General features: G+C 73.3%; 202 protein-coding genes, 2 tRNA genes, 4 pseudogenes and 1 riboswitch (2 of these 209 only partly in view). Of the genes and pseudogenes, 76 read left to right on the top strand and 132 right to left on the bottom strand.

Going from position 1 to position 225912, the window contains the following annotated elements; all coding sequences use genetic code 11:
* From ACZ34W_RS10225 to ACZ34W_RS10210, 4 genes are all read right to left on the bottom strand, one after another.
* Positions 1 to 827 carry the 5' portion of an amino acid permease gene (locus ACZ34W_RS10225; RefSeq protein ID WP_465603055.1) on the bottom strand. Its footprint begins 667 nt before the window's first position, so only the first 827 of its 1494 coding nucleotides appear in the window; its start codon is at positions 825 to 827; its stop codon lies beyond the left edge, outside the window.
* A 267-nt stretch (positions 828 to 1094) separates the two neighbouring features.
* A complete protein-coding gene (locus ACZ34W_RS10220; protein WP_465603053.1) occupies positions 1095 to 2603 on the bottom strand; it encodes a penicillin-binding transpeptidase domain-containing protein in 1509 nt (502 codons plus the stop codon).
* Entirely contained in the window at positions 2603 to 3934 is a 1332-nt protein-coding gene (locus tag ACZ34W_RS10215; RefSeq protein ID WP_465603051.1) for an FtsW/RodA/SpoVE family cell cycle protein, read from the bottom strand. The genes ACZ34W_RS10220 and ACZ34W_RS10215 overlap by 1 nt, the downstream gene beginning before the upstream one ends.
* A 97-nt stretch (positions 3935 to 4031) precedes the next feature.
* Positions 4032 to 4556, bottom strand: a complete 525-nt coding sequence (locus tag ACZ34W_RS10210) for a DUF1269 domain-containing protein (RefSeq protein WP_329489287.1) — start codon at positions 4554 to 4556, stop codon at positions 4032 to 4034.
* Positions 4557 to 4893: 337 nt separating this feature from the next.
* On the opposite strand from ACZ34W_RS10210, the gene ACZ34W_RS10205 reads away from it, so the two are divergent.
* The 3 genes from ACZ34W_RS10205 (at position 4894) to ACZ34W_RS10195 (ending at position 7638) form a co-directional block, all read left to right on the top strand.
* The gene (locus ACZ34W_RS10205; RefSeq protein WP_329489286.1) at positions 4894 to 6213 is read left to right on the top strand and encodes a VWA domain-containing protein; all 1320 of its coding nucleotides are present in this window, start codon (positions 4894 to 4896) and stop codon (positions 6211 to 6213) included.
* A gap of 2 nt (positions 6214 to 6215) precedes the next feature.
* Positions 6216 to 7094 carry a peptidase gene (locus tag ACZ34W_RS10200; protein ID WP_329489285.1) on the top strand — a complete coding sequence of 293 codons (879 nt, stop codon included), beginning with the start codon at positions 6216 to 6218 and terminating at the stop codon, positions 7092 to 7094.
* A gap of 94 nt (positions 7095 to 7188) precedes the next feature.
* Positions 7189 to 7638, top strand: a complete 450-nt coding sequence (locus ACZ34W_RS10195) for a universal stress protein (protein ID WP_329489284.1) — start codon at positions 7189 to 7191, stop codon at positions 7636 to 7638.
* A 120-nt stretch (positions 7639 to 7758) separates the two neighbouring features.
* On the opposite strand, the gene ACZ34W_RS10190 is transcribed toward ACZ34W_RS10195, so the two are convergent.
* The 8 genes from ACZ34W_RS10190 to ACZ34W_RS10155 all read right to left on the bottom strand — a co-directional run bounded on the left by ACZ34W_RS10190 (position 7759) and on the right by ACZ34W_RS10155 (position 14192).
* Positions 7759 to 7832: transfer RNA gene (locus ACZ34W_RS10190), tRNA-Ala, on the bottom strand.
* Positions 7833 to 7923: 91 nt separating this feature from the next.
* Positions 7924 to 9045, bottom strand: a complete 1122-nt coding sequence (sepX, locus tag ACZ34W_RS10185; protein WP_465603047.1) for a divisome protein SepX/GlpR — start codon at positions 9043 to 9045, stop codon at positions 7924 to 7926.
* A gap of 150 nt (positions 9046 to 9195) precedes the next feature.
* Positions 9196 to 9822: a GNAT family N-acetyltransferase gene (locus tag ACZ34W_RS10180; protein ID WP_329492222.1), complete on the bottom strand. Its 627-nt coding sequence runs from the start codon at positions 9820 to 9822 to the stop codon at positions 9196 to 9198.
* Entirely contained in the window at positions 9819 to 10322 is a 504-nt protein-coding gene (locus ACZ34W_RS10175; protein ID WP_329492221.1) for a MogA/MoaB family molybdenum cofactor biosynthesis protein, read from the bottom strand. The genes ACZ34W_RS10180 and ACZ34W_RS10175 overlap by 4 nt, the downstream gene beginning before the upstream one ends.
* Positions 10323 to 10363: 41 nt before the next feature.
* Entirely contained in the window at positions 10364 to 10804 is a 441-nt protein-coding gene (moaC, locus tag ACZ34W_RS10170) for a cyclic pyranopterin monophosphate synthase MoaC (RefSeq protein ID WP_380382281.1), read from the bottom strand.
* A 173-nt stretch (positions 10805 to 10977) separates the two neighbouring features.
* Complete coding sequence (gene glp, locus ACZ34W_RS10165) at positions 10978 to 12324, bottom strand: molybdotransferase-like divisome protein Glp (RefSeq protein ID WP_465603045.1); 1347 nt, start codon at positions 12322 to 12324, stop codon at positions 10978 to 10980.
* Positions 12325 to 12350: 26 nt separating this feature from the next.
* Positions 12351 to 13271, bottom strand: coding sequence for a UTP--glucose-1-phosphate uridylyltransferase GalU (gene galU, locus ACZ34W_RS10160; protein ID WP_329489280.1), 921 nt, complete (start codon positions 13269 to 13271; stop codon positions 12351 to 12353).
* A 51-nt stretch (positions 13272 to 13322) separates the two neighbouring features.
* The gene (locus tag ACZ34W_RS10155; RefSeq protein WP_396488747.1) at positions 13323 to 14192 is read right to left on the bottom strand and encodes a GGDEF domain-containing protein; all 870 of its coding nucleotides are present in this window, start codon (positions 14190 to 14192) and stop codon (positions 13323 to 13325) included.
* A gap of 60 nt (positions 14193 to 14252) precedes the next feature.
* Here ACZ34W_RS10155 and ACZ34W_RS10150 point away from each other — a divergent pair, with 60 nt between their 5' ends.
* Positions 14253 to 14828, top strand: coding sequence for a 5-formyltetrahydrofolate cyclo-ligase (locus ACZ34W_RS10150; protein ID WP_329489278.1), 576 nt, complete (start codon positions 14253 to 14255; stop codon positions 14826 to 14828).
* A gap of 77 nt (positions 14829 to 14905) precedes the next feature.
* Here the strand turns inward: ACZ34W_RS10150 and ACZ34W_RS10145 are convergent, their stop codons facing one another.
* Complete coding sequence (locus ACZ34W_RS10145; protein ID WP_465603042.1) at positions 14906 to 17617, bottom strand: penicillin acylase family protein; 2712 nt, start codon at positions 17615 to 17617, stop codon at positions 14906 to 14908.
* Positions 17618 to 17921: 304 nt separating this feature from the next.
* On the opposite strand from ACZ34W_RS10145, the gene ACZ34W_RS10140 reads away from it, so the two are divergent.
* The 4 genes from ACZ34W_RS10140 to mscL all read left to right on the top strand — a co-directional run bounded on the left by ACZ34W_RS10140 (position 17922) and on the right by mscL (position 22701).
* Entirely contained in the window at positions 17922 to 19409 is a 1488-nt protein-coding gene (locus ACZ34W_RS10140) for a potassium/proton antiporter (protein ID WP_329489276.1), read from the top strand.
* Between the two features lie 436 nt (positions 19410 to 19845).
* On the top strand, positions 19846 to 21123 hold the full coding sequence (locus tag ACZ34W_RS10135) for an MFS transporter (protein WP_465603087.1): 1278 nt from the start codon (positions 19846 to 19848) through the stop codon (positions 21121 to 21123).
* Positions 21124 to 21377: 254 nt separating this feature from the next.
* Complete coding sequence (locus ACZ34W_RS10130) at positions 21378 to 21716, top strand: FmdB family zinc ribbon protein (RefSeq protein WP_465603040.1); 339 nt, start codon at positions 21378 to 21380, stop codon at positions 21714 to 21716.
* A gap of 571 nt (positions 21717 to 22287) precedes the next feature.
* Positions 22288 to 22701 (top strand): large conductance mechanosensitive channel protein MscL, encoded by a 414-nt coding sequence (mscL, locus tag ACZ34W_RS10125; protein WP_465603038.1) that lies wholly within the window; start codon positions 22288 to 22290, stop codon positions 22699 to 22701.
* 10 nt (positions 22702 to 22711) lie between these two features.
* On the opposite strand, the gene ACZ34W_RS10120 is transcribed toward mscL, so the two are convergent.
* Both ACZ34W_RS10120 and ACZ34W_RS10115 read right to left on the bottom strand, forming a co-directional pair.
* Positions 22712 to 22981 carry a hypothetical protein gene (locus ACZ34W_RS10120; protein WP_465603036.1) on the bottom strand — a complete coding sequence of 90 codons (270 nt, stop codon included), beginning with the start codon at positions 22979 to 22981 and terminating at the stop codon, positions 22712 to 22714.
* Between the two features lie 124 nt (positions 22982 to 23105).
* A complete protein-coding gene (locus tag ACZ34W_RS10115) occupies positions 23106 to 24077 on the bottom strand; it encodes a sigma-70 family RNA polymerase sigma factor (RefSeq protein WP_465603034.1) in 972 nt (323 codons plus the stop codon).
* A gap of 530 nt (positions 24078 to 24607) precedes the next feature.
* On the opposite strand from ACZ34W_RS10115, the gene ACZ34W_RS10110 reads away from it, so the two are divergent.
* Complete coding sequence (locus tag ACZ34W_RS10110) at positions 24608 to 25468, top strand: phosphatase PAP2 family protein (RefSeq protein WP_465603032.1); 861 nt, start codon at positions 24608 to 24610, stop codon at positions 25466 to 25468.
* A gap of 53 nt (positions 25469 to 25521) precedes the next feature.
* Entirely contained in the window at positions 25522 to 26406 is an 885-nt protein-coding gene (locus ACZ34W_RS10105) for a carbon-nitrogen hydrolase family protein (RefSeq protein WP_465603030.1), read from the top strand.
* 263 nt (positions 26407 to 26669) lie between these two features.
* Here ACZ34W_RS10105 and ACZ34W_RS10100 read toward each other — a convergent pair.
* Positions 26670 to 26742: transfer RNA gene (locus ACZ34W_RS10100), tRNA-Arg, on the bottom strand.
* A gap of 312 nt (positions 26743 to 27054) precedes the next feature.
* On the opposite strand from ACZ34W_RS10100, the gene ACZ34W_RS10095 reads away from it, so the two are divergent.
* Both ACZ34W_RS10095 and ACZ34W_RS10090 read left to right on the top strand, forming a co-directional pair.
* Entirely contained in the window at positions 27055 to 28596 is a 1542-nt protein-coding gene (locus tag ACZ34W_RS10095; RefSeq protein WP_329489270.1) for a glycosyltransferase family 39 protein, read from the top strand.
* A 159-nt stretch (positions 28597 to 28755) separates the two neighbouring features.
* A complete protein-coding gene (locus tag ACZ34W_RS10090; RefSeq protein WP_329489269.1) occupies positions 28756 to 29724 on the top strand; it encodes a YhjD/YihY/BrkB family envelope integrity protein in 969 nt (322 codons plus the stop codon).
* Positions 29725 to 29804: 80 nt separating this feature from the next.
* On the opposite strand, the gene ACZ34W_RS10085 is transcribed toward ACZ34W_RS10090, so the two are convergent.
* Positions 29805 to 32144 carry a D-alanyl-D-alanine carboxypeptidase gene (locus ACZ34W_RS10085; protein WP_465603027.1) on the bottom strand — a complete coding sequence of 780 codons (2340 nt, stop codon included), beginning with the start codon at positions 32142 to 32144 and terminating at the stop codon, positions 29805 to 29807.
* Between the two features lie 298 nt (positions 32145 to 32442).
* Between ACZ34W_RS10085 and ACZ34W_RS10080 the strand changes: the two genes are divergently transcribed.
* From ACZ34W_RS10080 to ACZ34W_RS10070, 3 genes are all read left to right on the top strand, one after another.
* Positions 32443 to 33198 (top strand): GOLPH3/VPS74 family protein, encoded by a 756-nt coding sequence (locus tag ACZ34W_RS10080; protein WP_329489267.1) that lies wholly within the window; start codon positions 32443 to 32445, stop codon positions 33196 to 33198.
* A gap of 465 nt (positions 33199 to 33663) precedes the next feature.
* Positions 33664 to 34527, top strand: a complete 864-nt coding sequence (locus tag ACZ34W_RS10075; RefSeq protein WP_465603025.1) for a helix-turn-helix domain-containing protein — start codon at positions 33664 to 33666, stop codon at positions 34525 to 34527.
* Positions 34524 to 34733 carry a DUF397 domain-containing protein gene (locus ACZ34W_RS10070; protein ID WP_329489265.1) on the top strand — a complete coding sequence of 70 codons (210 nt, stop codon included), beginning with the start codon at positions 34524 to 34526 and terminating at the stop codon, positions 34731 to 34733. The genes ACZ34W_RS10075 and ACZ34W_RS10070 overlap by 4 nt, the downstream gene beginning before the upstream one ends.
* Before the next feature lie 139 nt (positions 34734 to 34872).
* Here the strand turns inward: ACZ34W_RS10070 and ACZ34W_RS10065 are convergent, their stop codons facing one another.
* Positions 34873 to 35988: an ADP-ribosylglycohydrolase family protein gene (locus ACZ34W_RS10065; RefSeq protein ID WP_380382174.1), complete on the bottom strand. Its 1116-nt coding sequence runs from the start codon at positions 35986 to 35988 to the stop codon at positions 34873 to 34875.
* Positions 35989 to 36266: 278 nt separating this feature from the next.
* Entirely contained in the window at positions 36267 to 38873 is a 2607-nt protein-coding gene (locus ACZ34W_RS10060; protein ID WP_465603022.1) for a bifunctional FO biosynthesis protein CofGH, read from the bottom strand.
* Positions 38874 to 39052: 179 nt separating this feature from the next.
* On the opposite strand from ACZ34W_RS10060, the gene ACZ34W_RS10055 reads away from it, so the two are divergent.
* Genes ACZ34W_RS10055 through ACZ34W_RS10045 form a run of 3 tightly spaced genes read left to right on the top strand, consistent with a single transcriptional unit; the run spans position 39053 to position 42400 of the window.
* On the top strand, positions 39053 to 40291 hold the full coding sequence (locus ACZ34W_RS10055) for a LolA family protein (protein ID WP_465603020.1): 1239 nt from the start codon (positions 39053 to 39055) through the stop codon (positions 40289 to 40291).
* Positions 40291 to 41445 carry an ABC transporter ATP-binding protein gene (locus ACZ34W_RS10050; RefSeq protein ID WP_465603018.1) on the top strand — a complete coding sequence of 385 codons (1155 nt, stop codon included), beginning with the start codon at positions 40291 to 40293 and terminating at the stop codon, positions 41443 to 41445. Before ACZ34W_RS10055 ends, ACZ34W_RS10050 begins: the two co-directional genes overlap by 1 nt.
* Positions 41432 to 42400, top strand: a complete 969-nt coding sequence (locus ACZ34W_RS10045; RefSeq protein WP_465603016.1) for an ABC transporter permease subunit — start codon at positions 41432 to 41434, stop codon at positions 42398 to 42400. The genes ACZ34W_RS10050 and ACZ34W_RS10045 overlap by 14 nt, the downstream gene beginning before the upstream one ends.
* Before the next feature lie 56 nt (positions 42401 to 42456).
* Here ACZ34W_RS10045 and rarD read toward each other — a convergent pair whose 3' ends face one another.
* A complete protein-coding gene (rarD, locus tag ACZ34W_RS10040; protein WP_465603014.1) occupies positions 42457 to 43548 on the bottom strand; it encodes an EamA family transporter RarD in 1092 nt (363 codons plus the stop codon).
* Between the two features lie 153 nt (positions 43549 to 43701).
* Positions 43702 to 44561 (bottom strand): annotated as a pseudogene (locus tag ACZ34W_RS10035) (SDR family oxidoreductase).
* Between the two features lie 289 nt (positions 44562 to 44850).
* Here ACZ34W_RS10035 and ACZ34W_RS10030 point away from each other — a divergent pair.
* Complete coding sequence (locus tag ACZ34W_RS10030) at positions 44851 to 45186, top strand: winged helix-turn-helix transcriptional regulator (protein WP_329492216.1); 336 nt, start codon at positions 44851 to 44853, stop codon at positions 45184 to 45186.
* 221 nt (positions 45187 to 45407) lie between these two features.
* Here ACZ34W_RS10030 and ACZ34W_RS10025 read toward each other — a convergent pair whose 3' ends face one another.
* A complete protein-coding gene (locus tag ACZ34W_RS10025) occupies positions 45408 to 46175 on the bottom strand; it encodes a TetR/AcrR family transcriptional regulator (protein WP_329489257.1) in 768 nt (255 codons plus the stop codon).
* 143 nt (positions 46176 to 46318) lie between these two features.
* Between ACZ34W_RS10025 and ACZ34W_RS10020 the strand changes: the two genes are divergently transcribed.
* Positions 46319 to 46528: a DUF6011 domain-containing protein gene (locus ACZ34W_RS10020; RefSeq protein ID WP_329489256.1), complete on the top strand. Its 210-nt coding sequence runs from the start codon at positions 46319 to 46321 to the stop codon at positions 46526 to 46528.
* Positions 46529 to 46657: 129 nt separating this feature from the next.
* Here ACZ34W_RS10020 and ACZ34W_RS10015 read toward each other — a convergent pair whose 3' ends face one another.
* Positions 46658 to 47518 carry a hypothetical protein gene (locus tag ACZ34W_RS10015; RefSeq protein ID WP_465603012.1) on the bottom strand — a complete coding sequence of 287 codons (861 nt, stop codon included), beginning with the start codon at positions 47516 to 47518 and terminating at the stop codon, positions 46658 to 46660.
* 300 nt (positions 47519 to 47818) lie between these two features.
* Between ACZ34W_RS10015 and ACZ34W_RS10010 the strand changes: the two genes are divergently transcribed.
* Positions 47819 to 47953 carry a hypothetical protein gene (locus tag ACZ34W_RS10010; protein WP_465603010.1) on the top strand — a complete coding sequence of 45 codons (135 nt, stop codon included), beginning with the start codon at positions 47819 to 47821 and terminating at the stop codon, positions 47951 to 47953.
* Positions 47954 to 48080: 127 nt separating this feature from the next.
* A complete protein-coding gene (locus ACZ34W_RS10005) occupies positions 48081 to 48284 on the top strand; it encodes a hypothetical protein (RefSeq protein ID WP_465603008.1) in 204 nt (67 codons plus the stop codon).
* Between the two features lie 52 nt (positions 48285 to 48336).
* Here ACZ34W_RS10005 and ACZ34W_RS10000 read toward each other — a convergent pair whose 3' ends face one another.
* Positions 48337 to 48792 carry a carboxymuconolactone decarboxylase family protein gene (locus ACZ34W_RS10000; RefSeq protein ID WP_465603006.1) on the bottom strand — a complete coding sequence of 152 codons (456 nt, stop codon included), beginning with the start codon at positions 48790 to 48792 and terminating at the stop codon, positions 48337 to 48339.
* A 239-nt stretch (positions 48793 to 49031) separates the two neighbouring features.
* Here ACZ34W_RS10000 and ACZ34W_RS09995 point away from each other — a divergent pair, with 239 nt between their 5' ends.
* Positions 49032 to 49412, top strand: coding sequence for a VOC family protein (locus ACZ34W_RS09995; protein ID WP_329489252.1), 381 nt, complete (start codon positions 49032 to 49034; stop codon positions 49410 to 49412).
* On the opposite strand, the gene ACZ34W_RS09990 is transcribed toward ACZ34W_RS09995, so the two are convergent.
* The 21 genes and pseudogenes from ACZ34W_RS09990 to ACZ34W_RS09890 all read right to left on the bottom strand — a co-directional run bounded on the left by ACZ34W_RS09990 (position 49381) and on the right by ACZ34W_RS09890 (position 73886).
* Entirely contained in the window at positions 49381 to 50007 is a 627-nt protein-coding gene (locus ACZ34W_RS09990; protein WP_465603003.1) for a GNAT family N-acetyltransferase, read from the bottom strand. The genes ACZ34W_RS09995 and ACZ34W_RS09990 overlap by 32 nt on opposite strands.
* A gap of 96 nt (positions 50008 to 50103) precedes the next feature.
* Positions 50104 to 50454, bottom strand: a complete 351-nt coding sequence (locus tag ACZ34W_RS09985) for a hypothetical protein (RefSeq protein WP_465603001.1) — start codon at positions 50452 to 50454, stop codon at positions 50104 to 50106.
* Between the two features lie 144 nt (positions 50455 to 50598).
* On the bottom strand, positions 50599 to 51651 hold the full coding sequence (locus ACZ34W_RS09980; RefSeq protein WP_329489249.1) for a 2-oxoacid:ferredoxin oxidoreductase subunit beta: 1053 nt from the start codon (positions 51649 to 51651) through the stop codon (positions 50599 to 50601).
* A gap of 110 nt (positions 51652 to 51761) precedes the next feature.
* Positions 51762 to 53786 (bottom strand): annotated as a pseudogene (locus tag ACZ34W_RS09975) (2-oxoacid:acceptor oxidoreductase subunit alpha); the annotation flags it as partial.
* Between the two features lie 256 nt (positions 53787 to 54042).
* Positions 54043 to 54705 carry a response regulator transcription factor gene (locus ACZ34W_RS09970; protein ID WP_329489248.1) on the bottom strand — a complete coding sequence of 221 codons (663 nt, stop codon included), beginning with the start codon at positions 54703 to 54705 and terminating at the stop codon, positions 54043 to 54045.
* A 231-nt stretch (positions 54706 to 54936) separates the two neighbouring features.
* On the bottom strand, positions 54937 to 55947 hold the full coding sequence (locus ACZ34W_RS09965) for a polyprenyl synthetase family protein (protein ID WP_329489247.1): 1011 nt from the start codon (positions 55945 to 55947) through the stop codon (positions 54937 to 54939).
* Between the two features lie 264 nt (positions 55948 to 56211).
* On the bottom strand, positions 56212 to 57849 hold the full coding sequence (gene nuoN / locus ACZ34W_RS09960) for an NADH-quinone oxidoreductase subunit NuoN (RefSeq protein ID WP_329489246.1): 1638 nt from the start codon (positions 57847 to 57849) through the stop codon (positions 56212 to 56214).
* Positions 57846 to 59474: an NADH-quinone oxidoreductase subunit M gene (locus tag ACZ34W_RS09955; RefSeq protein ID WP_465602998.1), complete on the bottom strand. Its 1629-nt coding sequence runs from the start codon at positions 59472 to 59474 to the stop codon at positions 57846 to 57848. Before ACZ34W_RS09955 ends, nuoN begins: the two co-directional genes overlap by 4 nt.
* A gap of 37 nt (positions 59475 to 59511) precedes the next feature.
* Positions 59512 to 61425: an NADH-quinone oxidoreductase subunit L gene (gene nuoL, locus ACZ34W_RS09950; protein WP_465602996.1), complete on the bottom strand. Its 1914-nt coding sequence runs from the start codon at positions 61423 to 61425 to the stop codon at positions 59512 to 59514.
* Between the two features lie 14 nt (positions 61426 to 61439).
* Positions 61440 to 61739: an NADH-quinone oxidoreductase subunit NuoK gene (gene nuoK / locus ACZ34W_RS09945; RefSeq protein WP_209412994.1), complete on the bottom strand. Its 300-nt coding sequence runs from the start codon at positions 61737 to 61739 to the stop codon at positions 61440 to 61442.
* Positions 61736 to 62659 carry an NADH-quinone oxidoreductase subunit J gene (locus ACZ34W_RS09940; protein WP_442906843.1) on the bottom strand — a complete coding sequence of 308 codons (924 nt, stop codon included), beginning with the start codon at positions 62657 to 62659 and terminating at the stop codon, positions 61736 to 61738. The genes nuoK and ACZ34W_RS09940 overlap by 4 nt, the downstream gene beginning before the upstream one ends.
* On the bottom strand, positions 62656 to 63249 hold the full coding sequence (nuoI, locus tag ACZ34W_RS09935) for an NADH-quinone oxidoreductase subunit NuoI (RefSeq protein WP_329489242.1): 594 nt from the start codon (positions 63247 to 63249) through the stop codon (positions 62656 to 62658). Before nuoI ends, ACZ34W_RS09940 begins: the two co-directional genes overlap by 4 nt.
* Before the next feature lie 5 nt (positions 63250 to 63254).
* Complete coding sequence (nuoH, locus tag ACZ34W_RS09930) at positions 63255 to 64598, bottom strand: NADH-quinone oxidoreductase subunit NuoH (RefSeq protein WP_329489241.1); 1344 nt, start codon at positions 64596 to 64598, stop codon at positions 63255 to 63257.
* Positions 64599 to 64747: 149 nt separating this feature from the next.
* Positions 64748 to 67204 (bottom strand): annotated as a pseudogene (locus ACZ34W_RS09925) (NADH-quinone oxidoreductase subunit G); the annotation flags it as partial.
* Positions 67201 to 68562: an NADH-quinone oxidoreductase subunit NuoF gene (gene nuoF, locus ACZ34W_RS09920; RefSeq protein WP_465602993.1), complete on the bottom strand. Its 1362-nt coding sequence runs from the start codon at positions 68560 to 68562 to the stop codon at positions 67201 to 67203. The gene nuoF and the pseudogene ACZ34W_RS09925, both read right to left, overlap by 4 nt.
* Positions 68562 to 69302 carry an NADH-quinone oxidoreductase subunit NuoE gene (nuoE, locus tag ACZ34W_RS09915; RefSeq protein ID WP_329489238.1) on the bottom strand — a complete coding sequence of 247 codons (741 nt, stop codon included), beginning with the start codon at positions 69300 to 69302 and terminating at the stop codon, positions 68562 to 68564. Before nuoE ends, nuoF begins: the two co-directional genes overlap by 1 nt.
* Positions 69299 to 70654: an NADH-quinone oxidoreductase subunit D gene (locus tag ACZ34W_RS09910; RefSeq protein WP_329489237.1), complete on the bottom strand. Its 1356-nt coding sequence runs from the start codon at positions 70652 to 70654 to the stop codon at positions 69299 to 69301. Before ACZ34W_RS09910 ends, nuoE begins: the two co-directional genes overlap by 4 nt.
* Complete coding sequence (locus ACZ34W_RS09905) at positions 70654 to 71373, bottom strand: NADH-quinone oxidoreductase subunit C (RefSeq protein WP_329489236.1); 720 nt, start codon at positions 71371 to 71373, stop codon at positions 70654 to 70656. The genes ACZ34W_RS09910 and ACZ34W_RS09905 overlap by 1 nt, the downstream gene beginning before the upstream one ends.
* On the bottom strand, positions 71370 to 71924 hold the full coding sequence (locus ACZ34W_RS09900; protein ID WP_329489235.1) for a NuoB/complex I 20 kDa subunit family protein: 555 nt from the start codon (positions 71922 to 71924) through the stop codon (positions 71370 to 71372). The genes ACZ34W_RS09905 and ACZ34W_RS09900 overlap by 4 nt, the downstream gene beginning before the upstream one ends.
* Positions 71925 to 72040: 116 nt before the next feature.
* Entirely contained in the window at positions 72041 to 72400 is a 360-nt protein-coding gene (locus ACZ34W_RS09895; protein WP_014137597.1) for an NADH-quinone oxidoreductase subunit A, read from the bottom strand.
* 556 nt (positions 72401 to 72956) lie between these two features.
* Positions 72957 to 73886, bottom strand: a complete 930-nt coding sequence (locus ACZ34W_RS09890) for a DMT family transporter (protein ID WP_465602989.1) — start codon at positions 73884 to 73886, stop codon at positions 72957 to 72959.
* A gap of 271 nt (positions 73887 to 74157) precedes the next feature.
* On the opposite strand from ACZ34W_RS09890, the gene ACZ34W_RS09885 reads away from it, so the two are divergent.
* Positions 74158 to 74865: a peptidylprolyl isomerase gene (locus tag ACZ34W_RS09885; RefSeq protein ID WP_329489233.1), complete on the top strand. Its 708-nt coding sequence runs from the start codon at positions 74158 to 74160 to the stop codon at positions 74863 to 74865.
* Positions 74866 to 74949: 84 nt separating this feature from the next.
* Here ACZ34W_RS09885 and ACZ34W_RS09880 read toward each other — a convergent pair whose 3' ends face one another.
* The 7 genes from ACZ34W_RS09880 to ACZ34W_RS09850 all read right to left on the bottom strand — a co-directional run bounded on the left by ACZ34W_RS09880 (position 74950) and on the right by ACZ34W_RS09850 (position 83216).
* A complete protein-coding gene (locus tag ACZ34W_RS09880) occupies positions 74950 to 76239 on the bottom strand; it encodes a geranylgeranyl reductase family protein (protein WP_465603085.1) in 1290 nt (429 codons plus the stop codon).
* 493 nt (positions 76240 to 76732) lie between these two features.
* Positions 76733 to 77428 (bottom strand): demethylmenaquinone methyltransferase, encoded by a 696-nt coding sequence (locus tag ACZ34W_RS09875; RefSeq protein WP_329489232.1) that lies wholly within the window; start codon positions 77426 to 77428, stop codon positions 76733 to 76735.
* Positions 77429 to 77551: 123 nt separating this feature from the next.
* Positions 77552 to 78139, bottom strand: a complete 588-nt coding sequence (locus tag ACZ34W_RS09870; RefSeq protein ID WP_329489231.1) for a hypothetical protein — start codon at positions 78137 to 78139, stop codon at positions 77552 to 77554.
* 231 nt (positions 78140 to 78370) lie between these two features.
* Positions 78371 to 79051 carry an amidohydrolase family protein gene (locus ACZ34W_RS09865; RefSeq protein WP_465602986.1) on the bottom strand — a complete coding sequence of 227 codons (681 nt, stop codon included), beginning with the start codon at positions 79049 to 79051 and terminating at the stop codon, positions 78371 to 78373.
* A gap of 63 nt (positions 79052 to 79114) precedes the next feature.
* Positions 79115 to 80338 carry a cyclic dehypoxanthinyl futalosine synthase gene (gene mqnC, locus ACZ34W_RS09860; RefSeq protein WP_329489229.1) on the bottom strand — a complete coding sequence of 408 codons (1224 nt, stop codon included), beginning with the start codon at positions 80336 to 80338 and terminating at the stop codon, positions 79115 to 79117.
* Between the two features lie 92 nt (positions 80339 to 80430).
* Entirely contained in the window at positions 80431 to 82155 is a 1725-nt protein-coding gene (locus tag ACZ34W_RS09855) for a serine/threonine-protein kinase (protein ID WP_465602984.1), read from the bottom strand.
* Positions 82156 to 82316: 161 nt separating this feature from the next.
* A complete protein-coding gene (locus tag ACZ34W_RS09850) occupies positions 82317 to 83216 on the bottom strand; it encodes a menaquinone biosynthetic enzyme MqnA/MqnD family protein (RefSeq protein WP_465602982.1) in 900 nt (299 codons plus the stop codon).
* 322 nt (positions 83217 to 83538) lie between these two features.
* Between ACZ34W_RS09850 and ACZ34W_RS09845 the strand changes: the two genes are divergently transcribed.
* Complete coding sequence (locus tag ACZ34W_RS09845; protein ID WP_057227626.1) at positions 83539 to 83742, top strand: cold-shock protein; 204 nt, start codon at positions 83539 to 83541, stop codon at positions 83740 to 83742.
* Positions 83743 to 84354: 612 nt separating this feature from the next.
* A complete protein-coding gene (locus ACZ34W_RS09840; RefSeq protein WP_465602980.1) occupies positions 84355 to 86121 on the top strand; it encodes a DUF1906 domain-containing protein in 1767 nt (588 codons plus the stop codon).
* Between the two features lie 112 nt (positions 86122 to 86233).
* Here ACZ34W_RS09840 and ACZ34W_RS09835 read toward each other — a convergent pair whose 3' ends face one another.
* A complete protein-coding gene (locus tag ACZ34W_RS09835; protein ID WP_465602978.1) occupies positions 86234 to 87580 on the bottom strand; it encodes a dicarboxylate/amino acid:cation symporter in 1347 nt (448 codons plus the stop codon).
* Positions 87581 to 88008: 428 nt separating this feature from the next.
* Between ACZ34W_RS09835 and ACZ34W_RS09830 the strand changes: the two genes are divergently transcribed.
* A complete protein-coding gene (locus ACZ34W_RS09830) occupies positions 88009 to 89217 on the top strand; it encodes an MFS transporter (protein ID WP_465602976.1) in 1209 nt (402 codons plus the stop codon).
* A 223-nt stretch (positions 89218 to 89440) separates the two neighbouring features.
* Here the strand turns inward: ACZ34W_RS09830 and ACZ34W_RS09825 are convergent, their stop codons facing one another.
* The 4 genes from ACZ34W_RS09825 to ACZ34W_RS09810 all read right to left on the bottom strand — a co-directional run bounded on the left by ACZ34W_RS09825 (position 89441) and on the right by ACZ34W_RS09810 (position 93072).
* Entirely contained in the window at positions 89441 to 90634 is a 1194-nt protein-coding gene (locus tag ACZ34W_RS09825) for a LacI family DNA-binding transcriptional regulator (RefSeq protein ID WP_465602974.1), read from the bottom strand.
* A 62-nt stretch (positions 90635 to 90696) separates the two neighbouring features.
* Positions 90697 to 91038, bottom strand: coding sequence for a DUF4229 domain-containing protein (locus ACZ34W_RS09820; protein ID WP_329489223.1), 342 nt, complete (start codon positions 91036 to 91038; stop codon positions 90697 to 90699).
* A gap of 105 nt (positions 91039 to 91143) precedes the next feature.
* On the bottom strand, positions 91144 to 91671 hold the full coding sequence (locus ACZ34W_RS09815; RefSeq protein WP_465602972.1) for a GNAT family N-acetyltransferase: 528 nt from the start codon (positions 91669 to 91671) through the stop codon (positions 91144 to 91146).
* A gap of 21 nt (positions 91672 to 91692) precedes the next feature.
* Complete coding sequence (locus ACZ34W_RS09810; protein ID WP_465602970.1) at positions 91693 to 93072, bottom strand: MFS transporter; 1380 nt, start codon at positions 93070 to 93072, stop codon at positions 91693 to 91695.
* A 169-nt stretch (positions 93073 to 93241) separates the two neighbouring features.
* On the opposite strand from ACZ34W_RS09810, the gene ACZ34W_RS09805 reads away from it, so the two are divergent.
* Positions 93242 to 94219: a GlxA family transcriptional regulator gene (locus ACZ34W_RS09805; RefSeq protein WP_329489220.1), complete on the top strand. Its 978-nt coding sequence runs from the start codon at positions 93242 to 93244 to the stop codon at positions 94217 to 94219.
* A 393-nt stretch (positions 94220 to 94612) separates the two neighbouring features.
* Here ACZ34W_RS09805 and ACZ34W_RS09800 read toward each other — a convergent pair whose 3' ends face one another.
* On the bottom strand, positions 94613 to 95167 hold the full coding sequence (locus tag ACZ34W_RS09800) for an ATP-binding protein (protein WP_329489219.1): 555 nt from the start codon (positions 95165 to 95167) through the stop codon (positions 94613 to 94615).
* A gap of 545 nt (positions 95168 to 95712) precedes the next feature.
* On the opposite strand from ACZ34W_RS09800, the gene ACZ34W_RS09795 reads away from it, so the two are divergent.
* Both ACZ34W_RS09795 and ACZ34W_RS09790 read left to right on the top strand, forming a co-directional pair.
* Positions 95713 to 96504, top strand: a complete 792-nt coding sequence (locus ACZ34W_RS09795; RefSeq protein ID WP_465602967.1) for a sigma-70 family RNA polymerase sigma factor — start codon at positions 95713 to 95715, stop codon at positions 96502 to 96504.
* Positions 96501 to 97685 (top strand): zf-HC2 domain-containing protein, encoded by a 1185-nt coding sequence (locus tag ACZ34W_RS09790; protein WP_465602965.1) that lies wholly within the window; start codon positions 96501 to 96503, stop codon positions 97683 to 97685. The genes ACZ34W_RS09795 and ACZ34W_RS09790 overlap by 4 nt, the downstream gene beginning before the upstream one ends.
* Before the next feature lie 91 nt (positions 97686 to 97776).
* On the opposite strand, the gene purU is transcribed toward ACZ34W_RS09790, so the two are convergent.
* Entirely contained in the window at positions 97777 to 98643 is an 867-nt protein-coding gene (gene purU, locus ACZ34W_RS09785; RefSeq protein WP_442906841.1) for a formyltetrahydrofolate deformylase, read from the bottom strand.
* A 180-nt stretch (positions 98644 to 98823) separates the two neighbouring features.
* Positions 98824 to 99267, bottom strand: a complete 444-nt coding sequence (locus ACZ34W_RS09780; protein ID WP_442906840.1) for an SCO4402 family protein — start codon at positions 99265 to 99267, stop codon at positions 98824 to 98826.
* 245 nt (positions 99268 to 99512) lie between these two features.
* Between ACZ34W_RS09780 and ACZ34W_RS09775 the strand changes: the two genes are divergently transcribed.
* Positions 99513 to 100814, top strand: a complete 1302-nt coding sequence (locus ACZ34W_RS09775) for an ABC transporter substrate-binding protein (RefSeq protein WP_329489215.1) — start codon at positions 99513 to 99515, stop codon at positions 100812 to 100814.
* A gap of 97 nt (positions 100815 to 100911) precedes the next feature.
* Here ACZ34W_RS09775 and ACZ34W_RS09770 read toward each other — a convergent pair whose 3' ends face one another.
* Together ACZ34W_RS09770 and ACZ34W_RS09765 are read right to left on the bottom strand one after the other, a co-directional pair.
* On the bottom strand, positions 100912 to 102066 hold the full coding sequence (locus ACZ34W_RS09770) for a hypothetical protein (RefSeq protein WP_396488816.1): 1155 nt from the start codon (positions 102064 to 102066) through the stop codon (positions 100912 to 100914).
* A 173-nt stretch (positions 102067 to 102239) separates the two neighbouring features.
* On the bottom strand, positions 102240 to 103616 hold the full coding sequence (locus tag ACZ34W_RS09765; protein WP_329489213.1) for a tetratricopeptide repeat protein: 1377 nt from the start codon (positions 103614 to 103616) through the stop codon (positions 102240 to 102242).
* 315 nt (positions 103617 to 103931) lie between these two features.
* Between ACZ34W_RS09765 and ACZ34W_RS09760 the strand changes: the two genes are divergently transcribed.
* Positions 103932 to 104630 carry a bifunctional DNA primase/polymerase gene (locus tag ACZ34W_RS09760; RefSeq protein ID WP_329492210.1) on the top strand — a complete coding sequence of 233 codons (699 nt, stop codon included), beginning with the start codon at positions 103932 to 103934 and terminating at the stop codon, positions 104628 to 104630.
* A gap of 562 nt (positions 104631 to 105192) precedes the next feature.
* Here the strand turns inward: ACZ34W_RS09760 and ACZ34W_RS09755 are convergent.
* On the bottom strand, positions 105193 to 105885 hold the full coding sequence (locus tag ACZ34W_RS09755; RefSeq protein WP_352291441.1) for a metal-dependent transcriptional regulator: 693 nt from the start codon (positions 105883 to 105885) through the stop codon (positions 105193 to 105195).
* Between the two features lie 220 nt (positions 105886 to 106105).
* On the opposite strand from ACZ34W_RS09755, the gene ACZ34W_RS09750 reads away from it, so the two are divergent.
* The 3 genes from ACZ34W_RS09750 (at position 106106) to ACZ34W_RS09740 (ending at position 108981) form a co-directional block, all read left to right on the top strand.
* Complete coding sequence (locus ACZ34W_RS09750) at positions 106106 to 106870, top strand: sugar isomerase domain-containing protein (RefSeq protein ID WP_465602961.1); 765 nt, start codon at positions 106106 to 106108, stop codon at positions 106868 to 106870.
* Positions 106871 to 107045: 175 nt separating this feature from the next.
* Positions 107046 to 107981: a DUF4231 domain-containing protein gene (locus ACZ34W_RS09745; protein WP_329489210.1), complete on the top strand. Its 936-nt coding sequence runs from the start codon at positions 107046 to 107048 to the stop codon at positions 107979 to 107981.
* Positions 107982 to 108039: 58 nt separating this feature from the next.
* Complete coding sequence (locus ACZ34W_RS09740) at positions 108040 to 108981, top strand: alpha/beta fold hydrolase (protein ID WP_465603083.1); 942 nt, start codon at positions 108040 to 108042, stop codon at positions 108979 to 108981.
* A 45-nt stretch (positions 108982 to 109026) separates the two neighbouring features.
* Here ACZ34W_RS09740 and ACZ34W_RS09735 read toward each other — a convergent pair whose 3' ends face one another.
* The 12 genes from ACZ34W_RS09735 to pdxH all read right to left on the bottom strand — a co-directional run bounded on the left by ACZ34W_RS09735 (position 109027) and on the right by pdxH (position 128511).
* Complete coding sequence (locus ACZ34W_RS09735; protein ID WP_329489209.1) at positions 109027 to 109995, bottom strand: 2-hydroxyacid dehydrogenase; 969 nt, start codon at positions 109993 to 109995, stop codon at positions 109027 to 109029.
* A 48-nt stretch (positions 109996 to 110043) separates the two neighbouring features.
* A complete protein-coding gene (gene fxsT / locus ACZ34W_RS09730; protein WP_396488823.1) occupies positions 110044 to 114036 on the bottom strand; it encodes an FxSxx-COOH system tetratricopeptide repeat protein in 3993 nt (1330 codons plus the stop codon).
* A 227-nt stretch (positions 114037 to 114263) separates the two neighbouring features.
* A complete protein-coding gene (locus ACZ34W_RS09725; RefSeq protein ID WP_359803791.1) occupies positions 114264 to 115631 on the bottom strand; it encodes a TIR-like protein FxsC in 1368 nt (455 codons plus the stop codon).
* A 210-nt stretch (positions 115632 to 115841) separates the two neighbouring features.
* The gene (locus ACZ34W_RS09720; protein WP_465602958.1) at positions 115842 to 116552 is read right to left on the bottom strand and encodes an AAC(3) family N-acetyltransferase; all 711 of its coding nucleotides are present in this window, start codon (positions 116550 to 116552) and stop codon (positions 115842 to 115844) included.
* Positions 116553 to 116685: 133 nt separating this feature from the next.
* Positions 116686 to 119073: an FxsB family cyclophane-forming radical SAM/SPASM peptide maturase gene (locus ACZ34W_RS09715; protein ID WP_465602956.1), complete on the bottom strand. Its 2388-nt coding sequence runs from the start codon at positions 119071 to 119073 to the stop codon at positions 116686 to 116688.
* Between the two features lie 61 nt (positions 119074 to 119134).
* A complete protein-coding gene (fxsA, locus tag ACZ34W_RS09710) occupies positions 119135 to 119320 on the bottom strand; it encodes an FxSxx-COOH cyclophane-containing RiPP peptide (protein ID WP_329489205.1) in 186 nt (61 codons plus the stop codon).
* A 466-nt stretch (positions 119321 to 119786) separates the two neighbouring features.
* Positions 119787 to 120824, bottom strand: coding sequence for an aKG-HExxH-type peptide beta-hydroxylase (locus tag ACZ34W_RS09705; protein WP_465602953.1), 1038 nt, complete (start codon positions 120822 to 120824; stop codon positions 119787 to 119789).
* Between the two features lie 3 nt (positions 120825 to 120827).
* The gene (locus tag ACZ34W_RS09700; protein ID WP_465602951.1) at positions 120828 to 122000 is read right to left on the bottom strand and encodes an FxsB family cyclophane-forming radical SAM/SPASM peptide maturase; all 1173 of its coding nucleotides are present in this window, start codon (positions 121998 to 122000) and stop codon (positions 120828 to 120830) included.
* Between the two features lie 44 nt (positions 122001 to 122044).
* Positions 122045 to 126058 (bottom strand): FxSxx-COOH system tetratricopeptide repeat protein, encoded by a 4014-nt coding sequence (fxsT, locus tag ACZ34W_RS09695; protein WP_329489202.1) that lies wholly within the window; start codon positions 126056 to 126058, stop codon positions 122045 to 122047.
* Entirely contained in the window at positions 126048 to 127385 is a 1338-nt protein-coding gene (locus tag ACZ34W_RS09690; protein ID WP_352291451.1) for a TIR-like protein FxsC, read from the bottom strand. Before ACZ34W_RS09690 ends, fxsT (ACZ34W_RS09695) begins: the two co-directional genes overlap by 11 nt.
* Positions 127386 to 127491: 106 nt before the next feature.
* The gene (gene fxsA, locus ACZ34W_RS09685) at positions 127492 to 127677 is read right to left on the bottom strand and encodes an FxSxx-COOH cyclophane-containing RiPP peptide (RefSeq protein ID WP_329489200.1); all 186 of its coding nucleotides are present in this window, start codon (positions 127675 to 127677) and stop codon (positions 127492 to 127494) included.
* Positions 127678 to 127878: 201 nt separating this feature from the next.
* Positions 127879 to 128511 (bottom strand): pyridoxamine 5'-phosphate oxidase, encoded by a 633-nt coding sequence (gene pdxH, locus ACZ34W_RS09680; protein ID WP_329492207.1) that lies wholly within the window; start codon positions 128509 to 128511, stop codon positions 127879 to 127881.
* A 416-nt stretch (positions 128512 to 128927) separates the two neighbouring features.
* Here pdxH and ACZ34W_RS09675 point away from each other — a divergent pair, with 416 nt between their 5' ends.
* Positions 128928 to 130028 (top strand): citrate synthase 2, encoded by a 1101-nt coding sequence (locus ACZ34W_RS09675; RefSeq protein ID WP_329489199.1) that lies wholly within the window; start codon positions 128928 to 128930, stop codon positions 130026 to 130028.
* A 133-nt stretch (positions 130029 to 130161) separates the two neighbouring features.
* Complete coding sequence (gene serC, locus ACZ34W_RS09670) at positions 130162 to 131280, top strand: phosphoserine transaminase (RefSeq protein ID WP_329489198.1); 1119 nt, start codon at positions 130162 to 130164, stop codon at positions 131278 to 131280.
* Positions 131281 to 131489: 209 nt separating this feature from the next.
* Here serC and ACZ34W_RS09665 read toward each other — a convergent pair whose 3' ends face one another.
* Positions 131490 to 132257, bottom strand: coding sequence for an SDR family oxidoreductase (locus tag ACZ34W_RS09665; RefSeq protein ID WP_329489197.1), 768 nt, complete (start codon positions 132255 to 132257; stop codon positions 131490 to 131492).
* Between the two features lie 84 nt (positions 132258 to 132341).
* Between ACZ34W_RS09665 and ACZ34W_RS09660 the strand changes: the two genes are divergently transcribed.
* Entirely contained in the window at positions 132342 to 132992 is a 651-nt protein-coding gene (locus ACZ34W_RS09660) for a TetR/AcrR family transcriptional regulator (RefSeq protein ID WP_359803798.1), read from the top strand.
* Positions 132993 to 133054: 62 nt separating this feature from the next.
* On the opposite strand, the gene thpR is transcribed toward ACZ34W_RS09660, so the two are convergent.
* On the bottom strand, positions 133055 to 133642 hold the full coding sequence (gene thpR / locus ACZ34W_RS09655; RefSeq protein WP_465602946.1) for an RNA 2',3'-cyclic phosphodiesterase: 588 nt from the start codon (positions 133640 to 133642) through the stop codon (positions 133055 to 133057).
* 44 nt (positions 133643 to 133686) lie between these two features.
* Here thpR and ACZ34W_RS09650 point away from each other — a divergent pair, with 44 nt between their 5' ends.
* Positions 133687 to 134205, top strand: coding sequence for a GNAT family N-acetyltransferase (locus ACZ34W_RS09650; protein WP_465602944.1), 519 nt, complete (start codon positions 133687 to 133689; stop codon positions 134203 to 134205).
* A 48-nt stretch (positions 134206 to 134253) separates the two neighbouring features.
* On the opposite strand, the gene ACZ34W_RS09645 is transcribed toward ACZ34W_RS09650, so the two are convergent.
* The 7 genes from ACZ34W_RS09645 to ACZ34W_RS09615 form a co-directional block, all read right to left on the bottom strand.
* Complete coding sequence (locus tag ACZ34W_RS09645) at positions 134254 to 135756, bottom strand: MFS transporter (RefSeq protein ID WP_465602942.1); 1503 nt, start codon at positions 135754 to 135756, stop codon at positions 134254 to 134256.
* 134 nt (positions 135757 to 135890) lie between these two features.
* A complete protein-coding gene (locus ACZ34W_RS09640) occupies positions 135891 to 136325 on the bottom strand; it encodes a MarR family winged helix-turn-helix transcriptional regulator (protein ID WP_329489192.1) in 435 nt (144 codons plus the stop codon).
* A 41-nt stretch (positions 136326 to 136366) separates the two neighbouring features.
* On the bottom strand, positions 136367 to 138187 hold the full coding sequence (locus ACZ34W_RS09635; RefSeq protein WP_465602939.1) for a hypothetical protein: 1821 nt from the start codon (positions 138185 to 138187) through the stop codon (positions 136367 to 136369).
* Between the two features lie 66 nt (positions 138188 to 138253).
* Positions 138254 to 139090: a nucleic acid/nucleotide deaminase domain-containing protein gene (locus tag ACZ34W_RS09630; protein WP_329489190.1), complete on the bottom strand. Its 837-nt coding sequence runs from the start codon at positions 139088 to 139090 to the stop codon at positions 138254 to 138256.
* A 16-nt stretch (positions 139091 to 139106) separates the two neighbouring features.
* On the bottom strand, positions 139107 to 139667 hold the full coding sequence (locus tag ACZ34W_RS09625) for an SUKH-4 family immunity protein (RefSeq protein WP_329489189.1): 561 nt from the start codon (positions 139665 to 139667) through the stop codon (positions 139107 to 139109).
* Positions 139668 to 139703: 36 nt separating this feature from the next.
* Positions 139704 to 140693 (bottom strand): nucleic acid/nucleotide deaminase domain-containing protein, encoded by a 990-nt coding sequence (locus ACZ34W_RS09620; RefSeq protein ID WP_329489188.1) that lies wholly within the window; start codon positions 140691 to 140693, stop codon positions 139704 to 139706.
* The gene (locus ACZ34W_RS09615; RefSeq protein WP_329489187.1) at positions 140690 to 141412 is read right to left on the bottom strand and encodes a WXG100-like domain-containing protein; all 723 of its coding nucleotides are present in this window, start codon (positions 141410 to 141412) and stop codon (positions 140690 to 140692) included. Before ACZ34W_RS09615 ends, ACZ34W_RS09620 begins: the two co-directional genes overlap by 4 nt.
* 246 nt (positions 141413 to 141658) lie before the next feature.
* On the opposite strand from ACZ34W_RS09615, the gene ACZ34W_RS09610 reads away from it, so the two are divergent.
* Both ACZ34W_RS09610 and ACZ34W_RS09605 read left to right on the top strand, forming a co-directional pair.
* Positions 141659 to 142063: a VOC family protein gene (locus ACZ34W_RS09610; RefSeq protein WP_329489186.1), complete on the top strand. Its 405-nt coding sequence runs from the start codon at positions 141659 to 141661 to the stop codon at positions 142061 to 142063.
* A 351-nt stretch (positions 142064 to 142414) separates the two neighbouring features.
* Positions 142415 to 143197 carry an MHYT domain-containing protein gene (locus ACZ34W_RS09605; RefSeq protein ID WP_329489185.1) on the top strand — a complete coding sequence of 261 codons (783 nt, stop codon included), beginning with the start codon at positions 142415 to 142417 and terminating at the stop codon, positions 143195 to 143197.
* A 101-nt stretch (positions 143198 to 143298) separates the two neighbouring features.
* On the opposite strand, the gene ACZ34W_RS09600 is transcribed toward ACZ34W_RS09605, so the two are convergent.
* Together ACZ34W_RS09600 and ACZ34W_RS09595 are read right to left on the bottom strand one after the other, a co-directional pair.
* Positions 143299 to 145011, bottom strand: a complete 1713-nt coding sequence (locus ACZ34W_RS09600; RefSeq protein ID WP_465602936.1) for a hydrogenase maturation protein — start codon at positions 145009 to 145011, stop codon at positions 143299 to 143301.
* 186 nt (positions 145012 to 145197) lie between these two features.
* Positions 145198 to 146121, bottom strand: a complete 924-nt coding sequence (locus tag ACZ34W_RS09595; RefSeq protein WP_329489183.1) for a DUF4231 domain-containing protein — start codon at positions 146119 to 146121, stop codon at positions 145198 to 145200.
* 131 nt (positions 146122 to 146252) lie between these two features.
* Here ACZ34W_RS09595 and ACZ34W_RS09590 point away from each other — a divergent pair, with 131 nt between their 5' ends.
* Positions 146253 to 146702, top strand: a complete 450-nt coding sequence (locus ACZ34W_RS09590) for a VOC family protein (protein ID WP_329489182.1) — start codon at positions 146253 to 146255, stop codon at positions 146700 to 146702.
* A 77-nt stretch (positions 146703 to 146779) separates the two neighbouring features.
* Here ACZ34W_RS09590 and ACZ34W_RS09585 read toward each other — a convergent pair.
* Positions 146780 to 146929: pseudogene (locus ACZ34W_RS09585) on the bottom strand (NCS2 family permease); the annotation flags it as partial.
* A gap of 30 nt (positions 146930 to 146959) precedes the next feature.
* On the opposite strand from ACZ34W_RS09585, the gene ACZ34W_RS09580 reads away from it, so the two are divergent.
* The gene (locus ACZ34W_RS09580) at positions 146960 to 148486 is read left to right on the top strand and encodes a recombinase family protein (protein WP_465602934.1); all 1527 of its coding nucleotides are present in this window, start codon (positions 146960 to 146962) and stop codon (positions 148484 to 148486) included.
* A 204-nt stretch (positions 148487 to 148690) separates the two neighbouring features.
* Here ACZ34W_RS09580 and ACZ34W_RS09575 read toward each other — a convergent pair whose 3' ends face one another.
* The 5 genes from ACZ34W_RS09575 to ACZ34W_RS09555 form a co-directional block, all read right to left on the bottom strand.
* A complete protein-coding gene (locus ACZ34W_RS09575) occupies positions 148691 to 150028 on the bottom strand; it encodes a replication initiator (RefSeq protein WP_465602932.1) in 1338 nt (445 codons plus the stop codon).
* 277 nt (positions 150029 to 150305) lie between these two features.
* Positions 150306 to 150494, bottom strand: coding sequence for a hypothetical protein (locus ACZ34W_RS09570; RefSeq protein WP_465602930.1), 189 nt, complete (start codon positions 150492 to 150494; stop codon positions 150306 to 150308).
* Positions 150494 to 151801: an FtsK/SpoIIIE domain-containing protein gene (locus ACZ34W_RS09565; RefSeq protein WP_465602928.1), complete on the bottom strand. Its 1308-nt coding sequence runs from the start codon at positions 151799 to 151801 to the stop codon at positions 150494 to 150496. Before ACZ34W_RS09565 ends, ACZ34W_RS09570 begins: the two co-directional genes overlap by 1 nt.
* Entirely contained in the window at positions 151798 to 152004 is a 207-nt protein-coding gene (locus ACZ34W_RS09560; protein ID WP_465602926.1) for a hypothetical protein, read from the bottom strand. Before ACZ34W_RS09560 ends, ACZ34W_RS09565 begins: the two co-directional genes overlap by 4 nt.
* Positions 152004 to 152354 carry an SCO3933 family regulatory protein gene (locus ACZ34W_RS09555; protein WP_465602924.1) on the bottom strand — a complete coding sequence of 117 codons (351 nt, stop codon included), beginning with the start codon at positions 152352 to 152354 and terminating at the stop codon, positions 152004 to 152006. The genes ACZ34W_RS09560 and ACZ34W_RS09555 overlap by 1 nt, the downstream gene beginning before the upstream one ends.
* Before the next feature lie 244 nt (positions 152355 to 152598).
* On the opposite strand from ACZ34W_RS09555, the gene ACZ34W_RS09550 reads away from it, so the two are divergent.
* Positions 152599 to 153381, top strand: a complete 783-nt coding sequence (locus tag ACZ34W_RS09550; protein ID WP_465602922.1) for a GntR family transcriptional regulator — start codon at positions 152599 to 152601, stop codon at positions 153379 to 153381.
* Between the two features lie 657 nt (positions 153382 to 154038).
* On the opposite strand, the gene ACZ34W_RS09545 is transcribed toward ACZ34W_RS09550, so the two are convergent.
* From ACZ34W_RS09545 to ACZ34W_RS09510, 8 genes are all read right to left on the bottom strand, one after another.
* Positions 154039 to 154470 (bottom strand): hypothetical protein, encoded by a 432-nt coding sequence (locus tag ACZ34W_RS09545; RefSeq protein ID WP_465602920.1) that lies wholly within the window; start codon positions 154468 to 154470, stop codon positions 154039 to 154041.
* A 2-nt stretch (positions 154471 to 154472) separates the two neighbouring features.
* Positions 154473 to 155996 carry an alpha/beta fold hydrolase gene (locus tag ACZ34W_RS09540; protein WP_465602918.1) on the bottom strand — a complete coding sequence of 508 codons (1524 nt, stop codon included), beginning with the start codon at positions 155994 to 155996 and terminating at the stop codon, positions 154473 to 154475.
* 1235 nt (positions 155997 to 157231) lie between these two features.
* Positions 157232 to 157525 (bottom strand): hypothetical protein, encoded by a 294-nt coding sequence (locus ACZ34W_RS09535; protein WP_465602916.1) that lies wholly within the window; start codon positions 157523 to 157525, stop codon positions 157232 to 157234.
* A 171-nt stretch (positions 157526 to 157696) separates the two neighbouring features.
* Complete coding sequence (locus ACZ34W_RS09530) at positions 157697 to 157954, bottom strand: hypothetical protein (protein ID WP_465602914.1); 258 nt, start codon at positions 157952 to 157954, stop codon at positions 157697 to 157699.
* Positions 157955 to 157986: 32 nt separating this feature from the next.
* Entirely contained in the window at positions 157987 to 158301 is a 315-nt protein-coding gene (locus ACZ34W_RS09525; RefSeq protein ID WP_465602912.1) for a hypothetical protein, read from the bottom strand.
* Complete coding sequence (locus ACZ34W_RS09520; RefSeq protein WP_465602910.1) at positions 158298 to 158771, bottom strand: hypothetical protein; 474 nt, start codon at positions 158769 to 158771, stop codon at positions 158298 to 158300. The genes ACZ34W_RS09525 and ACZ34W_RS09520 overlap by 4 nt, the downstream gene beginning before the upstream one ends.
* On the bottom strand, positions 158768 to 158923 hold the full coding sequence (locus tag ACZ34W_RS09515; protein ID WP_465602908.1) for a hypothetical protein: 156 nt from the start codon (positions 158921 to 158923) through the stop codon (positions 158768 to 158770). The genes ACZ34W_RS09520 and ACZ34W_RS09515 overlap by 4 nt, the downstream gene beginning before the upstream one ends.
* Complete coding sequence (locus tag ACZ34W_RS09510; protein WP_465602906.1) at positions 158920 to 159402, bottom strand: ATP-binding protein; 483 nt, start codon at positions 159400 to 159402, stop codon at positions 158920 to 158922. The genes ACZ34W_RS09515 and ACZ34W_RS09510 overlap by 4 nt, the downstream gene beginning before the upstream one ends.
* A gap of 126 nt (positions 159403 to 159528) precedes the next feature.
* Here ACZ34W_RS09510 and ACZ34W_RS09505 point away from each other — a divergent pair, with 126 nt between their 5' ends.
* The gene (locus tag ACZ34W_RS09505) at positions 159529 to 160881 is read left to right on the top strand and encodes a transcriptional regulator (RefSeq protein WP_465602904.1); all 1353 of its coding nucleotides are present in this window, start codon (positions 159529 to 159531) and stop codon (positions 160879 to 160881) included.
* Positions 160882 to 160979: 98 nt separating this feature from the next.
* Here ACZ34W_RS09505 and ACZ34W_RS09500 read toward each other — a convergent pair whose 3' ends face one another.
* Positions 160980 to 162440, bottom strand: a complete 1461-nt coding sequence (locus tag ACZ34W_RS09500; RefSeq protein ID WP_465602902.1) for an NCS2 family permease — start codon at positions 162438 to 162440, stop codon at positions 160980 to 160982.
* 315 nt (positions 162441 to 162755) lie between these two features.
* Between ACZ34W_RS09500 and ACZ34W_RS09495 the strand changes: the two genes are divergently transcribed.
* From ACZ34W_RS09495 to ACZ34W_RS09485, 3 genes are read left to right on the top strand one after another with little or no spacing between them, the layout of a single operon-like run.
* Positions 162756 to 163058: a DUF2530 domain-containing protein gene (locus ACZ34W_RS09495; RefSeq protein ID WP_329489180.1), complete on the top strand. Its 303-nt coding sequence runs from the start codon at positions 162756 to 162758 to the stop codon at positions 163056 to 163058.
* A gap of 52 nt (positions 163059 to 163110) precedes the next feature.
* Complete coding sequence (locus tag ACZ34W_RS09490) at positions 163111 to 165603, top strand: HAD-IC family P-type ATPase (RefSeq protein ID WP_465602899.1); 2493 nt, start codon at positions 163111 to 163113, stop codon at positions 165601 to 165603.
* A gap of 18 nt (positions 165604 to 165621) precedes the next feature.
* Positions 165622 to 166023 carry a hypothetical protein gene (locus ACZ34W_RS09485; protein ID WP_465602897.1) on the top strand — a complete coding sequence of 134 codons (402 nt, stop codon included), beginning with the start codon at positions 165622 to 165624 and terminating at the stop codon, positions 166021 to 166023.
* On the opposite strand, the gene ACZ34W_RS09480 is transcribed toward ACZ34W_RS09485, so the two are convergent.
* Together ACZ34W_RS09480 and ACZ34W_RS09475 are read right to left on the bottom strand one after the other, a co-directional pair.
* Positions 165968 to 169273, bottom strand: a complete 3306-nt coding sequence (locus ACZ34W_RS09480) for a sacsin N-terminal ATP-binding-like domain-containing protein (protein WP_465602895.1) — start codon at positions 169271 to 169273, stop codon at positions 165968 to 165970. The genes ACZ34W_RS09485 and ACZ34W_RS09480 overlap by 56 nt on opposite strands.
* Positions 169274 to 169493: 220 nt before the next feature.
* Complete coding sequence (locus ACZ34W_RS09475; protein WP_329492206.1) at positions 169494 to 170372, bottom strand: DUF3027 domain-containing protein; 879 nt, start codon at positions 170370 to 170372, stop codon at positions 169494 to 169496.
* Positions 170373 to 170926: 554 nt separating this feature from the next.
* Between ACZ34W_RS09475 and ACZ34W_RS09470 the strand changes: the two genes are divergently transcribed.
* The 4 genes from ACZ34W_RS09470 (at position 170927) to ACZ34W_RS09455 (ending at position 174562) form a co-directional block, all read left to right on the top strand.
* A complete protein-coding gene (locus ACZ34W_RS09470) occupies positions 170927 to 172291 on the top strand; it encodes an MFS transporter (RefSeq protein WP_465603080.1) in 1365 nt (454 codons plus the stop codon).
* Positions 172292 to 172384: 93 nt separating this feature from the next.
* Positions 172385 to 172918, top strand: coding sequence for a hypothetical protein (locus ACZ34W_RS09465; protein ID WP_329489176.1), 534 nt, complete (start codon positions 172385 to 172387; stop codon positions 172916 to 172918).
* 11 nt (positions 172919 to 172929) lie between these two features.
* Positions 172930 to 173724: a futalosine hydrolase gene (locus tag ACZ34W_RS09460; protein ID WP_465602893.1), complete on the top strand. Its 795-nt coding sequence runs from the start codon at positions 172930 to 172932 to the stop codon at positions 173722 to 173724.
* Positions 173717 to 174562, top strand: coding sequence for a 1,4-dihydroxy-6-naphthoate synthase (locus ACZ34W_RS09455; protein ID WP_465602891.1), 846 nt, complete (start codon positions 173717 to 173719; stop codon positions 174560 to 174562). The genes ACZ34W_RS09460 and ACZ34W_RS09455 overlap by 8 nt, the downstream gene beginning before the upstream one ends.
* Before the next feature lie 16 nt (positions 174563 to 174578).
* On the opposite strand, the gene ACZ34W_RS09450 is transcribed toward ACZ34W_RS09455, so the two are convergent.
* Positions 174579 to 174962 (bottom strand): cold-shock protein, encoded by a 384-nt coding sequence (locus ACZ34W_RS09450; protein WP_329489173.1) that lies wholly within the window; start codon positions 174960 to 174962, stop codon positions 174579 to 174581.
* Between the two features lie 453 nt (positions 174963 to 175415).
* On the opposite strand from ACZ34W_RS09450, the gene ACZ34W_RS09445 reads away from it, so the two are divergent.
* Positions 175416 to 175652 (top strand): hypothetical protein, encoded by a 237-nt coding sequence (locus ACZ34W_RS09445; protein WP_329489172.1) that lies wholly within the window; start codon positions 175416 to 175418, stop codon positions 175650 to 175652.
* A gap of 12 nt (positions 175653 to 175664) precedes the next feature.
* Here the strand turns inward: ACZ34W_RS09445 and ACZ34W_RS09440 are convergent, their stop codons facing one another.
* Positions 175665 to 176303, bottom strand: coding sequence for an HAD family hydrolase (locus ACZ34W_RS09440; RefSeq protein ID WP_465602889.1), 639 nt, complete (start codon positions 176301 to 176303; stop codon positions 175665 to 175667).
* Between the two features lie 135 nt (positions 176304 to 176438).
* Here ACZ34W_RS09440 and ACZ34W_RS09435 point away from each other — a divergent pair, with 135 nt between their 5' ends.
* The 7 genes from ACZ34W_RS09435 (at position 176439) to ACZ34W_RS09405 (ending at position 182786) form a co-directional block, all read left to right on the top strand.
* The gene (locus ACZ34W_RS09435) at positions 176439 to 177497 is read left to right on the top strand and encodes a FecCD family ABC transporter permease (RefSeq protein WP_396488862.1); all 1059 of its coding nucleotides are present in this window, start codon (positions 176439 to 176441) and stop codon (positions 177495 to 177497) included.
* Complete coding sequence (locus tag ACZ34W_RS09430) at positions 177494 to 178546, top strand: FecCD family ABC transporter permease (RefSeq protein WP_465602886.1); 1053 nt, start codon at positions 177494 to 177496, stop codon at positions 178544 to 178546. Before ACZ34W_RS09435 ends, ACZ34W_RS09430 begins: the two co-directional genes overlap by 4 nt.
* Positions 178546 to 179367 carry an ABC transporter ATP-binding protein gene (locus ACZ34W_RS09425; RefSeq protein ID WP_329489168.1) on the top strand — a complete coding sequence of 274 codons (822 nt, stop codon included), beginning with the start codon at positions 178546 to 178548 and terminating at the stop codon, positions 179365 to 179367. Before ACZ34W_RS09430 ends, ACZ34W_RS09425 begins: the two co-directional genes overlap by 1 nt.
* An 80-nt stretch (positions 179368 to 179447) precedes the next feature.
* Complete coding sequence (locus ACZ34W_RS09420) at positions 179448 to 180434, top strand: ABC transporter substrate-binding protein (RefSeq protein ID WP_465602883.1); 987 nt, start codon at positions 179448 to 179450, stop codon at positions 180432 to 180434.
* Positions 180435 to 180601: 167 nt separating this feature from the next.
* Complete coding sequence (locus ACZ34W_RS09415; protein ID WP_465602881.1) at positions 180602 to 180928, top strand: hypothetical protein; 327 nt, start codon at positions 180602 to 180604, stop codon at positions 180926 to 180928.
* Positions 180928 to 182268 (top strand): putative T7SS-secreted protein, encoded by a 1341-nt coding sequence (locus tag ACZ34W_RS09410; RefSeq protein ID WP_329489165.1) that lies wholly within the window; start codon positions 180928 to 180930, stop codon positions 182266 to 182268. Before ACZ34W_RS09415 ends, ACZ34W_RS09410 begins: the two co-directional genes overlap by 1 nt.
* A gap of 23 nt (positions 182269 to 182291) precedes the next feature.
* Entirely contained in the window at positions 182292 to 182786 is a 495-nt protein-coding gene (locus ACZ34W_RS09405; RefSeq protein WP_359803815.1) for a SitI3 family protein, read from the top strand.
* Between the two features lie 96 nt (positions 182787 to 182882).
* Here ACZ34W_RS09405 and ACZ34W_RS09400 read toward each other — a convergent pair whose 3' ends face one another.
* Positions 182883 to 183881, bottom strand: a complete 999-nt coding sequence (locus tag ACZ34W_RS09400) for a zinc-dependent alcohol dehydrogenase family protein (RefSeq protein ID WP_465602878.1) — start codon at positions 183879 to 183881, stop codon at positions 182883 to 182885.
* Positions 183882 to 184029: 148 nt separating this feature from the next.
* On the opposite strand from ACZ34W_RS09400, the gene ACZ34W_RS09395 reads away from it, so the two are divergent.
* Positions 184030 to 184371: an ArsR/SmtB family transcription factor gene (locus ACZ34W_RS09395; RefSeq protein WP_465602876.1), complete on the top strand. Its 342-nt coding sequence runs from the start codon at positions 184030 to 184032 to the stop codon at positions 184369 to 184371.
* A 62-nt stretch (positions 184372 to 184433) separates the two neighbouring features.
* Here the strand turns inward: ACZ34W_RS09395 and ACZ34W_RS09390 are convergent, their stop codons facing one another.
* On the bottom strand, positions 184434 to 185372 hold the full coding sequence (locus tag ACZ34W_RS09390) for a hypothetical protein (protein WP_465602874.1): 939 nt from the start codon (positions 185370 to 185372) through the stop codon (positions 184434 to 184436).
* A gap of 235 nt (positions 185373 to 185607) precedes the next feature.
* Here ACZ34W_RS09390 and ACZ34W_RS09385 point away from each other — a divergent pair, with 235 nt between their 5' ends.
* Positions 185608 to 188163 (top strand): helicase-associated domain-containing protein, encoded by a 2556-nt coding sequence (locus ACZ34W_RS09385; RefSeq protein ID WP_465602872.1) that lies wholly within the window; start codon positions 185608 to 185610, stop codon positions 188161 to 188163.
* Between the two features lie 34 nt (positions 188164 to 188197).
* Here ACZ34W_RS09385 and ACZ34W_RS09380 read toward each other — a convergent pair whose 3' ends face one another.
* Complete coding sequence (locus ACZ34W_RS09380; RefSeq protein ID WP_329489159.1) at positions 188198 to 188458, bottom strand: hypothetical protein; 261 nt, start codon at positions 188456 to 188458, stop codon at positions 188198 to 188200.
* 103 nt (positions 188459 to 188561) lie between these two features.
* On the opposite strand from ACZ34W_RS09380, the gene ACZ34W_RS09375 reads away from it, so the two are divergent.
* Positions 188562 to 188972, top strand: coding sequence for a hypothetical protein (locus ACZ34W_RS09375; RefSeq protein WP_329489158.1), 411 nt, complete (start codon positions 188562 to 188564; stop codon positions 188970 to 188972).
* Positions 188973 to 189054: 82 nt separating this feature from the next.
* Positions 189055 to 190692, top strand: coding sequence for a DNA repair helicase XPB (locus tag ACZ34W_RS09370; protein WP_329489157.1), 1638 nt, complete (start codon positions 189055 to 189057; stop codon positions 190690 to 190692).
* A 13-nt stretch (positions 190693 to 190705) separates the two neighbouring features.
* Here ACZ34W_RS09370 and ACZ34W_RS09365 read toward each other — a convergent pair whose 3' ends face one another.
* Positions 190706 to 190900 carry a hypothetical protein gene (locus tag ACZ34W_RS09365; RefSeq protein ID WP_329489156.1) on the bottom strand — a complete coding sequence of 65 codons (195 nt, stop codon included), beginning with the start codon at positions 190898 to 190900 and terminating at the stop codon, positions 190706 to 190708.
* A gap of 222 nt (positions 190901 to 191122) precedes the next feature.
* Between ACZ34W_RS09365 and ACZ34W_RS09360 the strand changes: the two genes are divergently transcribed.
* Entirely contained in the window at positions 191123 to 193282 is a 2160-nt protein-coding gene (locus ACZ34W_RS09360) for a HelD family protein (RefSeq protein ID WP_465602869.1), read from the top strand.
* A gap of 105 nt (positions 193283 to 193387) precedes the next feature.
* On the opposite strand, the gene ACZ34W_RS09355 is transcribed toward ACZ34W_RS09360, so the two are convergent.
* From ACZ34W_RS09355 to ACZ34W_RS09345, 3 genes are read right to left on the bottom strand one after another with little or no spacing between them, the layout of a single operon-like run.
* A complete protein-coding gene (locus ACZ34W_RS09355; protein WP_329489154.1) occupies positions 193388 to 194074 on the bottom strand; it encodes a copper homeostasis protein CutC in 687 nt (228 codons plus the stop codon).
* Between the two features lie 55 nt (positions 194075 to 194129).
* Positions 194130 to 195071 (bottom strand): hypothetical protein, encoded by a 942-nt coding sequence (locus ACZ34W_RS09350; RefSeq protein ID WP_465602867.1) that lies wholly within the window; start codon positions 195069 to 195071, stop codon positions 194130 to 194132.
* On the bottom strand, positions 195068 to 195415 hold the full coding sequence (locus tag ACZ34W_RS09345; protein ID WP_329489152.1) for a PadR family transcriptional regulator: 348 nt from the start codon (positions 195413 to 195415) through the stop codon (positions 195068 to 195070). The genes ACZ34W_RS09350 and ACZ34W_RS09345 overlap by 4 nt, the downstream gene beginning before the upstream one ends.
* 91 nt (positions 195416 to 195506) lie before the next feature.
* On the opposite strand from ACZ34W_RS09345, the gene ACZ34W_RS09340 reads away from it, so the two are divergent.
* Entirely contained in the window at positions 195507 to 196160 is a 654-nt protein-coding gene (locus ACZ34W_RS09340) for an HD domain-containing protein (RefSeq protein WP_329489151.1), read from the top strand.
* 127 nt (positions 196161 to 196287) lie between these two features.
* Here the strand turns inward: ACZ34W_RS09340 and ACZ34W_RS09335 are convergent, their stop codons facing one another.
* From ACZ34W_RS09335 to thrC, 5 genes are all read right to left on the bottom strand, one after another.
* Positions 196288 to 196653, bottom strand: a complete 366-nt coding sequence (locus tag ACZ34W_RS09335) for a hypothetical protein (protein ID WP_329489150.1) — start codon at positions 196651 to 196653, stop codon at positions 196288 to 196290.
* Between the two features lie 100 nt (positions 196654 to 196753).
* Entirely contained in the window at positions 196754 to 198376 is a 1623-nt protein-coding gene (gene groL, locus ACZ34W_RS09330) for a chaperonin GroEL (protein WP_329489149.1), read from the bottom strand.
* Between the two features lie 415 nt (positions 198377 to 198791).
* Positions 198792 to 198995, bottom strand: a complete 204-nt coding sequence (locus ACZ34W_RS09325; RefSeq protein WP_030289665.1) for a cold-shock protein — start codon at positions 198993 to 198995, stop codon at positions 198792 to 198794.
* Positions 198996 to 199598: 603 nt separating this feature from the next.
* Positions 199599 to 199877: a ubiquitin-like small modifier protein 1 gene (locus ACZ34W_RS09320; RefSeq protein ID WP_329489148.1), complete on the bottom strand. Its 279-nt coding sequence runs from the start codon at positions 199875 to 199877 to the stop codon at positions 199599 to 199601.
* A gap of 62 nt (positions 199878 to 199939) precedes the next feature.
* Positions 199940 to 201226, bottom strand: a complete 1287-nt coding sequence (gene thrC / locus ACZ34W_RS09315) for a threonine synthase (RefSeq protein WP_465602864.1) — start codon at positions 201224 to 201226, stop codon at positions 199940 to 199942.
* Between the two features lie 17 nt (positions 201227 to 201243).
* Positions 201244 to 201376: riboswitch (SAM riboswitch) on the bottom strand.
* Positions 201377 to 201525: 149 nt separating this feature from the next.
* On the opposite strand from thrC, the gene ACZ34W_RS09310 reads away from it, so the two are divergent.
* Both ACZ34W_RS09310 and ACZ34W_RS09305 read left to right on the top strand, forming a co-directional pair.
* Positions 201526 to 202593 carry a glucosyl-3-phosphoglycerate synthase gene (locus ACZ34W_RS09310; protein WP_465602862.1) on the top strand — a complete coding sequence of 356 codons (1068 nt, stop codon included), beginning with the start codon at positions 201526 to 201528 and terminating at the stop codon, positions 202591 to 202593.
* Positions 202594 to 202640: 47 nt separating this feature from the next.
* Positions 202641 to 204110 carry an alpha,alpha-trehalose-phosphate synthase (UDP-forming) gene (locus tag ACZ34W_RS09305; RefSeq protein WP_465602860.1) on the top strand — a complete coding sequence of 490 codons (1470 nt, stop codon included), beginning with the start codon at positions 202641 to 202643 and terminating at the stop codon, positions 204108 to 204110.
* Positions 204111 to 204159: 49 nt separating this feature from the next.
* On the opposite strand, the gene otsB is transcribed toward ACZ34W_RS09305, so the two are convergent.
* Positions 204160 to 205029, bottom strand: coding sequence for a trehalose-phosphatase (gene otsB / locus ACZ34W_RS09300; protein WP_329489144.1), 870 nt, complete (start codon positions 205027 to 205029; stop codon positions 204160 to 204162).
* Positions 205030 to 205115: 86 nt separating this feature from the next.
* Complete coding sequence (locus tag ACZ34W_RS09295; RefSeq protein ID WP_329489143.1) at positions 205116 to 205355, bottom strand: DUF3263 domain-containing protein; 240 nt, start codon at positions 205353 to 205355, stop codon at positions 205116 to 205118.
* Between the two features lie 104 nt (positions 205356 to 205459).
* On the opposite strand from ACZ34W_RS09295, the gene ACZ34W_RS09290 reads away from it, so the two are divergent.
* Positions 205460 to 205804 carry a cupin domain-containing protein gene (locus ACZ34W_RS09290; RefSeq protein WP_465602857.1) on the top strand — a complete coding sequence of 115 codons (345 nt, stop codon included), beginning with the start codon at positions 205460 to 205462 and terminating at the stop codon, positions 205802 to 205804.
* A gap of 31 nt (positions 205805 to 205835) precedes the next feature.
* Here ACZ34W_RS09290 and ACZ34W_RS09285 read toward each other — a convergent pair whose 3' ends face one another.
* Positions 205836 to 207107: an extracellular solute-binding protein gene (locus tag ACZ34W_RS09285; RefSeq protein WP_465602855.1), complete on the bottom strand. Its 1272-nt coding sequence runs from the start codon at positions 207105 to 207107 to the stop codon at positions 205836 to 205838.
* A 311-nt stretch (positions 207108 to 207418) separates the two neighbouring features.
* Here ACZ34W_RS09285 and ACZ34W_RS09280 point away from each other — a divergent pair, with 311 nt between their 5' ends.
* Both ACZ34W_RS09280 and nagA read left to right on the top strand, forming a co-directional pair.
* Positions 207419 to 208366, top strand: coding sequence for an ROK family protein (locus ACZ34W_RS09280; protein ID WP_329489140.1), 948 nt, complete (start codon positions 207419 to 207421; stop codon positions 208364 to 208366).
* Positions 208363 to 209565 (top strand): N-acetylglucosamine-6-phosphate deacetylase, encoded by a 1203-nt coding sequence (nagA, locus tag ACZ34W_RS09275; RefSeq protein WP_465602853.1) that lies wholly within the window; start codon positions 208363 to 208365, stop codon positions 209563 to 209565. Before ACZ34W_RS09280 ends, nagA begins: the two co-directional genes overlap by 4 nt.
* 67 nt (positions 209566 to 209632) lie before the next feature.
* Here the strand turns inward: nagA and ACZ34W_RS09270 are convergent, their stop codons facing one another.
* Both ACZ34W_RS09270 and ACZ34W_RS09265 read right to left on the bottom strand, forming a co-directional pair.
* A complete protein-coding gene (locus ACZ34W_RS09270) occupies positions 209633 to 210655 on the bottom strand; it encodes a carbohydrate-binding protein (protein ID WP_465602851.1) in 1023 nt (340 codons plus the stop codon).
* 174 nt (positions 210656 to 210829) lie between these two features.
* On the bottom strand, positions 210830 to 212629 hold the full coding sequence (locus ACZ34W_RS09265) for a GGDEF domain-containing protein (protein ID WP_465602849.1): 1800 nt from the start codon (positions 212627 to 212629) through the stop codon (positions 210830 to 210832).
* A gap of 367 nt (positions 212630 to 212996) precedes the next feature.
* Here ACZ34W_RS09265 and ACZ34W_RS09260 point away from each other — a divergent pair, with 367 nt between their 5' ends.
* Positions 212997 to 213524: a flavin reductase family protein gene (locus ACZ34W_RS09260; protein WP_329489136.1), complete on the top strand. Its 528-nt coding sequence runs from the start codon at positions 212997 to 212999 to the stop codon at positions 213522 to 213524.
* A 14-nt stretch (positions 213525 to 213538) separates the two neighbouring features.
* On the opposite strand, the gene arfB is transcribed toward ACZ34W_RS09260, so the two are convergent.
* Positions 213539 to 213970, bottom strand: coding sequence for an alternative ribosome rescue aminoacyl-tRNA hydrolase ArfB (gene arfB, locus ACZ34W_RS09255; RefSeq protein ID WP_329489135.1), 432 nt, complete (start codon positions 213968 to 213970; stop codon positions 213539 to 213541).
* Between the two features lie 92 nt (positions 213971 to 214062).
* Between arfB and ACZ34W_RS09250 the strand changes: the two genes are divergently transcribed.
* Both ACZ34W_RS09250 and ACZ34W_RS09245 read left to right on the top strand, forming a co-directional pair.
* Positions 214063 to 214551: a hypothetical protein gene (locus tag ACZ34W_RS09250; RefSeq protein WP_352297329.1), complete on the top strand. Its 489-nt coding sequence runs from the start codon at positions 214063 to 214065 to the stop codon at positions 214549 to 214551.
* Positions 214552 to 214676: 125 nt separating this feature from the next.
* Complete coding sequence (locus ACZ34W_RS09245) at positions 214677 to 215252, top strand: TerD family protein (RefSeq protein ID WP_329489133.1); 576 nt, start codon at positions 214677 to 214679, stop codon at positions 215250 to 215252.
* A 176-nt stretch (positions 215253 to 215428) separates the two neighbouring features.
* Here ACZ34W_RS09245 and ACZ34W_RS09240 read toward each other — a convergent pair whose 3' ends face one another.
* From ACZ34W_RS09240 to ACZ34W_RS09210, 7 genes are all read right to left on the bottom strand, one after another.
* Positions 215429 to 216613: a hypothetical protein gene (locus tag ACZ34W_RS09240; RefSeq protein ID WP_465602846.1), complete on the bottom strand. Its 1185-nt coding sequence runs from the start codon at positions 216611 to 216613 to the stop codon at positions 215429 to 215431.
* Between the two features lie 122 nt (positions 216614 to 216735).
* Positions 216736 to 217227, bottom strand: coding sequence for a DUF3180 domain-containing protein (locus tag ACZ34W_RS09235; RefSeq protein WP_329489130.1), 492 nt, complete (start codon positions 217225 to 217227; stop codon positions 216736 to 216738).
* 236 nt (positions 217228 to 217463) lie between these two features.
* Positions 217464 to 218063, bottom strand: coding sequence for a 2-amino-4-hydroxy-6-hydroxymethyldihydropteridine diphosphokinase (folK, locus tag ACZ34W_RS09230; RefSeq protein ID WP_329489129.1), 600 nt, complete (start codon positions 218061 to 218063; stop codon positions 217464 to 217466).
* A gap of 58 nt (positions 218064 to 218121) precedes the next feature.
* Complete coding sequence (gene folB / locus ACZ34W_RS09225) at positions 218122 to 218481, bottom strand: dihydroneopterin aldolase (RefSeq protein ID WP_329492204.1); 360 nt, start codon at positions 218479 to 218481, stop codon at positions 218122 to 218124.
* A gap of 246 nt (positions 218482 to 218727) precedes the next feature.
* Positions 218728 to 219210, bottom strand: coding sequence for a nuclear transport factor 2 family protein (locus ACZ34W_RS09220; protein WP_329489128.1), 483 nt, complete (start codon positions 219208 to 219210; stop codon positions 218728 to 218730).
* 31 nt (positions 219211 to 219241) lie between these two features.
* The gene (folP, locus tag ACZ34W_RS09215) at positions 219242 to 220147 is read right to left on the bottom strand and encodes a dihydropteroate synthase (protein WP_329489127.1); all 906 of its coding nucleotides are present in this window, start codon (positions 220145 to 220147) and stop codon (positions 219242 to 219244) included.
* Positions 220148 to 220236: 89 nt separating this feature from the next.
* Positions 220237 to 222075, bottom strand: a complete 1839-nt coding sequence (locus ACZ34W_RS09210; protein WP_465602843.1) for a phosphatidylglycerol lysyltransferase domain-containing protein — start codon at positions 222073 to 222075, stop codon at positions 220237 to 220239.
* Positions 222076 to 222448: 373 nt separating this feature from the next.
* Here ACZ34W_RS09210 and ACZ34W_RS09205 point away from each other — a divergent pair, with 373 nt between their 5' ends.
* On the top strand, positions 222449 to 223609 hold the full coding sequence (locus ACZ34W_RS09205; RefSeq protein ID WP_329489125.1) for an alpha/beta hydrolase: 1161 nt from the start codon (positions 222449 to 222451) through the stop codon (positions 223607 to 223609).
* 131 nt (positions 223610 to 223740) lie between these two features.
* Positions 223741 to 224529, top strand: coding sequence for a ferritin-like domain-containing protein (locus tag ACZ34W_RS09200; protein ID WP_465602841.1), 789 nt, complete (start codon positions 223741 to 223743; stop codon positions 224527 to 224529).
* A 41-nt stretch (positions 224530 to 224570) separates the two neighbouring features.
* On the opposite strand, the gene folE is transcribed toward ACZ34W_RS09200, so the two are convergent.
* Together folE and ftsH are read right to left on the bottom strand one after the other, a co-directional pair.
* Positions 224571 to 225176 (bottom strand): GTP cyclohydrolase I FolE, encoded by a 606-nt coding sequence (gene folE / locus ACZ34W_RS09195; RefSeq protein ID WP_329489123.1) that lies wholly within the window; start codon positions 225174 to 225176, stop codon positions 224571 to 224573.
* Between the two features lie 109 nt (positions 225177 to 225285).
* A protein-coding gene (gene ftsH / locus ACZ34W_RS09190; RefSeq protein ID WP_329489122.1) for an ATP-dependent zinc metalloprotease FtsH crosses the window boundary here: on the bottom strand, positions 225286 to 225912 show its 3' end. The gene runs 1425 nt beyond the window's last position; 627 of the gene's 2052 nt are visible here — the last part of the coding sequence; its start codon lies beyond the right edge, outside the window; the stop codon is at positions 225286 to 225288.

The following is a 225912-nucleotide window of genomic DNA, read 5'->3' as shown; positions in this document are numbered from 1 at the left end:
ATCGCCATCGGCAGGGTGCGGCGCGGGTTCTTGACCTCCTCACCGGCGGTGGACACGGCGTCCAGGCCGATGAACGAGAAGAAGATGCTGGAGGCCGCCACCTGGACGCCGCCGATGCCCAGCGGCATGAACGGGGTCAGGTTGCCGGAGTGGAAGCCGGTCAGGCCGACGCCGATGAAGAGCAGCAGGATGAGGATCTTGATGCCCACCATGGCCGCGTTGACCTTCACCGACTCGCTGACGCCTCGGATCAGCAGGATGCAGACCATCGCGACCAGCAGCAGGGCCGGCAGGTTGAACCAGTGGGTGCTGTCGGGCGCCCCGGAGATCGCCTCGGGGATCTTGAACCCGAAGGCCAGGTCGAAGAACTTGTTGAGGTACTCGGCCCAGCTCACCGCGATCGCGGAGGCCGAGACGCCGTACTCCATCAGCAGGCAGATGCCGACAGCGAACGCGACGCCCTCGCCGAGGGTGGCGTAGGCGTACGAGTACGAGGAGCCCGAGACCGGGATCGCGGAGGCCATCTCGGCGTAGCAGAGCGCGGTGAGGCCGGCGGTGACCGCGGCGATCACGAAGGAGAGGATCACGGCCGGACCGGCCGACGGCACGGCGGTGCTGAGCACGAAGAAGATGCCGGTGCCGATGGTGGCGCCGATGCCGATCGAGGACAGCTGCCAGAGGCCGATCGTGCGGCGCAGGTGGATACCGGAGCGTCCGCCCTCCTCGGGCGCACCGGCGGGAAGGCCGTCGCGGCCCTCGCTCTCGGCGATCAGGGTCGAGACGGGCTTGCGCCGCAACAGGCGCGCGCCGAGGGCGTTGCTGGCCAAAACGAGGATCCTTGCTGGGCGAGGGAGGGTGTCCTAGCGGCCGGTCACTCGACGCGCCGTGGGGTGCCATCGGGGACCAACCGAACAAAGATGGGACAGTACCCCGCGAATGCACCAGTGTCGCAAACGAACAGTCGCGCGGTGCGCATTGTACGAATCGTCGCACTGGCATGCACAAACCGGACACTTCGCAAACGGCGGATCTTGGATCGAGCCGCTAAGCCGCAGGTCAGCGACGTGCTCCCGGCGCACGGGCCGTTCCACCCCTCACCGCCCGAGAACGGCCTGCATCACCGACCGGGCGATCGGTGCCGCCAGCGCGCCGCCGGTGACATCGGTCGCGTCGCTGTCCGCGATCACGACCGCGACCGCCACCGGCGCCACCGCGCCGGAGCCGGCCGGCTTGGCCCAGGCGATGAACCAGGCGTAGGGCGTCCCGGAGTTGTCCACCCCGTGCTGGGCGGTGCCGGTCTTCCCCCCGACCACCGCCCCGCCGATCCGCGCGTTGCGCCCGGTGCCGTTCTCCACCACGTCGGTCATCAGTCGCTGCACCTGCCCGGCCACCGCCGGGCTCATCGCCTGCCGGTACGCGGCCGGGCGCATCAGCTGCACGGTGGTGCCGTCCTGCTTGGTCAGCTTGTCCACAAGCTGTGGACGCATCACGGCGCCGTTGTTGGCGACCCCGGCCGCGACCATCGCCATCACCAGCGGGGTGGCCGCGGTGTCGAACTGGCCGATCGAGGAGAGCGCCAGCTGGGACTCGTTCATCCGGGTGTCGAAGTTGGAGCGGGCCGGCCGGACCGGGACGTCCAGCCTCGGGTCGTTGAAGCCGAAGTCCGCGGCCGTCTCCACCATCCGCTCCAGCCCGACCTGCACCCCGAGGTAGCCCAGCACGCTGTTGCAGCTGTGGACCATCGCGGTGTCCAGCGACTGCCCCGGCTCGTCGCACGCCGGGGTGTCGTTGACCAGCGGCGTGGTGGTCCCCGGCAGGACGTACGGGTAGGGCGCGCCGGTCGGCGCGTCCGGGTCCGTGACGACGCCGTGCTGCAGCGTGGCCGCCGCGGTGACCACCTTGAAGGTCGAGCCGGGCGGGTAGGTCTGGCGCAGCGCCCGGTTGAGCATCGGCTGGTCGGCGTCGGCCTGCAGCCGGTTCCAGGCCTCCTGGTCGGCCGCGGAGGAGCCCGCGAAGCTGCCCGGGTCGTACGAGGGGGTGCTGGCCAGCGCCAGGATCCGGCCGGTGGCGGGCTCGATCGCGGCGACCGCGCCCTGCTGCCCGCCGAGTCCGCGCATCGCGGCCTGCTGGGCGGCCCGGTCGATGGTCGTGTAGACGTCCCCGCCGGGGTTCTGCTTGCGGGCGACGGCGTCCCAGACCGCCCAGCTCGCCAGCCGGCTGTCCGTCCCGGAGAGCAGGTCGTCCTCCGTCCCCTCCAGCTGGGTGTTCCCGTAGGCCTGCGAGGAGTACCCGGTGACGGCGGCGTACAGCGGGCCGTCGGTGTAGGTGCGCTTGTAGTCGTACCGGCCGCCGGTGGGTTCGGAGCCGGTGACGCTGTCGGCGCCGACCAGCAGGTTGCCGCGCGGCTGGGAGTACCGCTCGATGGTGAGCCGCTGGTTGGCCGGGTTGTGGTCCAGCTCGTCGGCCCGGAACACCTGGACCCGGGTGGCCTGGACGCACAGCGCCACGGTCAGCAGCAGGCAGAAGGTGCCCGCGCGGCGGCCGGTGACGGAGATCCCCGGCCGGCCCTGCGGCCCGCCGCCCCGGGAGCGGCCGAGCGCCATCAGACCTCCCCGGCGGACGGGCGGCGGGCGATGTCGCTCATCCGCACCAGCAGCGCGACGATGATCCAGTTGGTGACCACCGAGGAGCCTCCCTGGGCGACGAACGGGAGCGTCATCCCGGTCAGCGGGATGAGGTCGAGCACCCCGCCGGCCACCACGAACACCTGGAGGCCGACGATCGACGCCAGCCCGATCGCGAGCAGCCGGCCGAACGGGTCCCGCAGCGCGATGCCGGTGCGAAAGCCCCGGGCGACCAGCAGCGCGTACAGCAGTAACAGTGCGATCAGCCCGGTCAGCCCCAGCTCCTCGCCGATGGTCGCGAGGATGAAGTCGGACTTGGCCGCGAACCCGATCAGCACGGAGTGCCCGTTGCCGAGGCCGCTGCCCAGCTCCCCGCCCCAGGCGAAGGCGAACAGCGACTGGGCGATCTGGTTGGCGCCCCGCCCCTCGGCGATCGAGCCGAGCGGGTCCAGCCAGTCGTTGACCCGGCTGTGCACGTGCGGCGAGAGCCAGCCGACCCCGACCGCGGCCACCGCGGCCAGGAACAGCCCGATGGCGATCCACCCGCTGCGCGCGGTCGCCACGTAGAGCATGACCACGAAGAGGCCGAAGAAGAGCAGCGAGGTGCCGAGGTCGGTCTCCAGGACGAGGACGCCCACGAAGGCCGCCCAGATCAGCAGGACCGGCCCGAGCACCCGCCCGCGCGGCAGCTGGAACCCGAGCACCCGGCGGCCGGTCAGCGCCAGCGCGTCCCGGTGGACCGCCAGGTAGGCGGCGAAGAAGACCGCCAGCAGGATCTTGGCGAACTCGCCCGGCTGGAACGAGAGCGGTCCGAGGGTGATCCAGATCCGCGAGCCGTACACCGGCGGGAAGAAGATCGGCAGCACCAGCAGCACCAGCGCCACCAGGGCGCCGATGTACGCGTAGCGCCGCAGCCGCTTGTGGTCGCGCAGCAGCACCACCACCGCGATGAACAGCGCCACCCCGAGCGTGGACCAGAGCAGCTGGGCGGGGGCCGCGCCGCCGCCGGGAGTGGCCCGGTCCAGCCGGTAGATGACGACCAGTCCGATCCCGTTGAGCAGCACGCCGATCGGCAGCGGCAGCGGATCGGCGTACCGCGCCCGCCAGCGCACCACGGCGTGCGCCAGCAGCGCGAGCACGCCGAGCGCGGCGCCGTACTCGGCCGCGTCGGCGGGGACCGTGCCGTCGATGTTGACCCCGACCTCGGCGTAGCCGAGTACGGCGATCAGCACGGCGGCCAGGACCAGCGCGAGCTCGGTGTTGCGCCGGGTCCGCACCGTCCGGCGGGGCCGGCCGGCGGTTCTCGTCACGGCGGAGGGTGTCGCCACGGACCGTCCTGGGTGTCCTGCTGCGTGGGTGTGCTGCTGACGGAACGACGGCCGGGGCGGCCGGCCCGGCGGGTGCGGCTCAGGCGGAGGCCGGGGCGGAGGCCGGGGCGGGCTGCACCCGGGACGCCTCGACGGTGGCCCTGAGTTCGGCCTCGGCCCCGGCGGAGAGCGAGGTCTGGATGATCCGGCCGCCGTAGCGGGCCAGCGCCGGCACGACCTTGTCGGCCGTGGCCCGGCGGACCAGCAGGAACACCGCGGCGGTGCCCGGCTGGAGGTGCTCGGCGACCTCGCGCATGAAGTCGTCGTCCACCCCGATGTCGGTGGAGGCGCCGACCGCCGCGCCGGCGGCGCCGCCCACCGCCGCGCCGAGCAGCGGCATGAAGAACAGCAGACCGATGACGCCGCCCCAGAGCGCTCCCGAGGCGGCGCCCGCACCCGTGGTGCTGACCTGCTGGTGCAGCTTGATCCTGCCGTCCTCGCGGCGTTCCACGACGACCGCGTCCTCCAGGTCGATCAGCTTCTGGGTCTGCAGTCCGACCGCCTCGTTGCGCACCGCCTGGGCGGTGGCCAGATCCGGGTAGGCGATCGCGAAGAGATTGCTCATGCGCTGGTCCTTCCAATCCGTCGGACGTACCGGCCGGGCGCGGGCGCCGGTGCCCCGGTTCGTCACCCTAACGAGCGCTATCCGCAGATATGGGCTCTTGCGGCCGGTGTGTCCCGCCCCGTCGAACCGGCCCGCCGTCACCCGCACCGCCGCCCGGCCCCGCCACCGCACCCGCCGCCGGCCGTCCGACCGGCGCCCGCCCCGACCCGGGCGGCGCACGCCTCGGCAACCGGCGGCCGATGTCCCACCGGCGCCCGGGAGTTCGCGCCGGAGTCCGGCGGACCGTGCACCGGACCGCGTTGGCCATGGCGAACTGATGATCCCTAGGATCGGGCGGGTGACTACCGGACGACGCCCGAAGGCCAGGCTCGGCAGCCTGCTGGCCGCCCTGGCGATAACAGGCGGCGCGCTGCTCAGCGGCCTGCCCGCCCATGCCGACGAACCATCAGCCGGCAACGCCGGCAAGGAAGCCCCCCGGGTCGACCTCGTCCTGGACGTCAGCGGCTCGATGCGAGCCACCGACATCCAGGGCAAGAGCCGCATCGCGGTGGCCCAGCAATCCCTGAACGAGGTGATCGACGCCCTGCCCCCGGAGACCGACTTCGGCATCCGCACGCTGGGCGCCAACGTCCCCGGCGAGGCCGACAAGGCCCAGGGCTGCCTGGACACCAAGCAGCTCTTCCCGGTCGGCAAGACCAACAAGGTCGAGGCCAAGACCGCGGTCGCCACCCTGCGCCCGACCGGCTGGACCCCGATCGGCCTGGCCCTGCGCGGTGCCGCGCAGGACCTCGGCAAGGGCGAGACCACCCGCCGGGTGGTGCTGATCACCGACGGCGAGGACTCCTGCGCCCCGCCGGACCCGTGCGACGTGGCCCGTGAACTCGCCGCCCAGGGCATCCACCTGGTGATCGACACCCTCGGCCTGGCGCACGACGACAAGACCCGCCAGCAGTTGCTCTGCATCGCCAACGCGACCGGCGGCACCTACACCGACGTCCGCACCCAGGAGCAGCTCACCGACAAGGTGAAGCAGCTGGTGGACCGCTCCAACGACACCTACACGGTGGCGCCGGTCAAGACGGCGGGCACCGACAAGTGCGAGAGCGCGCCCGTCCTCACCCCCGGTGTCTACAGCGACCGGGAGAAGTTCTCCGAGCACCGGGTCTACCGCGTCCCGGTCAAGGCCGGGCAGGAGCTGCGCGCCTCGGTCAGCGTCGCCCTGGACCGCGGTGTCGCCCGTGACTACGGCGTCCTGCTCCAGGCCACCAGCGCCACCGGCCAGGAACTGGTCCGCGGCACCGACGCCGGCAGCGGCCGGACCGACGTGATCTCCACCGGTCTGCGCTGGTCCACCGACGACTCCAAGGGCTACGCCTCCGCGACGCCGTCCGCCTCGCCGAGCGGCAAGCCGGAGACCACCGTCTGCCTGGTCGTCAGCAACTCGCTGGCCGCCCTGCCCGGCGTCCAGGCCGACCCCGGCCTGCCGCTGGAGCTGACGGTCGACCTGTCCGCCGCCTCGCCCGCCCCGGACGGCCCGGCGATGGGTCTCGGCCGCGGCTGGATCCTGCTGCTGGTGCTCACCCTGGCCGGCCTGCTGACCGGCCTGCTGTTCGGCTGGATCGCACGCTGGCGGATCGCTGTCTGGCGGGAGAACTGACCATGCGTACCTCGACGACCCGCGCCGCGCTCGCCGCGCTCGCCCTGCTCCCCGCCCTGGTGCTGGCGGCCCCCGCGGCCTCCGCCGCCTCACCGTCCCCCTCCGCCAGCGCGAGCGGGACGCCCGCCCCGGCCACCAAGGCCGGAACGTCCTTCCTGACCGCCATCAACCTGGCCCCCGGCCAGGACGCCAACGTCGCCGCCTCCACCGGCGACTACCTGTACTGGGCGTTCGGCGCCTCCGAGGGCCAGACCGCGACGGTCGGCCTGACCGTCGGCCTGGCCCCCTCCGCCGACCGGCACGGCCCGCAGACCTGGAGCGTCGAGGTGTTCGACGGGCTGCGCCGCCGCCAGTCCTGCACCGCCGGCACCCAGAACGCCACCGCCGACCCGGCCGCCGCCTCGCTCGCGCTCAGCTGCACGCTGCGCGAGGTCCGCTCCTGGGCCGAGCCCTGGTCCGGGGACCCGCTGCCCGGCACCTACTACGTACGGCTCTCGCTCGCCGACGCCCCGCAGCCGGACCTCGGCCTCGCCGCCTCCGTCCAGCTGCACGTCAGCGCCAAGGGCGACGCCGACAACGCCCAGCCGGAGGGCGGGGAGCTGAAGGCCCCGCTGGTCCCGCCGGTCGGCGGCGGCGCCGCGACCGCCAAGGCTGCCGCCCCCGAGGAGGCCGAGGAGCACTGGTACACCGGCTGGTTCTCCGGCTGGAACAGCCGGTGGTTCTGGACCCTGGCCGGCGGCGTGCTGGCGGCCCTCGCCGGGGTCGCCGGCTACACCCTCACCCGCCACCCGCACGGCCGCCGGCCGGCCCGCTACGGCTCCGTGCCGCCGCAGGCCGGTGCCCCGCAGCCGGGCCCGTACGCGGGCTCGGGCCAGCCCTGACGGCGCCCGACACCCTCCCGAGGGCCGGCCGGAGTCTCTCCGGCCGGCCCTCGGCCGTCTCGCCGGTCCGGCGGCACCGCTCTACGCTCGAAAGATGACCCGGCAGCCGGACGGCAGGATCGTGGTCGGTGTGGACGGCTCCCCGCTCTCCCTCGCCGCCGTCCGCTGGGCCGCCCGGCTCGCCGCCGTCACCGGCGGCCCGCTGGAGGCGGTGACCGTCTGGGAGTTCCCCTGCCTGCTGGGCGAGCACGGCCTCGTCCCGCCCGCCCTGGACGGCTTCGGCCCCGAGCGGCATGCCGCGCGGATCCTCGACGAGACCCTGGCCGCCGCGCTGTCCTCCGCCGGACCCGCGGCCGGGCCCTCCGCCGTCCGGCGCCACCTCAAGGCCGGCGCGCCCGGTCCGGCACTGACCGGCGCCGCCGAGGGCGCCGCCGTGCTCGTCCTCGGCAGCCGTGGCCGCGCCGCGCCGCCCGGCGCCGCCCTCGGCACCGTCACCCAGTACTGCGTGCACCACGCCCCGTGCACCGTGGTGGTGGTCAGGTGATCATCGTCACAGGCTCAACTCCCGGCCCGTGACGACCCGCTGACCGCCCGTCCGCCGCGCCTTCCGGCACAACGCAGAAGTCCCGCCCGATCTCTCGATCGGGCGGGACTTCCTGTTGGGTGGAGCTGAGGGGATTCGAACCCCTGACCCCCTCGATGCGAACGAGGTGCGCTACCGGACTGCGCCACAGCCCCAACGAGAAGAAACTCTAGCACCTTTCGGAGGGGGCTCGTGACCACCCCCGGAGGAGCGGACGACCGGGGGTGCCGGAGCACCCCCGGGCGGTCACTCGTTGGCGGCGCGCCGGCGGGGTTCGGTGGCGGCGGGCTCGGCGTACTGGTCGAAGAGCGGGGTGTTGCGCGCCTCGGTCGCCCGGACCTCCCCGGTACGGACCTCTCCGGTCCGGGCCTCGGCCGGCCGGCCGGCCGTCCAGGTACCGGGGGCCGACAGGTCGAGGCCCCGGCTGACCCGGGGCGCCACCGGAGCCGTGACGTAGGTCGGCAGCGGGACGGGCACGGGCTCCCAGGAGTCCGGACCGGCCGCGCCGCGCTCGCGCATGCCGTCGACCCACTCCTCGTGCTCGGTCGCCTCCGCCAGTGCCGAGGCGGACGCCGGACCCGCCGACTCCGGGGCCCGGTCGCGGTCGGTGGCGAGCCGCAGGTGCGAGCGGCCGCGCCCGGCCGGCTCCGCGGCCTCGGGGGCCCGCTCCGGCGCCTCCTCGGCCGGGCCGGCCTCGGCACGCTGCTGTTCGCGCTTGCGCAGCCGCTCGGCGGCCTGGGCGGCCCGGACCCGGTCGATCTTCACCTCGTACCGCAGCCGCTCCAGCTTGCGCAGGTGGCCGATGTAGAGGGTCAGCAGGGTCGCCGGCACGGCCGGGACCCAGAGGAAGGCGAGGCCGGACACCGCCGCGACGACCGCGCCGAGGGCGAAGGCCAGGAAGAGGACGGTGACCATCCGGCGGCGCCGGGCCAGCAGCCGAGCCCGGGGCTCGATCCCGCCGCGCGCACCGGTTGGGCGCTCGGGGGCGCGGAGCACGGGCCGCTCCGGCTCCGCCTCCGGCAGCCGCTCCGGCTCCGGCGCGGTCCCGCCGTCGCGGTCGGCACCCGGACCGCCCGCGCGGTCGGCACCGGGATCGCCGTCGGGACCGGCGCCGGGGTCGCCCGGGGCGGCCTCGTCCCGTACGGGAGGGCCGTCGTCGCTCTGCTCGTCGTCACGCGGTTCGTCGCCCAGGGCCCGGGCCGCCCGCCGCTCCAGCGCCGAACGCCCGGCCAGCAGGCGGATGGCGGTGCTGAAGCGTTCCGTCGGGCGCGCCTCGTTGAGCTCGTCCTGCCTGCGGAGCCACATCGGCACCAGATAGGCGGCCCAGGCCCCTACGATGACGGCGTAGATAAGGCCGCTACTGCTCACGTTTCACACCGTACGGGCGCCGGGGAAGGCACGGCAGCAATTTGGCACGGCGTGTCGTGTGATCAAGCTGATTCTCCGACTATTTTGCCGGTATTTGTGCCCGTCCGTCGCCACGCCGATGCCATATCGATATTTGGTTCGAACATATATTCAATTACGCGGGCGCCGCGCCGAACTGAGCGTCCGCCAGCGTTCCAGCATCCCCTCGGGAACCTCCTCGGCGGTCAGCGCGTACACCAGGTGGTCGCGCCAGTCGCCGTCGATGTGCAGATAGCGCGGCCGCATTCCCTCCGAGCGGAACCCGAGCTTTTCCACCACCCGGCGGCTCGGTCCGTTCTCCGGCCGGATGCAGACCTCGATCCGGTGCAGGCCCAGGGTGGTGAAACAGTGGTCCACCGAAAGCGCCACGGCCGCCGGCATGATGCCCCGGCCGGCCACCGCCTCGTCGATCCAGTAGCCGACGTTGGCCGAGCACATCGAACCCCAGGTGATCCCGCCGACGGTCAGCTGGCCGACCAGCCGGCCCTGGTGGAGCACCACGAAGGGCAGCATCCGCCCGGCCGAGGCCTCACCGCGCAGGAACCGGACCATCTGCCGGTAGGTCGGGCGCGGGCCGGTGCCCCGGCCGGCCGGGCCGGGCGGCACGGTGGCCTCCCAGCGCCGCAGCCAGTCCCGGTTGCGGCGGCTGACCTCCTGCCACTCCCGCTGGTCCCGGCCCCGGATCGGGCGCAGCGCGACGTCCCCCTCGTGGAGTTCTACCGGCCAGCCGGCGTTCAGTGCGCTCTCCCGGAAGCAGGTGCGTCGGGCCGGGGGTGGTCCCCGCCGCCGAGCTGGTCGACGGCGTGCGCGAGCAGCGGCTCCAGGACGGCCAGGCCGTCCCTGACGCCACCGGTCGAGCCCGGCAGGTTGACGATCAGGGTACGGCCGGCGAGGCCCGCGAGCCCGCGGGAGAGCGCGGAGGTCGGGACCTTCTCACGGCCGTACGCCCTGATGGCCTCGGGGATGCCGGGGATCTGCCGGTCGATCACCCGCGCGGTCATCTCGGGGGTGAGGTCCATCGGGGAGATGCCGGTGCCCCCGGTGGTGAGCACCACGTCGTACCCGGCCGCGACGGCCTCCCGCAGGGCCGCCTCGACCGGCTCGCCGTCCGGCACCACCCGGGGGCCGTCGGCGGTGAAGCCCATCGCGGCCAGGCCGGCCACCAGCAGCGGGCCGCCGCGGTCCGCGTAGACGCCGGCCGAGGCGCGGTTGGAGACGGTGACGGCCAGCGCCCTCATCGCCGGCGCCCCCGTGACCGGCGCCCCCGCGTCCGGCGCGGTCATTCCGGGCTCCCCGCGGCGAACCAGTCGCCGCTCTTGCCGCCGGTCTTGCTGAGCACCCGGACGGACTCGATGGCGGCGCCCTTGTCGACGGCCTTGACCATGTCGATCACGGTGAGCCCGGCCACCGCGACGGCGGTGAGCGCCTCCATCTCGACGCCGGTCCGGTCGGCGGTCTTCACGGTGGCCGTGATCTCGACCGCGTCGTCGGTGACGGAGAGCTCGACCTTCACCCCGGAGACCGCGATCGGGTGGCAGAGCGGGATCAGCTCCGGTGTCTTCTTGGCGCCCATGATCCCGGCGATCCGGGCGACCGCGAGGGCGTCGCCCTTGGGCACGCCCTCGCCGCGCAGCAGCTCGACCACGCGGGGGGCGACCCTGACCCGGCCGGCCGCGACCGCGGTGCGCGCGGTGGTGGCCTTCTCGGAGACGTCGACCATCCGGGCCGCGCCCTGGTCGTCGACATGGGTGAGGCGGTCGCCGGGGGGTGAGGCGGTCACGGGTGGCTCCAGGGGGCGCGCAGATCGAATACCGCGCTACCGTACTCCTCGCTCCGGCCGGGGCGTGGGACGGGCCGTGTCGGCGGACGGGACGGCCCGGTCGCCGGGACCGCTCAGCCGCCGAGCAGGACGACGTCCACCTCGCTGCCGGCGGCGAGCTCGGTGACCTCCTCGGGCACCGTGATCAGGCAGTCCGCCCTGGCCAGCGCGCCGACCAGGTGCGAGCCCGCGCCGCCGACCGGCTCCACCACGCCGTCGGCCGCCGCGTACCGGCCGCGCAGGAACTGCCGCCGCCCGGCGGGCGAGCGCAGCGCGACCGGGCAGACCGCCCGGGCCACCGGGCGGTGGACGTCGGCGGCGCCGAGCATGGTGCGGATCACCGGGCGGACGAAGAGCTCGAAGGAGATGTAGGCGCTGACCGGGTTGCCGGGCAGGGCCAGCAGCGGGACGCCGGCACCGTCGCCGATCCGGCCGAAGCCCTGCGGCTTGCCGGGCTGCATCCGCAGCCGGCGGAAGTCGACCCCGCCGTAGGACTCGAAGACCTCCTTGACCACGTCGTACGCGCCGACGCTGACGCCGCCGCTGGTGACGATCAGGTCGGCCCGGCCGAGCTGGTCCTCCAGGACGGCGCGCAGCCGGTCCGCGTCGTCCGGCACCCCGCCGACGCGGTAGGCGATGGCGCCGGCGTCCAGGGCGGCGGCGGTGAGGGTGAAGCTGTTGGAGTCGGCGATCTGCCCGGGGCCGACCGGCTCGCCGGGCTGGACCAGCTCGCTGCCGGTGGAGAGCACCACCACGCGCGGGCGGGGGCGGACCCGGACGGTGCCCCGGCCGATCGCGGCGAGCAGGCCGATCTGGGTGGGGCCGAGCCGGGTACCGGCTTCCAGGACCCGGTCGCCGGCGGTGACGTCGCTGCCGCGGCGGCGGACGTGGGCGCCCTCGGAGACCGGGCGCAGCACCCGGACCTCCTCGTCCTCGACCGGGGCGCCCATCGCGTCGGCGGCCCGGCCGGTGCCGCTGCCGCCGTCGGTCCACTCGACCGGGGCGACCGCCTGGGCACCGGGCGGGACGGGGGCGCCGGTCATGATCCGGGCGGCCTGGCCGGGGCCGACCCTGGGCAGTTCGGCGGCGCCGGCGGCGATGTCGCCGACCACCGAGAGCACCGAGGGGTACTCGGCGGTGGCTCCGGCGGTGTCGGCGGTGCGCAGGGCGTAGCCGTCCATCGAGCTGTTGTCGAAGGGCGGCAGGTCACCGCCGGCGAGCACGTCCTCGTCGAGCCGGCAGCCCTGGGCGTCGAGCAGCTGGAGCTCGATCGCGGGCAGCGGGCCGACCGCGGCCAGCACGTCGGCGAGGTGCTCGTCGACGGTCCAGAGCCGGGCCGGCCGGGCGGCCGGTGCCGGGTCCGCGGATCCGTCGCAGCAGGCTGCGGCGGGGGTGGGACGGTTCTCCGTGGACCCGGTCATCGGCGCTCTCGCTCTCTGTCGGCGTGTCAGTCCTGCAGCTCGGAGGCGACGAACTCACGGAGCCAGGAGCGGAACTCCGGGCCCAGGTCCTCGCGCTCGGAGGCCAGACGGACGATAGCGCGCAGGTAGTCCGCGCGGTCACCGGTGTCGTAGCGGCGGCCCTTGAAGAGGACGCCGTGCACCTGGCCGCCGCTCTCGGCGTCGCGGGTGGTCAGCTCGCGCAGGGCGTCGGTGAGCTGGATCTCGCCGCCGCGGCCGGGCGGGGTCTCGCGCAGCACGTCGAAGACCGAGGGGTCGAGCACGTAGCGGCCGATGACGGCGTAGTTCGACGGCGCGTCGGCGGTCTCGGGCTTCTCGACCAGGTCGGTCACCTGGAAGACGTCCTCGCCGAAGCCGTTGGCCTTGACGGCCGCGCAGCCGTACAGGTGGATCTGCGAGGGGTCGACCTCCATGAGGGCGACGACCGAGCCGCCGAGCTCCTGCTGGACCTCGATCATGCGGGCGAGCAGCGGGTCGCGCGGGTCGATCAGGTCGTCGCCGAGCAGAACGGCGAAGGGCTGGCCGGCTACGTGCTGCTCGGCGACCGAGACGGCGTGGCCGAGACCCTTCGGGTCGCCCTGGCGGACGTAGTGCATGTTGGCCAGGTCGACGGACTCGCGCACCCGGCGCAGCCGGTCCTGGTCGCCCTTGCGGGCGAGCAGCTCCTCCAGCTCGTAGGCGCGGTCGAAGTGGTCCTCCAGCGCCCGCTTGTTACGGCCGGTGACCATCAGTATGTCGGACAGCCCGGCGGAGGCCGCCTCCTCGACGACGTACTGGATCGCCGGCTTGTCGACGACAGGCAGCATCTCCTTCGGAGTGGCCTTGGTGGCCGGGAGGAAGCGCGTACCCAGTCCGGCCGCGGGGACCACGGCCTTGGTTACCGGAATTCGGGAGCTGATCGTCGTCATGCGTTTACCTTACTAAGGCATGTTTACGCCCGGCCGAGCGCGGTTGACCGGCTATGACAGCACGTCGCTGGGCCCGGCCAAGGTGGCAGGCAAAGGGGAAGCGCCGGGTGAGGTGAGGGGGTCCTCTCCGGCACAGGGCGACAGACTACCCGGGTTTTCCGAACGGTCACGCTCGGCAGCGGAGCCGCTGAGTGGCCGGGAGGAGGCGGCTTCGCGCCAGCAGTCCCCGCCGGCGTCGCGGGCCTCGGCCAGGGCCCGGTCGGCGGCCCGGAGCAGGACGGCGGCATGCGTACCGTCCTCGGGAAGCACGGCCACGCCGACCGCGGCGGTGAGCCCGTTGCCCTGTTGGCGGCGGCCCTCGCGCGGGCCGGAGGACCAGTCCAGCAGCAGGTGGCGGCGGACCGACCAGACCAGCCGTTCGGCGACGTGTGCCGCGCCCGCGGCGCCGGTGTCCGGCAGCACGATCAGGAAGACCTCGCCGCTGTACCGGCCGAGGGTGTCGGAGCGGCGGATCTCCATGCCGAGCCGCTGGGCGAGGTCGCGCAGTATCGCGTCGGCCCGGGCCCGGCCGTGTTCGGCGATCACCCGGTCGAAGCCCGCGATGTCCAGCAGCAGGACCGCCAGCGGGTGCGGGCCGTCCTGCTGGTCGGCCTGCTCGGCCCGGCGGGCGCGCTCGATCTCCCGGTCCAGGGTGAGCTGCAGGTGGCGGTAGTTCCAGACCCCGGTGAGCGGGTCGCAGGAGGCGGTGCGCTCCAGCTCGGCGCAGCGGGCCTCCAGCTCGGCGACCCGCTCGCGCAGCCGGGCCTCGCGGTCGGCGGCGGCGCCGTCGGCCCGGCGCAGCCGCAGGCCGAACACGGCGGCGCCGGCCAGCGCCGGGGCGCTCAGCGCGGCCAGGGCCTGGAGCAGCAGCGGGGTCGACATCGGGGCGCCTTCCGCGTGTCAGGCTCTGGACGTCACGGGCACAGAGCTGTGGAGGATCCCATGCACAACGAGAAGAGCGCGCTGAGGACACGGCTGCTGGCCGAACGGCGGGCGCTGGTGGCGGTGGAGCGGGAGCGGGCGGCGCTCGCCCTGGCCGGGCACGCCGGCGCGCTGGCCGAGCCTGGCGCCACCGTGGCCGCGTACGTGTCGGTCGGCAGCGAGCCGGGCACCCGGCCGCTGCTGGACGCGCTGCTGGCGCGCGGGGTCCGGGTGCTGCTGCCGGTGCTGCTGGCCGACAACGACCTGGACTGGGCCGAGTACGAGGGGCCGCAGGCGCTGGCGCCGGCCGGGCGCGGGCTGCTGGAGCCGGTCGGCGGCCGGCTCGGGCCGGAGGCCGTGACCACGGCGTCGCTGGTGCTGCTGCCCGGCCTGGCGGTGGACCGGCGGGGGCTGCGGCTGGGCCGCGGCGGCGGCTCGTACGACCGGGTGCTGGCCCGGCTCGGGCGGGCCGGGGCGCGACCGCTGCTGGCGGTGCTGCTCTACGAGCACGAGCTGCTGGCGAGCGTGCCGGCCGAGCCGCACGACCTGCCGGTGGACCTCGCCCTCACCCCGTCCGGGCCGCACCGGCTGGGGTGACGCCCTCGGTGACGACGGCGGCCCCGCGCCTCGGGGTCCGAGGGGCGGGGCCGCCGTGCCGTGCGGGCCGGACGTGCTCAGCCGGTGGTCAGCACCAGCTTGTGCTTGGCCGACTTCTCGACCGCGTCGGGTGAATAGGCCCAGGTCAGCAGCTTGCCCTTGAGCCAGAGGTCGGTCTGGTCGTTGTAGTTGTCGTGGAAGGCGTGCCCGGAGGCGCCGCCCACGTTCACCCAGCGCGAGGCGTCGAAGTCGCTCAGGTCGACGACCATCCGCATCGACGGGATCCAGTCCACCTGGTAGCCCGCCGCCGCGTTCCAGCCCGCCGCGTCGACCGCGCCGGAGCCGCCGGAGAGGCGGTACGGGCCGCGGTTGAGCAGTCGCCGGACGAAGCCGGAGGCGATCGAGGAGTCGTCGCTGCCCAGGGTCTGTTCGCGCAGCGTCAGGGTGTGCAGACGGCCCCAGCTCCAGGTGGAGACGTCCTTGCTGAGCAGCGCCGTGAGGTCCTGACGGGCATTCTTCATCGCCTCGGCGAGCAGGTTGTCGAGGCCCTTCTGCTCGTGGTGGTCCGAGTCGATGTACGTCCACCAGCTGCTGTCGGGCTTCGCCAGCTGCTGGCGCACCACCTCGGTCCAGCGGTCGCCGCCGTCCGGCTGGGCCTTGCCCGGGTCACGGGTGCCGCACTCGGTGACGATCTGGGTGCGGCTGTCGGGCTTGGTCGGGTCGGTCTGCCGGCGGACCAGCAGGCAGTTGTCCTCGGCGCGCAGGTCGGCCGGGAACTTCTGGCCGAAGGAGAGGCTGAGCAGCTGGCGCCAGACGCCGTTGTAGTAGGCGGCGGCGGCCGAGTCGGCGTCCTGGTGGAAATTCCAGTCCTTCAGCAGGTCCTGCGCCTCGCGCACGTACGGGTCGTCGATCTGCACCTTCAGCAGCATCGGGACCAGCGTCTTGGCCAGGATGCTGGTGTTGTCGAGCTGCATCTCCTGCATGTCGTCCGGCGAGATCTTGCCGTTGTTCCTGAGCTTGGCCTCGATCTGGTCGGTGATCTCCTTGGCCCGGGTGCCGTACTCCCAGTCCTTGGTCAGCAGGTACTTGTACGAGGGGTCGACCACGGCCTGGTTGGCGGTGACGATGTAGCCGGCGGCCGGGTTGCGGCTGTAGGGCAGGGCGGTGAAGGGGACGGCGCCCTTCCACTGGTACGAAGAGTCCCAGCCCGGCGCCGGGTAGCCGCCGTCGCCCTTGCCGCGGACCGGGATGTTGCCCGGGGCCTGGTAGCCGATGTTCTCGGCGTCGGCGTAGATCAGGTTCTGCGCGGGGACGGCGAAGTCCTTCGCGGCGGCCCGGAAGTCGTCCCAGCCCTTGGCGCGGTCCAGCGCGAAGACGGCGTCCATGGTCTTGCCCGGCTCCAGCGCCGTCCACTGCAGGGCCACGCCGTAGCCGCTGGTCGAGCGGTCCGGGGCGGAGGCGCCGTTCGGCGCGTACTTGCCGACGTTCTGCTGCTCGGTGCTCTGGTCGGAGATCAGCGGGGCGCCGGTCTGGGTGGTGCGGACGGTGATGGTGCGGTCCTCGCCGCCGGCCACCTTGATGGTCTCCTTGCGCAACGTGAACTTCACCTCCTTGCCGTCCACCAGGTAGGTCTCCGGGCCGGTGACCTTCTCCAGGAAGAGGTCGGTGACGTCGGCGCCGAGGTTGGTGAAGCCCCAGGCGATGTCCTTGTTGTGGCCGATCACCACGCCCGGCATACCGGCGAAGGTGAAGCCGGAGACGTCGTACTGGCAGGCGGGCGAGGCGGTGCGGCAGTGCAGGCCCATCTGGTACCAGACCGACGGCAGGCCGGGGCCGAGGTGCGGGTCGTTGGCCAGCAGCGGCTTGCCGGTGGTGGTGTGCGAGCCGGCGACCACCCAGGAGTTGGACCCGATGCCCTGGCCCTGCCGGCCGAGCAGCTGCGGCATCGCGTCGATCCGGTCGGTGACGTCCTTGAACATCGCCTTGGTCGCGGCCGCGCCCTGCGCGGTGCCCGTGGTGGGGCCGGACTGGGCGGCCCCGTCCGCCGGGCGGTACGCGTCGCCCGAGACGGTGCCGGTCTTCACGATGGTGCCGTTGCGCGCGTACGGGTACTCCGGGTACAGCTCGGCGATCTTCTCCGGGCTGAAGTCCTGGGCGAGCAGCGAGCGGTCGATCTCCTCCTGGAGGTTCCCCGAGAGGTTCCAGGCCATCGCCTTCAGCCAGGCCACCGAGTCGACCGGGGCCCACTGCTCCGGCTTGTAGTCGCCGTTCACCACCCCGAGCAGGCTGTACTCCAGCGAGGCGCTCGCGCCGCCGGGGTGCTCGCCGAGCCAGGCGTTGACGCCGTCCGCGTACGCCTGGAGGTACTTCCTGGTCTCGGGCGACAGCTGGGAGTCGAACTCCTTCTGCGCCACGTCGCGCCAGCCCATGGTGCGGATGAAGGAGTCGGTCTCGACCTGGCTGTCGCCGAACATCTCGGAGAGCCGGCCCGCGGTGATGTGCCGTCGGACGTCCATCTCCCAGAACCGGTCCTGCGCCTGCACGTAGCCCTGGGCGCGGAAGATGTCCTCCGGGGTGTCGGCGTAGAGCTGGGGGATGCCGTTGGCATCCCGCTTCACGTCGACCGGCGCGCTCAGGCCCGCCACCTTGACGCTGCCGTCGACCTCCGGGAAGGACGCGCGTACCGCGGCCACCCCCCGGTAGCCGCCGTAGCCGGCGCCGGCCACCAGCAGCACGACCAGCACGATCACGATCAGACGGGCGCGCCGGAACTTCTTCGAGCGGGGCATCTGGGTCCTTGCGGTCCTCGACTGGGGGACGGGCGGGCATGTCCAGGGCACACGGCCATGACAGGGGACCACATTAGGCCGAGTCCACTGGCGGGCGTGCACGGGGGACGTTCACGGTGGGATCGGACGAGGTCAGCGGAGGGTGGGAAGGGACCCGTGTGAACGGTGAAGCTAAAGATATGGCAAAATGTTAGACTGAGTAACGATCCGCTAGCGGAGCAATCGCCCCCGGCCGGTCGGCTCCCCCCGGCCTCACCGCCACCAGACACCCCGCCCGCCCCCAGCCTGCCCGAGGTGCCCCTGCGTGAATGTCGACCACCTGAACCGGCTGCTCCTCGAATTCTCCGTGATCCTGCTGGTCGCGGTGGTCGCCGTGCGCATCTCGACCCGGTCGGGGCTGCCCAGCCTGCTGATCTACCTCGGCATCGGCGTCGCCCTCGGCCAGAACGGCCTGGGCTTCGCCTTCAACAACGCCGCGCTGACCCAGGTGATCGGCTACGCCGCACTGGTCGTCATCCTGGCCGAGGGCGGTCTCAAGACGAGCTGGCGCGAGGTCAGACCCGTGATGCCGGCCGCCACCGTGCTCGCCACGGTCGGCGTCGGGATCAGCGTCTTCGTGACCGCGGCCGGCGCGCACTGGCTGGTCGGCCTGGACTGGCGGACGTCCATGCTGCTCGGCGCGATCGTCTCCTCGACCGACGCGGCCGCCGTCTTCTCCGTGCTGCGGATGGTCCCGCTGCCGCACCGGCTGACCGGGCTCCTGGAGGCCGAGTCGGGCTTCAACGACGCCCCCGTGGTGATCCTCGTCGTCGCCTTCGCCACCACCGGTGAACTCGACTCCTGGTACGTCCTGATCGGCACGATCGTCGCCGAGCTGGCCATCGGGGCCGCGGTCGGCCTCACGGTCGGCAAGCTGGGCGCGTTCGGGATCAAGCACGTCGCCCTGCCGTCCTCCGGCCTCTACCCGATCGCCGTCCTGGCGCTCACCGTGCTCGCCTACGCCGGCGGCGCGCTGCTGCACGGCTCCGGCTTCCTCGCCGTCTACATCAGCGCGGTCATCCTGGGGAACGCCAAACTGCCGCACGGGCCCGCCGTCCGCGGCTTCGCCGACGGACTGGCCTGGATCGGGCAGATCGGCATGTTCGTGCTGCTCGGCCTGCTCTGCACCCCCGAGACCATGGGCTCGGCCGTGGTGCCCGCGCTGGTGATCGGCACCGTGCTGGTCTTCCTGGCCAGGCCGCTGTCGGTGGTGATCACGCTGACGCCCTTCAAGCTGCCCGGCCGCGAGCAGGCGCTGCTCAGCTGGGCCGGGCTGCGCGGGGCGGTGCCCATCGTGCTGGCGACCATCCCGATGGTGGCCGGCACGCCGATGGCCCACGACGTCTTCAACATCGTCTTCATCCTGGTCGTGGTCTTCACCCTGCTCCAGGGCCCGACCCTGCCCTGGGTCGCCAAGTGGCTGAAGATCTCCGAGGGCTCGATGGGCCAGGACCTCGGCATCGAGTCCGCGCCCCTGGAGAAGCTGCACGGACACCTGCTGTCGGTGGCGCTGTCGCCGAGTTCCAGGATGTCCGGCGTGGAGATCGGCGAGCTGCGGCTGCCGGCCGGCGCGGCGGTGACCCTGGTCGTCCGGGAGGGCAGCAGCTTCGTTCCGGACAAGGCCACCGTGCTGCGCGGCGGCGACGAACTGCTGGTCGTGACCACCGACGAGGTCAGCGAGGCCGCCGAGCGGCGGCTGCGGGCCGTGGACAAGGGCGGCAAGCTCGCGGGGTGGCTGTACGGGCGGCGGTGACCGCGATGACCACGGGGGGTTCGTCCAGCGTTCACCTCCGATGGACGGGACAGATCTGGATGTCCTCTGTATGGTGGGGGTAGCGCGTCATCTACGCGCGTATATGCAGAACGATCGAAACACCCCAGCATCTGCCTGAAGCAGAGTTGGCGCGACCGCTCGGCGGCCGCGGCGCGGATCCCGGCAACCACGCCGGGCGGGCCCGGTAACTACCCCGGTCGACGCGCGAGAGGACGACTCTCGGCGCCGTCGGGGCCACCCCATGCCCCTTCCGCGCTACCAGGCAGCAGGAAGGACGACCGTGACGGCCCGCCGAACGGTCGAGAACACCGCGGACACCCGCGCCGCCCTGGCCACCGACACGCTCCCGGACACCCGGCCGGGCACCGGGGCCACCACCGACCAGGGCGCACCCGCCCGCGTCGGGTACGGCGCACTGCTGCGCACCCCCGGGGCCTGGACGTTCCTGGCCCCCGCCTTCGCCGCGCGGCTCCCGTACGCGATGCTCAGCCTGGGCATCGTCCTGCTGGTGCTGGACACCCACGGCTCCTACGGCACGGCCGGCAGCGTCGCGGCGGTCTCCGCCGTCGCCCAGGCCTTCATCGGCCCGCAGACCGGCCGGCTGGCCGACCGCTACGGCCAGGCCGCCGTGCTCGTCCCGACCGTGATCGTGCACGCGGTCTCGGTCGGCGCGCTGATCGCGCTGGCCCTGGGCCACGCCCCGGTCTGGACCCTCTTCCTCGCCGCCGCCCCGGCCGGCGCCAGCGTGCCGCAGGTCGGCGCGATGGTCCGGTCCCGCTGGGTCGCCAAGCTCTCCGCCGAGGGTGCGGCCGGCGGACGCTCGGCGTCCGCGCTGTCGGCCGCCAAGCTCAACACCGCCTTCGCCTTCGAGTCCGTGACGGACGAGTTCACCTTCGTGATCGGCCCGGTGCTCGCCGGCGCCATCGCCACCTCGGTCACGCCCGCCGCCGGGCTGATCGCCGAGGCCGCGCTGACCGTGGTCGGCGGACTGGCCTTCGCCGCCCAGCGGCGCACCGCGCCGGCCCGGCACCCGCACCAGCCCGGCGTCCGCCGGGTCTCCGCGCTCTCCTCCCCCGGCGTCCGGCTGCTGGCCGGCGCGTTCCTGGGCGTCGGCACCGTCTTCGGCGCCATGCAGGTGTCGGTCACCGCGTTCACCGAGTCGGTCGGCCAGCCCGGCGCCAACGGCACCGTGTACGGGATCTTCGCCGGCGGCTCGATGCTGGCCGGCGTGCTGTACGGCATGGTCGCCTGGCGCCGGGCCGCCCGGCACCGGATGCTGGCCAGCTACGCGCTGCTGGTCGTGGGCTGCTCGACGCTCTGGGCGATGCCCAACCTGGTCGCGCTGTCCGTCGCCGGGCTGGTCTGCGGCCTGGCCATCGCACCGACGCTGATCACCGGGTACACCCTGGTCGAGACGCTGGTCGCGGACGGCGCCAAGACCGAGGCCTTCACCTGGCTGACCGGTGCCATCGGGCTGGGCCTGGCGGCCGGGTCCACGGTCGCCGGACGGCTGATCGACGGACACGGGCCGTCGGCCGGGTTCCTGGTGCCGATGGCCGGTGCCGGGCTCGGCCTGGTCGCGCTGGTCGCGCTGCGGTACCTGCTGATCGCGCCGGGCGTGGCGAGCACGGTGGTCGCGGGCGCGAACGAGCGGGGCTCGGCTCCGCAGCTGGTCGGGGCGGCGAAGGGCTGAGCGGCGGGGCTCGGGGCGACGGGTCGGGCGGCGTCCGGCGGCGTCGGGTCGGGTCGGACGCGTCCGGCCGGTCGGGCGGCGGGTCCGGGCCGGGGCGGCGGCCCTCGGCGGCCGGCTTCCGGCGGGCGGGGGAACGGGTGCTTCGGCGCGCCCCCGGCTCATCTCACATTCGAGTCGCTGGACTGATCCAGCGGAATGCCGCATCATTGACCATCGTTAGCACTCATCAGGCGAGAGTGCCAGGAGGAAGACAAGTGCCCACGTACCAGTACCAGTGCACCGAGTGCGGCAACGGCCTGGAGGCGGTGCAGAAGTTCACCGACGAGGCGCTGACCACGTGCCCCGACTGCCAGGGACGGCTCCGCAAGGTCTTCTCGGCCGTGGGTGTGGTCTTCAAGGGCTCCGGCTTCTACCGGACCGACAGCCGATCCTCGTCCAGCAGCTCGGTGGGCACCGGCTCGTCGTCGAACTCGACCTCGTCGGGTTCGTCCTCGTCCGGCTCGTCGTCGGCTGCTTCGACCTCGTCCTCGTCGTCCTCGGGCGGCTCGACCGCTGCCGCGAGCTCGGCTCCGGCGGCGAAGCCGGCCGGCTGAGACCAGACTTCGGAAGGCCCGTGGGCCCGCGCCATCGCGCGGCCCGCGGGCCTTTCGCGTGCCCGGGCGGAGGCAGGCCGCTCGCGGTCAACCGCCAATGGGCCCACTACCCCGTTCGGGTGTACAGAGTTGTCCACAGGGCCGAGTTGTCCACAGGCCTGGGGACAGGACTTCCACCCGACCCCTGGGCCGCCCAGAGTGTGCGTCGGAAGAGCCGGCCCGCACCCCGGGCCGGCGCCCCGCGACCACCGGTGGTGCCCATGTCGACCACGAGCCTCCCCCCGCGATTCCCGCCGCTCCCCGCCCCGGCCGTTCCGCCCCGGCGGGAGGTGCCGCCCTTCGCGCCGATCCGGCGTGGCGGTGGCCGCCTCCACCGGCTCCGCCGGGCCGCCCGGCACCGGCTCGGGGTGCCCGCCCTGCTGCTGGTCGCGCTGTCGGCCGCGCTGGCCGTCGGGCCCGCGCGGGCGGGTCTCTCCCCTCCGGGCGCCGCGTCGGTCAGCCGATCGGGTTGTCAATCGGAACACCTCGAAGCTCACCCGTGACCGGACCACGACTTCGTCGTTCACGCGGCATGAAAGGCTTCAAGGAATTCCTGCTGCGCGGAAATGTCGTCGAACTCGCCGTCGCCGTCGTCATCGGCGCGGCGTTCACCAACATCATCAACGCCTTCGTCAAGGGCGTGATCAACCCGATCGTCGGCGCCTTCGGGGCCAAGGACCTGGGTGCCTACAGTTCCTGCCTCAAGGGCCCCTGCGAGCTGAGCGCGACCGGCGAGGTCACGTCCGGGGTCCTCATCCTGTGGGGCTCGGTGCTGAGCGCCCTCCTGCAGTTCCTCATCACCGCGGCCGTCGTGTACTTCTGCCTGATCCTGCCGATGACCAGGCTCGCCGCCCGGCGCAGAGGCATCACCGAGGTCCAGGCGGAGGCCGAGCAGGTCCTGCTGCTGACCGAGATCCGCGACGCGCTGGTCACGCGCCAGCGCTGAGCACTCCCCGTCAGTCGCCGTGGTGCGGCGGGCGCTGGCTCAGGTACCAGTCCAGCCCCCGTCCTCCACTGTCCGCCGCTCCCGGGCGCCCGCCCCAGCCGGCGTCGGTGTCGTCACTGGACTGCTGGTCCAGCGGGTCCCGGAAGACCAGCCGGCCCATCGTCGCGGCCTTGGGGTCGTCGGACGCCTTCACGGCCTCCGCGGCGTCCGTCCTGCCCCCGCCGTCCTGCCTGGGCTCCCGCTCGGTCACCGGCCCGCCTCCGTCTCGCACATCGTCCACTCCTCCAGCCTAGAAGCTCCCCGCGCCCGCGCCGACCGCCGCCGGGGACGCGTGAGGGCCCCGGTGCGGAGCGATTCCGCACCCGGGGCCCCGGTACGCCGGCGAGGTGGCGGCGGGGAGGCCGTCAGGCGGCTTCGAAGCCCGCGTGGTCGGCGATCCGCTTCAGCTCGGCCAGCGCGTGCTTCTCGATCTGGCGGATCCGCTCCCGCGTCAGCCCGTGCTGCTTGCCCACCTCGGTGAGCGTCCGCTCACGGCCGTCCTCCATCCCGTAGCGCGACCGGATGATCGAGGCCGTCCGGTCGTCCAGGCGCCCGATCAGACCGTCCAGCTCCTCGCGGCGGAGCATGACCATCACGGCGTCCTCCGGGGACGTCGCCCCGGTGTCCTCGACCAGGTCGCCGAACTGGGTCTCGCCCTCGTCGTCGACGGACATGTTGAGGCTCACCGGGTCACGCGCCCAGTCCAGGACGTCCTTGATCCGCGCCTCGGTGGTGTCCAGCTCGGCCGCGATCTCGGCCGGCTCCGGCTCGCGGCCCAGCTCCTTGGACTTCTCCCGCTGGACACGCCGGATCCGGCCCAGCTCCTCGACCAGGTGGACAGGCAGCCGGATGGTGCGCGACTGGTCGGCGATGGACCGGGTGATGGCCTGCCGGATCCACCAGGTGGCGTAGGTGGAGAACTTGAAACCCTTGGCGTAGTCGAACTTCTCCACCGCCCGCACCAGGCCGGCGTTGCCCTCCTGGATGAGGTCGAGCAACGGAAGGCCGCTGCGCGGGTAACGCCGCGCGACGGCGACGACCAGCCGGAGGTTGGAGCGGATGAAGACGTCCTTGGCGCGCTCGGCGTCCTCGGCTATCGCCTCCAGCTCCTCACGCTTCACACCCTCGGGGAGCTCCGCCTCCTCCAGCAGGTGCTGGGCGTACACACCGGCCTCGATCCGCAGCGAGAGCTCGACCTCCTCGGCGGCATCGAGCAGGGGCGTCCTGGCGATCTCGTCGAGATACATACCGACCAGGTCACGGTCGGCCTCAAGGTTGGTCGGGCGGGCCGCGCGAGTCCGGTCGGCCCTGTCGCGAACGACGGCACGGGTGGCCATGCTTGCTCCCTTTGCTGGAATTGCCGAGGTCTGCCTGCCTGCCCCCAAGAGGGCAAGAATGCGGGCCCCGCGGGGCTCACACGTAACGATCCAACGAACAGATTCCGGACAACATTCCCAAGTCGCTCAGATTCTTCCGCCGATGCAGTATGCTGCCGGTTTTCACCCCGCCACTGGACGGAGCGTGACCGGGCCGGCACCACAGGTGCCGGCCGGGCGGTCCACACGGCGCGGTCCACCGAAAGCGGTCGGCGGGACCGCGGGTGCGGCCCCCCGACGCCTTGCCGCTGCGCGGCCGCCCATGCCGGGGCCGCCGGCGCGCTCCTTTGCGGACCCTTCACTCCGGAGAACCCGCGGGCAGCCGCGCGCGTTCCCGCCCGGCCCCGCCGGAGCCGCCGCTGCCACCGGTTCCGCACCCCGGAGCCGCCCCGCGCCCGCACCCCGGCGCACGCAGATCCTCCGCACAAAAGATGCCAAATCGCTATCGCGCAGGCGTCCGATCAGCACAACGCACTGGGAAGGTGTCAGCCATGCACCTGACCAACAGCTCGCTTCTCCTCACCCCGCGTAATCGCCACCTGCTCCGGCACGTGGCGCTCGCGGCGGGCTGTACCGCGCTGTTCGCGGTCCTGGCCACCCTGGTGCAGACCGGCTGGTCCCCCCTCGCCCGCCTGGACCAGGGCTGGGTGGACGACATGCACCGCTACGCCCAGGGCCGAAGAGTGTGGGTCGCCTCGGTGCAGATGCTCACCGACATCGGCGGCACGATCACCATGCGTACGCTGCTCGGCGCCGCCACGCTCTGGCTCTGGCTGATCGGGGCCCGGGTGCTGGCCTGCTGGGCGGCGGCCCAGGCGCTGGTCGGCTGGGGCTTCCTGTGGGTCCTGAAGCTCTGCCTCGACCGCCTGCGGCCGCGCTTCCCCGACCCGGTCGCCCACGCCGGCGGCCCGGCCCTCCCTTCCGGGCATGCGATGGCCTCCGTGATCACCTGCGCCGTCCTGGTCGGGCTGGTCTGGCACCGGTCCTCGCGCGGCGGGCGGATCACCGCCTGTTCGATCGCCGCGCTGACCGTGCTGACGATCGGCTGGACGAGGGTAGCCCTCGCCGTCCACTGGCCGAGCGACGTGCTGGGCGGCTGGCTGGCCGCCGGGATCGTCCTGGGCGCGGTCACCGTGGCCGTCGAGCTCTGCCGGCCCGGCGCGCTGGCCCGGGACGTCCGGCGGGTCAACTGGCGGACCAGGCCGAGGGTCCAGCGCGTCCTCGTTTCCCAGACCGCCCCCGCGCCCTACGACCCGGCCTTCGACCCGGCTTTTGATCCGGCCTTCGAGGAGGCCGGCGAGCGGGCCGGCGAGCGGGCCGGCGAGCGACCGGACGGCGCGGTCAAGCCCTAGCGCGGGTCCCCCGGCCTCGGGCCGGTCCGCCGGGCCCGCCTAGCCTGGCCTTCATGCCGCTTCCCTCGACGCCCGACCGACCCGCTCCCGCCCCCGACTTCCCCGACCGGCCGCTGCGGATCGCCGCCGCGCAGGCCCAGGCGGTGGCGGGCGACCTCCCCGCCAACGTCGCGACCGTCGCCGACCTGATCCGCGAGGCCGCCTCGGACGGCGTCCGCCTGGTGCTCTTCGCCGAGAAGTTCCTGTCCGGCTACGAGCCCGAGCTGATCCGGACCGACCCCCTCAAGTACAGCGTCCAGCCCGGCGATCCCCGGCTCGCGCCGATCGCCGACGCCTGCCGGGAGACCGGCACGGCCGCCGTGGTCGGCGCGGCCGTCCGGGACGCCGACGGCGAACTGCGCATCTCCGCCCTGGTCTTCGGCCCCGACGGTGCGCTCACCACCCGGTACGACAAGCAGTACCTCTTCAAGACCGAACGGGACACCTACCGCCCCGGGACGACGGGCTGCACCCTCCAACTCGACGGCTGGCGGCTCGGCTTGGGCATCTGCTACGACTCCGGCTTCCCCGAGCACGCCCGCGCGGCCGCCCTCGACGGCTGCCACGCCTACCTGGTCGGCGCGCTGTTCAGCGTGGGCCACGGCCACCACGAGTCCCGGACCTGGTTCCCGGCCCGCGCGCTCGACAACACCCTCTACACGGTGCTGGCCAACCACATCGGCACCACCGGCGGCTGGAACACCTGCGGCGCCAGCGCCGTCTGGTCCCCCGACGGCCGCCTCCTCGCCGAGGCCGGCCCGGACCGCCGCGAGCTGGTCGTCGCCGACCTCGACCCGGAGGTCCTGCGCACCACCCGGGAGGCCGAGAGCCTCCTTGCCGACCTCGCCTCCCAGCCCCGCACCACCCCGCGCGACCGGCACACCCTCGGCCTCGGCTGAGCCCGCCCCCGACGGCCCGTCACACGCCGGCGGCCCCTGAACGCGCCCGGCCGACTCCGCCACCCCGGGGTGCCGGTCCTCGTGCCCACCCTGGGCCCGCCGGGCACGCGGCCCCACGGCCTTGAAAGAGGCACGGACGCGCGGCACGGACGCGCGGCACGGACGCGGCACAAGCGGGACACGGGCGGGACGGCGGTCGGGAACGACGAAGGCCCAGGCCCGGGGGAATCCCCGGACCTGGGCCTTCACTGCGTAGCGCGCTGTGCCCCAGGCAGGATTCGAACCTGCGACACCGGCTTTAGGAGAGCCGTGCTCTATCCCCTGAGCTACTGAGGCGGGGTCGTTCGCGGTCGGGCGCGCGTGTGGCGCGACGACCGCTGACAGCCTAGCGGATCGGGGGGCGGCCACGCCGGGTCGGGCCGTCGGCCGGGCGGAGGTGGCGGGGTGTGCGGTGAGGGGAGTCCGCGTGCGAATCGTGTGCGGGAAGATGGAATCATGGGGAGGGTGCCGATGGTGCCCGGCGACGGGGCGTCACATCCTGCTCCAGTAGCCTGGAGCGAACCGGTGTTCCGGTGCGGGGCGTCGGCGCCCCCGCCGGCCCTGGCACGCCTGCAGCAACGCATCACCGCAAGGACGAGGCGCTTCACCATGACATCAGCCGGCAGACGGCACCCGGCCCTCCGCGTACTGGGCCAGGTGTGGCTCTGGCCGGCACTGGCGATGCTCTGCGTCGGCGCCTACCGGCTCGGGACGCCCGAGCTGTGGCGGGACGAGGTGGCGACCTGGACGGTGGCGACCCGCTCGCTCGGTGATCTGCTCGGACTGCTCCAGCACATCGACGCCAGCAACGGCGCGTACTACCTCCTGATGCACGGCTGGACGTCGGTGTTCGGCGACTCCGCGATCGCGCTGCGGCTGCCCTCCGTGCTGGCGATGGCCGGCGCCGCCGCGTTCGTGGCGCTGACCGCCCAGCGGTTGTTCGGCGGCCGGGTGGCGGCGATCGGCGGCGGGCTGCTGTTCTCCGTGGTGCCGCTGATCTCGCGGTACGCGCAGGAGGCCCGCTCGTACGCCCTGGTGACCTGTGCGGTCGCCGCTGCCACCTGGTTCCTGCTGCGCGCGCTGGAGCGCCCGTCGCTGCGGCGGTGGGCGCCGTACTGCGCGGCGATGGCGGCGGCCGGCGCCGGGCACCTGATCTCCTTCGCGACGCTGGCCGGCCAGCTGGCCGTGGTGGCGCTGCACCTGTGGCGGACCCGCCCGGCCACCGAGCGGCGGGTGCTCTGGCAGTACCCACTCGCCGTGCTGGTCGCGGCCCTGCCGGTGCTGCCGGTGGTGCTGCTGGGCAGCCGGCAGTCCGGGCGCCAGCTGGGCTGGATCGGCAAGCCGACCTTCTACCAGCTGCGGCACTTCGGTGAGCCGCTGTTCGGCTCGCCCGGGGTGTTCCACGTCTTCGCCCTGCTGGCCCTGCTGGCCCTGGTCCTGCCCGGGCGCCGCCTGCCCGCGCTCCAGCTTCTGCTGCTCGCGGTGCTGCCGGTGCTCGGCGTCTGGCTGGTGTCGCGCGGCAGCACCTCGTACTTCGTCGACCGCTACCTGCTCTTCACGGTGCCGGCCTGGGCGGCGCTGGCCGGCGGCGGGGTGCAGGCGGTCTACACGACGGTGGCAGCGGCCGCGCGACGCAGCCGGACGCCGGGGCAGGTCCGGGCCGCGGGCGCGCTGCTGGCCGTCGGGCTGATCGCGGTCCCCGCCCTGGTGGCGCTGCCCAAGCAGTCCTCGGTGCGCTCCGCGGGCTCGCACTCCTTCTCCCGTGAGCCGTACCGGGCGGCCGCCGAGCTGATCGGGGCCGGGTACCGGCCCGGCGACGGGCTGGCGGCTCCGCTCGGCGACCAGGGCTGGGCGATGGTCGGGCCGGGTGTCTCCTACTACCTGCCGAGCGACGTCCGGCCGTTCCCGGTCTTCGTCGAACGCAGCGCCCTCCAGGCCGAGGACCTCTTCCCGACCACCTGCCCCCAGGTGGACGCGTGCCTGGGGCAGGGGCAGCGGACCTGGCTGCTCGTCCTCGGGGACACCGCCGAGCCGCTGACCGCGATGCCCGCGGAGCAGGCGCGGGCCCTCCGGGCCAGGTACGGCCCGCCCGACCGGGTGACGCCGCTCGGCGGGGTGACGCTCGCACTGCTGGACTCCACCACCGGCTGAGCCCGGCTGCCGGGTCCGCCCGGTCCGGCGCCCGCGTGACGGCGGTCCGCCCGGATGCGGCCGTCCGGCGACCGGGTGACCATGGAGCACGGTGACCGGGGCGCCTCCGGCCTCCGGCCGCCCGCCCCTCGACGGTCGGGACTGCCCGGGAGGACACCTGTGAGCGAGCACCCGGCCGGGCGGGTGACCCGGCTGAAGAAGCGGTCGGCGAAGCTGGCCCGGCGCGCTCGCGAGCTGCCCGAGCAGGTGCCGCTGGTGGGCCGGGCGCTCGGCCACCTGCTGCGGGTGAACCTCCTCGACTGCGCGACCCGGCTAGCCGCCCAGGCCTTCCTGAGCGCCCTGCCCGCGCTCTTCGTGGTGGCCGTGTTCACCCCGGCCGCGGTCCGCGAGAACGTGATGCGCTCGCTCCGCAAGGAGCTGGGCCTGGAGGGTGCGGCGCAGCAGTCGGTGCAGCAGATGCTGCAGAGCAGCCATGACCAGGAGACCACGATCGGCGTGTTCGGCGCCCTGGTGACCCTGGCGTCGGCGACGGCGCTGAGCCGGGCGATGCAACGCGTCTGCGAGCGCTGCTGGGAGCTGCCGAGGGCGGGGTCGCGGGTGGTGGCCTGGCGCTGGCTGGTCTGGCTGCTGGTGTGGCTGGTCTGCCTGATGTTCCAGACGCCGCTGCGGGACGGCTTCGGCCTGGGTGCCTGGCTGGGGATTCCGCTGACCTTCGTCGGCGGGACGGCGATCTGGTGGTGGACCCAGCACCTGCTGCTGGTCGGCCGGGTGCGCTGGCTGCCGCTGCTGCCGGGGGCGCTGCTCTGCGGGGCGGTGGTGGTGGGCCTGGGGATCGCCTCCCGGATCTACCTGCCGCGCGCGATGGCGCACAGCGTGACGCAGTTCGGGCCGTACGGGGTGGTCTTCACCGGCCTCTCCTGGCTGATCGTGATGTTCGCCGGACTGACGCTGGCGATCGCGCTGGGCCGGGTGGTGTCGGAGGAGGAGGCGGTCGCGCACTGGCTGGGCACCCGGACCGAGCCCGGCGTCTGGGGCGGCGCCCCGCTCACCGCGGAGGAGGCGGGCGAGACGGCGGGGGACGCGGGCGGACCGGACCCCGACGGCGCGGACGGACCGCGGGGCGGCTGACGCGCCTCGGCGGGGGAACCGGTGGCCGGTTCCCCCGCCGAGGGGTGTTCGGGGTCCGCGGGCGGGCCGGACGGCCGAGGTCAGAGCAGGCGGGTCAGCCGGGACAGGATGGACGGCGGGGCCAGGTCCGTCTGGAGCACGACCGGGACCTCCACCTTGCCGTCGCCCGCCCCCACGCTCAGCACGCCGACCTGGGCACCGGCCTTGGCCGTGTGACCGAGCTTGGCCGGGTCCAGGGTGAGGGTGCCGCTGATGCCGGGGAAGCCGGCGGCGGTGAGGTCCTTGGTGGCGACGACCGGGACCGTGCCGCCGAGCCCGTCGTCGACCCGGCCGACGACGTCGCCCTGCTTGGCGAGGGTCTGGCCGGTCAGCCCGTTCTGGGCCGCCTGGATCTGCAGGGCGCTGACGTTCTGGACGATCTTGAGGATGCTCGGCTCGGCGGTGGTCGCCGGCTGGCCCAGGGTGACCCCGAGGATGAGCCGCTGGACCCCGCCGACCTCCTTGTACGCGGCCCACATCAGGCAGCCGCCGGCCGGGGTGCTGGAGCCGGTCTTGACGCCGATGATGCCGTTCTTCGGGGAGATCAGGGTGTTGGTGTTGGAGATCTTCTGATTGTTGAAGTTGGTCTCCGGCGTCGAGACGATCTGCCGGAAGATCGCGTCCTGCATCACCTGCTCGGCCAGCTTCAGCTGGTCCTTGGCGGTGCTCTTGGTGTCCGGGCTGAAGCCCGCCGGGTCGGTGTAGGTGGTGGCGGCCATGCCGAACCTGGCGGCGGTGTCGTTCATCTTCTTGACGAACGCCTCCTCCGAGCCGGCGTCCCAGCGGGCCAGCAGCCGGGCCACGTTGTTGGCCGACGGCAGCATCAGCAGCTCCAGCGCCTGGTACTGGGTGAGCTGCTGGCCCTCGGTGAGGGTGACCCTGGACTCGTCGACGTTGCCGGACTCCTGGGCGGCCTGCTTGTCGACGGTGATCTTCGGGCCGCTCTCCCCCTTCTTGAGCGGGTGCGACTGGAGGATCAGGTAGGCGTTCATGACCTTGGTGACACTGGCGATCGAGGCCGGCGTCTCCGGGCCGGAGCTGCCGAGACTGCCGACGCCGACGACCTGGGCGGCCGACTGGCCCTTGGCCGGCCAGGCCAGGTCGAGCGGGTCGCCGCCGAAGCTGTAGCTGCCCGCGGCGGTCTGCTTCACCTTGGCGTCCGGCAGCGGGCGGAGCAGCTGCGCGACCGCCACCGCGCCGAGCACGACGGCCAGGAAGACCGTCCAGATGGTGATCCGCTTGAGTGCGCGGCGAAACGGCGAGACGGGGCGCGCGTTGAGCGTCGCCAGCACCTGCATCGCCTCGGCCGTCGTCTCCGGGGCCGGCGCGGGCGTGGGCTCGGGGGCGGGCAGCGGCGCGGGCTTCGGCAGCGGCGGCGGGGACGGCAGCGGCCGGGGGTCGGGGGTGGGGAGCGGCTCGGGGACCGGGGTGGGCGCCGGCTTCGGGGCCGGAACGGGCTCCGGCTCGGGTGCCGGCTCCGGCTCGGGGACGGGCCTGGGGGCCGGGTGCGGCTCGGGGACCGGCTCGGGCACGGTGCCCGCACCGGGTGCCCGCGGGGCCCGGGGCTTCTCCAGCTTCTCGGCCTGCCCGGCCCGGTCGGCGGGCCGCGCGGGCCGCGCGGGGGTCTCCGGCCCGGCGGCGCCCTCCGACTCCTCGCCGGCGCCCTTCGGCTCGTCGCCGGGCTCGGCGGGTACGGCGGGCTCGGCGGGCTCGGCCGGGGGCTTCGTGGGCTCCGCCGGAGGCTTTCCGGGGGCCGCCGAGTCCGTCCGCATGGCGAGACGCGGGTCCGGCCCGGTCGGGCGCCCGGGCTTCCCGACGGGGGCGTCGGCCGGCGGCTCGACCGGCGGAGCGCCCCGGCCGGCACCGCCGTCGGCCGGGGAACGGAGCTCCTCGGGCAGCCGCAACGCGGTGGTCGCGTTGTCCGCGGGCAGTCGCAACGAGGTCGTCGCGCTGTCCGCGGGGAGGCGGAGCGCGGTGGTCGCGTTGTCCACGGGAAGGCGGAGCATGGTGGTCCTGGAGTCCGTATCCCGGACACGGAGCTGGACGGTCGACCCCGTCCTGGGCGTGCCCGCCCCATCGGCGGCGGGCTCCCCGGTGGCGGCGGAGGCGGCCTCCGACCCCGCGTCCGAGGCGTCGTCGGCGCCGGCCTCCGAAGCCGCCGCGGGGCTCCCGGGCTCGTCCGAAGCGGCCTCGGCACCGGCCCCGGCGTCCGCCCGCGCACCCGCCCCGGCGTCCGCCCCGGCAGCGTCGGCGTCCTCGCGCCCGGCCGGTTCCACGGCTGCCGCCGTCGCGTCGGCACCGGCGCCGGAACCGCTCCGCGCCTCGTCCCGCTCCCGCCTCCGCTCGCCGTCCCGCAGCACCCTGTCGGGGGACTCGCCCACGTAACCCAGCCTCCTCAACGCCCGGCGGGGCACCGGCAGACCCGATTTCGGGAAGCCGACGCCCCGCCCCGTGTACCTGTACAGTCTCCGCCACCGGCGACCGTTCCGGCCGCCCACACCCCGCCCGACCGGCGCGTATTGCCGCCGCACGGCCGCACCGCGGTCTCTCCACCGGTCAGACGCCGGGCCCGCCTCCACCGGTTCCCCGCCGCGGCCGCAAGGTCACGATTCGGAGGCGTACTCGACAAGCCCGTGTGAGAGGCGTCACGCTGTCATTCATCCACGCGGGGAGGCTTGGATGGGCAAGAGCCGCAGAACTGTTCCCGAGGAACTCTTGCTGCTCGCTTTGGACCCGACCACGGGTACCACTGCGCAGCCGCAGACCCTCGACCTCGGACTCGCCGGGGCCCAGCTCGTCGAGCTGTCCCTGGCCGGACGGATCGTCCCGGAGGGCGATCGGATCGCCGTGGTACTGCCACGGCCGACAGGCGACCCGACCCTGGACCACGCACTGGAACTGCTGCGCCGACGCGGCAGCCCGGTTCGTGCGGCCCACTGGATCGGTGGGCCCAGACTGGGGCTCAGGCAGACCTATCTGGCGCACCTGGAGCGGTGCGGCATGGTCACGGCCGTGCCGGGCCAGATGTGCGGCGTGCTGCCGACGACGCGCTACCAGGCGTCCGACGACTGCACCAACGCCGCGATCAAGCAGCGGCTGGACACCGCGATCCGCACCGGCGTGCCGCCGGACCCGCGGACGGCCGCGCTGGCCGCGCTGGCCCACTCGGTGGGCCTGGGCAAGCACCTGTACCCGGGCAACGAGGGCCGGTCCTCACGGTCACGGCTGCGCGACCTGATCCGTTACGACCCACTGGGCGGGATGGTCGCGCACGCGGTGATGGACGTGCAGAACGGTCTGCCGTCGCAGCAGAACCGTTCATCCCAAGGTGGTGGCGGCGCTCCGGTCGGCGCGGACCGACCGGGACCGCGTGCGGCGGCGAGCCGCGGCGGGACCGGTGGCCGGGTCGCACCGCCCCGCGTCGGCGTCCGCTGACCCGGACCCACCACGCGCGGCGCACGCCGCACAGCTCACGCCGCCACCCGGCGGTGAACAGCCGGCAGGAAGCAGGGGCGGTCGCCCGCGACGGAAGTCGCCGGGCGGCCGCCCCTCCGCCGTACCCCGCGGGCGGGGCCGGGCACCCGTGCGGCGCCCCGCCCCGCCCGCCCGAGCACGTGCCACCGGCACGTGTACGGGCGCCTGCCGCGCCCGTACGACCCATCGCACCGCCACCGCAGCACTACCGGATCGAGCCGCACCGTCGCCTTACCACGCGGGGAGGCCCGCCGTCTCGCCAAAGCGCTTTTCCGATGATGTGTTCTACTGCGCTCCTGCGATTCCCCGGCGCCGACCTGATCCAAGGTGTCATGCTGCTCCAAGTCAGGGGGGTTGGTCCCAATTTCCACTGTGTTCCGAGGACTGCCGTTCCAACGATCACCAGAGGTCCGGCCGGAGGTCGACGTGTCCGCGAACATCAACCCCACCGTGCGCCGCAGGCGCCTGGGCTCCGAACTCCGCAAGCTGCGGGAGGGCCTGGCCATGACGGCGGAGGAGGTGGCCGGCCGGCTGATGGTCTCCCAGTCGAAGATCAGCCGACTGGAGAACGGGCGCCGCAGCATCAGCCAGCGCGACGTGCGCGACCTCTGCGACGTCTACAACGTGACCGACGAGGCCATGCGGGCCAGTCTGATGGAGATGGCGCGGGAGTCCCGCCAGCGCGGCTGGTGGCACGACTTCAACGACATGCCGACCCCGTACAGCGTGTACATCGGCCTGGAGGCCGAGGCCTCGTCGATCCGCGCCTACGAGTCCTCGTTCGTCCCGGGGCTGCTGCAGACCGAGCAGTACGCCCAGGCCGTCGTGGAGGGCACCCAGCCGGACACCGACGCGCTGTCCGTCCAGCGGCGGGTGCAGGTCCGGATGAAGCGCCAGGACCGCGTCCACGGCGAGAACCCGCTGGGCAGCCTCTGGACCGTCATAGACGAGGCGGTGCTGCGCCGCGAAGTGGGCAACCGGGGGGTGATGGCCGATCAGCTGAAGCACATGCTGGAGCTGAGCCAGCGCCCGAACATCACGATCCAGGTGATCCCGTTCTCGCACGGCGCCCACCCCGGCATGACCGGGACATTCTCCCTGCTGGAGTTCCCCGAGTCAGCCGATTCCACGGTTGTCTACTTCGAAGGGGTGACGAGCGATCTCTACCTGGAGAAGGAAGCCGACGTGCGCCGCTATACCAGTCTCTACGACCACCTGCGGGCAGCGGCGCTCGGAGTGGTCGAGAGCCGGTCACTGATAGCCACGATTGAAGAGGGATACCACGCATGAGCACCACCTTCGAGAACGGGACGACCTGGCGGAAGAGCACCCACAGCGGCGGCAACGGCGCCTGTGTGGAGATCGCCACGCCGGCTGCGGGCGCCGTCGCGGTGCGGGACTCCAAGGATCCCCAGGGTCCTCAGCTGAACTTCTCGGCCGAGGCCTGGAAGGCGTTCGCCGTCGATGCCGGAGCAGGGGTGTTCGGCGGCTTCTGAGCCACCGCGCCGTTCTCGGCGCAGTCGCCGGTAGCGGTGTCCGCCGCCCTCCCCCGGGGCCGCGGGCGCCGCTACCGGCACCTACGCGGCCGCGCGCCGGCGGACCGGGCCGATCGGGCCCACCGGGCCGGGTGGAACGTCAGCGCAGCACCGGGTAGCGGTCCGCCCAAGCGGCGCCCTCCGGGGTGTCCAGGCCGTGCAGCTCCGGGCCGTGCATCAGCTCCAGGACGAAGTCGTCGGCCAGTTCGAGCAGGGCGCCGCGCCCCTCCAGCGCGGCCACCAGGCCGGGCGGCAGGGCGCTGTCCCCGTGCAGCACCCCGAGCAGGTTGCCGCAGATGGCGCCGGTGGAGTCGCTGTCCCCCGAGTGGTTCACCGCCAGCAGCAGGCCCGAGCGCACGTCGTGGGCGACCAGCGCGCAGTACACCCCGATCGCCAGCGCCTCCTCGGCGACCCAGCCCTCGCCCAGCGCCTCGACCCGTTCCGCCGACGGCTCGCCGGCCCGTACCGCGTCCAGCGCCGCCCGCAGCGCCGCCGTGGTCTCCTCGTGCGCCGGCCGCTCGGAGAGCAGGGCGAGCGCCAGGTGGACGCCCTCCTCCAGGGTGCCGCCGCGGGCCACCGTCTGGACGATCACCGCCAGGGCGCCGGCCGAGAGGTAGCCGGTGGGGTGGCCGTGCGTCAGCACCGAGCACTCCACGGCCAGCTGGAACACCAGGCCCGGCTCCCAGGTGGTGAGCAGCCCGAACGGTGCCGCCCGCATCACCGTGCCGCAGCCCTTGGAGTGCGGGTTCTTGGGCACCTCCACGGTGCCGAGGCGGTCCGCGTCCGGGCCGGAGAGGCCGGACAGGCAGGCCTGGCCGGGGGCGCGCTGGGCGTACAGCCACTCCTCGCGGCCGAGCCAGCCGAGGTCGGTGCGGCGCTCGTCCGGGCCCCAGTCCCGCTGGGTGGCGGCCCAGCGCAGATAGGCGAGGTGGAGGTCGGTGGGCGGGTGCCAGCTGCCGGTGTCGCGCCGGATGTGGGCGCGGATCAGCCCGTCCACGGTGAAGAGCACCATCTGGGTGTCGTCGGTGACCGCCCCGAGCCGCCCGTAGGCGGGTACGTAGCCGGTCACGCCGAGCGGGCCGTGCGCGGCTCGGATCTTCTCCAGCGACTCGAACTCGACGCCCGCGCCGAGCGCGTCACCGATCGCCCCGCCGAGCAGACAGCCCCGCACCCGGCTGCGGAAGTCCTGCTGCTGGGCTCGTGACCACAGTGGCATCACGACGGAGCGCCTTTCGTCCGGGAACCGGGGAGCGCGACGCTCGGCCGGCCGCGCGCCCTCGCACTGTATTCGAATGACCGAACAAGTCGAGCGATTCCCTCGAACACCGCACTTCGACACGATGGTGCCGATCCCGCCACGCGCAGGCCGCGGCCGGCCACCCCGGGCTCCCTGCCGTGCCGGGCCGTGCCCGTCTCCGGGCCGGCAGGCTGTGCCGCCGGCGGCCCGCCGGGCAGGGGAGCCCGGCGGGCCGTCACCGGTACCGGATGGGGAGGTCAGTCCAGGACCGGCAGCAGCTCCGGCAGGTGGCCGTCCGAGGCCAGGGCCGCGGCCAGCCGCTCGGCGGGCACCTCGCCGTAGGTGGTGGTGCGCTGCCGGTGCGGGCGCCCCGCCGCCTCGGCGATCGCCCGCAGGTCCCGGACCGACTTGTAACTGCCGTACGCCGACCCGGCCATCCGCGAGATGGTCTCCTCCATCAGGGTGCCGCCCAGGTCGTTGGCGCCCGAGCGGAGCATCTCGGCCGCGCCCTCGGCCCCCAGCTTCACCCAGCTGGTCTGGATGTTGGGGATGTGCGGGTGCAGGAGCAGCCGCGCCATCGCGACCACCGCCCGGTTGTCCCGCGCGGTCGGCCCGGGCCGGGCGATGCCGGCCAGGTAGACCGGGGCGTTGGTGTGGATGAACGGCAGCGTCACGAACTCGGTGAACCCGCCGGTGCGCTGCTGGATCTCCGCCAGCAGCCGCAGGTGGCCCAGCCAGTGGCCCGGGTTGTCCACGTGGCCGTACATCATCGTGGACGAGGAGCGGATGCCCAGCTCGTGCGCGGTGGTGACGACCTCCACCCAGGTCGCGGCGGGCAGCTTGCCCTTGGTCAGCACCCAGCGGACGTCGTCGTCCAGGATCTCGGCTGCCGTGCCCGGGATGCTGTCCAGCCCCGCCGCCCTCGCCTCCTGGAGCCAGTCGCGGATCGAGAGGCCGGTCCGGGTCGCGCCGTTGACCACCTCCATCGGCGAGAAGGCGTGCACGTGGATGCCGGGCACCCGCTCCCTCACCGCGCGCGCGATGTCGAAGTAGGCCCTCCCGGGCAGGTCGGGGTGGATGCCGCCCTGCATGCAGACCTCGGTGGCGCCGACCTCCCAGGCCTGCGCGGCCCGGTCGGCCACCTGCTCCAGGGAGAGGGTGTAGGCGTCCGCGTCGGTGCGGCGCTGGGCGAAGGCGCAGAACCGGCAGCCGGTGTAGCAGACGTTGGTGAAGTTGATGTTCCGGGTGACGCAGTAGGTGACGTCCTCGCCGACCGCGGCGCGGCGCACGTCGTCGGCGATCCGGCAGAGCGCGTCCAGGGCCGGGCCGTCCGCGTGGAACAGCGCCAGCGCCTGGTCGTCCGTCAGCCGGGCGGGGTCGTCGGCGGCCGTCGCCAGCGCCCCGCGCAGATCGCCGGCGAGGCGCTCCGGGGCGCCCTTGGCGAGCACCTGCTCGCGCAGCACCTGCCAGTCCCCGTACACGTCCTCGAAGTCGGCCCGGCGGTCGCCGGTGCGGCCCTCGGTGTCGATGGTGGCGTGCAGGTCCGTCCGCCCGTACGCGGCGGGCAGGTCCTCCGGCTCCTGCCAGGGGAGGCCCTGGACCACGGCGTCCGGGCGGGCCAGCCCGGTCTCCGGGTCGGACAGCGCCCGGACGTGGGGCAGCACCCGCGGATCCAGCCACGGCTCGCCGTGCCGGACGTACTCGGGATAGACGGCGAGCCGCTCGCGCAGCTCGAAGCCGGCCGCCGCCGAACGCTCCGCCAGCCGGTCGATCTGCGGCCAGGGGCGCTCGGGGTTCACGTGGTCGGGCGTCAGCGGCGAGACGCCGCCCCAGTCGTCGATCCCCGCGCCGATGAGCCGCTCGTACTCGCCGTCCACCAGGTTCGGCGGCGCCTGGAGGCAGGCCGCCGGGCCCATGATGTGCCGGGCCACCGCGACGGTGGCGACCAGCTCGTCCAGCTCGGCGTCGGGCATGCCGCGCATCGCCGTGTCCGGCTTGGCGCGGAAGTTCTGCAGGATCAGCTCCTGGATGCCGTGATAGGCCCGGGATACCCGGCGCAGCGCGAAGAGCGACTCCGCGCGCTCCTCGTACGTCTCGCCGATGCCGATCAGCAGCCCGCTGGTGAACGGCACCGAGCTGCGTCCGGCGTCCTCCAGGACCCGGAGCCGGACGGCCGGCTCCTTGTCCGGCGAGCCGTAGTGCGGGCCGCCGGGCTCGCTCCAGAGCCGGGTCGCGGTGGTCTCCAGCATCATGCCCATGGAGGCCGAGACCGGCTTGAGCCGCTGGAAGTCCGTCCAGCTCAGCACTCCGGGATTGAGGTGCGGCAGCAGGCCGGTCTCCTCCAGGACGCGGATGGACATCGCCCTGACGTAGGCGATGGTGTCGTCGTAGCCGTGCGCGTCCAGCCACTCGCGGGCCTCGGGCCAGCGGTCCTCGGGCTTGTCCCCGAGGGTGATCAGCGCTTCCTTGCACCCCAGTTCGGCCCCGCGCCGGGCCACCTCCAGCACCTCGTCGGGCGACATGAACATCCCGTGGCTGCGCCCGGGGAGCTCCCGCGCCGTGCCCTGCGCGGCCCGGCGCAGCTTGCCGGGGACGGTGGCGAAGGTGCAGTAGTGGCACTTGTCGCGGCAGAGCCGGGTGAGCGGGATGAACACGCTCTTGGAGTAGGTGATGACGCCGGGCCGGCCCGCCGTCGCGAGGCCCGCGTCGCGCACCCGGGCCGCACTCGCGCAGAGGTCCGTCAGGTCCGCGCCTCTGGCCCGGAGCAGCACCGCAGCCTCTGCCGCGTCCAGCGCGACACCGTCCCGGGCACGGCGCAGGGCGCGCCGCATCGCGTTCGCAGTCGGGGTGAAGGTTGCGTCCATGGCGCGACCCTACGCCAGTTCCGGTACCTCCGGAGGAGGTGACCCTGAGGGCCTGTCAGGGTCGTCTGCGCCGGGAGACCGACCCCGATCTGGCCCTGCAGAGCGATGACTCGGGCGCCCCGGGGCCGTGTAATGGAGCGGACAGGCAGTCGGTCACGGTTACGGAGGGGTTGGACGCTATGACGGACGACACGACGACTGAACGACACCCGGGCGGCGGCGTGCCCTACCGCTCGGGCCGGCGCACCGCGGTGCGAGTGGCGGTGCCGCTGGCGGTGGCGGGCACGATCGCCGCGGGCATCGGGCTGGTGCCCGCGCTGGCGGACGACGCCCCGCCGAACCTGCCCGCGTTGACGGCGGAGCAGGTGGTGGCGAAGGCGCTCGGCTCGCAGGCCCAGACGCTCTCGGGGACGGTCTCGGTCTCCGCGGACCTCGGGGTGCCCAGCCAGCTGTTCTCGGCCGCCGGCGGCGGGCTCGGCTCCGGCGGCGCCGGCCAGGGATCCTCGGCCGCGCCGGAGGCCAAGCTGGCCGGCCTGCTCGGCGGGGACCACACCCTGCGGGTCGCGGTGGACGGTCCGGACCGCCAGCGCGTCGGCCTGATCGAGAACCTCTCCGAGTACGAGCTGGTGCACAACGGCGACCAGGTCTGGGCCTGGGACAGCTCCACCAACGAGGCCGTGCACCTGACGGCCCCGCAGGGCGCCCGGCCCGAGGGCCACCGGGGCGGGGCGCCGCTCACCGGGGTGCCGACCACGCCGGCCGAGGCGGCCAAGGAGTTCCTCGCGGCGGGCGCGGGCACCACCGCCGTCACCGTCGACGGCACGGCGAACGTCGCCGGGCAGAAGGCGTACCAGCTCAGCGTGAAGCCCACCCAGTCCGGCTCCACCATCGGCGAGGTGCGGATCGCGGTGGCCGCCGACAACGGCGTGCCGCTCGCGGTGGTGGTCAAGGGGACGGACGGCTCCGCCGTGCTGGACGTCCACTTCAAGGACGTCTCCTTCGCCAGGCCGGCCGCCAAGTCCTTCGAGTTCTCGGCCCCTAAGGGCGCCAAGGTGACGGAGCAGCGGGCGGAGGCCGGCGGCGAGGGCCGGCAGGCCCCCGGCGGCGCGCCGGAGCAGCCGGGCGCCGACGGCCTGAACGTCGTCGGCGAGGGCTGGACGACGGTGCTGAGCACCCGGCTGCCCGGCGGCGACGCCGCCCCGGCACCGGCGGAGTCCGGCAAGCAGGGCCGGCACGGGGGCGAGGGCCGGGCGCCGGGCCAGAGCGTGCAGGGCCTGGTCAAGTCGCTCGGCAAGCCCGTCCAGGGCGGCAGCCTGATCAGCACCAAGGTGCTGAACGTGCTGGTCACGGATGACGGCCGGGTGTTCGCCGGTGCGGTGACGCTGCCGGTGCTGCAGAGTGCGGCCGGGGTGAAGTAATGAACCGGGCTCCTGTAACGGGGGACGTTACGGAGCCGGCCGGGGGCCGGGGCGCCGAGGTGCGCCCGGCCCCCGTGGCCGTACCCGCCGTCGCCCCGTCCACTGCTCCCGCCACCGGCGACGGCCGGTCCGGGTCCGCCGCTCCCGCCGGGTCCGCCGCTCCGTCCGGGTCCGCCGCTCTCTCCGGGTCCGCCGCTCCGTCCTGGTCCCCGTCCGACGCCGTGATCAGCACCCGGGGGCTGACCAAGCGCTTCCGGGGCGGGCAGCTCGCCGTGGACGGGCTGGACCTGACCGTCCCCCGCGGTTCGGTCTTCGGCTTCCTCGGGCCCAACGGCTCCGGCAAGACCACCACCATCCGCATGCTGATGGGCCTGATCGCGCCCACCTCGGGGGTGGCCACCGTGCTCGGCGCGTCGATGCCGCAGTCCGTCACCGCGGTGCTGCCGCGGGTCGGCGCGCTGATCGAGGGCCCGGCGCTGTACGGCTTCCTCTCCGGCCGGGACAACCTGGCCCGGTTCGACGCGGCCGATCCGACCGCCGACCCGCGCACCCGCCGGCAGCGGGTCACCGAAGCGCTGGACCGGGTGGGGCTGACCGCCGCGGCCGGGAAGAAGGCGCGGGCGTACTCGCTCGGCATGAAGCAGCGGCTCGGCCTGGCCTCGGCCCTGCTCCAGCCGCGCGAGCTGCTGGTGCTGGACGAGCCGACCAACGGCCTCGACCCGCAGGGCATGCGGGAGATCCGGGCGCTGATCCGGGAGGTGGCGGCCGAGGGAACCACGGTCTTCCTCTCCTCCCACCTGCTGGACGAGATCGAGCAGGTCTGCACGCACGCCGCGGTGATGTCGCGCGGCCGGCTGCTGGTGCAGGGCACCGTGGCCGAGCTGGCCGCCCGGGCCCAGGGGCGGCTGGTGGTCCGCACCCCCGACGTGGCGCTGGCCGCCGGGGTGCTGGCGGCGCACCGGGTCCGCGACGTGCTGCCGGGCGAGGACCGGGTCGAGGGGGCGCCGGACGCGCTCGCCGAGGACGGCCTGCCGGAGCTCTGCGCGGCGCTGGTCGCGGCCGGGGTGCGGGTGCGGGGCTTCGGAGTGGAGCGGGGCACGTTGGAGGACGCCTTCGTGGCGCTGACCGGGGAGGGCTTCGATGTCGCGGGCTGAGGCTCCGGCCGTACCGGAGACGGTGGAGACGGTGGGGACAGCGGGGACAGCGGGTGCGGTGGGTGCGCCGGGCGCGGTGGGTGCGCCGGGCCTGCCGGGCGTTCCCGGGGTGACCGGGCGCCGGGCGCAGACGACGGCCGGGTTCCTGGCGCTGTTCCGCAGCGAGTTGCTGCTGACCTTCCGCCGGATGCGGACGATCGTGCTGCTGGGGATCCTCGGGGTGCTGCCGGTCCTGATCGGTGTGGTGGTCAGGATCGAGACCGACGGGTCGCAGGGCGGCGGGGGCCCGGCCTTCATCGCGCAGGTGACGCAGAACGGCCTCTTCCTGGTCTTCACCTCGCTCGCGGTGGCCCTGCCGATCTTCCTGCCGATGACGGTCGGGGTGGTCGCCGGCGACTCGGTGGCCGGCGAGGCGGCCGGCGGCACCCTGCGCTACCTGCTGGTCGCGCCGGCCGGGCGGACCAGGCTGCTGGCCGCCAAGTTCACCGCCGGTCTGGCGTTCTGCCTGGCGGCGACGGCGACGGTCGCGCTGGCGGCGCTCGCCACCGGCGCCGCGCTGTTCCCGCTCGGCGAGGTCACGCTGATCTCCGGGGAGACCATCGGGCTCGGCCCGGCGCTGCTGCGGGCGGTGCTGGTGGCGCTGGTCGTGGCCGCCTCGCTGTCCGGACTGGTCGCGATCGGGCTCTTCATCTCGACGCTCACCGGCAGCGGCATCGCGGCGATGGCCGCCACCGTCAGCCTGGTGATCACCGTCCAGATCCTCGACAGCTTCCCCCAGCTGCACGCGATCCAGCCGTTCCTCTTCACCCACCACTGGCTGAGCTTCGGGGACCTGCTGCGCGAACCGATGTACTGGGACGGCGTGCTGGAGAACCTCGGGCTGCAGGCCGCGTACGTCGCGGTCTTCGGCTCGGCCGCGTGGTCGCGCTTCACCAGCCGGGACATCACCGCGTAGCGGGCCGGCGGGGGCCGGGGCCGCCCCGGCCCCCGCCGGCCCTGTGCGCGCCTCCGTCAGCGGGTGGGCGCCGGGGCCGCGTCGAGGGGCGGGGTGGGTGCGGTAGCCGGGCTGGACGTGGTGGCCGGGGCGTCGGCCGGGCTGGACGTGGTGGCCGGGGTGGCCGGGACGTCGGCCGGGCCCGGGGCGTCGGCCGGGACGGCGGCGGCCGACCGGGCCAGGACGGCGGCCCGCTCCGCCCGATCGCTCCGCACCCGGCGCAGCGCGTCCCAGCTCAGCAGCGCCAGCGCGGCCCAGACCAGCGAGAAGCCGGCCCAGCGGGCGGGCGGCATGGACTCGTGGAACACCGTGACACCGATCAGGAACTGGAACAACGGCGCCAGGTACTGCAGCAGCCCGAGCACGGTGAGCGGCACCCGGACCGCCGCCGCGCCGAAGCAGAGCAGCGGGATCGCGGTGATCACCCCGCTGAGCATCAGCAGCCCGGAGTGCCCCCAGCCGAACGACCCCGCCACGGTGTGCCCGAAGGTGCCGCGGCCGACGAGTGCCAGGTAGACCAGGTACCCGAGGGCGAACGGGAACATGAAGGCGCTCTCGGCGGCCAGGCTCTCCAGCCCGCTCAGCCCGACCGTCTTCTTGAGCAGCCCGTACGTCCCGAAGGAGAAGGCCAGGGTCAGCGCGATCCAGGGCAGCCGTCCGTAGCCGACGGTCAGCACCGCCACCGCGAGGGCGCCGATGCCGACGGCAGCCCACTGCGCGGGCCGCAGCCGCTCCTTGAGCACCACCACGCCGAAGGCGATGGTGACCAGCGGGTTGATGAAGTAGCCGAGGCTGGTCTCGACGACGTGACCGGCGTTGACCCCCCAGATGTAGACGCCCCAGTTGACCGAGATCACGGCGGCGGCCCCGCCCAGCATGGCGAGTCGGCGGGGCTGGCGCAGCAGCGGGCGTATCCAGCCCCAGTGCCGCTGGGCGAGCAGCAGTACGACGACGGCGACCAGTGACCAGACCATCCGGTTGGCGAGGATGTCGTCGGCGGCGGCCGGCTCCAGCAGCGGCCAGAACAACGGGAAGAGCCCCCACATCCCGTACGCCGCCAGGCCGTACCAAAGGCCCCGGCCGGCCTCCTGCTGGGTTGTCTCCGCCATCGACGGCCTGCCCTCCGCGCGCACCAATGTCGTGCCGACGGTAGCGGGCGCGGGGGCCGACTGTCATCTCCGTATTCGCATTTTGCTCATGACATGAGACGCCGCCCGACCGACCTGCGGTTTCGCGGTCGGCCCGGGCGGCGCTCCGGTGCGTCAGGCGCCCAGCGCCGTGCGCACGCTCTCCGCCAGCGGGACGGTCGGACGGCCGATCAGCCGGGCCAGGTCACCCGGGGTGCCGGCCAGTTCGCCGCGTGCGATACCGGCGTCCACGTCCACCAGGACGTCGGCGAAACCCTCCGGCAGGCCCGCGCCGACCAGGACCGCGCGGTGCTCGGCCGGGGTCACCTCGCGGTGCTCGACGGGTCGGCCCGAGACTCGCGCCAGCTCGGCGGCCAGCTCCGGCAGGCTCCACGCGACGTCACCGCTGAGCTCGTACACGGTGTCCGCGTGACCACCCTCGTCCCCCTCGCCGAGCAGCACCGCGACCGCCGCGGCGGCGTAGTCCGCACGCGGGGCGGTGGCCACCCGGCCCTGCCCGGCGCTGCCGATCACCACGCCGCGCGCCACCGTGCCGGCGGCGTCGCCCAGGTAGTTCTCGGTGTACCAGCCGTTGCGGAGGAACGAGAAGGGCAGCCCGGACTCCCGGATCGCCGCCTCGGTGGCCTTGTGCTCGTCCGCCAGCCGGAAGGTGGCACGCCGGGCGCACTGGTGTACGCGAGCAGCGCGACGCCGGCGGCGCGCGCCGCCTCGATCACGGCGGTGTGCTGCGGGATGCGGCGGCCGACCTCGCTGCCCGAGATGAGCAGCACCCGGTCGCCGGCCGCGAAGGAGCCCGCCAGGCTCTCCGGACGGTCGTAGTCGGCCACCCGGACGGTCACGCCGCGGGCGGCGAGGTCGGCGGCCTTCTCGGCGGAGCGGACGACCACCGCCACCTCCTCGGCGGGGACCTCGGCCAGCAGGCCCTCGACGACCAGCCGGCCGAGCTGTCCGGTGGCACCGGTGACGACGTACATGTTGCTGCTCCCTGGGTCGGGTCAGGTCGGTTCGGTTCGGGCCGTTGCCCGTTGAACTCTCGGTCGGACGGCCGATTCATCCCGGCCTCGACACTCACCCTAGGAGGGGCACTTACTTCTCGAAAGTACGCACTTCAAAGTAGGGTACTGATATGCAGGTAATGACATGCAGATAATGGCCCAGGGCGCCGCCCCTGCTGCCCCCACCGCTTCCGACGCCGCCACCCCCTCGACGGCCCGGCCGGCCGTGCCGCTCGGCGAGCTGCCGCCGCCGGACGTCTACGACCGCATGTGCCCCTCCCGCGGCGTACTGGAGCACGTCACCAGCCGGTGGGGCGTCCTGGTGCTGGCGGCCCTGGACGAGCGCGGCTACCGGTTCAGCGAGCTGCGCCGGCGGGTGTCCGGGGTGAGCGAGAAGATGCTCGCGCAGACCCTGCAGACCCTGGAGCGCGACGGCTTCGTCCTCCGCGAGGCCCATCCGGTGATCCCGCCACGGGTGGACTACAGCCTCACCCCGCTCGGCCGGGAGGCCGCCCAGTTGGTGGCGGCCCTCGCCCGCTGGTCCGAGCAGCGCGTCCCCGTCGTTCAGGAGGCCCGCGCCGGGTACGACGCCCGCCCGCGCTGAGTCGGGGCGGGCTCGGGGGGCGGGCTCGGGGGTGGGGCCGGCGCGTTTTATGTCGGTCGGTCTACATATGTCGGTCGGTCTACAGAGATGGGCCTCAAGGGGTGTTTCTGTAGACCGGTCTAGCGATTCCGGGCCCGTACAGTGGCGAATATGCAGACCGGTCTACCTAAGGCGTCCAGAATCAACCGACCGGTCTACAGATTCGCCGCCCCGCCGGGTGGCTACCGCTCCGCGATCAGCGCCGCGAACCCGTCCAGCACTCGGGCCAGGCCGAAGGCGTACGCGTGGTCCGCGCTGTACGCGCCGCCGTGCACCTCGCCGGCGGCCGCACCGACACGGGCGGCGACCGGGTACCGCTCGGCGTCGAAGACCCGGGCCAGCAGGTCCGCGTTGGCCGCCCACCACTGCTCGTCGGTCATCGCACTGTCCTGCTGCGCGGCGCGGTCGTCGGCACCCATCCGGGCACAGGTCTGGACGAAACCCAGCAGGTGGGTGAGCGCGGCGTCCAGCTCCACGTCCGGCAGCCCGGTGCCCTCCAGGGCGCACAACTCGTACTCGTACTTGGCCATCAGCCCCGGCCCCAGCGGCGGACGGCTGGTCGAGATGCTCGCCACCCAGGGGTGGGCGCGGTAGAGCGCGCGGTTGTCGTCCGCGACCGCGGCGACCCTGGCCCGCCAGCCCTCGTCGGAGGGGGCGCTGCGCGGCATGGTCGCGTAGACGGTGTCCAGCATCAGGTCGAGCAGCTCGGCCTTGCCGGGGACGTACGTGTAGAGCGCCATCGGTGAGACGCCCAGCTCCTGCGCCACTCGCCGCATCGTCACCGCGTCCACGCCGTCGGCGTCGGCCAGCGCGATCGCCACGGCCGCGATCTCCGCGGGCGACTTCGCCTGCCGGGGACCACGACGGCCCGGCTTCTCCTCGGTCGACACGCCCCAGAGCAGTGCCAGCGTCCGCGCCGGATCCCCCGCACTGCTGCGTTCACTCGCCATGGGGGAATCCTTTCACGCGCCCGCCCGGACAGGGCCCGCCGGGCGCACCGCCGGAGCGCACCGGGAGGAGACAGCGGCGCGTCCGGACTGCGGGGCCGGGCGGGCCCCGGCGGGCACCGTCGGGCAAGCTCTAGGGTCGACCCATGACCGACCGCGCCCCCGAGCCACTCCCCGGCACCGACTCGGCAGAGGTCGTCCGCTCCCGAGTCACCTGCCGCCGCTGCCACCGCCCGCTGCACGACCCGGAATCCCGCATCCTGCGCCTGGGCCCGGAGTGCCGGGACCCGACCGAACGGGTCGCCCGCCACGAGGTCGACCAGGACCCGTTGCCCGGGTTCGGCCCGTCCCGGTGACCGGCCGCATCGGCCGGAACCGCAACACCCGGCTCCGCCTCCTGAGGCGCCGCAGGGGCAATGAGCCGCGGAGCAGGACGTCGGACCGGCCGACTTCCCACTCCGACCCGAGGCCTTCCGGGCCGGCCGTCACCAGCTCGGTGCGCTCCCGTTGCACGTGGCGCCCGGGCAGCCGGCGGCGTAGAGCTGGGTCACGCCGATCGCCAGCAGGTACCGGTGGTCCACGTAGGCCTTCGCCTGAAGTGCCTCGGCGTCCACGCGCCGCCAGTCCTGGTACACGACCCGCTCGGACTCACCGTCCGCGTAGGGCTTCGCGTCCGGCCCGCGCAGGGTTGACGAGTCGTCCCAACTGCCCCTGATCCTGGGCAGACCCTTGCCGTCCGCGACCGCGACGGTCAGGGTGACGGAGTTCTGCCCGGCGCCGCGCGTGTGGTCGACGGCGACCGAGTTCGGCCGGGCCAGCGCCTCGGCCGTCTGTTCGGCCGAGGCGTCGCCGCCCGGGCTGTGCTGGTAGTGCAGCTCCCGCACCAAGTCCCTGCCGCCGCTGCGCGGCTTCCAGCCGACGCCGGCCAGCGCCCGGTCCAGCTCGGCCAGCCGGGGCTCGATCTCACCGTCGAACGCGGCGTACAGCACCGTCGTCCGCCGGCACATCACCCCCGACCACACCGGCTTGCTGCCGAAGCTGCCGGATGCGGCCCGGGCCTCGCACAGGTCGGCGACCGAGCTGTCCAGCGCCTCCGCCCAGGGCGCGGCCGCCCGGACCAGTCCGGTCTGCTCGTCGGCGAACGCCACCGCCCGGTCGCGGGCCGCACGCGTGTCGGCGGCCCGGGCGAGCGCGCTCGCGTCCGGTGCGGGGGGCACGGTGGTGAGGTCGTGCAGTTGCCAGAGGACGACCGCGACGAGGATCACCGCCCCGGCCACGACCACGCCCGACAACGTCAGCAAGACCCGCCGTACCCCGGCCCAGGCCGATCCGCCCCCCGTACTCATGGCCACCACCGTAGCCAGGCGCGCGGGCGGGGCGTCCGGTCGAGATGCCTCCGAGACGCCTCCGCAACGGGCCCGACACCTGCCACGTCCCTCCGTCAGGGCCGGTTCAGCGCCGCGCGGTTCGGCAGCCGGGCGGCCGGGCGCAAGGGGCGCTACCGTACCGGCTCGTCGACAACTCCGAAGCGGTCACGTCACATCCGGGCCGAACCGCGCCGAAGCCGTGGCCCCCGACCCCCGGACCCGCTATCAAGATCTCAGCAGGGCCGCCGCCTGACGGCCCGGAACACGGGGGAACCTCCTATGAACGGCATCCACACCCGCAAGCGCATGTGGACGCTCGTCGGTCTCGCAGCGGTCGGCGCCCTGACCCTCACGGGCGCCGAATACTGGGGCGCGCCCTACAGCCTGGGCAAGGGTGCCATCTTCTGGAAGTAGTGGTGCGAGGTGCGGGCGCCGGGCCGGTCCCACCGGCCCGGCGCCCGCACCTCGCGCTCCGACCCCACCGACTTCACCAACCCCGCCAGCCGCGGCCGCACGCCGACCCCCGAGGTACCGTCCCCTCATGAACGAGCCCCACCGCCCGACGCCCCGCCAGGACCCCGCGGCCCCGCGTGCCGTCCGCTCCGTTCGGGCCCGGTACGCCCGGAACTACCCGCTGCGGGTCGCCGTACTGTTCGCGGGGGTCGCCCGTGACGGGCTCCTCGCCGCCTTCAGGGCCTTCGCCAAGTCGTCCCGCCGCTCCGACCCGGGCGCCTCCGACTCCTGAAGCCCCACCGCACCCCCGCCCCCCGACCCCCGGCCCCCGGCCCCACTCGGGGTCAGCCCTCGGCCGGCACTGCGACGGGCAGCAGGCCGCGCTCCCCGAAGACCTTCTTGGCGACGAACGTCGCGTTGAGGGCGCGGGGCATCCCGCAGTAGACGGCCGAGTGCAGCAGCGCCTCGACGATCTCCTCCCGACCGAGCCCGACGTTGAGGGCCGCGTTGATGTGCACCTCCAGCTGGGGCTCGCAGCCGCCGAGCGCGGTGAGCATGCCGAGGGTCACCAGCTGCCGGTCGCGCGGCGCCAGGCCCGGGCGGTCGTAGATGTCGCCGAAGGCCCAGGCGACGACCTGGTGGCCGAGTTCCGGCGAGACGTCCGCCAGCGCCTCGATGACCTTCTGGCCGCTCTCGCCGTCGATCCGGGCCAGGACGCCCATGCCGTGGTCGAAGCGCTCCTGCCGGACAGCCGCGGTGGAGGCGGCGATGGTGGAGGCGGTGGCGATGGCGTTCGTCATGGGTGATCCGTTTCTGCCGTCGGGACGGCTGCAATCAGGGACGGGCGATCGGGCTTCCGGCCCCGGGAGGAGTCCTCCCCGGCCGACATGACGACGGTATGAGTTGGAGTTCACTCCAACACAAGCCCCGATCCCGCGCGCTCCCCGCCCACTCCCCCTCGCAGACCCCTGGCTCAATTCTCCGTACTATGTATAGTGTACTGCGTACGGGATAACCGCCGACGAAAGGGCACTCCTCCATGCAGATCACCGGCGCCGCCGTCTCACTCACCGTCGAGGACGTCACCGCCTCCGCCGCCTTCCTCCAGCAGCACTTCGGGTTCGCCGAGCAGATGGCTGCCGACGGGTTCGCCTCGCTCGGGCGCCCGGACTCCGGGATGAACGTCGTCTACCTGCGCCGCGGCCTCGACGTGCTGCCCGAGGGCTTCCGGGACCAGCACGCCGCCGGGCTGATCCTGGCGTTCACCGTGGCGGACGTGGCGGCCGAGGAGGCCCGCCTGCGGGCCGCCGGCGTGGAGATCACCATGCCGCTGCGCGACGAGCCGTGGGGCGAGCGGCTGTTCCAGGTCACCGACCCGAACGGGGTGGTCATCCAACTGGTCGAGTGGGTCCAGCAGTAGGAGCCCGGCGACGGGAACCGGACGTCCGCGACGACACCCCGGCCGACGGCCGGGCGACGGGCGCCGGGTCACCCTGGAGCCCGATCCAGTAGCGGCGAACGGCACCGAACTTGGTGTCCTGGACGCTTTCGAGAACACCTCCCCGGCCCTCGATCGTCCGGACCGAGGCGATGTTGTCCACCGCGCAGGCGACCAGGACGCGGTCCAGGCCGACCGTGCGGGCTTCGTCGAGCATCCGGCCCAACGCCCACGCCGCCAGTCCGCGGCGGCGGGCGGAGGGCCGGATGCCGTAGCCGATGTGGCCGAAGTACGGGACGAAGCCGTGCACTCCGTACCGCAGGACGATGCCGCCCAGGACCCGGCCGTCCTCCACGATCCAGCGGTAGCGGAAGGCCAGCGCCCCGGCCTCGGCCGGGTGCGACGGCGCCTCCTCGGCGGCCAGCCGGGAGATCCAGGCGGCGAAGCCGGCCGGGGAGTCGACCTCGTCGCCCGGCGTGAGCCCGAAGCCGTCCTCATGGCTCCCCGGGCCCCATTCCTTGTGCGCCTCAAGCCAGTTGGCGTGCAGACGGGTGGTCGGTGCGATCAGTTCGGCCATACCCGGACGATACCCAGCCGCACCGGACCACGGACCGGCCGACCTCCCCCCGACCGACCTCCCCCCGACCGACCGGACGCTCACGAACCCGGGTGCTCACGGGCGGCGGACGCTCACACCGCCGAGCAGGCCCCAGGCCCCCACGTGCACGGTCGGACCGCCGAGTTCGGTACGGCCGTCGTCGCGGACGCCGCCGAGGCACAGACCGCTGACCACGACGCGCACGTTCGGGCGGACCCTCAGCCTCACCCCGCCGATCAGGCTCAGCTTGGTGATCCGGAGCTCGGCGCCGTCGGGGATCTCCACATCCGTCAGGTCGATGTCCGCACCGCCGATCAGCGAGGCGGTCACGGTGCGGCGGTGGACCTCCCGGCCCGCCAGCCGGGTGCCACCGATGATGCTCACGTGGACGTCGGTCCTGGTGTCAACGAGCTTCGTGTTCGTCATGGCAAGAACGGTAGGACCGGGCGGGCGTCGGCCCGCAGTGCCCAGGGGCAGCTCTTCGGGATGACACCTGTCATATCGACCCGACGGTGGCCCCCGGCGGGAGGGATCGCTCCCGCCGGGGCGCCGCCGTCCGCCCGGCGGCGGTCAGTCGACCGTCCAGGTGTCGCTGCCGGCCAGCAGACCGGCCAGGTCGCCGGTGCCGCGCTGCGCCACGGCGGTGGTCAGCTGGGCGGCCATCAGCTCGTCGTAGACCGGCCGGCGGACGCTGCGCAGGACACCGATCGGGGTGTGGTGCAGGGTGTCGGCGTCGGCGATCCGGGAGAGCGCGAACGCCGCCGCGGAGCCTGCGGCGTGGGCGTCGTGGACCACCACCGAGGCCTCGTTGTCGGCCGTGACGGTGTCGACGTACAGCTCGCCGTCGGCGTCCCGGAAGACGCCCTGCGCCCCGTCGGCGCCGAAGCGGATCGGCTGGCCGTGCTCCAGGCGGATCAGGGCCTCGTCCCGGGTGCCGGACTCCTTCAGGATCTCGAAGGCGCCGTCGTTGAAGATGTTGCAGTTCTGGTAGATCTCCACCAGCGCGGTGCCCTCGTGCTCCGCCGCCGCCCGCAGCACGGACTGGAGGTGCTGGCGGTCGGAGTCGATGGTCCGGGCGACGAAGGTGGCCTCCGCGCCGATGGCCAGCGAGAGCGGGTTGAAGGGCGCGTCCAGTGAGCCCATCGGCGTGGACTTGGTGATCTTGCCGACCTCGCTGGTCGGCGAGTACTGGCCCTTGGTGAGGCCGTAGATCCGGTTGTTGAACAAGAGGATCTTCAGATTGACGTTCCGCCGTAGCGCGTGGATCAGATGGTTGCCGCCGATCGAGAGGGCGTCGCCGTCACCCGTCACCACCCAGACGCTCAGGTCCTGCCGGGAGGAGGCCAGCCCGGTGGCGATGGCCGGTGCGCGCCCGTGGATCGAGTGCACCCCATAGGTATTCATGTAGTACGGGAAACGGGAGGAGCACCCGATGCCGGAGACGAAGACGGTGTTCTCCCGCTTGATCCCCAGCTCCGGCATGAAGGCCTGCACCGCCGCCAGGATCGCGTAGTCCCCGCAGCCGGGACACCAACGGACCTCCTGGTCGGTCTTGAACTCCTTGGCGGTCTGCGGCCCTTCGGCCTTCGGAACCAGCTTCAAGGAGGGGAACTTCTCGCTCATCGGTTGTCCTCCTCGTTCGCCGAAGCAGCACCCGAAGCAGCACCCGAAGCAGCAGCCGAAGCGGCACCCGAAGCGGCACCCGAGGCAGCACCCGCCTCGTCCAGGCTGCCGATCGCCGCCCACAGCACGTCCGCCAACTGGGCCGCCTTGAACGGCAGTCCACGCACCTGGTTGTAGGACTGCGCGTCCACCAGGTACTTGGCCCGCAGCAGCAGCGCCAGCTGCCCGAGGTTCATCTCGGGAACGATGACCTTGTCGTAACTCTTCAGCACCGCACCGAGATTGGCCGGAAACGGATTGAGGTTGCGCAGGTGCGCCTGGGCGACCTGCCCCCCGTCGGCCCGGACCCGGCGGACGGCGGCGGTGATCGGCCCGTACGTCGACCCCCAGCCGAGGACCAGGACCCGTGCCTCGCCGCCGGGGTCGTCGACCTCCAGCGCCGGCACCGCGATGCCGTCCACCTTCGCCTGGCGGGTGCGGACCATGAAGTCGTGGTTGGCGGGGTCGTAGGAGATGTTCCCCGTGCCGTCCTGCTTCTCGATCCCGCCGATCCGGTGCTCCAGGCCCGGCGTGCCGGGCACCGCCCAGGGGCGGGCCAGCGTCTGCGGGTCACGTTGGTAGGGCCAGAACGCGCCGTCCTCGCGGTTCGGGCCGGTCGCGAAGTCCGGGGTGATCTCGGGCAGTTCGCCGACCTCGGGGATCCGCCAGGGTTCGGACCCGTTGGCCAGGTAGCCGTCCGACAGCAGGAACACCGGGGTGCGGTAGGTGACGGCGATCCGGGCCGCCTCCAGGGCCGCGTCGAAGCACTCGGCCGGGGTCGCCGGGGCGACGATCGGCACCGGCGCCTCGCCGTTGCGGCCGAACATCGCCTGCAGCAGGTCCGCCTGCTCGGTCTTGGTCGGCAGGCCGGTGGACGGACCGCCGCGCTGGATGTCGACCACCAGCAGGGGCAGTTCGAGCGAGACGGCCAGGCCGATGGTCTCGCTCTTCAGGGCGACGCCCGGGCCGGAGGTGGTGGTCACGCCCAGCGCGCCGCCGAACGAGGCACCGAGCGCCGCGCCGATGCCGGCGATCTCGTCCTCCGCCTGGAAGGTCCGCACGTCGAAGTTCTTGTGTCTGCTCAGCTCGTGCAGGATGTCCGAGGCCGGGGTGATCGGGTACGAGCCGAGGTAGAGCGGCAGCCCGGAGCGCTCGGAGGCGGCGATCAGTCCGTACGACAGGGCCAGGTTGCCGGAGATGTTGCGGTAGCGGCCCGGTGGCAGCTTGGCCGGCGGCACCTCGTACGAGACGGCGAAGGACTCCGTGGTCTCCCCGAAGTTCCAGCCCGCCCGGAAGGCGCTGATGTTGGCCTCGGCGATGAGCGGCTTCCTGGCGAACTTGGTACGCAGGAAGGACTCGGTGCCGTGGGTGGGCCGGTGGTACATCCAGGAGAGCAGGCCCAGCGCGAACATGTTCTTGGCGCGCTCGGCGTCCTTGCGGGTCAGCCCGCTGTCCTTGAGCGCCTCCAGGGTCAGCGTGGTCAGCGGCACCTTGTGCAGGTGGTAGGCCTCCAGCGAGCCGTCCCCCAGCGGGTCGGCCGGGTAGCCGACCTTGGCCAGGGCGCGCTTGGTGAACTCGTCGGTGTTGACGATGATCTCCGCGCCGCGCGGCAGGTCCGGCACGTTGGCCTTCAGGGCGGCCGGGTTCATCGCCACCAGGACGTTGGGCGCGTCCCCCGGGGTCAGGATGTCGTGGTCGGCGAAGTGGAGCTGGAAGGACGAGACCCCCGGGAGCGTGCCGGCGGGGGCCCGGATCTCGGCCGGGAAGTTGGGCAGGGTGGAGAGGTCGTTGCCGAAGGACGCCGTCTCCGAGGTGAAGCGGTCACCGGTGAGCTGCATGCCGTCGCCGGAGTCCCCGGCGAAGCGGATGATCACCCGGTCCAATCTGCGGATCGGCTTGGCTCGCCTGGGCTGCGGACCGGCCGGCACGGCGGGGCCGGAGCGGCCCTCACCGGGCCCGGAACGGCCCTCGTCGCCGTCCGGACCGTCCACCGCTTCCGACTGATCGACCTGACTGGTCACTGCCGCGGACCTCCTCGTGGGCACCAGCCGCGGGCGTGAGCCGTGTGCCCCGTCCGCCTGGTGCACCTCTCGCATCCTATGCGGGTAAGGATTGCCTTGGACGGAACTACCCGATGCGGCGGGAAATCACCGCCGGATGTCACGGCAACACGGTAGGTGACCGGCCGGACACCGGCGGGAACGCCCCTGCTCGGGCGCCCGGACGGGTTCCGTGCGCCCCGCCCCCGCGTGTCGCGGACAGGGACGCGAACGCGGGCCGGAGGCCGTCCGGCGGGCCGGAGACCGCCCGCGCCCCGCCGTCACCTCCGCCGTCGGCCCGCGGGCGGCCCCGCTACGAGTTCAGGTAGGTGAGCACAGCGAGCACCCGCCGGTGGTCCTCGGAGCTCTGGGCCAGGCCCAGCTTGAGGAAGATGTTGCTGACGTGCTTCTCCACCGCGCCGTCCGAGACCACCAGCTGCTTGGCCACCGCCGCGTTGGTCCGGCCCTCCGCCATCAGCCCGAGCACCTCGCGCTCGCGCGGGGTCAGCCCGGCCAGGACGTCGCCCTTGCGGCTGCGGCTGAGCAGCTGCTGGACGACCTCGGGGTCCAGCGCGGTGCCGCCCCCGGCCACCCGCACCACGGCGTCGACGAACTCGCGGACCTCGGCCACCCGGTCCTTCAGCAGGTACCCGACGCCCCGGGTGGAGCCGGCCAGCAGCTCGGAGGCGTAGCGCTCCTCGACGTACTGCGACAGCACCAGGACACCCACCTCGGGGTAGAGGCCGCGCAGCGTGACGCAGGCGCGCACCCCCTCGTCGGTGTGGGTCGGGGGCATCCGGACGTCGGCGACCACCACATCGGGCAGGGCGCCGGCGCCGGCCAGGTCGTGGACGGCCTTCAGCAGCGCCTCGCCGTCGCCGACCCCCGCCACGACCTCCAGACCGCGGTCGGTCAGCAGCCTGGTCAGGCCCTCCCGAAGCAGGACGGAGTCCTCGGCGATGACGACGCGAAGCATGGTGGCCTTCCGGTTGGCGGCGCTGCTGACGGTGCGGACGGTGCTGACGAGGTCAGTCTTCCCTATCCGCGGACGCCCCGGTCCGCCGGGCGGAGAATCCCGCCGGCCGCGGTCGCCGACCGCCGGGCGGGTGCGCCCGGCCGGTCGGAGCAGGGCCCGGACGGCCGGTCACAGGCGGCGGACGGCCGGTCACCTCCGGTGCACGACCGGGCACATGCGGCGGGCCGCCGGTCACATGGTGCGGATGGCCACCGCGTCGCACAGGCCCTGGAGGGCCGCCTTGGCCGCGCTGTCGGGCAGCGGGTCGAGCAGCGCGCGGGCTTCCTCCGCGTGCCGCAGGGTCTCCCGGCGCGCGCGCTCCAGTGCCGGGTGGCGGCGCAGCAGGCGCAGCGCCTCGGCGTGCAGGTCGTCGTCGGCGAGGTCGCTCTCGACCAGCTCGCGCAGCCGCAGGTCGGCCGGGTCGGACTCGTCGACCGGCATCTGCCGGAGCAGCAGCGTGGGGAGCGTCGGCACGCCCTCGCGCAGGTCGGTGCCGGGGGTCTTGCCGGACTCGTGGCCGTCGCTGGCGATGTCGAGCACGTCGTCGGCCAGCTGGAAGGCGATGCCGATCCGCTCGCCGTACGCGCTGAGGATGTCGGTCACCCACGGCTCGGCGCCGGCCATCAGCGCGCCGATCCGGCAGGAGACGGCGATCAGCGAGCCGGTCTTGCCGGCCAGCACGGCGAGGTAGTGGTCGAGCGGGTCGTCCTCCGGGCGGGGGCCGGCGGTCTCCAGGATCTGGCCGGTGACCAGCCGTTCGAACGCGTCGGCCTGCAGCCGGACGGCCTCCGGGCCGAGGTCGGCGAGCACCTGGGAGGCGCGGGAGAACAGGAAGTCGCCGGTGAGGATGGCGACCGAGTTGTCCCAGCGCGAGTTGGCGCTGGGGGCGCCGCGGCGCACGGGGGCCTCGTCCATGACGTCGTCGTGGTAGAGCGTCGCGAGGTGGGTCAGCTCGACCACCACGGCGGCCGGGACCACGCCCGGGGCGTTGGCGTCGCCGAACTGCGCGGCGAGCATCACCAGCAGCGGGCGGAAGCGCTTGCCGCCGGCTTCCATCAGATGGCTGGCGGTGACGGTGATGAACGGGACGTCGCTCTTCACGGCCTCGGTGAGCGCGACCTCCACCGCGTCCATCCCGGACTGGACATCGCGGGTCAGATCGCGGTCCTGCACGTTGAGCCCAAAGGGTCCCACGACGGTCACGAAGACCACTCCTCTGTCCCTGGTCGATCTAGCGGCCTGGTCCCTGAGTGCCGCCGCTGGCCATACAGGCAGGGTATCCGGTCGCGAGTGGATCACTGCACGGGCGTGCGGATCCTGTCATGATCGGGCCGGACCCGCTGGTGGGAGCCGGTCCGGAGACGACACGTCCGGGCCGCGCGGACGAGTGCGCGGCCCGGACGGTGGGGCGCGGCCGGAGCGGTTCCGGCCGGTGGAGCGGGTCCGGGCGGCGCCCGGACGGCGGGCTCAGCGGACGAAGAGCGAGGCCTTCGACGCCAGGTCCAGGAAGTACTGCGGCAGCACCCCGAGGCCGATGGTGACCACCACGCCGATGCCGATCGCGGTCGCCGTGAAGGCGCTCGGGATGGCCACGGTGGGGCCGCCGGGCTGCGGGTCCGAGAAGAACATCAGCACGATGACCCGGATGTAGAAGAACGCGGCCACCGCCGAGCTGAGCACACCCACGATCACCAGCGGGGTCGCCCCGCCGGCCGCCGCGGCCTGGAAGACCGCGAACTTCCCGGTGAAGCCCGAGGTGAGCGGGATGCCCGCGAAGGCCAGCAGGAAGAGCGCGAAGACCGCCGCGACCAGCGGGGACCGCCGGCCGAGCCCCGCCCAGCTGGACAGGTGGGTGGCCTCGCCCTTGGAGTCGCGCACCAGGGTGACCACGGCGAAGGCGCCGAGGGTCACGAAGGAGTACGCCAGCAGGTAGAACAGCACCGAGCCGAGGCCCTGCTTGTTGGTGGCGATCACGCCGGTGAGGATGAACCCGGCGTGCGCGACGGAGGAGTAGGCGAGGAGCCGCTTCACGTCCTGCTGGGTGACGGCCAGGATCGCGCCGACCACCATGGTCAGGATGGCCACGCCCCACATCACCGGCCGCCAGTCCAGCCGCAGGCCGGGGAAGGCGACGTAGAAGAGCCGGAGCATGGCCCCGAAGGCGGCCACCTTGGTCGCCGCCGCCATGAACCCGGTGACCGGGGTCGGGGCGCCCTGGTAGACGTCCGGGGTCCAGGAGTGGAAGGGCACCGCGCCGACCTTGAAGAGCAGGCCGACCGCGAGCATCGCCAGGCCGATCAGGAGCAGGGCGTCGTTCTGCGTGGTGGAGAGCAGCGCCGGGGTGGCCAGGGCCTTGCCGGAGATGACGTCCGAGATCTCGCCGAGCCGGACGCTGCCCGCGTACCCGTACAGCAGGGCGGTGCCGAACAGGAAGAACGCCGAGGCGAAGGCGCCGAGCAGGAAGTACTTGACCGCCGCCTCCTGGGAGAGCAGCCGGCGGCGGCGGGCCAGCGCGCAGAGCAGGTAGAGCGGGAGGGAGAAGACCTCCAGCGCCACGAACATGGTCAGCAGGTCGTTGGCGGCGGGGAACAGCAGCATGCCGCCGACCGCGAACATGGTGAGCGGGAAGACCTCGCTGGTGGCGAAGCCGGCCCGGACGGCGGCGCGCTCCTGCTCGCCGCCGGGCGTGGCGGAGGCCTGCGCGGCGAACGCGTCGGCCGGCTCGCCGCCGGCCTTGGGCTCCAGCTTCCGCTCCGCGTAGGTGAGCACGGCGACCACGGAGGCCAGCAGGATCACGCCCTGCAGGAACAGCGCGGGGCCGTCCAGGGCGACCGAGCCCATGGCGAGCAGGTCGACCTTGGTGGAGCCGTAGCCCTGGGCGGCGAGCACCACCACGGCGGTGAACGCCCCGGCCAGGCCGAGCAGGGCCACCGAGACCTGGGCCCAGTGCCGGTACCGGCGGGGCAGGAAGGCCTCCAGCAGGATGCCGAGCACGGCGGCGCCGAACACCACCAGCATCGGGGAGAGCTGGCCGTACTCGACGTGCGGGGCCGGGATGCTCGACGTGTTGCCGCCCGCGGCGGCGAGCCAACCGGTGGTGCTCACTTGTGCTCACCTCCTGAGGTGGCGGCGACCGGGTGGGCCGGCGCCGGGTCGGTCTCGTGGACCTGCGAGAGCGTCGCGTCCACCGACGGGTTGACGATGTCGGTGAGCGGCTTCGGGTAGACGCCGAGCAGGATGGTCAGGGCCACCAGCGGGGCGACGACCGCGAGTTCGCGCGCCTTGAGGTCGTGCATGCCGCGCACGCCCTCCTTGACCGGTCCGGTCATGGTGCGCTGGTAGAGCAGTAGCGCGTAGAGCGCGGCGAGCACGATGCCGAAGGTGGCGACGATGCCGATCGCCGGGTACCGGGTGAACGTGCCGACCAGGACCAGGAACTCGCTGACGAAGGGCGCCAGCCCGGGCAGCGACAGCGTGGCCAGGCCACCGATCAGGAACGTCCCGGCGAGCACCGGGGCGACCTTCTGCACGCCGCCGTAGTCGGCGATCAGGCGCGATCCGCGGCGGGAGATCAGGAAGCCGGCCACCAGCATCCACGCGGCGGTGGAGATGCCGTGGTTGACCATGTAGAGGGTGGCGCCGCTCTGGCCCTGGCTGGTCAGCGCGAAGATGCCCATGATGATGAAGCCGAAGTGCGAGATCGAGGCGTACGCGACCAGCCGCTTGATGTCCTTCTGGCCGATGGCCAGCAGCGCGCCGTAGATGATCCCGATCACCGAGAGGACCAGGATCGCCGGGGCGAAGGTCTTCGAGGCGTCCGGGAAGAGCCCGAGGCAGAAGCGGAGCATCGCGAAGGTGCCGACCTTGTCGACCACTGCGGTGATCAGCACGGCCGTGCCGGCGGTGGACTCGCCCATCGCGTTGGGCAGCCAGGTGTGCAGCGGCCAGAGCGGGGCCTTCACGGCGAAGGCGAAGAAGAAGCCGAGGAACAGCGCCTTCTCGGCGGTGCCGCTGAGGACCAGCTTGCCGTCGGCGATCGCCGAGGTCAGCGTCCGGAGGTCGAAGGTGCCGAACCCCTGGTCCTGCGCGATCACGTACAGCCCGATCACGGCGGCCAGCATGACCAGGCCGCCGAGCAGGTTGTACAGCAGGAACTTCACCGCGGCGTAGGACCGTTGGCGGGCCGACTCGGGGCCGCCCGCCTTGTCGCCGAAGCCGCCGATGAGGAAGTACATCGGGATCAGCATGGCTTCGAAGAACACGTAGAAGAGGAAGACGTCGGTGGCGTAGAAGGAGACGATCACCATCGCCTCGACGGCCAGGATCAGGGCGAAGTAGCCCTGGGTGCGGCGCCGGTTCTCGAAGCTGCCGTCCGGCGCGGGGGCCGGTTCGGCGGGCGGGTCGGCGTCGTGCCAGGAGGCGAGCATCACGATCGGCACCAGGACGGCCGTGAGCAGGGCCAGCACGGCGCCGATGCCGTCCACGCCGAGCGAGAAGGTGATGCCGAAGGAGCGGATCCAGCTGTAGGACTCGGTCAGCTGGTAGCGGGCCCCGTCGGGGTCGAACCGGGCCGCCGCGGTGGCCGCCAGGGCCAGCGTGACGGCCGAGACGCCGAGGGCGACGAGCTTGGTGGTCCGCCGCCGGGGCCCGGTCGTCCCGGCGGGCAGCGCGGCGGTGAGCACCGCGCCGGCCGCCGGGACGGCGCAGGTGGCGGTCAGCAGGGCACTCATGCCGCGCCTCCCCGAAGGTCTGTGTAATCCCTGTCCATCAGACGGACCTCATCAGGAGAGTCGTGGCGACCAGCACCAGCGTGCCGCCGAACATGGAGAGTGCGTAGGTGCGGACGTAGCCGTTCTGGATCCGCCGCAGCCGGCCGGAGATCCCGCCGATGGTGGCGGCCAGGCCGTTGACGAAGCCGTCCAGACCGCGGCTGTCGAAGTAGACCAGCGCCGCGGCGAGCGCGGACCCGGGGCGCACCAGGACGGCGTGGTTGAAGTCGTCCTGGAGGAGGTCCCGGCGGGCCGCCCGGGTGAGCGGGGAGCCGACCGGCGGCACCACGGGGACGGTGGAGCGGCCGTACATCAGGTACGACAGCGCGACACCGGCCAGCATGCAGACCATGGTGAGCAGGGTGACCACCAGCGGGCTGAGCGGGGAGTCCCCCTCGGAGTGCCCGGTGACCGGCTCCAGCCAGGTGACGAAGGAACTGTTCAGGGCGAACAGTCCGCCGGCGAAGACCGAGCCGAACGCGAGCACGATCATCGGGATGGTCATGGTCCTGGGCGACTCGTGCGGGTGCGGGTCGTTGCCGTCCGCGTCCGGCTGCCAGCGCTTCTCGCCGAAGAAGGTCAGGATCATCACCCGGGTCATGTAGAACGCGGTGATCGCGGCGCCGACCAGGGTGCAGAGGCCGAGGATCCAGCCCTCCGTGCCGCCCTTGGCGAAGGCCGCTTCGATGATCTTGTCCTTGGAGAAGAAGCCGGACAGGCCGGGGAACCCGATGATGGCCAGGTAGCCGAGGCCGAAGGTGACGAAGGTGATCGGCATGTACTTGCGCAGGCCGCCGTAGTGCCGCATGTTCACCTCGTCGTTCATGCCGTGCATGACCGACCCGGCGCCGAGGAAGAGCCCGGCCTTGAAGAAGCCGTGGGTCACCAGGTGCATGATCGCGAAGGCGTAGCCGATCGGGCCGAGGCCCGCCGCCAGGATCATGTAGCCGATCTGCGACATCGTCGAGCCGGCCAGTGCCTTCTTGATGTCGTCCTTGGCGCAACCGACGATCGCCCCGAACAGCAGGGTGACCGCGCCGACCACCACCACGGCGGTCTGGGCGTCCGGCGCCAGGTTGAAGACGGCACCGGAGCGGGTGATCAGGTAGACGCCGGCGGTCACCATGGTGGCCGCGTGGATCAGGGCCGAGACCGGGGTCGGGCCCTCCATGGCGTCTCCGAGCCAGGACTGCAGCGGGACCTGGGCGGACTTGCCGCAGGCCGCCAGCAGCAGCATCAGCCCGATGGCGGTCAGCTTGCCCTCACTGGCCTGGCCGGCCGCACCGGCCGCGCCCTCGGTGCCGAGGATCGGGCCGAAGGCGAAGGAGCCGAACTCCACGAACATCAGCATGATCGCGATGGAGAGGCCCATGTCGCCGACCCGGTTGACGATGAACGCCTTCTTGGCGGCCGTCGCGGCGCTCGGCTTGTGCTGCCAGAAGCCGATCAGCAGGTACGAGGCGAGCCCGACGCCCTCCCAGCCGACGTACAGCAGCAGGTAGTTGTCGGCGAGCACCAGCAGCAGCATGGCCGCCAGGAAGAGGTTCAGGTACGCGAAGAAGCGGCGCCGGCGCTCGTCGTGCGCCATGTACCCCACCGAGTAGAGGTGGATCAGCGTGCCCACACCGGTGATCAGCAGGACGAAGGTGATCGAGAGCTGGTCGAGTTGGAACGCGACGTCGGCCTGGAACCCGTTGACCGGGATCCAGCTGAACAGGTGCTCGGTGATCGAGCGGTCCTCGGCCTCGCGGCCCAGCAGCTCCGAGAACAGCGCGAGCCCGAAGCCGAACGAGAGCGCGGCCAGAGCGGTGGCCAGCCAGTGACCGAACCGGTCGAAGCGGCGGCCACCGAGGAGCAGCAGGGCGGCGCCGGCCAGCGGCGCTGCCACCAGCAGCGGAATGAGAGAGTTCACCGAAGGCCCTCCGCCTACAGCTTCATCAGGTTGCTGTCATCGACCGAAGCCGAGTGCCTGGTCCGGAAGATGGACACGATGATGGCGAGACCGACCACTACTTCGGCCGCCGCGACCACCATGGTGAAGAACGCGATGATCTGGCCGTCCAGGTTGCCGTGCAGCCGGGAGAACGTGACGAGGGCCAGGTTCGAGGCGTTGAGCATCAGCTCCACGCACATGAACAGCACGATCGCGTTCCGCCGGATGAGCACGCCGGAGGCGCCGATGGTGAACAACAGGGCGGAGAGATAGAGGTAGTTGACCGGATTCACTCCGCGCCCTCCTCGTCGTGGCCGGCCGACGCCGGCCGGTCGTGCGGGACCGGCTCCAGCTCCTTGCGCGGGCCGGCGACCGGCGGGCGCTCGGACGACGGGCGGCCCAGCCAGTCGGCGGTGGTGTTCTCCAGCTCGGCCATCCGCCGCAGCATCTCCTGGCTGACGTCGCGGATCTGGCCGCGGTCGCGCAGGGTCCCCATCACCGAGTCCTCGGCGACGGTGCCGTCCGGCAACAGGCCCGGGACGTCGACCGCGTTGTGCCGGGCGTAGACGCCCGGCGCGGGCAGCGGCGGCAGCTGGATGTTGTCCTTGACCCGCTGGGCGGCCAGCTCGCGCTGGGTCTTCGGGGCCGTCACGTGCTCGCGGTGGGTCAGCACCATGGCGCCGATCGCGGCGGTGATCAGCAGCGCGCCGGTGACCTCGAAGGCCCAGACGTACTTGGTGAAGATCAGCCGGGCCAGGCCCTGGACGTTGCCCTCGGCGTTGGCCTCGGTGAGGCCGGTGAAGGTGTCCAGCCTGGCGTTGGCGATGCCGGCCACCAGCAGCACGCCGAACCCGAGCCCGCACAGGACGGCGGCGAACCGCTGGCCCTTCAGCTGCTCCTTCAGCGAGTCCGCGCTGGTGACACCGACCAGCATCACCACGAACAGGAAGAGCATCATGATCGCGCCGGTGTAGACGACGATCTGCACCACGCCCAGGAAGACCGCGCCCTGGGCCATGTAACAGACCGCCAGGGCGAGCATGGTGGCGGCCAGGCAGAGCGCGCTGTGCACGGCCTTCTTCATCAGCAGCATGCCGAGCGCGCCGCCGACGGCGATCACCGCGAGCACCCAGAACTGGACGGCCTCACCGGTGGAGGCCGTCCCGGTGGCGGCGAGGGCCGCGCCGTGCCCGGCGAGGTTCAGGGCGGTCACTGCTGGGCCTCCTTGTCCCGGTCGGTGCTCTCCTGCTGGACCGTCCCGGGCGCCGCCGCGGTGATCTCGCCCCGGTAGTAGGCGCCTTCGTCGGCGCCCGGGAAGATCGAGTGCGGGCTGTCGACCATGCCTTCGGAGAGGCCGACCAGCAGCTGGTCCTTGGTGAAGATGAGGTCCTGGCGCGAGGAGTCCGCGAGTTCGTACTCGTTGGTCATGGTGAGCGCGCGGGTCGGGCAGGCCTCGATGCAGAGGCCGCAGAGGATGCAGCGGGCGTAGTTGATCTGGTAGACCGCCCCGTACCGCTCACCCGGCGAGTAGCGCTCGTCCTCGCGGTTGTCGGCGCCCTCCACGTAGATCGCGTCGGCCGGGCAGGCCCAGGCGCAGAGCTCGCAGCCGACGCACTTCTCCAGGCCGTCCGGGTGCCGGTTCAGCTGGTGGCGGCCGTGGAAACGCGGAGCGGTGGGCTTCTTCTGCTCCGGGTACTGCTCGGTGAGCCGCTTCTTGAACATGGCCTTGAAGGTCACGCCGAAGCCGGCGGCCGGCCCGAGGACGGACGGCTTGTCGGTCCTGTCGTTCTGGTCGGACGACATCGCGGTCAGCTCCCTTCGGAATGGTCGGACCCGTTGAGGGCGTCCTGGAGTTGCTTCGGGGCGCGGCTGGGCCGGCGCGGGACCGGCGGGAGCTGCTGGCCGGGCAGCGGGGGCACCGGGTAGCCGCCGGCCATCGGGTCGAACTCGCCGCCGGGCGGCGCGCCCTCGGCCTCCGGGCCGGCCGGTTCGGGCCCCTTCTTCAGGGTGTCCCGGAGCAGGGCCAGCAGCAGGACGGCGCCGGCCGGCGCACCGACGTACAGCACCACCTCGCCGAAGTCGTAGCCCTCGTTGCGCAGCGCCCGGACGCTGGCCACCATGACCAGCCAGACCAGCGAGACCGGGATCAGGACCTTCCAGCCGAGCTTCATGAACTGGTCGTAGCGAAGCCGGGGCAGCGTGCCGCGCAGCCAGATGAAGAAGAAGAGCAGCAGCTGGATCTTCAGCGTGATCCAGAGCATCGGCCACCAGCCGTGGTTGGCCCCCTCCCAGAAGGTGGAGACCGGCCAGGGCGCCCGCCAGCCGCCCAGGAAGAGCGTGGAGGCGACGGCCGAGACGGTGACCATGTTGACGTACTCGGCCAGCATGAACATCGCGAACTTCAGCGAGGAGTACTCGGTGTTGAAGCCGCCGACCAGCTCGCCCTCGGCCTCCGGGAGGTCGAACGGCGCCCGGTTGGTCTCGCCGACCATGGCGATGATGTAGACGATGAAGGAGACCGGCAGCAGCACCGCGAACCAGGTCGGCTGCTGCGAGGAGACGATCTCCGAGGTGGACATCGACCCCGAGTAGATGAACACCGCCGCGAAGGACAGGCCCATCGCGATCTCGTAGCTGATCATCTGGGCCGAGGAGCGCAGCCCGCCGAGCAGCGGGTAGGTCGAGCCGGAGGACCAGCCGGCCAGCACGATGCCGTAGATCCCCACCGAGGCGGTGGCCAGGATGTACAGCAGCGCCACCGGGAAGTCCGTCAGCTGCAGCGGGGTCCGGGTGCCGAAGACCGACACCTCGTCGCCGGCCGGGCCGAAGGGGATCACCGCGAAGGCCATGAACGCGGGGATGGCGCAGACGATCGGGGCCAGGATGTAGACCACCTTGTCGGCGCCCTTGACCACCAGGTCTTCCTTGAGCGCCAGCTTCACGCCGTCGGCGAGCGACTGCAGCATGCCCCAGGGGCCGTGCCGGTTGGGGCCGATGCGCAGCTGCATCCAGGCCACCACCTTGCGCTCCCAGACGATCGCGATCAGCACCGTGCCGACCAGGAACGCGAAGCAGAAGACGGCCTTGAGCAGGACCAGCCACCAGGGGTCGCGGCCGAAGAAGCCCAGGGTCTCGTACGCGGCGAGGTTCATCGGTGCTCCCCCTCGGCGGTCGGGGCGGTCGGGGCGGTGGTCGGGGTGCCGGCCGTCGCCGCGCCGGTGGTCGCCGGGGGCTCCGCACCGGCGTCGGCACCGGCGTCCGGGGTGGCGTCCGCGGTGGCGACGGCGATCGTGTCGGCCGCGATCGTGACCAGGTGGCCCACGCCGGTGCCCAGGGCGCGGTGGGCGCCGCCCGGGGTGGAGTTGAGCGGGATCCAGACCGTCCGGTCCGGGATGTCCTTGGTGATCTCCAGCGGCAGGGTGAGCGACCCGGCCGGGCCGGTCAGCCGCAGGGCCGGGCGCAGCGCCGCGGCGGGCACCCCGGTAGCGCCGACCTCCTCGGCGGTGGCCGGTGAGATCCGGGCGACCGCCGGGTGCCGGGTGCCGGCCAGGTGCGGGTCGCCCTGCTGGAGCGAGCCGTTGTCCAGCAGCTGGCGCCAGCCGGCGAGCACCGCCTGGCCGGTGGCCGGCCGGGGCAGCAGTCCGGGGTGCGCGGCGGGGGCGGCCGGGTGGTCGCCGGTCCACGGCTCGAAGCGGTCCAGCTCCAACCGGGCGGCCCGGACGTCGGGCAGGCCCAGCCGGTGGCCCAGCGCGTCCGCCAGCATGTTCAGCACCCGCAGGTCCGGGTACAGGTGCCGGCCCATCTGCTGGTCGGGCTTGAGCGCGGCCTCGAACATCCGCACCCGGCCCTCCCAGTCCAGGAAGGTCCCGGCCTTCTCGGCCACCGCGGCGACCGGCAGGACGACGTCGGCCACGGCGGTGACGGCGGACGGGCGCAGCTCCAGCGAGACCACGAACCGCGCGGTGGCCAGCGCCTCCTCGGCGAGCACCGGGTCCGGCAGGTCGTCCGGGTCGACGCCGCCGACCAGCAGCGCGTCCAGGTCGCCGTGGGCTGCGGCCGCGAGGATCTGGTCGGTGTCCCGGCCGAGCCGGGCGGGGAGTTCGGCCACGCCCCAGGCGGCGGCGGCCTCGGCCCGGGCGGCCGGGGCGGCGACCGGGCGGCCGCCGGGCAGCAGCCCGGGCAGCGCGCCGGCCTCGACGGCGCCGCGTTCGCCGGCCCGGCGCGGGATCCAGGCGAGCCGGGCGCCGGTGGCGTGCGCGAGGCGCAGCGCGGCGGTCAGCGCGCCGGGGGCGGCGGCCAGCCGCTCGCCGGCCAGGATGACGGCGCCGGGGGTGCGGAGCAGTTCGGCGGCGCGGCCCGCGTCGTCGTTCAGCGGCTCGTCGGCGGCGAGGGCGCCGAGCCACTCGGCCTCGGTGCCGGGGGCGGCCGGCAGCAGGGCGCCGCGCAGCTTGCCCAGGCCCCGGGAGCCGTAGGCGGCGATCGAGAACACCTTGAGGCCGGTGGCCCGGGTGGCCTTGCGCAGCCGCAGGAAGACGATCGGCGACTCCTCCTCGGGCTCGAAGCCCGCGAGCAGCACCGCCGGGGCGGCCTCCAGTTGCTCGTAGTCGACGCCGCCCGGGCCGAGGTCGGTGCCCCGGCCGGCGACGGCGGCGGCCAGGAAGTCCGCTTCCTCGCCGCTGTGCGGGCGGGCCCGGAAGTCCACGTCGTTGGTGCCGAGCACCACCCGGGCGAACTTGGCGTAGGCGTAGGCGTCCTCGACGGTGACCCGGCCGCCGGTGAGCACTCCGGCGCGGGCGCCGCGCAGCCCCTCGGCGGCCCGGGCCAGCGCCTCCGGCCAGGAGGCGGCGACGAGTTCGCCCGTCGCCGGGTCGCGGACCAGCGGGGTGGCGAGCCGGTCGCGCTGCTGCGCGTAGCGGAAGGCGAACCGGCCCTTGTCGCAGTTCCACTCCTCGTTGACCGCCGGGTCCTCGCCGGCGAGGCGCCGCAGCACCTTGCCGCGCCGGTGGTCGGTGCGCTGCGCGCAGCCGGAGGAGCAGTGCTCGCAGACGCTCGGCGAGGAGACCAGGTCGAACGGGCGCGAGCGGAAACGATAAGCCGCCGAGGTGAGCGCGCCGACCGGGCAGATCTGGATGGTGTTGCCGGAGAAGTACGACTCGAAGTCGTCCCCCGCGCCGGTGCCGACCTGCTGGAGGGCGCCGCGCTCGACCAGGTCGATGAAGGGGTCCCCGGCGATCTGCTGCGAGAAGCGGGTGCAGCGGGCGCAGAGCACGCAGCGTTCGCGGTCCAGCAGCACCTGGGTGCTGATCGGCACCGGCTTCTGGTACGTCCGCTTCATCCCCTCGAAGCGGGAGTCGGTGTCCCCGGTGGACATCGCCTGGTTCTGCAGCGGGCACTCGCCGCCCTTGTCGCAGACCGGGCAGTCCAGCGGGTGGTTGATCAGCAGCAGTTCCATCACGCCGCGCTGGGCCTTCTCGGCGACCGGCGAGCTGACCTGCGTGCGGACCACCATGCCCTCGGCGACCGGGATGGTGCAGGAGGCGACGGGCTTGCGCTGCCCCTCGATCTCGACGATGCACTGCCGGCAGGCGCCGGCCGGGTCGAGCAGCGGGTGGTCGCAGAAGCGCGGGATCTGGGTGCCGATCTGCTCGGCCGCCCGGATCACCAACGTCCCCTTGGGGACCTGCACTTCGATGCCGTCGATGGTGAGCGTGACCAGGTCGACCGCGGCCTTGGAGGTGGCTGGTTCTGTGATCGTCACGCGTGCACCTCCCTTTCGGTGGCGGACTGGTGGCCGGGGCGGGGGCCGTCGGCCCAGACGGTGGAGGCGGCCGGGTCGAACGGGCAGCGGCGCTCGGCCAGGTGCTGCTCGTACTCGGCCCGGAAGTGCTGGAGCGAGGAGACGATCGGGCTGGCCGCGCCGTCCCCCAGCGCGCAGAAGGACTTGCCGTTGATGTTGTCGGCGATGTCGAGCAGCTTCTCCAGGTCGCCGTCGACGCCCCCGCCGGCCTCGATCCGCTTGAGCAGTTGGACGAGCCAGTACGTCCCCTCGCGGCAGGGCGTGCACTTTCCGCAGGACTCGTGGGCGTAGAACTCCGTCCAGCGGGTGACGGCCCGGACCACGCAGGTGGTCTCGTCGAAGACCTGGAGGGCCTTGGTGCCGAGCATCGAGCCGGCCGCGCCGACGCCCTCGTAGTCGAGCGGGACGTCGAGGTGCTCGTCGGTGAACATCGGGGTGGAGGAGCCGCCCGGGGTCCAGAACTTCAGCCGGTGCCCGGTCCGGACGCCGCCGCTGATCTCCAGCAGCTGGCGCAGCGTGACGCCGAGCGGGGCCTCGTACTGGCCGGGGTTGGTGACGTGACCGGAGAGCGAGTAGAGCGTGAAGCCGGGGGACTTCTCGGTGCCCAGGCTCTTGAACCACTCCTTGCCGCGGGCCAGGATCGGCGGCACCGAGGCGATCGACTCGACGTTGTTGACCACCGTCGGGCAGGCGTAGAGGCCGGCGATCGCCGGGAACGGCGGGCGCAGCCGGGGCTGGCCGCGGCGCCCCTCCAGCGAGTCCAGCAGGGCCGTCTCCTCGCCGCAGATGTAGGCGCCGGCGCCGGCGTGCACGGTGATGTCGAGGTCGGTGCCGGAGCCCAGGATGTTCTTGCCGAGCAGCCCGGCCCCGTACGCCTCGGCGACCGCGGCCTGGAGCCGGCGCAGCACCGGGACGACCTCGCCGCGCAGGTAGATGAACGCGTGGTCGCAGCGGATCGCGTAGGAGGCGATGATCATGCCCTCGATCAGCGCGTGCGGGTTGGCGAACAGCAGCGGGATGTCCTTGCAGGTACCCGGCTCGGACTCGTCCGCGTTGACCACCAGGTAGTGCGGCTTGCCGTCGTTCTGCGGGATGAACTGCCACTTCATGCCGGTGGGGAAGCCGGCGCCGCCGCGACCGCGCAGCCCGGAGTCCTTGACCAGCGCGATCACGTCGTCCGGGGGCATCGCGAGGGCGGCCTTCAGCCCCTCGTACCCCGCGTGGCGGCGGTAGGTGGCGAGCGTCCAGGGGCGGCTGTCGTCCCAGGACGCGGAGAGCACGGGGGTGAGCAACTTCTCGGCCGGCTCGGCGGAGGTCATCACGCTTCGGTCCCTTCGTGACGGGGCGAGACGACCCGGGTGCCACCGGTCCCGGGCAGGGCCTCGCCCTTGGCGAGGCGCAGGCCGGCCAGCGAGGGCGCGCCGCCGGCACCGGACTCGTCGACGGCGCCGGGGCGCTCGTCGGGGAAGCCGGCCAGGATGCGGGCGGACTCCTTGAAGCTGCAGAGCCGGGCGCCGCGGGTGGGGTGGACCTCCCGGCCGGCCCGCAGGTCGTCGACCAGCCGACGGGCGCTCTCCGGGGTCTGGTCGTCGAAGAACTCCCAGTTCACCATCACCACGGGGGCGTAGTCGCAGGCGGCGTTGCACTCGATGTGCTCGATCGAGATCTCGCCGTCCTCGGTGGTCTCGTTGTTGCCGACCCCGAGGTGCTGCTGGAGCTCGTCGAAGATCTGGTCGCCGCCGAGCACCGCGCACAGGGTGTTGGTGCAGACCCCGACGTGGTACTTCCCGGCCGGCCGGCGCCGGTACATGGTGTAGAAGGTCGCGACGGCGGTGACCTCGGCGGTGGTGAGGTCCAACTGCTCGGCGCAGAACCGGATGCCGGTCGTGCTGACGAAGCCCTCCTCGGCCTGCACCAGGTGCAGCAGCGGCAGCAGTGCGGACCGGGCCACCGGGTAGCGGCCGATCAGCTCCTCCGCGTCGGCGGCGAGGCGGGCACGCACCTCCTCGGGGTACGGCCTGGCCGGCAGTGCCGGCATCCCCAACTGGACGTCTGTCACCGGTCCACGCCTCCCATCACCGGGTCGATCCCGGCCACCGCGACGATCACGTCGGCGACCTGGCCGCCCTCGCACATCGCCGCCATCGACTGCAGATTGGTGAACGACGGGTCCCGGAAGTGCACCCGGTACGGGCGCGTGCCGCCGTCGCTGACCACGTGCACGCCCAGCTCGCCCTTGGGCGACTCGACCGCCGTGTACGCCTGGCCGGCCGGGACCCGGAAGCCCTCGGTGACCAGCTTGAAGTGGTGGATCAGGGCTTCCATCGAGGTGCCCATGATCTTGCGGATGTGGTCGAGCGAGTTGCCCATGCCGTCCGGGCCGACGGCCAGCTGGGCCGGCCAGGCGATCTTCTTGTCGGCCACCATGACCGGGCCGGGGCGCAGCCGCTCCAGGCACTGCTCGACGATCCGCAGCGACTGGCGCATCTCCTCCAGCCGGATCAGGAACCGGCCGTAGGAGTCGGCGCTGTCGGCGGTCGCGACCTCGAAGTCGTAGTCCTCGTAGCCGCAGTACGGGTCGCTCTTGCGCAGGTCGTTCGGCAGGCCGGTGGCGCGCAGGATCGGGCCGGTGGCGCCGAGGGCCAGGCAGCCGGCCAGGTCGAGGAAGCCGACGTCGACCAGCCGGGCCTTGAACACCGGGTTGCCGGTGGCGAGCTTGTCGTACTCGTGCATCCGCGAGCGGAGGGTCTTCACCGCCTCGTGGATCTGGTCGACGGCGCCGGGCGGGAGGTCCTGGGCGAGGCCGCCGGGGCGGACGTACGCGTGGTTCATCCGCAGGCCGGTGACCAGCTCGAAGACGTCCAGGATGAGTTCGCGGTCCCGGAAGCCGTAGATCATCAGCGTGGTGGAGCCGATCTCCATGCCGCCGGTGGCCAGGCAGACCAGGTGCGAGGAGATCCGGTTGAGCTCCATCATCAGGACGCGGATGACGCTGGCCCGGTCCGGGACGTCGTCGGTGATGCCGAGCAGCTTCTCGACCGCGAGGCAGTACGCGGTCTCGTTGAACAGCGGCGTCAGGTAGTCCATCCGGGTCACGAAGGTGGTGCCCTGGACCCAGCTGCGGAACTCCATGTTCTTCTCGATGCCGGTGTGGAGGTAGCCGATGCCGCAGCGGGCCTCCTTCACCGTCTCGCCGTCGATCTCCAGGATCAGCCGCAGCACCCCGTGGGTGGAGGGGTGTTGGGGGCCCATGTTGACGATGATGCGTTCGTCGTCGGCCCGGCCGACGGCTTCGACCACCTCGCCCCAGTCGCCCCCGGTGACGGTGAAGACCCGGCCCTCGGTGGTCTCGCGGGCGCCGGCGTGGGCGGCCTCGCCGGCCGCCGCCTCTTCGTAGTGCCGAGTACTCATCAGCTGTACGACCTCCGCTGGTCGGGTGCCGGGATCTGGGCGCCCTTGTACTCGACGGGGATGCCGCCGAGCGGGTAGTCCTTGCGCTGCGGGTGGCCCAGCCAGTCGTCCGGCATCATGATCCGGGTGAGCGCGGGGTGGCCCTCGAAGACCAGGCCGAAGAAGTCGTAGGCCTCGCGCTCGTGCCAGTCGTTGGTCGGGTAGACGGTGACCACCGACGGGATCCGCGGATCGGCGTCCGGCGCGCTGACCTCCACCCTGATCAGCCGGCCGTGGGTGATCGACCGCAGGTGGTAGACCGCGTGCAGTTCCCGCCCCCGGTCGCCGGGGTGGTGCACGCCGCTCACGCCGAGGCAGAGCTCGAAGCGGAGCGCGGGGTCGTCGCGCAGGATGCGCACCGTCCGCAGCAGGTGTTCGCGGGCGATGTGGAAGGTGAGCTCGGCGCGGTCGACGACGGTCTTCTCGATCACGTCCGCCGGGTCGAGGCCCTGCTCCTCCAGCGCGCCCTCCAGCTCGTCCGCGACCTCGTCGAACCAGCCGCCGTAGGGGCGTTCGCTCGCGGACGGCAGGACGACCGTGGTGTTGAGCCCGCCGAAGCCGGAGGTGTCGCCGCTGCCCTGGGCGCCGAACATGCCCTGGCGCCGGCCGACCACCTCGACGGGGATCTCCCGGCGCGGCTGCTCCGGGTCGCTGCGGGTTCCGGGTACCTGGTCGCTCATCGCAGCTGCCCCCGCATCTCGCTCACCGGGGTGGCCGTGAGGGCCAGTGCCTCGCCCAGCTCCTCGGCCCGGCGCCGGTTCGCGCCCAGCGGCTCGTGCTGGATCTTGTCGTGGAGCTTCAGGATGGCGTCCAGCAGCATCTCCGGGCGGGGCGGACACCCGGGGAGGTAGATGTCCACCGGGACGATGTGGTCGACGCCCTGCACGATCGCGTAGTTGTTGAACATCCCGCCCGAGGAGGCGCAGACCCCCATCGAGATGACCCACTTCGGGTTGGGCATCTGGTCGTACACCTGGCGCAGCACCGGCGCCATCTTCTGGCTCACCCGGCCTGCCACGATCATCAGGTCGGCCTGCCGGGGGGAGCCCCGGAAGACCTCCATCCCGAACCGGGCCAGGTCGTAGCGGCCGGCCCCGGTGGTCATCATCTCGATCGCGCAGCAGGCGAGTCCGAAGGTGGCCGGGAAGAGCGACGCCTTGCGCACCCAGCCCGCGGCCGTCTCCACACTCGTGAGCAGAAAGCCGCTCGGCAGCTTCTCCTCGATTCCCATCAGATCCCTCTCAATGCCCTCAGTGCCCTCAAGTCCGGTGGTCCGTGCGCTGGTTCGGGCCTCTGCACGCGCCCGGGCTTGTCCGCCCGTTCACAAAGTCAGCGGCCGCCCCGCCCTCAGTCCCACTCCAGACCGCCGCGGCGCCAGACGTAGGCGTAGGCGACGAAGACGGTGGCGATGAACAGGAGCATCTCGACCAGCCCGAAGATCCCCAGGGCGTCGAAGCTCACCGCCCACGGATAAAGGAAGACGATCTCGATGTCGAAGACGATGAAGAGCATCGCCGTCAGGTAGTACTTGATCGGGAACCGACCGCCGCCCACGGGCTGCGGGGTCGGCTCGATGCCGCACTCGTACGCCTCCAACTTGGCCCGGTTGTACCGCTTGGGCCCGGTCAGTGAGGCCATCACGACGGAGCCGACCGCGAACGCCGCCGCGATGGCACCGAGTACGAGGATCGGCGCGTAGGCATTCATAGCCCCCGCTCCCTCCGTCCAGTCGTCCTTGACTGCAGATCGGAACCGCCGGGTCACGCTGTGGTGGCCCGCGTTCCAGTTCCCGAGATCCACCCCATGTGAGGCAGTTCACAAAGCCTGGAACGAGCGCATCCTATGCCCGTCGGCTTGTGATCTGCGACACGCAGTTCAGGGCGATCTTTGTGATCTACGCCACCCCTGGAATGCTGCCGAAAGTGAACATGACCAGAGTTGTCGACGCAAAGCAGTCAAATGGTCACAACACGTCGCATTCATCTGCGAACTGGCAGGTCAGAGCTTCGCTCCTATATCAACTACGCAGCGCCCAGAGCAAATTTCCGGGCGTCATGTTGACGTGTTATAGCGTCTCACCCGCAGGGGTGGCGGGGCTCCGAACGCCCGCTTGACCCTTCGTTCACAAGCGCGCGAGCGTCCGTTTCCACGACCCGGGACCAAGGCTCGACGAACTGCCGCCCAGGGCCGTCACACAGGGCTGTGACGCCGGGCGGTCGCGGGCGGTCGGTCAGACCGACGCCGGGCGGTCGCGGGCGGTCGGTCAGACCGACGCCGGGGCCGGCTCCACCGGCCGGGGTTCGGGCCGCGCGGCGCCGACGGCGGTGCGGCGCCCCCACTCGGTGGCGACCAGGACGATCGCGCCGCCGACCAGCGCCACCGGGCCCAAGTGGTTGCCGGCCAGGGCGATCCCGAAGACGGCGGCCCAGAGCGGCTCGGTGCCGAGCAGCAGGCTGACCCGGGACGGCGAGGTGGCCCGGACCGCCCACATCTGCACCAGGAAGGCGAACAGCGTGCAGAGCAGCGCCAGATGCAGCAGCCAGGCCCACTCGGTCGGCCCGTACGAGGCGGCGACGGTCCACGGCAGCGGCCCGGCGAACGGCGCGGCGAGGGCGAACACCACCGTGGCGGTGGCGAGTTGGACCCAGGTGAGACCCAGGTTGTCGGTGTTCCGGATGGCCCGGACCCGGGACATCGCCAGGACGTGCGCCGTCCGCACCACGGCGGCGCCGAGCACCAGCAGGTCACCGGAGGTGGGCGCCTTCAGCCCGCCGCCGCCGGTGAGCAGGGCGACGCCCAGCACGGCCAGCCCGGCCGCCGCGAGGAAGGCCCGCGGCAGCGGTGTCCGGGTGAGCGCGCTCTCCGCGAGCGGGGTGAAGACCATCGTGAGGCTGATGATCAGCCCGGCGTTGGTCGCGGAGGTGTGCACCGCGCCGTAGGTCTCCAGCAGGAAGACCCCGCCGAGCACCAGGCCCAGCACCGCCCCGCCCAGCCACTCGGCCCGGCCCATCCCCCGCAGCGCCCGCCGGGCGAGGACCCCCAGCAGCGGCAGCACCAGCCCGAAGCGCAGCACCAGCATCGCCACCACCGTCCCCGGCCCGGCCACCTGCTGCACCGCGAGGAAGCTCGACCCCCACACCACCGCCACCAGCAGCACGGGTACATCACGGAGCAGGGCGGGTGACGGGCGCATGGGCGGGACCTCTCCGAAGGCGAACGGGGCGGACGAGGAGACTCCCGTACGACGTCGGACGGATCTCGGAGCACCGCGGGCCCGCTCGGACGGACCCGCGCCAAGGTCCGCCATCCTCGCGCACCGCCCCGCCCGCGATCAACGGCTTTCGGCGCACTCCTCCCATCCGGACGCCCACGGCGACGGGGGCGCCACCCGCCCCTGCCACCCACCGCCCACCACCGGCCCCCGACGTCTACCGGATCCCCGCCCGGCCATGGATGATGTCGCCATGACAATCCAGCCGTCCACCACCCCCCGGAAGGCCCGTCACATGAGGCGCAAGCACTGGGCGCTGCCCGCCGCCGCCACCGTCCTCCTGCTGGCCGCGACCACCGGCACCGCCGCGGCGGACCCCGCGCCGGCCCCGCCCGCGGCCCCCGGCTGCGCGTACACCCCGGCCGTGCCCGCCGACAACTTCAAGGGCATCCCGGTCTTCGACGCCAAGAAGGCCGCCAAGCCCTACCAGGCGACCCTGAAGACCGGCCAGGGCGCGATCACCTTCCGGGCCCTGACCGCCGAGGCGCCCTGCACGACGTTCTCGTTCCGCTTCCTCGCCGAGCACGACTACTTCGACAAGAGCCACTGCCACCGGCTCACCACCCAGCGGATCTTCGTCCTGCAGTGCGGCGACCCGACCGGTACCGGCAGCGGCGGCCCGGGCTACTCGTTCCCCGACGAGAACCTCACCGGTGCCACCTACCCCGCCGGCACCGTGGCCATGGCCAACGCCGGGCCGAACACCAACGGCAGCCAGTTCTTCATCGTCTGGAAGGACACCAAGCTCTCCCCCGCCTACACCCCGTTCGGCCGGGTGACCGCCGGCCTGGACGTCCTGCAGAAGATCGCGGCGGGCGGCGAGGACGACCAGAACGGCCCCGGCGACGGCTTCCCGACCCTCCCGGTGAAGTTCCGGAACGTGCGGATCAGCGCCCGCTGAACCCCGCTCCCGTACGGCGGCCGGCGTCACCGGAACCGTACGGGAGCGCCCCCGGGGCCGCCCGGAGCTCCGGGCGGCGGCGGATCAGGCGTTCGGGGCGACCCGGGCGAGGCCGTTGATGATGCGGTCCATGGCGTCGCCGCCCTGCGGGTCGGTCAGGTTGGCCAGCATCTTGAGCACGAACTTCATCAGCATCGGGTGGGTCAGGCCGCGCTGGGTGGCGAGCTGCATCACCTTGGGGTTGCCGATGAGCTTCACGAAGGCGCGGCCGAGGGTGTAGTAGCCGCCGTAGACGTCCTTGAGGATGCGCGGGTACGCCTGGAGGGCGCGCTCGCGGCCGCCCTCCGTCACCCGGGCGTTGGCCTGGACGATGACGCCGGCCGCGATCTGGCCGGATTCCATCGCGTAGGCGATGCCCTCGCCGTTGAACGGGTTGACCATGCCGCCCGCGTCACCGACCAGCAGCAGGCCGCGGGTGTAGTGCGGCTGCCGGTTGAAGGCCATCGGCAGGGCGGCGCCGCGGATCGGGTCGGTCATGTTCTCGGGGGTGTAGCCCCACTCCGCCGGCATGCTCGCGCACCAGGCCTTGAGCACGTCGCGCCAGTCCAGCTCGCCGAAAGCGGGCGAGGAGTTGAGGATGCCGAGGCCGACGTTGGAGGTGCCGTCGCCCATGCCGAAGATCCAGCCGTAGCCGGGCAGCAGCTTGCGCTCCCCGGCGCGGGTGTCCCACAGCTCCAGCCAGGACTCCAGGTAGTCGTCGTCGTGGCGCGGGGAGTTGAAGTACGTCCGGTAGGCGACGCCCATCGGACGGTCCTCCCGGCGGTGCAGGCCCATGGCCAGCGAGAGCCGGGTGGAATTGCCGTCGGCCGCGACGACCAGCGGGGCGCGGAAGGTCACCGCACGCTTCTCGTCGGCGAGCCGGGCGGTGACGCCGACGATCCGGCCGGTCCGGTCGTCCAGCACCGGGCCGCTGACGTTGCACCGCTCGTACAGCCGGGCGCCGGCCTTCTCCGCCTGACGGGCGAGCAGCTCGTCGAAGTCGGCGCGCTTGCGGACCAGCCCGTAGTCGGGGAACGCGGACAGCTCCGGCCAGTCCAGCTCCAGCCGGACCCCGCCGCCGATGATCCGCAGGCCCTTGTTGTGCAGCCAGCCGTTCCCGGTCGACACGTCGATCCCCATGTCGACCAGCTGCTTGGTGGCACGGGGCGTCAGACCGTCGCCGCAGACCTTCTCGCGGGGGAACGACGTCTTCTCCAGCAGCAGCACGTCCAGCCCGGCCTGGGCGAGGTAGTACGCGGTGGTGGCGCCGGCCGGGCCCGCGCCGACCACGATGACGTCCGCGGTGCTCTCCACGGGGCTGTCCGGCTTCGTCAGGTCGGCTGCGGTCTCGGACACGGTGGGCACTCTCCTGGAGCTACGGCTGGGGACGGAGGCGTTGACCCCGGCAGTCTAGTTGCCGCCCCCGGGCCGGGGTCCGAGGACGGCGTCCGCGGCGTCAGCCGCGCGCGGCTGACGCCGGTGGTGTCCCCGGTGGTGTCCCCGCGGTCCGCGCCGGCGCCGTCCGGCACCACCGTGAGCACCACCGGCGCCGCCTCCCGCCGCCGGCGCGGGGTGAAGGCGATGACCAGCACCCCGAGCGCCGCCGCCCCGGCACCGATCGCGAACCTCGCCCGGAAGCCGCCGAGCGAGGGCACCTGCGCCGGCCCGAAGGGGACCGCCGTGCGCGCGAGCACCGCACCGATGACGGCACTGGCGAGGGAGGTGCCGATCGAGCCGTGCGGAGCCCGGCCACCACCATCGAGCGGCCCAGGCCGTGGCCGGTCCGACCGTTCGCGCCGCACCAGCGCGCGGACCGTCGGACCGGGCCCTAGGAGACCTTGTACGCCCGGTGCAGGGCGACGATCCCGCCGGTCAGGTTGCGCCAGGCGACCTTGGACCAGCCGGCCTCCTGGAGCTTCGCGGCCAGCTCCGGCTGGTCCGGCCACTCCCGGATGGACTCGGCGAGGTAGACGTAGGCGTCCGGGTTGCTGCTGACCGCGGTGGCCACCGGCGGCAGCGCGCGCATCAGGTACTCGGTGTAGACCGTCCGCAGCGGCGTCCAGGTCGGCGTCGAGAACTCGCAGATCACCAGCTTGCCGCCGGGCTTGGTGACCCGGAACATCTCGCTCAGCGCCGCGTCGGTGTCCTGCACGTTGCGCAGCGCGAAGGAGATCGTCACCGAGTCGAAGGTGCCGTCGGCGAACGGCAGCCTGGTCGCGTCCCCCGCGGTGAGCGGCAGTTCGGGGTGGCGGCGCTTGCCCTCCGCGAGCATGCCGACCGAGAAGTCGCACGGGACGACCGTGGCGCCCGCCTCGGCGAAGGGCAACGAGGAGGTGCCGGTACCGGCCCCGAGGTCGAGCACGACGTCGCCCGGACCGGCGGCCACCGCCTCGGCCACCGCCCGGCGCCAGGCACGGGCCTGGCCGAGGGAAAGCACGTCGTTGGTGCGGTCGTACTTGGCCGCGACGTCGTCGAACATGGCGGCGACTTCGTGCGGCTGCTTGTCCAGAGAGGCTCGGGTCACGCCCCCATTGTTCACCCTGCCACCGGCGGGTTCGGCAAGGGGGCACGCCGCCCGCCCGTCGCGGGCGCTCCGCGCGGCCCGTCACCGCCCCGGCCCGGGGCGTGCCCCGGAGGGCGCGCGGCCTCAGTGCAGGCCGCGCCGGCCACCCGAACGCCGCCTGCGGCGCGAGCGCTTGCCCTGCGTTATCGCGGGCATCCCCTCGGCCAGCGCGCCGGTCGCCAGCGCCACGGTGGTCGCGAACCGCCCGGTGCCGCTGCGGATGGCGACCGCCCGGCGGTGCCGGCGGATCCTCAGCACGCAGACCAGGAAGAGCACGACGGCCACCGGCACGCTGAACCGGGCCAGTCCGACGCCGACCGGCTGCGGGTAGGTGGCGCCGCAGATCCGGACCGCGCCCGGGTCGTCGGCGGCGTGCTCCAGGCAGACCGCGTCACCGACCTTGGCGCCGTCCGCCAGCGGCAGCGCGGCGGCGGTGTGCTGCTGGCCGGCGGCCCGGTAGCTGACGGTGCTGTAGGAGCCGCCGCCCGAGGGCATCTGGGTGACGACGCCGTCCACTCTCACCGGGTGCGCGCCGATCCGGTCGGCCTGCTCGGTCTGGCGCCAGCCGAGCAGGCACATGCCGACGGCCAGCACGGCACTGAGCACGGCGGTGAGGTACCAGCCACGGCCCAACCGCGGGAAGCGCGGCGGGGGGACGGTCGCGGATCGCATGGTTCCTGTCCTGGCTAGCCTTCGGGGCCTGGGACGGGGCCCCGCCACCCGCGGGGACGGGTGGTGCGTGGTGAGGGTGCGGACTGAGCTGCCGGGATCGTATCCGCTGGCGGGCCCTCAGGTCACGGCGAAGGGTGAATCAGACAATATGGCCGACACCGCAGTTCGGCGGCACACGAAGGAACGACCGTACGTCGCACGGGAGTCCGGCTACCCGCGAGTAGCCGGGGCTCAGCGTCGGCGGTACACCAACCGCCCGGCCAGGACCGTCGCCAGGCAGCCGGCCGGCCGCGGGGCCGGCCCGCGAGCGCCGTCGGAGGCACCGGCACCGGACGCACCGGCACCGGCGGCGCCGGCCGGCGCGAACACCGCGAAGTCGGCCCGCCCGCCCACGGCCAGCCGCCCGTGCACCGCAGCCGCGAGCGGCAGCACGGCGAGCGGGTCCAGCGGCCCCTCCGCACCGGGGGGACCGGCCGGACCGGGCAGCGCGGCCAGCCCGGACCGGGCCACCGCCGTCCGCACCGCAGCCCGCTCGAACGGGCCGGCCACCGCCGTCACCCCGGAGCCGAGCATCCGCTGCAGCCCGCGCCGGGCGCTCGCGCCGCAGCGCGCCTCGTCGGCCTCCCCCAGCAGTCCACCGGGCACCGGCGCGTCCCCGAGCTCCTCGCGCGGGTCCGGGTGGTACGCGCTCTCCAGCAGCCAGTGCCCGTACGGGTTGCGCAGCCCGGGGGTGAGCAGGGCGTCGCCCCAGTCGCGCAGCCGGGCCCGGGGGTGGGCGGCGGCCAGCTCGGCGTGGCGGCCCAGGGCGGCGATCAGTTCGCCGTGCACCAGCACCGCCCCGTCGGCGACGGACGGGGCGGTGGGGTCGGCGGGGTCGGGCAGCACGAGGGCGGCCCGGTGCAGCGTCAGCATGGCGAGGTCACCGTTGCGGGGCCGGCGGGGGCGCCCCTGCGGCGGGCGCCCCGGACGCCGGCGTCAGCCGTTGTCGAGGATCTTCAGCTCGGGGTGCGCGGTGCCGCCCGCGATCGCCGTGGAGGCGATGTGCGAGGCGACCCGCGGGTCGACCGGGTCGTTGGCCGGGTCGTCCAGCACCCGCAGGTGCTCGTAGGTGGTCGAGCGCTGGGCCGGGACGCGGTCGGCGGCCCGGATCAGGTGGATCAGCTCGGTGAGGTTGGACCGGTGCTTGGCGCCGGCCGCCGAGACCACGTTCTCCTCCAGCATGACCGAGCCGAGGTCGTCCGCGCCGTAGTGCAGGGACAGCTGGCCGGCCTCCTTGCCGGTGGTCAGCCAGGAGCCCTGGATGTGCGCGACGTTGTCGAGGAACAGCCGGGCGATCGCGATCATCCGCAGGTACTCGAAGACGGTCGCCTGGGTGGAGCCCTTGAGGTGGTTGTTCTGCGGCTGGTAGGTGTACGGGATGAAGGCGCGGAACCCGCCGGTGCGGTCCTGCACGTCGCGGATCATCCGCAGGTGCTCGATCCGCTCGGCGTTGGTCTCGCCGGTGCCCATCAGCATGGTGGAGGTGGACTCCACGCCCAGGCCGTGCGCGGCCTCCATGATCTCCAGCCAGCGCTCGCCGGACTCCTTGAGCGGTGCGATCGCCTTGCGCGGCCGGGCCGGCAGCAGCTCGGCGCCGGCGCCCGCGAAGGAGTCCAGGCCCGCCTTGTGGATCCGGGTGATGGCCTCCTCGACCGACACCCCGGAGAGCCGGGCCATGTGGTCGACCTCGGAGGCTCCCAGCGAGTGGATCACCAGCTGCGGGAAGTCCGCCTTGATCGCCGCGAAGGCGCGCTCGTAGTACTCCACGCCGTAGTCCGGGTGGTGGCCGCCCTGGAACATGATCTGGGTGCCGCCCAGCTCGACCGTCTCCGCGCAGCGGCGCAGGATCTCGTCGAGGTCGCGGGACCAGCCCTTGTCGCTCTTCGGCGGCACGTAGAAGGCGCAGAACTTGCACGCCGTCACGCAGACGTTGGTGTAGTTGATGTTCCGCTCGATGATGTACGTCGCGATGTGCTCGGTACCGGCGTAGCGGCGGCGGCGCACCGCGTCGGCCGCCGAGCCGAGCGCGTGCAGGGGCGCCGAGCGGTACAGCTCCAGGGCCTCCTCCGGGCTGATCCGGCCACCGCCGGCCGCCCGGTCGAGCACGGCCTGCAGGTCGGTGCTGGGCGCATCGAGGGTGGTCGCTGCGAGCTCGGACACCTGGCGGCCTTCTCTCTCTCGGTACTGCTGTGCGTTTCAGTGCTTCCGGGTACGGCCGAACCAGCCTACGCCAGCGCTTTCGCGCGTCGGCGTCAGGCCGCTTTCCGCATCGTCCCGGTCGGGTTCCCGGCCGCCGGATCGGCGGAGGAGAACCGGATCGTGCCGTCCTTCTGCAGGGTGAGCGTCTCCGCGTTGGAGCCGCCGCTGCACGCCCCCGGCAGCGAGGAGCGGACCAGCCGGGAGGTGAACACCAGCTTCCCCTCGGACGCCGAGTCCAGCGTCCAGGCGCCCTCGCAGCTGACCGAGATCAGCCCGGTGACGGCGTTGCGGCTGGTGGTGTTCTCCTGCCCGACCGCGGCCGGGCCGATCACCAGCGTGGTGGTACCGGCGGGCAGCCCCTTGTCGGTGGTCATCTCCCCGCGCCAGGTGCCGAGGAAGCCGGCCGGCACGACGCTCGGGCCGCCGGTGCCCGGCGGCACCGGGCCGGGCGGCAGCGTGGTGGAGGAGGAGGTCGTGGACGAGGAGGTGGTGGAGGTCGAACTGGCCGACCAGCTGAACGAGGACGTGACCGTCGGCCCGTCGGTGGGCGGGTGCTCCACCGCCGCCTCGCCCCGGAAGCCCCGGTAGGCGCCGTAGCCGCCGGCCGAGAGCAGCAGGAGGACGGCCACCGCGACCAGCGCCGCGTTCCGCACCCGGTGCCCCGGCCGCTCCGGCCCGGTCGGCGCCCGGTCCTGCGGCACGGCGTCGCGGGGCGGATCGTCGTACGACCGGTGGCCGGCCTGCGGGTGACCGGCCTGCGGGTGACCGACCGGCCCGCCGCCGAGCTGCACCCGGTCGGTCGGGGTCCGGCCGCCCGGCAGGTCCGGCGCCGCGGCCGGGCCCCGCGGGGCGGCGGCTCCCCCGGCCTCCACCTCCCCCTCCAGGTCGAGCAGTTCGACCGCGCTGCGGCCGACCCCCGCCGCCAGCGCGGGCGGCAGCCAGCCGCCCCGCCCGAGCCGTACGGTGGCCGCGCCGTCGGCGTCCAGCCGCTCCCGGAGCTGCCACGGGGCCGGGCGGGCGGCCGGGTCCTTGGCCAGGCAGTCCAGCACGATCGGGCGCAGCGGCCCGGCCAGCCCGGAGAGGTCCGGCTCCTCGTGCAGCACCCGGTAGAGCAGCACCGCCACGCTCACCCCCTCACCGAAGGGCTGCACCCCGGTGGCCGCGAAGGCCAGCACCGCGCCCAGCGAGAAGACGTCGCTCGGCGGCCCGGCCGGCTGCCCGTTCGCCTGTTCGGGCGACATGAAGCCGGGCGAGCCGACCACGTAGCCGGACTGCGTGAAGCCGCTGGTCGCGTCCAGCGCGCGGGCGATGCCGAAGTCGATCAGGCGCGGCCCGTCCAGCGTCAGCAGGACGTTGGAGGGCTTGACGTCCCGGTGCACCAGTCCGAGGCCGTGGACATGGCCCAGCGCCTCGGCGAGCCCGACTCCGAGGGTCCGTACGGCCTGTTCGGGCAGCGGGCCGAAGTCCCGGACGGCGGTGCCGAGCGCGGGACCGGCCACGTAGCCGGTGGCCACCCAGGGGTGCTCGCCCTCGGTGTCGGCGTCCAGGACGGGCGCCGTCCAGGCGCCGCCGACCCGGCGGGCGGCGGCGACCTCCTGCCGGAACCGCGCCCGGAACTCGGCGTCCTCCGCGAGCTCGCCGCGGACCAGCTTGACGGCCACCGTGCGGCCGCCGGCCGTCCGGCCGAGGTAGACCCGGCCCATCCCGCCCGCGCCGAGGCGCCGCAGCAGCCGGTACCCGCCGACCTGTCGCGGGTCGTCCGCCCCCAGTGCCTGCATCCCGCACGCTCCCCTCGACCGCCCGGCGCCGCCGGCGCCCTCCAGGCACCGCCGACCGCACGGATCTCGCGTGCAGACGCTACCGGGCCGCGCGGGGCGGGAGGGGTGGCGCGGAAGGACCGGTGCACCCCTTCCCCCGCGGTCGGACCTCCCCGGCGGGGTCAGACCACCGCCGGTGCCGGCTCCAGCAGCCGGACCGAGACGTCCGGGGCGAAGCCGCTGTCCGGGGCGACCCGGCGGGCGAACTCGGCCATGCCGGCCAGCTGCCGCTCGCCGAGCGAGAAGTCCAGCGCCTCGCTGAAGTAGCGCTCCAGCACCCCGGCGTCGAACTCCTCCCAGCGGGCCGCGTGCTCGGCCACCGCGCCGGCCTCGACCAGCGAGAGGTCGCGGGACTCCAGGAAGGCCCGGTGCACGGCCGCCGTCAGCTCGGGGCTGCGGTCGGCGAAGTCGCGGCGGGCGGCCCAGACGGCGAAGACGAAGGGGAGACCGGTCCACTCCTTCCACATCGCGCCGAGGTCGTGCACGGTCAGGCCCTGGTCGGCAGCCTGTCCCAGGTAGGCCCGCAGCGCCGGGTCGCCGATCAGCACGGCGGCGTCGGCCTCGGCGAGCATCGCGTCCAGGTCGGGCGGGCAGCTGAAGTACTCCGGCCGCACCCCCTCGCGCTCCTCCAGCAGCAGCCGGGCCAGCCGCACCGACGTCCGGCTGGTGGAGCCGAGGGCGACCCGGCGGCCGTCCAGGTCGGCCAGCGGGACCTTGCTGACGATCACGCAGGACATCACCGGTCCGTCGCTGCCGACCGCGATGTCGGGCAGGACCAGCAGCTCGTCCGCGTGCCGCAGGTACTCGACGCAGGTGATCGGGCCGATGTCGAGGGAGCCGCCGACCAGCTGGTCGCTGAGCTTCTCCGGAGTGTCCTTGGTGAGGTCGAGATCGAGCAGATTGCCCGTCCTGGCCAGCCCCCAGTAGAGGGGTACGCAGTTCAGGAACTGAATGTGTCCGACCCGCGGCCTGACCGGGGGGTTCTGCCGGGGCTCGTGCGTTTCCGCATCCGGTACCGCCACTGCGCCGCTCCCTTGCTGTTCGTGGGCCTCCAGGCAGGGTATGCCCGCCCTTCCGGAAGCCCCGCACCGGCCTTGCGACACGCCTTGTCCGGCCCGTAAGTCACCCCTGGTCGTCACCGCGACCGCATGCTAGCGTTGCCCTCAGTTGCAGTTTGATTCCCCTTGCAGTACTTGAAGCCTGCGGAGCATGTAACCGCAGGCTTTTTGTAGTTTTTCAGCAATATCGAAAAACTCCGGACCCGTCCGGAGGCAGGGCGATCAGCGCAGCGGACCGGGTGCCACACGGTGTGGCCCCCAATACGTCCCTCGCAAGGAGAACGGCATGGCTCAGGGAACCGTCAAGTGGTTCAACGCTGAGAAGGGCTTCGGCTTCATCGCCCAGGAGGGCGGCGGCCCCGACGTCTTCGTCCACTACTCCGCCATCAACGCGAACGGTTTCCGCTCGCTGGAGGAGAACCAGGCGGTCAGCTTCGACGTCACCCAGGGTCCGAAGGGCCCGCAGGCGGAGAACGTTACCGCTATCTGATCATCCTCTGATGACCTGATCGCTCGGGACCCCTCGGGTCCGCAGACGGCCCCCGCGGCCGTCATCATGAGCACAAGAGCAGTACCCAAGGGGGCCCGGCCAGCTGCCGGGCCCCCTGCCTTTCCCGGCCCGGCGCCGGTCTCGCGGAACCCCGCACAGGTGCCCACTCCCGGCGGCCGCGGCCCCTCCGACCCTCTCCCGGCCCCGCCCGCCCCTGCTCCGCCGCCGGTCGACGGCGTGACCGACGGCGTGACCGACGGCCCGCCCCGGGACGGCGGGCTCCGGCGCCCGACCGGCACCGCTCGTGGCGACACCGCCTGGAACGTAAAGCTGTTGTCGGACTGTCAGACGTGATCCCTATGCTGTGCTGCCGCCTCCCGGCCCGGTCACCGGTGCCCGGGCGCGCGGCACAGCCGTGAGCCCCGGCACCGCCGGGGCCGTTTCCCCAGGGAGAACGTCATCACCACCCATTCCGGCGCCCGCCGCCGAATACTCACCGCCCTCGGCGCGACGGCGGTCCTGTCCGTCGCGGCTCTGGGACCGGCGCAGGCCGCGCCCGGCACCTCGCCGGCCCCCGGCAAGAACGTCTCCTACCTCGGACACACGTTCACGGTGCCGGCCGACTGGCCCGTGATCGACCTGACGGCCGATCCGACGGCCTGCGTGCGCTTCGACCAGCACGCCGTCTACCTCGGCACGCCGGGGGCCCGGCAGGACTGCCCCGCCCACCTGGTGGGCCGGACCGAGGCGCTGCTCCTGGAGCCCGGCGCCGAGGGCGCCCCGTCCGCCACGACCGTGTCGGAGATCGACCGCGAGGTCCGCGCCACCGCCCCGGGCGTCACGGCCACCGGCGTGTACGGCGACGACCAGGCGCTGGTCCGGACGATCCTCGCCTCGGCCGGGTTCCCGGCCGGCCCGGCGCGGAAGCCGGGCCCGGCCGCGGCGGCGCCGGCCGCGGGAGCGCCCGCCACCGGGTCCGCCGCCGCGACCACGGCCGCCGCGCCCGCGCTGCCGGCCGACGCGACCAGGTACACCGGAAAGGGCTTCGACGCCTGCACCGCACCCGACTCCGCCGCGATGAGCGCCTGGCGCGCCGACTCGCCCTACCAGGCCGTCGGCATCTACATCGGCGGAGCGGCCCGGGCCTGCGCCCAGCCCAACCTGACGGCCGCCTGGATGCAGCAGCAGTACACCGCCGGCTGGCGCTTCCTGCCGGTGTACGTCGGTGCCCAGGCATCGCGGATCACCACGCCGGCCGCGCAGGGCACCGCCGCGGCCGACGACGCCGTGGCGCAGGCCGCCGCCCTCGGGCTCGGCCCCGGGAGCGTCCTGTACTACGACATGGAGTCCTACAACGTCGCGGCCTACTCCGGCGTGGTCCAGCCGTTCCTCTCCGCCTGGACGACCGAACTCCACGCGCTGGGCTACAACTCGGGCCTCTACAGCAGTGCCGCCACCGGCATGGCGGACCTGGTCGCCACGGCCGCGAGCGGCAAGGGCTACGCCATGCCCGACGCGCTGTTCACCGCGCGCTGGAACGGTGTCGCGGACACCGCCGACCCCGCGCTCCCGAGCACCGCCTGGGCCGGGCACCAGCGGGCCCACCAGTACGACGGCAACGCCACCGAGACCTGGGGCGGCGTCACGATCGGCATCGACCGGGACTACCTCGACGTCCAGGTCACCACCAGGCCGACCGGCAAGCCCACCCAGACCGGCATCTACCGCCCCGCGAGCCAGACCTTCGCGCTGGCCGACAGCGTCGGCAACCTCACCCACGCCGCGCCGTTCGGCTCGGCGAACGACATCCCGCTCACCGGGCACTGGAGCGGGCCGGGCCGGGACACCATCGGCATCTACCGGCCGGGCGACCGGGCGTTCTACCTGACCAACGACAACGCCAACGTCACCCTCGCCGTCCCGTTCGGCGACACCGGCGACATCCCGCTGGTCGGGGACTGGAACGGCGACGGCAAGGACACCATCGGCATCTACCGGCCGGGCGACCGGGCGTTCTACCTGACCAACGACAACGCCAACGTCACCTTCTCGGTCCCGTTCGGCGACACCGGCGACGTCCCGATGGTGGGCGACTGGAACGGCGACGGCAAGGACACCATCGGCATCTTCCGGCCGAGCACGCACGGGTTCTACCTGAGCGACTCCAACACGTCGATCGGCGTCGACCACACGGTCCTGTTCGGCGACACCGGCGACATCCCGGTCAAGGGCGACTGGAACGGCAGCGGGACCGACAAGGTCGGCATCTACCGGCCGGGCGCGGCGAGCTTCTACGGCGCGTTCCAGGACTCCGGCGCTCCGCTCTACAGCCTCCGCTTCGGCGAGGCCACCGACACCCCGCTCACCGGCCGCTGGTGAACCGGCGGCCGTCGCCCGGGCGGGCCGCCGGGCCGTCCGCCCGCTGAACCGACGGCAACGGGCCCTCTCCCCCGGCGTGGGGAGAGGGCCCGTTGTGCTGCGGGCGCGGCTGTCAGGCCGCGGCGGGGGCCTTCGCGGAGGCCTGCGCCGGGACGGCCGCCGCGGGGGCGTCGTCGTACAGGTCACCGTGCGGGTTGTTGTAGGCGACCAGGTCCAGCGTCTTCTCCCGGGCCGCCACCAGGACCGGCACGACCGCTTGACCGGCGACGTTCGTCGCCGTGCGGACCATATCGAGGATCGGGTCGATGGCGAGGAGGAGGCCGACGCCCTCCAGGGGCAGGCCCAGGGTGGAGAGGGTCAGGGTCAGCATCACGATCGCGCCGGTGAGGCCCGCGGTGGCGGCCGAGCCGATGACCGAGACGAAGGCGATCAGCAGGTAGTCCTTGATGCCGAGGTCGATGCCGTAGACCTGGGCGACGAAGATCGCGGCCAGCGAGGGGTAGATCGCGGCGCAGCCGTCCATCTTGGTGGTCGCGCCGAACGGCACGGCGAACGAGGCGTACTCGCTCGGGACGCCGAGGCGCTCGGTGACGCGGCGGGTGACCGGCAGGGTGCCGACCGAGGAGCGGGAGACGAAGGCCAGCTGGATGGCCGGCCAGGCGCCCTTGAAGAAGTTCAGCGGGTTGAGGCCGCCGACGAACTTCAGCAGCAGGGAGTAGACCACGAACAGCACCAGGGCGCAGCCGACGTAGACGTCGATGGTCAGCGTGGCGAAGGGCTTCAGCAGGTCCCAGCCGTACTTGGCGACGGACTTGCCGATCAGGCCGAGGGTGCCGAGCGGCGAGAGCCGGATGACCCACCAGAGGGCGGTCTGCACGAGCTCCAGGACGGACTCGCTGAGCTTGAGGACGGGCTCGGCCTTCTTGCCCAGCTTGATGATCGCCGCGCCGGTCACGACCGCCAGGAAGACGATCTGCAGGACCTCGACCTCGGTGAAGGCGGTGACGATGTTGGTCGGGAAGATGCCGGTCAGGAAGTCGATCCAGCTACCGGTGGACTTCGGCGCCTTCAGGCCCTCGGTCTTCAGGTCGGTGCCGTGGCCCGGGTTGGTCAGCAGGCCCAGGCCGAGGCCGATCGCGACGGCGATCAGCGAGGTGATCAGGAACCAGAGCAGCGTCCGGGCGGCCAGCCGGGCCGCGTTGGTGACGTTGCGCAGGTTGGCGACCGACACCACGATCGCGGTGAGGACCAGCGGCGGGACGGCCAGCTTCAGCAGCTGGACGAAGATCTTGCCGATCGTCTCCAGGGTGGTGGCCAGCCAGGAGATGTCGGCCGCGCGGGCCAGGTAGCCGAGGCCGACGCCGAGCACGAGGCCGGCGACGATCTGGACCCAGAACGGGGTCTTGCGGATTCTGGCGAGCACGGACGGCGACGAGGTCGCCTCGGGCGCTGTGGACATGACGGTGCGGCTCCGGGGAGGGCGTTGCTGACGGTGGGGTGAGGCGGGGAAGGCGGCACGGCGGGTGGGCCGGACGGGAGGACGCGGCCCCGTCAGGGGCGTGCCGCCTGGATACAGCTCATGGCACGACAACGGCGCGCGCTGTCCACAGCACCCGTCAGGCAGCACGCGCGGGCGGCCGTGGGCACCGGGCCCGAGCCGTACATCCGCGCTGCTCCTGAGGTGGTCATGGCCGATACGTTAGCAGTAAAGGTTTGAGATGTTCAAAGTACTTGTTTGAGATGTGACCCGCGCAAGGGTGAATCCGGACACGAACGAGGCTGACGCACCATCAGATCGCACCAGGGGCCCGATTGACCACTTGGCAGTTATACGTATAACTTGGAGAGAGTCCCCGCCCTCCCCTGCCCCGACCCGGAGAACCGTCCATGGGCTATGTCGCCCTGCTCCGCGCCCCGCACGTCAGCCGTCTGCTCCTCGGCACCCTGCTCGGCCGCCTCCCCGCCGGTATGACCGCCCTGGTGATCGCGCTGGCCCTGCGCGAGGCCGGCACCCCCTACAGCCGGATCGGGCTGGCCACCGCCGCCTACGCGATCTCGGCCGCCGTGGGCGGGCCGGTCCTCGGCCGGATCGTGGACCGCACCGGCCAGCCGCGGGTGCTGCTCGCCTCCGCCGTGGTCGCGGGCGGCGGGTACGCGCTCCTGGCACTCGCGCCGGGCTCGGCACTGGCCGCACCGGTCGGCGCCGCGATCGCCGGACTGGCCATGCCACCGCTCGAACCCTGCCTGCGCTCGCTCTGGCCGGATGTCGTCGCCGAGGAGCAGCTCGACACCGCGTACGCCTTCGACTCCGCCTCGCAGCAGATCCTCTACGTGGCCGGCCCGCTCGCGGTGGCCGGGATCGCCGGGGCCTTCAGCCCGGTCGCGGCGCTCTGGGTGGCGGCCGGGCTGGGGCTGGTCGGGGCCCTGGTGGTGGCCACCGCCGGACCGGCCCGGGCCTGGCAGGCACCGCCGCGCGCGCACTCGGCCGGTCTGCTCGGGCCGCTCCGCTCGCCCGGCCTGGTTCTGCTGCTGATCGGCCTGGCCGGCGCCGGCTGGGCGGTCGGTGCCCAGAACGTGCTGTTCATCGCCTACGCGGAGGCGCACGAGGGCGGCCTGCCGGGCGGCGCGGGGACGCTGCTGGCGCTGGCCGCGCTGGGCGGACTGCTCGGCGCGCTCGGGTACGGGGCGGTGCGCTGGCGCAGCGGAACGGCGACCCGCACCTGGGTGATGGCGCTCGGGATGGCCGTCTCCTACCTCCCGCTGGTGCTGCTGCCCGGGCCGTACGCGATGGCCGCGCTGGCCTTCCTGTCCGGGATCGGGCTGGCCCCGCTGCTGGCTGCCGCGTTCGTCCTGGTCGCCGAGCTGGCCCCGGTGGGCACGGTGACCGAGGCGTTCGCCTGGCTGGTCACGCTGTTCGCGACCGGCAACTCGCTCGGCTACGCCGTCTCCGGCAACCTCGCCGAGGACTCGCTGCGCCCGGTGGCGCTCTGCGCGGCCGGCGGGATCGGCCTGGGCGGGCTGCTGCTGTTCGGCGCCCGCCGCTGGTTCCAGCCGCTGCCGGCGGCCCCGGTGGCGCAGCCGGTACCGGTGGGCTGAACCCACCCCTCATACGTGACCGCGCCCGTCGGACCGGGTGGTCTGGCCGACGGGCGCGGTCACTGACCGTCGACGGGGTCCGGCCGGCGAACTCCATCCCGACCGGCAGGGGTGTCGGTGATCAGACCGTTGATCGGAGCGTCCGCACGCCGGAATCTCATCGTCGGTTCATTCGCCCGCCGCTGCGGCGCGAGACGTCCTGACGGCAGTTCACCTGTCCGAACTAATCCGAACGGCCGGTCCCGGTGGGCGAGGTGCCGGTGGGCGAGGCGCCGGAGGCGGGGCTCCCGGCCGCGGCGGTCCCGGCCGCGGTCGAGGAGCGCAGCACCAGCGAGGTCGCCAGCGGCGGCACCGGCGCGACCGGCTCGCCGCGGAGCAGGTCCGCGAGGGCCGCGACCCCGGCCCGGCCCAACTCCTCGCCGGGCAGGTCGACTGTGGTGAGCGGCGGGGTGAGCAGCTCGGCCACCGGGATGTTGTCGATGCCGACCACCGAGAGGTCCGCGGGCACCCGCAGACCGAGTTCGGCGGCCGCCTGGTAGACCCCGGAGGCCACCACGTCGTCGTCGCAGATCACCGCGTGCGGGCGGTCGGGGCCCGCCAGCATCCGGCGGGCGGCGCCGCGGGCGGCGGGCTGGCCCTCGTTGAGGCTGACGCCCAGCTCGACCACGTCCAGGCCGAGTTCCGCGACGGCCTGCTCGAAGGCGGCCTGGCGGACCCGGAAGGTGTACGCGGCGTGGGTGGAGCGCAGCCGGCCGATCCGCCGGTGGCCCAGCCCGGCCAGGTGTTCGACGGCGGCGCGCATGCCGCCGGCCACGTCCAGCTCGACGGTCGGCCGGGCCCGGTCGGTACCGGGGTCGGCGTCCAGGAAGACCGCGGGGGTGTCGGCGGGCAGCGCACCGAGCTGGCTGTCGTCCGGGGAGCAGATCAGCAGGCCGTCGAACCGGCTGGTGGTGGCCGCGTCGGCGAGGGTGGCGCTCCCCCAGCCGGAGCTGACCACGACGGCCAGGCCGTGCCGGCCGGCCTCCTCGTGGACGCCCTCCAGCACCCGGCCGAAGAACGGGCCGAGGATGTTCGGCACGGCCAGCAGGATCATGCCGCTGCGGCCGAGCCGCAGTTGCCGGCCGGCCGCCTGCGGGCGGTAGCCGAGGCTGCGGGCCGCCTCCCGGACGCGCTCCCGGGTGGCGTCGGAGACCCGGCGGCCCGCCTCGGGGCCGGAGAACACCAGCGAGACGGTGGCCTGCGAGACCCCGGCGAGCCGTGCCACGTCCCGCCCGGTGGGCTTGCGGACCGGAGCCGGCCAGGTGCCGCTGACGCTCCCGCCCTGCGGCGCGGCGGGCCCGGGCAGCGGCTCGCGCAGCGGCTCGGAGAGCGGCCCGGCCGGCGGCTCGCGGTCAGCCGGCGGCTCGGGTTCGGACACCGGTTCGGACACCGGTTCGGCCGGCGGCTCGGGGTCGGGGGCGGGCACGGCGGTGACGCGGATCAGCCCTGCAGGGCGGTCGCGCGCGCGGCGTCGTCGGCCGCGTCCTCCTCGGCGTTCTGGTCGGCGATCCGCGCGGCCGTCCGGCTGCGGAGGCCGTCGACCCTGCCGGAGATCTGGGCCGACATCGCGTCGCGCTGCCGGCTCAGCAGCACGTAGCTGAGCGGCGCCGAGACCACGGCGGCCACCAGGAACAGGAAGATCGCGCCGGTCTGCCCCTTGACCGGGATGACCTGGAAGTGGCCCAGCAGCAGGGCGACCAGCAGGCAGCCGAGGAAGATGCTGACCCGCATGGAGGTGTAACGGAGCGTGGCGTGGGACTTGTCGCTCACCTTGCTGCTCACGGGGGACACATCCTTCTCTGCGCGGGGACCGGACCGGTATCCCAGTGAAGCATGCCGGACGCGCCGCGCGGGGCACGGGTCACCCGGCCCCCGCGCGGCCGTCCGTCAACGCAGGTCCAGCCACATCGTGACGTCGTCGCGGTCGTCCCCGGGGGCCACCCGGATCGCGGCGGGGACCCGGCCGACCTCGGTGTAGCCGCAGCGGGCGTAGAAGGCCTCCAGCCCGAGACCGCCGCGCAGGGTCAGCCGCAGTCCCTCCAGCCCCCAGGCCCGGGCCACCCGCTCGGCCTCGGCCATCAGCTCGGCGCCGTAGCCGCGGCCCTGGAAGTCGGGGTGCACCATGACGCGCTTGAGCAGCCGCCAGTGGTCCATCAGGCCGAACCGCATGGAGTCGAGGAAGAGCAGGGCGGCCAGCCGGCCGCTCTCCCGCTCGCGGGCGATCAGCAGCCGGTCCGGCCCGGCGGGCGCGAGGCCGGCGAAGTGCGGGTCGGCGGTCTTCCAGACCTCGTCCTCCGTCACCGGCGCCACGAAGCCGACCGCGCCGCCGGCGTTGGTGACGTCGGTCCAGAGCCGGACGATGTCGGCGCGCAGGTCCGGACCGGGCTCGGGGTCGAGGGTGAAGGCGAGCGTCATGACGGTGAGCCTAGTGTCCGCTCACGACAGGCTCGGCGCGGGCGCCCCCGTCCCCGGCCGGTCCGCCCGCAGGGCCAGGCAGAGCAGCACGGCGACCGCGCAGAGCCCGCCGGCCGCGTACCAGGCGAGGTCGTAGGTGCCGAGCGCGTCCCGGGCGAGGCCGGCCAGCCCGGCCACCGCGGCCGCGCCGAGCTGGTGGCAGGCCAGCACCCAGCCGAAGACGATCGGCGCGTCGTCGCCGAAGTGCCGTCGGCAGAGCGCGACGGTCGGCGGGACGGTGGCCACCCAGTCCAGGCCGTAGAAGATCACGAAGGCCAGGATCGGCGGCTCCAGCGAACCCGCGAACAGCTGCGGCAGCAGGAACAGCGAGAACCCGCGCAGCGCGTAGTAGACGACCAGCAGCAGCCGGGAGTCGAAGCGGTCGGTGAACCAGCCGCTGGCGATGGTGCCGATCACGTCGAAGATCCCGATCAGGGCCAGCAGGCTCGCCGCCGTGGTGACCGGCAGGCCGTGGTCGTGCGCGGCGGGGATGAAGTGGGTGCCGACCAGCCCCGCCGTCGTCGCGCCGCAGATCGCGAAGGAGCCGGCCAGCAGCCAGAACGCCCGGCTGCGGGAGGCGTCCCGGAGCACCCGCAGCGAGCGGGCCAGCGCCCGGTTGTCCGCCACCGGCGGGGGCGGCTCCTCGGTCGCGCCGTACGGGAGCAGGCCGAGGTCGGCGGGGCGCTCGCGCATCAGCAGCAGCACCGGGACGGCGACCGCGCTGGCCGCCAGCGAGACGACGACGACCGCCGAACGCCAGCCGTGCTCTTCCACCAGCCAGGCGCCGACCGGCAGGAAGACCAGGTTGCCGGCCGCGCCGGCGGCCGTGAGCACACCGGTGACCAGGCCCTGGCGGGCCCGGAACCAGCGGCCGGTGACGGTGGTGGCGAACGCGCCGGCCATCGAGCCGCTGCCGAGGCCCACCAGCACGCCCCAGCAGAGGACCAGTTGCCAGGGCTCGCGCATCAGCATGGTGAGCCCGGCGCCGACCGAGATGGTCAGCAGCGCGCAGACCACCACCAGCCGGACGCCGAAGCGGTCCATCAGCGCGGCGGCGAAGGGGGCGGTGAGGCCGTAGAGCGCGAGGTTGACCGAGGTGGCGCTGGATATCGTCCCCATCGACCAGCCGAACTCGTTGTGCAGCGCGTCCATCATCAGGCTGGGCGTGGAGCGGAAGCCGGCCGATCCGAGCAGCACCAGCAGCGAGACCGCGGCGACCACCCAGGCGTAGTGCGGCCGGGGGCGGCCGGTGCGGCCCGGCCGCGGGAGCCCGGAGGCGGCGAGGTCCGGTGCGGGGGCCGGTGCTTCGGGGCGGGCCGGCGCGGCGGTCGGGCCCGGGGTGGGGGTGTGGCGTTCGTTCACCCGGCCGAGTCTCCCGAACGGCCCGAACGACCACGAGTGGCCTGGCTGCCAGCTTTCGCAAAGATCGGGCCAGCGGTTCGGCGTACGCTGGTCGCCGGCCCGGGCGACGGGCGGCGGGGTGCCCGGCGGCAGGCGGCGGGCGCCGGCGGGGAACGGAAGGGCGGGCGCGATGGCGCACAGGATCGCGGTACTGGCACTCGACAGGGTGATCGCCTTCGAACTGGGCATCCCCGCAAGGATCTTCGAGTCGGCCAAGGACGCCGACGGCGTGCCGCACTACCAGGTGGCCACCTGCACCGTGGACGGCCGGCCGGTCCCCACCAGTACCGACTTCCGGATCGCCGTCGACCACGGGCCCGAACTCCTGGAGTGGGCGGACACCGTGGTGATCCCGGCCTCCGCGGACCAGGGGCCCCGGGAGGTCGACGCCCGGCTCGATCCCGCCCTGGTCGCCGCGCTGGCCAGGATCCGGCCCGGCACCCGGCTGGTGTCGATCTGCACCGGCTCATTCGTCCTGGCGGCCGCCGGACTGCTGGACGGCCGCCCGGCCACCACCCACTGGCGCTACACCGAGCTCTTCGCCGCCCTGTACCCGAAGGTCCGGCTCGATCCGGACGTCCTGTTCACCGACGACGGGGACGTCCTCACCTCGGGCGGGGTGGCGGCCGGCATCGACCTCTGCCTGCACATCGTGCGCCGCGACCACGGCAGCGCGGTGGCCAACGCGGTGGCCCGCACCTGCCTGGTGCCGCCCTGGCGCGAGGGCGGCCAGAAGCAGTACGTCGAACTCCCGCGCCCGGCCGTCGACGCCGGCCCCGGCGCCGCGGCGGTCCGCGCCTGGGCGCTGGAGCACCTGGACCAGCCGCTCCCGCTGCGCCTGCTCGCCGACCGGGCGGGCATGAGCGTGCGGAGCTTCACGCGGCGGTTCCGCGAGGAGACGGGCAGCAGCCCGGGCCAGTGGCTGACGGTCCAGCGCGCCGAGCGCGCCCGCCAGTTGCTGGAGAGCACCGACATGACGATCGACCAGGTGGCCCGGGAGTCCGGCTTCGGGACGGCGGCCTCGCTGCGGCTGCGGCTGCGCGGGCGGCTGGACGTCGCGCCGAGCGCGTACCGGCGCACCTTCCGGTCGGTGGAGCGGTCGCACTGACGGGGCGCCACCCCCGCGGGCCGCTCAGCGGCGGACAAGTGGGCGGCGAATGACCGGAACCGGCCCTGAGGAACGCACGGACCGGACGGCGGCGGGCCGCACGCACCCCGAGCACGGCACGGCCCGCCGCCATCCGATCGTGAAGCACGGGCCCTGAACCCGCGCAAAGCCCACCGCACTCGCCAAGGAGCCACCGCGCGATCGGCGTACCACGGCCCCCCTGCTGACATGATCCCCCTGGACAGCAGCACCGCAGCGGCGTTCGGGTGTTCCCTCGGCGTCCCCTCGCAACGGAGAGCTGCTCCCAGAGTGATCAGTCGGATACGTCACGTCAATGGGTTGTCCGAAATTCGGAATGGTTGCGTCAGGTTTCGGCCCGTTGATCGTCGGGCCTCACTGGGCCAGTGCGGCCCAGTCCACGGCGGTCAGCGGGTCCACCGGCGGCGCGCCGGCGCCGATCTCGCACCAGACGCGCTTGCCCGAACCGTCCGGATACCAGCCCCAGCGGTCGCAGAGCAGTTCGACCAGCTCCAGGCCTCGCCCGTTGGTGGCGTCGGCGTCCGGCCCCGCGTGCCGGGGAGCCGGCGCGGCCTGGCTGGCGTCGGCGACCTCGACCCGGAGCGGGCCGATCGCGGCCGTCTCGCGCGGCGCGCCGCCGCAGCCCGTCCCGTCCACCGGCCCGCCGGCCGGCGGGCAGCCGCCGGCCGCCGAAGTACCGCTCCCGGCCGGGGAGTCGTCGACGGGGAAGCAGAGCCGCAGGACGGCCGGACAGCCGGTGTGCACCACGGCGTTGGTCACCAGTTCGGAGACCACCAGGACGACCGTCTCGGCGATCGGAGCGTCCGGGTCCACCCCGTGGTTGAGCAGCCGCGAGCGCACCCAGCGGCGGGCCCGGCCGACCTCCGCGGGGTCCGCCCGCACCGCAAGCTGTACCTGAAGAACCTGCACCGCTCCACCACCCGCACTCGCAGTTCGGCCATCGTCTCGATCGGGCCGGATCGTCCGGCCGGCTGGTCCCGGCTCCCGCCGGGCCGCCGCAGGCCGGGCCGCCGTACGTTCACATCCGGTACGTCGCGCCCGCGCCATCTCGTCCGTCGCGCTCCGGCTGCGACACGAATACGCCTCAGGATGGTTCGACGGGCGGACCGCAGCAAGCGCTTCGGGCATATTCCAACGATCGGGGGACAGGGCAGTGCATACTGTCCCGTTCACTCTGGCGAGCCTCGTACCGGCGATCGTCCGGCCCGGGCCGACCGGCCGGACACGCAGTGGCGAACCTACCGCCGGACACCCCGGGCGCGCCGCCCGCCACTCGCGAACCACCCGTGCGACATATGTCCAACGGCCTTCGAACAGCGGGACCCGCGGCAGATCCCACGATGTGACGATCCGAAACCGGGTGGCCCCTCCGGTACCGAATCCGCCCGCTCCCGGAAGGCCGCAGGATACCGTTGGGCACGGCAGCGAACCCCACGGTAGGAGGGTGGTTACCGATGGCCACCCCCGGCAGCGCCCCGCGCTGGGACGAACAGCTCCAACGGCGCCTCGCCCGCGGCGAGGAGACGGCGCTGGGCGAACTGTACGACCAGCTCGCGCCGATGGTGCACGGACTGGCCGGGCGGATACTGGCCGACCAGGCCGCCGCCACCCAGCTGACCCGCGAGATATTCGCCCACGTCTGGGAGCACCCCGAGGCCTTCGACCCCACCCGGGGCTCGCTCCGCTCCTGGCTCGGCGCCCTGACGCACAGCCGCGCCGTCGACCGCCTGCGGGTCCGGCGGGCCGCCGAGGCCCCGCTGGGCGTCGAGGGCGCGGACGGCACCGGCGCGCCGGGCGGGCCCGTCGAGGAGGAGATCCGGGCCGTGGCCACCGCCGCCCGCGTCCAGTACGTGGTCGACTCCCTCCCGCAGAGCCTGCGTGAGACCATCGAGGTGTCGTACTACGACGGCCGCACCTACCAGGAGACGGCCCGCCGGCTCGGCATCACCGAGCAGACCGCCAAGCAGCGGATGCGGCTCGGCCTGGAGCTGCTGGCCACCGAACTCGCCGAGGAGCGCGCCCATCAGCGGCAGCCGGGCCCGCCCGACTGCCGGCGGCACGACGGGTGCGACGGCGGGCCGCGGCAGGGCACCGCGCCGCACGGGGGACCGGGTCACCCGGGGCAGCGGCACGACGATCGGCACCACGAAGGACAGCCCCACGAATGCCGGCACGACGACGGACAGCGGCACGACGGGCGCCGGCACGACGGACCGCGCCACGGGAACGAGGGCGGGGGCACGTGACCATCACCGAGGAGCAGCACGAGGCCCTGCGCTCGCTGCTCGGCGCCTGGGCCCTGGGTGCCTGCCCGCGGCGCGAGGCCGCCGAGTTGGAGCAGCACCTGCGCGGCTGCCCGGGCTGCGCCGAGGAGGCCGCCCGGCTCCGGGACGCTGCCGGCTGGCTCTCCGCCGACGAGCCGCTCGACCAGCCCGCCTCGCTGCGCCAGCAGGTCCTCGACTGGTGCCTGACCCGGCGGCCGGCCGAACTGCCCGTCCCCGCCTGGGGCGTTCCCTACACCGCGGAGACCGCCAAGCTCGACGCACTGCTGCGCGACCTCGGCCCGGAGGAGTGGCAGGAGGTCGCCGAACTCCCCTGGCACGGCGGTACCGAGTACCTGCGCCCGGCCGAGGTGCTCTGCCATCTCGCCGCGGTGGACGGCTACGTGGCGCTCGCCCTCGGGCTGCCCGACCCCGTCCCGGGCGGCGGCGCGGCGACGGCCGACCGCCGGGTGCCGCCGCAGGACGCGGCTCCCCCGCTCCCCCGGGTGCCCCGGCAGAGCGGCCCGCCGTGGGCCGGGATCAGCGAGCGCACCGCCCGGCTGACCGCCGAGCAGGCCGGGCAGCCCCCGCAGCGGGTCCGGGCCCGGTGGCGCCGGCACTGCCACGAGCTGGTCCGCACCGCGGCCCTGGCCCCGCAGGGCAACACCCCGGTGGACTTCGGCTTCGTGACCGTCCCGCTGCGCGACGCCTTCGTCGACCGGGCCTTCGAGTGCTACGTGCACGGCGAGGACGTGGCCCGCGCGGTCGCCTACCCGTACGCCCCGCCGGCGCCGCAGCACCTGCGGCAGATGGTCGACCTGGCCGTACGGATGCTCCCGGCCGCGCTGGCGGGCCTGCGGGCCTCCCGGCCCGAGCACGCCGGGACCCCCGCGGGCGGACCGCCCGACGGCACCGCCCGGACCGGCCGGCAGATCCGGCTGGTCATCGACGGACCGGCCGCCGGCGAGTGGCTGATACCGCTGGACGACCCGGAGTGCGGACCGCCCGGCGGTGAGCCGGTGGCCGCGATGGTCCTGGACGGGCTGGAGTTCTGCCAGCTGGCCGCCGCGCACCGCGACCCGGACCGGGTGCCGGTCGGCGAGCACGGCGACCGGGCGGCGATCCGCGAGGTGCTCCGGGCGGCGCCGCTGCTGTCCCGCCCTTAGCCGGGCGGGACGCGGGCGGACGGGACGCGGGCGGACGGGACGCGGGCGGACGGGACGCGGACGGGCAGCGCGGGCAGACCCCGGGCGGACTCTAGGTGAAGACCACCGTGCGGGTGCCGTTGAGCAGCACCCGGTGCTCGCTGTGCCACTTCACCGCGCGCGCCAGCGCCTGGCACTCGACGTCCCGGCCGAGCGCGACCAGCTGGTCCGGGGTGATGTCGTGGGTCACCCGGGCCACCTCCTGCTCGATGATCGGGCCCTCGTCGAGGTCGGCGGTGACGTAGTGCGCGGTGGCGCCGATCAGCTTCACACCCCGGGTGTGGGCCTGGTGGTAGGGCTTGGCGCCCTTGAAGCTCGGCAGGAAGGAGTGGTGGATGTTGATCACCTTGCCGGACAGCGCGGTGCAGAGCTCGTCCGAGAGCACCTGCATGTAGCGGGCCAGCACGACCAGCTCGACGTTCTCCTCGGCCACCAGGTCCAGCAGTTCCTGCTCGGCCGCGGCCTTGTTGTCCCGGGTGACCGGGATGTGGTGGAAGGGGATCCCGTAGCCCTCGGTGAGGTCGCGGAAGTCGGTGTGGTTGGAGACCACCGCGGCGATCTCCACCGGCAGCGCGCCGATCCGGGTGCGGAACAGCAGGTCGTTCAGGCAGTGCCCGAACTTGCTGACCATCAGGACGATCCGCATCCGCTCCTCGGTCGGGTGGATCTGCCACTCCATCCCGAACGACGCGCCGATCGCGGCGAAGCTGGCCCGCAGCTTGTCCACGCTCACCGGCTCGGCCGCGGTGAAGTGCACCCGCATGAAGAACAGTCCGCTGTCCCCGTCCCCGAACTGCTGGCTGTCGATGATGTTGCAGCCGGTCATGAAGAGGTAGCTGGAGACCGCGTGGACGATGCCCTGCTTGTCGGGGCAGGACAGCGTGAGGACGTACTGGGCGCTGGCCGTCTGCTGTTCCACGGTGGGGATATCCCGTCCTGAGGTCGTGCCGGTGGTGAATGGTCCAGCGTGTCACATCCTGGACAGCGACCGTTCCGCTGCCCGCACTGCGGGACGCTCCGGCCCACCGGCGGGCAGGCCGGGACCCGGGCCGCCGGCGCGGGTCCGCGCCGGAGCGCCCGGAACGGGCTCAGGAAGGGCTCAGGACGAGGTCAGGATGCGCAGCACGTCCAGCGAGCGCGGCGGGGCGTCCGGGTCCTCGCCGTCGTTGACCGCCAGCTTGACGTGGGCCTCCCGGGCCGCCCGGACCGCCTCCGGCCAGCCGTGGTGCCCCAGGTAGGCGGAGGCCGGGGCGTCCGCGCCGACCTGGTGCAGGATCCGGACCACCCGCAGCACCGCGACGTCCACCACCGCCGCCTCGGCCGAGTCCCGGAAGATCGTGCCGACGTACTTCTCGGCGGACCAGCGGTCCAGCCAGGTGTCCTCGACCAGCCGGTAGACGGCGTCGGTCACGTCCCCGAAGCCCTCCCGGCCGGAGAGCCAGGTCTCCTGCTGGAACCCGGGGTCGGACAGCATGTGCAGCGCCGAGCGCAGTCGGGCTCGCCAGCGCCACCAGGGCAGGTCGTTGAGCGGCATGCCGCCCATCGTGCTGGAGCGGTGGCCCGGACGAGAAGGGTTTCGGGAAGACCGATACGAAGAATCTGAGCTGGCGGACATGGACAGCGATCGTACGTTCCCCGACGGTTCGTGCTCCACTCCCCATCTACACGCGTCCCCATCCGGAGTTCCGTCGGCGTTTGCCGTTCGTTCGCTTTTCGGCCCTCTCTGCTTGCGACGCCCGGGCTTGGCTGGGCCGGTACGCAGCAGAAGCGCCCCGGGAGGGAAGACCGATGACCGGCCTCAAGGGCTCGTCCCAGGCTCAGAACCCGATCGTGGCACGGCGCAACCGCCGCCCGATCGCCGCAGCCGCCATCACCGTGGCGCTGCTCCCCACCCTCTTCTCGGCCTCCGCGTGCGGCGGACCGGCCGACGCCGCCACCGGCAAGGGCGAACTGACCGTGATGACCTGGGCCCCGTCCGGCACCGGCACCGCGGACCGGCCCGGCATGACGGCCCTCGCCGAGGCCATCGGCCGCGACCTCAACGCCAAGGGCGGTCTGAACGGCCGCCCGCTGCGGGTCCTGACCTGCAACGAGCACAACACCGCCGACGGGGCCGCGGCCTGCGCGCAGCAGGCCGTGGACGCCAAGGCGGTCGCCGTGCTCGGCTCCTACAGCCAGTACGGGGACAGCTTCATGCCCGTCCTGGAGCGCGCCGGCATCCCGCTGATCGGCGGGTACGGGCTCTCCCAGCCCGAGTTCAGCAGCCCGCTGTCCTACCCGGTGGGCGGCGGTCTGCCGGCGCTGATCGGCGGCAGCGGCCGGCAGCTGGTGGAGGCCGGCTGCAAGGCCGTCGCGCTGGTCCGGCCGGACACCCCGGCCGGCGACAACCTGCTCGGCTACCTGGCCAACGCGCTGAAGCCGGCCGGGATCAAGCTGCTGGACGTCAAGGCGCCCGAGCAGTCCAGCGACTACGCGCCGGTCGTCCGCAAGGCGATCGGCAAGGACGAACCGGGGAACTGCATCACCTCCGCGCTCGCCGCCGAGCCGACCGGCAACCTGCTGGACTCCTACCGCCGGCTGGGCCCCAAGAACACCCGGGTCGCCTCGGTGATCGGCAGCGTCCAGCAGTCGGTGGTCGACTCCACCGGCGGCGACAGCGGCCCGCTGGCCGGCGCGTTCGTCACCAGCTGGTACCCGCCGGAGTCGGCCAAGGTCTGGGACGCGCTGCGCTCGGTGGTGTCCGGCGACTCCGCCGGCGGCCGCAGCGTGGACGTCTCCGACCCCGGGGTGCAGACCACCTGGGTCGCCTACGAGGTCTTCCGGCAGGTCGCCGACCGGCTCTCCGCCGCCGGCCGCCCGCTCACCGCCAAGACCGTGACCGCCCTGCTGGACGGCGGCGAGCAGATCGACGTCGGGCTCACCCCGCCGCTGAACTGGGGCACCACCAACATGCTGGCCAGCACCGAGTCGCCCCGGCTGGTCAACACCTGGGTGACCTACCAGGTGGTCAAGGGCGGCAGGCTGGCCCTGCAGCAGCCGGGTTTCGTGGACGTCCGCTGGGTGCTCACCGGGAGCCGGCCGCCGGCCTGACCGGCCTCGACGGGGCCCGCCGCGGGGCCGGACCGGTCACCCGGGCCGGCCCCGCCGCATGCCCGGGCCGGCGCCGCCGGGGCGGGCCCCGTCGCCGTCAGAGGTCGCCGTCGCCGCGGGTCGGCAGGCCGGTCTGGCCGGCGATGGTGTTCCACAGGCCGGAGGCCTGCTTCTTCGCGAGGGTGGCGGTCCCGCTGGCCTGGACCGCGTTCTTGTAGTGCTGGTTGTCGATCTTCTTGGGGTCGCAGGCGCTCTGCGCGTCGGCGGCCCAGGCCGCGTACTCGTCGTCCGCGGTCGCCGAGGCCTGCCAGGCCGCGTTGAGCTGCTCGACCAGCTGCGGGCCGCCGGGCAGCTTGTCCGTCTTGAGCGCGGCGAGCTTGGTCTGCAGCTCCCGGCGCTTCCCCGCGGCCTCGGTCAGGGCCTGCTGGGACTCGGGGAGCTTGTCGCACTTCTGCACCGCGGCGACCGCGCCGATCACCGCCTGGCGGCTGTCGTTGGCGGTGCCCAGCAGGTCGGAGAGGGGCTGGGCCTGGGCCTTGACCTCGGGGCTGACGGCAGCCGCCGAACCGCTCGCGGGCGGCGGGCTGCCGGCCGTGCTGCTGCCGGTGGCCGCCGGGGCGGCCTTCTTCCCCGGGTCCGCCGTGTCGTCGTCCCCGTTCATCAGCACGACGACCAGGAGGCCGGCGGCCACGCAGCCGGCCACCACCCCGCCGATGATCAGCTTGCCGGACGACCGCCCGCCACCGCGGTTGCCGGCCTGGGTCGGGAAGTCCTGCCCGGGGTACCCCTGCTGCGGGGCCGGGTACTCCGGCGGGGCCTGCTGGTAGGCCGGGTAGCCGTGGTCAGGCTGCTGCGGATAGCCCGGGGCGGGCTGCTGGTGCCCGGGCCGCGCCGGGTAGCCGGCCGCCTGCGGGTCCCCCGAGGGGTAGGGCGGCAGGTACTGCGTCTCCGGCGCCTGGGCGGCCTGCGGGGCGCCGTTCCACGGGGCGCCCTGGGCGGGCAGCGGCTGGCCGCCCCACGAGGCGCCCTGGGCCGGCAGCCCGTGCCCACCGCCGCCGAGGTACTCCGGCTGCCCGGAGGGCTGTCCGGGCGGCTGCTGCTGCCCCTGGAGCCCGGCCGGCGGCTGCTGGCCGGGCATCGGGGGCGGCAGTTGGCCCTGGGCGTCCGGCCCCGGGGGCTGACTCGGCTCGGGACGGAAGAGATCGTCCAGGTTGAAGTCACCCGAGTTGGGGTACGAGCGGCGCTGGCTCAACGCGATTCCTCACCTGTGCACGACCGCGCGCTGACGGCGGACCACATCTCGTCGGTTCTTGGGGGCATCACAGTTCCTTGGACGTCGCGCCCACGCTACCGGTTCACCGAACCGGGTGACCACGTGGGCGGTCCATCCCTCACCGGCCCCTCACGCGCCGCTCCTCGCCCCGGTCAGGCGGCCTCCGCCTCGGCCCGGGCCTGGAACTCGCGGACCACCCGCTGCTCCCGGTACGGCTCCAGCCGCCGCCGGAACTCGTCCAGGTACTCGACGCCCCGGTTGGACCGCAGCCCGCTCAGCAGCCGGACCGCCTGCGCGCCCGTCTCGCAGGCGCGCTCCAGGTCCCGCTGCTGCAACTGGGCCGTGGCCAGCAGCACCAGGTCCACCGCGCGGCGCCGCACCCTGGTCGGCGGGTGCAGGTCGAGCGCCCGGCGGGCGTAGTGCTCGGCCTGGCCGGCCTGCTCCAAGTCCCGGTGGCAGTGGGCCAGCTCGTCCGCCAGGTAGGCGTCGTCGAAGTGGACGATCCAGTCCGGGTCGTCCTCCGGACGGCGCCGCTCCATCGCCTCCAGCGCCTTGGCGGCCACCGCCTCGCAGGAGCGGGCGTCGCCGAGCAGGGCGTGGCCGCGGGCCTCGGCCGCGTAGAACATCGCCATCGCCGTCGGAGTGGCCACCGAACGGGCGCCCTCCTGCGCGGCGCGGGCGAGTTGGGCGATCTCCCGCGGGTTGCCGAGCGTCGCCGCCAGGTGGCTCATCGAGGCAGCCAGCACGTACCCGCCGTAGCCGCGGTCGTCGGCCGCCTGGGCGAGGCGCAGCGCCTGGATGTAGTAGCGCTGGGCCAGCCCCGGCTGCCCGGTGTCCACCGCCATGTAGCCGGCCAGCTCCGTCAACCGGGCGACCGCCGCGAAGAGTTGCCGCCCGGTCTCCTCCCGGTAGGCGCCGCCGAGCAGGCCGGAGACCACGCTGTTGAGGTAGTGGACGACCACCGGGCGGACGTGCCCGCTGCCGAACCGGTGGTCCAGGTCGACCAGCATCGCCGTGGTCGCCTTGATGGCGGCGACGTCTGTCGGACCGACCCGCGGGCCGCCGGTACGCGCCACCACCGGGTCGGGCGGGGTGATCAGCCAGTCCCGGCTGGGTTCGACCAGGGCGGAGGCCGCCACCGTCGCCCCGGTCAGGAAGTCCCGCCGGCCGACGTCGCTGCGCCAGAGCTCGCAGACCTGCTCCAGCGCGGCGTTGAGCGTCGGCGCGAACTGCAGCCCGATCCCGGAGCTGAGGTTCTTGCCGTCGGCCATGCCGATCTCCTCGACCGACACGCCCCGGCCGAGCTTGCGCCCGAGCGCTTCGGCGATCACCGCCGGCGCCTGCCCGCGCGGCTGCTGGCCACGGAGCCAGCGCGCGACGGAGGTCTTGTCGTACCGCAGGTCCAGGCCGTGTTCGGCCCCGCAGAGGTTGACCCTCCGCGCCAGGCCGGCGTTCGAGCAGCTGGCCTCCTGGATCAGCTGCTGCAGACGCTCGTTGGGCTGTCGTGCGACAAGTGGTCTCGCGGCCATTGGCTTCGCCTCCCCACACCCTCCGGTCCCGGCCGGCGGGCGACGATTCTGCTGATCTGTTGCCGACTGTCCGACCGTCCAAGGAATCTGACACCAGGTTAGCGATCAGCAACGCCACCGGGATACCCACGGTGACGATCCCCACCCCCCACGCGCCCTGGTAAATGCTCCCGTGCGCCCCCACTGCGCCCACCGTCGCCCGCCCCAACTCGGTTGCCTCACCGGTTCGGGTGACAATCGGTGCCGCCGGGCAGACCCGCTCGCGCCGGGCCGTAACCAGCCTCACGCACGGTAGTTGAGCAGCGCGTGGAAGACATCCCAGACTCCCCCGACCAGGGCGGCAACGCCGGCCTCCCTCCGCTGCTCATCGAAGCCGTCAGCTATGCCGAGAACCGCCACTGGGAGGTCGCCCCGGGCGCCTGGCTGATCGACGGCGACGGGCCGGCCCGCTGCTCCTGCGGCGACGACCGCTGCCCGCTGCCCGGCGCGCACCCGATCGACGCGGACTGGGCCCGCAAGGCGAGCGCCGGTCCGGGTGCGGTGCGGCGCTGGTGGACCGAGCGCCCCGACGCCTCGATCCTGCTGCCCACCGGCCGGTCCTTCGACGTCCTGGACGTGCCGGAGGTGGCCGGCTGTCTCGCGCTGGCCCGGATGGAGCGGATGGACCTCCAGCTCGGCCCGGTGGTGGCCGTCCCGGCCGCGCCCGGCCGGGACGGGCGGCGGCTGCACTTCCTGGTACTGCCCGGGGTGGCGGCCAAGCTGCCGGAGATGCTGCGCCGGCTCGGCTGGCCGCCGGGCCGGCTGGACCTGGTGGCCCGCGGCGAGGGCGACTGGACGGTGGCCCCGCCGTCCCGGGTCGGTCCGAGCGGCTTCGCGCAGTGGGCCCGCTCGCCGTCCGCGCTGAACCGCTGGCTGCCCGACGCCGCGGAGCTGATCAGCCCGCTGGCGTACGCGTGCGGCCGCGAGGCGCCCTCGGTCCGCCCCCGGCCGGCCCAGCCGGCGGCGGTGCGCTGAGGCCCGGCCGACCGTCCGGCCGCCCGGACCCGCGCCCGGGCGGGCGATCAAGCCGGTGATCGGCCGAATGATTCACCACCCCGTGGACAGCCGCCCTACGCCTATCGGGTGAGGGCGTGCGATGCGCGACACCCCGCGCGCGACTGACGGGCCTTGCCCCCCACCGGAGGCGGGGCCCGTCAGACGCATGTGCGGATAAGGCTTCGATGTACCCGCTGGTCAACGGCGAAAGCCCCTCGTACGAGTGACAACGCTCAAGGATTGCCATGATCTGCCGAGGGGAGGAATTCCACCGTGAGGGGACGCCGGAAGGGTCGCTCGGACGGGGAAGCCGGGTGAGGCGGTCGGGAGGGAGCGGAGGGGAACCGGGAGGGGAGCGGGAGGGAACAGGAGGGGAGCGGGAGGGGCCGTGGCACCGGCCGGGTTCGGGGAGGCCGGTGCCGCGGGAGCGGGAGGGACGGGGAGGGCGAGCAGGGCCCGGTGCTTCGGGAGCACCGGGCCCTGCTCATCGCTTCGCGTCGCACGGCCGGCGAGGCCGTCACGGCCGCGCACCGCGCCGTGGTCAGGGCTGCGCGACGAAGACGTGCGCCGCGATCTCCTTGCCCAGCTCGGCCGCGTTGTCGCCGGTGCCCACCAGCACCCCGCCGACCCCGGCGGAGACCCGCACCGTGGAGCCCGGCCGGATCCCGGCCCGGCGCAGCGTGCGCATCAGCTCGCCGTCGGTCTGGATCGGTTCGCCGATCCGGCGGACCACCACGTCGGCGCCGCCGTCACCCGGCCGCACCGAGTCCAGCGGCACGAGCGCGGCGTCGAAGCCCTCGCCCTCGGCCTTGGCGTCCCCCAGCTCGTCCAGCCCGGGGATCGGGTTCCCGTACGGGGACTGGGAGGGGTGGCCGAGCATGGCGAGCACCTTGCGCTCGACCGTCTCGCTCATCACGTGCTCCCAGCGACAGGCCTCCTCGTGCACCTGTTCCCACTCCAGCCCGATCACGTCGACCAGCAGGCACTCGGCGATGCGGTGCTTGCGCATCACCCGCACCGCGAGCCGGCGCCCCTCCTCGGTGAGTTCGAGGTGGCGGTCGCCCGCGACCTGCAGCAGCCCGTCCCGCTCCATTCGCCCGACCGTCTGGCTGACCGTGGGGCCGCTCTGCTCCAGGCGCTCGGCGATCCGGGCGCGCATCGGGGTGATGCCCTCCTCCTCCAGTTCCAGGATGGTGCGAAGGTACATCTCAGTGGTGTCGATCAGCCCAGACATCGCCGCTGGCTCCGTTCCTCGGTGTCCTCATCGCCAATTCTGACGTACCGGGCAGGCAACCGGGCCCGCGCAGGGGCTCCGGGGGCGGGTTTTCGTTCCTGTTGACAGCGGCACCGGTGAGGCAGCAGCGTGCTCGCCGTAGCTTTCTCCATCGGCGGCCCGGTCGGCGGGCCGTCCCACCCGGCCGGCGGCCCCCACCGGCAGAGAGCGAAGGCAACAGATGAGCGACCTGGTCGGCCGGTACTTCGACGCCGCGATCGAGCACCTGCGGCGGGTCCGCGCCGAGGAGGCCGGGACCATCGAGGCGGCCGCCGCGCTGCTCGCCGGGGCGGTCCGCGAGGGGCGCCGGATCTTCACCTTCGGCTCCGGCCACTCCTCGCTGGCCGCCCAGGACGTGGTCTACCGGGCCGGCGGACTCGTCCCGGTCAACCTGCTGGACGTCCCCGGGATGGCCGGGGTGACGGTGATGCCGGCCCCGCTGGCCAGCGCGCTGGAGCGGGTCTCCGGGCTGGCCACCACCACCCTGGACCTCACCCCCGCCACCGCCGGGGACCTGCTGTTCGTCATCTCGCTCTCCGGCCGCCAGGTGATGCCGGTCGAGCTGGCCCAGTACGCCCGGTCCCGCGGCCTGAAGGTGGTGGGGGTGACCTCGCTGGCGTACCCGGAGGAGGTCCCGTCGGCGCACCCGTCGGGCACCTATCTGAAGGACCACTGCGACGTCGTGCTGGACAACAAGATCGCGGTCGGGGACGGCGAGCTGACCCACCCGGCGGCCGAGACCACCTTCGGCCCGGTCTCCACCATCGTCACCAGCGCGCTGATGCAGGCCGTGGTCGCCTCGGCGGTCGGCCGGCTGGCCGACGCGGCGGCCGCCGGCGACGGCGCCGCCCCGCCGCTGTTCCGCTCCGGCAACGTGCCCGGCGGCACCGAGTGGAACGCCAAGCAGATGGCCGACAACGCGGAGCGGATCTTCTACACCTACTGAGCCGCCCGGCCCGGCCGCCCCGGACCCTCACGATATGGGACAACCTCCGGCGGCATCCCGGCCAATGCGGCCGGGCCCGGCCCCGGCCGGGCGTGCCGGGCGGGCGGGCTGGGCAGGAGGACGGTGCGACCGGAGCGACGGGTGGGGGCCGAGGATGGCGTCGGGTGCGGATCCGATGGGGTGGGCGCGCGAGGAGGACCTGCTGCCCGAGCTGTTCCGGGTCGCCGACACCGCCTCACTGCGGGGCCAGCGGCGGTCGGTCCTGCTCTCCGCCTGGGAGCTGGCGCTGCTGGTGGCCGCCGCCGCGGCGGGCTCGGCCGACGGCGAGCCCTGGGCCTGGCCGGCCGCCGTCGCCTACCTCGGCGCGATCGTCCTCGCCCTGGTGATCAGTCGGCAGAACCCGCAGGGCCTCTGGTACGAGGGCCGGGCCGCCGCCGAGTCGGTGAAGACGCTCGCCTGGAAGTTCGCCGTCCGGGCCGACGCGTACCAGCCGCCGCCGCGCAGCCTGCCGGACGCCGAGGGCCTGTACCGGTTCCAGCTCGGCCGGGTGCTGAACGCCTTCCGGGGCAGCGGCGCTCTCGGCCCGGCCGCCGGGGGCGCCGGCCCGGACGGCGGCGACGGCACCGGGGTCACCGAGGCGATGCGCGGCCTGCGCGGCCAGCCGCTGGCGGTGCGCCGCGAGGTGTACCTGCGGCAGCGGATCCAGGTGCAGCACGGCTGGTACCGCGCCAAGGCCCGCTACTGCGCCCGGGCCGGCTTCTGGACCGGCGTGCTGGGCGTGGTGCTGCCGCTGCTCGGCCTGGTGCTGGCCGTCCTGCGGGCGATGGGCTGGTTCCGCTACGACGCGCTCGGCACGGTCTCCGCGGTGGCCGCCTCGGTCACCGCCTGGGCCCAGCTGCGCCAGTACCGGCCGCTGGCCGCCGCCTACCGCCTGGCCGCCGACGAACTGGAGCTGATCCGCCGCCAGCTGGCCGGGCTGGACGTCGCCTCGGCCGACGCGGAGGAGATCTGGGCCCGGCTGGCCCGCGACGCCGAGGACGCGGTGTCCCGGGAGCACACCACCTGGCAGGCCCGCCGCGAGGTGCGCGGGACGACCGACCGGGACCACTGACAGGGGCCCCGAGCGGAGCCCGGACCGGAGCCTGAGGAGGCCGCGCGTGTCATTACGGATGGTCAAGGCGGCCGACGGCCGTGCCCTCGCCGTCGAGACCGTGGGCGACCCGCGCGGCCGGCCGGTGTTCCTGATGCACGGCATGCCCGGCAGCCGGGTCGGCCCGCACCCCCGCAGCACCGTGCTCTACCGGCTGGGGGTCCGGCTGATCTCCTACGACCGGCCCGGGTACGGGGACTCCACCCGGCTGCGCGGCCGCCGGGTGAGCGCGGCCGCCGCCGACGTGCGGACCATCGCGGACTCCCTCGGGCTCAGCCGGTTCGCGGTGCTCGGCCGCTCCGGCGGCGGACCGCACGCGCTGGCCTGCGCGGCGCTGCTGGCCGAGCGGGTCAGCCGGGTGGCCGTCCTGGTCGGCCTCGCCCCCAGGAACGCGACCGGCCTGGACTGGTACGGCGGGATGACCCCCTCCAACGTGCGGGCGTACCGGGAGGCCGAGCGCGGGCACAACCGGATGGCCGACACCATGCGGTTCCGCTCCGAGCAGATCCGGGCCGACCCGGGTCGGCTGCTGCGGGCTCTGCGGCCGGAACTGCCGCCCACCGACCGCGAGGTGGTCGCCGACACCGGGCTGCGCCGGATGCTGCAGAGCAACTACCGCGAGGCCTTCCGGCACGGCGCGGACGGCTGGATCGACGACGTGCTGGCGTTCACCGCCGACTGGGGCTTCAGGGTGGAGGACATCACCGTGCCCACCTGGCTCTGGCACGGCGCCGACGACCAGTTCTCCCCGGTCGACCACTCGCGCTGGCTGGGCGACCACATCCCCGGCGCCTCGCTCTTCCTGGAGCCCGGCGCCGCGCACTTCGGCGCCTTCCGGGTGATGACCGCCGCCCTGGCCTGGGCGGCGGGCCAGACCTCCACCGGCCAGACCTCCACCGGGCTGCCCTCCACCGGGCTGCCCTCGGCCGGCCTGCCGCCGGGCGGCCCGCTCAGGCCCTGACGCGGCCTCCCGGCGCCCCGGGAGCCGGCGGGAGACCGGAGCCGTTCAGACCCCGACCGGGGTGACCGGTTCGCCGCCCGCCAGCACCGCCAGCACGTTGTCCACCGCCAGGCCGCCCATCGCCTGCCTGGTCCGCACGGTCGCGCTGCCCAGGTGCGGGGCCAGCACCGCCCGCTCCTGGGCGAGCAGCGCGGCGGGCACCGCCGGCTCGCGCTCGAAGTTGTCCACCGCCGCGGCGAACAGCGCGCCCGACTCCAGCGCGGCGGCCAGCGCCTCCTCGTCCACCACCCCGGCGGTCATCGAGACCACCACCGCACCGGGCGGCAGCAGCGCCAGCCGCCGGGCGTCCAGCAGGTGCCGGGTGGCGGGGCCGAGCGGGCAGGTGACCACCAGCACGGTGGACCGCGCCAGCAGCTCCTCCAGCGGCAGCCACTCGGCGCCCTCGGCCTGCTCCGGGGGCAGTTCGCGGCGGTTGTGGTAGCCGACCGGCATGTCGAACGCGCGGGCCCGGCGGGCCACCGCCTGCCCGATCCGGCCCATGCCGAGGACACCCAGCGGGGTACCGGCCAGCTCCAGGCCGAGCAGGAAGTTCGGCGCCCAGGCCCACGGCCGGCCGGACCGCAGCAGCCGCTCGCCCTCGCCGAGCCGGCGGGTGGCGGCCAGCAGCAGCGCCCAGGCCATGTCGGCGGTGGCGGCGGTGAGCACCCCGGGGGTGTTGCTGACCGCGACGCCCCGCTCGGCGCAGGCGGCGAGGTCGACGTTGTGGTGGCCGACCGCGTGGTTGGCGACGATCCGCAGACCGGGCCCGGCCGCGTCCAGGAAGGCGCCGTCCACCACGTCGTCCAGCGTGGTGATCACCGCCGACCGGCCGCGGACGGCGGCCAGCAGCTCTTCGCGGGCCATCGGCAGGTCCGAGTCGTGCCGCGTCACGGTGTGCCGTGCGGTGAGCCGCTCGATCACCCCGGGGGCGAGGCGTCGGGTGACCAGGACCGGGGGCGGGGGCTGCTCGCTCATAGGGCCCGAAGCATACGCTCCGGGCCCTATGAGCGAGCAGCGCTCCGGTCACACCGGCTGCGGTTCCAGGTCCCGGTTGATCCGCTTCCAGCCGCGGGCCGCGACGGTGTTGGGGTGTTCCTCGCCGAACTGGCGGATCAGCTCGGCGATCGCCCGGGCGCGCAGGTCGGCGGCCTGGCCGTGCCGGCCGGCGGCCCGCAGGGTGACCGCCAGGTTGGCCTCGCAGGCCACCGCGTCCGGGTGGCGGGGCGTGTAGCGCTCGCACAGTCCGGCGTAGGCGCGGCGGCCCAGCTCCTCGGCGAGTCCGACCTGGCCGGCGTCCCCGTGGGCGTTGGCCAGGTTGATCATCGCGTTGAGGGTGTACGGGTGCTCCGGGCCGACCGAGCGGGTGAGCCCGTCCACGGTGTCCCGGCCGCGCTCGATGGCCCCCGGGACGTCGCCGCTGCCCCGCAGGTAGATGCCGAGGTTGTTGGCGCAGGCCAGGGTGAACGGGTGCTCCTCGCCGAACAGCCGGCGGTGGCCCTCGTACACGGTGGTGCAGAGGTCGCGGGCGGCCTCCTTGTCGCCGGAGGCGCTGTGGTCGGCGGCCAGGTTGAGCGCGCAGGCCAGCGCGTCGGGCGCGTCTGCGCCGTACCGCTCCAGGTAGCGCTCGTAGGTCTCCTTGGTGATCCGCCGGGCCTCGGCCAGCTGACCGGTCCGGCGCAGCGAGACGGCCAGCGACTTGGCGTTGCGCAGGTTCTCCGGAAGGTCCGGGTCCAGCACGTCGCCGAGGTCGTTGGTGACCTCCTGGAGCAGCTCCACCGAGCCCCGGTAGTCGCCGAGTTCGCGCAGGTCCCGGGCGAGGTTGGACTTGGTGGAGAGGGTGTAGGGGTGGCGCGGGCCGAGCACCGCGGTGCGCCGGTCCAGGGTCTCCTGGTCGAGTTCGCGGGCGGCCTCGCTGTCGCCGACCAGCCGGTAGTCGATGGCCAGGTTGTTCGCCATCGAGAGGGTGCGCGGGTTGTCGTCGCCGAACAGCTCCCGGAACTGGTCCAGGATCTCGCGGTCCAGGTCGAGCGCCTCCTGGAACCGGCCGAGGGCCCGGCGGTCGGCGCCGAGCGAGCCCGCGGTCATCAGGGTGTAGGGGTGGTGCTCGCCGAGCAGGGCCCGCTGGCGCTCCAGGGTGGACTCGTCCAGCGCCAGCGCGTCGGCGTAGTTGCCCTGCGAGCGGAGCACGTTGGCGAGCTGGAAGCGCAGCAGCAGGGTCTGCCGGTCGTCCTCGCCGAGCTTGCCGGTCCACTCCGCGTCCAGCGCGTGGCCGAGGTCCCGGGCGCGGTCCAGCTCGCCGCGCTTCCAGAGGTAGCGGACGCGGTCGATGAGCAGCTGCCGGGTGTCCGCCTCGTCGCAGTTGTGCGCCCTGGAGGGCGACAGGTGCGGCCAGATCTCGTCGAAGGCCGGCCAGTTCGCCGGGTCGTCGGTGTCCCCGAGGACGGGCCGGGCGCCGGTGAGGATGCGGTGCACCTCGTGGACGGCGACCTCCTGCTCGTCCTCGGTCATCTCGGCCCGGATCACCGCCTGGACCAGCCGGTGCACCTGGAAGCTGTTGGTGCCGGCGTCGACCTTGGCGAGCGCGTACCGGCCGATCGCCTGGATCACCTTGCCCAGCATGAACTTGTCGCTGAGGTCGGCGTCGTACTGCACCAGCGCGCGGATCATCTGGTCGCTGTAGAACAGGTTCATCGAGATCGGCTCCGGCGCGAAGAACGCGCAGAGCTGGAGCAGCCGGACCGCCGCCGGGGACTGCGTGCGCAGCCGGCCGATCGAGACGTTCCAGGTCGCGCCGACCGGCGTCGGGTAGTCGGCCGGACGGGCACCCGCCAGCGCGCGGGCCGCCTCGGCCTGCAGCTGGGTGACGTAGGTGTCCACCGGCGTGCCGGTGGTGTCCAGCCAGGCGGCGGCGACCTCGACGGCCAGCGGCAGGTCTCCGACCGCCTCGGCCACCCGGTCGGCGTCCGAGCGGGAGAGCCCGCGGGCGCGGCGGCAGAGGTGCTCGACGCTCTCGCCGCGGGTGAAGACGTCGACCTCCAGCGCCTCCGCGTGCCCGGACCAGGCCTGGTTGCGGGAGGTGACCAGGATGTGGCCGGAGCCGCCGGGGAAGAACCGGCGGATCTCGGCGGGTTCGTCGGCGTTGTCGAAGATCAGCAGCCAGCGCGAGGTGGGCACCCCGCGGCGCAGCGCCTCCCGGGCCGCCTCGGCGGCCTCGGTCACCGAGTCGCCGACCCGCAGACCCAGCCGGCGGGCCAGGTCGGCCAGCGCCGGGGCGACCAGCTCGGTCTGTTCCGCGTCGATCCACCAGACCAGGTCGTAGTCGGACATGAAGCGGTGCGCGTACTCCAGCGCCACCTGGGTCTTGCCGACGCCGCCGAGCCCGTACAGCGTCTGCGGGGTGGGCAGCACGGCGGCCATCCCGCCGCGCAGCTGGTTGCGCAGCTGCTCCAGGACGGCGGCCCGCCCGGTGAAGGAGGGGTTGCGCGGCGGCACGTCCCAGACCTGCGGCTTGCTGCCGGGGAAGCGCGGGCCCGTCCCGGTGGTCTCGGCGAGCGGCACGTCGGCCCGGCCGAGGGCGCGCAGCAGCGTCTGCACGGACTGCGTCTCGTCCCGGCCGACCAGGTCGACCGGGTTGCGGTTGCTGAACGGCGCGGTGAGCCGGACGTCGCCGACCCGGACCGGGACGAGCTGGCGCCGGGTGCCGGACGGATCGGAGCTGACCACCGACTCCCAGAGCGCGCGGGCCTGCGGCGAGCGCTGATAGGCGGGCGAGAGCACGGCGACCGTGCGGTAGGCGGCGTCGATGCCGCGCTCGGTCTCCTGGCGCGGGTCGGAGCCGGCGCTGAGGTCCCGGGGCAGCACCCGGAAGCCGGCCCGGGTCAGCACCGACTCGATCCAGTCCGCCCACATCCGGTCCTCGGGGACGTAGGAGAGGTAGAGGTCGGCCGGGACGGACGGGCGGCGCCGGGTGAAGGCGTCGACGTAGCGCAGCCGGACCTCCTCGTCGACCGTCGGCAGCGAGGTGACCCGGCCGTTGGTGATCTCGCCGGTCAGCCGTTCGCAGGCGGCCAGCATCGAGGTCTGGGTACCGCCCTGGTCACCGAAGGTCGCCAGGATCTCCTCGTAGGCGTAGAACGGCCGGTAGGGGATCTCCACCGAGCCCCAGTAGTGGGCCAGTTCCTCGCCGGACAGACCGGCCGGCAGGCCGTCGAAGCGGATCCGGGCCAGCGCCCGGCCGGCGTCCGCCTTCTCCTTCTCGCCCTCGTCGATGCGCATCGGCACCGGCAGGATCCGGATGCCGCGCTCGCGGTAGCGGTCGTGGATGTGCTGGGCGATCCGGGAGGCGCCGTCGATGGACTGGTCGCTCAGGGTGAAGCAGACCACCAGGTCGTCGGGCATCTGGACGGTGCAGATCTCGGCGATGTCGGACAGGCCGGTACGGGAGTCGATCAGTACGTAGTCGTAGCGCTTGCTCATGTCGGCCTTGAGCGCGTCGAAGAACTGCCCGCCGTCGAAGCGGTCGTAGAAGATGTCCCAGTCCAGGTGGGTGACGGCCTCGGAGTAGTCCCGGTTGAACTGGCCGGCGGAGAGGAAGTCCAGGCTCCCGCCGCCGGGGAACAGCGGCCAGGAGAGCGAGAGCGCGTGCGGGTGCACCCGGGCGAAGTCGAGGTGCCAGCCCTCCTCGTGCTCGACCGGCCGCAGCGCCTCCTCCCGGTACTCGGCGATCAGGTCCATCATCCCGGTGGTGCCGGCCAGCACCGCCGGGTCGAGGAACGGGTGGAAGAACTTGGCCAGGCCCGGCGCCTCCAGGTCCCAGTCCACGGTGAGCACCCGGAAGCCGTTGGCCGCCAGGATCCAGGCGGTGTTGGCGAGCGCCATGGTGCGCCCGGTGCCGCCCTTGTAGGAGTAGAAGGTGATGACCCGGCCCTGCCGGTCCTGCTCCGCCTCGCGCTGGGCGGCGAGTTCGGCCGCGGTCAGGCCGCCGATGCGGAGGTTCCTGGTGCGGTTCTCGCTCATGCGCCCACCTCGCTGCCCTCGGCGGTCGCTTCGCGAGACGCGCCGCCCCCGATGATTCGCTCGCTGCGCTCGCTCATACGCCCACCCCGCCGCACTCGACAGCCGCCTCACGAGACGCGCCGCCCCCGATGATTCGCTCGCTGCGCTCGCTCACACGCCCACCCCGCCGCACTCGACAGCCGCCTCACGAGACGCGCCGCCCCCGATGATTCGCTCGCTGCGCTCGCTCATGTGATTCCTCCCCCGGGCGGCGTCCCGTGGTCCGGGCGGTCGCCTAAGTCGCTGGCTGAGTGGTCGTCGTCGCCGAAGGGAGCGGGGCCCGGCCCGTCCCGGCCGCGTCCCTGGCGGAAGGCGTCGCGCAGATTGGGCCGCGGTGGCGCCGGTTCGTCGGGCTCGGTCCTGGTCCGGCCCTCGAACGCGTACTTGGCCTTCATCGCGGCCCGCGGCAGCGCGTCGTCGAACTCCTCCAGACTGCCCAGCCCGGGGGTCCCGCCGACGGCGCCGAGGAAGCTCGGCCGGGCCGACCGGTGGGTGATCCGCAGTATCTGGTCGCTGAGTTCGCCCATCTCCCGGTGCCGCTCCACGCAGTCCGGGTCGTCCTGGTTCCACGGCTCCAGGACGCTCACCCAGGTGGAGTCCGAGCGGTCGAAGCGGCGGACCAGCTCGCGCCGCCGCTCGTCCTGGAGCGCCCAGCGGTCCAGCAGCAGCAGGCCGGGGGCGCTGGGTTCACTGCCCGCGATGATCGCCTCGGCCTCGTCGTCGAACTCGTGCACGGTGGCCTGGAACCCCAGCTGCCGGGCGAGGCGGACGGCGTGCTCGGCGAGCGGGCGGGTGGCGGCGGGCCGGTAGGGGTGCCAGTCGGTCCGCTTGGCGCCGTAGTAGTCGGGGTTGCGGTCGCCCGGCAGCTCGCCCCGGTGGTAGGAGAGCACGGAGATCCGCAGCTGCTTGGTGGGCGCGGTGACGTCGAACGCGCTGGGCAGGGAGTTGAAGTCCAGCCGGCGCCCGACCGGGATCACCGTCTCCTCCGCCACCTCCACGATCCGCCGGGCCAGCCGGTGCACGGCGAGCTCGTAGGCGGAGCGGAAGTAGGTGAGCTTCATCAGCGCGTAGAGGCCCTCGGTGGCGTAGTCCGGCCCGAAACTGGTGTGGTTGAACTGGAGTTCGCTCGCCACCCGGGGCAGCCGGTAGCGGCTCATCGGCGCCCAGAGCACCGGGACGATCCCGCTGGTCCGCTCCGAGTCGAGGTTCGCCGGGTACACGGGGCGGCGGGTGAAGGAGTGCCACTCCTGGCCGCACGGCACGCTGTTGAAGTAGCGCGGCGAGTACAGCGGCACGAAGACCCGGCAGGTGGCCAGTTCCTCGGAGAGCCGCTCGGCCCACAACTCCCCCTGGTGCATGGACTCGTCCATGAAACCGACCGGGACTCCCGCCGGCACCGTGGTGAGCTGGAGCACCGCCTCGCAGAGGTCCCGGTACAGCTGCCGCACCCAGTGGTTGGGATCCCCCGCACCGCGTGCCCCCGATCTCGGGGTGTGGGCGTAACTGAGGAAGAAGTACGGCCGGGCGGCGTCCTCGTCCCAGCCATGGTCGTTCACACGCGCCTCCCCCTGGCCCGCCGGCAACCTCTTTACCGCGAGTCCCCGTACGCGGGGCTTCAGTGTAGGAACGACCACGGGACTAATGGAATAGCACCTCGCCCCGCACGAATTGACATGACCGAAACGAACCGGGTGCGACGGCGGGCCGGCCCCGGGGCGGCGCCGCGGCGCGCCCGGCGGTCGGTGCCCGGCGGTCGGCGCCGCCGCTCAGGCGCGGGTGCGGCGGAGGATCCGCTCGGCGAGGTCGACGGCCTCGCGGACCGGGACGAGCCGGCACGGCGCGCCGCCGATCTCCCCCGCGGTCACGCCCTCGGCCTCGCGGAGGACCTGTGCGCCCAGCGCGCCGAAGTGGAGGTCGTCGAGCTCGGGGGCCTTGAAGGAGATCCAGCCCTCCGCACCACGGCAGCGGTACTCGCGCAGCGGGACGTCGGGCATCCGCAGGTCCGCCAGGTGGAAGGCGGTGAAGCTGGCCATCGGGACGCCCAGCATCAGCACCCGCGCGTCGAGGTCGTAGAGCCGGCCGAGGGGGGAGTCCGGGCCGAGGTGGCAGTCGTTCGGGTGCCGTTCGGTGATCCGCCGGGCGTACCGGCCGATGGCGGCCCAGGAGGTCTGGGGGTGGTGGCTGCGGTGGGCGTCCCGGTGGGTGCGGATCGCCTCCGACAGGGCTCCCATGGTCGGGGAGCAGGGAGTGGTGGCCGGGTCGAAGGGCGGCATCAGGGCGCGGTAGGCGGCGACCTCGGCGGGCGAGAGGCCGGCGGTGGCGGTGGCGTGGATGCGGGAGGTGGCCGAGTTCTCGGGGGTGGCCGTGTACCCGACCAGGGTGCCGCGGTCGCCGACCGCCGCCAGCAGCGCCGCCACCACCGCCGCGGCCCCGCCCGCCACCGGGCCGAGCGACCGCAGCGACGCCTGGACGTGCACGACCGTGCCGGGGCGGACCCCGAGGGCCGTGACGTGCTCGGTCAGCCGGGCCTCGGTGAGGGCACGGAGTTCGGTGAGGATGACGGCTCCCCGGGGGTGAGGGCGGCGGACGGTGGACGCGGGTGGGGGAGGCTCAGCCGCCGGCCATCGCGCGCTCCTCCCGGGCCAGCCTGGCCGCCCGCTCGGCGGCGTCGGGCAGCGCCACCGCGAGCCAGGGGGCGACCGCCACCCGCATGCCGTCCGCGAAGCGCAGGCCGAGCGCGGTCAGCGAGCCGGACCCGGCCAGCCGTTCGACCGCCTCCGCGGTGTACTGCCGCCAGAGCGCGAACTGCAGCCGCGCCCGGTCGGCGGCCTCACCCGGCAGGCCGTCGTACGCGAGCGTGCGGGTGCCCCAGTACTCGGTGACGGCCAGATGGGCGTAGGTGCCCTGGAAGAGGCCTTCGAGCGGTCTCGGGTCGGGCCGCCAGGGGGCGAGGTACAGCGTGTCGTCGTTCCGGTCGTACAGGTCCAGCAGGTCCAGCACCGCGCCGAGCTTCACGTGCTGGAACTCGTGCGCGAGCAGCAGGGCGAGGGTCGGTGCGGTGGCGGGCCGGGCGATGCCGACCACCCCGAACGCCTGCCGGGCGGCCGAACTGACGTCCCGCCCGGCCGGGCCCGGGCGCAGCGGGGTGATCGCCGTCAGCCCCACCCGGATGCCGTCCGCGTACCCCGGCAGGTCGTGCCCGAGCAGCTCCCAGGCCTCGCGCAGCGCACCGGTCCAGTGGAGCAGTTCGCCGTCCGGCAGCCGCTCCGCCACGGCGTGGTCGTGGCTGTCGCGCAGCGGGTCGACGTCCTCCAGTGCGACGGTCCACCCCCCGGCCAGCCGGATCCGCCGCAGCGGCTCGTCCAGGGCCGTGCGCACCGACCCGTCGGCCGCCCGGACGGTGAACCCGTCGGCCCGGCCGGTGACGACCGCCTCCCCGTCGGGGAGGGCGATCCGCCCGAGCGTCGGCAGGTGCAGCCACCCGCCGCGCACCGGTACGGCGACGGCGTCGCCCCGCCCGGCCCGCACCGCCGCGGCGGCGGCCAGGCCCGCCAGCGGGCCCAGCCCGGTCCCCAGGTCGCCGGCCAGCTGCCGGGCGGCCCAGGCGCGGGCGTACGGGTGGGCGAGCACGGTGTCGACGGCGGCCGGAGCGGCGGCGTCCAGCTCGGACAGCAGCGCCCACGCCTCCGGACGCCCCTGGCCCGAGGCGTCCCAGGCGGCGGCCAGCATCGCCCGGGTGAGGGCGAGCTGGGAGCGGCCCAGCGCGCGCACGGTGTCCGCGCCGCCGTATCCGCGGGCGAGTTCGTCGAGCTGCGCCGGGGCGAGCGCCGCCGGCACGACCGGTGCGGCGACCTGGGCCGGCAGGGCGACCGGCCCGCTCCGCGCCGTGATGCCGTTGATGAGCGTCATGAGGTCCCCGCAGTAGACGGAGGGGTTGTCGAAGCCGCCGCCACCATCGTGGCCCCGATAGCGGTGGGCGTACAGGCCGCCTCCGCAGGTGCGCACGACGGGACAGCCGCGGCAGGTGGCGGCGAGCCCGGCCAGGCCGGACTGGCGGGCGACGATGCCGGGGTGCCGGGCGACGTCGTCGAGGCTGTGCGCGAACACGTCGAAGCCGGTCGCGGGGGCGCCGTCGAACGCGGTCTTGAGGCTGTCGACCTGCTCGAAGGTGCCGTCGGTCTCCAGCACGACCAGGTCGGACGGCTCCAGGCCGAGCGACTCGGTGAGGCTGGTGAACCCGCGCAGCGTCCGGTGCACCGACTCGAAGGTGCGGACGGCGAACCGCCGCCCGTCGGCCTCCCAGTGGTCGTGCACGGCGAGCAGCCAGTCCGCGTACGGGTGCTCGCCGCAGCCGGCCGGGCGTTTCGGCGGATCGTCCCAGGTGGCGTGCGGCAGCAGGAAGTCGACCGCGGGGGGCTGGAGTTCGGCCAGCGCGCGGTACACGGCCACCGGGTCGTTCTCGACGTCGATGGTGCAGAGCAGTCCGGCGAAGAGGTGCTGGAACTCCGGTTCGCGCAGCAGTGCCACGGCCCGCAGCACCTGGGGGTGGCTGCTGCGCCCGTCGGCGAACCGGCGGTGCCGGTCGTTGGCGGCCCGGTCGCCGTCCAGCGAGATGCCCACCCCGACGCCCAACTCGGCGAACAGGGAGCAGAATTCGCGGTCCAGCAGGACGCCGTTGGTGTGGATGCGCAGGTCGAGGGCGCACCCGGGCGGGAGCGCCGCCCGGAGCGCCTCGGCCACCCCGCGCAGCCGGTCCGGGCCGGCGAGCAGGGGTTCTCCCCCGTGCAGGACGACCCGGACGCCGGGCAGCCGGTGCGCGGCCGCGTGCGCGCCGATCCGTTCGGCGGCCTTGGCCAGGACCTCGTCGCCGATGACCTTCGGCCGGGTGCGCCAACTGGTGTCCGCGTGCTCGTAGACATAGCAGTGGTCGCAGGCGAGGTCGCAGCGGCTGTGCACCTTGACCACGAATTGCGAGAAAGGCAGCGGAATTCGCTTCATCGTAGATCTGGTGAATTCGGGCCCGGTCGGACGGAAATCCGGTCCGGCATTCCCGGACCGGTCAGATCGAGGAATTGAAGGCGGCGACCGCGACGCGACCGGCTTCCGCACCGGGCAGGGCGCGCTGCAGTCGGGCGGCGAGCTCCTCCGCGCCGAGGGCGGCGAGTGCGGCGAGCGAGGGGCCTCGGTCCAGGTCCTGGGGGTCCGTCAGCTCGGTGCCTGGCCTGGTGCTGATTACCGGTGTCATATTCGTTCCTTAGGCGCGGTTAGGACCTGCCGGGGGTGGGTAAGCCACCCGATTGCGACCAATGTAGTGCCAGCGCGACGTCCGCGCGGCACCTTGCGGTCTCAAGTTGGTCTCCACGCCCGGTCGACGCCCTGTGGCGGCGCCCGGAGCCTCAAGAATTCACCCGTCCGGCGGTCGCGCACTTCGCCGTGGCGCGCGCCGAAGCGTTCCCTCGGCCCTTGCGGCGACTCGGCGGGCCCGGTTCCTGACCGCCCCCGTCCACCGGCGCGCCCGGCGGGTCGCCCGCGGCCCGGGCCCCGGCAAGCCCCGGCGCGGCCCACGCGGGGCACGGTTCCCGGGGAGCCCCGCGACGGGCCGACCGAATGCCTGAGCCTCCGTCAATGACTTTTCTCCCGTTCCTTCTTACGGAAATCATCACTACCGCGCGGCAGGCCGGTGGCCGCCGTGACGCGGGGCGGCCAGCACGCTATCGAGGACCGTCCAATTCGCGTACGGTGCGCACGAGTTCCTCGGTGAACTCGCGGCCGTGCCCGGTGAGCTCCGCGCTGTCCAGCAGGGTGGCGCCCGCGGTCAGGGCGTGGCCGCGCCACCGGGTGAACTCCCCGGCGGCGCGGCGCGTGTCCCCCGCGCCGGCGGCCAGCTCGGCGCACCAGAAGTCCACCACCCCGAGGTGCGCGTAGGTGCCCTGCAGCAGGGCACCGACCGGGCGCGGGTCGGGGCGCCAGGGAGCGTGGTGGACGGCGGCGCCGTTGGGGTGGTGCAGCGGCACGAGGTCGAGCAGCGCGCCGAGTTGGAGGTGCAGGAACTCGTGCGCCAGGGCGAGCGCGAGCAGCACCGGATCCCCCGGTCGCGAGGCCGCCACCGCGCCGAACGCCCGGCGGGCGGCGGCGCTGACCGCCTCGCCGCCCGGGGCCGGGCGCAGCGGGACGATCGTGGTGACGCAGGCCGCGACGGCCTCCGCGTACGGCCGGTGGCGGCGCACCAGGACCTGCCAGGCGAGGTCAAGTTCGGTGCGCCAGTGGGCGAGTTCCCGCTCGTCGAGCGGCCCGGCCGGCGGCCGGCCGTAGTCCACCCGGCGCGGCCCGGCGTGGTCGATCGCCGGTGTCCACCGCAGCCCGTCGCACTCCAGCCGGAGCGGCTCGCCCGGCGCGGCCCGGAGGAACTCCGCCAGCCCGTCCAGGCGGACGGTCTCACCCGCCGCGCGGGCGCGCAGCCGGTCGGCCGCCCAGGCGTCCAGCTCCGGTCGCAACAGCACCTCCTCCCACCGCGCCCGGTCGGCCCGTTGCGACGCCCGGAGCTCGGCGTAGGCCGCCTGGTAGGCGGTGTCCTCGGGCGCCGCCCGCCGCAGGGCCAGGAGCAGCAGCGCGCGTTTGCTCAGCTGCCCGGCGCGCAGCAGCCGGACGGCCTCCGGCCCGCCGCGCGCGGCCGCGATCGCCCGGAAGGTCGCCCGGTCCACCCCGTGCCGGGGCAGTCCGTCCGTCGTCCGCCCACCCGTACCCGCCACCGGTCATCCTCCTCGCGTCGCAGCGGCCGTGTCCGCCCGCAGCCTCCCCGCGATGTGGCGGATCAGCCGGTCCAGGTCCGCGCAGTACACGGACGGGTGAGCGAAGCCGCCCCCGGCGTCCGGCCCGGGGTAGCGGTGCGCGTACAGGCCGCCTCCGCACACGCGGGCCAGCGGGCAGGCCGCGCAGACCGGCCCGAGCCCGTCGAGGCCGCGCTGGCGGCCCCGGAACGCCGGGTGGGCGGCGGCCTCGCCGAAGCCGTGCCGGAAGACGTCCAGCCCCGTCCCGGCGGCGCCGTCGGCCACCACCTTGAGGCTGTCGGCCTGTTCGATCGTGCCGTCCGTCTCGACCACCACGAGGTCCACGGGGGCCAGCCCGACCGCCTCGCTGGCCGCGCGGCCGCCGAGCAGCAGCACCGCCAGCTCCTCGAAGAGCCGTACCCCGGTCTCCCGCCGCGGGGCGCCGTACCAGCGGTCGAAGGCGGCGATCAGCCACTCCCCGTACGGCGCCGCGTCCTCGCCCGAGGGCGGGCGGGTCGGCAGCGACCGCCGCACCCCGGCCGGCTGGGCCGCCCAGGTCCCGTGCGGCAGCAGCAGGTCGACGCGCGGCGGCGCGAACTCCAGCAGCGCCTCGTAGGTGGCGACCGGATCGGCGGCGAGGTCCACCACGCAGAGCAGCCCGGCGAACAGTTCCCGGTGCCGGTCCGAACCCAGCAGCCGCAGCGCCCCGGCCGTCCGCTCCCAGCTGCCGCCGCCGGACGGCAGCCGCCGGTGCCGGTCGTGGTCGGGGGCGGCGCCGTCCAGCGACACCCCGACGGCGACCCGGTGCCGGTGCAGCACCTCCAGCAGCGCCGGCTCGTCCAGCAGCCGCAGTCCGTTGGTCTGCAGGCTGAACCGCACCCTCGGCGCGACACCGGCCAACTCCGCCAGCAGCGCGTCCAGATGGCCGGCCCCGACGAGCAGCGGCTCACCGCCGTGCAGGATCACCCCGACCTCGTCGAGCCCGCACCCCGCCGCGTGCTCGGCGATCCGCCGGGCCACCCGGCGGACCGTCGCCAGCTCCATCCGGCGCGGCCGCCGGCGCCAACTCTGGTCCGCCGCCTCGTACATGTAGCAGTAGTCGCAGGCCAGGTTGCACCGGCTGTGGACCTTGAGCAGGAACTGGCGGAACGGCACCATGCCCGCGAGCCTAGCCCGCCGCGGACCGGCCGCCGCCGTGGAGTTCACACCGACGGCGGCTCGATGTCGGAGTCCAGCCGCAGCCCCGCCTTGACCGCCACCGTGGTCGGATGCTCCTCGCCGAGCGTCTGCCGGGCCCGGCGGATGCAGTCGCCGCGCAGCTGGGCCGCGCGCTCGCCCTCCCCCGCCGCGGCCAGCGACAGCGCCAGGTTGGAGTTGACCCCGATCGAGTCGTAGTGGTCCGGCCCGAGGGTCTCGGCCATCAGCGGCGCCGCCTGCTCCTCGAAGGCCAGCGCGGCCGCCGGCTCCCCGGACAGGACGAGGTCGTTGGCGTGGTTCATCATCGCGATCGGTATGTACAGGTGCTGGTCGCCGAGGACGGCCCGGAACTGCGCCAGGGTGCGCCCGGACAGCTCCCGCGCCTCCGCCGTCCGGCCGGCCAGCCGCAGGTAGACGGAGAGGTTGTTGGCACCGGCCAGCGTGACCGGGTGGTCCTCGCCCAGGTAGTCCCGGTAGCGGGCGAGGGCGCGCTCGGCGAGCTGGATGGCCCGGTCGGTGTCGCCGAGCGCGCTGAGGTCGCTGGCCAGGTTGGTGGCGGCCGCCAGGGTGTCGGGGTGCTCGGCGCCGTTGATGTCCAGGTAGCGCTGGTAGATGTCCTCGTCGATCTCCAGCGCCTCGTTGTACCGGCCGGCCCGGCGCAGCGCCACGGCGAGGTTCTTGCGGGCGCGCAGGGTGTCGGTGTGGCCGTCGCCGATGGTCTGCTGGTAGATCCGGACGGTCTCCTCCAGCAGGTCCAGGGCCTCCCGCAGCCGCCCGGTCTCGCGCAGGTCGCGGGCGTAGTTGGAGGCGGAGGACAGCGCGTAGAGGCTGTGCGCCCCGAGCGCGTCGCGCTGCTGGAGGTAGTTGCTGCGGTGGCGCTCCAGGGCGGCCCGGCGGTCGCCGGCGAGGTAGTCGGAGACCGCCAGGTTGTTGGTGATCATGAGGGTGCGCGGGTGGTCCGGGCCGAGGGTTCGGCGGGCCGCGTCCAGGGTCCTGCGGTCGCGCGCCCTGGCCTCCTCGTACCGGCCGAGGAACCGCAGGTCGGCGCCGAGGCTGTTGGCGACGGCGAGGGTGTGCGAGTGCTCGGGGCCGAGCGTGGCGGTGAAGCGGTCCAGGATGTCCTGGTCCATCGCGTACGCCTCGTGCAGGGCGCCCTGGGAGCGGCGGATGTTGCTGAGCTGGGTGCGCAGCATGAGGGTCTGGGCGTCGTTCTCGGCGTCGAAGCCGGCGCCGCCGTAGTCCTCCTGGCGCCAGATCTCCAGGGTGCGCTCGGCGAGGTCGCGGCCGGACTCGTGCAGGCTGCGCTTCCACTGGTAGCGGACCGAGTCGATGATCCACTGCCGGACGTCCTCGTCACCGCTGCCGGCCGCGCCGGAGGGCCACAGGTGCGGCAGGAGTTCGGCGTACTGCGGCCAGTTCGCGGGGATGTCCGGGTCACCGGGGTTCGCGGTGGCGAGGGCGGCGTGCACCACCGCCCGCAGCCCGGTCCGCTGATCCTCGTCGACCTGGTCGCGCAGGACGGCCTGGACCAGCCGGTGCACGGTGATGGTCTCGCTGCCCTGGTCGGTGCGGGCCAGGCCGAACCGGTTGATGGCGCGCAGGAACTCGCCGATCGCCAGCTTGTCGCGGGGCGCGCGCGGCGGCAGCCGCAGCGCGTGGGTGACGGCCCGGCTGTAGAGCAGCCGCATCGGGATGGCGTCGGGCCCGAAGAACGCGCAGATCTCCAGGATCTGGGCGGCGGGGGCGTTCATCCGGCGCAGCTCCTCGACCGAGATCCGCCAGGTGGCGGCGGCCGAGTGCGGGTACTCGGCGGTGCGCAGCCGGGTGCGCTCCAGCATCTCGGTGAGCTCTTCGTCGAGCAGTTCCAGGTAGGTGGCGATCGGCATCGAGGTCTCCTGCAGCCAGACCGCGGCCTGGCCGACGGCGAGCGGCAGGTCGCCGAGCCGGTGCGCGACCTGGTCGGCGTCGTCCGGGGCGAGGCCGCCGTTGAAGCGGCGCAGCAGCCGGACGCTCTCCTCCCGGGTGAAGACGTCGACCTCGACCAGGCCGGCGTGCTTGGACCAGCCCTGGTTGCGCGAGGTGATCAGCACGTGCCCGCCGGAGGAGCCGGCCGGCAGCCAGGGCGCCAGCTCCTCGGGGGTGCCGGCGTTGTCGTAGACCAGCAGCCAGCGGCGGTACGGCTCGCCGCGGCGCAGCGCGTCCAGCACCGCGACGGCGGTGTGGGCGACGTCGTCGCTGCTCTGCACGCCGATCCGGGGGGCGAGTTCGGCGAGCTTCTGCGGGATGTTGGCGGGCTCCTCGGCGGGCACCCACCAGATCACGTCGTAGGCGGCCTTGAAGCGGTGCGCGTACTCGGCGGCGATCTGCGACTTGCCGGCGCCGCCGAAGCCGTAGAGCACCTGGCTGAGCACCGCGCCGGGGCCTCCGGTGAAGCGGTTGCGGAGCAGCTCCAGCAGCCGGCCGCGCCCGGTGAAGGAGGCGTTGCGCGAGGGCGCCTCCTGGATCTTGGGCGCGGTGCCGGGGAAGCGCGAGGGGGCGGCGTGCTCCCCGCTGTCCCCGTCCGGCCGGCTGCTGCTGCCCGGCGGCGGCCCGAGCTCGCTGTACAGCTGGGACTCGGCGAGCACGGCCGAGGAGCGGACCAGGTCGGGGACGGCCGGGCCGACGAACGGGCGGGGCACCGGCTCGTCCGAGTCCTGCAGCCGCAGCGCCACCAGGGCCGGCGAGCCGGAGCTCAGTTCGCGCCCGCTGAGGAGCTGCCAGGCCTCGGCCGCGCGGGGCAGCGCGGTGTACTCGGGCGAGAGCAGCGCGAGCAGCCGGCCCTGGCCGTCCAGCGGCCCGGCGGCCTCCGGCGGACGGCCGCCGGGGTAGGGCTCGGCGGCGTTGTGCAGGGAGGTCTGGTAGCCGAAGCCGGTGAGGGTGGCGGCGGCCCACTCGGCCCACATCCGGTCCTCGGGGGCGTAGCTGACGAAGACCTGGCGGGGCATGGTGCGGGTGGAGCGCAGGTAGGCGCCGTACAGCCGGCGGCGGGCGTCCCCGGTGAGCGGGCGCAGCGTGCGGACCCGGCCGTCGGTGATCCACCCGGCCAGCCGTTCGAAGGCGTTGAGCAGGCTGCGCGCCTCCTGCGGCCGGTCGGCGACGGTGGCGGGCACCTCCTCGTAGGCGTAGAAGGGCTTGTACGGGACTTCGACGTCGCTCCAGTAGGCGGCCCGCCGCTCGGCCCCCAGCCAGCGGCCGAGGTAGGGCGCGAACGCCTCGCGGGCGTAGTCCCGGCCCGCTTCGAGCCGCTCCTGCTCGGCGTCCTCGACCCGCATCGGCACCGGCAGGACGCGGATGGCCCGCTCCTCGGCCTCGGCGATGGTGCGGGCCGCGTCCACGCCGCCGCGGATGTTCTGCGCGCTGAAGGTGAAGCAGTCGACGACGGAGTCGGGCATCAGGACGGTGCAGATGCCCGAGGTGTCGCTGACCCCGGTGCGGCTGTCGATCAGCACGTAGTCGTAGGCCCGGGCCCAGCGGTCGCGCAGTTCGCGCAGGAACTCGCCGCCCCGGATGTCCCGGCCGTGGTAGAAACTGCGCCAGTTGAAACTGGTGACGGCGGCGGGGTAGGCGGCGTTCTGCCGCCCGGCCGGCAGGAAGTCGAGGCGGCCGCCGGGCGGCAGGTCGAGCGCCAGGCCGCAGATGTAGCCGCCCAGCCGGCCCGGTTCGTCCAGCCAGTCGGCGGGGGCGAGCCCGCCCGGACCGGCGGCGGTGGGCAGCGCCTGCTTGACGTACGCCCGCAGCAGGTCGATCAGGCCGTCGGTGGCGTGCAGTTCGGGGTCGACCAGCAGCGGGTGGTAGTAGCGGTGCAGGCCGGGCGCCTCCAGGTCCCAGTCGACCACCAGGACGCGCAGGCCGCGGCTGGCCAGGATCCAGCCGACGTTGGCCAGGGCCATGGTCCGGCCGGTGCCGCCCTTGAACGAGTAGAAGGTGACGACCGACCCCGGTCCGGTCCGCTCCGGGTCAGTTCCGGGCTCAGTGAACATCGTCCTGTTCCCTCCTCGACGGCACCGCCGCGCCGTCCGGGCTGCGGCGCGGTCCTGGCGGCCCGGCCGGAATGGCCAGCCCGGGCATCGCCGGGGCGGCGTCCTCGCCGTCGGGGCCGAAGCCGAAGGCGGCGCCGTCGACATCGTCCCCCCAATCGAAGTTGTCGTCCATGAGCTTGTTCTGAGCGACCGTCACCATGATGGTGAGGTCCGTGTCAAAGCTCTCCCGGCCCACCGCGACGCGGAACAAGTGCTCCAGGTCGCTCCGGCGCAACCAGTTGCGCCGGAACACGCTGCGCACGCCGGTCCACAGCGCGTCGCGCTCCGGGCCGGCCGGCGGGTCGTCCGTACCGGCCGGCACCATCACGCCGGTGACCGGGTGGTTCTGGTCGTCGTACTCGCGCAGCGCCGGCCGGTAGACCTCGCCGCCGGCCATCCACGGGTCCACCAGCAGCACGCTGACCTGGTTGTCCTCCCGGGCCCGGTCGAGCTTCTCGCCGAGGCCGGGCCCGACCTCCTCCAGGGTGGTGGTGTGCCCGGCGGAGGTGATCACCTGCTGGGCGCGGACCGCCAGCGACGGCTGCGTCGGCGGGTGGTAGGGCGCCCACTGCCACGGCTTGGCCCCGTACCAGCCGCCGCGGGACGAGCCGCCCGCCTCGGCGGCGGCGGCGTCGGAGGAGCGGCCGGCGGCGATGAACAGCCGGACCATCCCGGCGGTGGGCGCGGGCCGCATCGACGGCACCACCGGGAAGTAGCCGCGGACGGCGCCGAGGTCGAACTCGGGCAGCTCGCCCAGCCGCCGGGCGGCCGCGTCCCGGATCCGCTCGGCGACCACCCGGACCACCCGCCGGTAGTCGGGGCCGAGCGGGTCGGTGCGCAGCAGGTCGCGCAGGCCCGAACGGGCGTAGGCGTCGCCCATGCCCTGCTGGACGAACTGGATCTTCCGCACCTCGTCCGGCAGCTCCCCCGGCAGGGTCTCCCAGAGCACCGGGATCAGGGCCGGGACGACCTCGCCGGCCAGCTCCTCGTGCCGGCGGACCCGCCCGCGGAACGCCGTCCACTCCTTGCCGCAGTAGAGGCTGGCGAAGTAGGCCGGGGAGTAGAGCGCGACCATGGCCCGGCAGCGGGCCAGCATCTGGGCGAGCTGCTGCTCCCAGTTGTCGCCCAGGCGCAGCCGCTCGGTGTCGCGGTAGGCGAGCTCCTCGGCGCCGGCGGCGGGCTCGATCCGGCCGAGCTCGTCCCGCAGGTCGTTGAAGAACTGGTCGACGAAGGCGTCCCCGGCCTCGTAGTCCCGCCGGGCGTAACTGAAGAAGAAGTACGGCCGCACTGATCCCCCCGGGCCCGACGGTGCCGCGACTGCGCTGCTGTCCTCCCCAGCATGTCGCGAACTCCGCGGTCGCGCCCGGGAGTCGGCGAAGCTCGTGGCTCCGGGACTACAGGGACGACTGGAAGGCCGCGACCGGCTCCGCGCCGGGGGCCAGGACGTCCGCGACCACCCGGCGCAGCAGGTCGCCGAGGACGGTGTCGGGCAGGGCGTCGATCTCGTCCAGCGGCAGGGCGGTGACGTCGACCAGGTCAGAGCCGAGTCCAACGGCGGTTCCCGCACCGGTGACGCCCATCAGTCCCTCACTCGATCTGCTCGGCCCAGCGGGCTGGTGGCCCCGGGGAGTCGACCCGGTCCGCGACGCGCATCCTACACCCGCGCATGACGGGCCATCAGCTGTGCTGCGCCGCCGCGCCAGGCCCTTTCCCGGCCGGGGCGGGGTCGACGACACCCGGCGCGGCGGCCACGACGGCGGCGTCGGCCGCCCCCCCGGCGGTCAGGGGCAGAGCCGCTCGACCCGCCAGCCGGTCGGCGCCGACGGGTCGGCGAGGAAGCGGAGCCGGTCGTGCAGCCGGTTCTCCCGGCCCTGCCAGAACTCCACGCTCTCCGGGACCACCCGGTACCCGCCCCAGAACGGCGGGACCGGCACCCCCTCGCCCTCCGGGTAGCGGCGCTCCAGCTCCGCGTACCGCTGCTCCAGCACCTCGCGGCTGCCGACCGGGCTGGACTGCTCGCTGGCCCAGGCGCCGAGCTGGGAGCCGTGCGGTCGGGTGCGGAAGTAGGCGGCGGTCTCGTCCCGGCCGACCTTCTCCACCCGGCCCTGCACGATCACCTGGCGGGCCAGCGCCACCCAGGGGAAGAGCAGGGCCGCCTGCGGGTTGACGGCCAGCTCGGTGCCCTTGCGGGAGCCGTAGTTGGTGAAGAACACGAAGCCGCGCCGGTCGAAGCCCTTCAGCAGCACCGTGCGCGAGCTCGGCCGCCCCCCGGCGTCGGCGGTGGAGAGCACCATCGCGTTGGGTTCCACCACGCCGGCGTCGTCCGCCTCGTGGAACCAGCGGGTGAACTGGGTGACCGGGTCGGCCGCGAGCTGCCCCTCGACCAGGCCCTCGTGGGTGTAGTGCTTGCGCATCACGGTGAGGTCCGGCCCGGGCCGGGCCTCCTCGGCCAGGATCCGGGAGGCGGGGCTCGGGGGCGTCGACTGGGCGCGTTCCGGGGTCTGCACGTCAACATCATCCCGTACGACAAGCAACCGGCACCGCTACCTCCGGACAAACCCCCGTGGGAGATAAGGTGTCTCGCCACCGCTCGGCCGTCCGAGCTACAGGCAATTGTCCGGAAACCGATGATTGATTCCGGAGAATCGCCGGGCGCGACCGGCCCTCAGGTGAAGGTCGAGCGGTCCTGCGGGAAACATCACCACCGTGGTGTATGGCGCAATGCACCCCGTGCCTGTCAGGCTGGCACCGAGTGCCAAACACCATTCGGTCACTGGCGTACCGCCCCACCACGGCGGCCCGCCGATCACAGAGCTGAAGGAGCCGTCGCATGTCCGACTTCGTACCCGGGCTTGAGGGAGTCGTCGCTTTCGAGAGCGAGATCGCCGAACCCGACCGTGAAGGCGGCGCCCTGCGGTACCGCGGAGTCGACATCGACGACCTGGTCGGCCACGTCTCCTTCGGCCACGTCTGGGGCCTGCTGGTGGACGGCAAGTTCAACCCCGGCCTGCCGGCCGCCGAGCCCTTCCCGATCCCGGTCCACTCCGGCGACATCCGGGTGGACGTGCAGTCCGCCCTCGCCATGCTCGCCCCGGTCTGGGGCCTCAAGCCGCTGCTCGACATCTCCGCCGAGCAGGCCCGTGACGACCTCGCCCGGGCGGCCGTGATGGCCCTCTCGTACGTGGCGCAGTCCGCCCGCGGCCAGGGCCTGCCGATGGTCCCGCAGAGCGAGATCGACAAGGCCGAGACGGTCGTCGAGCGCTTCATGATCCGCTGGCGCGGCGAGCCGGACCCGAAGCACGTCAAGGCCATCGACGCCTACTGGACGTCCGCCGCCGAGCACGGGATGAACGCCTCCACCTTCACCGCCCGCGTCATCGCCTCCACCGGTGCCGACGTCGCGGCCGCGCTCTCCGGCGCCGTCGGCGCGATGTCCGGCCCGCTGCACGGCGGCGCGCCGTCCCGGGTGCTCGGCATGATCGAGGAGATCGAGCGCACCGGCGACGCCAAGGCCTGGGTGAAGAACGCGCTGGACAAGGGCGAGCGCCTGATGGGCTTCGGCCACCGCGTCTACCGCGCCGAGGACCCGCGCGCCCGCGTGCTGCGCCGCACCGCCAAGGAGCTCGGCGCGCCGCGCTTCGAGGTCGCCGAGGCGCTGGAGAAGGCCGCGCTGGAGGAGCTGCACAACCGCCGCCCCGACCGCGTGCTGGCCACCAACGTCGAGTTCTGGGCCGCCATCATGCTGGACTTCGCCGAGGTCCCGGCGCACATGTTCACCTCGATGTTCACCTGTGCGCGCACCGCCGGCTGGTCGGCGCACATCCTGGAGCAGAAGCGCACGGGCCGGCTCGTCCGCCCCGCCGCGCGCTACATCGGCCCCGCCCCGCGCAGCCCGCGCGACATCGAGGGCTTCGAGGCCATCGCGCACTGAGAAACCGCTGGTGAGCAGCGGGTCCGACGCTCCGTCGGACCCGCTGTTTCCGCAGCTCGCAGCCGTGAAGATCGCATCTCAGCGGGCGGACTGCCGTAACACTTCCGCAATCGCGGCCGGTAGGCTGCCGCCCGTGGCTCAGATCCAGATCCCCGCTGACATCAAGCCCGCAGACGGCCGTTTCGGCTGCGGCCCGTCCAAGGTGCGCCCCGAGGCCCTGAGTGCCCTCGCCGCCACCGAGACCTCCCTGCTCGGCACCTCGCACCGCCAGGCCCCGGTGAAGAACCTGGTCAAGCGCGTGCGCGAGGGCGTGAGCAGCCTCTTCTCCCTCCCCGAGGGGTACGAGGTGGTTCTCGGCAACGGTGGCTCCACCGCCTTCTGGGACATCGCGGCCTTCGGCCTGGTGCGGGAGAAGTCCCAGCACCTCGACTTCGGCGAGTTCTCCTCCAAGTTCGCCTCCTCGGTCAAGGCGGCGCCCTGGCTGGGCGAGCCGACCGTGATCAAGACCGCCCCGGGCACCCACCCGCTGCCGGTCGCCGAGGCGGGCGTGGACGTCTACGCGCTCACCCACAACGAGACCTCCACCGGTGTCGCGATGCCGATCGGGCGCCCGGCCGGGGCGGACGAGGGCTCGCTGGTCCTGGTGGACGCCACCTCGGGCGCCGGCGGCCTGCCGGTCGACATCACCGAGACCGATGTCTACTACTTCGCGCCGCAGAAGTCCTTCGCCGCCGAGGGCGGCCTCTGGCTGGCGACGTTCTCCCCGGCCGCCCTGGAGCGCGCCGCCGAGATCGCCGGCTCCGGCCGCTACATCCCGCCGTTCTTCGACCTGCCGACGGCCATCGACAACTCGTCGAAGGACCAGACGTACAACACCCCGGCGATCTCCACCCTGTTCCTGCTGGCCGACCAGCTGGACTGGCTGAACGGCAACGGCGGCCTGGACTGGGCGGTCGCCCGGACGGCCGACTCCTCCTCCCGGCTGTACGGCTGGGCCGAGAAGTCGTCGTTCGCCACCCCGTTCGTGGCGAACCCGGCGGAGCGCTCCCAGGTGGTCGGCACGATCGACTTCGACGACGCGGTGGACGCCTCCGCCGTCGCCAAGGCACTGCGTGCCAACGGCATCGTCGACACCGAGCCGTACCGCAAGCTCGGCCGCAACCAGCTGCGCGTCGCGATGTTCCCGGCCATCGAGCCGGCGGACGTCGAGGCGCTCACCGCCTGCATCGACTACGTGGTCGAGCAGCTCTGAGCACCGGCACGGTCGCACGGCCCTGAGCGGGCCGGCACACGCGTGAGGGCCACCGCCTGCGGGCGGTGGCCCTTCCGTTTGTTCGCGCTACCTGTTGACGAGCGAGCTGATCAGGACGACCACCAGCAGCAGCACCAGGGCGCCGGTCACGATACGCATGCGAGTCTTGGGATCCACGGTCATCGAGCGTACCCGCGACCCGTCGGCGGTCAGACCCCGAGGTTGGATCCGCCGGTGGCGTCCAGATTCTGCCCGGTGATCCAGCGGGCGTCGTCGGAGGCCAGGAAGGCCACGATGTCCGCCACGTCGGCCGCCTCACCGACCCGGTCGAAGGCCGAGTGGCCGGCCGCCCCGGCCCGGGCCGCCGGGTCGGCCAGCCAGGGGTTGATGTCGGTGTCGACGATGCCCGGCAGCACCGCGTTGACGGTGATCCCGCGCGGCCCGAGCTCCTCGGCGAGCGTCAGTGTGAGGGTGTTCAGCGCCCCCTTGGTCATCGCGTAGGAGACGGCCGACGGGAACGCGACCCGGGTGACCCCGGACGAGACGTTGACGATCCGGCCGCCGTCCCGCAGCCGGCCCAGGCCATGCTGGACGATGAAGAACGGCGCCTTGGCGTTCACCGCGAACACCCGGTCGAAGTCCGCTTCGGCGACCTCGTGGATCCGCCCGTTCTGACCGATCCCGGCGTTGTTCACCAGGATGTCCAGGCCCTCGCCGCCGCCGTGCGCGGCGAGCCCCGCGTCGAAGGCCGCCCAGAGCGCCCGCGCGTCACCGGGCACCCCCAGTTCGGTGCCGATCGCGAAGGCCCGGCCGCCGGCCCGCTCGATCACCCCGACGACCCGCGCCGCCGCCTCGGCGTCACGGCCGTAGTGGACGGCGACCAGCGCCCCGTCGCGTCCCAACCGCTCGGCTATGCCTCGCCCGATCCCCCGGCTGCCGCCCGTCACCAGAGCCGTCCTGCCCGCAAGCGTGCCCATGGCCACGCCCCCTATTTCTGTAGCGGTCGCTAATGAAATGAACCGTACCAGAGCTTCTGTAGTGTTCGATATAGAATGGCAGGCATGGCCCCCGACCCAGCCACCCCAGCCGCCGCAGCCGCCGTCCCGCCCTCCGACGCGGGCACCGGCACAGCTCGGCGCGGACGCCCCCGCTCCTTCGACCGCGAGGCCGCCCTGGAGCAGGCCCTTCGGCTGTTCTGGGAGCGCGGCTGGGAGGCGACCTCGGTCGCCGACCTCACCTCCGCCATGGGCATCCGCCCGCCGAGCCTGTACGCGGCCTTCGGCGACAAGCGCGCGCTCTTCGCGGAGGTCGTCGCCCGCTACCGGGAGAGCCACGGCGCCTACTCGACCCGCGCGCTCGCCGAGGAGCCCACCGCCCGGGCCGGCATCGCCCGGATGCTCCATGAGGCCGCCGCCGAGGCCACCGACCCGGAGCACCCCTGGGGCTGCCTGCTGATCAGCTCGGCCGTGAACTGCACGTCCCCCGAGGTCGAACAGGCGCTCCGGGAGATCCGCAACGCCAACGTCCGCGCGCTGGAGTCACTGATCCGGGCGGACATCGCGGCCGGCCGCGAACCCGCCGGGGCTGACGCGGCGGCGCTGGCGCAGTTCACCGCCACCGTGCTCCAGGGGATGTCCCAGCGGGCCCGCGACGGCGCCGACCGGGCCGAGCTGGAGCGGGTCGCCGCCGACGCGATGCGGGTCTGGCCCTGAACGGGCCACCACGCACGCGCCGGCGGCCCGGCCCCCAGCGGGCCGCCACCCCCGGGCCCGCCTCAGCTCCAGCGGGCCAGCGGCCAGGAGGCGACCGTCTCGTAGTGCGCGAAGCCGCCGTCGAGCTCGCTCTTCACCAGGTGCAGCTCCGCGGCCTCCCACTCCGGCCCGCGGTACCCGCCGAGCGCCGACTCCAGCGCCTCCAGCTCGGCCACCGCCCCCCGCTGCGCCGCCCGCCGGTGCCCCCGGGAGGAGCCGGCCCGGGCGAGGGTGAGATGCGGGTGGAAGGTGAACGCGTCGACCTCACCGGCCACCTCCGCGGTGGCCTCGTGCACGGCCTCGGCGAGCCGCCGCAGCGCCCACGCCTGGCCCTCCACCCCGGCCCAGAGCACCCGGTCGCCGAACCGCCCGGCGCCCGCGAGCCGCAGCCGGTGCACCCCGTGCACCCCGGCCACCGCCGCCAGCCCGGCCTCCAGCTCCGGCAGCCGCTCCGCCGGCACCTCGCCGAGGAAGGCCAGGGTCAGGTGCCAGCCCTCGACGGCCGTCCAGCGCAGCCGGTCCGCCCCCGGCAGGGCCCGCACCGGGGCGACCGCGTCGGCGAGCCCCTGCAACGCCTCGACCGGCGGCAGCACCGCCACGAAGAGCCTCATGGACTCATCTTCCCCCGCCGCCCGGTTTGGGTTAGAACCTTTTCATGAAGATCCGTACCGGCGGCCGCGCCGACACCGCCGACATCCTCGCCCTGCTCGACGGCGCGGTGGCCTGGCTCGCCGAGCGGGGCCGCGCCGACCAGTGGGGCGACCGGCCCTGGAGCAGCGTCCCGGCCCTGATCGACCGCATCGACGGGTACACCGCCGAGCCGTTCCTGATCCGGCTCGCGACGGACGACGAGGGCCGCACCATCGGCTGCTGCGTGCTGTCCGAGCAGGCCAGCGCCTACGCCACCCCCGTGGACGAGCGCGAGCTGTACGTCCGCAACCTGGTCACCGACCGCTCCCTGAAGGGCTCCGGCATCGGCGCCGCGCTGATCGCCGACGCCCTCGACGAGGCCCGCCGGCGCGGTATCGGCCTGCTCCGGGTGGACTGCTTCGCGAGCGAGGACCGCCGTCTGGTCGAGCAGTACCGGGCGCTCGGCTTCACCGAGACCGAGGCCTTCGAGTCCGAGTACAAGGGCAGGCCCTGGCGGGGCCAGATCCTGGAGATCCGGCTCTGACCCCGCGCCCGGGGCGCACCACGCGGTGCGCTCCGGGGAGACGAGCCGTCAGCAGGCCGGTGCCAGCTCGGACTTGGTCGGGGCGACGGTGCGCGGAACGAAGGCGACCACCCGCCCGCCGCGACCCGGATGCAGATCGACCCGGACCTTCAGGTCCGCACTGCGGGCCAGCACCAGACCGACCGTGCCGGCCGCCAGCGCCGAGACCAACCCGCAGGCCAGCAGCCCGAGCCGGGGCCCGTACGAGGCCGTCACCCAGCCGACGACCGGCGCGCCGATCGGCGTGCCGCCGGTGAACACCAGGACCAGCAGGCCCATCACCCGGCCCCGCATGGCGGGGTCGGTGCCCAGCTGGAGCATCGAGTTGACCGAGGTGTTGAAGCTCAGCCCGAAGACCCCGATCAGGGTCAGCAGCAGCGCGAACGACCAGTAGTCGGGCGCGAAGGCGGCCAGCACCTCCAGCGCGCCGAAGGCCAGCGCGGCGGCGACCAGCCGGCGCAGCCGGGGCGCGCCACGCCGGGCCGCGAGCAGCGCGCCGGCCAGCGAACCGACCGCCATCGCGGTGTTCAGCAGGCCGTACTGCCCGGCGCCGACCTTGAAGGTGTCGTGGGCGAAACCGGAGAGCAGCGTCGGGAAGTTGAACCCGAAGGTGCCGATGAAGCCGGCCAGCACCATCGGCCAGAGCAGCTCGGGCCGCTCCTTGACGTACCGCAGCCCCTCCCTCAACTGCCCCTTCTCGCGGGCGATCGGCGCGGTGGGGCGCAGTTCGGACGACCGCATGGCGAGCAGCCCGCCGATCACGGCGGCAAAGGAGAGCGCGTTCACCGCGAAGGCCCAGCCACTGCCGACCGCGGCGATCAGCAGGCCCGCGACGGCGGGGCCGACCAGCCGGGCGGTCTGGAAGTTGGCGGCGTTCAGGCTGACCGCGTTGGCGAGGTCCTTGGGACCGACCATCTCGGAGACGAAGGCCTGCCGGGTCGGGTTGTCGACCACCGTGACGAGGCCGAGCAGCAGCGCGAACGCGTACACGTAGTAGGGCGTCACCACGCCGCCGACGGTCAGCACGGCCAGGCCCGCGGCGAGCAGGCCCATCGCGCCCTGGGTGTAGATCAGCAGCCGGCGCTTGGGCATCCGGTCGGCGAGCACGCCGCCGAAGAGGCCGAGCAGCAGCATCGGCAGGAACTGCATGGCGGTGGTGATGCCGACCGCGAGCGGGCTGCCGGTGAGGCTGAGGACCAGCCAGTCCTGGGCGATCCGCTGCATCCAGGTACCGGTGTTGGAGACCACCTGGCCGGCGAAGTAGTAACGGTAGTTGCGGACGCGCAGTGAGGAGAACATCCCTCCGGGCCGGGTGAAGCGGGCTCCGGTCGGGGATTCCTGAGCGGCGGGGGTGACCGCCGCGGTGCGTTCGTCGGGGTCGTCGTCGCCGTTGCCGGCCGGCCCCGTCGGGGCGGGTGCCTGGGCGTCGGCGGCCGCGGCGGTGGCCGCGGCGGGTTCGGTGGTCGGTTCGTCGGTGCGGATGGCGGCGCTGGCTGCGGCCGGCGGTGTCACGGTGCTCTCCCCTCGCGGCGCGACGACCCGGCAGGGGGTCGTCGCGCTCCTGGTTTCGGTGGTCGGTGCTGCGGTGATGCGGTTCTCCTTCGTCCTCCGGCGGCTGACCGGAACGGCTGGGCCCCGAGCGTGTCTTACAGGTGTGCGAGCTTGTAGAGCACCGGCGCGGCCGCCCGCAGGGCGGCCCACTCCTCCTCGTCGAGACCCTCGGCGAGTTCGGCGAGCCAGGCGTTGCGCCGGCGGCGGCTCTCCGCGAGGATCACCTCCGCCTGTTCGGTACTGCTGACGACCACCTGACGGCGGTCCTCCGGGTGCGGCTCCCGCCGCACCAGGCCCTTCTCCTCCAGCATCGCGACGATCCTGGTCATCGAGGGCGGCTGCACGTGCTCCTTCCGGGCGAGCTCACCCGGCGTGGCCTTCCCGCAGCGTGCGAGGGTGCCCAGCACCCCCATCTCGGTAGGGCTGAGCGACTCCTCGACCCGCTGGTGACGCAGGCGGCGGGAGAGGCGCATGGTGGACGACCGCAGCTGACTGACGGCTGCGAGGTCCTGCTCGGACATCTCGGGCATGTCCTTAGTCTATGTCATTACTCTCGCTAATGAAAATTGCTTCAGGCGCCGGCCCGCAGCCCTACGGCGGGGGCCCCGGCCCCGTGCGGCCGGGGCCGGGTGTCCACCGCGGCGAGGCCGTCCGGCATGCCCAGCACCAGCAGCGTCCCGGCCAGTGCCAGCGACCAGACCTCGGAGCCCGTCCGCACGTCCAGCACCCCGCCGGTGCCGAGGTCGCGCACCCGGACCAGCCCGTCGGACCAGGCCGCGGCCACCACCGGGCCGGCCGCGGTCGCCCCGGCGGCCACCGCCGTCACCGGGCAGCCGCGCCGGTCGGACGGCTCGGGCATCGGCGCCGAGCGCGGGCCCCAGAGCCGGACGGCGCCGTCGAAACCGCCGCTGACCAGCAGCGGGATCTCCGGATCGGACAGCGGTCCGCCCCCGAGCGCGGCGCCGGCCAGCGCGGTGACCGGCCCCTGGTGCAGCCGCTCGCTCACCACCGCGCCGTCCTGGTACCAGTGCACGGCGCCGGCCGCGTCGCCGAAGGCGGGCGCGGAGTCGGCCAGCCCGCCGATCGCGGCCACCGCGCTCAGACCGCCGCCCGGACCGCCGGCCACCGCGCGGACCGCGTCCAGCGCCGCCATCAGCCCGTATCCGTCCAGCCCCGGCCGCGGTTCGGCCGGCACCACCAGCTCCGCCCGGCCCCAGGCGTCGAGCAGCACCACGGAACCGCCGGCCGTCACGGCCAGCCCCCGCAGCGGGCGCGGGGACGGCACCACCACGGCACCGACCCGGCGGCCGGTGGCGACGTCGAAGGTCCGCACCGCGCCGGTCGGATCGGCCACCAGCACCTGCGACAGGTACGGCCCGACCCCGGCGGTGACCGCGACGGCCGGGCCCGGCCAGTCCCGGTCGGTGCCCTCCCAGCGCGCCCAGCGCCCGGACCACGGCGCGGGCAACTGCGCGAGGACGGCCGCGGCGGCCGCGGCGGCGGTGTCCGCGCCCAGCAGCCTGGTCCGCAGCACGGCGGCCCGGACGGCCGGGTCGGGCTCCTCGATCACGGCCGGACCGGCGGCGCGCCAGGCCCGGCCGAGCGCGTCGTCCCGCCGCTCGACGGCCGCCGTCACCGGGACGGGGCGGGCCAGCGCGTAGAGCAGCGGATCGGCGGTCAGCGGGCCGGGGTCGCCACCGGCCGCGGCCGCCGTCCAGAGCGCGGACAGCGCCTCCTCGCCGGCGGACCGCAGATCGGCACCGGCCGGCACCACCGGCGGAGCGGCCGGCGTCCCGAGGACCGGGCCGGGCAGCGGGTAAGCGCCCGCGTCGCCGCCCCGGGCCGCCGCCCACTGCGCGAACCGCTCCCGGTCCGTCCACTGCGGATCGCCGAGCTCCAGCACCGCCGGCGCGGGCACCGCGGTGAACGCCCCGGCCGCCGCGCCCCCGGTCGCCGCCTCGACCACCAGGCGCACCCCGGGCAGCCGGAGCAGCGGGTCGAGCAGCCCGGTCACCAGGCCGGCCGGGTCGTCGGCCCCGTCCAGCTCGGGGACGCAGATCAGGGTCGGGCGGTTGTCCGCCGCGATCGCCTCGATCAGCGGCCCCGGGGCGTGCGCCACCAGGTCGAGCTGGTGGCCCAGCGACCAGACGGCCGTCCGGAGGGTGGCCCCGGCGGCGGGCAGCACGGCGTGGATCCGCCGCTCGCCCGGCGCCTCGTCCGTCGTGCAGCCGCGGACCAGCCAGGCCAGCAGGTGCGACTTGCCGGCCCCGGGCGGCCCCGCCACCCGGCAGAGCCGCGGTGCCCGCATGTCGTCCAGCCAGCCGAGCAGTGCCAGTCCGGCCGCCCTGCGCCCCGCCCCCAGCGGCGGCATCCGTCGCCCGTCCCGCACCATTCCCGCTTCCCTCTCCTGGTTCCACCGCGGCCCGACCGCTCGGGCCTCCCCGCGCGGCCCGACCGCTCAGCCCTGCCGCTCGGCCAGGCTGATCATCAGTGCCTTGATCCCGCTCTCGCGCGACTCGGCCGTCTCCCCGTAGTCGAAGCCGTGGGTGAACTCCGCCTGCGGGAACTCCGCCGCCATCCAGCGCGCGCAGTAGTGCCCGGGCATCATGCACGGCTCCAGCTCGCAGTAGACCCGCACCACCTGCTCGGGCTCCACGCCCTCCGCCCGCAGGCGGTGCCAGAGCACCTCCTCGGGGTGCAGCAGGCCGGGGCCGCCGATGGCCGTCTCGATCCGCGTCCCGCCCTGCTCGTCGGCCACCTCGAAGGCCGCCGAGGAGTCGACGTTCAGCGGGCGCCGCAGGTCGTCCAGCACCCGCGGCCACCAGCCCTCGCGGTCCTCGAAGGCGGCCGGGTCGGCCGCCAGCAGCCCCTGGCGCAGCTCCCGGTAGGCGGCGAAGGCCGCCTCCGGCCGGTCGGACGCGGCGACCGCCGGCAGGTACCGGTCCAGCAGCAGCAGCCCGGCCGCGAACGCCTCCACCGTCGAGGCGACCGGCAGCTCCGCCGGCTCGGACCCCAGCAGCAGCGCGCGGACGGACCGGTCCGGGGCGAAGAACAGCTCGGCCCCGCCGTCGGTGCCGATCCGCAGTTGGGCGGCCGACGCTCCGGCCTCCAGCCCGGCCCCGGCCGCGTACTCACCCAGCGACAGCGGATCGGACTCCTCGGCGGCCCGGAAGTACGGCCCCACCTGGAGCGGCAGTCCGGGGTCGCGCAGCGGCCCGGCGGGCGCGACCGACAGGCTGCGCAGCCCCCGCGGCCCGAAGTGCGCCGTAAGCGCCGCCGTCAGCTCGTCGTCCATGTCCGCACCGGCCCTCTCACGTCGTCTGGTAGAAGTCGAGGAAGGAGTTCCAGAACTCCGCCTCGCTGCCGAACGGCAGATCGTCCCAGCGGCCCATGCCCTCCCGGATGTACTCCTCGGCATCGGCCCAGTCGTACGGCGTCGGCCGTTCCTCGGGCCGCGGCCGCTCGATGGCGATCTTGTACACCAGGTACGCCAGCGAGGAGATGTCACGGTGGATCAGCTGGTACTCCTCGTCGGCGTCCGGGTCGCAGACCCAGATCGTCCCGTCGTCGAGGTTGACGAACACGAACGCGCTGGACAACTCGCCCAACTGGCGCAGCGTGCCGTGCTCGGTCTCCACCAGCGAATCGGTCAGCGGCCGGGCGAACGCCCAGTCCGGGTTCTCGGGCCGCCGGTCCGCGAGCTCCTCCAGCAACCGGAACAGCCCGTTGGAGAACGGCACCCCGATCTCCGTCACGAAGCGGGCGCCGTCCCCGTCCGGCCAGATCCGGGCCGCCTCGTCGGGCTTGAACCTCAACAGGTCGCCGGGCGCGGCCTCGGCGACGACCCGGGGCCAGTCGATCCCTACCAGCACCGGTCATCCGTCCTCTCGGTCCGCCCGCCAACTGCCCTACTGTCCATGCTTCGCCTTCTTCGCCACGTGCTTCGTCTCGTGGGCCGCCTTGTCCTGCTGCCCCTGCGCGTCGAAGTCCTTCGTGCCCATCGTGCCACCATGCTGGCCCGCGGTGTGATCCTGGTGGAGCTGGTCCAGGTACGCCCGGTGGCCCCAGTCCCGGTTCTTCGTGGGGACCTTGCTGTCGTACTCCACGCCGTAGTTCACGTCGAGGTCGGGGTTCTTGGGCTGGAAGTGCCGGCCGAGCCAGCGCTCGCAGTTCTCGTTGGCCTGACAGGGGGCCCGCTCGGTGTACAACTCGGAGACGTGGTCCTCCCGGCCGCCGAGCAGCGGTTTGCCGATGGACCGTTCGGAGTGGCTCCGGTCACCGCTGCGGCCGACCAGGATGATCTCGTCGCCGTCCGGGTGCTTGTACCGGAGCGCCGCGTAGTTCTTGCCGCCGTAGTCGCCCTGGGCCCGGCGGGCCTCCTCGACGGCCCGGGAGAGCGGGGTCGGAGCGTCGATCCGGCTGCTCGGGACCTTCTCGTCCTTCTTGGGGTTCCCGTCCTCGTCCTTGTCGGACTTCTTGTACTTCTTCGCGTGGTACTTGTCCTTGAGGTCGTCCGGGGAGGGGTCCTTGACCTTCTCCGAAGCCCCGTCCAGCAGGGTCTTCAGGGACTTGTCGCTCCCGTCGACGTCGACGAACTTGCCGTCCTTGATCTCCTGGACCCGGCCGTCGTCGTGGACGTAGTACTTCCGGGGCGGCGTCTTCGGCCCGTCGCCGCCGCTGCTGCCCGCCTTCGGCGGCGGCGCGGCCTTGTCCTTGTTCTTCTCGTCGAAGGTGTGGGCGTTGCCGGAGTCGTTGTCCTTGTGGTGCTTGGCAGCCTTCGACAGGTTGTCGCCGGCCTGCTTGTACATCTTCTTGGCGGCCTTGCCCATGTCGTCGGCGAGCGCCTTGCCGAGCTTCTGGGCGCCCTTCTCCAGGGCCTTGACGATCGGGTCCGTCACGCGAAACTCACCCCCGCGACCCGGCTGCTGAAGACCTGCGCGTGCTGGGCCACCTTCTCGGCCTGTTCGTGCAGGGCCTTGGCGTGCGCCTCCACCGCGTCAGGGTTGATCTTGAACTGGGTTCCCCCCGACCCGCCACCGCCGCTCAGCGCGGCCTCGGCGGCCTCGAACACCAACCCGGCCACCGCCCCGGAGACGATCTCCACCAGCGGGGTGATCGCCGCCTCGATCACCTCGGAGACGATGTGGTCCTCCAACTGGTGCGCCAGGTAGGACATCAGCTTGCGCCCGGCCTGCTGGATCGCGATCACCCCGGCCTCCGCCAGGCCGAAGGTCGCCACCGCGGCGGCCTGGGCGGCGACGAAGGAGGCGGCCAGCACGATGAGCTCGCCGAGCGCCTCCAGCTTCATCGCCACGATCACGTCGGCGGCGGTGTCCAGCGCCTTCGCCACCACGTGGGCCGCCTGGACGACCTCGTTGAAGTGCTTGTCGGACATCAGCGCCCACTTGGCGATGAGCGCCTCGTAGGACGCCCCCTCGTACGCCCCGCCGAGCTGATGGACCGTCGCCGTCGAGTCCGCGTGCAGGTCTTCGAGGCCCTTCGCGAACTCCTTGACGTGCTCGCCGAATTCACGGACCTTGTCCTCGTTGACCGAGGGCCAGTGGATGCCGATGAAGTCCAGGAGCGTCGCTACCTCGCTCGGCAGCTCGATCGCCATTGGAGAACCCCCCGGTTAACAACAATCCTTCGATATCGTCGAAAGTTTATACATCCCGCATCCCACCGACAGTGGCGGAAACGTCCTGATTCTGTAGCGATCCACCCGGCTCCACGGCGCACGGCGCCGGACACGAGCCCCCCGCACCACCGGCCGCGCCCTCCGTGACTCCCGGTGCGATGCTGGTTCTGGGGCCCGATCCACGCGGGCCCCGGCACCACCCCTCAGTAGAAGGGCCGACCAGAAATGACCGACGTCGCCGCTGAGCAGGCCGAGCAGAACGACACCGGCTTCGCCCGCCTCGCCATGGTCACCATCGACTGCGCCGACCCGGTCGCGCTGGCCGCCTTCTACGGTGAGCTGCTCGGGTGGGAGACCAGGCACGTGGACGAGCGCTTCGCCATCCTGGACAACCCCGAGGGCGGCAGCCCGCTCGGGTTCGGGCGGGTCGCCGGGTACCGCCAGGAGCCGTGGACCGAACCCGACGGCAGCAAGCACTTCCACCTGGACTTCTACGTCGACGACCTGGAGGAGGCCACCGCCCGGGCACTCGCGCTCGGGGCCACCGAGCCGCAGTTCCAGCACGGCCGCACGCTCAGGGTGCTGATCGACCCGGCCGGCCACCCGTTCGGCCTAGCTCCCCTGGAGTGACCGCGCCCCGGCGGCCGGACGCCGGCGCCGCGGCGGGCCCGGACGGCACATGCGCAGGGCCCGTGTGCGTGCGCAGGCGGCGTCAGGGCTTGGTGGCGAGATCTTGCCGATCGCGTGAAGGACGGCTCTGACCTGCGATTTCACCAAATGATCGAACATTGTGCGACTCACCGGTAGTGGTTACTGTCCCCCGTTGTCAGGGGCACCACACGCCAGGCTTCCCCCGGGCAGGACCACGACGCCGCACGTGCCGCGTCCCGGCACTGCCGCCATCCATGACCGGCCGTTCCCGGCCGACGAGTCCGCCCGATCCTGGCGTCCGTCCTCCCCCAATCCGTCCAGGAGTTCCTCGTGGGTGAGATCCACCATGCCGACCTCGGCTGGGTGACGCCGGCGGTTTCGTACTTCGTCGCCTGTCTGGGCGCCTTCGTCGCCCTGCGCAGCGCCCGCTGGGCCCTGGTCTCGTCGGGCCGCACCCGGACGTACTGGCTGCTGTTCGCGTCGACGTCGCTCGGCGCGGGCATCTGGTCGATGCACTTCATCGCGATGCTCGGCTTCTCCGTCACCGGGGCCGAGATCACCTACCGCCCGGGCCTGACCGTGCTCAGCCTGCTCGTCGCGATCGCGGTGGTCGGGCTCGGCATCTTCACCGTCGGCTACAGCCGCCACCCCCGCACCGCGCTGCTCGCGGGCGGTCTCACCACCGGCCTCGGGGTGGCCGCGATGCACTACCTCGGCATGGCCGCGATGGTCCTGCCCGGCCACCTCGGCTACGACCACACCACGGTGGGGCTCTCGGTCGCCATCGCGATCTTCGCGGCGACGGCCGCGCTCTGGGCCGCGCTGAACATCAAGGGCACCGTCGCCGTCCTGGCCGCCGCCCCGGTGATGGGCGTCGCGGTGTGCGCCATGCACTACACCGGGATGGCGGCGGTCTCCGTCCGGCTCGACGCCGAACAGGGCACCCAGGGCGGTGTGATGGCGCTCCAGTTCATCTTCCCGCTGGTGGTCGGGCTGGGCTGCTACATCTTCTTCGGCTCGCTGGCCTTCGCGGTCTCGCCGAGCCGGGGCACCCTCAACGCGCAGCCGGTGCTGATCGGCCGGGCCGCCCCGCTGGCCGGCCGCGGGCGCTGAGCGCCCGGTCCGGTGGGGGCGCCGGCCCCGGCGCGACGCCCCCACCGGACCGTCCTCGTTCCGGCCGGTCCCACTCCGGCCGGTCGCACCGCGGCCGCCCGCTACTCCGGTCGGCCGAGCAGTCCCGTCAGGTGCTCCGGCGTCGCCACCGGGCAGACCTTGTGCACGAAGTCGCGCCGCAGCCGGTGGTAGGGCTCGCCCTCCCGGTAGAAGTTGCGGTGCATCCGCCGCAGCTCCTCCGTCCGGTGGTCGGCCAGCGGCCGCGCCTCCTCGTCCTCGGCCCGGCGGCGCTTCTTCTCCACCAGCCGGCCGGTCAGCTCCGGCGAGCCGGCCAGCGCGGCCGCCTCCCGCTCGACCCAGCCCCGGAACTCGGCCGCGCCGCCGCCCGCCGTCCGGTCCACCAGGCCGAGCCGCTCGGCCCGGGCCGCGCCCACCGGCAGCGTCTGCGTGGTCAGCTGCTCCGCCTGCTCGGCGCCGACCCGCCGGGGCAGCGTGTACGTCCAGTACTCGGACCCGTAGAGGCCCATCAGCCGGTAGTGCGGGTTGAGCACGGCCGACTCGCGGCACCAGACCTCGTCGGCGGCGATCGCCAGCATCAGGCCGCCGGCGGCCGCGTTCCCGGCCAGCGCCGCGACGGTGAGCTTGTCGGTGGTGGTCAGCACGGCCTCGACCAGGTCGTCCATCGCGTTGATGTTCTCCCAGGACTCCAGCGCCGGGAACGACGCCCCCTCGATCACGTTGAGGTGGATGCCGTTGGAGAAGAAGTCCCGGGCCGCGCCGAGCACCAGCACCGAGGTCGGCCGGTCGGCCGCCTCCCGGTAGGCGGCCAGCAGCCGGCGGCACTGCTCGGTGCTCATCGCCCCGCCGGCGAAGGAGAATTCGAGGAAACCGACGTCCTCCCGCTCGTGGTAGCGGATCTCCGACCAGGTGTCCCGGCCGGCCGCCGAGGCCGGGGTGACCGGCACCTCGCGGACCCGGTGGAGGTGGTCGGCGAGCACCGTCGCGGCCGGCAGCTTGAAGGTGGCCGGCCCGCCGGGCGTCCGCCGCGGGCGCAGCTGCGGGATCCAGACCGCGCCGTCCGTGGTGGCCCGGCAGATCGCGCCGTCCCGTTGGGCGATCACCGCGCCGGGCCGGGCGCCGCGCAGCTCGTCCTCGGGGTGGCCGCCGTGCAGGAAGTACTCGCGCCCGTACAGCTCGTCGAGCACGCCCGGCTGGGAGTCGCCCGCGCGCAGCTTGCGCAGCACGGTGGCGGTGTCGTCGGCCTCCCAGTCGATCCGGCGGGCCTCCTGCTTGAGGAAGGGCCGCAGCCGGCCGCCCACGTCCGGCCGGTCGTAGTCGAGCGGTTCGGGCGTGAACAGCCCGCCCTCGAAGCGGCTCACCGCGAGCAGCACCGCCTCCACGGCGGCGTCCGCGACCTCGCCCCGGTACAGCTCGCTCTTGCCGCAGGCCCGCACCGGGAAGTCCACGGACGCCCAGATGTCCCCGGCGTCCATCTCCTCCACCGCCTGGAGGACGGTCACCCCCCAGCGTTCGGCGCCTTCGGTGATCGCCCAGTCGAGCGAGGAGGGACCCCGGTCGCCCTTCGGGCCGGGGTGCACGATCAGGACGGTCCGGGTCGACCAGACGTCCTCCGGGATCGCCTTGGTGAGCATCGGGCAGATGATCAGCTCGGGGTCGGTCCGGGCCACGGCGGCCCGGACCGGCTCGTCGCCGAGCGCGAGCTGTACGGCCACCTCGTGACCGCGCTCGCGGAGTTCGGTGTGGACGCGCTGGGTCAGGCTGTTGAACGCGGTGGCGATCAGAAGAACGCGCAAAGGGGGCCTCCGGGCAGTGACTGACGTCGTGCGCGGAGGCGATGAAACCAGGGCATGGACACGTAACGATTACGGACGGCGCTTCTCCGGCCGACCCTCACCCACCTCGCACACCTGTGCCGACAGCACCCCGTACATTTCGCCCGATCTCCTCACGACCTCCCGATTCCACACCGGGTCGGCCGCTCACCGGGGGAAGGCGCGCCGGGCCCGCCACGTGGTGTGCTCGCGCGAGACGGCGTCCTCCGCCTCGGCGGCCAGCCGGGCCCAGCGGGCCTCGGCGTCCGGGGCCTTCAGATCGAGGTCGGAGAGCTGGTTCCCGACGTTCTCCAGCTCGCGCGCGGCCAGCTGGTACGCGGCGGCCAGCGGGCGCAGCTGCTTCAGCTGGGTCCAGGCGATCACCGCGGCGGCCGCTGCCGAGCTGGCCCCGAAGACGTGCACCGGCAGCGCGCCGACCGCCTGCGCGATCGCCGCCGCCGCCCCGATGATGATGAGGGCGGCGATCCCCAGCCCCCAGGAGACCGCCTGCGTCTCGCACGCCTCGGCCCGCGAGCGGTACCAGGTGCGCTGCCCCTCGACCCGGGTGCGCAGGTAGAACGTCCGCCGCGCGACCAGGCTCTCGGCGCGCACCCGGCGCATCTCCGGGGTGATCTCCACGGTGGTGTCCGGCGGCACGATCTCCGGGTCCTCGAAGGCGTGCAGCACGTCCTCCATCTGGAGCAGGTAGCCGCGGTCCACCTCCGCCGACTCCGCCTCGCCGTCGAACGGCCGGGCCCGCATCGAGTACTTCCAGGCGAGCGTCTTGACCGACTCGGCCGCCGCCCGGGCCTCGTACCACCGCCCCTGCGGGTTGCTGCGGCGCAGCCGTGACCAGAAGTAGCCGGCCACCAGGAACGCCACCACCGAGAAGAGCGGCGTGATGTCGCTGTCCCCCCGGTGCTCGGGCCCCGGCAGCGAGCCGACCACCGCGGCGATCACGAGCATCCCGATCAGCCCCCGGTACCAGCGCAGTGTCTCGCGCTGACCGTCCAGCGAGGCCTGGTCCGCCGTCCGGAACAGCTCCGGCAGCAGCCTCGCCTCGTCTCCCCCGGGCGGATCCTGTTGCACCATCGGTAGAGCCCCCTCCCCGTCTCCCGTCCAGGCAGTATGCCCACCGCCAACTGCCCTACACAGTGCCATTTTTGGCAGGTCCGTCAGGTCGGTCATTGATCGCACGTCAGGTAACCGATATAACGGGTTACATGCCTCTGCACTGGAAGCTCGTCATCGACTGCGCCGACCCCCACCGCCAGGCCGCCTTCTGGGCCGCCGCCCTCGACTACACCGTCGAGGACCACAGCGCCCTGATCGCCCGCCTGCTCGCGGCCGGCGCCGTGACCCCCGACCTCGTCACGGAGACCGACGGCCGCGCCGCCTGGCGCACCCTGGCCGGCGTCCGCCACCCCGACGAGCCCTTCGACCCGGTCAGCGGCACCGGCCTCGGCCGCCGCCTGCTCTTCCAGCAGGTCCCCGAGGCGAAGACCGCCAAGAACCGCCTCCACCTCGACCTCCACCCCGGCCCCGACGCCCGCGACGCCACCGTGGAACGGCTGGAGGCCCTCGGCGCCACCGTCCTGCGCGCGGTCGACGAGCCCGGCGGCTCCTGGACGGTCATGCAGGACCCGGAGGGCAACGAGTTCTGCGTCCACTAGGGAGTGCCCCGGCCCCCGCGAACGCACCGGGCCCCTCCCCGCACGAAGCGGGGAGGGGCCCGGCGGGGCACCACGGCTCAGAGCAGGCCGAGGGCCGGCATCAGGTAGTAGAAGGCGAAGACGGCCGAGACCGCGTACATCGCGATCGGCACCTCGCGGCCGCGCCCGGCGGCGAGCCGCAGGACGCAGAAGGCGATGAAACCGAAGCCGATGCCGTTGGTGATGGAAGCCACCATCGTCTTGGGTAGTAGGTCGGCATGGCTGCATTCTCACCGCGTCGCTTCGGTGGACGCACAGAGCTGGACATCGACCCTGACCAGCTGGTTTGGATCCTGTACGCCCGCGAGTCGGAGGACTCCGAGGGCACCGGCGAGCAGGTCGAGAACCAGATGGAGGACCTTCGCGCCGAGGTAGCCGGCATCGGCGGGCGCGTGAAGCGCGAGGAACTGGAGAACGACACTTCAGCCTTCAAGAAGAAGCGCATCCGCCTGCCCGACGGCACCTTCGTCTACCGGGTGATCCGCCCCAAGTGGGATTCGATCATCGCCGAGCTACGGCGGAGCGAGGCGAACGCGCTCGCCCTGTCCAACATCGACCGGGGCATGCGCGACCCCCGAGACCTCGAAGACTTGATCGACTTGGTCGAGCGGCACGGGGTGTTCGTCGTGTCTGTGACCGGCTTCCTCGACCTCACCACGGACGCGGGCATCGCCATGGCCCGCAACGAGGTCAACCAGCGCAACCTTGAGTCCCGCAACACCTCCCGGCGGATCTCCAACGGCAAGCGCAAGGCGGCCTTGAAGGGACGCAACTCCGGCGGTGCGAACCGCCCGTACGGCTGGGAGGAGGACAAGAAGACCCTGCGGCCGGCCGAGCTGAAGAACATCCTCGAAGCCGTCGAGAAGGTCCGGCGAAAGAAGAAGCCCTCCACCATCGTCGGGGAGTGGAACGAACGCGGTGAGCTGACCGTGACCGGCAAGCCGTGGATGACCCGCACCCTTGAGCAGATCCTCACGAACCCCCGGCTGTACGGGGCACGGACCTACAAGGGCGAGGTGCTCCTCGACGCCAACGGCGAGTACGTGCGCGGCGACTGGGAGGCCGCCACCACCAAGGAGGTGTTCGACAGCATCCAACCGCTTCTCCGCTCCTACGGGCCACGCGTCAATCCCCGCGACGGCCGAGGGCACACCACCAAGTACCTCCTGTCCCCGTTCGTCCGTTGCGGAAAGTGCACCGGCCACATGCGCGGGGGCGTCCGCGGCAGCGGCCACGTCTACTGGTGCCGCGCGAAGACCGAAGGAGGATGCGGCGGATGCACGCGCCAGGGTGGCGAGGTCGACCGCTACATCACGGAGTTGGTCATCCAGGACCACGAACGCGCCTCACTCCGAGCGGTGGAGCAGCTGCCGCCGTGGGACAGGGAAGGCGAACTCAAGATCGTCCGTCAGAAGATCACCGAGCTGGGCCAGCAGTACCGCGCCAACACCATCAGCGGCTCGACCTACTTCCCGCTCCTGGGCGATCTGGAGTCGGACGAGCGGAAGTTGAAGAACGAGCAGCAGCGCCACGAGGCCGTCCGCACTCAGCGCGTGGAGGCGATCCCCAACCTGCGCCAGCAGTGGGCGAGCCCCGACTTCAGCCTTGAACAGCGCCAGGCCGCCGTAGGACAGAGCCTGATTGCCGTGGTGATCCACCCGACCCGACCGGGCAGCCGGATCTTCGACCCCAGCAAGATCGAGCCCATTTGGAGGGAGCACCCTCCGGCCCTGGTAGGTGCTTGACCACACGCCGAGGTGGCGGGCCGCAGATGTCGCGGTCCGCCACTTTCGACTTGCAGGGTTCAGGACGAGGCCAGCCCGTAGATCTCGGCGATCTGCCGTCGCCACTCCGCAGTTCGCTCCGGGGCTCGCTTCATGTGCTCACGGGCCCACTCTTCGGGGGTCGGAACCACAGCCTTCGGCCTCCCTCCAGCACCGCGCTGCGCGTCAGTCGGACCCGCGTCCCTGGTCATGGTCCACCGCCTCTCGCGCGAGTTCGCGGTTGGTCGCGAGATCGGCGGCGATTCCCGCTGCGATGAGCGCTTCGCCTGACGTGTGACCGGAGCCGACAAAGCGCCAAGCAGACTCGGTCGTGCTCTCGTCGTCCCAGTCCCCGACCAGGCCACGGACGCCGGTCAAGTCGCGAGCATGCTCGGAACGGTCGGCGCGAAGTCGGCCGTAGGTGGTGGAGTAGGCGCGGGTCTTGGTGAGGCAGTGGCCCCGGTAGCCGAGCATGTGGGCCCAGGGCCGTAAGCGGAGGTCCGCCAGTTCGGGCAGGCCGCCGAGGCGCCACGCCGTGCCGATGAGTGCCCGGACGTGTGCGGTGACCGACAGTGCCCGGATCTCAGCCTCGGACTCGATGCGGCGGTCGACGGCGCCAGCGGCTTCGACGCTCTTGCTCGTGTACTTGGCGACGTACGCGGCTACTGCGTCGTCGGTGATCCGGCGCCCGTCACCGCGATCGAGGGGGTGCACGTCGAGCTGTCTGCCGTAGACGAGCTGTCCGTCTCCGTAGGCCGCGGAGCGTGGGCGCGGCAGGGCGACTGCAGCAGCGGCCGAGCGGACGGTCTCCACGAGAAGGTCCGTCGTTGCCCACGGCGGAGGCGGGGAGGCCGGCCCGTCGGACCCGTCGAGCCGTATGACGGCATGGAAGTGGACGGCACCACGTTTCTGGTACTCGGCGACCTTCGTGGCGGAGACCCGGACCAGGGTGCGCACCGCGGTGCGGCCGACTGCTGCCCGGGCGGCGAGGTGGTGGTAGAGGTTGTCCCGGAAGGCCTTCCACAGGGCGGGAGCGGAGGCGTTCCAGAGCACGTGGCCGACGTAGTCGTAGCAGTCGGCGCAGAGCGGCTGGCCGACGAAGGGGTCCGCGTCCGGGTGGACCCGACCACAGCCGCGGCGCCGCCCGTGGTCACAGTGCCCGCGTCTCTTCGAGTGGCAGTCGCCGGCACGGTGGACCGGGCCGAAGGAGGGCGCGGTCAGGGTGACGAACAGCCGCGGGTGCGTCCGCACCGTGTCGGGCACGCCTTTGCCGCCGACGAGCCCGGCGCGAACCAGATGGAAGGTGTCGCCGCTGTGCTCGCGGGAGCAGGGTGCGCAGCGGGTGGCGCGGCGGTTGCGGCAGCGAACAGCCAGGCGGCCGCCCGGTTCGGCGGCGGTGGCGTAGTGCCGGAGGAGTTCACCGGTGACGGCGTTCACCGTGGTGGTGTGGCCGGCAAGGTAGACCGGTTCGGCGCACCCACCGGTGGCCCGTATCTGGTCGAGCCACCGGCCGAGGTCGGGCAACTCGCCCAGGCGGACAAGGTCTCGGTCGACGTCAGGCAGTTGGCGCAGCCGCGCCTCCCGGTCGAGGAAGGCGCGGCGTGCGGCGGGGTCGGCGCACGGGTTGGTACTGGGGCGGGTCATGGCGGGTGTCTCCAAGGCCAGGGTTGGCCGGGCCCCGGCCGGGCGAGGCAGACCTCGACGCGGCCGGGGGTGGCGTGCGGGCGGGTGGAGGGGGTCCGGCGGATCAAGGTCGGACCGCCGGAGGTGGCTGGGTTGGCTGGCACGGTGATCTCCTTGCTCAGGTGGTGTGCGTGAGTCCCTGGACGATCCAGGTCACGGCGTAGACGATCGGGTCGGCCCAGTGGATCCGGTCGAGGTAGACGCCGAGCACGCCGACCAGGACGACGTGCCAGGCCCGCAGTTCGCCGGAGCGGACCAGGAGGAAGGTGACGACGGCGAGGAAGGCGATCAGAATCCCGGTGGGCATCAGAGGTACACCCCTTCGTTCGACTCGTCCGACGTCCGGAGACCGGGCCACGACGGCGCCAGGTGGGCGAACTTCCTGGCCGCACGCCGCGCCTGGTCGGGAGTGACGTGGACGGACCGGGCCCTGATCCACTGGCCGTCGGTGTCGGCGGTGATGGCGACGCCCTGTTCGGCGAGGGTGATGCGCTGGGCTGCGGCCAAGGCATCCTTGTTGAGATCGCCGAGCGCCATCTCGGCCGTCCCCGCATCGCTCACCCGGTGGCAGATCCGGCCGGCCAGCTGCGCCCTCAGGGCGGTGACACCGGGGCCCAGATCGGAGCCGACACGTTGCCCCGCGATGATCACGTGGATCCCGAGGGCCGCGCCGAGCTGCACCAATCGCAGCAGGTTGGTGGAGATCTCCCCGACCTCCGCTTTGTCGTCCTTGGTCGCCACGAGGTACAGCTCGGCGACCTCGTCGACGATCAGGACGATGGGCGTCTTGCGGAGCTTGTCCGGCAGGTCCCAGACCGACCGGGCCCCGACCGACCGGCACAACTGCATCCGGGCTTCGGTCTCGGCGACCAGGTCGGCCAGCAACCGGGCGGCCTCGGCCCGCGAGGACGCCAGCGCCGAGAGACGGTCCTCGAAGAGGGACAGCTCCATGCCGCCCTTGAGATCGATGCCGAAGAGGGCCACCCGCTGTGGGGCCAGTTCCTTCACCAGTGCGGCGATCAAGGTGGACTTACCGGAACGGGTCGCGCCGACGATCAACCAGTGCGGGGCACGCCGCAGGTCGATCGTCCAGGCCCGGCCGTCCTCCAGCAGTCCGACCACCGCCCGCAGCGCCCTCTCCCGCAGCCGGTACGGGAGCACCGGATCAGCCAGCGGGTCCCAGGCGAGCGCGGACAGGGTGACGAACCCGCGCTCCTCGGAGATCAGCCGCACCGAGTGCACACGCCAGACGTGCGCGAGGGCTTCGACCGCGGCGAGGAATTGGTCCGGCACCTGACCGGGGTGAAGGCGCACCCTCACGTCGAGGCCACCGCGCCGGAACTTCGAGACGCCCAGCCGGGGCGGCGTCGGTCGCAGAGGATCGCCACGAACCACCAGGTCCCCGAGCTTCGCCCTCCCGGGGCGCTTGGCCACCGCAAGGCCGAGGTTCGTGGTCAGCCGCCGCCACGTCACCCGTACGCGGATCACCGTGGCCGGGTAGCCGAGCAGGTACCACCACACGTAGGGATTGGTGCGCCGCAGCCCCGGACCGACGCTCAGCACGATGAGCACCGAGGCCAGCAACGCCAACCACAGCATCTGGAGCACGATCACTGCTGATCCCCGTTCTCGATCGCCGTGTTGTGCGCCTCGGTCTCCAGGTCCCGCGCCTGCCGGCGGGCCTTGTCGGCGAGCGTGGCGATCTGGTCGAAGAGCTGGGCACCGCTGTCGTCACGGCCGAACGGGTCGACCTCTTCGGCCAGGTCACCGAGGTTCCCGAGCAGGCGGCGGAGCTGAGCCCGCGTCGCGCTGCTCATCAGGAGTCGGCACCCTTGCGGGAGGCCACCGCCGGTGCGGTGACGGGGGTGATCGATTCGGCGCGGAACGACAGGCCGTGCCGCTCGCCCATCGCCCACGAGAAGGCCGTGAGGCCCGTGACGTTCACCCGCACGCCCTCGACCACGCCCGCCGGCTCGCCGGAAACGCTGATCTCGATGACCGAGGCCCGCCGTCCCTCCTGTCGCACCGCAACACCGACCGTGTAGACGCTGCGCCCGTCCCGGTCCTTCCTCACCTCGCCGGTCTCGCGGTTCGCCATCCGCACTTCGGGGGCAACGATGCAGGTCATCGTGCCGAGCCTGGTTCCGTCCACGGGAATGGACTGCATGGGAGCACGCTCCTAGGTCACCAAGGCCGCATGACGTGAGTCGTCAAACGTACTTACCTTTGGCTCCTCGATGATGCGCCGCCTTGACGCTCCAGCGCAAGCGATTCATGCTTACGTTTAACGGCTAGTGACTGACGACAGACTCACCACATGCGGCCCAAGCAGGGCAAACGATCACAAATAAACTCTCGACAACCACGCGAAGCGGGCCTCCCCTGTGCCCGCACCAAGGGGCAAGACACCGATGGCGATCATCCGGAACGAGGCACTGCACAAGCAGGTGGCGGCGGCCATGAGGCAGTCGATCGCCTCGGGCGAATGGCCCCCCGGCACCCAACTGCCCACCGAGACCGACCTCGCCGAGACCTACGGTGTCTCCCGCCCCACCGTCCGGCTCGCCGTCGCCGCACTCCGCAGCGAGGGACAGCTCGACGTGAAGCAGGGCCGGGGCACCTTCGTCCGCGCCGCAGTGCACGGCCCTGCCAACGCCGTTGAGCGCACGGTCACCCGTCGCGGGAGCGAGTTCGCGACGCCGACCGACGCTTGGTTCGCGAGGGCCGAGGAGCCGACCACCTACCGCACCCGCACCGATGCCATCACGGCGCCGCTACTGGAGATGGACCAGGACGAGCTGATGATCGGCTGCGACCGCCTTCTCAGCGACCCAGCCGGCGACGGCCGCGCCCTCCACCGCCTCTTGCTCCCCATGGAGCGGATCGAGGCCACCCCACTCGCCCAACAGCCCACCGTCACACCGGCCGAGGCCTACGCAACGCTTGCCGCGGCCGGCCACGAACTCGCGTGGCGCGAACGGGTCAGCGCCCGCATCCCGCAGCCCGACGAGCGTGAAGCCCTCCGCCTCTCCGAGGCCGCCGTCCTGCTGGTCGCCCACCGCGTCACCTGCGACCAGGCGACCGGACTCCCCCTGATCCTCGAAGAGACCCGGCTCGGCGCCGAGACCACGGCCCTCAACTACGACATCGAGGCGAGGAAGCCCAACGCCACCCGCGCCAAGGCGGCCCGCTGACGGTCGCGGGCGCAGATCAGCCCCCACGTCCAAGTCGGGCGCGGGGGCTGTCGCATACCTTCTTCACTTACTCAAGGCGCCTCGCTCCGCTCGGCGGGGCAGGTGGGCGAAGCCCAAGGAAGGCACATCATCGGGCGGATCGAGATCCGGCGAGGATTCCCGGGTCTCCTGGAACTACTCAAGAGCAGCCTCACAGTACGTTCGGGGTGCCGCGCACGGCGCGGGCGGCGCCGGCCTTCCTCCGGCGCGCGCCCCGCCTCCTGTCTTCGCCCCGGCTGGGGCTTCGCCGTCGTCGGCCGCGCCCGCAAAGGGGCGAAAAGCTAAGACCGGGGCAGAAACGGACAGGTCCAACTTCCACCCCGCACAGCGGAGGGAAGGTGCACCGGGGAGTACCTCAGAACCAACCCCACCGGGGCCGGGGCGGGCGGCTCCACGGTTCTACCCACCTGCCCGGACCGGGACCCGCACCGAGCAAGACCGGGGGGCCACTCGGCCAAATTGCGGTCAGGCCCAACAGCCCTGACCGAGTCGCAGCAGCTTACGGCCCCCCGATCATGCTCGGACCCAGACCAGACAGGACACCGGCCAAAACCGCTCCACCACCCGCATGAGTGCTCCGCGAGTCGTCATTCTGCGCCGATGTTTCCAGCCTGGTGCTCAGACTGTGAATTCCGCCCCGCAGATCACACAGTGGATCTCACCCACGTGATCTTCGGAGACTTTGAATGGCTCGAAAGGATGGCACGGCGGCTCTACCATCACCATGTCGTCAGGATCGGCGGGTGGTGCGCTCGGCCCCAGATCCTCTGGAGTGAACTTGAATGCCGAGCCGGAAAGCTCCCGTCCCATCTCTGCGATCACCGCCTCCTTGGCTATCGACTCCGCGTAATCGAGCTGGGGGCGGGTCCACCATGTGTCTTTGCTCGACGGGATCCCGCAGTACGGGCAAAAATAGCTGTCCGGATCTATGAAGTCATCCGGCCTTTCGGCGGTTTCGCCATGAAACCACTTAAGCTCGACCTCGCAGGATGGGCACTCTCTGCGGAGGAATCCTGAATCGTCGAGCAGTACCTGAAATGAAATCTCCACCGCTACCCCCAGAGGCTGATTTTTGAGAAGAAGCTCACCGATTCGCCACTGTCCGTGGAACCGGTGATCTCGATGTCAAAGATCCCCTTTCCATCGGCCATCACTACCGATGCAGGGATTCCAACGGTTTCGCCAGGGCGCAGAATATCAATCGGAAGATCTCCGTCAAAAAGGTGAAAGCTGCGCGCCTCGGGCGGCGTAGTGACGGCCACGTTGAGAACGTCGACATTTCCCACATTGGAGATGATTAGCCGGCGGCTCTTACCTGCGTTCTGGAGTCTGGCGGTAAGCCTTGCCGCGATCTTTCGCTCTGGCGGTCGCTGGAGAATTCTCCCCCTCGCTGGAGGATCCTGATGGTGGTCCACCAGGTTTTGCTCATTGAGTAGATTAACCAGCGGATCGTAGACTCTGAAGAATTCGTCCCGAAGGTTGTGAAGTCGTAGCTCATCCTCTCCGCGTCGATGATCGGCAGGATTAAGCGTCCACGAGTCCATCGGGTGGTCTGATTCTTCATCCGCATGAGATGGCCTGTGGTCCGCGAAGAGGACGTCGAGCATTGCCTGCTCAAGTGCTTGGCCGGCTCCGAGGCATTGGGACTCGGCGCTGCGTAGGCGTGCATCGACGTAGTGCATCGGATTGGTGGCCATCGTGGTGAGCCCTTCGTCGAGCAGTCGGCTGACCTTTCCGCTGACCGAGAAGAAATCCTGAGTTCGCAACTGCCTGAGCCAGGCCGACAGCGGGGGAAATACGTTAAGGAACTGCTGTGCCCGTGCGCGGTCCCCGGCATGTGCAGAATTGATGTTCCGTGGGACCGTCTGGACCCCTGCCTGTCGTGCCTCAAGAATTCTTGCGCGCAGGGCCTTGTATACCGAGTCGCCGGAACTTTTTGCGTCGATCACACTGTTGTGATCTCCCGGCAGCATGGACACGTTGAGGAATGTGCTCTGCGCGGAAGCCCGCTTGACGACATTGTCTTCAGTTGCGCCATATACCCAGAACGGAATTGGACATGACGACGGACCGATCTGATTTGCCTGAACTACCTGATTCTGAACGATTCTATGCGTGTCGCTGACCAAGTCATTGAAGGGTCGAAGCGCTTGCTCCTGCGGGTGTTTTTGCCACCACTTTCGCCGGAGGCTGAGAGCAAACTCCGAGCCGGTGTTCGGGCAAGCAAAGAGGACGACGCCCTTGATCCTCGCCAGCTCTCCACCTCTACCTTCAGCCAGCATCCTTGCAAGATACCGCTGAGCGATTAGTCCGCCTTGGCTGTGGGCGACCAAAATGATGGGGCGGTCTTTTTCTACATCGTGTTCGAGGAATGATTTCAGATGGTCGGCATTGTCGTCTAGGGCGGGGATTCGCCGGTCTGGCCGGAACTTAAGGGCGGGCGACGCGTAGCCAAATAGATGGATCTCGGCAAATGTCAATTCCGGATCATCTTTAATTAGGGATCCGAGCGCGTTCCACGTTTCCGGGCTAGAGAAAAGCCCGTGAATGAAAACCACACCGAGGTCATCCTGCACTGTCTCAACCCACCGAGTCCGGACTAGTCTTCTATGAAGCGTAGGCGCTGCCCTCGATTCTGTCCTACCCAGATGCCTTTCGACAGGTGCTTGCACGGTCCGGCTGCAGCGCGGGGCCATGGCTGGTGGCAAGCATCTGGTGACCACCAGCTGCCAGGTCCAGAGCGTCAGAGTCGCGGCCTAGGGCGGCCGGAAGGAGAGCCTCGACCTGGGCCGGGTGCAGGCCATGTCGGCAGAGGGTTTCCAAGTGTCGGTGGACCTCATGATCCGGACCAATGGCGGACCATGGCGAAGGCCAAGCCGAGGCGAGGGCCCTAGAGTGCACGTCAAAGTGGGGCGTAGGGCTGGACGCGAAGCGGACTGTAAAGCCGCTCCTCGCTCCAGGAGCTCGCCGTCGGTGCTGCGATGAGGCAGACGACCCTGTCCGCACCCCGGGTCCCGTCCTTTACCGGCCGGGCGACCTCAACGCGCGTCGATCCTAGGGCGCGTGCCAGAGCCATGCCAGATCGGTCGGTACGTGACGGTGACTCGCGGTCGAACCCGGGTAGACAGGTGTCGGATGTCCAGGTAGGGCCATTCGCAGCTCAGGCCGCGTACCGCACGTCAATCCTTGTAAAGCGGGGGTCGTCGGCTCGAACCTGACAGGGGGCGAGACCGTTTCGTAGCGATCACGGAGTCAGGGGCAGAGCAGGATGGACCGCAAGCGCAGGGTCGATGACTGGACAGCGGGCACATACCTACACGCTTGGGCGACGGTCGAGATCCGAACCATGGCACGACGGCGCAAGCCGCTGAGCACGTGGCCCGACGACGACTTCGTTGCGTGCATCGCGTGGTTGGCTGACTTGTGCCATAACATGCCGGTTGATCCTTTCCGGGTACGTCGGTGGTGGCACTGGCGCGGCCGGCAGAACCGACAGCCCATGGATTGGACATGGAGGGTTGCCGGGCCAGCCGGCCGAGAGTGGATCCTGACCTCGTTGGAGAAGGCCGGGATGGACTGGACCCCGCCAGCAGACGAGCAGCCGCCAGGCCGTCTCCGAGCTGTACGGGACTGAGTCTCTAGCTGCGCTACAACGACCTCGTACCCCGCGTATAACCACGGACACTCACGGACCGCCTGTGCAGGTCATCGGCGTCTCTTACCCACGTTGGCCGGTGCCAGAGTTGCTTCGGGACGTAGAGGCCAGTCGGCCGGGGCCAGTACACGCTTCCGCAAGTGCTGGCCCCGGCCGTCAGGCTGACTCGCGGCGGACGTGTGCGGCCAGACAGAGCAGTTCTTCCAGACTCAACCAGCTCTCGGCCACCCCCTCCAAGCGGACCACCGGGCCGCCGCGCGCGTCGGTGTCGGGGATCGCCCGCAGCTCTGAGCGCTTCACCCCGCACGCTGCCAGCAGTTCGTTCAGGCCGTCCGCCGTCTGCCGGGCGGCGCGCCAGCCGGCCGCGTAGTCCACTCCCGGCAGCCACACCCACGAGTCCGGATCGAGGCCCGCCGCCAACTCCGCGCCGAAGTCGTCGTCCCCGTCCAACAGTCACTCAACTCCCATATTCCGCAACCGAACCGGCCGACCGTGCGCACACATGCCGAGGAGCCCGATACCATCGGCACCGGGTTCCGACCCACCGGACCACCCCTTCCCCGCCAAGGTCACGGGGTGGTCCGGTTCGTCTTCAGTTGTCCCTGCCCAGGGCCCGGAGCCCTACCTCGCGGCCTCACCCTCCTCGAAGTCGCGGCCGAAGATCCGCCGGAACAGCTCCGCCTCATTCAGCCCGGCCAGCGGATCATCCACTCCGTAGCGCTCGCGCCAGATCAGCTCCATGGGCCGCGCCGCAGAGCGGTCGAAGCTCTCCACCTCGGCGAACCACGCCGCCACGTCACGGTGGGCCGCACGCCGCCTCGGGGAGACGGCCCGCACCGGCCAGGAGAACTGACCGCGCAGCGCCCACCACCACACCAAGCTGCCCCACCAGGTCCGGGGGTCCCGCCGCCTCACGGCCGCACCCCGGGATCCGCCGGACAGAGCTTGACCACGTAGGGCGTGACCCCGACGAACGCGAGGGCCCGCACCTGCCCGTACGTCGCGAGTCGGTGCCCGATCGAAGGCGTCGCCGCCGGCCCGAACAAGTCGTCGAAGTACTTGCGCTGCTCGGCGTCCAGTGGCAGTGCCCGCAGCGAGCCGAGAAGCGCCGTCAACGCGTCCGACAGTCTCGCGAACTGCGCGGGCGCCGTGACCCCCCGGACCTCGACCGCCACCGGGAACGGGTAGGGCGCCTTCAACGGGGCGGTGCGCTCGCTTGCGTTCATGACCGCCCCTTTCTCCGCGCGCGGGCCCTGGCCGGCGGCCCGCCCGCCCTGTGCTCCAGGACTTTCAGCTCCACCCGCACCTGCACCGGCGGCTGCTTGACCCGCCGAACCTCTCCGAGGTACGCCGCCGCGCCGCCCTTGAGCGGCCTGTCCGTGTCCAGCGCCCACCTCAGGTAGTCCTGGATCGGCTCGACCGCCTCATCAAGCGTCGCCGGCGGGTCGACGGGGATCGCGACCTCCACCGCTTCCAACAGCTGGATCAAGGAGTCCACGTGCGCCAGGGCCCCCTTGGCGGTGGCCAGCAGTTCGGCGTGATCCATCTCCGCCAGCGGCACTCCGGACCGGATTCGCTCGACGGCCCAGTACGCCTCATCCACCCGCCACTGCCCCAGGCTGATCGCGATGTGCGGGAACCGATCAGCCGGACGCGACCGGGCGCCCGCACCAGGCTCCGAAGGAAGGGCCGTCACGCCGACACCTCCCCCGCACGGCGCGGGTGCCACGCGTGCACGCCGACCATCTGACCGTTGACGACGATGGTCCTGGCCAACGCCTTCCGTAGCCCCGCTCCGCAGTAGAAGCACCGCGCCCCCGCCACCGAGGACAGCCGCCTGAGCCTCATCGCGCACCACCTTCCGGGCCCACCAGAGCCCAAACGATCTTCCCGACACCTTCCGGCCGGAGGCAGCAGCCCCACTCCACGGACAAGGCCTCCACCAGACACAGCCCCCGGCCCGACACGTCGTCGACACCGGTGGACCGCCTGATCACCGGCCTCTCACCGCTCGCGTCGTGCACCTCCACCCGCAGGTGGTCACAGACCAACTCGAACCGGACGGCGATACGCCGCCCCTTGGGCACCCGGCCGTGCACCACCGCGTTCGTCACCAACTCGGAGAGGACGAGCAGAGCCCCGGGCAAGAGCGCGGGCCCTCCCTCGACGCCCATCAGGAATTCGCGGAGGAGGGAGCGGGCTGCGGGGACCGACAGTCGATGCCGCGGAACCCAGAAGAACGCCCACGGAGTGAGCGGAGACGCCGCAGCCTCTCCCGATGTACCAACCCTGTCCATCACGTCCGCCCCAACCCTCGCCAGACTCACTCGGTTCACAAAGCAGCCGCACCGGCCGTCCGCTTCAGACAACACCGCCGGGCCAGGTCGGAGTAATGTCGTAAGGGGTGTTGAACCGTTGTGAATGGTCGTCAGGCCGCCGACAGGGGAACGATCTTGAAGACACCGAACGCTAAACTCGCCGACTGGTTCGGCCGGACCGGCTGGTCTCTCGGCGAGCTCGCCCGACGCGTCAGGGCGAAGGCATCCGAGTGGGGACACACCCACATCTCATCGGATCCGTCCAGCATCAAGCGCTGGCTTGACGGCCAGTCGCCCCGCTGGCCGGTGCCGGACATCCTGGCGGACGTCTTCTCGACCCACTTCGGCTACCGGGTCACCGCCTACGACCTAGGACTTGAGGCTTCCGCCGTCGCGGACCGAGCCCTTGTCTACAACCAGTCGTACCCCGCTACGGTGGAGGCCGTTGCAGACCTTGGGAGGGCCGACGTGGATCGACGGAAGTTCCTGACCGGATCAACATTCGCTGTCGCAGCAGCAGTCGGACCATCTCGCGACTGGCTGCTCCAGACACTCGACCAGGCCCCGAAGCCTGGCCGGCGCGTCCTGCTGGAGGACGTGACCGCCGTCAAGAACATGTTCGGCGCGTTCCAGCAGATGGACATCTTCCAGGGTGGTGGGTCAGGCCGCCTCGCGCTCGCCGCGTACATGAACGAGCACGTGTTCCCGCTGCTCCGGCAGACCTACACGGAGGAGGTCCACCGGGCACTGTGCGAGGCAGCCGCAGAGCAGACGTACCTGCTCGGATGGATGGCCTACGACAACGGGGAGCATGGACCGGCCCAGCGCTACCTCATCCAGTCACTCCGCCTGGCCGAGGAGTCCAAGAACGCCGCTCTCGGCGCCCACGTGCTCGCTGGCATGGCCGATCAGGCCACGCTGCTCGGGCACCCGGACGAAGGTCGCCGCCTTGCCCAGGCCGGGCGCGCGGGACTGTCCAGGACACCGGAATCCGATGCTTGCCTGGCCGACCTGTGGGCACTCGAAGGACGCGCGCTAGCCAAGCTGGGCGAGAAGCGCGCGGCAGCTCAAGCGGTCGTCTCGTCGGAGCAGGCGTACGAGAAGGTCCAGCTCGACAACGAGGCCGAGTGGGCCCGGTTCATCGATCCCGCCTACTTGAACGGCGAGCACGCCAACACGTTCCAGGACATCGGCGCCGCCACCGAGTCCGAGCGGTACGCCCGCCTGTCGATCGAACACGCCCGGGTCCAGAAGCGCGCCCGTCGCGGCGCAATGTCGCATGCGGCCCTCGCGGTGTCCCACCTCCAGCGCCGGGACCTCGAAGCCGCGCACGCGGCTGGCCTGCGGACGCTCACCTTGACCAGTCAGGTCAAGTCGTCCCGCGCCGTCGAGGCCGTCCAGAGCCTCAAGCAGCAGATGGTTCCGTTCGGCCGTCATGCACTTGTGGCCGACTTCAACGATCGCGCCCGGGAACTGCTCGCGGCGTAACCACGCGCAGAGCCAATCGAGCCCTCTCCCAGTCATGGAAGAGGGCTCGATTGTTGCCACAGGAATTACAGCCGGCGACAGCAACGCCGGAGGCCCGATCAGAGCAGACCGAGGGCGGGCATCAGGTAGTAGAAGACGAAGACGGCGGCCACGGCGTACATGGCCGGCTGCACCTCACGTCCCCGGCCGGCGGCAAGGCGGAGGATGCAGAAGGTGATGAAACCAATACCCAAGCCGTTAGTGATTGAGTACGTGAACGGCATCATCACGATGGTCAGGAAGGCCGGGATCGCGATCGTGTAGTCGGCCCAGTCGATCTCCTTGATCGAGTTGGCCAGGATCAGGAAGCCGACGGTGACCAGGGCCGGGGTGGCGGCCTGGGCGGGGACCATGGTGGCGAGCGGGGTGAGGAAGAGCGCGACCACGAAGAAGGCGCCGGTCACGATCGAGGCGAAGCCGGTGCGGGCGCCCTCGCCGACGCCGGCCGTGGACTCCACGAAGCAGGTGTTGGCGGAGGAGGAGGTCGCGCCGCCGGCGGCGGTGGCGATGCCGTCCACCATCAGGATCCGGTTGATGCCGGGCAGGTCGCCCTTGGCGTCCAGCAGGTGGGCCTCGTCGGCGACGCCGAGGATGGTGCCCATCGCGTCGAAGAAGCAGGACATCAGGACGGTGAAGACGAAGAGGACGCCGGTGAGGACGCCGACCTTCTCGAAGCCGCCGAACAGGCTGACCTTGCCGACCAGGCCGAAGTCGGGCGCCGCCACCGGGTTGCCGGGCCAGCTGGGGACGGTGAGACCCCAGCTCGTGGCCGGGATGTCGGCGACCTTGTCGATCACCACGGCGAGGCCGGTCATCACGACGATGGAGACCAGGATCGCGCCGGGCACCTTGCGGACCACCAGCACCAGGGTGAGCAGCAGGCCGAGCACGAAGACCAGCACCGGCCAGCCGAGCAGGTGGCCGTTGCCGCCGAGCTGGAGCGGGACGGTGGTGTGGGCGGCGTCCGGGATGCGGCTGACGAAGCCGGAGTCGACCAGGCCGACCAGGCTGATGAAGAGGCCGATGCCGATCGCGATCGCCTTGCGCAGGCCGAGCGGGACGGCGTTCATGACGCGCTCGCGCAGACCGGTGGCGACCAGGATCATGATCGCGAAACCGGCCAGCACCACCATGCCCATGGCGTCCGGCCAGGTCATCTTGGGCGCGAGCTGCAGCGCGACGATGGTGTTGACGCCCAGGCCGGCGGCGAGGCCGATCGGGACGTTGCCGATCACGCCCATCAGCAGGGTGGTGAGACCCGCGGTGAGCGCGGTCGCGGTGACCAGCTGGGCGCTGTCCAGGTGGGCGCCGGTCATGTCCGTGGCACTGGCCAGGATGATCGGGTTGAGCACCAGGATGTACGCCATGGTGAAGAAGGTGGCGATGCCACCGCGGATCTCGCGCGGCAGGGTGGAGCCGCGCTCGGAGATCCGGAAGTAGCGGTCCAGCGCGCCGGCGGGGGGCTTCGGCGCGTTGGAGGCGGGCTCGGGCGACTCGGTGGTCGGCTGGGCCACAGGCATGCGTGCGTCCTCTGGTGGGGGCTGAGGAGGGGGACACCCGGAGCGACGGTGGTGGCCGGGCGGGCCCGGTGGGACGGGCACGAACACAGGCGTCCTGGGCATGGCGCGGCCAACCGGAATCACAAGTATGAGTTCCCAAATCGCACACGCGCTATCTTCGCGCGTAGAACGATCACACCCGGAGGAACGGCGGGGTGGCCGCCGGCCCGGGCGCGCCCCGACCGCCGCGGCGATGCCGGGGCCACCCGCCGAAGGTGTCCGGGACCGGCCCGCGTGATGGCGGACAACCGCACCCCGCCCCGTACGCTAGGCCTCATGCCGAAGAGCCCGCTGCACCCCTCGCCCCCGCCGCTGGAGGCCAACGACGTCGCCATCGTCGGCGGTGGCACGGTGCTGTGGTTCGTCGCCTTCCTGGTCCTGCTCCCCTTCCAGGGCACCCTCTCCGACCACGGCCACGGCAGCTGGCCGTGGATCTGCCTGTCCGGAGCCGGCCTCGGCCTGATCGGCCTCTGGTACTGCCGCGCCCGCCGGGACGCCATCGCCCGCGACCGGGCCGCCGCGGCCGCGTCGCAGACCGCCGCCGGTGACGGCGGCGACCCGGCCACCCAGTCGGACTGAATAGTCCTTTAGTAGCACGCATCGGACATAAGGCGCCCGTAGAGTCGGTGCCATGACGCACCCTGCGCAGCCTGCCGAAGAGACGCCCGGGGACCGGCACGACGGCGCCCACCCGCTCGGCCTGCTGCCCGGCCGGCGCGGCGGACTGAGCACCGCGGAGGTCGCCGAACGGGTCGCCCGAGGCGACGTCAACGACGTGCCGGTGCGGTCCAGCCGCTCCACCCGGGAGATCGTCCGGGCCAACGTCTTCACCCGGTTCAACGCGATCATCGGCGTGATGTTCGGCATCATCCTGGTCGTCGGACCGATCCAGGACGGACTGTTCGGCCTGGTCATCGTGGCCAACACGGCGATCGGCATCATCCAGGAGATGCGCGCCAAGAAGACCCTGGACAGCCTCGCGCTGATCGGCGAGGCCAGACCGCAGGTCCGCCGGGACGGCGCCGTCCAGCAGATCGCCACCGGCGAGATCGTGCTGGACGACACCGTGCTGCTCGGCATCGGCGACAAGGTGATCGTCGACGGCGAGGTCACCGAGGCGGACGGTCTGGAGATCGACGAATCGCTGCTCACCGGCGAGCCCGACTCGGTCCTGAAGCAGCCGGGCGACCAGGTGATGTCCGGCAGCTTCGTGGTGGCCGGCGCGGGCGCGTTCACCGCCACCAAGGTCGGCCGGGAGGCCTACGCGGCGCAGCTGGCCGAGGAGGCCAGCCGGTTCTCCCTGGTCAAGTCGGAGCTGCGCAGCGGCATCGACAGCATCCTGCGGTTCATCACCTGGCTGCTGATCCCCACCGCGATCGGTCTGATCATCAGCCAGCTCGCGGTGGAGGGACGGGACTGGAGGGAGGCCGTCCGGCGGATGATCGCCGGCATCGTGCCGATGGTCCCCGAGGGCCTGGTGCTGCTGACCTCGGTCGCCTTCGCGATCGGGGTGGTCCGGCTGGGCCGCAAGCAGTGCCTGGTGCAGGAGCTGCCCGCGATCGAGGGCCTGGCCCGGGTGGACACCGTCTGCCTGGACAAGACCGGCACCCTCACCGAGGGCGGCATGGACGTCGTCGAGCTGCGCACCCTGCCGCCGGGGCCGGAGGCCGACGGCCGGCCGAGGGCGGACGCGCCGCCGGGCCGGCCGGTCCTCTCCGACCCGGAGGTCGTCAAGCAGGCGCTCGGGGTGATGGCCGGCGCCGACACCCGCCCCAACCCCTCCATGCAGGCCGTCATCGACGCGTACGGCAGGGGCGACACGGAGCACGGCAACGGCGGCGGCTGGCGGGTGATCGAGGCGATGCCCTTCTCCTCCGCCCGCAAGTGGAGCGGTGTGCAGCTGCTGGAACCGCAGGGCGGCGAGGCCAGCTGGCTGCTGGGCGCCCCGGACGTGCTGCTGCCCACCGGCCACCCGGCCCTCACCGAGGTGGACGAACTGGGCACCAAGGGGCTGCGGGTGCTGCTGCTCGGCCGCACGCCCGTCCCGCTGGACTCCCCGGACCCGGCCGCCGACCTCCAGCCGCTCGCCCTGGTGGTGCTCCAGCAGCGGCTGCGCGAGGACGCCGCCGACACCCTGCGCTACTTCGAGGGGCAGCGCGTCCGGGCCAAGGTGATCTCCGGCGACGCCGCCGTCTCGGTCGGCGCGGTCGCCTCGCACCTGGGCCTGCCCGGCGCCGACCACCCGCTGGACGCCCGCACCCTGCCGACCGATCCGCAGGAGCTCGCCGACACCGCCGACCGGACCAGCGTCTTCGGCCGGGTGACCCCGCAGCAGAAGCGCGACCTGGTCGGCGCGCTGCAGTCGCGCGGGCACACCGTGGCGATGACCGGCGACGGCGTCAACGACGTGCTGGCGCTCAAGGACGCCGACATCGGCGTGGCGATGGGCACCGGCAGCGACGCCACCCGGGCGGTCGCGCAGATCGTGCTGCTGAACGACTCCTTCGCCACCCTGCCGTCGGTGGTCGCCGAGGGCCGCCGGGTGATCGGCAACATCGAGCGGGTGGCCGGGCTCTTCCTGGTGAAGACGGTCTACTCGGTCCTGCTCGCCCTCCTGGTGATCTTCACCCACTCGCCGTACCCGTTCCTGCCCCGGCACTCGACGGTGCTCTCCACCCTCACCATCGGGATCCCGGCCTTCTTCCTGGCGCTGGCGCCCAACAACGAACGGGCCAGGACCGGCTTCGTCCGCCGGGTGCTGCGGATGGCCGTGCCGGGCGGGATCATCGCCGGCACGGCCACCTTCACCGCGTACGCGCTGGCCCGGGCCGACCACGCCACGGACCTGAAGTCCGACACCAGCGTGGCGACGCTGACGCTGTTCCTGGTGGCGTTGTGGGTGCTGGCGATCGTGGCCCGGCCGTACAACTGGTGGCGGCTGCTGCTGATCGCGACGATGGGCGGGGCGTTCACGCTGGTGCTGACGGTGCCGTGGCTGTCCGACTTCTTCCAGCTCTCGCTCTCCGGCACCCGGGACCCGTGGATCGGTGTCGGCATCGCCCTGGTGGCCGGACTCCTGCTGGAGGTCTCCTGGCGGATCATGCGGCGGAAGGCGGATGATTGACCCCGAAGGGGGTCCTGAATGGCGCGCAGGGGTGGGGACTTGGAGGCGTTCACCGCCTTCCTGGGGGGAATGCTGGCGGCCGGGGCGGCCGGGCTCGCCCTGGTCGGCGCCGATGCGCTGATCGAACCGGGGCCGTGGCTGCGCAAGGCCGCGCCGGTGGTGGTCGCGGTGCTCTGGCTGACCGTCACGGTCGGCCTCTACCGGTGGCTGGGCGCGGCCGCCCCGACCGGCTGGACCGGGGCACGGGCGCCCGGGCCCGGCTCCCGCCCCGCCGGCCGGGACGGGCACCGGGCGGGCCACCCGCGCCCGGCCGGAGCCGACCGGGCGCCGGCCCGCCGCCCCGGCCGCGGGCCCGCCAGCCCGGTCAGCCCTCGAAGTCCCGGGCGGCCGAGAGCTCGTAGGCGCGGTCCGGCTCGGTGAGCGCGGCCAGCACCTCGAACCGGCGGTGCCACTGCCCGGCCGACCAGGCGAGACCGGCCGCCAGACCCTCCGGGGTCGCGGCGTGCAGCAGCCCCGGCACCGGCGGCAGCTCGAACTCGTCGTCCTCGTCCGCGGCTTCGACGGCGTCCGGGTCGTAGGGCGCCTCCGGGGCGTCCGCCGCGGTGTCCCACCGCCAGTGCACGGCGGCCTCCTCGCCGTCCGGGCCGACCACCAGCAGCTCCTCGTGCTCCTCGTAGGCCACCGGGCAGCCGGGCAGCAGCTCGCGGACCACGGCGGGCACCCGGTGCAGCTGCCCCTCGGAGAGCACCCGGCCGCCGGCCACCTCGCTGGCCAGCGAGACGTGCAGGCGCTCGGCGAGGTCGGCGGCCAGAGCCGGGGCGACCGGCAGCAGCGGGTACGGGTGGAGCAGCTGGACGAGGTCCGGGGCGTCGGCGACGACCGCCTCGGTGGCGTCCACCAGCACCGTGTGCGCGGGCCGGCGGCCGGTCTCCCGGTCCAGCGGCGGCAGCGCCCGGACGACCTCCAGCGGCTCGATCCGGTCCGCCGCCACCCGGGCCAACGCGCTGTGGATGCCGTGCAGTTGACGGTGCCCGACGACGGAGGCCGGGTCGGTGAGCCGGTCCAGCAGCTCGTCCGGCCCGTGCGGTTCGGCCAGCAGCGCGGTCAGCGTGGTGCGCACCCCGAGCGCGTGCAGGAACTGCTCGTCCAGCGTCGTCCGGGCCTCCTCGAAGAGGCCGCGCAGCAGCGGGTCGGCACCTGCCGCCCGCAGCCCGGCCGGCTCGCGGCCGTCCAGCACCGGGTGGTCGCGCAGCCACCACGCGGTGTACGGCGGCAGGTCCGCGTACGAGCCGTCGGGCAGCAGGGTGCGGACGGGGTTGACCACGGCCTCCCGGTACGGCGGGCGGGCGAGGGCGGCGAGCGCCTGCGGCCACGCGTCGTCGTCCACCAGGTCGAGGTCGCGGACGACCAGCAGTTCGGCCGCGACCGGCGGGACGCCGACCGGGTCGGCGTCGTCGGCGTGCAGTGCCTCCAGGGCGTCCTCGGCCCACTCGGCGAGGCCGTCGGGCGCCTCGTCCAGCAGCCCGGTGGGGTGACCGCCGGCCGCGCGGTCGGCGGGGGCGGTCGGGTCGAGCCGCTCCAGGTCGTCCGGGTCGAGCACCACGTCCTCGGCGCGGACCAGCACGAAGTCGGCCAACACCCCGACGGCGGTGAGGACTTCGGGGCCCCAGCGGTCCAGCAGCTCGTCGTCGATCCAGCCGGCGTCCTCCTCCCGGGCCAGTGCGGCGAACGGGCTGTCCGGCAGGATCAGCTCACCCGCGCGGGCCGGCTCGCCCTCGTCGTCCAGCAGCGCCAGCCGGGCCAGCCACGGGTGCTCGCCGACCGCCGGAGCGGCCGCCTTGACCAGGGCGAGCACGGACTCGGCGACGTCGGTGGCGGCGTCCAGGTCGTCCTCGGCCAGCTCGTAGGAGCGGGCCACGGCGGCCCGCACCTCGGGAGTGTCCAGCACCCCGGCCGGGGTGGCGGTGCCGGCGCCGAGCTTGGCCAGCAGCGGGTGCGCCGCCTCCGGGTGGGCCAGCCGCAGGTCGAGCAGGGCCAGCGCGCCGGCCAGCGCCTCGGGGTAGCCGGGGAAGGCCGCCCAGTCGGCGTCCTCCGAGGGCAGCAGGACCCGGCGCGGACCGGTGACCGTCCGGCCGTCGGCGAGCGGCACCGGCAGCGCGCCGAGCGCCTCCGGGTCGGCCGCGCCGAGCGCCGCGTAGAGGTTGCGCCACCAGGCGGGCTCGCGGTCCAGGCCGCCGAGCTGGTCGACCACGTCGGCCAGCGGCACCCGGCGCACGTTCAGCACCCGCAGCTCGGTGCGGCGCTCCAGGCCGGCCGGCAGCAGGCCGGGGAAGATCGGGGCCAGCGCCTCGACGACCGAGTGGTCCGCGCCCTCCAGCACCGTGGCGTCCCGGGGCCGCAGCGCCGGCGTGCCCTCCTCGACCGGTGCGGTGTGCGGCAGGAACGGCGTGCCGGGCAGCCGGGCGAGGATGCCGGCGCGCAGCGCGTTGTCCAGCGCGCCCTGGCCGAGCGGGCCGGGGACGAGCCCGAGCGAGCCGAGGTCGCCGCCGCGGGCGCGCAGCAGGTCGGCGTAGCTGTCGGCGGCGCGCTCGGTGACGAAGTCGGCGAGCGGGCCGGGGGCGACGTGCCGGCGGGTGGAGTCCAGCGGGTAGGAGGCGATCAGCAGCGCGGGCAGGCCGAGCGGTTCGTCGCTGGGGGTGGGCGCGTGCAGCACGGGGGCGATCCCGGTCGGCTGCGGGCTGCCGTCGGCGGCGACCGGGACGGCCCAGGTCACCGTCCAGTACGGACGGGCGCGCTCCTCGGTGGGTCGGTCGGCGAGCAGCGCGGCGTCCAGGGTGCCGGAGGCGCCGGCGGTCTGCCAGACGGTCTGCCGCAGCCGGCCGCCGGCGTCGTCGGTGACGGTCACCTCGGCGACGCCGTCGGGGCGCGCCTCGGCGGCGCCGCGGGTGAGGGTGCGGGTGCCCTCCTCGGTCTCCACCACGATCTCGGCGAGCCCGGGCAGGGTGAGCAGCAGGGCGTCGTCGATCCCGGCCAGCAGCCGGCGGGTGAGGTCCTCGGCGGCGGCGTCGCGCAGCGGCAGCACGACCACCGTGTCGTACCCGGCCGGGGCCGGGCCCTCGGCCGAGAACGGCAGCCGCAGCAGCGGCACGTGGCCGTCGCGGCGGCGCAGCTCCTCGCCGAGCGCCGGCTGCGCCTCGGCCAGCGCGCGGGCCTCGCCGAGCGACCAGCGCACGCCGCCGGCGGCACCCAGCACGGCGGGCTCGTCGGTGACGGCGAGGACGGCGGCGAAGCCGACGCCGAACCGGCCGACGGTGGGCTGCTCGTCGGCGCGCTTGGAGGAGGCGCGCAGGGTGGACAGCGACTCGACGGCGGCCGCGTCCAGCGGCGCACCGGTGTTGGCGGCGGCCAGCACACCGTCCGCCAGGGTCAGCCGCAGCCGGCCCGGGGCACCGCCCGCGCGGGCCGCCGCGTCGGCCGCGTTCTGCGCCAACTCGACGACCAGCCGGTCACGGTAGCCGCCGAGGGCGAGCTCCTCCTCGGCGTTGGCGTCCTCCCGGAACCGGGCCGGGGAGGCGGCCCAGGCGTCCAGCACCCGGCGGCGCAGGACGGCGCTGCCGAAGGGGTCCGCGTGGTGCTCGTCCGTGCCGCTGCCGATGATCCGAGGTTCCACTGGAACTGCCACCCTCCGCCGCCCTGTACTTCGTACGGGGGGCATTGTCCCCCGCCCGGGCACCCCCTGCGGACCGGGCCCGGGCCGCGGCGCCGTTCCGCCCGGTGGGGGCGGTTCCGGGCCGCTCCCGGGCCCGGCCCGGGAACAGGCGGACTCGGGAGCGCGACCCGGCTCAGGAGCCACCGGACTCAGGAGTGGCCGGACTCAGGAGCCACCGTGCTCAGGAGTGGCCGAGCTCCTCGGCCGGGGCGTCGGGCTCCACCGAACCGGAGGTGCGGTCGGGGTGCAGCTGGAGCGGCTCGACCACCAGCTCGTCCAGGATCAGCTCGGACGGCGCCGGCGGGGCCGGGATGACGGCCGCCTCGGAGTGCCCGCCGCAGCCGTACGCGAAGGAGACGATCTGACCGTCGGCCGGGCCGAACTCGTTGCCGCAGACACCGAAGGCCTGACCGAGCGAGCCGCCGATCGGGACGAGGAAGCCGCAGCTCGCGCAGGAGGCCGGCGCGGCCTGTGCCATCGGGGTCTGCGGGCCGTGCGCCTTCTCCCAGCGGTCGGCGGCCAGGTGCAGCCCGAGCCGGGAGAGCACCCGGCTGCGGCCCAGGCCGAGCTCCTCGGCGAGGGCGCCGATCTGGGCGCGGGCCGGGGCCGGCTGGACCGACGGGTCGGAGACGACCACGTCCTCCTCGGCCAGCGCCACCACGGAGTTCGGGGCCGGCTCGTCCTCGCCGGTCCAGCCCGGCTCCAGGCGCAGGTCGTCGGCGTCGGTGGGCAGCAGGTCCCCGGGGCCCATGTCGCCGGGGCGCAGCCGCTCGCTCCACGGCACCCACTGCGGGGCCAGCACGGCGTCGTCGCCCGGCAGCAGCACGACCTCGTCCAGGGTCACGTTCTTGGCACGGGGGGCGCGGGCCACGGTGACCGCCCAGTGCCAGCCCCGGTATGCCGCGTCCAGGCACTCGAAGGTGTGGGTGACGACGCGGTCGGCATCCGCCTGGACGCCGAGGTGCGCCCCTACGGTCTCTGCTCCGACGGCCTCGTCCGCTGCCTGCCGGGCGAGTTCGACGGCCTCGGCACAGAGCCGATCGGGGGTACGGCTTCGCATCGCAGCACTCACGGCGTCGATTCTCTCCCAGTTCTTCTGTTGCCCACGGCGTGTTGCCTGTTCCGTCGCGGCTCGGTTTCCCTCGACCATTCTGCGCGACCACGGGCCGCCACGGATACCGGCCGCGCCGCCCGTCCGGTCCTCCGGAGTCCGGCGCGCGTTCGGGCGGACCCTGGGCAGGCTACCCGCCGGTCGGCCACCCGGCACAGTCCGGGGCGCCCGCCGGCTCCGGAAGGGCCGCGCCGAGCGGAGCGGAATCCCGCGTCGCAGTACCGATTCTGGGGCAGGATGGGCTTGTGGCGGACGAAAAACCGTCGCAGCACGCACTGCGCGCCTCGCAGGCCGGCAGCCCCGACGAGGCGAACGCCGTGCCGCGACAGCAGGCTCCGGCCCCCGGTGCGGGCGAACCGCACCAGGTGGGCGCCTCGACGGTGCCCGGACGGGACGGCGACGGGCCGCCGGTGGATCTCGTGAAGCGCCCGGACCGGCCGGCCGACGAAGCGTCCGACGCCGCCGGAGAACTCGACGGCGCGCCCGAGGCCCGCCGACACTTCCTGGTCCGCACCGCCTCCGCCGCCGGCGCCCGAACCGGAAAGGTCGTACACGGCACCGGCCGGCGGATCCGCCGGGCGACCTCCGCCGAGGGCGCCGGGGAGTCCGGCCTGGCCAAGCTGATCGAGCTGCACGCGCTGAACTCCTTCGGCGACATGCTGATCACCGTGGCGCTGGCCTCCACCATCTTCTTCTCCGTCCCCACCGGCGAGGCGCGCGGCCGGGTCGCCCTCTACCTGCTGATCACCATGGCGCCGTTCGCGCTGCTGGCGCCGGTGATCGGCCCGCTGCTGGACCGCCTGCCGCACGGCCGGCGGGCCGCGATGGCGATGTCGATGCTGGCCCGCGCGGTGCTGGCGTGGACGATGGCCGGCACGGTGTCCGGCGGCGGGCTGGCGCTCTACCCGGAGGCGCTGGGCGTCCTGGTGGCGTCCAAGGCGTACGGGGTGGTGCGCAGCGTGGTCGTGCCACGACTGCTGCCGAGCCGGCTGTCACTCGTGAAGGCGAACTCCCGGGTCACCCTGGCCGGGCTGCTGGCCACCATGGTGGCGGCCGGGGTCGGCGGGGTGCTGCACCTGATCGGGCCGGGCTGGCCGCTGCGCGGCGCCTTCCTGGTCTTCGTGGTCGGCACCCTGATGGCCTTCCACCTGCCGCACGAGGTGGACTCCGCCAAGGGCGAGCAGCGGGCCGTCCTGCACGCCGAGGCGCACGGCGAGCCCGCCGCCGTGCCGGGCGCCGAGGAGGCCAGGAGCGCCGGCACCCCGAAGGCGTCCCTGCGCACCGTCGGCCCGTCGGTGATCCTGGCCCTGCGGGCGATGTCGGCCCTGCGCTGGCTGGTCGGCTTCCTGGTGATGTTCCTGGCGTTCCTGCTGCGCGAGGAGCCGGTCGGCGGGCTGCAGCCGACCCTGGCGCTCGGCCTGGTGGCGCTGGCCGCCGGCACCGGCAACGCGCTCGGCTCGGTGCTCGGCTCCTGGCTGCGGACCCGCGGCTCGGAGGCGACGGTCACCGCGATGCTGCTGCTGGCCACCTGCGCGACGGCCGCCGCCGCGCTCTGGTACGGCGTGGTGACGGTGGTGGTGGTCGCCGCCGCGTCCGGGGTGGCGGCCTCGCTGGGCAAGCTGGCGCTGGACGCGCTGATCCAGCGGGACGTCCCGGAGTCGGTGCGGACGTCGGCCTTCGCCCGCTCGGAGACGCTGCTGCAGCTGTCCTGGGTGGCCGGCGGCGCGGTCGGCATCCTGCTGCCGCTGGACGGCGCGCTGGGGCTCTCGGTGGCGGCCGGCGTGGTCGGCGTGGTGCTGCTCTGGACGGTTCGCGCGCTGGTCAAGGTGGGCACCCGGCGCCGCGCGACCGCCCCGCGGGTGGCCTAGCCCCGCGCCGCCCCCCGCACCGCCCCCGGGCCGCAACACGCGGTTGCCGACCCCCGCGTAGCGTGATCGGCAAAGCCCGGTAGCCTCTGACGCATGAGCCTCAGCACCCGTGTCATCGCCGCCGTCGGCGCCGTCGTCGTGATCGGCGCCGGCACGGTCGGCGGGTCCATCGCCTACGCGACGGGCCAGGAAGAACCCTCCAGCCACCGTGTCACCCTCACGGTCGGCCGGTCCTCCATGGAGGTCGGGCCGTTCTGCTTCAACGACGGCAAGCCGCTGACCGACGAGCAGCAGGAGGAGTGCCAGAACCGGGCGAGCAAGGCGCTGGACGAGGGCAAGCTGCCCTCCTCCGACGTGGTCGCCAGCGACCAGCTCGGCCTCGGCGTGACCCCGGACGTGGCCGACCGCGGCTGGTGGGCCAACACCAACGGCGGCCAGCAGGCCCAGGGCGGCCGCTTCATCCTCGCCTCGGCCGCCAAGGGCTCGACCTACTCCGGCTCGGTGTCGGCCTCCAAGGCCCTCAACGCCTCCGGCAAGACCCTGGTCACCGTGGTCGAGTCGGACCCGAAGCAGCCGGACGCGATCTACGGCGTCTGGTACTTCCAGCTGAACACCCAGGACGCCTGACCGGCCGTCCGATGACCGTGCGACTCCACGACGACGAGCAGTCGGCCCCCCGGCGGGGCCGACTGCTCGTCGTCGTCGCGGTGCCGGCCGAGGCCGCCGCCGTGCTGCGGGGCCTGGGCCACCGCGAGGACGGCGCGGAGGCCGCCCCGGTGCCGGTGCCCGGCGGCGGGCTGCACCGCGCCGAGCACCCCTCGGGGGTCACGGTGGACGTGCTGGCGGGCGGGGTCGGCCCGGCCGCCGCCGCCTCGGCCGCGTCCGCCGCGCTCGCCGTCGGCCAGTACGACCTGGTGCTCTCGGCGGGCATCGGCGGCGGGTTCGCCCCGGTCGCGCCGGTCGGCGCGACCGTGCTCGCCGAGGCGATCGTCGCCGCCGACCTGGGCGCGGAGACCCCGGAGGGCTTCGCCGACGTCACCGAACTGGGCTTCGGGACGGTCCGGCACACCCCCGCCCGGGCCGCCGTGGCCCGCGCCGCCGAGGCGCTGGGCGCCGCGGCCGGCGACTCCCCGGTGGTCACCGGCACCGTGCTCACCGTCTCGACGGTGACCGGCAGCGCCGCCCGCGCCGCCGCCCTGACCGCCCGCCACCCGGACGCGGTGGCCGAGGCGATGGAGGGCTTCGGGGTGGCCGAGGCCGCCGCCCGGCACGGGGTGCCGGTCTTCGAGCTGCGCACCGTCTCCAACCCGGTGGGCCCCCGCGACCGGGCCGCCTGGCGGATCGGCGAGGCCCTCGCCGCGCTGGAGCGGGCCTTCACCGCGCTCCCCTACCCGGAGCTCCTGACCACGTCCGAGGAGGCCCGCCGTGGCTGAACGGCTGACCATCGCCCACTCGCCCTGCCCGAACGACACCTTCGTGTTCCACGCCTGGACGCACGGCCTGGTGCCCGGCGCGGACGCCCCCGAGGTCACCTTCGCGGACATCGACGTCACCAACGGCCTGGCCGAGCACGGCGAACTGGACCTCCTGAAGGTCAGCTACGCCGCGCTGCCCTGGGTGCTGGACGAGTACGCGCTGCTGCCCTGCGGCGGCGCGCTCGGCCGCGGCTGCGGCCCGCTGGTGCTCACCCGCCCGGAGACCGGCGACGACCTGAGCGGCCGGACGGTCGCCGTCCCCTCCGAGCGGTCCACCGCCTACCTGCTGTTCCGGCTCTGGGCGGCCAAGGCGGTGCCCGGCGGCCTGGGGAAGATCGTCGTCCTGCCGTTCCACGAGATCATGCCCGCCGTCCGGGACGGCCGGGTGGACGCCGGCCTGGTGATCCACGAGGCCCGCTTCACCTACCGGCAGTACGGCCTGCGCAGCCTGGCCGACATGGGCGAGGCCTGGGAGCGAGAGACCGGCCTGCCGATCCCGCTCGGCGCGATCATCGCCAGGCGCTCGCTCGGCGCCGAACGGCTGCGCGCGGTCACCGAGGCGATCCGCGCCTCCGTCCGCCAGGCCTGGGCCGACCCGTCGGCCAGCCGGGAGTACGTGCTCGCGCACGCCCAGGAGATGGACCCGGCCGTCGCCGACCAGCACATCGGCCTGTACGTCAACGAGTTCACCGCCGACCTCGGCGAGGACGGCTACGCCGCGGTGCGGGCGCTGCTCACCCGGGCCGCCGCCGAGGGGCTGGTACCCCCGCTCGACCCGGGTGCGCTGGACGCCTGAGGACGGCCGGACCGGCCTACACGTCGAACTGGTCGGCCACCGCGCGCAGCACCCCGGCCAGCTTCTGGCCGGTCGGCTTGGCCGGGTAGCGGCCGTGCTGGAGCCCGGGCAGCACCGCGTCCATCATGGTGATCAGGTCCTGCACCAGCGCCGCCATGTCGTCCGCGCTCTTGCGCGTGGCGGCGGCGACCGACGGCAGCGCGTCCAGCAGCTGCACGGCCATCGCCTGGTCGCCGCGATGGCCCGCGACCACGCCGAACTCCACCCGCTGGCCGGGCTTCAGCACGGTGACACCGGCGGGCAGCGCCTTGGTGTGGACGAAGACGTCGCCGCCGTCGTCGCGCGAAAGGAAGCCGAAGCCCTTCGTCTCGTTGAACCACTTCACCTGGCCGGTGGGCATCTCGAACAGTCCTCGATGTGGGTGTGAGGGATCCCGGCCCTGGCCGGGGATCACTGGGTGGTGGAGGGCGGGCCGACCTCGGCTCCGCGCCCGTGGGGCGCTCATGGTCAGCACGCTGTGGAGAGCAGACTAACGGTCAGTCACTGCCTCATCCGCGATCCGCGGAGGATCCGTACCGGGCTCTGGTGGCCACCGGCGACCAGGTACTGGCACGGCCGGGACGCGGCTTCGCGCTTTCCACTGGCTCACACCCCCGGTCTGAGGAGACGGGGCGCACCTGTCGCACCCCTCGGCACAGCGTGCATACCCCCGCCCAGCAGGGATCAAAACTCCCAGCTTCCGGGAAACTGCGCAACGTGACCGGACGGGTCGCCCCCGAAACGGTCCGCCGCCGGCGCGGCCGGCGTCCTCTGCCAGACTGGGACGGCCGACCGACCACAGAGGAGCACCCCAGTGAGCAGCCAGAGCGCCGACCGCGGCGACGCCTACGTCAAGGCCGGAGCGATCGTCTTCGGGTTCGGCGCGCTCGCCACCCTGGTCACCTTCGTCCCGCTGTTCCTGCACCTGACGCCGCTGCCGACGGCCGCGTACTGGCTGAGCATGCTGATGCCGCTGGGCTTCCTGCTCGCCCTGACCGGCCTGCTGCTCTCCGCCCGCGCCCAGCGCCGCCGGGTGCACGCCGGGGCCTGACCGGCCCGTGCCCTAGCCGACCGGCCGCGCGGCCAGGTGGTCGGCCAGCCACTCGGGGAAGCCGGTGAGGTCGGCCAGCACCACGTCCGCGCCCGCCGCCAGCAGGTCCTCGGCGCCGTACGGCCCGGTCGCCACGCCGACCGCCACGGCGTCCGCGTGCTTGGCCCCCCGAATGTCGCCGAGGTGGTCGCCGACGTACACCGAGGCGCCGTGCTCGCGCAGCGCGACGCCCTTGGTCTCCGCCCAGAGGTCCCCCACCAGCGCGTCCGCGTGCAGCCCGGCGTGCTCCAGGTGCAGCCGGGCGTTCGGCTCGTACTTGCCGGTGATCACCACGACCCGGCCGCCGTGCGCGCGCACCGCGTCGATCGCGGCGTGCGCGCCGGGCAGGGCGACGGTCGGGGCGAAGGCGAGGTCCCGGTACAGCACGCGGTAGCGGTCGGCGACCGCCTGCACCCGCTCGGCCGGGAACCAGTTGCGCAGTTCGTCCAGCAGCGGCGGGCCGAGCCGGGTGACCACGAGGTCGGCGTCGATGTGCGCGCCGGTCTCCGCCGCGAGCGCCAGATAGGTGGCCCGGATACCGGGCCGGGTGTCCAGCAGGGTCATGTCGAGGTCGAAGCCGACGGTGAGCGGGACGTCCGGGGTCGCAGGCATGCCGCCAGGCTATCCAACCCCGCCGCCGGAACGGCCGGCTCCGTCCCGGTCCGGCTCCCGGCCGGGGGCCGGAGCGATTTGCCCCGGCTTCTCCGTGGAACTTAGGTTTGCCTGAGCTATCTGCGAGAGAGAGCCATGACCGACACCACCGCGCCGACGGCCGCACCCCGGTCCGCACCCGCGCCCGGCACGCGCCCGCTGCCGCGCCGCCGAATACTGTGGCTCGCCGCCGCACTGGCCCTGCTGGCCGCCGCCGTCCTGCTCAGCCTGGCCGTCGGCAGCCGCACCATCCCGCTCGGGGAGACCCTCGACGCCCTGTGGCACGGCGGGGACACCACCAACGCCGTGGTGGTCCGCGAGCTGCGGGTGCCGCGCACGGTGGTCGGTCTCGCGGTGGGCGCGGCGCTCGGCCTCGCCGGCGCCGTCATGCAGGGCATCACCCGCAACCCGATCGCCGACCCGGGCATCCTCGGCGTCAGCCAGGGCGCGGCGGCCGGCGTGGTGCTGGCGATCTCCGCGTTCGGCGTCTCCACCCTCACCGGGTACGTCTGGTTCGGCTTCGCCGGGGCGGTGATCGCCACCGTGCTGGTGTACGGCCTGGCCGGCCGGGGCCGGGGCGGGGCGACCCCGATCAAGCTGGCGCTGGCCGGCTCGGCGATGTCGGCGTTCATCGCCTCGCTCAACACCATGGTGCTCACCACCGACGCCGCCGCGATGGACCAGTTCCGGTTCTGGCACGTCGGGTCGCTCTCCGGACGCACCGCCGACGTGGCCTGGCAGCTGCTGCCCTTCCTGCTCGTCGGCACCGTCCTGGTGTTCGCGGTGGCGCGGGGGCTGGACGCGCTGGCGCTCGGCGACGACACCGCCAAGGGGCTCGGTGCCAGGACCGGCCTGGTGCGGGCGGTCGGCGCGCTCGGGGCCACCGTGCTGACCGGCTCGGCGGTCGCCGCCGCCGGTCCGATCGCCTTCGTCGGACTCGCCGTGCCGCACGCCGCCCGGGCGGTTGCCGGGGCGGACCACCGCTGGGTGCTCGCCTTCTCCGCCGTGCTCGGCCCGGCGCTGCTGCTGCTCGCCGACGCCTTCGGCCGGGTGCTCTTCCCGCCGTCCGAGGTGCCCGCCGGGGTGATGACCGCCCTGGTCGGTGTGCCGGTGCTGGTCGCGCTGGTCCGGCGCCGCAAGGTGGTGGCCGCGTGAGCGCCTCCGTCGTCCCGCTGCGGGGCTACACCGTGCTGCGCGCCGGGCGCGCCTCCTTCCTGCTGCACCGCCGCTCCGCCGTCGCGGTGCTCGGCCTGCTGCTGGCGCTGGCCGCCACCGTCGTCGCCTCGCTCTGCCTGGGCGAGTCCACCGTCTCCCCGGCCGAGGTGGTGAAGGTGGTGCTGGGGCGGCCCAGCCCGCACGAGCTGGTGGTCGGCGAGTTCCGGCTGCCCCGGGTGGTGGTCGGGCTACTGGTCGGCACCGCGCTCGGCCTGGCCGGCGCGCTGGTGCAGACCGTCGCCCGCAACCCGCTGGCCAGCCCCGACGTGGTCGGCGTCTCCTGGGGCGCCACCGCCACCGTGGTCGGGCTGATGGCGTACGGCGTGGTCGGCTCCGCCAGCCAGGTGCCGTGGGCGGCGGTCGCCGGCGGCCTGGTGGCCGGGGTGCTGGTGTACGCGCTGGCCTGGCGGCGCGGTCTGCTCGCCCAGCGGTTCGTGCTGATCGGCATCGGCATCAGCGTCGCGCTCTCCTCGCTCACCTCGGTCTTCCTGACCAAGGGCGACGGCTTCCAGGCGCAGGCCGCGAAGGTCTGGATGACCGGCAGCCTGAACGGCTCCGGGTACGACCAGGCCGGCTGGCTCGCCTGGGTGCTGCTGGCCGCCGTACCGGTGGCGCTCTGGGCGGCGCGGGCGCAGCGTTCGATCTCCTTCGACGACGCCACCGCCGTCGGGCTCGGCCTGCGGCTGGACCGGATCCGGCTCGGCATGGGGCTGCTCGGCGTCGTGCTGGCCTCCTGTGCGGCGGGCGCGGCCGGGCCGGTGGACTTCGTCGCGCTGATGGCCCCGCAGATCGCGCTGCGGCTGGCCCGCTCGGCACAGATCCCGCTGTTCTGCTCGGCCCTGACCGGTGCGCTGGTGGTCGTCCTGGCCGACCTGCTGGCCCGGCGGCTGCTCTCGCCCACCGAGCTGCCGGTCGGCGTGGTGACCGGCCTGGTCGGCGCGCCGTACCTGATGTGGCTGCTCGTCCGATCCCGCCGTGGAGGTTCCTGATGTCCGCCCGTCCGACGCCGGCCCACCGTCTCGAAGCCCGGGGCCTGACCCTCGCCTACGAGGCGCGCACGGTCGTGGAGGGGCTGGACCTGACCGTCCCGGACGGCCGGGTGACGGTGATCGTCGGCCCGAACGCCTGCGGCAAGTCGACGCTGCTGCGCGCGCTCGGCCGGCTGCTGAAGCCGGTGCGGGGCGCGGTGCTGCTGGACGGCGCCGAGCTGGCTCGCGTCCCGACCAAGCGGATCGCCCAGCGGATCGGGCTGCTCCCGCAGTCCCCGACCGCGCCCGAGGGCATCTCGGTGGCCGACCTGGTCTCCCGCGGCCGCCAGCCGCACCAGAGCTGGTGGCAGCAGTGGTCGGCCGAGGACGAGCGGGCGGTCGCCGAGGCGCTGGAGCGCACCTCCACCGCCGAACTGGCCGAGCGCAGCGTGGACGAGCTGTCCGGCGGCCAGCGCCAGCGGGCCTGGATCGCGATGGCGCTCGCCCAGGGCACCGACATCCTGCTGCTGGACGAGCCGACGACGTTCCTGGACATCGCGCACCAGGTCGAGGTGCTGGACCTGGTCCGGCGGCTCAACGTCGAGCGCGGGCGGACGGTGGTGGCCGTGCTGCACGACCTCAACCAGGCCGCCCGCTACGCCGACCACCTGGTGGCGATGCGCGCCGGCCGGATCGTCGCACAGGGTCCGCCGGCCGAGGTGGTGACGGCGGAGCTGGTGCGCGAGGTGTTCGGCCTGGACTCGGTGGTCGTGCCGGACCCGGTGACCGGTACCCCGCTGGTGGTCCCGGGCGCGCCGTGGGCGGTGAAGGCCGACGCCTAGCGGGCAATTCGGACATAATCGACGCGCCCGCGGCCACTGCGGGCACGCCCGTTCCCCGTCCGCCCGCCCGAGGACCGCCGATGCCCCCGCTCACCCGCCGCACCCTGCTCGCGGGGCTCGGCGCCGCCGCCCTCGCCGGGTGCAGCACCCGGCACACCGCCCCGCCCGCCGACGGCGCCGCCGCCGCCGCCGCAGCGAGCGTCACCCCGACCCCGACCCCGGTGCCCGACGCCACCGTCGGCGCCGCGACGGGCCCGGTCTCGGTGCCGGGCGCGCCGATGCGCGTGGTCACCCTGGACACCGCCGAGCTGGACTCCGCGCTGACACTGGGCATCACCCCCGTCGGCGCGGCCCTGGCACCGCTGGACACCGGCTTCCCCGACTACTGGCCCGCCTCGCGGGTCGCCGGGCTCACCCGGGTCGGCGACGCCGGTGCCCCGGACCTCGCCGCGATCCGCGCCCTGCGGCCCGATCTGATCCTGTCCAACCAGGCCCGTGACGGCGGCCGCTACGACCAGCTGCGCGAGATCGCCCCCACCGTGCTGACCCAGACCACCGGCTACCCGTGGAAGGCGAACGTCCAGCTGCACGCGCAGGCGCTGGGCCGCCAGGACGCCGCCGAGGCCTTCGTCGGCTCCTACCAGCGGCATGTCTCCCAGGTCGTCCAGGCGCTGTCGAACGCCAGGGCCTCCGGGCGCCGGGTCGGCCTGGTGCGGTTCGTCGAGGGCGCGGGCATCAGACTGTACGGTCGGCAGAACTTCCCCGGCACGGTGCTGGCGGACGTCCAGCTCGGCCGGCCGGACGCGCAGAACGTCGACCAGTTCGACGTCGAGATCCCGGCGGACCAGATCGCCCGGGCCGACGGCGACCTGCTGCTGTACGCCACCTACGGCGACCCGGAACGGGCCGGCACCAGGGCCGTACTGGCCTCCCCGGCCTGGCAGGGCCTCGGCGCCGTACGCGCCCACCGGGCCTTCGAGGTGGACGACCGGCTCTGGTTCCAGGGCATCGGGTACACCGGGGCGAACTACGTGCTCGCCCAGCTCCAGCGCTTCCTGGGGGCCTGAGCCGGGACCGGGCCGGGGCCCGGACCGCGCCGGGGCCTGACGGTGCGTGACCGGTGCGACCGGGGCCCCGACCGGTCACCACGCCGCACCGGAACCGGACCGCACGGCCCCGCGTCACTGTTCCCGGGCGCCCGCAGGACGCCTGCTCGGCACAGACGGGAGGGCTCATGGCAGACGGATTCAGGGTCGATCTGGGTGCCTTGGACGACGCGGCTTCGGGGATCACCAACACCCTGGCGAAGATGCAGTTCAAGAAGGTCAGCGACCTCGACCCGAAGAAGGAGGACTTCGGGCACGGCCACCTGGCCGACGTCGTCGAGAAGTTCTGCACCCGCTGGCAGCTGGGCGTGGAGAACCTGGCCAAGGACGCGCAGGCCGTCACGGCCCGGCTGAACGCGAGCGTGAAGGCCTACCGCGAGGTCGACGGACACGTCGTCGGCCATCTGAACGGCACCCTGAGCCGCGACAGCGGCGAGGACCCGGGAGCGAAGTGATGGCGAAGGAACTGGGCGGCACGTCCGACCCGAAGGAGCTCGTCCCGGGCGACCCGGAGGCGATCGCCTCCACCTGTGCCTGGCTCAAGAGCTACGGGGACACCCTGCACTCGACCGGCGAGGGCCTCAAGCGGATCGACACCGTCGAGGGGTGGTCGGGCAAGGCCGGCGACGCCTTCCGGAAGGCCTTCGAGGGCGAGCCGGGCAAGTGGCTGGAGGCCGGCGACTGCTTCCACAACGCCGCCACCGCGCTCACCGCCTACCAGTCGACCCTGACCTGGGCGCAGGGGCAGGCGGCCGAGGCGATCCGGCAGTGGGACGCGGGCCAGAGCGCCAGCAGCCGGGCGAAGGGCGACCACCAGGAGGCGGAGCGCAACGCCGGCCACGAACTGCCCTTCACCGACCCCGGCGAGAGCACCCGGGACGGCGCGCGGCAGACCCTGGCCAACGCCCGCGGCCAGCTCAAGTCGGCCGGCGACACCGCGGCGAAGACCGTCGCCACCGCGCGCGACAAGGCCCCCGAGGAGCCCGGCTTCTGGGACGACGTGGGTGACTTCTTCTCCGACGCGGGGGACTTCCTGGGGGACGTCGGCCAGGTCGTCGTGGAGGACCTCGCCTCGGTCGGCAACGCCATGCTGCAGAACCCGGGCGCCGCGCTGGAGGTCGCGGGCGGGCTCGCCCTCGCCACGGTCGGCGCGGGCGGCGAGGTCCTCGGCGTCGGCCTGGACCTCACCGGCGTCGGCGCGGTGGTGGGCGTACCGGTCAACGTGCTCTCGGCCGGCGTCATCGCCACCGGTCTCGGGATGGCCGGCATCGGCGCGGGCGAGATCGCCCAGGACGCCATGGGCTCCAGCCGGGTCCACATGGAGGGCGAGGGCGGTGGCGGCGGCGGGTCCGGCGAGCTGCACACCCAGCCGTCGAAGGGGGCCGACCCGGCCGCCACCCCGGAGGGGCACACCACCAACATCCCGAGGAACGCCGACGCGACGACCCGCCGGGCGTTCGAGCGGGAGAACGAGTCCGCCGAGATCATGGCGCGCAACGGCTACAAGGTCGAGCAGAACCCGAACGTCACAGGGACGACCAAGAACCCCGACTACCGCATCGAGGGCGAGGTGTTCGACTGCTACGCGCCGACCGCCTCGAACCCGCGCTCCATCTCCACCGGCATCCAGAAGAAGGTGGACTCGGGCCAGGCCGACCGCATCGTGCTGAACCTCTCCGACAGCGGTGTCGACGCGGCCGCCATGCGCAAGCAGCTGCAGGACTGGCCGATCGAGGGTCTCAAGGAGATCAAGGTCATCGACTCGTCCGGCAACGTGGTCCACTTCTACCCCTAGACGAACCGAGAGAGACGCCCAGCATGGCTATTGCCTACAGCCTCGACCTGGTGACCCCGCTCACCGCGGCCGAGGTCGCAGAGAAGCTCGACGAAATCGCCCGTCCGCAGGCGCTGTTCGGCGCCGGGGAGGACGCCGGCACCCTGGTCGCCGACGGCGCCGTCACCGCCCGCGGCACCTGGATCCGGGTGGTGGCGACCAAGGCGATCCCGTGGGGGGACCCGCTGATCGGCGGCCGCCCCTTCGGCGCGACCGTCTCGGTGGCCTTCCGCCTCGACAAGGCGGCCGACGTCTCCGACCAGCAGGACGACACCGTCCGGCTGACGCTCGGCCTGCTCGGCCGGGTCCCCGGCGACGCCGCGCTGCACCTCGACTACGAGGACGTCTGGCTGGTCCGCCAGGGCGGCGAACTGACCCTGAGCGAGCGCTCCGACCTCTGGCCGGCGCACCGCCTGGCCGCCGTGCCGGCGCCCTACCGGCGGCAGACCCAGGACTTCTTCTTCCCCGAGGACGACTGACCTCCGGGTCGGCGCCGGGAGCGGGACGTCGGACCCGCCGACTTCCCGCTCCCGCACCGGCGGCGAATCCGCGCTGCCGGCCGGCACCGCGGCGCCTCAGTGGTCGACGGAGACCACGATCTTGCCGAGCTGGTTGCCGGCCTCCAGGTAGCGGTGGGCCTCGGCGACCTCGTCCAGGCCGAAGACCCGGTCCACCACCGGGGCGAGGGAGCCGGTGCGCAGGCCGGAGGTGACGAAGGCCTCCGCGCGGCGCAGCCGCTCCGGGTCGCGGGTCGTCTCGTGGATCACGTAGCTGCGGATGTTCACCGCGGGCATGCCGAGGTCGAGGTTCGGGTAGGGCGTCGGCTCGCCGCTCAGCCAGCCGTAGAGCAGCACGGTGCCGCCGGCGGCGGTCGCCCGGACGAGGTCCGTCACACCGGGGCCGGCGACGGCGTCGAAGACGAGTTCGGCGCCCCGGCCCGAGGTCAGGGCCAGCACCCGCGCGCTGATCTCCTCCTCCTCGGTGACGATCACCTCGGCCGCCCCGGCCTTGAGCAGGGCCTCCCGCTTGGCCCCGGTCCGGGTGGTGGCGATCGGGACCGCCCCCGCCCGGCGGGCGATCTGGATCGCGGCCAGGCCCACACTGCTGGAGGCGGCGGTCAGCACGACGGTGTCCCCCGCCCGCAGGCCGCCGACCTCCACCAGCGCGCCGTAGGCGGTCACATAGGGCATCCAGACCGCCGCGCCCTCGACCGCGCCGAGCCCGGCGGGCCGGTGCAGCACGGCCGCCGCGGGGACGATCGCGCGCTCGGCGTAGACGGGGTAGTCGTTCATCGAGAACGCGGGCACCACGCTGACCGGCTGCCCCGGTTCGAACCCGGCCACCCCGGCCCCGACGGTCTCGACCACGCCCGCCGCCTCGGCGCCGAGCCCGGCGGGGAAGCTCCGGGGCACCTCCAGGTAGGTGCCGCGGCGGAACAGCGCCTCGGCCCGGTTGATCCCGATCGCGTCCACCCGGATCAGCAGCTCGCCGGGGCCCGGCGAGCCGACCTCGACGTCCTCCAGCCGCAGTACCTCCGGCCCGCCGTGCTCGTGGAACCGCACTGTCCTGGCCATCGCGCATCGCCCCCTTCCGGTCGGTGACGGCGGTGCGGACCACGCGCCGCCGCGTCTCACTAGATCCGAAAGGGCGTCAGCTGTCAAACTTCGACCATCGTCGTACTTTGACGTCTGCCGTACCATGGGCGCCGGAGGTGGCCGAACCATGGCAGCAGCACAGCGCGGCGGGCAGCAGCACCGCATCCCGCCGCACCCGGACGTCCGGGAGATCGGTCTTCAGCAGGTCCTGGAGGCCCTGGTCGACCCGGTCCGGCGCCGGATCGTCGCCGAGCTGGACGCCGCCGTCGAGGACCTCGCCTGCGGGACGATCGACCTGCCGGTCAGCAAGTCCACCGCCACCCACCACTTCCACGTGCTGCGCGAGGCCGGGCTGATCCGCCAGTACTACGTCGGCACCTCGCGGCTGAACGCGCTGCGCCGCGAGGAGTTCGAGGAGGCCTTCCCGGGGCTGCTCGGCGCCCTGCGGGTGGAGCGCGAGCGCGGCTGAGCGCACCGGGACGGCCAGGAGCGGACCGGGCCGGGCCGGCGCGCCACCCGGCCGGGGGCGGCTCAACCCTCCGGCTGGGCCCGCTTCTTCAGCGCCATGCCGAGCAGGAACAGCGCCGACAGCACGGCCGCGAGGCGGATCACGCCCGGGGCCGCCGACCAGGCGATCTCGCCGGCCGGCTGCCCGGGCTGGAGCCCCCCGCCCCAGCGCCCCTGGGCCCGGCCCCAGTACCAGAGACTGGTCCCGCTGATCGTGGCCAGCGGGATCCCGAGAATGGCGAACTTCCTGGTGAGATCGCTCAGTTGACGGGACATGTAGCCGAGCGCCCAGCCCACCAGCATCACCACGATCTGGCCGCTGACGGCTCCGCCGACCAGCGTCACCGAGGCGAGCAGCAGGAGCGGCGACGGGCGGCGGCCGGCCATCGCCGACGGCTTCGGGGGCGCGGCGGCGGCCTCGGGCGGCGGCGTCTTCCCCCGGCCCCGCGCCCGGCCCCCGGCTCCCGGCCTGCTCGCGCCCTTGTCCTTGTTCTTGCCCTTGTCCTTGCCCTCGGCCGGGTCGGGCGCGGCGGGCGGCCCGGCCGCCGCGGCCGCCTCCCCGTCCTCCGCCCGCTGCTCCGGGATCGGCGTGATCGCCGCCCCCGGACCGTCCGAGAAGTTGAGCATCACCAGATCCCACCCCCCGGCGTCGGAGGACGCGTACAGCTGCGGGGACGGCAGGGCGTCCGGGTCGGCCGGGGCGTCCCGGAACGACTCCGCCACCCACGGCGAGCCCTGGTCCTCCGGACCGGCCGACCGCGGGGGCGCGGGCGGGGCGGAGGGGCGCGGGGGCACCACCGGCGCGCCGGTGGCGTACACGCTGTCCTCGTTCGCCGGGCCGGCGGAACCACCGGCCGCACCGGCACCGCCCGCGCCGTCACCCGTCCCACCGCCCGCGCCGTCACCGCCGCCGGACGGCTCGCTCCACGGCCCGCGCCTGCGCCACCACTCGCCGTCCGCCATCACCCAGCACCCCGCCTCGCCCGAGCCCGTCCCCGAAGACCTCGCGGGACCGCGCGGGACCGCGCCGGGCCCCGCGGATCCCCGCTGCTCGTGACGCTACCCACCCGGCCCCCGCCCACGCGAGCCCGGTCCGCCCACCGGCCGGTCCACCGCCTCGCGCTCCCGGGCGACCACGGCCGGATCACCCTCCGACGACGGATCCCCACCACCACCCGACCCGACTAACCTAGGTCGAATGACCACACAGCAGGGCCCCCAACGCACCGGCAAAGCGCCCGCCGGCCCCCGCACCCTCGCCGAGGAGCTCCGCAGCCGCGCGGACGACGACCTCGCCGCCCTGCTCCGGTCCCGCCCCGACCTGCTCAACCCCGTCCCCGGCGACCTCACCCAGCTCGCCGCCCGGCTCTCCTCCCGGGCCTCCGCACTGCGCGCCCTGGAACGGCTGGACCGCTTCACCCTCCAGGTCGCCGAGGCCTTGGCCGCCGCCCCCGACGGCGCGCCCCCGGCGACCGTCCGGACCCTGCTGACCGGCCCCGCCAAGGTCAAGCCGCACCCGGGCGCCACCCCGCTGAGCACCGCCGACCGGGCCGCCGTCACCGCCGCGCTCCCCCGCGCCCTCGCCACCCTGCGCGACCGGGCGCTGCTCTGGGGCCCCGACAACGGGCTGCGACTGGTCATCGCCGCCCGCGAGGCACTCGCGCCGACCGCCGCGAACCCCGGCCGCACCGGCCTCGGCCCGACGCTCGCCGACGCGACCGCCGGGATGTCCCCGGCCCGGATCCAGCAGTTGCTGGTCTCCGCCGGGCAGCCGCCGACGCCCGACCCGGTGACCGCCGTCGCCGCGCTCACCGCCCTGCTGACCGATCGCGCCCGGTGCGACGCGCTGCTCGCCACCGCCCCCGAGCCGGCCCTGCGCCTGCTGGACCGCCTGGTCTGGGGCCCGCCCACCGGCACCGTCCCGGACGCCACCCGCCCGGTCACCGCCGAGGACGCGCAGAGCCCGGTCGAGTGGCTGCTGGCCCGCGGCCTGCTGCTGCCGAGCAGCCCCGGCAGCGTGGTGCTGCCCCGTGAGCTCGCCCTGCACCTGCGCGGCGGCCGCACCCACCGCCTGGTCGAGCCGGTCCAGCCCGAACCGGCCCCGGCCGCCGCCGCGCGCGATCCCCAGGCTGTGGACGGCGCCGCCGCCGGGCAGGCGTACACCGCCGTCCGGACCGTCGAGGAGCTGCTCGACCTCTGGGGCCTCAACCCGCCGCCGACCCTGCGCGCCGGCGGCCTCGGCGTCCGCGACCTCAAGCGCACCGCCCAGACCCTGGAGAGCACCGAGCAGCAGACCGCGTTCTGGCTCGAACTCGCCTACACGGCGGGCCTGCTGGCCCCGGACGGCGAGGCCGACGAGCGCTGGTCCCCCACCCCGGCGTACGACGGCTGGCTCCAGCAGGACACCGCCGACCGCTGGGCCGCCCTGGCCGCCGGCTGGCTCACCGCCACCCGCGTCCCGGCCCTCACCGGCACCCCGGACGGCAAGGGCAAGCCGCGCGCCGCCCTCGGCCCCGAACTCGACCGCACCCTGGCCCCGTCGGTGCGCCGGGCCGCCCTCGCCCTGCTCGCCGAGCTGCCGCCCGGCACCCCCGCCACCGCCGACGAACTGCTGCCCACCCTGCGGTGGCAGCGCCCGCTGCGCGGCGGACCGGTCACCGCCCGGCCCGCCGCCGACGGGCCGCACGGCGGCGCCGGGGCGCAGCCAGCCGCCGGTCCGGGGCGCGACCTCCGGGACGACCTCGTCGGCTGGACCCTCGCCGAGGCCGAACTGCTCGGCATCACCGGCCGCGGCGCACTGGCCTCCCCCGGCCGCGCGCTGCTCACCGCCGAGGCCGACCCGGCCGAGGTGCTCGCCCCGCTGCTGCCGCAGCCGCTGGACCACGTGATCCTCCAGCCGGACCTCACCGCGATCGCGCCCGGCCCGCTGCTCACCCCGCTCGCCCAGGCGCTCGCGCTCTGCGCCGACATCGAGTCCAAGGGCGGCGCGACCGTCTACCGGTTCACCCCCGAGTCGGTCCGCCGCGCCCTCGACGCCGGCCGCAGCGCCGCCGACCTCCAGGCCTTCCTGGAGCAGCACTCCCGCACGCCCGTCCCGCAGCCGCTCAGCTACCTGATCGACGACGTGGCCCGGCGGCACGGCATCCTGCGGGTCGGCGCCGCCTCCTCGTACCTGCGCTGCGACGACCCGGCGCTGCTGGGCGAGGTGCTGGCCGACCGGCGCTCCGTCGACCTGCGGCTGCGCCTGCTCGCCCCGACGGTCCTGGCCTCCCAGGCCGCGCCGGACGTCCTGCTCGCCACCCTGCGCACCATGGGCTACGCGCCCGCGGCCGAGTCCGCCGAGGGCGACGTCCTGATCACCCGCCCGGACAGCCACCGCACCCCGCCGCGCGCGGCCCCCGTACCGGTACCGGACGGTCCTCCGACGCCCGACGACGTCCTGCTCGCCGCCGCCATCAAGGCGATCCGGGCCGGCGACCGCGCCGCCACCGCCGTCCGCCGGGAGCCGGCCCCCGACCCGCGCCGGCTCCCCCGCACGGCGGCGGCCGAGACCCTCGCCTCGCTCCAGACCGCCGTCCTGCTCGGCGAGCGGATGTGGATCGGCTACCTGAACGCCGAGGGGATCGCCAGCCAGCGCATCATCGACCCGGTCAAGGTCGAAGGCGGCTTCGTCACCGCCTTCGACCACCACGCGGACGAACTCCGCACGTTCGCCCTGCACCGGATCACCGGCGTGGCCGAGCTGGAGGAGTAGCGCCCTTCCGGGGCAACCGCCCGGCGACCGGCGGTCAGTGCCCCTGCTTGGCGGCCTGCTCCTTCGCCTTCTCCTGCATCGCCTTGTCGGCCATGGCCGCGATGTCCCCCTGGCCGACCGGCAGGCTGCCGCCGCCGACGGTGTCCGCGAGCAGGAAGGCGGGGGCGGCCATCAGCCCGCCCGGGCCCTCGCCGATGCCCGCGAGGGCGTGCGCCGAGCCGGCGGAGGAGGCGGTCGCGGCGAAGGCCGAACCGAGGAGGGCGAGGGCGGTGAGGGCGCGCTTCGACTTGTTCATGCCCCGCACAACGACCGACCGGTCCACCGGTCACTGCCCGTGGTTGACGAGCCGGTCGCACCCGGCGTACTCCGGAAGGTGGGGGCTCGCGAAGGGAGTCATCGTGCTAGGCAACCGGATAGTCACGCAGACCACCAGGGACACCGGCCGGCGGGTGCTGGCCACCACGGACGGCATCCATCCCGTGGTCGAGGTCTCGTTCGAGGCGACCGGCGACGTCCTCGGCGTCGGGGTCAGGGAGTTCGCCACCTACGAGTCGCAGCTTCGCTCGGACGGCACGCTGTTCGGCGAGGGCCAGGGCGTGGGCATGAGCGAGCGCGGCGAGGGCTACAGCTGGCACGGCAGCGGCATCGGCCGCTTCACCGGCCCCGGCGGCGCCATGGCGTGGCGCGGCGCGATCTTCTTCGAGAGCCAGTCCGAGTCCTTCGCCCAGCTCAACGACACCGTCGGACTCTTCGAGTACGACACCGACGGCAGCGGCACCGGCAAGGTCACCGTGCACGAGTGGAAGTAGCCCTCCGGGTTCGCGGCGGAATGCGCGACACTGGAGGGTCTGCGTCCCTGCAGACCTGTCAGCCAGTGGAGGGCTTCCCCGCGTGAACGACGGACCGCTCATCGTCCAGAGCGACAAAACTCTTCTTCTGGAGATCGACCACCCCAGGGCCTCCGACTGCCGTCGCGCCATCGCGCCGTTCGCCGAGCTGGAGCGCGCGCCCGAGCACGTGCACACCTACCGGGTGACCCCGCTCGGGCTGTGGAACGCCCGTGCCGCCGGGCACGACGCCGAGCAGGTGGTCGACGCCCTGGTCAACTTCTCCCGCTACCCGGTGCCGCACGCGCTGCTGGTGGACGTGGCCGACACGATGGCCCGCTACGGCCGGCTCAAGCTCACCAAGCACCCCGTCCACGGGCTGGTGCTCTCCACCACCGACCGGCCGGTGCTGGAGGAGGTGCTGCGCTCCAAGAAGATCGCCCCGCTGGTCGGCGCCCGGATCGATCCGGACACCGTCGTCGTGCACCCCTCCGAGCGCGGCCAGATCAAGCAGGTCCTGCTCAAACTCGGCTGGCCCGCCGAGGACTTCGCCGGGTACGTGGACGGCGAGGCGCACCCGATCGAGCTGGACCAGAACGGCTGGCAGCTGCGCCCCTACCAGGCCCAGGCCGTCGAGGGGTTCTGGCACGGCGGCTCGGGGGTGGTCGTGCTGCCCTGCGGCGCCGGCAAGACGCTGGTCGGCGCGGCGGCGATGGCCGAGGCCAAGTCGACCACCCTGATCCTGGTCACCAACACCGTCTCGGCGCGGCAGTGGAAGCACGAGCTGGTCAAGCGCACCTCGCTCACCGAGGACGAGATCGGCGAGTACAGCGGGACGCGCAAGGAGATCCGCCCGGTCACCATCGCCACCTACCAGGTGATGACCACCAAGCGGAAGGGCGTCTACGCCCACCTCGAACTCTTCGACGCCCGCAACTGGGGCCTGGTCGTCTACGACGAGGTCCACCTGCTGCCCGCGCCGGTCTTCAAGTTCACCGCCGACCTCCAGGCCCGCCGCCGGCTCGGCCTGACCGCAACCCTGGTCCGCGAGGACGGGCGCGAGGGCGACGTCTTCTCGCTCATCGGCCCCAAGCGCTTCGACGCGCCCTGGAAGGAGATCGAGGCGCAGGGCTACATCGCGCCCGCCGACTGCTGCGAGGTCCGGGTCACCCTCACCGACTCCGAGCGGCTCTCCTACGCGACCGCCGAGCCCGAGGAGCGCTACCGGTTCTGCGCCACCACGGCGACCAAGCGCCGGGTGGTGGAGGCGCTGGTGAAGAAGCACGAGAAGGACCAGACCCTGATCATCGGCCAGTACATCGACCAGCTCGACGAGCTCGGCGAGGTGCTGGACGCCCCGGTGATCAAGGGCGAGACCAGCAACGCCCAGCGGGAGAAGCTCTTCGAGGCCTTCCGCACCAAGGAGATCAGCGTCCTGGTCGTCTCCAAGGTCGCCAACTTCTCCATCGACCTGCCCGAGGCGACCGTCGCCATCCAGGTCTCCGGGACCTTCGGCTCCCGCCAGGAGGAGGCCCAGCGGCTCGGCCGCGTCCTGCGCCCCAAGGCGGACGGGCACTCGGCGCACTTCTACTCGGTGGTGGCCCGCGACACCGTCGACCAGGACTTCGCCGCCCACCGCCAGCGCTTCCTGGCGGAGCAGGGCTACGCCTACCGCATCATCGACGCGGACGACGTGCTGTAACTCCCGGCGGCGCTCAGTACTTGACGCCGTCGCGCCCGAGGAAGACCACGCGCGCGGCGGTGTCGAGCGCGATGCCGACGTTGCGGACGGCCGTGGTCAGCGGGGAGCGGCGGTGTCCGGGGCCGACCGCGGCGGTGGCCCCGGCCGGGCGGGCGGGGGCGGACTTCTGGGACGGCACTCGCGGCGCCGTGATGTGTACGGTGCTCATGTGTTCCACGGTAGTTTCCGCCCGCCCGAAGCACATCACCCCAAAGGCCGTACCGGGCAGGACGTAGGTCGTCCTCCGGGTGTACGCAGGCCCTGAGGGCCCCGGAGGGGGAACGGGGTGGAACCCCGAGGCCGCCGGGTCTAGGATCACTCGTCTGCCCCCTCCCGAACCGTGGTACCTGCTGAGTCGCGCAGGCAGCCGGGGGAGGCGCCGACCGCACGGATGGGCCCCTCCTGCCCGTCGCCGGGCAAGGAGGGACGGTCGGCTGTACCCACCGTGAGCTCCAACGATCCGCTGCGCCCGTCTCCGGGGCAGCCGGGAAGGTTCGCTGTGCCCGCCACCCCCACCACCGACCCCCTCCAGCGCGAACGCGACCACCTGGCCGCCTCCCGGGCCGCGCTGCGCGCGATGCGCGAGGACGTCGAGTCCCTGGACATCAGCGACGTGACCGGCACCTGGGTCACCGCCGTCGTGCTCCAGAACCAGATCGAGGCCCGGATCGCCGCCCTGGCCGACCTCTCGCACACCCCGCTGTTCTTCGGCCGCCTCGACTACCTGCACGCGATCAGCGAGGACCTCTCCGAGGGCTCCGGCGGCGAGAACTTCTACATCGGCCGCCGCCACGTCCACGACCACGACGGCGACCCGATGGTGATCGACTGGCGCGCGCCGGTCTCCCAGCCGTTCTACCGGGCCAGCCGCACCGCGCCGATGGACGTCGAGCGCCGCCGCCGCTTCGGCTACACCGGCGGCGAGCTGACCGCCTACGAGGACGAGCACCTCACCGACCCGGCCGAGACGGACACCTCCTCGGCGCTGCTCGCCGCCGAGATCGAGAAGCCCCGCGTCGGCCCGATGCGCGACATCGTCGCCACCATCCAGCCCGAGCAGGACGAGATCGTCCGCGCCGACATCACCGGCACGGTCTGCGTCCAGGGCGCCCCCGGCACCGGGAAGACCGCCGTGGGCCTGCACCGCGTGGCCTACCTGCTGTACGCGCACCGCGAGCGGCTCGCCCGCACGGGCACCCTGGTGATCGGCCCCAACAACGCCTTCCTCTCCTACATCGAGCAGGTGCTGCCCGCCCTCGGCGAGCTGGAGGTGGCCCAGGCCACCGTGCAGCAGCTGGTGGCGCACGTGGAGGTGCGCGGCGAGGACACCGCGGAGGCGGCCCGGCTGAAGGGCGACGCCCGGATGGCCGAGGTGCTGCGCCGGGCCGTGCGTTCGGGCATCACCGCGCCCACCGAGCCCTGCGTGGTGGTCCGCGGCTCCCGCCGCTGGCGCGTGCCGGTGTACGAGCTCGCCGAGATCGTCGAGGAGCTGACCGCCCGCGACATCCGCTACGGCGCGGCCCGGGAGGCCCTGCCCCAGCGGATCGCGCACGCCGTGCTGCTGAAGATGGAGCAGGGCGGCGAGGCGCCGGACGACCGGGTGCAGGACGCGGTGGCCCGCAACGCGGCGGTGAAGGCGACGGTCAAGGAGTGCTGGCCGCCGGTCGATCCGGCCAGGCTGGTGCACCGGCTGCTCTCCGACCCGGAGTTCCTGGCGCGGTGCGCGGAGGGCGTCCTCACCCCCGAGGAGCAGCGCACGGTGCTCTGGTCCAAGCCCGGCCGCTCGGTGCGGACCGCCCGCTGGACGCCGGCCGACGCCGTCCTGGTGGACGAGGCCACCGACCTGGTCCAGCGCACGCCCTCGCTCGGCCACGTGGTGCTGGACGAGGCCCAGGACCTCTCCCCGATGCAGTACCGCGCCGTCGGCCGCCGCTGCACCACGGGCTCGGCGACCGTCCTCGGCGATCTCGCCCAGGGCACCACCCCCTGGGCGACGGCGAGCTGGCCGGACGCGCTGCACCACCTGGGCAAGCCGTCCGCTCACATCGAGGAGCTGACCAAGGGCTTCCGCGTCCCCGAGGAGGTCATCGCCTACGCCTCCCGGCTGCTGCCCGCGATCGCCCCCGGTCTCGCCCCCGCGACGTCCGTGCGCGCGGCGCCCGGCTCGCTGACGATCACCCGCGTCCCGGACGACGGGCTGGAGAAGGCGGTCGTCGAGGCCTGCCACCGGGCCCTGGAGCACGAGGGCTCGACCGGTCTGATCGCCGCCGACGCGCGCGTGCCGCTGCTCGCCGCGGCCCTGACGGCGGCCGGCCTGCCGTTCCTCTCCCCCGGCGCCGAGACCAGCGCCGAGGCCCGGCTGACCCTCGTCCCGGCCTCGCTGGCCAAGGGTCTGGAGTACGACTACGTGGTGCTGGACGAGCCGGCCGCGGTGGTCGCCGGCGAGCCGGACGAGCGGACCGGCCTGCGCCGCCTGTACGTGGCGCTGACCCGTGCCGTCTCCGGGCTGACGGTGCTGCACGCCGAGCCGCTGCCCGACCGGCTGGGCTGACCGCGCCGGGCCCGGGACGCGCGAAGGGGACCGGCGGTATCCGCCGGTACCCTTCGCGCGTCGAGTCGCGGACCGCCGATCGCTCAGCTGTCGGCGCTCTCACGCTCAGCCATCGATCAGGGACCGCCACTCGGCGACCTTGGAGGCGTCCACGGGGGACTGCCACCCGGCGACCCGCACCGCTCCGCCGACGTGGAAGCCGTCGAAGCCCGCCGCCCGCAAACCGGGCAGGTGTTCGGCCCGCAGGCCGCCGCCGATCAGGATCCGCTGCCCGTACCCCGGCTCGCCGGCCCTGGCCAGCTCGGCCAGCAGCACCTCCCGGCCCGCGTCCACCCCGGCCACCGCGCCCGAGGTGAGGTAGGTGTCCAGCCCGGACAGCCCGCCGAGGGCCGCCCGGAGGGCGGTCCGGTCGGCGCTGTGGTCGATCGCCCGGTGGAACGTCCAGCGGCAGCCCGCCACCGCGTCGGCGACCGCCTCGGTGGCGGCGAGGTCGACGGCGCCGTCGGCCGTCAGGAAGCCGAAGACGAACTCGTCGGCGCCCTCGGCCCGCAGCGCGGCGGCCCGGGCCACCAGCTCGTCCAGGTCGCCCGGCGCGAAGCCGTCCCGGACGCGCAGCATGACGCGCAGCGGCAGCTCCACGGCGGCCCGGATCTTGGCGAAGTCCTCGACCGACGGAGTGAGCCCGTCGGCGGCCATGTCCGTGACCAGTTCGAGCCGGTCGGCGCCGCCCGACTCGGCGGCCTGGGCGTCCTGGGGCGTCAGCGCGATGACTTCGAAAATTGGTCTAGACATATCAGACAGCCTGCCACATCGCGAGGCGCCCGGCGAGGCCCGTACGGCCGATCGGTCACAGAGCCGAGCGGCGCAGACCCTCGATGCCCCGCCAGCCGATCCCGGCCACCGCCACGAACGCCGCGCCGACCGCGCCGACCCCCAACAGGTTCCAGATCCCACCGGCCGACTCCCAGAGGCTGAACAGGCTGAACGAGAGGGTGAGCGGCAGCACCGCCAGCCCGATCGCCGCCGGCACCAGCCAACCGCGCGCCGCGGCACACACCAGCAGCAGCGGAACCGCCAGCAGCAGGGCGGCCCACGGGTCGTTCATCAGGTACCGGGTGTCCCAGCCGCCCTGGGCGCTGACCACCAGCAGACCCCCGACCGCGCCCAGCGGCACCAGGGCCGCGGTCCGCCAGGTCGGCCGGCCCAGCAGGTCCCCCGGCGCGGCGAGCACCAGCAGACCGGACAGCACGAACGGCAGCGCGGAGGTGGAGCTGTAGGAGAACCACCACCAGTCGACGAACTCCACGCTCAGGACGGAGTCGGCCAGGTTCAGCAGACCGGCACCGATCACCGCGACCGACAGGACCCGGGCCGCCGTCCAGTGCCCCAGCACCGCGGCCACCGCCAGCAGCAGCGAGGCCACCGGCAGCGCGAACACGGTCAGCGCCAGCAGGACCGAGGAGTGCGCCCCCTGGATACGCCAGGCGATCAGGTCGGGGTTGCTGACCCACGGGTAGAGGGCGGCCCCCGCGGCGGTGCCGGCCACCAGCGGAACCGCCAGCGCCAGCAGCCGCCCGGCCGCCGACGCCGAGGTCAGCCGGGCGCGCATCCGCAGGCCGTAGGCGGCGAGGTCCAGCGCCTCCCGCAGCAGGGTGGGCCGGTCCGCCTCCGCCGTGGTGTCGGCGAAGACCGCCGCCAGCTCCTCGCCGCGCTCGCGGCGGTAGCGGGCCGGGTAGAGCTGGAGCGCCGCCCGCAGGGCGACCGGCCGGTCGATGGTCTGCATGCTCACGCGAAGACCCCCCTGACCATCGAGAGCACGGCGGAGAGCCGGCGCTCGGCCTCGGAGGCGACGGCCCGCAGCCGCCCCGCCTCGGCCGCCAGCGCGCCGCGGCCGGCCGGCGTCAGCGCGTAGCTGCGCCGGGCCCGGCCGTCCACGACCTCCTCGGCGGCGACCTCGATCAGGCCCTGCTGGAGCAGCCGGTCGAGCGCGCCGTAGAGGGTGCCGGTGCGCATCTTCACCCGGCCGTCGGAGATCGCGGTGACCTCCTGGATGAGCGCGTAGCCGTGTCTGGGCGCGTCGGCCAGCGCGGTGAGCAGAAGCAGCGTCGGCTCCTGCATGGCTCGTTCTGTCATAGGACTACATATATCGTCAAACTACATATGCGTCCAGTGGACCCGCCGGACTCCGCCCGTGCCGCGACCGGCACCCCGCCAGAATGAGCCCATGCCGAACCAGCCCGCCGCCCCCGTCCCGGCCGACCTGCTCGCCGACTGGACCGCCCTGCTGCGCCGCTGCGGCGCCGGCGCCGACCCCGCGCCGTACGGCCGCGACCTGCTGGGCCGCTGGGCCGAACCGCAGCGCCGCTACCACACCACCGCCCACCTGCGGGCGGTGCTCGGCCACGTGGACGTGCTCGCCGCGCACGCCGAGGACCCGGACACCGTCCGGCTGGCCGCCTGGTTCCACGACGCCGTCTACCGCCCGGACCGCTCCGAGAACGAGGAGCGCAGCGCCGCCCTCGCCGTCCGGGCGCTCACCGAGGCGGGCCTGTCCGGACCGCGGACCGCCGAGGTGGCCCGTCTGGTCCGGCTCACCGTCTCGCACCGCCCCGAACCCGGCGACCGGGACGGCGAGGTGCTCTGCGACGCGGACCTCGCCGTCCTCGGCGGCGACCCGCGGGCGTACGCCGCCTACGCGGCCGCGGTGCGCGAGGAGTACGCCTTCGTCCCGGAGCCGGACTTCCGCGCCGGGCGGGCCGACATCCTGCGCCGGCTCCTGGCCCTGCCCGCGCTCTACCGCACGCCCCTCGCCCGCGAGCGCTTCGACGCCGCCGCCCGGGCCAACCTGGCGGCCGAACTCGACCGGCTCGAAGGCTGACTCACTGACCGGCCGACCGGCTGACCAGCCGACTCACTGACCGGCCGACCCGTTGACCGGCCGACCCGCCCAGGACGCGCGAAGGCCCGGCCCGGCGCACGGGGCGCCGGGCCGGGCCGGGGCAGGGTCAGCCGTCGAGCCGGCCGACGGGCGCCACCACCGCCCCCGCCTTGCCGCAGACCCAGTGCGGCTCCGGCCCCAGCTCGGGCTCGACGCCCAGCGCGTGCGGGTCACCATCGGCCGCGCACGAGGTGCAGAGCGGCCAGCGGCCGTAGGCCTCCAGCAGCGCGTCCTGGACGTCCTGGGCGACCAGCCCGAGCACGTACTCGGCGCCGTCCGGCCACTGCTCAAGCCACCACCGGCGGTGCGTCACGGCGTCCTCGACCAGCGACACCACGGCGGCGTCCGCCACGTCCCGCGCGGTCAGGTCGGCCAGGATCAGCGCCCGCGCGTTGTGCAGGGCGGTCTCGATGTCATCAGCGGTGGCAGCCATCCGTCCATTGTCCCAAAACGGCGCCGGACACAACGCCGCACGGGCGGCTCCCCGAGGGGAACCGCCCGTGCGATCGGGAAACGACCGATCCCGGAGGGGATCAGAAGTCCATGTCACCGCCCGGCATGCCTCCGCCGGCGGCCGCGGCGGCCTTCTCCGGCTTGTCGGCGATGACGGCCTCGGTGGTGAGGAAGAGCGCCGCGATGGAGGCGGCGTTCTGCAGCGCGGAACGGGTGACCTTCGCCGGGTCGATGATGCCCTCGGCGATGAGGTCGACGTAGGTGTTGGTGGCGGCGTTCAGGCCGTGACCGGCGGGGAGGTTGCGCACCTTCTCCACCACGACACCGCCCTCGAGGCCGGCGTTGGTCGCGATCTGCTTGATCGGGGCCTCCAGCGCCACGCGGACGATGTTGGCACCGGTGGCCTCGTCGCCCTCCAGCTCCAGCTTGTCGAACGCGACACCGGCCTGCAGCAGCGCGACGCCACCACCGGCGACGATGCCCTCCTCGACGGCGGCCTTCGCGTTGCGGACGGCGTCCTCGATGCGGTGCTTGCGCTCCTTGAGCTCCACCTCGGTGGCCGCGCCGGCCTTGATGACGGCCACGCCGCCGGCCAGCTTGGCGAGGCGCTCCTGGAGCTTCTCGCGGTCGTAGTCCGAGTCGCTGTTCTCGATCTCGGCACGGATCTGGTTCACGCGGCCGGCGACCTGGTCGCTGTCGCCGCCACCGTCGACGATGGTGGTCTCGTCCTTGGTGATGACCACCTTGCGGGCGGTGCCCAGCAGGTCGACGCCGGCGTTCTCCAGCTTGAGGCCGACCTCCTCGGAGATCACGGTGCCACCGGTGAGGATGGCGATGTCGCCGAGCATGGCCTTGCGGCGGTCGCCGAAGCCCGGGGCCTTGACGGCGACGGACTTGAAGGTGCCGCGGATCTTGTTCACGACCAGGGTCGACAGGGCCTCGCCCTCGACGTCCTCGGCGATGATGACGAGCGGCTTGCCGCTCTGCATGACCTTCTCCAGCAGCGGGAGCAGGTCCTTGACCGAGCCGATCTTGGAGTTGGCGATGAGGATGTACGGGTCCTCGAACGTCGCCTCCATCCGCTCCAGGTCGGTGGCGAAGTAGGCGGAGATGTAGCCCTTGTCGAAGCGCATGCCCTCGGTGAGCTCGAGCTCCAGACCGAAGGTGTTGCTCTCCTCGACGGTGATGACGCCTTCCTTGCCGACCTTGTCCATGGCCTCGGCGATGAGCTCGCCGATCTGGGTGTCGGCGGCCGAGATGGAGGCGGTGGAGGCGATCTGCTCCTTGGTCTCCACGTCCTTGGCCTGGGCCAGCAGCTGGTCCGAGACGGCCTGGACGGCCTTCTCGATACCGCGCTTCAGGGCCATCGGGTTGGCGCCGGCGGCGACGTTGCGCAGACCCTCGCGAACGAGCGCCTGGGCCAGCACGGTGGCGGTGGTGGTGCCGTCACCCGCGACGTCGTCGGTCTTCTTGGCGACCTCCTTGACGAGCTCCGCGCCGATCTTCTCGTAGGGGTCCTCGAGCTCGATCTCCTTGGCGATGGAGACACCGTCGTTGGTGATCGTGGGGGCGCCCCACTTCTTCTCCAGCACGACGTTGCGGCCCTTGGGGCCGAGCGTGACCTTCACCGCGTCGGCGAGCTGGTTCATGCCACGCTCAAGGCCGCGGCGAGCTTCCTCATCAAAGGCGATGATCTTGGCCATCAGAAGTGGTCCTCCGGGACACGGTCGACTGCTCGGACCAAGGGGTGCCCGCGACGGACGGCCCTGGTGTGCGGGGGTCCTTTCCCCTACCGCTCCCGGGGGCCTCACCGACCCAGTCCGCTGTCACTCTCACACTGTGAGTGCTAACGCCAATGATTAGCACTCCGGGTAGGCGAGTGCAAGCCCAATCGCCCAACCCGCGAGCCGCGTCCGCCCCCTGCGGCCGCCGTCGGCGAGCCCCCGACGGGCCGCCGCCGGGCCGCCGCCGGGGTGTCCGGCACCCCCGCGCCGGACGCCGCGCGGGCCCCCGCCGGACATGCCGACGGGCCCGTACGACATGTGTCGTACGGGCCCGTCGTGAAGCAAGAGGTGCACCAGCCGAATGGGCCGAGCCGAACTCCTGGGGTCGGAAAGGTCAGACCGCGGCGCGGACCATGTCCGCCTGCGGGCCCTTCTGCCCCTGAGAGATCTCGAACTCGACCCGCTGGCCCTCCTCAAGGGTGCGGTAGCCGTCCATCTGGATCGCGCTGTAGTGGACGAAGACGTCCGCACCACCGTCGACCGCGATGAAGCCGTAGCCCTTCTCCGCGTTGAACCACTTGACGGTGCCCTGAGCCATTCCGAACTCCCCTAGTGCTGTGCTGGCCCTTCACGCGCCCGCAGGTCGCGGGCCCGGGTCTGGTTTGAGGCCGGCCCGGGGAACCCCCCCTGGGCGCAGCCGTGCACGCCACAATCGTCCGCGGAGACCACCGGAAGGCCTCCGGTGAGCGGGTGATTGCGTCGACCGCGGCTGAATGTATCCGGATCGACGCCCTCTGCAACAGGGTCAACCGCTGGGAATTCCCTAGGTCCACCAGGGGACAGGCCAGACCAAAGCGGGAGGAAATCGGCATTTCACGCCGGACATAGCGGACGAATTACTCAAATGCCTTCGAGAATTCTGACATCGGCCTGACATGTTTCACGGTCACGGCCCCGGCGCCGGTCTCAGCGGCCGGACAGACACCGGCGGTACGGGCGCGGACGGAGTTCGAGTACCGGCGCGAGGGGGGTGGCGCGGCCCTCTTCCCGGACGAGCCACACTCTACTCCCCCGGACCGCGAAATATTCCCGCCGGAATGCGGCGGGCCGCCCGCGCGTACGGAGATCGGAATTCCGTACGGGCGGACGGCCCGGTCGAAAACGGGTCGGCCGATGAAAGGCCTGGTCGGAAAGGGGCGGATCAGCAGCCGCCGGCCACCGCCGGAATGATCGAAACGCTCGCGCCGTCCTTGATCTCGGTGGCCAGGCCCTCGGCGAAGCGGACGTCGTCGTCGTTGACGTAGACGTTGACGAACCGGCGCAGCTTGCCGGCGTCGTCCAGGATCCGGGCGGCGATCCCGGCGTGGTTCCGCTCCAGGTCGGCGATGACGTCGCCCAGGGTGGCGCCCTCGGCGGCCACCTCGGCGGCGCCGCCGGTGTAGGTGCGCAGGATGGTCGGGATGCGGACGGTGGCGCTCATGGGGGATCTCCTCGGGCGGTGCGGCCGGGCGGCCGGTACGGGCTGCGGGGGCGGCGGGCGGGTCAGGCGGACGCGAGGCCGGCGTCGCGGAACGAGGCCAGCGTCGGGCGGATGACGGTGGTCATCCCGGAGTCGGAGACGGCGTCCAGCGTCTTCAGGCCGTCACCGGTGTTGATCGCGACGGTCTCCTTGGCCGGATCCAGCTGTCCGGTCTCGACCAGCTTCTTCAGCACGCCGACGGTCACCCCGCCCGCGGTCTCGGCGAAGATGCCCTCGGTCCGGGCCAGCAGCTTGATCGCGGCGACCACCTCGGCGTCGGTGACGTCCTCGACCGCCCCGCCGGTGCGCCGGGCGATGTCCAGCACGTAGGGGCCGTCGGCCGGGTTGCCGATCGCCAGCGACTTGGCGATGGTGTCCGGCCTGACCGGCCGGATCACGTCCTGGCCGGCCTTGAAGGCCGCCGACACCGGCGAGCAGCCCGCCGCCTGGGCGCCGAAGATCCGGTACGGCCGGTCCTCGACCAGGCCCAGCTTGATCAGCTCCTGCAGGCCCTTGTCGATCTTCGTCAGCTGCGAGCCCGAGGCGATCGGGATGACGATCTGCTCCGGCAGCCGCCAGCCGAGCTGCTCGCAGATCTCGTACGCCAGCGTCTTGGAACCCTCGCCGTAGTACGGGCGCAGGTTGACGTTGACGAAGCCCCAGCCCTCACCGGCCGGGTCGCCGATCAGCTCCGAGCAGAAGCGGTTCACGTCGTCGTAGTTGCCCTCGATGCCGACCAGCTCGCCACCGTAGACACCGGCCATGACGACCTTGCCCTGCTCCAGGTCGTGCGGGATGAACACGCAGGACTTGAACCCGGCCCGGGCCGCCGCCGCGCCCACCGCGCCGGCCAGGTTGCCGGTCGAGGAGCAGGAGAGGGTCGTGAAGTGGAACGCGCGGGCCGCCTCGATCGCGCAGGCGACCACCCGGTCCTTGAAGGAGTGCGTCGGGTTGCCGGAGTCGTCCTTGACGTGCAGCTGGGCGGTGAACCCGAGCTCGCGGCCCAGGTTGTCCGCCTTCACCAGCGGGGTCCACCCCGGGTTGAGGTTCGGCTTGTCGGCCACGTCGGCCGGGACGGGCAGCAGCGGGGCGTAGCGCCAGATCGACGCCGGACCGGCCTCGATCCGCTTGCGGAGCTCCTCCGCGCCCTCGCTCCCGAAGTCGTAGGCGATCTCCAGCGGCCCGAAGCACTCCAGGCAGGCGAAGCTGGGACCGAGCGGGAACCGGGTACCGCACTCCCGACAGGACAGTGCGACGGCGGGACCGAGATCAACGGTCGCGGGGGCGGCTGCGGCGGTGTCGATAGCCATGATGGCGGAGGCCTCTCTCCTCATCTTCCCCGTGACGCGGGCGCGCCACAGGCCGGAATTGGCACCTGTCCCGCCGGGGCCGGAGGCCTGCCGTGCGAGAAGGTTGCCGGGACGTCAACGGGCCGTTCCCTCAGTCCCTCTGGATGAGCTCTGTGAAGTTGTGGTCCTGCTCAGCGGCGACCCCGGCGTGCGAAGGTCCGATCGCTGTACGAAGACTGTATCCGAAGGCGTCAACCCTGAACGGGACCGTCCGCCACGCGAGATGCCCCGTCCCACCCCGATCCGTCGAGGAGAGTTCCGTGCCCGCCGAACCGACACCCGCGCTCCTCCCGAAGGCGGCGTCCTGGCTGCGCCGCCGCTCCTGGAGCGCGGCCGACCGCCCGGTGGGCGCCCTGCTGGCGGCCAAGCAGGCGGCGGGTCGGGCCGGCACCGTCAGCGTGGTGCTGCCCGCCCTGGACGAGGAGGCCACCGTCGGCGACATCGTCCGCACCGTGCGCCGCGAGCTGATGGAACGCCTGCCCCTCGTCGACGAACTCGTCGTCGTCGACTCCGGCTCCGTCGACGGCACCGCCGCCGCGGCCGCCGGGGCCGGCGCCCGGGTCGTCCACCGCGACGACATCCTGCCCCGGCTGCCCGCCTCCCCCGGCAAGGGCGAGGTGCTCTGGCGCTCGCTGCTGGTCACCAGCGGCGAGATCGTCTGCTTCGTCGACGCCGACCTGCGCTCCTTCGACCCCGCCTTCGTCTCCGGCATCATCGGCCCGCTGCTCACCGAGCCGGACATCCAGCTGGTCAAGGCCATGTACGACCGGCCGCTCGAAGTGACGAACGGCTCCGGCTCCGGCGACGCCGCCGTGGTCCCCTCCGGCGGCGGACGGGTCACCGAGCTGGTCGCCCGCCCCCTGCTCAACCTGCACTGGCCGGAACTCGCCGGTTTCGTCCAGCCGCTCGGCGGCGAGTACGCGGCCCGCCGCTCGCTGCTCGAACGGCTGCCGTTCCCCACCGGCTACGGCGTCGAGCTCGGCCTCCTGGTGGACGCCCTGGAGCTCGCCGGCCTGGACGCCCTCGCCCAGGTGGACGTCGGCGTACGCCACCACCGCCACCAGGACAGCCAGGCGCTCGGCCGGATGGCCGCCACCATCTACCGCACCGCCCTGGAACGCCTGGACCGGACCCACCGGCTGAAGGCCTCCGCCGACCTGGTCCACCCGCTGCTCACCCAGTTCACCCGGGACCCGCGCACCGCGGCCGGGCCCCCGGCCGGCGGCGCCGCCATCTTCACCCCGCACACCCATGCGATCACGGCGGAGGAACGGCCCCCGATGCACACCGTCCCGGAGTACGCCGCCCACCACGGCCACCAGGCCTGACGCCGGACGGGGGTTTGCCGACCCGGGCCCACGGCAACGTACCAACCATGGGCGATCTCACGACCGAACGTTCGAGTGCGACCGGTTCCGCCACCGTACTGGTGGCCTCCAACCGGGGACCGGTGTCATTCAGTACCGCGGCCGACGGCACCCTGACCCTGCGCCGGGGCGGCGGCGGGCTGGTGTCCGGACTCTCCGCGATCGACGACCCGCATGCCGTCTGGGTCTGCGCGGCGCTCGGCGACGCCGACCGCCGGGCCGCCCGGGAGGCCCCCGACGGCCGCCTCGACCGGGCCGGCCACGACGTCGGCGGACAGGCCGTCCGGATGCTGGACATAGACCCGGAGACCTTCGCGGCCGCCTACAACGGCGTCGCCAACTCCACCCTCTGGTTCGTCCACCACCTGCTCTACGCCACCCCGACGGCCCCCTCCTTCGGCGCGGAGTTCCGCTCCGAATGGCAGTCCTACCGCGCCTACAACGCCGCCTTCGCCGAGGCCCTCGCCGCCGAGGCCGCGCCCGGGGCCGCGGTACTGATCCAGGACTACCACCTCTCACTGGCCCCGGCCCTGCTCCGGACCGCCCGCCCCGACCTGCGCATCGGCCACTTCTCGCACACCCCGTGGGCCCCGCCCGAGTACTTCCGGCTGCTGCCGGACGACGTCGCCGAGAGCGTCCTCACCGGCATCCTCGGCGCCGACCGGGCCGCCTTCCTGACCCGCCGCTGGGCCCTCGCCTTCGCCGACTGCTGCGCGGACGTCCTCGGCGCGGACGTCGACCGCGAGGCCCTCACCGTGACGCACGCGGGCCGCACCACCCGGCTCGGCGTGCACGCCCTCGGGGCCGACGCCGACTTCCTGCGCGAGCGGTCCCACCGCCCGGACGTCGACGAGCGGCTCGCCACCCTGCGCGAGGCGGTCGGCGGGCGGCGCACCGTCGTCCGGGTCGACCGCACCGAGCTGAGCAAGAACATCGTCCGCGGCTTCCAGGCCTACCGGCACCTGCTCCGCAGCCGCCCCGAGTGGCTGGACAGCGTGGTGCACATCGCCTTCGCCTACCCCTCGCGCACCGACCTCGCCGAGTACCGCGCCTACACCGCCGAGGTCGAGCGGCTCGCCGCCGAGATCAACGCGGAGTTCGGCACCGCCGACTGGCAGCCGCTGATCCTGCACGTCAACGACGACTTCCCGCGCTCCCTGGCGGCCTACCGGCTGGCCGACGTCGCCCTGGTCAACCCGATCCGCGACGGCATGAACCTGGTCGCCAAGGAGGTACCGGTGGTCTCCGACCGCGGCTGCGCCCTGGTGCTCTCCCGCGAGGCCGGCGCCCACGCGGAGCTGGCCGACGACGCCCTGTGCGTCAACCCGTACGACGTCATCGCCACCGCGGAGGCCCTGCACACGGCGCTCACCATGCCCGAGGACGAGCGGGCCGACCGCAGCAAGCGCCTCGCCGCCGCCTCGACGGCGCTGCCGCCGCAGCAGTGGTTCCTCGACCAGCTGACGGCGCTGGACTGACCGCCGCCGTGCCGGCCGGCGGCCCGACCGCCGGCCGGCTCGGCCGACTCTAGGAGCCCTGGGCCCCGTCCCCGAGCGCCGCTCCCAGCGCCGTCAGCAGCCCCACCACGCCGGCCGGGCCGGCGACCACCAGGTCCGCCCGGTCGGCGAGCTCCCGCACCGGCGCGTCGCCGTCGACCGTGCCGCTGCACACCAGCAGGCCGGCCAGCCCCTCGCCGCGCAGCTTCTCCACGGCCGCGAAGGCCGCCACGTCCCCCAGGTCGTCCCCCGCGTAGAGCACCGCCCGGGCGCCCCGCTCGCGCAGGAACCCGGTCAGCGCGGCGCCCTTGTCCACCCCCGGCGGCCGCAGCTCCAGCACCAGCCGGCCCGGCTCCACCACCAGCCCGTGCTCGGCGGCCAGCGCCTCCACCGGGGCGCGCAGCAGCTCGAACGCCTCCTCCGGCGCCTCCGTCCGCCGGGTGTGGACGGCCAGCGAGCGCCCCTTGTCCTCCACCCACGTCCCGGCCGGCGCTCCGACCCGCGCCAGTACGCCGTCCAGCGCGGCCCGCGCCCGTGCCACTCCCGGGTGCGCCGGCGGCGCCGTCAGCTCGCCGCCCTCCCAGCGCTCGGCCCCGTAGTGCCCGAGCACCACCACGCCGTCGACGCCGCCGAACCCGCCGTACTCCACCGCCAGGGCGGCCGGCCGGCCGGTCACCACCACGATCGCGCCGACCCGGGGCGCCAGCTCCGCCAGCGCGCCCGCCGCCCCCGGATGCGCCCGCGCCCGGCTCGGATCCGCCACGATCGGCGCCAGCGTCCCGTCGAAGTCGAGCGCCACCACCGCCTCCCGGGGCGCCCGGAGGATCGCCTCCAGCCCCGCCCGTCCGGCCTCGTTCCCCGGCTCCGCCATCTCCTCAAGACCCATGTCCTCAAGACCCATGTCCGGAACCTACCCAGCCTTCCGGGCCCGACCCGCCCCCGGACCCGGGAACGCCCCGGTAGCCCGAGCGGCCCGGGACCACCGGGCTACCGGGCCGCGCGCCGTGCCTCCCGCACCCGCCGCAGCCGGTTCACCAGCACCGGCGCGTGCGCCAGCGCCGCCGGCCGGTCCAGCAGGGCGTTCAGCAGCTGGTAGTAGCGCGTGCTGGAGAGCCCCAGCTCCTCGCGGATCGCCCGCTCCTTGGCCCCGGCCGTCCGCCACTGCCGCCCTTCGAGCTCCAGCACCGCCGTGTCCCGCTCGTCGAGCCCGTCCGTCCCCGCACCCATCCGCGACCCACCTCCGTCCAGCACTACGGAGTGTCATTCTCCCCCGGCGAGGCGACACACCTTGCGCCCCCGCCGGCGTCCCCGCCCGGGCTAGCGTCACCCCCATGACGCCCAGCTTCGCCGTGCACATCCCGACCGCCGAGCTCGAACCCGACCCGCTCGACCCGGCCCAGATCGTCTCCGGCACCCCCGAGGTCTCCGGCCGCGTGCTCTCCGAGTCCCCCGACGGCCGCCAGCTGCGCGGCATCTGGCAGATCACCCCCGGCGTGGTCACCGACGTCGAGGCCGACGAGATGTTCGTGGTGCTCAGCGGTCGGGCCACCGTCGAGATCGACGGCGGCCCGACCCTGGAGGTCGGTCCGGGCGACTGCGCCGTCCTGCGGTCCGGCGACCGCACCACGTGGACGGTCCACGAGACCCTCCGCAAGGCCTACGCCATCACCCTCTGACGTCCGCACCCGCCGCCCGGCCCGGGATCCGTCACTTGCGGACCCGGGCCGCCTCCTTCACCGCGGACTCCTGGAGCCCCTCCAGCACCTGCTTGGCGTCGCCCGTCACGGCGCCGCCGATCCCCGCCTTGATCCGGTTGCTGACGTCCGCCCAGGCCGGGTCCCCGAAGGGGTAGAAGCTCGCGTTGGTCAGCCCGGCCGCGAACTGCTTGAGGTCCTCGTGCCTCCCGTCCTTGGTCACCGCGGTGAAGGCGTCCTGGGTGACCGGCAGCAGGTTGTACGTCTCGTCGAACTTGAGCTGGTTGTCCTTGGCGTACACGAAGCTGAGGAACTTGCGGATCTCGTTGCGGTGCCCGTTCGCCTTGAACGCCATCATCCAGTCGGCCACCCCGAGGCTGCCGGTCTTCGCCAGCCCGTCCTTCTTCGGGATCGGCGCCGTGCCGAAGTCGATCTTGCCCTTGGCCGCCATCCGCAGCAGCGTCGGGTGCCCGTTGAGCATCGCGACCTTCCCGGCCGCGAAGTCGGTGAACATCGGCGTGCGGTTGGTCTTCCCGGGATCGGGGTTGGTCAGCTTGGTGTCGACCAGGTTGGTGCGCAGCCAGGTGAAGGTGGCTTGGTTCTCCGTGCTGTCGATGGTGTAGTTGCCGACGTCGTCGGAGAGGCTGCCGCCACCGCTCAGCGTCCACAGCATCGACTCGGCCGGGGCCTCCTCGGGACCGAGCGGCAGCCCGTACGGCGTGACCCCCGGCACCTTGGCCTTGATCTTCTCGGCGGCCTGCCGGAGCTCGTTCCAGGTGGCCGGCGGCTGGGTGATCCCGGCCTTCTGGAAGACCGCCTTGTTGTAGAACAGCACCCGGGAGGAGGAGACGAACGGGATGCCGTACTGCGTCCCGAGCACCTGGCCGGCGTGCGCGAACGACTCCATGATGTTGGCCTGGGTCTCCAGCGAGAGGACGTCACCCGCCGGGTACAGCCGGTTCGCCACCGCCTGGTCGGCGAAGCCGCCGGTCTGCAGCAGGTCGGGCGACTTGCCGGCGGCCACCAGGTCGTCGACCCGCTTGCCGATGTCGGTCCAGCTCGACACCTCGACGTCGATCCGGATGTCCGGGTTGGCGGCCTCGAAGCGGCGGGCGACGTCGTCCCAGTACAGCTTGGAGCTGGTGGCCGCGTCCTCGCCGTAGTCGGCCGCCACGAGCTTGAGGGTGACGGTCTTGTCGTCCTGGCCGCCGCAGCCGGTGAGCAGCAGCGCTCCGGCCAGCGCGGTGCCGAGCAGCCGGGTGGGGGCCTGGGCGCGCCTGATCAACGCGGGTACCGCCTTCGGGGGGTGAAAGGAAGCGGGGGGCCGGAGGGGGGAATCCGGCGGAGGGGAGGCGGCAACCCTGCCAAATGCGGTGCACAGTGGTCCACACCTGTGGGCCGTCCCCGCCGGGTAGTTATCGAAGTGCGGAGGTCATTGCACGATGCGCAATGAATCGGCGTGAAAACCGCCCTCTCGGGGCGGGCGCAAAGTGCCGCACACCCCATGGTTCTGCGACAAAGCTCACCTACTTTGGACCAGACCAATCCGACAACTGGACTAGACCTCTCCGACCCAGCCAAGGGAAACTGTCCTCCGTGAAGCACGTCATCGCACTCGATGTAGGCGGCACCGGCATGAAGGCCGCGCTGCTCGCCCAGGACGGCTCCGTGCTGTTCGAGGCACGCCGACCGACCGGGCGGGAGCACGGCACTGATGCCGTCGTCGCCGCCATCCTCGACTTCGCCGCCGACCTGGCGGACGAAGGTCGCAGCCGCTTCGGCGTCGCCCCGCTGGCGGCGGGCGTCGCCGTCCCGGGGACGATCGACGAGAAGAACGGCATCGCGGTCTTCTCCGCCAACCTCGGCTGGCGGGACCTCCCGATGCGCGAACTGCTGGGCGCGCGCCTGGCCGGGGCGGGCGGCACCGCGATGCCGGTCGCGCTCGGCCACGACGTGCGCTCCGGCGGGCTCGCCGAGGGCCGCCTCGGCGCCGGGCGGGGTGTGGAGCGCTTCCTGTTCGTCGCGCTGGGCACCGGGATCGCCGGCGCCATCGGCATCGGCGGCCGGATCGAGGCCGGCGCCCACGGCTACGGCGGCGAGATCGGCCACGTCGTGGTCCGCCCGGGCGGGCCGCAGTGCGGCTGCGGCGCCCGGGGCTGCCTGGAGACCCTCGCCTCCGCCTCCGCCGTCTCCCGGGCCTGGGCCGCGGCCAGCGGGGACCCCGACGCCGACGCGGCATCCTGCGCCGTCGCGGTGGACGCCGGGGACCCCCGCGCGGTCGCGGTCTGGCAGCACGCGGTGGACGCCCTCGCCGACGGCATCGTGCTCGCCCAGAGCCTGCTCGACCCGTCCACGGTGATCGTCGGCGGCGGCCTCGCCGAGGCCGGCGACACCCTCTTCACGCCCCTGCGCGCGGCGGTTTCCGAGCGGCTGACCTTCCAGATGCCCCCCGAGGTCGTACCCGCCATGCTCAAAGACACCGCCGCGTCCCTGGGCGCCGGCCTGCTCGCCTGGGATCTGCTCTCCATGGAGGTGACCGCGTGACCACCGCGCGAATCGAATCGGCGGCCCGGCCCGCGGGCATCGCCCTGGCCGGCGCCCGGCTGGTCCTGCCGGGCGGTGTCGTCGAGGGCGACCGGCTCACGGTCGAGGGCGACCGGATCGCCGGCATCACGGGCGGCGCGGCGCGGCCGGGCGATCTCGACCTGACCGGGTACACCGTCGTCCCCGGCTTCGTGGACCTGCACGTCCACGGCGGCGGCGGCGCCTCCTACGCCTCCGGGATCGCCGAGGAGGCCCTGCGGGCCGCCCGCGTCCACCTCGAACACGGCACCACCACCACGGTCGCCTCCACCGTCACCGGCGAGATCGACGAGGTCGCCCGCCAGGCCGGCGTGCTGTCCGAACTCGTCGAGGACGGCGTCCTGGCCGGCATCCACTTCGAGGGCCCGTTCATCTCCCACCACCGCTGCGGCGCGCACCGCCCCGACCTGCTGCGCGACCCGGACCCGGCGCTGGTCCGCAAGCTCGTCGACGCGGCCCGCGGCCACGCCAAGATGGTCACCCTCGCCCCCGAGCTGCCCGGCGGCCTGGAGTCGGTGCGGATGCTCGCCGACCTCGGCGTGATCGCCGCCGTCGGCCACACCGACTCGGACTACGCCACGACCCTCGAAGCCGTCGACGCCGGCGCCACCGTCGCGACCCACCTGTTCAACGCCATGCCCGGCATCGCCCACCGCGCCCCGGGCCCGATCGTGGCGCTGCTGGAGGACGAGCGGGTCACCGTCGAGCTGATCAACGACGGCGTGCACCTGCACCCGTCCGTCCTCGACCTCGCCTACCGCACGGCCGGCGCCTCCCGGGTCGCGCTGATCACCGACGCCATGGGCGCCGCCGGGATGGGCGACGGCCTCTACCCCCTCGGCCCGCTCCAGGTCGAGGTCAAGGACGGCGTCGCGCGGCTGGTCGAGGGCGGCGCGATCGCCGGCTCGACGCTCACCCTGGACGTCGCGTTCAAGCGCTCCGTCACCGTCAACGGCCTCTCCCTGGCCGAGACCGTCGAATCGCTCAGCACCGTCCCGGCCCGCCTGCTCGGTCTCGCCGACTCGACCGGCTCGCTGGAGGCCGGCAAGAACGCCGACCTCGTCGTCCTCGACTCCGACGGCTACGACCTCGTCGCCGTCATGCGCCGGGGCGAGTGGATCACCGGCGGCGACACCTTCGCCGCCGTGCGGCCCGCCTGACACCGGACGCGCGACGGCCGCCCGCTCCCCCTCGGGAACGGGCGGCCGTCGCGCGTCCGCGCGCCGGTCAGCCGCCGTACGGCTCGACGGTCAGCTGGTCGATCAGCACCGGGCCGCCGCTCGGGTTCATGATGGCGACGGTGTTCGAGCCCGCCTGGAACTGCGGGAGTATGAACGTGGTGTACCAGGAGGACGCCGGGTCCTTGCCGGGCGAGTAGTTCTTGAGCGACAGCCCGCTCGGCCAGTCCTTGCCGTTGACCGCGGCCGAGGCCTTCACGTCGCTGCCCGCGTTGTTGAAGTGCACGGTCAGCTTGTACGTGCCGGCCGTGGCGATGTCGCCGGTCCAGCTCACGGTCGCACCCGGCTGGAGGGTCAGGTAGCTGCCGTCCGCCGACTTGGCGCCCTTGACGGTGTTGCCGGACGGGGCGTTCTGGCCCTGCAGCTGGCCCGCGTCGACGGTGGCCGGACCCGAGGTGGCGGTGGCGCCGGGCGAGGCCGTGCCGGAGGCGGACGGGCCGGCGGTGGTGGCGCTCGGGGCCGGCGGGGCCGTGGTCTGGGTGCCGCTCTTTCCGCTCTTGCCGCCGTCCGGGTCGCCGGTGGAGAGCGCTATGCCCGCGCCGATCGCGATGGCCGCGACCACCGCCACCGCGCCGATCACCGCGCCCTTGCTCCTCCCGCTGCTCGCCCGCTCCTCGCCCGGCTGCGGCCGGGAGCGCTCGGCGTACCGGGTCTGCTGGGGGGGCGCGTCGCCGCCGTACTCCAGGTGCTGCGCGGGCTGGTGCGGCACGGGCGGCTGGTGCTGCGTGGGCGCACCGCCGTACTCGGCCTGCTGCGGCGGGTACGGCTGCCCCTGCGGGTAGCCCTGCTGCGGCGGGTACGGCTGCTGGCGCTGCTGCCCGTACTGCGCACGGCCGACCTCCATCGGCCGGTTGTACGACGTACGGGGTACGCCCTGCTGCGGCTCGGCCGGCTGCGCGGCGCCGCCGCCGGCCGGACGGTAGAGGTAGCCGAAGGGATCGTCGTCCTGGGGGGCACCGCCCTCCGGGCCCTCGGGCACTCCGTTGCTGCCGGCGGTCGTCACGGTGGTCAACTCCCCATCGCGGTGGCGCCGCCGGACTTCCCTGCCCTCGGCGCACGTGGTGGTCGCTCGTACCCGGGAACCCTACCTGCCGCAGCCGATCCGCCGAAAAGACCCCTTGACAACCTGCGAGTAGCTTTCACCTCGCCGCCACGGGACACCGGGCGCCCGGGCCGCCGTCCGGGCCTAACCCGCCCGGCGGTGGGAGCGTTCGCCCCGGGCCCCGCGCACCGCGCCGCCCCGGGCCCGCTTCTCGTCGTACATCCGCTCGTCGGCGGTGTGCAGCACCTCCTCGATGCTCATCCCGCAGCCGGCCCAGCCGACGCCGAGGCTGACCCCGACCCGCATCCCGCGGCCGTCGATCCGCATCGGCGGGATGATCGCGTTGCGCAGCCGGTGGGCGAGGTCCTTGGCCTCCTCGCGGCCGATGCCGTCGGCCAGCACCACGAACTCGTCGCCGCCGAGGCGCGCCACCGTGTCGCCCTCCCGGACGGCCTGGCTCAGCCGGCGGGCGACCTCGACCAGCACCGCGTCGCCCGCGTTGTGGCCGAACCGGTCGTTGATCGACTTGAAGCCGTCGAGGTCGCAGAAGAGCACCGCGAGCCCCTTGTCCGCCGCGGCCGCGCCGCCCGACCGGAACGGGCCCGACCAGACGTCCCCGCCCGGGCCGTGGTCGGCGGGGACCACCGCGTGCTCGTGCTCGCCGTAGCCGGCGGCCGCCACCGGGTAGCCGTCGGGCAGCCCGTAGCCGTGCGTCCCGCCGGTCCGCGGGTCGGCCCCGTCCAGCCCCTCGTAGGCGGTGTGGGCGCTGTAGGAGTCGACGGCGTAGCCGCCGTACGCCGGCGAGTACGCCCCCTCGCCCTGTCCGGCCGGGTGTCCGGCGACGGCGCCGACCGTCTGCGGTTCGTTGCAGAGCCGCCGACCCAGCCGGGCCTTCAGCTCGGCACCGTTCGGCAGCCCGGTGAGCGCGTCGTGGCTGGCCCGGTGGGCGAGCTGGAGCTCGTGGCGCTTGCGGTCCTCGATGTCCTCGACGTGGGTGAGCAGGAAGCTCGGGCCCTCGGCCGCGTCCGCGACGATCGAGTTGCGCAGGCACACCCACTGGTATCCGCCGTCCCGGCGGGACAGCCGCAGCTCGGCCCGGCCGCTCTCGGCACTGGTGCGCTCCAGCAGGGCCCGGTCGTCGGGGTGGACGAGGTCGGCGAAGCTCTGCTGGCGCAGCACCGCGCGGGGGCGGCCGAGCAGTCGACAGAGCGCGTCGTTGACCCTGGTCAGCTGGCCGCGCCCGGCGCCGTGCAGCTCGGTGATGGCCATCCCGCTGGGCGCGTACTCGAAGGCCTGGCGGAAGCTCTCCTCGCTGGCCCGCAGGGCCTGCTGCTCCTTCTCCAGGCGGGCCAGCGCGCGCTGCATCTCGGCCCGCAGCCGGGCGTTGCCGATCGCGATGGAGGCCTGCAGCGAGAACATCTCCAGCGCCTCGCGGGTCCAGGCCCCGGGTCGCTTGCCGCTGCGCGGGCGGTCCACCGAGAGCACGCCGAGCAGGTCGCCGCCGGCGCTGTACATCGGGGCGAGCAGCCCGTCCGCGGGGTGCCAGTCGTTGGCGTAGACGGGCATCGGGCCGTCACCGATCCAGCGCGGGATGTCGCTGGCCACGGCCCAGCCGCGGTCGTAGGGCAGGAAGCGCAGGGTGCCCCAGTGGTCGCTGACGCCGAGCAGCCGGTCCCAGGACTCGCGCGAGCCGACCTGGCCCAGCAGGACGGAGGGGCCGCCCATGGCGCTCTCCTCCAGCTCCCAGACGGCCGCCACCACGAGGTCGCCGTCCGGACGGACCAGGCTGACCGCCGCGGCGTCGAATCCGAGCCCGTGGACCGCACCCTCGACCACAGCCTGCAGCGTGCCCGCCAGGCTGCGGGCAGCGTTGAGGTCCGCCACGACCCGGTGCAAGGTGCGGAGGGTCGCGAGGCGGACGTACGGCTCCGACTCGGCTTCCATGCGGGGGCTCCCCGGCTGCTTCGGATAGTTCTTGAATGGTTATCGTCCGATTGCCAGAAGAACTGAATCACAGGGAGCACAGCGTTCGGCACGCTCGGTCAGCAATAGGCCACCACTTGTGACTTAAATCACACGACACTTATGCGCCCTTAATCAGCTCATCCGCCCCATAACGGGACATAAGGCTTTATAGGAACATTTCTGGTGGTCGGCCGCATTGCCCGTGCACTGAAGCCGCCTGCCGCCCGGCAGTCCCTCCACTTCACCCCTGAGGGTGAGCCTCGGCGCGGAACGTAACCTCTGCGCCGATGGTCCTACGACCACGGCCCGATGCCGTTTCGCGCGGCCGCCGACTACCGTGCGGTACGTGTACTCGGCTCCGCAGCCCGAAGCTGCCTCCCAAGCGACGCCCGACGAGTTCCGGGCGGCCCTCTCCCAGCTCGCCTCCGGCGTGAGCCTGGTGACCGTCCACGACCCGGAGGACGGCGAGGACGTCGGCATGACCGCCACGTCCTTCCTCTCCGTCTCGCTGGAACCGCCGCTGGTGCTGATCTCCGTACGCGAGGACTCCCGGATGGACGAGGTGCTCTCCCGCGCCGACACCTGGGCGGTCTCCCTGCTCGCCGAGGAGCAGAAGGCGCTCGGCTCGCGGTTCGCCATGAAGGGCCGGCTCAGCGACCGGCTGCTGTTCGCCGACGCCCCGCACCACCGGGGCCGGCGCAGCGGAGCGCCGCTGATCGACGGCGCGCTCGCCACCGTGGAGTGCCGCACCGAGCAGCGGATAGCCGCCGGCGACCACACCCTGCTGCTCGGCCGCGTCCTGGAGGCCGCGGTACCGAACGCCGGCGGCCGCCCGCTGCTCTACTTCCACGGCGGCTACCGGCAGCTCGGCTGACCGCGGCCGACGCGCTACTCGCCCTTCGGCGAGCGCCGGCCCTGCTTCAGCTCGGCGCGGTGCCGCTTGTTGGTCAGCCGCCGCTCCACCATGCCCCGGCTGGGCTTCGTCGCCCGGCGGGCCTTCGGCGGCGGTGCGGTGGCCTCCCCCAGCAGGGACGCCAGCCGGGCCGCGGCGACCTCGCGGTTGCGCCACTGCGAGCGGTGCTCCGACGCGCGCACCACGAGCACCCGCCCGTCCACCAGCCGCCCGGCCAGCCGCTCCAGGGCGCGCTGCTTCCACACCTCGGGCAGCGCCGCGGAGGCGGCCAGGTCGTAGCGCAGCTCGACCTGGGTGTCGGAGGTGTTGACGTGCTGGCCACCGGGGCCGGAGGAACGGGAGAAGCGCCAGACGAGCTCGGCGTCGGGGACGACCACCGATCCCCGGACGCGAATGGGCTCGGGCATGCGCCCATCATCCCGTGCCCCGCGCCCCCGGTCACGCGGTTATCCGGTCACCCGGTTATCCGGGACCGCCCGCAGCCCCGACAATGGCGTACGTGATCGAGCTCGGCTACTCCCTCTCCAACCGCTTCCCCGACCCCCCGCAGACCGACTACCGCAGCGCCTCGGTGCACGCCCTGCGGTACGACCTCTTCTGCGGCGACGTCTACCTGGACGCCGACGGCACGGAACTCTCCACCGCCTGGGGCTGGGTGCCGGTGCTGGACTTCGCCTGGGCGCTCTGCGACATCGTCGAGGAGCTGGACCGGGACCCGGACGGCGGCCGCGCCGCCCGGGTGCAGGCCTGCGACCTCGATTTCACCCAGAACACCGAGCTGCTGCGGTTCGCCCGCCGGTTCAACTGGGTCGAGGTGAGCGCCACCTGGCTGCCGGACGAGGCGCCCGCGGTGGTCCGCCACGGCGACCTGCGCCGCGAGGCCCGGGATTTCCTCCAGGACACGCTGGCCGATCTCTTCGACATGCACCCCGAGCTGGCCGACAATCCGAACATCTGGTCACTTCAGGGCCGCTTCCGCCGAATCTGAGCGAGCTCGGCCCCGGCCATTGCCCACCGGTCATCCGCTCCGAAGAATGTGTGCCGCGCGGCGTGGAACCAAGTCCACGGTCTCCCGCGTTATCCCGGCAAAGCAACGAAGGGACAGCAAACACCATGCCAGTGAGCCTCTCCAAGGGTGGCAACGTCTCGCTGACCAAGGAGGCCCCCGGCCTGTCCGCGGTCACCGTCGGTCTCGGCTGGGACGTCCGGACCACGACGGGCGCCGAGTTCGACCTCGACGCCAGCGCGATCGTGCTGAACGCCGACGGCAAGGTGCTGTCCAACAGCCACTTCGTCTTCTTCAACAACACCAGCACCCCGGACAGCACCGTCGTCCACACCGGTGACAACCGCACCGGCGAGGGCGCCGGCGACGACGAGGCGATCAACGTCAACCTCGCCGGCCTGCCGGCCGAGGCCGTCAAGATCACCTTCCCGGTCTCGATCTACGACGCGGTCGCCCGCTCGCAGAACTTCGGCCAGGTCCGCAACGCCTACATCCGCGTGATCAACGCGGCCGGCGGTGCCGAGATCGCCCGCTACGACCTCTCCGAGGACGCCGCCACCGAGACCGCCATGATCTTCGGCGAGCTCTACCGCAACGGTGCCGAGTGGAAGTTCCGCGCCGTCGGCCAGGGCTACGCCTCCGGCCTCGCGGGCATCGCCCAGGACTTCGGCGTCCAGCTCTGACGCCACGCTGAAGCGCCCGGCCTCCGTCTCGGAGGCCGGGCGCTTCGCCGTTCCCGCGCCGCGCGCCACCCAGGCGGTGCGGCCACGAACGCCCCGGCGCGCGTCCCCCCCGCCGGACCGGGGGGACGCGCGCCGGGGCGGCGGCGGAGGCGGCGCGGGGCGCCGCCCGGGCTGGGTCAGCGGGAGGCGCGCAGCTCCGGGAGCTGGAGCAGCTCGGTCTCCTCGTCCGGGGTCAGGTCCACCACGGTCGGCTCGACGCCCTCCGGCTCGGCGTCCTGGTCCGCGTCGGCCGGTACGGCGTCGGCCTGCCCGGCCTCGGGGTCGAGGCCGGCCGGCTCGACCGAGGGCCGCACCCGGTCCGGGAGGGCGGCCGGCGGCACGGCCCTGACCGCGGCCACCGCCTCGTCGCCCACCACGTCCGCCAGGTCGGCGCGCTCGCCCAGCTCGGCGACGCTGCCCAGGGCCGGCGCCGGGGCCGCCGGACGGCCGGCCGCTCCCGAGCGGCCGAAGAAGCTGAAGCCCTGCCCACGGGCCTGCTGCGGGCGCGGGCGCTGCCGCTCGGCCGCCACCACGGGAGCGCTGGGCGTCCCACCCAGCTGGCCCACCGTCGCCGTCAGCCCGGGCCGCGGCGCGGGCGCCGGAGCGACGGCTGCCGGGGCGGCCGCCGCGGGCACCGACGCGGCCGGCGTGGGAACAGCCGGAGCCACCGGAGCCGGCACCGGACGGGCGGGCGCCACCGGCGCGGACGCCGGGACGGTCGCCGGCGCGGTGCGGGCCCGCAGCGCGACCTCCGCACCGGCCGCGCGCTCACGCTGGGCGTCCCGGGCCGCCGCCTGCCGCTGCAGCTGCCGCAGCACGGCCGCGGCACGGACGAACGCGGCCGGACTGGCGGGGTACTTGGGGCGGGCGGCCGCGAGGGCCCGCTGGGCCGCCTCGGCCTCCTTGAGCGCCTGCTCGGCGACCGCCACGGCGCGCTCGCGCAGCAGCCTGGCGATCTCCGTCTCGGCCTTGGCCAGCCGCGACTTCTCGGCCGTCAGCCGCCGCCCGAAGCGGGTGGCCCGCTCCTCGGCGACCTCCGCCGCGTACTCGGCCTCGGCGAGCTGCTCCTCGAAGCGCTCCTCGGCCCGGAGCCGCTGCGCGACCGACACCTCGGCGGCCGCCCGGGCGGCCCGGTCGCGCTGGCGCAGCAGCACGGCGATCCCGAGCGAGGCCAGCACGGCGGCGACGCCCACCGAGCGGACCAGGACGGTGTCCTGACTGAAGAGCAGCGCGGCCACCGCGGCGACGATGAGCACGCCGGCGGCGGTGGGAGGAAGGATCCGGCCGAGGACGGAGGAATGACGGTGGCGTCCGCGAGACATGCCAAGAAACTAGCGTGCGAATTGGGGCCGTGTCAGCCCAGGGTCCGCTTTGGCCCTTGACACTGCGCAAGCTTTACCGCTTGTACCCGGGCCCTCACCCATGATCACCGAAGCGGGTCCGCTCAGCGGTGCGAGGTCGCCGCCGGGCCGCTCGGGTCGTCGTGGTCCTCCGGCAGCTTGCACACGTGCTGCAGCCAGAGCGCCGCCGCGATCACCGCCACCCCGGCCAGCACCGCGAAGCCGGCGGTGACGGCCTGGTCCTGGCGGGCCTGCACGTCCAGTTCGCCGAGCAGGTAGATGCCCGCGCCCGCGTAGATGCCGGTGACCACCGACGAGACCAGCGCGCTCGCCTGCGCCAGCACCACCGCCCGGGCGGCGCCCAGCGGGTCGACGCCCTTCGCCCCGGGCTGGCGCTCGCGCGCCGCCTTCAGCCGGGAGCGCAGCGAGATCGCCGTGGCGAGCAGGATCACCGCCACCGCGGCCAGTACCACCGGAGCCGCACCCGGCACCGCGGGCAGGGTGTCCAGGGAGGCCCACAGCTTGGCACCGGCCCACGACAGCGCCGTGGTCGCGGCGGTGATGCCGACCAGCAGACGGAGGCGAAGCAGCTTCACTCGGACGTGGTCCTTCCCGGGGTTGCGGTGTCGGGCGGCCGCCCCCGGGCCCGGCCCTGCTCCCCCCGGCCGACGGCTGGGAGGCGCCCCGGCCCGGCGACGGGGCGGGGCGGACGGTACGACGGCGCCAGGCCACCGTACCGGGCCCGGGCCGGCGGGCACCCGCGCGGATGGCGGACACCTACTCGTACGGCCGGGACCTCGTCCGAGTTCCCGGCCGTACGGGCCGGCGGGGCCTACTCCGGCAGGGTCAGCCCGATGTCCTCGCGCCGCCGGACGCCCTGGGCGTCGGCGCCGCCGAGCGCCTGGAGCAGCGCGGCGACCTGGCCGTGGCCGGGCACCTCGGCCTCCGGCTGGGCGTCCAGCCAGGGGGCGAGCACGAAGGCCCGCTCGTGCGAGCGCGGGTGCGGCAGCAGCAGCTGCGGGTCGTCGCTGGTGACGCCCTCGTAGGCCAGGATGTCGACGTCCAGCGTCCGCGGGCCCCAGCGCACGGTGCGGACCCGGCCGAAGGCGTCCTCGATCGCGTTGCCGCGCTCCAGCAGGTCGCGCGGGGGCAGGGTGGTGCGCAGCACCACCACCGCGTTGTAGTAGTTGGGCTGCTCGTCGGGGCCGCCGAGGGCCTCCGTCTCGTAGACGCCGGAGACGGCCTTGATCTTGAGCCCGGGGGTGTCGGCGAGGGCGTCCACGGCGCCCTGGAGGGTGTCCAGGCGGTTGCCCAGGTTGGAGCCGAGGGCGATCACGGCGCAGCGCTGGCTGTGCAGCGTGGCGTCGGCCGAGTCCACCCGGTTCTCCAGGTCGAACGTGCTCGGCGAGGCGGTCGGGTCGCTGGTGCTCATCGGGCTTCCCCTACAACTGGAACGGGCTCTGCGGCTGGCACGGGGTACGCGGTGCGGGTCATGCGCGGCCCCGGTGGATGGTCACGGTCACGTCGTCGAACGGCACGGTGATCGGGGCGTCGGGCTTGTGCACGGTGACCTCGACCTCCTCGACCGCCTCGTGCGCCAGGCACTGGTCCGCGATGCGCTGCGCCAGGGTCTCGATCAGGTCGACCGGCTCGCCGGCGATGATCGCGGTGACCTCCTCGGCCACGACGCCGTAGTGCGCCGTGCGGGTGAGGTCGTCGCCGGACGCGGCGGGGCGGGTGTCCAGGTGGAGCACGAGGTCCACCACGAAGGTCTGGCCCTCGACGCGCTCGCGCTCGAAGACACCGTGGTGACCCCGGGCACGCAGGCCCCGCAGGGTGACGCGGTCCAGCAAACGAATCACTGCTCCCACTCGGACGGGCCCTGCCCCGGAAAGCGGGGGGAAGGCAGGGCGGAGGCGGACACGACGGCCGCCACTGCGTTTCGAATCTACCCGCGAGCGCCGACAACGCCTGACCGTCCTACCCGGCACGAACCGACGCCACGCACGCCGGATCGGCGATTGACGTGAACGTTCGGTGGCCGTCCGGGAATTCCCGGGCCGCCTCCGGCGGGCATTTCCCCAGCGGGCCCCGGGTCAGTCCTCGTCCTCGTCGTCCCCGCTGGTCAGAACGGGTGAACCGTGGTGGGACCAGAGCTTCCAGCCCGCCGGGGTGCGGCGGAAGAGATTGGTCGAGACGACCTTCCCGCCGACCAGCGGGCCGAGTTCGCCCTCCTCCTCCGCCTCGCCGCCGGAAAGGATGTTCTCGGTGCACGTGACAAGGGCCACATCCCCCTGAACCTCGGCCTCGACGTCGGTCAGGATGAACTGGATGTACTCCGTGTTCGCCATGATCAACATGTAGGAGCGGGTCACCTGGGCCCGCCCGCGCAGCACCGGCCAGCCGGGGTGCACGCAGACCACGCCGCCCTTGTCGTCGGCCTCGTCGGCCCCCAGCCAGGCCTCCTCGACGGCCTCCAGATCGCCGTTCTCCAACGCCTCGTACAGCGCCCGGTTGGCCTCAAGTACGGCCTCCCGGTCCGCTTCCCGGGCGCGCTGACCCGCGGTCTCGCCGCTCACCCTGCCGTCACCTGCCACAGACCCTCCCGTTTCACCTGCCGCTCCGGCCCGCCGACGGGCCGGAGGGGTCCTGCCGGGCCGCCCGCTGCCAGGCGGCGACCACCCGGACGGCGTCCGCCGTGCCGGCCACGTCGTGCACCCGCACCGCCCAGGCCCCGGCCCCGGCCGACAGCACCGACACCGCGGCGGTCGCGTCGTCGCGCTCCCTGGCCGGGCGCAGTTCCCCGGTTTCCGGGTCGGCGAGCAGCGTACCCAGGAACCGCTTGCGCGATGCGGCGACGAGGACGGGACGGCCGAGCGCGGTGAGCGCCGGGAGCCCGCCGAGCAGGGCCCAGTTGTGCTCGGCGGTCTTGGCGAAGCCCAGGCCCGGGTCCAGGATCAGCTGCTCCTCCTTGACGCCGGCCGCCAGCAGCGCGTCCATCCGGGCCGTGAGCTCGCCGACCACGTCCGCGACCACGTCGCCGTAGACGGCCAGGCTGTCCATGTCGGCGGACTGCCCGCGCCAGTGCATCACCACGAAGGGCACGCCGGTCTCGGCCACCACCCGGGCCATCGCGGGGTCGGCCAGGCCGCCGGAGACGTCGTTGATGATCCGGGCACCGGCCGCGACGGCCCGCTCCGCGACGGAGGCGCGCATGGTGTCGACCGAGACGACCACCCCGGAGTCGGCCAGCTCGCGCACCACCGGCAGCACCCGGCCCAGCTCCTCCTCCTCGGGCACCCGCTGCGAGCCGGGGCGGGTGGACTCGCCGCCGACGTCCACCAGGTCCGCGCCGCGGGCCCGGAGCGCCAGGCCGTGGGCGATGGCCCGGGCGGGGTCGTGCCACATCCCGCCGTCCGAGAAGGAGTCGGGGGTCACATTGACCACGCCCATCACGGAGCAGCGGTCGAGCCGCGGCAGTCCGGCCGGCAGCGAGAAGGACAGCGAAGTGCTCATAACCCCATTATCAGTTCAAGTCCCCGCTCCCCCGGAGACAACCGGACCCCCGCCGGGTCTCCGACGGGGGTCCGGGGGCGGGCGACGGCCTACGCGGCCTCGGTGACCTCGGGGCGGCCCGGGGCCGGCAGCGGGCCCTGGCGCTGCGGCTTGCGGCCGAAGCGCGGCATGCCGAGGGTGATGAAGGCCTCCGCCTGCATCGCGGCGAACCCGATCCGGGGCAGGTCCCGGGTGTTCGGGAAGACCAGGAACCGCGGCTCCCACTCGGGCTGGAACTTGGCGTTGAACTTGTACAGCGACTCGATCTGGAACCAGCGCGACAGGAACACCAGCAGCCCGCGCCAAGCCCGCAGCACCGGGCCGGCGCCGATCCGCTCACCGCGCGCCAGGGCCGAGCGGAACATCGCGAAGTTGAGCGAGACCCGGCGCACGCCCATCGCCGGCACCGCCTGCAGCGCGGCGACGATCAGCAGCTCGTTCAGCCCGGGGTCGGCGGCGCGGTCGCGGCGCATCAGCTCCAGCGAGATGCCGTCCGGCCCCCAGGGCACGAAGTGCAGCACGGCCTTCAGGTCGTCGCCGTCCTCCCCCTCCTCCGGCGCCTTGTGCGCGGTGACCACCACGCAGGCGTCGTCGCCCGGGTCGCCGAAGCGGCCGAGGGCCATCGAGAAGCCGCGCTCGGTGTCGGTGCCGCGCCAGCGGGAGGCGGCGTCGGCGACCCGGTACTTCTCGTCCGGCGTGAGGTCGGCGACCCGCCGCACCTGGCAGGAGTAGCCGTTGCGCTCGATCCGCTTGACCATCTGGCGCACGTTGCGCATCGCCCGGCCGGCGAGTGAGAACGTCCCGGTGTCGACGATCGCCTCGTCACCCAGCTCCAGCGCGTCCAGCCCCGCCTCGCGGGTCCAGACCTCGCCGCCCACCTCGCTGCAGCCCATCACGGCCGGCACCCAGGCGTGCTCGCGGGCCTCGGTCATGAAGACCTTGATCGCACCCGGCCAGGCCTCGACGTCGCCGACCGGGTCACCCGAGGCGAGCATCACGCCGGAGACCACCCGGTAGGAGATCGCCGCCTTGCCGGAGGGCGAGAACAGCACGCTCTTGTCCCGGCGCAGCGCGAAGTAGCCGAGCGAGTCGCGCTCGCCGTGCCGGTCGAGCAGCGCGCGGACCTTCTCCTCGTCCTCGGCGGTCAGCTCCGGCTTGGGCTTCTCCGGCCGCAGCGCCAGGTAGGCGGTGGTGAAGGCGGTGATCAGGCCCAGCCCGCCGAGCAGGTAGGCGACCTGGTCGGAGACCCGGTCCGAGCTGTAGTCGACCGGCCCTTCGAAGCCGAACAGTCCGTACCCGACGTGCTCAAGCCGGTGGAACAGGCTCGGGTCGCCGATCTCGTACCCGGTCCGGGTGGAGACCACCAGCAGGCCGAGCGCGACGCTGATCGCCCCCATCACGACCAGGTTGACCACCGCCCGCCAGCGGGTCCGGGGGTCGGCCTTGGCGTAGAACTCGCGCCGGTGCACCAGCATCACCGCGAACAGCACCAGCGAGACGACCGCCGGGCCGATCTGGTGCCAGCGCAGGATGTGCAGCGCCGCGCCGACCGGCAGCAGCACGCAGACGGCCCGCCAGGCCCGCCGCTTCCGGCGGCGCAGGGCGTGGGCGAGCAGCACCAGCAGCAGGCCGACCATCAGCGTGCCGGCCGCGGCCAGGGTCGTGGTGCCGCCGGGCAGCTGCCCCGCGAAGTCGTGCACCTTGGTGTGCCGGAGCTTGGGGAACACCGCGCTGGCGGTGTCCACCAGACCGATCAGCAGACAGGCGTAGCCGACCGCGCCGGGGAGCCAGGCCCGGGGGACGGCGGCCGCTTGGGTACGAAGCGTCTGCAGGCCGCGGCGGCGGGGCGGCTGCTCGGGGCTCGGCTCAACGGACACGGGAACGCTCATGGAAGCTCAGCGTAGAGGCTGCGGACTGCAGTCCTGTCACTCCGGGGGAGGAGTTGTGAGGGACCTTCATGCCTTTTCCTTCATCGGGCAATGCGCACACCAAACATCCGGCAACGGAGGGTAAACCGGTGTTCGGCGGACGCTGTGGTTGAGCCGAGGGGTGGGCGCCGGAGCCTTCCCGCCGCGTGGCGCGACGGACCCCCGCATACCCGGTACGTACGGTGGACGCCGCGTTCCGGGGGACCGGTTGCGTCGGATCGCCCCGGACTCCGCCTGCCCCGACGTCCGGACAGCCTAGCCGCGATGGCCGTGGCTGACGCACCGCCAGACGATGAAGCCTGCACCGAGAGTTTCCCACCGGAAGGCCGACGGCATGGAACTGACCAGCGACGCGCTGGTGAACTCGCTGCTCGCGCTCGGCGCGGCGGCCCTGCTCACCACCCTCTGGCTCTGGCCCCGGCTGGCCCGGCAGCGCCCGCTCCCGGTGCTCGGCCGGATCGGCCTGCTGACCGTCACTCAGGTCTCGGTGCTCGCGGTGCTGGCACTGTCGGTCAACAACTCGTTCGGCTTCTACACCTCATGGGACGACCTGCTCAGCCCCGGCGGCGCCAAGCTCGCGCTCACCAGCAGCGAGCGCCACCACAGCGGCACCCCGGTCTCCGACGCGCTGGTCCAGCCGACCGAGGAGGGCGGCCTGGAGACCGTGACCGATCTGCCCAAGGGCCCCCCGGAGGAGGTCGGCAAGATCGAATCGGTCCGGGTGGCGGGCAAGGAGACCGGCCTCTCCGACCAGATGTTCGTCTACCTGCCGCCCGAGTACTTCGACCCGAACCTCGCCATGGTGCGCTTCCCGGTGCTGCTGACCATCGCCGGCTTCCCCGGCACCACCATGCACCTGCTCAAGGACCTGCCCGTCCCGCAGACCGCCTGGGAGCTGCGCAAGGGCGGCAAGATGGCCCCCACGATCATCGTGATGGCCCGGCCGAGCGTCGCCCCGCCGCGCGACACCGAGTGCGTCGACGTCCCCGGCGGCCCGCGCGCCGAGTCCTGGTTCGCCAAGGACGTGCCCGAGGCGCTGCGCTCGGCGTACCGGGTCAGCCGCTCACCCTCGTCCTGGGGCGTGCTCGGCTTCTCGACCGGCGGCAGCTGCGCGATGCGGCTCGCGATGCGCTACCCGGACGTCTACGGCAACGGCGTGGGGATGCACGGCGACTTCAAGGTCGCCGAGGACCAGTTCACCGGCGGCAACCTCTTCGGCGGCGACAAGGCGCTGGCCGACCAGAGCGACCTCGGCTGGCGGCTGCAGAACCTCCCCGCGCCGAACCTCTCGCTGCTGGTGATCAGCACCCGCAAGGAGACCGACTACCCGGAGACGGTGAAGTTCGTCGACCTCGCCCAGCAGGTCGCGGCCGCCAATCCGCAGTTCAAGGTCGAGTCGCTCTACCTGGACGACGGCGGCCACAACTTCGACAGCTGGATCCGCGAGCTCCCGGCCGCCCTGGAGTGGATGAGCGCCCGGCTCACCTGGACCTGACCGCCGGCGGCGACGGCCGCCGGACGAGTGGTTACCGGCCGGTCGGGCCGGTCCGCCGCCACCACGGGGAACGTATCGCGACCGCCCGGCCGAACGGCCCGGGTGGACACCTGATCCGTGCAGGAGGCCCCATGCTCAGCACCCGATCGCTCTTCACCGAGATCTACCGCAACGACGAGGCCTATCAGCTCTTCTGCAGCATCGCTGCCGGCGGCGAGGACCAGGGCGGCTGGGAGAACGAGCGGATCACCGCCCTCACCCGCGACCCGGTCCTCGCTCCCAAGATCGCCCGGCACGGCGCCGACGAGCGCAAGCACGGCCGGATCTTCACCCAGCTGCTGCACAAGCGCGGCCTGCCCAGGATCGACGTCCCCGCCGAGGCGGATTACTGCATGCTGCTGGAGCGCCAGGGCGTCGGCCTCTCGCACGAGCGGCTGAACAGCGAGGTGCCGCTGGCCGAACGGGAGATCATCACCTACCTGGCGCACAGCCGGGTGACCGAGCAGCGCGCGGCCGAGCAGATGCGCCAGCTGGTCAAGGTGTACGGCGACAATCCGGATCTCGGCCGGGCGATGCGGATGATCTCCGCCGACGAGGACAACCACCTCGCGTACTGCCACGAGGAGCTGCTGCGGCTGGTCGCCGAGGGCCACGGCCCGTACGTCCGGCACACCCTGGAGACCAGCGCGCGCGGCGAGATCCGCACCCACCGGGACGTCGGGCTCGCCGTGGCGGCCCGGATGGCGCGGATCCTCGGGTGGCCGCGCTGGCAGCGCGCCGTGGTGACGGCGGGCGTCCACGTGCTCTACCTGTACGACCGGGCGTTCGGCTGGCGGCGGATGGTGACCCTGCAGATGCCCCGGCGCCGCAACGCCCTGGGCACCCCGGCCCCGCCGCACGCGGAGCACCAGCTGCTCTGAGCCGGCGCGGGCCGGGGGTTGCCGACGGGGCCGCAGGGCCGCTAGCGACCGATGATCAGGCTCATCGCCTCGGCCCGGGTGGCCGGGTCGCGCAGCTGGCCCCGCACGCAGGAGGTGATGGTCTTGGCGCCGGGCTTGCGGATGCCGCGCATCGACATGCACATGTGCTCGCACTCGATCACGACGATCGCGCCGCGCGGTTCGAGGATCCGCATCAGCGCGTCCGCGACCTGGCTGGTGAGCCGCTCCTGCACCTGCGGGCGGCGGGCGTAGACGTCGACCAGCCGGGCCAGCTTCGACAGGCCGGTGATCTTGCCGTTGACCGACGGGATGTAGCCGACGTGCGCGACGCCCCGGAAAGGCACCAGGTGGTGCTCGCAGACCGAGGTCAGCTCGATGTCCTTGACCAGCACCATCTCGTCGTGGCCGAGGTCGAAGGTAGTGGTGAGGACGTCCTCCGGCTCCTGCCAGAGGCCCGCGAATATCTCCTTGTACGCCCTGGCGACCCGGGCCGGGGTCTCCAGCAGACCCTCGCGGTCCGGGTCCTCGCCCACCGCGAGGAGCAGCTCGCGGATGGCGTTCTCGGCCCGCTTCTGGTCGAAGGTCCCGACGGCGGACGGACCGTCGAGCGTCACCGGGTCGATCATGCGGGCCTCGCTAACTAGGGGGACGACTTGGCTGAACAGCACGGATGCCGCGCCTCCAGAGTACAAACCCTGGTGGCGCGGCATCCATTCCGTCCCTGTGCTGGCGCGATCAGCCCTCGGCGGGCGGCTCCACCGGCAGCGGCGGGAGCTTCACCACGTCGACCGGAGCGGCCTCGACGGCGGCGGCGCCATTGGTCAGCGCCAGCTCCTTCGGGGACTGCACCGGCGGCCGGGTGGACGGCGTACGACGGGACGAGCCCGTCCAGGCCGGCCGGGCCGGGCGCTTGACGATCGGGGCGAAGATCTCGGCGATCTGCTCCTTGTTCAGGGTCTCCTTCTCCAGGAGCTCCAGAACCAGGTTGTCGAGCACGTCGCGGTTCTCGACCAGGATCTCCCAGGCCTCGTTGTGCGCGTTCTCGATGAGCTTCTTCACCTCTTCGTCCACCAGCCCGGCGACCTCTTCCGAGTAGTCGCGCTGGTGACCCATCTCGCGGCCCAGGAACGGCTCCGAGTTGTCCGAACCGAACTTGATCGCGCCGAGCCGCTCGGTCATCCCGTACTGGGTGACCATGGCCCGCGCGGTCGCGGTGGCCTTCTCGATGTCGTTCGAGGCGCCGGTGGTCGGGTCGTGGAAGACCAGCTCCTCCGCCGCGCGCCCGCCCAGCATGTACGCCAGCTGGTCGAGCATCTCGTTGCGGGTGGTGGAGTACTTGTCCTCGTCCGGCAGCACCATGGT

The sequence above is a fragment of the Kitasatospora sp. NPDC022856 genome (assembly GCF_055561235.1).
The sequence above is the reverse complement of the archived record's forward strand: the minus strand, read 5'-3'. Positions and strand labels throughout refer to the sequence as shown.

Bases quoted from the DNA above. Each gene is read 5' to 3' on its own strand.
- ACZ34W_RS10220 (WP_465603053.1), bottom strand. From the start codon at position 2,603: ATGGCGCTCGGCCGCTCCCGGGGCGGCGGGCCGCAGGGCCGGCCGGGG.
- ACZ34W_RS10210 (WP_329489287.1), bottom strand. From the start codon at position 4,556: ATGAGCAATCTCTTCGCGATCGCCTACCCGGATCTGGCCACCGCCCAG.
- ACZ34W_RS10200 (WP_329489285.1), top strand. From the start codon at position 6,216: ATGCGTACCTCGACGACCCGCGCCGCGCTCGCCGCGCTCGCCCTGCTC.
- ACZ34W_RS10195 (WP_329489284.1), top strand. From the start codon at position 7,189: ATGACCCGGCAGCCGGACGGCAGGATCGTGGTCGGTGTGGACGGCTCC.
- ACZ34W_RS10175 (WP_329492221.1), bottom strand. From the start codon at position 10,322: ATGAGGGCGCTGGCCGTCACCGTCTCCAACCGCGCCTCGGCCGGCGTC.
- moaC (WP_380382281.1), bottom strand. From the start codon at position 10,804: ATGGTCGACGTCTCCGAGAAGGCCACCACCGCGCGCACCGCGGTCGCG.
- glp (WP_465603045.1), bottom strand. From the start codon at position 12,324: ATGACCGGGTCCACGGAGAACCGTCCCACCCCCGCCGCAGCCTGCTGC.
- galU (WP_329489280.1), bottom strand. From the start codon at position 13,271: ATGACGACGATCAGCTCCCGAATTCCGGTAACCAAGGCCGTGGTCCCC.
- ACZ34W_RS10155 (WP_396488747.1), bottom strand. From the start codon at position 14,192: ATGTCGACCCCGCTGCTGCTCCAGGCCCTGGCCGCGCTGAGCGCCCCG.
- ACZ34W_RS10150 (WP_329489278.1), top strand. From the start codon at position 14,253: ATGCACAACGAGAAGAGCGCGCTGAGGACACGGCTGCTGGCCGAACGG.
- ACZ34W_RS10145 (WP_465603042.1), bottom strand. From the start codon at position 17,617: ATGCCCCGCTCGAAGAAGTTCCGGCGCGCCCGTCTGATCGTGATCGTG.
- mscL (WP_465603038.1), top strand. From the start codon at position 22,288: ATGAAAGGCTTCAAGGAATTCCTGCTGCGCGGAAATGTCGTCGAACTC.
- ACZ34W_RS10115 (WP_465603034.1), bottom strand. From the start codon at position 24,077: ATGGCCACCCGTGCCGTCGTTCGCGACAGGGCCGACCGGACTCGCGCG.
- ACZ34W_RS10110 (WP_465603032.1), top strand. From the start codon at position 24,608: ATGCACCTGACCAACAGCTCGCTTCTCCTCACCCCGCGTAATCGCCAC.
- ACZ34W_RS10105 (WP_465603030.1), top strand. From the start codon at position 25,522: ATGCCGCTTCCCTCGACGCCCGACCGACCCGCTCCCGCCCCCGACTTC.
- ACZ34W_RS10095 (WP_329489270.1), top strand. From the start codon at position 27,055: ATGACATCAGCCGGCAGACGGCACCCGGCCCTCCGCGTACTGGGCCAG.
- ACZ34W_RS10080 (WP_329489267.1), top strand. From the start codon at position 32,443: ATGGGCAAGAGCCGCAGAACTGTTCCCGAGGAACTCTTGCTGCTCGCT.
- ACZ34W_RS10070 (WP_329489265.1), top strand. From the start codon at position 34,524: ATGAGCACCACCTTCGAGAACGGGACGACCTGGCGGAAGAGCACCCAC.
- ACZ34W_RS10065 (WP_380382174.1), bottom strand. From the start codon at position 35,988: ATGCCACTGTGGTCACGAGCCCAGCAGCAGGACTTCCGCAGCCGGGTG.
- ACZ34W_RS10060 (WP_465603022.1), bottom strand. From the start codon at position 38,873: ATGGACGCAACCTTCACCCCGACTGCGAACGCGATGCGGCGCGCCCTG.
- ACZ34W_RS10055 (WP_465603020.1), top strand. From the start codon at position 39,053: ATGACGGACGACACGACGACTGAACGACACCCGGGCGGCGGCGTGCCC.
- ACZ34W_RS10050 (WP_465603018.1), top strand. From the start codon at position 40,291: ATGAACCGGGCTCCTGTAACGGGGGACGTTACGGAGCCGGCCGGGGGC.
- ACZ34W_RS10045 (WP_465603016.1), top strand. From the start codon at position 41,432: ATGTCGCGGGCTGAGGCTCCGGCCGTACCGGAGACGGTGGAGACGGTG.
- rarD (WP_465603014.1), bottom strand. From the start codon at position 43,548: ATGGCGGAGACAACCCAGCAGGAGGCCGGCCGGGGCCTTTGGTACGGC.
- ACZ34W_RS10030 (WP_329492216.1), top strand. From the start codon at position 44,851: ATGTGCCCCTCCCGCGGCGTACTGGAGCACGTCACCAGCCGGTGGGGC.
- ACZ34W_RS10025 (WP_329489257.1), bottom strand. From the start codon at position 46,175: ATGGCGAGTGAACGCAGCAGTGCGGGGGATCCGGCGCGGACGCTGGCA.
- ACZ34W_RS10020 (WP_329489256.1), top strand. From the start codon at position 46,319: ATGACCGACCGCGCCCCCGAGCCACTCCCCGGCACCGACTCGGCAGAG.
- ACZ34W_RS10015 (WP_465603012.1), bottom strand. From the start codon at position 47,518: ATGAGTACGGGGGGCGGATCGGCCTGGGCCGGGGTACGGCGGGTCTTG.
- ACZ34W_RS10010 (WP_465603010.1), top strand. From the start codon at position 47,819: ATGAACGGCATCCACACCCGCAAGCGCATGTGGACGCTCGTCGGTCTC.
- ACZ34W_RS10005 (WP_465603008.1), top strand. From the start codon at position 48,081: ATGAACGAGCCCCACCGCCCGACGCCCCGCCAGGACCCCGCGGCCCCG.
- ACZ34W_RS10000 (WP_465603006.1), bottom strand. From the start codon at position 48,792: ATGACGAACGCCATCGCCACCGCCTCCACCATCGCCGCCTCCACCGCG.
- ACZ34W_RS09995 (WP_329489252.1), top strand. From the start codon at position 49,032: ATGCAGATCACCGGCGCCGCCGTCTCACTCACCGTCGAGGACGTCACC.
- ACZ34W_RS09990 (WP_465603003.1), bottom strand. From the start codon at position 50,007: ATGGCCGAACTGATCGCACCGACCACCCGTCTGCACGCCAACTGGCTT.
- ACZ34W_RS09985 (WP_465603001.1), bottom strand. From the start codon at position 50,454: ATGACGAACACGAAGCTCGTTGACACCAGGACCGACGTCCACGTGAGC.
- ACZ34W_RS09980 (WP_329489249.1), bottom strand. From the start codon at position 51,651: ATGAGCGAGAAGTTCCCCTCCTTGAAGCTGGTTCCGAAGGCCGAAGGG.
- ACZ34W_RS09970 (WP_329489248.1), bottom strand. From the start codon at position 54,705: ATGCTTCGCGTCGTCATCGCCGAGGACTCCGTCCTGCTTCGGGAGGGC.
- ACZ34W_RS09955 (WP_465602998.1), bottom strand. From the start codon at position 59,474: ATGAGTGCCCTGCTGACCGCCACCTGCGCCGTCCCGGCGGCCGGCGCG.
- nuoI (WP_329489242.1), bottom strand. From the start codon at position 63,249: ATGTCGTCCGACCAGAACGACAGGACCGACAAGCCGTCCGTCCTCGGG.
- nuoH (WP_329489241.1), bottom strand. From the start codon at position 64,598: ATGAACCTCGCCGCGTACGAGACCCTGGGCTTCTTCGGCCGCGACCCC.
- nuoF (WP_465602993.1), bottom strand. From the start codon at position 68,562: ATGACCTCCGCCGAGCCGGCCGAGAAGTTGCTCACCCCCGTGCTCTCC.
- ACZ34W_RS09910 (WP_329489237.1), bottom strand. From the start codon at position 70,654: ATGAGTACTCGGCACTACGAAGAGGCGGCGGCCGGCGAGGCCGCCCAC.
- ACZ34W_RS09905 (WP_329489236.1), bottom strand. From the start codon at position 71,373: ATGAGCGACCAGGTACCCGGAACCCGCAGCGACCCGGAGCAGCCGCGC.
- ACZ34W_RS09900 (WP_329489235.1), bottom strand. From the start codon at position 71,924: ATGGGAATCGAGGAGAAGCTGCCGAGCGGCTTTCTGCTCACGAGTGTG.
- ACZ34W_RS09895 (WP_014137597.1), bottom strand. From the start codon at position 72,400: ATGAATGCCTACGCGCCGATCCTCGTACTCGGTGCCATCGCGGCGGCG.
- ACZ34W_RS09890 (WP_465602989.1), bottom strand. From the start codon at position 73,886: ATGCGCCCGTCACCCGCCCTGCTCCGTGATGTACCCGTGCTGCTGGTG.
- ACZ34W_RS09885 (WP_329489233.1), top strand. From the start codon at position 74,158: ATGACAATCCAGCCGTCCACCACCCCCCGGAAGGCCCGTCACATGAGG.
- ACZ34W_RS09870 (WP_329489231.1), bottom strand. From the start codon at position 78,139: ATGCGATCCGCGACCGTCCCCCCGCCGCGCTTCCCGCGGTTGGGCCGT.
- ACZ34W_RS09865 (WP_465602986.1), bottom strand. From the start codon at position 79,051: ATGCTGACGCTGCACCGGGCCGCCCTCGTGCTGCCCGACCCCGCCGAC.
- ACZ34W_RS09855 (WP_465602984.1), bottom strand. From the start codon at position 82,155: ATGCAGGCACTGGGGGCGGACGACCCGCGACAGGTCGGCGGGTACCGG.
- ACZ34W_RS09845 (WP_057227626.1), top strand. From the start codon at position 83,539: ATGGCTCAGGGAACCGTCAAGTGGTTCAACGCTGAGAAGGGCTTCGGC.
- ACZ34W_RS09835 (WP_465602978.1), bottom strand. From the start codon at position 87,580: ATGTCCACAGCGCCCGAGGCGACCTCGTCGCCGTCCGTGCTCGCCAGA.
- ACZ34W_RS09830 (WP_465602976.1), top strand. From the start codon at position 88,009: ATGGGCTATGTCGCCCTGCTCCGCGCCCCGCACGTCAGCCGTCTGCTC.
- ACZ34W_RS09815 (WP_465602972.1), bottom strand. From the start codon at position 91,671: ATGACGCTCGCCTTCACCCTCGACCCCGAGCCCGGTCCGGACCTGCGC.
- ACZ34W_RS09805 (WP_329489220.1), top strand. From the start codon at position 93,242: ATGGCGCACAGGATCGCGGTACTGGCACTCGACAGGGTGATCGCCTTC.
- ACZ34W_RS09795 (WP_465602967.1), top strand. From the start codon at position 95,713: ATGGCCACCCCCGGCAGCGCCCCGCGCTGGGACGAACAGCTCCAACGG.
- ACZ34W_RS09780 (WP_442906840.1), bottom strand. From the start codon at position 99,267: ATGGGCGGCATGCCGCTCAACGACCTGCCCTGGTGGCGCTGGCGAGCC.
- ACZ34W_RS09775 (WP_329489215.1), top strand. From the start codon at position 99,513: ATGACCGGCCTCAAGGGCTCGTCCCAGGCTCAGAACCCGATCGTGGCA.
- ACZ34W_RS09765 (WP_329489213.1), bottom strand. From the start codon at position 103,616: ATGGCCGCGAGACCACTTGTCGCACGACAGCCCAACGAGCGTCTGCAG.
- ACZ34W_RS09755 (WP_352291441.1), bottom strand. From the start codon at position 105,885: ATGTCTGGGCTGATCGACACCACTGAGATGTACCTTCGCACCATCCTG.
- ACZ34W_RS09750 (WP_465602961.1), top strand. From the start codon at position 106,106: ATGAGCGACCTGGTCGGCCGGTACTTCGACGCCGCGATCGAGCACCTG.
- ACZ34W_RS09745 (WP_329489210.1), top strand. From the start codon at position 107,046: ATGGGGTGGGCGCGCGAGGAGGACCTGCTGCCCGAGCTGTTCCGGGTC.
- ACZ34W_RS09740 (WP_465603083.1), top strand. From the start codon at position 108,040: ATGGTCAAGGCGGCCGACGGCCGTGCCCTCGCCGTCGAGACCGTGGGC.
- ACZ34W_RS09735 (WP_329489209.1), bottom strand. From the start codon at position 109,995: ATGAGCGAGCAGCCCCCGCCCCCGGTCCTGGTCACCCGACGCCTCGCC.
- fxsT (WP_396488823.1), bottom strand. From the start codon at position 114,036: ATGAGCGAGAACCGCACCAGGAACCTCCGCATCGGCGGCCTGACCGCG.
- ACZ34W_RS09715 (WP_465602956.1), bottom strand. From the start codon at position 119,073: ATGAAGCGAATTCCGCTGCCTTTCTCGCAATTCGTGGTCAAGGTGCAC.
- fxsA (WP_329489205.1), bottom strand. From the start codon at position 119,320: ATGACACCGGTAATCAGCACCAGGCCAGGCACCGAGCTGACGGACCCC.
- ACZ34W_RS09700 (WP_465602951.1), bottom strand. From the start codon at position 122,000: ATGGTGCCGTTCCGCCAGTTCCTGCTCAAGGTCCACAGCCGGTGCAAC.
- fxsT (WP_329489202.1), bottom strand. From the start codon at position 126,058: ATGTTCACTGAGCCCGGAACTGACCCGGAGCGGACCGGACCGGGGTCG.
- fxsA (WP_329489200.1), bottom strand. From the start codon at position 127,677: ATGGGCGTCACCGGTGCGGGAACCGCCGTTGGACTCGGCTCTGACCTG.
- pdxH (WP_329492207.1), bottom strand. From the start codon at position 128,511: ATGCGCAAGCACTACACCCACGAGGGCCTGGTCGAGGGGCAGCTCGCG.
- ACZ34W_RS09675 (WP_329489199.1), top strand. From the start codon at position 128,928: ATGTCCGACTTCGTACCCGGGCTTGAGGGAGTCGTCGCTTTCGAGAGC.
- ACZ34W_RS09665 (WP_329489197.1), bottom strand. From the start codon at position 132,257: ATGGGCACGCTTGCGGGCAGGACGGCTCTGGTGACGGGCGGCAGCCGG.
- ACZ34W_RS09660 (WP_359803798.1), top strand. From the start codon at position 132,342: ATGGCCCCCGACCCAGCCACCCCAGCCGCCGCAGCCGCCGTCCCGCCC.
- thpR (WP_465602946.1), bottom strand. From the start codon at position 133,642: ATGAGGCTCTTCGTGGCGGTGCTGCCGCCGGTCGAGGCGTTGCAGGGG.
- ACZ34W_RS09650 (WP_465602944.1), top strand. From the start codon at position 133,687: ATGAAGATCCGTACCGGCGGCCGCGCCGACACCGCCGACATCCTCGCC.
- ACZ34W_RS09640 (WP_329489192.1), bottom strand. From the start codon at position 136,325: ATGCCCGAGATGTCCGAGCAGGACCTCGCAGCCGTCAGTCAGCTGCGG.
- ACZ34W_RS09635 (WP_465602939.1), bottom strand. From the start codon at position 138,187: ATGGTGCGGGACGGGCGACGGATGCCGCCGCTGGGGGCGGGGCGCAGG.
- ACZ34W_RS09630 (WP_329489190.1), bottom strand. From the start codon at position 139,090: ATGGACGACGAGCTGACGGCGGCGCTTACGGCGCACTTCGGGCCGCGG.
- ACZ34W_RS09615 (WP_329489187.1), bottom strand. From the start codon at position 141,412: ATGGCGATCGAGCTGCCGAGCGAGGTAGCGACGCTCCTGGACTTCATC.
- ACZ34W_RS09610 (WP_329489186.1), top strand. From the start codon at position 141,659: ATGACCGACGTCGCCGCTGAGCAGGCCGAGCAGAACGACACCGGCTTC.
- ACZ34W_RS09595 (WP_329489183.1), bottom strand. From the start codon at position 146,121: ATGGTGCAACAGGATCCGCCCGGGGGAGACGAGGCGAGGCTGCTGCCG.
- ACZ34W_RS09590 (WP_329489182.1), top strand. From the start codon at position 146,253: ATGCCTCTGCACTGGAAGCTCGTCATCGACTGCGCCGACCCCCACCGC.
- ACZ34W_RS09580 (WP_465602934.1), top strand. From the start codon at position 146,960: ATGGCTGCATTCTCACCGCGTCGCTTCGGTGGACGCACAGAGCTGGAC.
- ACZ34W_RS09570 (WP_465602930.1), bottom strand. From the start codon at position 150,494: ATGCCCACCGGGATTCTGATCGCCTTCCTCGCCGTCGTCACCTTCCTC.
- ACZ34W_RS09560 (WP_465602926.1), bottom strand. From the start codon at position 152,004: ATGAGCAGCGCGACGCGGGCTCAGCTCCGCCGCCTGCTCGGGAACCTC.
- ACZ34W_RS09555 (WP_465602924.1), bottom strand. From the start codon at position 152,354: ATGCAGTCCATTCCCGTGGACGGAACCAGGCTCGGCACGATGACCTGC.
- ACZ34W_RS09550 (WP_465602922.1), top strand. From the start codon at position 152,599: ATGGCGATCATCCGGAACGAGGCACTGCACAAGCAGGTGGCGGCGGCC.
- ACZ34W_RS09525 (WP_465602912.1), bottom strand. From the start codon at position 158,301: ATGAACGCAAGCGAGCGCACCGCCCCGTTGAAGGCGCCCTACCCGTTC.
- ACZ34W_RS09515 (WP_465602908.1), bottom strand. From the start codon at position 158,923: ATGAGGCTCAGGCGGCTGTCCTCGGTGGCGGGGGCGCGGTGCTTCTAC.
- ACZ34W_RS09500 (WP_465602902.1), bottom strand. From the start codon at position 162,440: ATGCCTGTGGCCCAGCCGACCACCGAGTCGCCCGAGCCCGCCTCCAAC.
- ACZ34W_RS09495 (WP_329489180.1), top strand. From the start codon at position 162,756: ATGCCGAAGAGCCCGCTGCACCCCTCGCCCCCGCCGCTGGAGGCCAAC.
- ACZ34W_RS09490 (WP_465602899.1), top strand. From the start codon at position 163,111: ATGACGCACCCTGCGCAGCCTGCCGAAGAGACGCCCGGGGACCGGCAC.
- ACZ34W_RS09485 (WP_465602897.1), top strand. From the start codon at position 165,622: ATGGCGCGCAGGGGTGGGGACTTGGAGGCGTTCACCGCCTTCCTGGGG.
- ACZ34W_RS09475 (WP_329492206.1), bottom strand. From the start codon at position 170,372: ATGCGAAGCCGTACCCCCGATCGGCTCTGTGCCGAGGCCGTCGAACTC.
- ACZ34W_RS09465 (WP_329489176.1), top strand. From the start codon at position 172,385: ATGAGCCTCAGCACCCGTGTCATCGCCGCCGTCGGCGCCGTCGTCGTG.
- ACZ34W_RS09460 (WP_465602893.1), top strand. From the start codon at position 172,930: ATGACCGTGCGACTCCACGACGACGAGCAGTCGGCCCCCCGGCGGGGC.
- ACZ34W_RS09450 (WP_329489173.1), bottom strand. From the start codon at position 174,962: ATGCCCACCGGCCAGGTGAAGTGGTTCAACGAGACGAAGGGCTTCGGC.
- ACZ34W_RS09440 (WP_465602889.1), bottom strand. From the start codon at position 176,303: ATGCCTGCGACCCCGGACGTCCCGCTCACCGTCGGCTTCGACCTCGAC.
- ACZ34W_RS09435 (WP_396488862.1), top strand. From the start codon at position 176,439: ATGACCGACACCACCGCGCCGACGGCCGCACCCCGGTCCGCACCCGCG.
- ACZ34W_RS09425 (WP_329489168.1), top strand. From the start codon at position 178,546: ATGTCCGCCCGTCCGACGCCGGCCCACCGTCTCGAAGCCCGGGGCCTG.
- ACZ34W_RS09420 (WP_465602883.1), top strand. From the start codon at position 179,448: ATGCCCCCGCTCACCCGCCGCACCCTGCTCGCGGGGCTCGGCGCCGCC.
- ACZ34W_RS09415 (WP_465602881.1), top strand. From the start codon at position 180,602: ATGGCAGACGGATTCAGGGTCGATCTGGGTGCCTTGGACGACGCGGCT.
- ACZ34W_RS09410 (WP_329489165.1), top strand. From the start codon at position 180,928: ATGGCGAAGGAACTGGGCGGCACGTCCGACCCGAAGGAGCTCGTCCCG.
- ACZ34W_RS09405 (WP_359803815.1), top strand. From the start codon at position 182,292: ATGGCTATTGCCTACAGCCTCGACCTGGTGACCCCGCTCACCGCGGCC.
- ACZ34W_RS09400 (WP_465602878.1), bottom strand. From the start codon at position 183,881: ATGGCCAGGACAGTGCGGTTCCACGAGCACGGCGGGCCGGAGGTACTG.
- ACZ34W_RS09395 (WP_465602876.1), top strand. From the start codon at position 184,030: ATGGCAGCAGCACAGCGCGGCGGGCAGCAGCACCGCATCCCGCCGCAC.
- ACZ34W_RS09390 (WP_465602874.1), bottom strand. From the start codon at position 185,372: ATGGCGGACGGCGAGTGGTGGCGCAGGCGCGGGCCGTGGAGCGAGCCG.
- ACZ34W_RS09385 (WP_465602872.1), top strand. From the start codon at position 185,608: ATGACCACACAGCAGGGCCCCCAACGCACCGGCAAAGCGCCCGCCGGC.
- ACZ34W_RS09380 (WP_329489159.1), bottom strand. From the start codon at position 188,458: ATGAACAAGTCGAAGCGCGCCCTCACCGCCCTCGCCCTCCTCGGTTCG.
- ACZ34W_RS09365 (WP_329489156.1), bottom strand. From the start codon at position 190,900: ATGAGCACCGTACACATCACGGCGCCGCGAGTGCCGTCCCAGAAGTCC.
- ACZ34W_RS09360 (WP_465602869.1), top strand. From the start codon at position 191,123: ATGGGCCCCTCCTGCCCGTCGCCGGGCAAGGAGGGACGGTCGGCTGTA.
- ACZ34W_RS09355 (WP_329489154.1), bottom strand. From the start codon at position 194,074: ATGTCTAGACCAATTTTCGAAGTCATCGCGCTGACGCCCCAGGACGCC.
- ACZ34W_RS09345 (WP_329489152.1), bottom strand. From the start codon at position 195,415: ATGACAGAACGAGCCATGCAGGAGCCGACGCTGCTTCTGCTCACCGCG.
- ACZ34W_RS09340 (WP_329489151.1), top strand. From the start codon at position 195,507: ATGCCGAACCAGCCCGCCGCCCCCGTCCCGGCCGACCTGCTCGCCGAC.
- ACZ34W_RS09335 (WP_329489150.1), bottom strand. From the start codon at position 196,653: ATGGCTGCCACCGCTGATGACATCGAGACCGCCCTGCACAACGCGCGG.
- groL (WP_329489149.1), bottom strand. From the start codon at position 198,376: ATGGCCAAGATCATCGCCTTTGATGAGGAAGCTCGCCGCGGCCTTGAG.
- ACZ34W_RS09325 (WP_030289665.1), bottom strand. From the start codon at position 198,995: ATGGCTCAGGGCACCGTCAAGTGGTTCAACGCGGAGAAGGGCTACGGC.
- ACZ34W_RS09320 (WP_329489148.1), bottom strand. From the start codon at position 199,877: ATGAGCGCCACCGTCCGCATCCCGACCATCCTGCGCACCTACACCGGC.
- thrC (WP_465602864.1), bottom strand. From the start codon at position 201,226: ATGGCTATCGACACCGCCGCAGCCGCCCCCGCGACCGTTGATCTCGGT.
- ACZ34W_RS09305 (WP_465602860.1), top strand. From the start codon at position 202,641: ATGGGCGATCTCACGACCGAACGTTCGAGTGCGACCGGTTCCGCCACC.
- otsB (WP_329489144.1), bottom strand. From the start codon at position 205,029: ATGGGTCTTGAGGACATGGGTCTTGAGGAGATGGCGGAGCCGGGGAAC.
- ACZ34W_RS09295 (WP_329489143.1), bottom strand. From the start codon at position 205,355: ATGGGTGCGGGGACGGACGGGCTCGACGAGCGGGACACGGCGGTGCTG.
- ACZ34W_RS09290 (WP_465602857.1), top strand. From the start codon at position 205,460: ATGACGCCCAGCTTCGCCGTGCACATCCCGACCGCCGAGCTCGAACCC.
- ACZ34W_RS09265 (WP_465602849.1), bottom strand. From the start codon at position 212,629: ATGGAAGCCGAGTCGGAGCCGTACGTCCGCCTCGCGACCCTCCGCACC.
- arfB (WP_329489135.1), bottom strand. From the start codon at position 213,970: ATGCCCGAGCCCATTCGCGTCCGGGGATCGGTGGTCGTCCCCGACGCC.
- ACZ34W_RS09245 (WP_329489133.1), top strand. From the start codon at position 214,677: ATGCCAGTGAGCCTCTCCAAGGGTGGCAACGTCTCGCTGACCAAGGAG.
- ACZ34W_RS09240 (WP_465602846.1), bottom strand. From the start codon at position 216,613: ATGTCTCGCGGACGCCACCGTCATTCCTCCGTCCTCGGCCGGATCCTT.
- folK (WP_329489129.1), bottom strand. From the start codon at position 218,063: ATGAGCACCAGCGACCCGACCGCCTCGCCGAGCACGTTCGACCTGGAG.
- folP (WP_329489127.1), bottom strand. From the start codon at position 220,147: ATGAGCACTTCGCTGTCCTTCTCGCTGCCGGCCGGACTGCCGCGGCTC.
- ACZ34W_RS09210 (WP_465602843.1), bottom strand. From the start codon at position 222,075: ATGAGCGTTCCCGTGTCCGTTGAGCCGAGCCCCGAGCAGCCGCCCCGC.
- ACZ34W_RS09205 (WP_329489125.1), top strand. From the start codon at position 222,449: ATGGAACTGACCAGCGACGCGCTGGTGAACTCGCTGCTCGCGCTCGGC.
- ACZ34W_RS09200 (WP_465602841.1), top strand. From the start codon at position 223,741: ATGCTCAGCACCCGATCGCTCTTCACCGAGATCTACCGCAACGACGAG.
- folE (WP_329489123.1), bottom strand. From the start codon at position 225,176: ATGATCGACCCGGTGACGCTCGACGGTCCGTCCGCCGTCGGGACCTTC.